This is a genomic window from Amycolatopsis sp. GA6-003, from assembly GCF_046267895.1.
In the GTDB taxonomy this organism is placed as follows: domain Bacteria; phylum Actinomycetota; class Actinomycetes; order Mycobacteriales; family Pseudonocardiaceae; genus Amycolatopsis.
In genome coordinates this window covers 6,819,752-7,045,013 of record NZ_CP176499.1, presented here as the reverse complement: position 1 = coordinate 7,045,013, position 225,262 = coordinate 6,819,752, and the positions used below count along the sequence as shown (strand labels likewise).

224 protein-coding genes, 1 tRNA gene and 2 pseudogenes (2 of these 227 cut by a window edge) are annotated in these 225,262 nt (G+C 69.6%); 93 read left to right on the top strand and 134 right to left on the bottom strand.

Features of this window, described 5'->3' with window-relative positions:
• Positions 1-1,157, bottom strand: the 5' portion of a protein-coding gene (gene ctaD, locus F9C12_RS32070; RefSeq protein ID WP_182891010.1) for a cytochrome c oxidase subunit I. The gene continues 616 nt to the left of window position 1, outside the view; only the first 1,157 of its 1,773 coding nucleotides appear in the window; the start codon lies at positions 1,155-1,157; its stop codon lies beyond the left edge, outside the window.
• A gap of 135 nt (positions 1,158-1,292) precedes the next feature.
• On the opposite strand from ctaD, the gene F9C12_RS32065 reads away from it, so the two are divergent.
• Complete coding sequence (locus F9C12_RS32065; RefSeq protein WP_409462858.1) at positions 1,293-2,123, top strand: phosphotransferase enzyme family protein; 831 nt, start codon at positions 1,293-1,295, stop codon at positions 2,121-2,123.
• Here F9C12_RS32065 and F9C12_RS32060 read toward each other — a convergent pair.
• Positions 2,116-2,853, bottom strand: coding sequence for an alpha/beta fold hydrolase (locus tag F9C12_RS32060; RefSeq protein WP_409462857.1), 738 nt, complete (start codon positions 2,851-2,853; stop codon positions 2,116-2,118). The two genes, F9C12_RS32065 and F9C12_RS32060, sit on opposite strands and share 8 nt — an antisense overlap.
• Positions 2,854-2,917: 64 nt before the next feature.
• On the opposite strand from F9C12_RS32060, the gene F9C12_RS32055 reads away from it, so the two are divergent.
• Positions 2,918-3,430 (top strand): GNAT family N-acetyltransferase, encoded by a 513-nt coding sequence (locus tag F9C12_RS32055; RefSeq protein ID WP_409462856.1) that lies wholly within the window; start codon positions 2,918-2,920, stop codon positions 3,428-3,430.
• A 612-nt stretch (positions 3,431-4,042) separates the two neighbouring features.
• Here F9C12_RS32055 and F9C12_RS32050 read toward each other — a convergent pair.
• Positions 4,043-5,449, bottom strand: a complete 1,407-nt coding sequence (locus F9C12_RS32050; protein WP_409462855.1) for an MFS transporter — start codon at positions 5,447-5,449, stop codon at positions 4,043-4,045.
• A gap of 65 nt (positions 5,450-5,514) precedes the next feature.
• On the opposite strand from F9C12_RS32050, the gene F9C12_RS32045 reads away from it, so the two are divergent.
• Complete coding sequence (locus F9C12_RS32045) at positions 5,515-6,009, top strand: CGNR zinc finger domain-containing protein (protein ID WP_409462854.1); 495 nt, start codon at positions 5,515-5,517, stop codon at positions 6,007-6,009.
• A gap of 80 nt (positions 6,010-6,089) precedes the next feature.
• Here the strand turns inward: F9C12_RS32045 and F9C12_RS32040 are convergent, their stop codons facing one another.
• The 4 genes from F9C12_RS32040 to F9C12_RS32025 form a co-directional block, all read right to left on the bottom strand.
• The gene (locus tag F9C12_RS32040; RefSeq protein ID WP_409462853.1) at positions 6,090-7,316 is read right to left on the bottom strand and encodes a multidrug effflux MFS transporter; all 1,227 of its coding nucleotides are present in this window, start codon (positions 7,314-7,316) and stop codon (positions 6,090-6,092) included.
• A 120-nt stretch (positions 7,317-7,436) separates the two neighbouring features.
• On the bottom strand, positions 7,437-8,432 hold the full coding sequence (locus tag F9C12_RS32035; protein WP_409462852.1) for a helix-turn-helix transcriptional regulator: 996 nt from the start codon (positions 8,430-8,432) through the stop codon (positions 7,437-7,439).
• Positions 8,433-8,455: 23 nt separating this feature from the next.
• Complete coding sequence (locus tag F9C12_RS32030; RefSeq protein ID WP_409185484.1) at positions 8,456-8,761, bottom strand: hypothetical protein; 306 nt, start codon at positions 8,759-8,761, stop codon at positions 8,456-8,458.
• 135 nt (positions 8,762-8,896) lie between these two features.
• Positions 8,897-10,021, bottom strand: coding sequence for an alkaline phosphatase family protein (locus tag F9C12_RS32025; RefSeq protein ID WP_409462851.1), 1,125 nt, complete (start codon positions 10,019-10,021; stop codon positions 8,897-8,899).
• A 46-nt stretch (positions 10,022-10,067) separates the two neighbouring features.
• On the opposite strand from F9C12_RS32025, the gene F9C12_RS32020 reads away from it, so the two are divergent.
• On the top strand, positions 10,068-10,271 hold the full coding sequence (locus tag F9C12_RS32020; protein WP_409185482.1) for an FmdB family zinc ribbon protein: 204 nt from the start codon (positions 10,068-10,070) through the stop codon (positions 10,269-10,271).
• 46 nt (positions 10,272-10,317) lie between these two features.
• Here the strand turns inward: F9C12_RS32020 and F9C12_RS32015 are convergent, their stop codons facing one another.
• Positions 10,318-11,430 carry a trans-sulfuration enzyme family protein gene (locus F9C12_RS32015; protein WP_409462850.1) on the bottom strand — a complete coding sequence of 371 codons (1,113 nt, stop codon included), beginning with the start codon at positions 11,428-11,430 and terminating at the stop codon, positions 10,318-10,320.
• Between the two features lie 59 nt (positions 11,431-11,489).
• Here F9C12_RS32015 and F9C12_RS32010 point away from each other — a divergent pair, with 59 nt between their 5' ends.
• The gene (locus F9C12_RS32010; protein ID WP_409185480.1) at positions 11,490-12,005 is read left to right on the top strand and encodes an Lrp/AsnC family transcriptional regulator; all 516 of its coding nucleotides are present in this window, start codon (positions 11,490-11,492) and stop codon (positions 12,003-12,005) included.
• 18 nt (positions 12,006-12,023) lie between these two features.
• Complete coding sequence (locus F9C12_RS32005) at positions 12,024-12,458, top strand: N-acetyltransferase family protein (protein ID WP_409462849.1); 435 nt, start codon at positions 12,024-12,026, stop codon at positions 12,456-12,458.
• On the opposite strand, the gene F9C12_RS32000 is transcribed toward F9C12_RS32005, so the two are convergent.
• The 7 genes from F9C12_RS32000 to F9C12_RS31970 form a co-directional block, all read right to left on the bottom strand.
• The gene (locus F9C12_RS32000) at positions 12,452-14,218 is read right to left on the bottom strand and encodes a 3-hydroxyacyl-CoA dehydrogenase family protein (RefSeq protein ID WP_409462848.1); all 1,767 of its coding nucleotides are present in this window, start codon (positions 14,216-14,218) and stop codon (positions 12,452-12,454) included. The genes F9C12_RS32005 and F9C12_RS32000 overlap by 7 nt on opposite strands.
• Positions 14,219-14,332: 114 nt before the next feature.
• The gene (dhaM, locus tag F9C12_RS31995; protein ID WP_409462847.1) at positions 14,333-15,019 is read right to left on the bottom strand and encodes a dihydroxyacetone kinase phosphoryl donor subunit DhaM; all 687 of its coding nucleotides are present in this window, start codon (positions 15,017-15,019) and stop codon (positions 14,333-14,335) included.
• A complete protein-coding gene (dhaL, locus tag F9C12_RS31990; RefSeq protein WP_409462846.1) occupies positions 15,016-15,639 on the bottom strand; it encodes a dihydroxyacetone kinase subunit DhaL in 624 nt (207 codons plus the stop codon). Before dhaL ends, dhaM begins: the two co-directional genes overlap by 4 nt.
• Entirely contained in the window at positions 15,639-16,640 is a 1,002-nt protein-coding gene (gene dhaK, locus F9C12_RS31985) for a dihydroxyacetone kinase subunit DhaK (protein WP_409462845.1), read from the bottom strand. The genes dhaL and dhaK overlap by 1 nt, the downstream gene beginning before the upstream one ends.
• Before the next feature lie 80 nt (positions 16,641-16,720).
• On the bottom strand, positions 16,721-17,716 hold the full coding sequence (locus tag F9C12_RS31980) for a hypothetical protein (RefSeq protein ID WP_409462844.1): 996 nt from the start codon (positions 17,714-17,716) through the stop codon (positions 16,721-16,723).
• A gap of 47 nt (positions 17,717-17,763) precedes the next feature.
• Positions 17,764-18,039 carry a hypothetical protein gene (locus tag F9C12_RS31975; protein ID WP_409462843.1) on the bottom strand — a complete coding sequence of 92 codons (276 nt, stop codon included), beginning with the start codon at positions 18,037-18,039 and terminating at the stop codon, positions 17,764-17,766.
• 10 nt (positions 18,040-18,049) lie between these two features.
• Complete coding sequence (locus tag F9C12_RS31970) at positions 18,050-19,747, bottom strand: sodium:solute symporter family protein (RefSeq protein WP_409186911.1); 1,698 nt, start codon at positions 19,745-19,747, stop codon at positions 18,050-18,052.
• A 285-nt stretch (positions 19,748-20,032) separates the two neighbouring features.
• Between F9C12_RS31970 and F9C12_RS31965 the strand changes: the two genes are divergently transcribed.
• A complete protein-coding gene (locus F9C12_RS31965; protein WP_409462842.1) occupies positions 20,033-20,464 on the top strand; it encodes a hypothetical protein in 432 nt (143 codons plus the stop codon).
• A gap of 11 nt (positions 20,465-20,475) precedes the next feature.
• Here the strand turns inward: F9C12_RS31965 and nucS are convergent, their stop codons facing one another.
• Positions 20,476-21,135, bottom strand: a complete 660-nt coding sequence (nucS, locus tag F9C12_RS31960) for an endonuclease NucS (RefSeq protein ID WP_409185471.1) — start codon at positions 21,133-21,135, stop codon at positions 20,476-20,478.
• A gap of 93 nt (positions 21,136-21,228) precedes the next feature.
• Here nucS and F9C12_RS31955 point away from each other — a divergent pair, with 93 nt between their 5' ends.
• On the top strand, positions 21,229-21,768 hold the full coding sequence (locus F9C12_RS31955) for an NUDIX domain-containing protein (protein WP_409462841.1): 540 nt from the start codon (positions 21,229-21,231) through the stop codon (positions 21,766-21,768).
• Between the two features lie 255 nt (positions 21,769-22,023).
• On the opposite strand, the gene F9C12_RS31950 is transcribed toward F9C12_RS31955, so the two are convergent.
• Both F9C12_RS31950 and F9C12_RS31945 read right to left on the bottom strand, forming a co-directional pair.
• Positions 22,024-22,797, bottom strand: a complete 774-nt coding sequence (locus F9C12_RS31950) for an enoyl-CoA hydratase-related protein (RefSeq protein ID WP_409185469.1) — start codon at positions 22,795-22,797, stop codon at positions 22,024-22,026.
• Positions 22,770-23,768: a GlxA family transcriptional regulator gene (locus F9C12_RS31945; RefSeq protein WP_409462840.1), complete on the bottom strand. Its 999-nt coding sequence runs from the start codon at positions 23,766-23,768 to the stop codon at positions 22,770-22,772. The genes F9C12_RS31950 and F9C12_RS31945 overlap by 28 nt, the downstream gene beginning before the upstream one ends.
• 72 nt (positions 23,769-23,840) lie before the next feature.
• Here F9C12_RS31945 and F9C12_RS31940 point away from each other — a divergent pair, with 72 nt between their 5' ends.
• Positions 23,841-24,389: a cysteine hydrolase family protein gene (locus F9C12_RS31940; RefSeq protein ID WP_409462839.1), complete on the top strand. Its 549-nt coding sequence runs from the start codon at positions 23,841-23,843 to the stop codon at positions 24,387-24,389.
• A gap of 278 nt (positions 24,390-24,667) precedes the next feature.
• Here the strand turns inward: F9C12_RS31940 and F9C12_RS31935 are convergent, their stop codons facing one another.
• Positions 24,668-26,644 (bottom strand): protein meaA, encoded by a 1,977-nt coding sequence (locus F9C12_RS31935; protein WP_409467110.1) that lies wholly within the window; start codon positions 26,642-26,644, stop codon positions 24,668-24,670.
• 92 nt (positions 26,645-26,736) lie between these two features.
• Positions 26,737-27,054, bottom strand: a complete 318-nt coding sequence (locus tag F9C12_RS31930; RefSeq protein WP_409462838.1) for a DUF6191 domain-containing protein — start codon at positions 27,052-27,054, stop codon at positions 26,737-26,739.
• A 239-nt stretch (positions 27,055-27,293) separates the two neighbouring features.
• On the opposite strand from F9C12_RS31930, the gene F9C12_RS31925 reads away from it, so the two are divergent.
• Entirely contained in the window at positions 27,294-27,923 is a 630-nt protein-coding gene (locus tag F9C12_RS31925; protein ID WP_409185464.1) for a LysE family translocator, read from the top strand.
• A 42-nt stretch (positions 27,924-27,965) separates the two neighbouring features.
• Here the strand turns inward: F9C12_RS31925 and F9C12_RS31920 are convergent, their stop codons facing one another.
• From F9C12_RS31920 to F9C12_RS31910, 3 genes are read right to left on the bottom strand one after another with little or no spacing between them, the layout of a single operon-like run.
• Positions 27,966-29,156, bottom strand: a complete 1,191-nt coding sequence (locus tag F9C12_RS31920; RefSeq protein WP_409462837.1) for an alpha/beta hydrolase family protein — start codon at positions 29,154-29,156, stop codon at positions 27,966-27,968.
• Positions 29,153-29,959 (bottom strand): NmrA family NAD(P)-binding protein, encoded by an 807-nt coding sequence (locus tag F9C12_RS31915; protein ID WP_409462836.1) that lies wholly within the window; start codon positions 29,957-29,959, stop codon positions 29,153-29,155. The genes F9C12_RS31920 and F9C12_RS31915 overlap by 4 nt, the downstream gene beginning before the upstream one ends.
• Positions 29,952-30,347, bottom strand: a complete 396-nt coding sequence (locus F9C12_RS31910) for a nuclear transport factor 2 family protein (RefSeq protein WP_409462835.1) — start codon at positions 30,345-30,347, stop codon at positions 29,952-29,954. The genes F9C12_RS31915 and F9C12_RS31910 overlap by 8 nt, the downstream gene beginning before the upstream one ends.
• Before the next feature lie 93 nt (positions 30,348-30,440).
• Between F9C12_RS31910 and F9C12_RS31905 the strand changes: the two genes are divergently transcribed.
• Positions 30,441-31,034, top strand: coding sequence for a TetR/AcrR family transcriptional regulator (locus F9C12_RS31905; RefSeq protein ID WP_409462834.1), 594 nt, complete (start codon positions 30,441-30,443; stop codon positions 31,032-31,034).
• A 289-nt stretch (positions 31,035-31,323) separates the two neighbouring features.
• Here the strand turns inward: F9C12_RS31905 and murA are convergent, their stop codons facing one another.
• On the bottom strand, positions 31,324-32,598 hold the full coding sequence (gene murA, locus F9C12_RS31900) for a UDP-N-acetylglucosamine 1-carboxyvinyltransferase (RefSeq protein ID WP_409185459.1): 1,275 nt from the start codon (positions 32,596-32,598) through the stop codon (positions 31,324-31,326).
• A gap of 61 nt (positions 32,599-32,659) precedes the next feature.
• On the opposite strand from murA, the gene F9C12_RS31895 reads away from it, so the two are divergent.
• Complete coding sequence (locus tag F9C12_RS31895) at positions 32,660-33,226, top strand: cob(I)yrinic acid a,c-diamide adenosyltransferase (protein WP_409185458.1); 567 nt, start codon at positions 32,660-32,662, stop codon at positions 33,224-33,226.
• A 33-nt stretch (positions 33,227-33,259) separates the two neighbouring features.
• Here F9C12_RS31895 and F9C12_RS31890 read toward each other — a convergent pair whose 3' ends face one another.
• The 17 genes from F9C12_RS31890 to F9C12_RS31810 form a co-directional block, all read right to left on the bottom strand.
• Positions 33,260-33,430 carry a hypothetical protein gene (locus tag F9C12_RS31890; RefSeq protein ID WP_409462833.1) on the bottom strand — a complete coding sequence of 57 codons (171 nt, stop codon included), beginning with the start codon at positions 33,428-33,430 and terminating at the stop codon, positions 33,260-33,262.
• Positions 33,431-33,515: 85 nt separating this feature from the next.
• Positions 33,516-33,950: a DUF2550 domain-containing protein gene (locus tag F9C12_RS31885; RefSeq protein ID WP_409185456.1), complete on the bottom strand. Its 435-nt coding sequence runs from the start codon at positions 33,948-33,950 to the stop codon at positions 33,516-33,518.
• A gap of 27 nt (positions 33,951-33,977) precedes the next feature.
• Complete coding sequence (locus F9C12_RS31880) at positions 33,978-34,343, bottom strand: F0F1 ATP synthase subunit epsilon (RefSeq protein WP_009082582.1); 366 nt, start codon at positions 34,341-34,343, stop codon at positions 33,978-33,980.
• 114 nt (positions 34,344-34,457) lie between these two features.
• Positions 34,458-35,885: a F0F1 ATP synthase subunit beta gene (atpD, locus tag F9C12_RS31875; protein WP_409185455.1), complete on the bottom strand. Its 1,428-nt coding sequence runs from the start codon at positions 35,883-35,885 to the stop codon at positions 34,458-34,460.
• Positions 35,885-36,823, bottom strand: coding sequence for a F0F1 ATP synthase subunit gamma (locus F9C12_RS31870; protein ID WP_409462832.1), 939 nt, complete (start codon positions 36,821-36,823; stop codon positions 35,885-35,887). The genes atpD and F9C12_RS31870 overlap by 1 nt, the downstream gene beginning before the upstream one ends.
• Positions 36,824-36,834: 11 nt before the next feature.
• A complete protein-coding gene (gene atpA / locus F9C12_RS31865; RefSeq protein WP_409462831.1) occupies positions 36,835-38,472 on the bottom strand; it encodes a F0F1 ATP synthase subunit alpha in 1,638 nt (545 codons plus the stop codon).
• Positions 38,473-38,526: 54 nt separating this feature from the next.
• Entirely contained in the window at positions 38,527-39,351 is an 825-nt protein-coding gene (locus F9C12_RS31860) for a F0F1 ATP synthase subunit delta (protein WP_409185452.1), read from the bottom strand.
• Positions 39,352-39,357: 6 nt separating this feature from the next.
• Entirely contained in the window at positions 39,358-39,912 is a 555-nt protein-coding gene (locus tag F9C12_RS31855) for a F0F1 ATP synthase subunit B (protein ID WP_409185451.1), read from the bottom strand.
• A gap of 28 nt (positions 39,913-39,940) precedes the next feature.
• Positions 39,941-40,195 (bottom strand): hypothetical protein, encoded by a 255-nt coding sequence (locus tag F9C12_RS31850; RefSeq protein WP_009082593.1) that lies wholly within the window; start codon positions 40,193-40,195, stop codon positions 39,941-39,943.
• 58 nt (positions 40,196-40,253) lie between these two features.
• Entirely contained in the window at positions 40,254-41,039 is a 786-nt protein-coding gene (gene atpB, locus F9C12_RS31845) for a F0F1 ATP synthase subunit A (protein WP_409185450.1), read from the bottom strand.
• Positions 41,040-41,424: 385 nt separating this feature from the next.
• Positions 41,425-41,892 (bottom strand): hypothetical protein, encoded by a 468-nt coding sequence (locus F9C12_RS31840; RefSeq protein WP_409185449.1) that lies wholly within the window; start codon positions 41,890-41,892, stop codon positions 41,425-41,427.
• 51 nt (positions 41,893-41,943) lie between these two features.
• Positions 41,944-43,101, bottom strand: coding sequence for a glycosyltransferase family 4 protein (locus tag F9C12_RS31835; RefSeq protein ID WP_409185448.1), 1,158 nt, complete (start codon positions 43,099-43,101; stop codon positions 41,944-41,946).
• Positions 43,102-43,192: 91 nt separating this feature from the next.
• Entirely contained in the window at positions 43,193-43,843 is a 651-nt protein-coding gene (locus F9C12_RS31830; RefSeq protein ID WP_409185447.1) for an L-threonylcarbamoyladenylate synthase, read from the bottom strand.
• Between the two features lie 108 nt (positions 43,844-43,951).
• The gene (locus F9C12_RS31825; protein ID WP_409462830.1) at positions 43,952-45,148 is read right to left on the bottom strand and encodes a hypothetical protein; all 1,197 of its coding nucleotides are present in this window, start codon (positions 45,146-45,148) and stop codon (positions 43,952-43,954) included.
• A gap of 116 nt (positions 45,149-45,264) precedes the next feature.
• Complete coding sequence (locus F9C12_RS31820; protein ID WP_409462829.1) at positions 45,265-47,286, bottom strand: M6 family metalloprotease domain-containing protein; 2,022 nt, start codon at positions 47,284-47,286, stop codon at positions 45,265-45,267.
• Between the two features lie 152 nt (positions 47,287-47,438).
• Entirely contained in the window at positions 47,439-48,305 is an 867-nt protein-coding gene (gene prmC, locus F9C12_RS31815; RefSeq protein WP_409185444.1) for a peptide chain release factor N(5)-glutamine methyltransferase, read from the bottom strand.
• 74 nt (positions 48,306-48,379) lie between these two features.
• Complete coding sequence (locus F9C12_RS31810; protein WP_409462828.1) at positions 48,380-48,724, bottom strand: MerR family transcriptional regulator; 345 nt, start codon at positions 48,722-48,724, stop codon at positions 48,380-48,382.
• A 56-nt stretch (positions 48,725-48,780) separates the two neighbouring features.
• Here F9C12_RS31810 and F9C12_RS31805 point away from each other — a divergent pair, with 56 nt between their 5' ends.
• The 3 genes from F9C12_RS31805 (at position 48,781) to F9C12_RS31795 (ending at position 51,817) form a co-directional block, all read left to right on the top strand.
• Positions 48,781-49,518, top strand: a complete 738-nt coding sequence (locus F9C12_RS31805; protein ID WP_409462827.1) for an alpha/beta fold hydrolase — start codon at positions 48,781-48,783, stop codon at positions 49,516-49,518.
• The gene (locus tag F9C12_RS31800) at positions 49,515-50,288 is read left to right on the top strand and encodes a TIGR03619 family F420-dependent LLM class oxidoreductase (RefSeq protein ID WP_409462826.1); all 774 of its coding nucleotides are present in this window, start codon (positions 49,515-49,517) and stop codon (positions 50,286-50,288) included. The genes F9C12_RS31805 and F9C12_RS31800 overlap by 4 nt, the downstream gene beginning before the upstream one ends.
• 101 nt (positions 50,289-50,389) lie before the next feature.
• The gene (locus F9C12_RS31795; RefSeq protein ID WP_409462825.1) at positions 50,390-51,817 is read left to right on the top strand and encodes a hypothetical protein; all 1,428 of its coding nucleotides are present in this window, start codon (positions 50,390-50,392) and stop codon (positions 51,815-51,817) included.
• Positions 51,818-51,832: 15 nt separating this feature from the next.
• Here F9C12_RS31795 and prfA read toward each other — a convergent pair whose 3' ends face one another.
• Together prfA and rpmE are read right to left on the bottom strand one after the other, a co-directional pair.
• Positions 51,833-52,903 carry a peptide chain release factor 1 gene (gene prfA / locus F9C12_RS31790; RefSeq protein ID WP_409462824.1) on the bottom strand — a complete coding sequence of 357 codons (1,071 nt, stop codon included), beginning with the start codon at positions 52,901-52,903 and terminating at the stop codon, positions 51,833-51,835.
• A gap of 81 nt (positions 52,904-52,984) precedes the next feature.
• Positions 52,985-53,212, bottom strand: coding sequence for a 50S ribosomal protein L31 (gene rpmE / locus F9C12_RS31785; RefSeq protein WP_009082617.1), 228 nt, complete (start codon positions 53,210-53,212; stop codon positions 52,985-52,987).
• Positions 53,213-53,445: 233 nt separating this feature from the next.
• Between rpmE and F9C12_RS31780 the strand changes: the two genes are divergently transcribed.
• Together F9C12_RS31780 and F9C12_RS31775 are read left to right on the top strand one after the other, a co-directional pair.
• Positions 53,446-53,970, top strand: a complete 525-nt coding sequence (locus tag F9C12_RS31780) for a CHAP domain-containing protein (RefSeq protein ID WP_409462823.1) — start codon at positions 53,446-53,448, stop codon at positions 53,968-53,970.
• Positions 53,971-54,154: 184 nt separating this feature from the next.
• Entirely contained in the window at positions 54,155-55,708 is a 1,554-nt protein-coding gene (locus tag F9C12_RS31775; RefSeq protein WP_409462822.1) for a S1 family peptidase, read from the top strand.
• 55 nt (positions 55,709-55,763) lie between these two features.
• On the opposite strand, the gene rho is transcribed toward F9C12_RS31775, so the two are convergent.
• From rho to argS, 6 genes are all read right to left on the bottom strand, one after another.
• Entirely contained in the window at positions 55,764-57,806 is a 2,043-nt protein-coding gene (gene rho, locus F9C12_RS31770; RefSeq protein WP_409462821.1) for a transcription termination factor Rho, read from the bottom strand.
• A 408-nt stretch (positions 57,807-58,214) separates the two neighbouring features.
• Positions 58,215-59,105: a homoserine kinase gene (thrB, locus tag F9C12_RS31765; RefSeq protein ID WP_409185435.1), complete on the bottom strand. Its 891-nt coding sequence runs from the start codon at positions 59,103-59,105 to the stop codon at positions 58,215-58,217.
• 70 nt (positions 59,106-59,175) lie between these two features.
• Positions 59,176-60,231 (bottom strand): threonine synthase, encoded by a 1,056-nt coding sequence (thrC, locus tag F9C12_RS31760; protein WP_409185434.1) that lies wholly within the window; start codon positions 60,229-60,231, stop codon positions 59,176-59,178.
• Between the two features lie 82 nt (positions 60,232-60,313).
• On the bottom strand, positions 60,314-61,588 hold the full coding sequence (locus F9C12_RS31755; RefSeq protein WP_409467109.1) for a homoserine dehydrogenase: 1,275 nt from the start codon (positions 61,586-61,588) through the stop codon (positions 60,314-60,316).
• A 63-nt stretch (positions 61,589-61,651) separates the two neighbouring features.
• Positions 61,652-63,082, bottom strand: coding sequence for a diaminopimelate decarboxylase (gene lysA, locus F9C12_RS31750; protein ID WP_409185433.1), 1,431 nt, complete (start codon positions 63,080-63,082; stop codon positions 61,652-61,654).
• Positions 63,083-63,085: 3 nt separating this feature from the next.
• A complete protein-coding gene (gene argS, locus F9C12_RS31745) occupies positions 63,086-64,741 on the bottom strand; it encodes an arginine--tRNA ligase (RefSeq protein ID WP_409185432.1) in 1,656 nt (551 codons plus the stop codon).
• 202 nt (positions 64,742-64,943) lie between these two features.
• Here argS and F9C12_RS31740 point away from each other — a divergent pair, with 202 nt between their 5' ends.
• Both F9C12_RS31740 and F9C12_RS31735 read left to right on the top strand, forming a co-directional pair.
• The gene (locus F9C12_RS31740; RefSeq protein ID WP_409185431.1) at positions 64,944-65,780 is read left to right on the top strand and encodes a DUF3105 domain-containing protein; all 837 of its coding nucleotides are present in this window, start codon (positions 64,944-64,946) and stop codon (positions 65,778-65,780) included.
• Between the two features lie 134 nt (positions 65,781-65,914).
• Positions 65,915-66,565, top strand: coding sequence for a DUF305 domain-containing protein (locus F9C12_RS31735; protein ID WP_409186909.1), 651 nt, complete (start codon positions 65,915-65,917; stop codon positions 66,563-66,565).
• Positions 66,566-66,609: 44 nt separating this feature from the next.
• Here the strand turns inward: F9C12_RS31735 and F9C12_RS31730 are convergent, their stop codons facing one another.
• From F9C12_RS31730 to F9C12_RS31720, 3 genes and pseudogenes are all read right to left on the bottom strand, one after another.
• Positions 66,610-67,206, bottom strand: a complete 597-nt coding sequence (locus F9C12_RS31730; RefSeq protein ID WP_409462820.1) for a flavin reductase family protein — start codon at positions 67,204-67,206, stop codon at positions 66,610-66,612.
• A 10-nt stretch (positions 67,207-67,216) separates the two neighbouring features.
• Positions 67,217-68,137 (bottom strand): cation diffusion facilitator family transporter, encoded by a 921-nt coding sequence (locus tag F9C12_RS31725; RefSeq protein WP_409185429.1) that lies wholly within the window; start codon positions 68,135-68,137, stop codon positions 67,217-67,219.
• A 130-nt stretch (positions 68,138-68,267) separates the two neighbouring features.
• Positions 68,268-69,388, bottom strand: a pseudogene (locus tag F9C12_RS31720) (epoxide hydrolase family protein).
• A 102-nt stretch (positions 69,389-69,490) separates the two neighbouring features.
• Here F9C12_RS31720 and F9C12_RS31715 point away from each other — a divergent pair.
• From F9C12_RS31715 to F9C12_RS31700, 4 genes are all read left to right on the top strand, one after another.
• Positions 69,491-69,563, top strand: a tRNA-Arg gene (locus F9C12_RS31715).
• Between the two features lie 138 nt (positions 69,564-69,701).
• Entirely contained in the window at positions 69,702-70,397 is a 696-nt protein-coding gene (locus tag F9C12_RS31710; RefSeq protein ID WP_409462819.1) for a dual OB domain-containing protein, read from the top strand.
• Entirely contained in the window at positions 70,397-71,011 is a 615-nt protein-coding gene (locus F9C12_RS31705; RefSeq protein ID WP_409462818.1) for a DUF488 family protein, read from the top strand. Before F9C12_RS31710 ends, F9C12_RS31705 begins: the two co-directional genes overlap by 1 nt.
• Positions 71,008-71,445, top strand: a complete 438-nt coding sequence (locus F9C12_RS31700; protein ID WP_409462817.1) for a DUF488 family protein — start codon at positions 71,008-71,010, stop codon at positions 71,443-71,445. Before F9C12_RS31705 ends, F9C12_RS31700 begins: the two co-directional genes overlap by 4 nt.
• A gap of 63 nt (positions 71,446-71,508) precedes the next feature.
• On the opposite strand, the gene F9C12_RS31695 is transcribed toward F9C12_RS31700, so the two are convergent.
• On the bottom strand, positions 71,509-71,955 hold the full coding sequence (locus F9C12_RS31695) for a MarR family winged helix-turn-helix transcriptional regulator (RefSeq protein ID WP_409462816.1): 447 nt from the start codon (positions 71,953-71,955) through the stop codon (positions 71,509-71,511).
• 85 nt (positions 71,956-72,040) lie between these two features.
• Between F9C12_RS31695 and F9C12_RS31690 the strand changes: the two genes are divergently transcribed.
• Both F9C12_RS31690 and F9C12_RS31685 read left to right on the top strand, forming a co-directional pair.
• Positions 72,041-72,370, top strand: a complete 330-nt coding sequence (locus tag F9C12_RS31690) for a rhodanese-like domain-containing protein (protein WP_409185423.1) — start codon at positions 72,041-72,043, stop codon at positions 72,368-72,370.
• Positions 72,371-72,386: 16 nt separating this feature from the next.
• Complete coding sequence (locus F9C12_RS31685) at positions 72,387-72,953, top strand: YceI family protein (protein ID WP_409462815.1); 567 nt, start codon at positions 72,387-72,389, stop codon at positions 72,951-72,953.
• Positions 72,954-72,998: 45 nt separating this feature from the next.
• On the opposite strand, the gene F9C12_RS31680 is transcribed toward F9C12_RS31685, so the two are convergent.
• Complete coding sequence (locus F9C12_RS31680; RefSeq protein WP_409462814.1) at positions 72,999-75,815, bottom strand: AfsR/SARP family transcriptional regulator; 2,817 nt, start codon at positions 75,813-75,815, stop codon at positions 72,999-73,001.
• A gap of 157 nt (positions 75,816-75,972) precedes the next feature.
• On the opposite strand from F9C12_RS31680, the gene F9C12_RS31675 reads away from it, so the two are divergent.
• Positions 75,973-76,839 (top strand): alpha/beta fold hydrolase, encoded by an 867-nt coding sequence (locus F9C12_RS31675; protein WP_409185420.1) that lies wholly within the window; start codon positions 75,973-75,975, stop codon positions 76,837-76,839.
• Here the strand turns inward: F9C12_RS31675 and F9C12_RS31670 are convergent.
• From F9C12_RS31670 to F9C12_RS31660, 3 genes are read right to left on the bottom strand one after another with little or no spacing between them, the layout of a single operon-like run.
• Positions 76,836-77,495: a response regulator gene (locus F9C12_RS31670; protein ID WP_409185419.1), complete on the bottom strand. Its 660-nt coding sequence runs from the start codon at positions 77,493-77,495 to the stop codon at positions 76,836-76,838. The two genes, F9C12_RS31675 and F9C12_RS31670, sit on opposite strands and share 4 nt — an antisense overlap.
• Positions 77,492-78,592: a sensor histidine kinase gene (locus F9C12_RS31665; protein WP_409462813.1), complete on the bottom strand. Its 1,101-nt coding sequence runs from the start codon at positions 78,590-78,592 to the stop codon at positions 77,492-77,494. The genes F9C12_RS31670 and F9C12_RS31665 overlap by 4 nt, the downstream gene beginning before the upstream one ends.
• Positions 78,593-78,640: 48 nt before the next feature.
• The gene (locus F9C12_RS31660; RefSeq protein WP_409462812.1) at positions 78,641-79,192 is read right to left on the bottom strand and encodes a GNAT family N-acetyltransferase; all 552 of its coding nucleotides are present in this window, start codon (positions 79,190-79,192) and stop codon (positions 78,641-78,643) included.
• A 208-nt stretch (positions 79,193-79,400) separates the two neighbouring features.
• Here F9C12_RS31660 and F9C12_RS31655 point away from each other — a divergent pair, with 208 nt between their 5' ends.
• From F9C12_RS31655 to F9C12_RS31635, 5 genes are all read left to right on the top strand, one after another.
• Positions 79,401-80,183 carry an IclR family transcriptional regulator gene (locus F9C12_RS31655; protein ID WP_409185416.1) on the top strand — a complete coding sequence of 261 codons (783 nt, stop codon included), beginning with the start codon at positions 79,401-79,403 and terminating at the stop codon, positions 80,181-80,183.
• A 347-nt stretch (positions 80,184-80,530) separates the two neighbouring features.
• Positions 80,531-81,256 (top strand): creatininase family protein, encoded by a 726-nt coding sequence (locus F9C12_RS31650; RefSeq protein WP_409462811.1) that lies wholly within the window; start codon positions 80,531-80,533, stop codon positions 81,254-81,256.
• A 4-nt stretch (positions 81,257-81,260) separates the two neighbouring features.
• Entirely contained in the window at positions 81,261-82,139 is an 879-nt protein-coding gene (locus F9C12_RS31645; RefSeq protein ID WP_409462810.1) for an amidohydrolase family protein, read from the top strand.
• Positions 82,140-82,171: 32 nt separating this feature from the next.
• On the top strand, positions 82,172-83,038 hold the full coding sequence (locus tag F9C12_RS31640; protein WP_409462809.1) for a dihydrodipicolinate synthase family protein: 867 nt from the start codon (positions 82,172-82,174) through the stop codon (positions 83,036-83,038).
• Complete coding sequence (locus tag F9C12_RS31635; RefSeq protein ID WP_409462808.1) at positions 83,035-84,147, top strand: mandelate racemase/muconate lactonizing enzyme family protein; 1,113 nt, start codon at positions 83,035-83,037, stop codon at positions 84,145-84,147. Before F9C12_RS31640 ends, F9C12_RS31635 begins: the two co-directional genes overlap by 4 nt.
• Here F9C12_RS31635 and F9C12_RS31630 read toward each other — a convergent pair.
• Complete coding sequence (locus F9C12_RS31630) at positions 84,131-85,714, bottom strand: N,N-dimethylformamidase beta subunit family domain-containing protein (protein ID WP_409462807.1); 1,584 nt, start codon at positions 85,712-85,714, stop codon at positions 84,131-84,133. The two genes, F9C12_RS31635 and F9C12_RS31630, sit on opposite strands and share 17 nt — an antisense overlap.
• Entirely contained in the window at positions 85,711-87,045 is a 1,335-nt protein-coding gene (locus F9C12_RS31625; RefSeq protein WP_409185410.1) for an MFS transporter, read from the bottom strand. Before F9C12_RS31625 ends, F9C12_RS31630 begins: the two co-directional genes overlap by 4 nt.
• 211 nt (positions 87,046-87,256) lie before the next feature.
• Between F9C12_RS31625 and F9C12_RS31620 the strand changes: the two genes are divergently transcribed.
• A complete protein-coding gene (locus tag F9C12_RS31620) occupies positions 87,257-88,687 on the top strand; it encodes an FAD-binding oxidoreductase (protein WP_409462806.1) in 1,431 nt (476 codons plus the stop codon).
• 82 nt (positions 88,688-88,769) lie between these two features.
• On the opposite strand, the gene F9C12_RS31615 is transcribed toward F9C12_RS31620, so the two are convergent.
• Positions 88,770-89,216 carry a VOC family protein gene (locus F9C12_RS31615; RefSeq protein WP_409462805.1) on the bottom strand — a complete coding sequence of 149 codons (447 nt, stop codon included), beginning with the start codon at positions 89,214-89,216 and terminating at the stop codon, positions 88,770-88,772.
• 106 nt (positions 89,217-89,322) lie between these two features.
• Between F9C12_RS31615 and F9C12_RS31610 the strand changes: the two genes are divergently transcribed.
• Together F9C12_RS31610 and F9C12_RS31605 are read left to right on the top strand one after the other, a co-directional pair.
• Entirely contained in the window at positions 89,323-90,492 is a 1,170-nt protein-coding gene (locus F9C12_RS31610) for a winged helix DNA-binding domain-containing protein (RefSeq protein WP_409462804.1), read from the top strand.
• On the top strand, positions 90,489-91,391 hold the full coding sequence (locus tag F9C12_RS31605) for an LD-carboxypeptidase (protein WP_409462803.1): 903 nt from the start codon (positions 90,489-90,491) through the stop codon (positions 91,389-91,391). The genes F9C12_RS31610 and F9C12_RS31605 overlap by 4 nt, the downstream gene beginning before the upstream one ends.
• Here F9C12_RS31605 and F9C12_RS31600 read toward each other — a convergent pair.
• Positions 91,384-91,848, bottom strand: coding sequence for a dihydrofolate reductase (locus F9C12_RS31600; protein ID WP_409462802.1), 465 nt, complete (start codon positions 91,846-91,848; stop codon positions 91,384-91,386). The genes F9C12_RS31605 and F9C12_RS31600 overlap by 8 nt on opposite strands.
• 2 nt (positions 91,849-91,850) lie before the next feature.
• Complete coding sequence (locus tag F9C12_RS31595) at positions 91,851-92,648, bottom strand: thymidylate synthase (RefSeq protein ID WP_409462801.1); 798 nt, start codon at positions 92,646-92,648, stop codon at positions 91,851-91,853.
• A 90-nt stretch (positions 92,649-92,738) separates the two neighbouring features.
• Between F9C12_RS31595 and F9C12_RS31590 the strand changes: the two genes are divergently transcribed.
• Positions 92,739-93,947 carry a cytochrome P450 gene (locus tag F9C12_RS31590; protein ID WP_409462800.1) on the top strand — a complete coding sequence of 403 codons (1,209 nt, stop codon included), beginning with the start codon at positions 92,739-92,741 and terminating at the stop codon, positions 93,945-93,947.
• A gap of 58 nt (positions 93,948-94,005) precedes the next feature.
• Positions 94,006-94,899 (top strand): hypothetical protein, encoded by an 894-nt coding sequence (locus F9C12_RS31585; RefSeq protein WP_409462799.1) that lies wholly within the window; start codon positions 94,006-94,008, stop codon positions 94,897-94,899.
• A 21-nt stretch (positions 94,900-94,920) separates the two neighbouring features.
• On the opposite strand, the gene F9C12_RS31580 is transcribed toward F9C12_RS31585, so the two are convergent.
• Complete coding sequence (locus F9C12_RS31580) at positions 94,921-95,421, bottom strand: DUF1453 domain-containing protein (protein ID WP_409462798.1); 501 nt, start codon at positions 95,419-95,421, stop codon at positions 94,921-94,923.
• Positions 95,422-95,498: 77 nt separating this feature from the next.
• On the opposite strand from F9C12_RS31580, the gene F9C12_RS31575 reads away from it, so the two are divergent.
• From F9C12_RS31575 to F9C12_RS31565, 3 genes are all read left to right on the top strand, one after another.
• Positions 95,499-96,092, top strand: a complete 594-nt coding sequence (locus F9C12_RS31575) for a TetR/AcrR family transcriptional regulator (protein ID WP_409462797.1) — start codon at positions 95,499-95,501, stop codon at positions 96,090-96,092.
• Positions 96,093-96,344: 252 nt separating this feature from the next.
• Positions 96,345-97,025, top strand: coding sequence for a papain-like cysteine protease family protein (locus tag F9C12_RS31570; protein WP_409185399.1), 681 nt, complete (start codon positions 96,345-96,347; stop codon positions 97,023-97,025).
• Positions 97,026-97,034: 9 nt separating this feature from the next.
• Positions 97,035-97,817, top strand: a complete 783-nt coding sequence (locus tag F9C12_RS31565) for a hypothetical protein (protein ID WP_409185398.1) — start codon at positions 97,035-97,037, stop codon at positions 97,815-97,817.
• Here the strand turns inward: F9C12_RS31565 and F9C12_RS31560 are convergent.
• Entirely contained in the window at positions 97,804-98,739 is a 936-nt protein-coding gene (locus F9C12_RS31560) for an XRE family transcriptional regulator (RefSeq protein WP_409185397.1), read from the bottom strand. The two genes, F9C12_RS31565 and F9C12_RS31560, sit on opposite strands and share 14 nt — an antisense overlap.
• A 107-nt stretch (positions 98,740-98,846) precedes the next feature.
• The gene (locus tag F9C12_RS31555; RefSeq protein WP_409185396.1) at positions 98,847-99,287 is read right to left on the bottom strand and encodes a MarR family winged helix-turn-helix transcriptional regulator; all 441 of its coding nucleotides are present in this window, start codon (positions 99,285-99,287) and stop codon (positions 98,847-98,849) included.
• 132 nt (positions 99,288-99,419) lie between these two features.
• Here F9C12_RS31555 and F9C12_RS31550 point away from each other — a divergent pair, with 132 nt between their 5' ends.
• Both F9C12_RS31550 and F9C12_RS31545 read left to right on the top strand, forming a co-directional pair.
• On the top strand, positions 99,420-100,478 hold the full coding sequence (locus tag F9C12_RS31550) for an LLM class flavin-dependent oxidoreductase (RefSeq protein ID WP_409462796.1): 1,059 nt from the start codon (positions 99,420-99,422) through the stop codon (positions 100,476-100,478).
• Entirely contained in the window at positions 100,475-101,023 is a 549-nt protein-coding gene (locus F9C12_RS31545) for an NAD(P)H-dependent oxidoreductase (RefSeq protein ID WP_409462795.1), read from the top strand. The genes F9C12_RS31550 and F9C12_RS31545 overlap by 4 nt, the downstream gene beginning before the upstream one ends.
• Here F9C12_RS31545 and F9C12_RS31540 read toward each other — a convergent pair.
• Positions 101,008-101,883, bottom strand: a complete 876-nt coding sequence (locus tag F9C12_RS31540; protein ID WP_409462794.1) for a LysR family transcriptional regulator — start codon at positions 101,881-101,883, stop codon at positions 101,008-101,010. The genes F9C12_RS31545 and F9C12_RS31540 overlap by 16 nt on opposite strands.
• 107 nt (positions 101,884-101,990) lie before the next feature.
• On the opposite strand from F9C12_RS31540, the gene F9C12_RS31535 reads away from it, so the two are divergent.
• Positions 101,991-102,380, top strand: a complete 390-nt coding sequence (locus tag F9C12_RS31535) for a hypothetical protein (RefSeq protein WP_409462793.1) — start codon at positions 101,991-101,993, stop codon at positions 102,378-102,380.
• Positions 102,377-103,951 (top strand): multicopper oxidase family protein, encoded by a 1,575-nt coding sequence (locus F9C12_RS31530; protein ID WP_409462792.1) that lies wholly within the window; start codon positions 102,377-102,379, stop codon positions 103,949-103,951. The genes F9C12_RS31535 and F9C12_RS31530 overlap by 4 nt, the downstream gene beginning before the upstream one ends.
• Here F9C12_RS31530 and F9C12_RS31525 read toward each other — a convergent pair.
• On the bottom strand, positions 103,948-104,478 hold the full coding sequence (locus tag F9C12_RS31525; protein ID WP_409462791.1) for a hypothetical protein: 531 nt from the start codon (positions 104,476-104,478) through the stop codon (positions 103,948-103,950). The two genes, F9C12_RS31530 and F9C12_RS31525, sit on opposite strands and share 4 nt — an antisense overlap.
• A 213-nt stretch (positions 104,479-104,691) precedes the next feature.
• Here F9C12_RS31525 and F9C12_RS31520 point away from each other — a divergent pair, with 213 nt between their 5' ends.
• The gene (locus F9C12_RS31520; protein WP_409462790.1) at positions 104,692-105,330 is read left to right on the top strand and encodes a response regulator transcription factor; all 639 of its coding nucleotides are present in this window, start codon (positions 104,692-104,694) and stop codon (positions 105,328-105,330) included.
• A gap of 123 nt (positions 105,331-105,453) precedes the next feature.
• On the opposite strand, the gene F9C12_RS31515 is transcribed toward F9C12_RS31520, so the two are convergent.
• The gene (locus tag F9C12_RS31515) at positions 105,454-106,077 is read right to left on the bottom strand and encodes a response regulator transcription factor (protein ID WP_409462789.1); all 624 of its coding nucleotides are present in this window, start codon (positions 106,075-106,077) and stop codon (positions 105,454-105,456) included.
• 141 nt (positions 106,078-106,218) lie between these two features.
• On the opposite strand from F9C12_RS31515, the gene F9C12_RS31510 reads away from it, so the two are divergent.
• The 3 genes from F9C12_RS31510 (at position 106,219) to F9C12_RS31500 (ending at position 108,301) form a co-directional block, all read left to right on the top strand.
• Positions 106,219-106,794 (top strand): TetR family transcriptional regulator, encoded by a 576-nt coding sequence (locus F9C12_RS31510; protein ID WP_409462788.1) that lies wholly within the window; start codon positions 106,219-106,221, stop codon positions 106,792-106,794.
• A 62-nt stretch (positions 106,795-106,856) separates the two neighbouring features.
• Entirely contained in the window at positions 106,857-107,570 is a 714-nt protein-coding gene (locus F9C12_RS31505; protein WP_409462787.1) for an ABC transporter ATP-binding protein, read from the top strand.
• Positions 107,567-108,301, top strand: coding sequence for an ABC transporter permease (locus F9C12_RS31500; RefSeq protein ID WP_409462786.1), 735 nt, complete (start codon positions 107,567-107,569; stop codon positions 108,299-108,301). Before F9C12_RS31505 ends, F9C12_RS31500 begins: the two co-directional genes overlap by 4 nt.
• Here the strand turns inward: F9C12_RS31500 and F9C12_RS31495 are convergent.
• From F9C12_RS31495 to F9C12_RS31485, 3 genes are read right to left on the bottom strand one after another with little or no spacing between them, the layout of a single operon-like run.
• Positions 108,298-108,867, bottom strand: a complete 570-nt coding sequence (locus F9C12_RS31495; protein WP_409462785.1) for a hypothetical protein — start codon at positions 108,865-108,867, stop codon at positions 108,298-108,300. The genes F9C12_RS31500 and F9C12_RS31495 overlap by 4 nt on opposite strands.
• Positions 108,864-109,397, bottom strand: coding sequence for a hypothetical protein (locus F9C12_RS31490; RefSeq protein ID WP_409462784.1), 534 nt, complete (start codon positions 109,395-109,397; stop codon positions 108,864-108,866). The genes F9C12_RS31495 and F9C12_RS31490 overlap by 4 nt, the downstream gene beginning before the upstream one ends.
• 50 nt (positions 109,398-109,447) lie before the next feature.
• Complete coding sequence (locus F9C12_RS31485) at positions 109,448-110,932, bottom strand: flavin-containing monooxygenase (protein ID WP_409462783.1); 1,485 nt, start codon at positions 110,930-110,932, stop codon at positions 109,448-109,450.
• Positions 110,933-111,012: 80 nt separating this feature from the next.
• On the opposite strand from F9C12_RS31485, the gene F9C12_RS31480 reads away from it, so the two are divergent.
• Positions 111,013-111,654: a TetR/AcrR family transcriptional regulator gene (locus F9C12_RS31480; protein ID WP_409462782.1), complete on the top strand. Its 642-nt coding sequence runs from the start codon at positions 111,013-111,015 to the stop codon at positions 111,652-111,654.
• Here the strand turns inward: F9C12_RS31480 and F9C12_RS31475 are convergent.
• From F9C12_RS31475 to F9C12_RS31455, 5 genes are all read right to left on the bottom strand, one after another.
• Positions 111,641-112,498 carry a sigma factor gene (locus tag F9C12_RS31475; RefSeq protein ID WP_409462781.1) on the bottom strand — a complete coding sequence of 286 codons (858 nt, stop codon included), beginning with the start codon at positions 112,496-112,498 and terminating at the stop codon, positions 111,641-111,643. The two genes, F9C12_RS31480 and F9C12_RS31475, sit on opposite strands and share 14 nt — an antisense overlap.
• An 11-nt stretch (positions 112,499-112,509) precedes the next feature.
• Positions 112,510-113,550 (bottom strand): NAD(P)/FAD-dependent oxidoreductase, encoded by a 1,041-nt coding sequence (locus F9C12_RS31470; protein ID WP_409462780.1) that lies wholly within the window; start codon positions 113,548-113,550, stop codon positions 112,510-112,512.
• 64 nt (positions 113,551-113,614) lie between these two features.
• A complete protein-coding gene (locus tag F9C12_RS31465) occupies positions 113,615-114,076 on the bottom strand; it encodes a GNAT family N-acetyltransferase (RefSeq protein WP_409462779.1) in 462 nt (153 codons plus the stop codon).
• Positions 114,077-114,175: 99 nt separating this feature from the next.
• Positions 114,176-115,756, bottom strand: a complete 1,581-nt coding sequence (locus F9C12_RS31460; protein ID WP_409462778.1) for an ABC-F family ATP-binding cassette domain-containing protein — start codon at positions 115,754-115,756, stop codon at positions 114,176-114,178.
• A 159-nt stretch (positions 115,757-115,915) separates the two neighbouring features.
• Positions 115,916-116,728, bottom strand: a complete 813-nt coding sequence (locus F9C12_RS31455) for a helix-turn-helix transcriptional regulator (RefSeq protein ID WP_409462777.1) — start codon at positions 116,726-116,728, stop codon at positions 115,916-115,918.
• 84 nt (positions 116,729-116,812) lie between these two features.
• On the opposite strand from F9C12_RS31455, the pseudogene F9C12_RS31450 reads away from it, so the two are divergent.
• Positions 116,813-116,992: pseudogene (locus F9C12_RS31450) on the top strand (MFS transporter); the annotation flags it as partial.
• Between the two features lie 55 nt (positions 116,993-117,047).
• A complete protein-coding gene (locus F9C12_RS31445; protein WP_409467108.1) occupies positions 117,048-118,142 on the top strand; it encodes an MFS transporter in 1,095 nt (364 codons plus the stop codon).
• Here the strand turns inward: F9C12_RS31445 and F9C12_RS31440 are convergent.
• Positions 118,096-118,779, bottom strand: coding sequence for a class I SAM-dependent methyltransferase (locus F9C12_RS31440; RefSeq protein ID WP_409462776.1), 684 nt, complete (start codon positions 118,777-118,779; stop codon positions 118,096-118,098). The two genes, F9C12_RS31445 and F9C12_RS31440, sit on opposite strands and share 47 nt — an antisense overlap.
• Positions 118,780-118,819: 40 nt before the next feature.
• On the bottom strand, positions 118,820-119,383 hold the full coding sequence (locus F9C12_RS31435) for a class I SAM-dependent methyltransferase (protein ID WP_409462775.1): 564 nt from the start codon (positions 119,381-119,383) through the stop codon (positions 118,820-118,822).
• A gap of 87 nt (positions 119,384-119,470) precedes the next feature.
• Here F9C12_RS31435 and F9C12_RS31430 point away from each other — a divergent pair, with 87 nt between their 5' ends.
• Positions 119,471-120,049, top strand: coding sequence for an XRE family transcriptional regulator (locus F9C12_RS31430; protein ID WP_409185371.1), 579 nt, complete (start codon positions 119,471-119,473; stop codon positions 120,047-120,049).
• Here the strand turns inward: F9C12_RS31430 and F9C12_RS31425 are convergent.
• A complete protein-coding gene (locus F9C12_RS31425) occupies positions 120,039-121,004 on the bottom strand; it encodes a sigma-70 family RNA polymerase sigma factor (RefSeq protein ID WP_409462774.1) in 966 nt (321 codons plus the stop codon). The genes F9C12_RS31430 and F9C12_RS31425 overlap by 11 nt on opposite strands.
• 62 nt (positions 121,005-121,066) lie before the next feature.
• Between F9C12_RS31425 and F9C12_RS31420 the strand changes: the two genes are divergently transcribed.
• The 4 genes from F9C12_RS31420 to F9C12_RS31405 all read left to right on the top strand — a co-directional run bounded on the left by F9C12_RS31420 (position 121,067) and on the right by F9C12_RS31405 (position 124,391).
• The gene (locus tag F9C12_RS31420) at positions 121,067-121,678 is read left to right on the top strand and encodes a maleylpyruvate isomerase family mycothiol-dependent enzyme (RefSeq protein WP_409462773.1); all 612 of its coding nucleotides are present in this window, start codon (positions 121,067-121,069) and stop codon (positions 121,676-121,678) included.
• Between the two features lie 69 nt (positions 121,679-121,747).
• Complete coding sequence (gene trpB, locus F9C12_RS31415) at positions 121,748-122,905, top strand: tryptophan synthase subunit beta (protein WP_409462772.1); 1,158 nt, start codon at positions 121,748-121,750, stop codon at positions 122,903-122,905.
• Entirely contained in the window at positions 122,902-123,615 is a 714-nt protein-coding gene (trpA, locus tag F9C12_RS31410) for a tryptophan synthase subunit alpha (protein WP_409462771.1), read from the top strand. Before trpB ends, trpA begins: the two co-directional genes overlap by 4 nt.
• Before the next feature lie 41 nt (positions 123,616-123,656).
• On the top strand, positions 123,657-124,391 hold the full coding sequence (locus tag F9C12_RS31405; RefSeq protein WP_409462770.1) for a GntR family transcriptional regulator: 735 nt from the start codon (positions 123,657-123,659) through the stop codon (positions 124,389-124,391).
• Here F9C12_RS31405 and F9C12_RS31400 read toward each other — a convergent pair.
• The gene (locus tag F9C12_RS31400; RefSeq protein WP_409462769.1) at positions 124,365-125,918 is read right to left on the bottom strand and encodes a PucR family transcriptional regulator; all 1,554 of its coding nucleotides are present in this window, start codon (positions 125,916-125,918) and stop codon (positions 124,365-124,367) included. The two genes, F9C12_RS31405 and F9C12_RS31400, sit on opposite strands and share 27 nt — an antisense overlap.
• Before the next feature lie 122 nt (positions 125,919-126,040).
• Here F9C12_RS31400 and F9C12_RS31395 point away from each other — a divergent pair, with 122 nt between their 5' ends.
• The 3 genes from F9C12_RS31395 to F9C12_RS31385 all read left to right on the top strand — a co-directional run bounded on the left by F9C12_RS31395 (position 126,041) and on the right by F9C12_RS31385 (position 129,613).
• Positions 126,041-127,543: a CoA-acylating methylmalonate-semialdehyde dehydrogenase gene (locus tag F9C12_RS31395; RefSeq protein ID WP_409462768.1), complete on the top strand. Its 1,503-nt coding sequence runs from the start codon at positions 126,041-126,043 to the stop codon at positions 127,541-127,543.
• 13 nt (positions 127,544-127,556) lie between these two features.
• Entirely contained in the window at positions 127,557-128,912 is a 1,356-nt protein-coding gene (locus F9C12_RS31390; protein WP_409462767.1) for an aspartate aminotransferase family protein, read from the top strand.
• A 101-nt stretch (positions 128,913-129,013) separates the two neighbouring features.
• The gene (locus tag F9C12_RS31385; RefSeq protein WP_409462766.1) at positions 129,014-129,613 is read left to right on the top strand and encodes a MarR family winged helix-turn-helix transcriptional regulator; all 600 of its coding nucleotides are present in this window, start codon (positions 129,014-129,016) and stop codon (positions 129,611-129,613) included.
• Between the two features lie 110 nt (positions 129,614-129,723).
• Here the strand turns inward: F9C12_RS31385 and F9C12_RS31380 are convergent, their stop codons facing one another.
• From F9C12_RS31380 to F9C12_RS31365, 4 genes are all read right to left on the bottom strand, one after another.
• Positions 129,724-131,190, bottom strand: coding sequence for a catalase (locus tag F9C12_RS31380; protein WP_409462765.1), 1,467 nt, complete (start codon positions 131,188-131,190; stop codon positions 129,724-129,726).
• A gap of 55 nt (positions 131,191-131,245) precedes the next feature.
• The gene (locus F9C12_RS31375; protein ID WP_409462764.1) at positions 131,246-131,608 is read right to left on the bottom strand and encodes a Fur family transcriptional regulator; all 363 of its coding nucleotides are present in this window, start codon (positions 131,606-131,608) and stop codon (positions 131,246-131,248) included.
• A gap of 288 nt (positions 131,609-131,896) precedes the next feature.
• Positions 131,897-132,514, bottom strand: a complete 618-nt coding sequence (locus F9C12_RS31370) for a response regulator (RefSeq protein WP_409467107.1) — start codon at positions 132,512-132,514, stop codon at positions 131,897-131,899.
• Between the two features lie 48 nt (positions 132,515-132,562).
• Positions 132,563-133,738: a sensor histidine kinase gene (locus F9C12_RS31365; RefSeq protein ID WP_409462763.1), complete on the bottom strand. Its 1,176-nt coding sequence runs from the start codon at positions 133,736-133,738 to the stop codon at positions 132,563-132,565.
• 174 nt (positions 133,739-133,912) lie between these two features.
• Here F9C12_RS31365 and F9C12_RS31360 point away from each other — a divergent pair, with 174 nt between their 5' ends.
• On the top strand, positions 133,913-134,143 hold the full coding sequence (locus F9C12_RS31360) for a hypothetical protein (RefSeq protein ID WP_409462762.1): 231 nt from the start codon (positions 133,913-133,915) through the stop codon (positions 134,141-134,143).
• A gap of 6 nt (positions 134,144-134,149) precedes the next feature.
• On the opposite strand, the gene F9C12_RS31355 is transcribed toward F9C12_RS31360, so the two are convergent.
• Positions 134,150-135,580: an APC family permease gene (locus tag F9C12_RS31355; RefSeq protein ID WP_409462761.1), complete on the bottom strand. Its 1,431-nt coding sequence runs from the start codon at positions 135,578-135,580 to the stop codon at positions 134,150-134,152.
• Positions 135,581-135,964: 384 nt separating this feature from the next.
• Here F9C12_RS31355 and F9C12_RS31350 point away from each other — a divergent pair, with 384 nt between their 5' ends.
• Entirely contained in the window at positions 135,965-136,558 is a 594-nt protein-coding gene (locus F9C12_RS31350; RefSeq protein WP_409185355.1) for a TetR/AcrR family transcriptional regulator, read from the top strand.
• On the opposite strand, the gene F9C12_RS31345 is transcribed toward F9C12_RS31350, so the two are convergent.
• Positions 136,539-137,609 (bottom strand): DUF6670 family protein, encoded by a 1,071-nt coding sequence (locus F9C12_RS31345; RefSeq protein ID WP_409462760.1) that lies wholly within the window; start codon positions 137,607-137,609, stop codon positions 136,539-136,541. The two genes, F9C12_RS31350 and F9C12_RS31345, sit on opposite strands and share 20 nt — an antisense overlap.
• Before the next feature lie 68 nt (positions 137,610-137,677).
• Here F9C12_RS31345 and F9C12_RS31340 point away from each other — a divergent pair, with 68 nt between their 5' ends.
• The 3 genes from F9C12_RS31340 to F9C12_RS31330 all read left to right on the top strand — a co-directional run bounded on the left by F9C12_RS31340 (position 137,678) and on the right by F9C12_RS31330 (position 140,895).
• Entirely contained in the window at positions 137,678-139,228 is a 1,551-nt protein-coding gene (locus tag F9C12_RS31340) for an FAD-binding oxidoreductase (protein ID WP_409462759.1), read from the top strand.
• 274 nt (positions 139,229-139,502) lie between these two features.
• A complete protein-coding gene (locus tag F9C12_RS31335) occupies positions 139,503-139,787 on the top strand; it encodes a hypothetical protein (RefSeq protein WP_409185352.1) in 285 nt (94 codons plus the stop codon).
• 250 nt (positions 139,788-140,037) lie between these two features.
• Positions 140,038-140,895: a LysR family transcriptional regulator gene (locus F9C12_RS31330; protein ID WP_409462758.1), complete on the top strand. Its 858-nt coding sequence runs from the start codon at positions 140,038-140,040 to the stop codon at positions 140,893-140,895.
• Here the strand turns inward: F9C12_RS31330 and F9C12_RS31325 are convergent.
• The 4 genes from F9C12_RS31325 to F9C12_RS31310 all read right to left on the bottom strand — a co-directional run bounded on the left by F9C12_RS31325 (position 140,849) and on the right by F9C12_RS31310 (position 144,056).
• Positions 140,849-141,190 carry a hypothetical protein gene (locus F9C12_RS31325; RefSeq protein ID WP_409185349.1) on the bottom strand — a complete coding sequence of 114 codons (342 nt, stop codon included), beginning with the start codon at positions 141,188-141,190 and terminating at the stop codon, positions 140,849-140,851. The two genes, F9C12_RS31330 and F9C12_RS31325, sit on opposite strands and share 47 nt — an antisense overlap.
• A 131-nt stretch (positions 141,191-141,321) precedes the next feature.
• Positions 141,322-141,624 (bottom strand): hypothetical protein, encoded by a 303-nt coding sequence (locus F9C12_RS31320; RefSeq protein WP_409462757.1) that lies wholly within the window; start codon positions 141,622-141,624, stop codon positions 141,322-141,324.
• Between the two features lie 339 nt (positions 141,625-141,963).
• A complete protein-coding gene (locus F9C12_RS31315) occupies positions 141,964-143,043 on the bottom strand; it encodes a glycoside hydrolase family 3 N-terminal domain-containing protein (RefSeq protein WP_409462756.1) in 1,080 nt (359 codons plus the stop codon).
• Between the two features lie 104 nt (positions 143,044-143,147).
• Entirely contained in the window at positions 143,148-144,056 is a 909-nt protein-coding gene (locus F9C12_RS31310; RefSeq protein WP_409462755.1) for an ABC transporter permease, read from the bottom strand.
• A gap of 58 nt (positions 144,057-144,114) precedes the next feature.
• Between F9C12_RS31310 and F9C12_RS31305 the strand changes: the two genes are divergently transcribed.
• Entirely contained in the window at positions 144,115-145,443 is a 1,329-nt protein-coding gene (locus F9C12_RS31305) for a class I adenylate-forming enzyme family protein (RefSeq protein WP_409462754.1), read from the top strand.
• On the opposite strand, the gene F9C12_RS31300 is transcribed toward F9C12_RS31305, so the two are convergent.
• Both F9C12_RS31300 and F9C12_RS31295 read right to left on the bottom strand, forming a co-directional pair.
• Positions 145,433-146,977: a chloride channel protein gene (locus F9C12_RS31300; RefSeq protein ID WP_409462753.1), complete on the bottom strand. Its 1,545-nt coding sequence runs from the start codon at positions 146,975-146,977 to the stop codon at positions 145,433-145,435. The two genes, F9C12_RS31305 and F9C12_RS31300, sit on opposite strands and share 11 nt — an antisense overlap.
• Positions 146,978-147,027: 50 nt before the next feature.
• Complete coding sequence (locus tag F9C12_RS31295) at positions 147,028-147,492, bottom strand: MarR family winged helix-turn-helix transcriptional regulator (RefSeq protein ID WP_409462752.1); 465 nt, start codon at positions 147,490-147,492, stop codon at positions 147,028-147,030.
• Positions 147,493-147,716: 224 nt separating this feature from the next.
• On the opposite strand from F9C12_RS31295, the gene F9C12_RS31290 reads away from it, so the two are divergent.
• A complete protein-coding gene (locus tag F9C12_RS31290; RefSeq protein WP_409462751.1) occupies positions 147,717-148,787 on the top strand; it encodes a reverse transcriptase family protein in 1,071 nt (356 codons plus the stop codon).
• Here the strand turns inward: F9C12_RS31290 and F9C12_RS31285 are convergent.
• Complete coding sequence (locus F9C12_RS31285; RefSeq protein WP_409185342.1) at positions 148,776-149,231, bottom strand: hypothetical protein; 456 nt, start codon at positions 149,229-149,231, stop codon at positions 148,776-148,778. The two genes, F9C12_RS31290 and F9C12_RS31285, sit on opposite strands and share 12 nt — an antisense overlap.
• Before the next feature lie 1,403 nt (positions 149,232-150,634).
• The gene (locus tag F9C12_RS31280) at positions 150,635-150,829 is read right to left on the bottom strand and encodes a hypothetical protein (RefSeq protein ID WP_409185341.1); all 195 of its coding nucleotides are present in this window, start codon (positions 150,827-150,829) and stop codon (positions 150,635-150,637) included.
• A gap of 312 nt (positions 150,830-151,141) precedes the next feature.
• Between F9C12_RS31280 and F9C12_RS31275 the strand changes: the two genes are divergently transcribed.
• Complete coding sequence (locus F9C12_RS31275) at positions 151,142-152,080, top strand: MCE family protein (protein WP_409467106.1); 939 nt, start codon at positions 151,142-151,144, stop codon at positions 152,078-152,080.
• Here F9C12_RS31275 and F9C12_RS31270 read toward each other — a convergent pair.
• Together F9C12_RS31270 and F9C12_RS31265 are read right to left on the bottom strand one after the other, a co-directional pair.
• Entirely contained in the window at positions 152,070-152,939 is an 870-nt protein-coding gene (locus F9C12_RS31270) for a class I SAM-dependent methyltransferase (protein ID WP_409185339.1), read from the bottom strand. The two genes, F9C12_RS31275 and F9C12_RS31270, sit on opposite strands and share 11 nt — an antisense overlap.
• A gap of 46 nt (positions 152,940-152,985) precedes the next feature.
• Complete coding sequence (locus F9C12_RS31265) at positions 152,986-153,405, bottom strand: PaaI family thioesterase (protein ID WP_409462750.1); 420 nt, start codon at positions 153,403-153,405, stop codon at positions 152,986-152,988.
• A gap of 83 nt (positions 153,406-153,488) precedes the next feature.
• Here F9C12_RS31265 and F9C12_RS31260 point away from each other — a divergent pair, with 83 nt between their 5' ends.
• A complete protein-coding gene (locus F9C12_RS31260; protein WP_409462749.1) occupies positions 153,489-153,908 on the top strand; it encodes a MarR family winged helix-turn-helix transcriptional regulator in 420 nt (139 codons plus the stop codon).
• 438 nt (positions 153,909-154,346) lie between these two features.
• Here the strand turns inward: F9C12_RS31260 and F9C12_RS31255 are convergent, their stop codons facing one another.
• Positions 154,347-155,261 (bottom strand): proteasome assembly chaperone family protein, encoded by a 915-nt coding sequence (locus F9C12_RS31255; protein ID WP_409462748.1) that lies wholly within the window; start codon positions 155,259-155,261, stop codon positions 154,347-154,349.
• 173 nt (positions 155,262-155,434) lie between these two features.
• Between F9C12_RS31255 and F9C12_RS31250 the strand changes: the two genes are divergently transcribed.
• The 4 genes from F9C12_RS31250 to F9C12_RS31235 all read left to right on the top strand — a co-directional run bounded on the left by F9C12_RS31250 (position 155,435) and on the right by F9C12_RS31235 (position 158,809).
• Entirely contained in the window at positions 155,435-155,947 is a 513-nt protein-coding gene (locus F9C12_RS31250) for a PH domain-containing protein (protein ID WP_409462747.1), read from the top strand.
• Positions 155,948-156,021: 74 nt separating this feature from the next.
• Positions 156,022-157,503 carry a PH domain-containing protein gene (locus F9C12_RS31245; protein WP_409467105.1) on the top strand — a complete coding sequence of 494 codons (1,482 nt, stop codon included), beginning with the start codon at positions 156,022-156,024 and terminating at the stop codon, positions 157,501-157,503.
• Positions 157,504-157,536: 33 nt separating this feature from the next.
• Positions 157,537-158,292 (top strand): IclR family transcriptional regulator, encoded by a 756-nt coding sequence (locus F9C12_RS31240; RefSeq protein WP_409185334.1) that lies wholly within the window; start codon positions 157,537-157,539, stop codon positions 158,290-158,292.
• Between the two features lie 16 nt (positions 158,293-158,308).
• Positions 158,309-158,809 (top strand): GNAT family N-acetyltransferase, encoded by a 501-nt coding sequence (locus tag F9C12_RS31235; RefSeq protein ID WP_409462746.1) that lies wholly within the window; start codon positions 158,309-158,311, stop codon positions 158,807-158,809.
• 25 nt (positions 158,810-158,834) lie between these two features.
• Here F9C12_RS31235 and F9C12_RS31230 read toward each other — a convergent pair whose 3' ends face one another.
• A complete protein-coding gene (locus F9C12_RS31230; RefSeq protein WP_409462745.1) occupies positions 158,835-159,128 on the bottom strand; it encodes a hypothetical protein in 294 nt (97 codons plus the stop codon).
• 147 nt (positions 159,129-159,275) lie between these two features.
• On the opposite strand from F9C12_RS31230, the gene F9C12_RS31225 reads away from it, so the two are divergent.
• Together F9C12_RS31225 and F9C12_RS31220 are read left to right on the top strand one after the other, a co-directional pair.
• Positions 159,276-159,473 (top strand): hypothetical protein, encoded by a 198-nt coding sequence (locus F9C12_RS31225; RefSeq protein WP_037715481.1) that lies wholly within the window; start codon positions 159,276-159,278, stop codon positions 159,471-159,473.
• Between the two features lie 657 nt (positions 159,474-160,130).
• Positions 160,131-161,096 (top strand): esterase-like activity of phytase family protein, encoded by a 966-nt coding sequence (locus F9C12_RS31220; RefSeq protein WP_409462744.1) that lies wholly within the window; start codon positions 160,131-160,133, stop codon positions 161,094-161,096.
• A 55-nt stretch (positions 161,097-161,151) separates the two neighbouring features.
• Here the strand turns inward: F9C12_RS31220 and F9C12_RS31215 are convergent, their stop codons facing one another.
• From F9C12_RS31215 to F9C12_RS31205, 3 genes are all read right to left on the bottom strand, one after another.
• Positions 161,152-162,423 (bottom strand): aspartate aminotransferase family protein, encoded by a 1,272-nt coding sequence (locus F9C12_RS31215; RefSeq protein WP_409462743.1) that lies wholly within the window; start codon positions 162,421-162,423, stop codon positions 161,152-161,154.
• Positions 162,424-162,492: 69 nt separating this feature from the next.
• Complete coding sequence (locus F9C12_RS31210; protein WP_409185329.1) at positions 162,493-162,768, bottom strand: hypothetical protein; 276 nt, start codon at positions 162,766-162,768, stop codon at positions 162,493-162,495.
• A 13-nt stretch (positions 162,769-162,781) separates the two neighbouring features.
• Entirely contained in the window at positions 162,782-164,110 is a 1,329-nt protein-coding gene (locus F9C12_RS31205; protein ID WP_409462742.1) for an MFS transporter, read from the bottom strand.
• 247 nt (positions 164,111-164,357) lie between these two features.
• Between F9C12_RS31205 and F9C12_RS31200 the strand changes: the two genes are divergently transcribed.
• Entirely contained in the window at positions 164,358-165,035 is a 678-nt protein-coding gene (locus F9C12_RS31200; RefSeq protein ID WP_409462741.1) for a GntR family transcriptional regulator, read from the top strand.
• 3 nt (positions 165,036-165,038) lie between these two features.
• On the opposite strand, the gene F9C12_RS31195 is transcribed toward F9C12_RS31200, so the two are convergent.
• The 4 genes from F9C12_RS31195 to F9C12_RS31180 form a co-directional block, all read right to left on the bottom strand.
• Positions 165,039-165,461: an EVE domain-containing protein gene (locus tag F9C12_RS31195; RefSeq protein ID WP_409185326.1), complete on the bottom strand. Its 423-nt coding sequence runs from the start codon at positions 165,459-165,461 to the stop codon at positions 165,039-165,041.
• Positions 165,458-165,694, bottom strand: coding sequence for a hypothetical protein (locus F9C12_RS31190; protein ID WP_409462740.1), 237 nt, complete (start codon positions 165,692-165,694; stop codon positions 165,458-165,460). Before F9C12_RS31190 ends, F9C12_RS31195 begins: the two co-directional genes overlap by 4 nt.
• Positions 165,687-166,055, bottom strand: coding sequence for a VOC family protein (locus F9C12_RS31185; protein WP_409462739.1), 369 nt, complete (start codon positions 166,053-166,055; stop codon positions 165,687-165,689). Before F9C12_RS31185 ends, F9C12_RS31190 begins: the two co-directional genes overlap by 8 nt.
• Positions 166,056-166,205: 150 nt before the next feature.
• On the bottom strand, positions 166,206-167,852 hold the full coding sequence (locus tag F9C12_RS31180) for a thiamine pyrophosphate-binding protein (protein WP_409462738.1): 1,647 nt from the start codon (positions 167,850-167,852) through the stop codon (positions 166,206-166,208).
• 184 nt (positions 167,853-168,036) lie between these two features.
• Between F9C12_RS31180 and F9C12_RS31175 the strand changes: the two genes are divergently transcribed.
• Complete coding sequence (locus F9C12_RS31175) at positions 168,037-169,404, top strand: WS/DGAT/MGAT family O-acyltransferase (RefSeq protein ID WP_409462737.1); 1,368 nt, start codon at positions 168,037-168,039, stop codon at positions 169,402-169,404.
• Position 169,405: 1 nt separating this feature from the next.
• Here the strand turns inward: F9C12_RS31175 and F9C12_RS31170 are convergent, their stop codons facing one another.
• A complete protein-coding gene (locus F9C12_RS31170) occupies positions 169,406-170,356 on the bottom strand; it encodes an aldo/keto reductase (RefSeq protein WP_409462736.1) in 951 nt (316 codons plus the stop codon).
• 85 nt (positions 170,357-170,441) lie between these two features.
• On the opposite strand from F9C12_RS31170, the gene F9C12_RS31165 reads away from it, so the two are divergent.
• On the top strand, positions 170,442-171,671 hold the full coding sequence (locus F9C12_RS31165; RefSeq protein WP_409462735.1) for an MFS transporter: 1,230 nt from the start codon (positions 170,442-170,444) through the stop codon (positions 171,669-171,671).
• 126 nt (positions 171,672-171,797) lie between these two features.
• On the opposite strand, the gene F9C12_RS31160 is transcribed toward F9C12_RS31165, so the two are convergent.
• Both F9C12_RS31160 and F9C12_RS31155 read right to left on the bottom strand, forming a co-directional pair.
• Entirely contained in the window at positions 171,798-173,180 is a 1,383-nt protein-coding gene (locus tag F9C12_RS31160) for an amidase (protein WP_409462734.1), read from the bottom strand.
• The gene (locus tag F9C12_RS31155) at positions 173,162-174,109 is read right to left on the bottom strand and encodes a D-2-hydroxyacid dehydrogenase (protein ID WP_409186906.1); all 948 of its coding nucleotides are present in this window, start codon (positions 174,107-174,109) and stop codon (positions 173,162-173,164) included. Before F9C12_RS31155 ends, F9C12_RS31160 begins: the two co-directional genes overlap by 19 nt.
• Positions 174,110-174,270: 161 nt before the next feature.
• Here F9C12_RS31155 and F9C12_RS31150 point away from each other — a divergent pair, with 161 nt between their 5' ends.
• The 4 genes from F9C12_RS31150 to F9C12_RS31135 are packed head-to-tail and all read left to right on the top strand — an operon-like array spanning position 174,271 to position 176,803.
• Positions 174,271-175,011: an Asp/Glu/hydantoin racemase gene (locus F9C12_RS31150; protein WP_409462733.1), complete on the top strand. Its 741-nt coding sequence runs from the start codon at positions 174,271-174,273 to the stop codon at positions 175,009-175,011.
• Positions 175,012-175,057: 46 nt separating this feature from the next.
• Positions 175,058-175,792 carry a maleate cis-trans isomerase gene (locus tag F9C12_RS31145; RefSeq protein ID WP_409462732.1) on the top strand — a complete coding sequence of 245 codons (735 nt, stop codon included), beginning with the start codon at positions 175,058-175,060 and terminating at the stop codon, positions 175,790-175,792.
• A 3-nt stretch (positions 175,793-175,795) separates the two neighbouring features.
• On the top strand, positions 175,796-176,482 hold the full coding sequence (locus F9C12_RS31140; RefSeq protein ID WP_409185316.1) for a GntR family transcriptional regulator: 687 nt from the start codon (positions 175,796-175,798) through the stop codon (positions 176,480-176,482).
• A gap of 57 nt (positions 176,483-176,539) precedes the next feature.
• Complete coding sequence (locus F9C12_RS31135) at positions 176,540-176,803, top strand: hypothetical protein (protein WP_409462731.1); 264 nt, start codon at positions 176,540-176,542, stop codon at positions 176,801-176,803.
• A 131-nt stretch (positions 176,804-176,934) separates the two neighbouring features.
• Here the strand turns inward: F9C12_RS31135 and F9C12_RS31130 are convergent, their stop codons facing one another.
• The 4 genes from F9C12_RS31130 to F9C12_RS31115 all read right to left on the bottom strand — a co-directional run bounded on the left by F9C12_RS31130 (position 176,935) and on the right by F9C12_RS31115 (position 180,542).
• Entirely contained in the window at positions 176,935-177,435 is a 501-nt protein-coding gene (locus F9C12_RS31130; RefSeq protein ID WP_409462730.1) for a GNAT family N-acetyltransferase, read from the bottom strand.
• 53 nt (positions 177,436-177,488) lie between these two features.
• Complete coding sequence (locus F9C12_RS31125) at positions 177,489-177,956, bottom strand: DUF4262 domain-containing protein (RefSeq protein WP_409462729.1); 468 nt, start codon at positions 177,954-177,956, stop codon at positions 177,489-177,491.
• 70 nt (positions 177,957-178,026) lie between these two features.
• A complete protein-coding gene (locus tag F9C12_RS31120; RefSeq protein WP_409462728.1) occupies positions 178,027-179,082 on the bottom strand; it encodes a tartrate dehydrogenase in 1,056 nt (351 codons plus the stop codon).
• Positions 179,079-180,542 carry an NAD-dependent succinate-semialdehyde dehydrogenase gene (locus F9C12_RS31115; protein WP_409185311.1) on the bottom strand — a complete coding sequence of 488 codons (1,464 nt, stop codon included), beginning with the start codon at positions 180,540-180,542 and terminating at the stop codon, positions 179,079-179,081. Before F9C12_RS31115 ends, F9C12_RS31120 begins: the two co-directional genes overlap by 4 nt.
• A gap of 93 nt (positions 180,543-180,635) precedes the next feature.
• On the opposite strand from F9C12_RS31115, the gene F9C12_RS31110 reads away from it, so the two are divergent.
• From F9C12_RS31110 to F9C12_RS31095, 4 genes are all read left to right on the top strand, one after another.
• Complete coding sequence (locus tag F9C12_RS31110) at positions 180,636-181,892, top strand: aspartate aminotransferase family protein (protein ID WP_409462727.1); 1,257 nt, start codon at positions 180,636-180,638, stop codon at positions 181,890-181,892.
• A gap of 3 nt (positions 181,893-181,895) precedes the next feature.
• On the top strand, positions 181,896-182,396 hold the full coding sequence (locus F9C12_RS31105) for a DUF3830 family protein (protein ID WP_409462726.1): 501 nt from the start codon (positions 181,896-181,898) through the stop codon (positions 182,394-182,396).
• A gap of 779 nt (positions 182,397-183,175) precedes the next feature.
• Positions 183,176-184,561 (top strand): FAD-binding oxidoreductase, encoded by a 1,386-nt coding sequence (locus F9C12_RS31100; protein ID WP_409462725.1) that lies wholly within the window; start codon positions 183,176-183,178, stop codon positions 184,559-184,561.
• 5 nt (positions 184,562-184,566) lie between these two features.
• Entirely contained in the window at positions 184,567-186,129 is a 1,563-nt protein-coding gene (locus tag F9C12_RS31095) for an acetolactate synthase large subunit (RefSeq protein ID WP_409462724.1), read from the top strand.
• Here F9C12_RS31095 and F9C12_RS31090 read toward each other — a convergent pair.
• The 5 genes from F9C12_RS31090 to F9C12_RS31070 all read right to left on the bottom strand — a co-directional run bounded on the left by F9C12_RS31090 (position 186,126) and on the right by F9C12_RS31070 (position 194,873).
• On the bottom strand, positions 186,126-187,529 hold the full coding sequence (locus F9C12_RS31090; protein WP_409467104.1) for an MFS transporter: 1,404 nt from the start codon (positions 187,527-187,529) through the stop codon (positions 186,126-186,128). The genes F9C12_RS31095 and F9C12_RS31090 overlap by 4 nt on opposite strands.
• A gap of 122 nt (positions 187,530-187,651) precedes the next feature.
• On the bottom strand, positions 187,652-188,125 hold the full coding sequence (locus F9C12_RS31085) for a DUF3761 domain-containing protein (RefSeq protein ID WP_409462723.1): 474 nt from the start codon (positions 188,123-188,125) through the stop codon (positions 187,652-187,654).
• A 66-nt stretch (positions 188,126-188,191) separates the two neighbouring features.
• Positions 188,192-191,014, bottom strand: a complete 2,823-nt coding sequence (locus tag F9C12_RS31080) for an ABC transporter substrate-binding protein (RefSeq protein ID WP_409462722.1) — start codon at positions 191,012-191,014, stop codon at positions 188,192-188,194.
• Positions 191,015-191,481: 467 nt separating this feature from the next.
• Positions 191,482-193,653: a 3-hydroxyacyl-CoA dehydrogenase NAD-binding domain-containing protein gene (locus F9C12_RS31075; protein WP_409462721.1), complete on the bottom strand. Its 2,172-nt coding sequence runs from the start codon at positions 193,651-193,653 to the stop codon at positions 191,482-191,484.
• Positions 193,654-193,661: 8 nt separating this feature from the next.
• A complete protein-coding gene (locus F9C12_RS31070; RefSeq protein ID WP_409462720.1) occupies positions 193,662-194,873 on the bottom strand; it encodes an acetyl-CoA C-acetyltransferase in 1,212 nt (403 codons plus the stop codon).
• A 160-nt stretch (positions 194,874-195,033) separates the two neighbouring features.
• Here F9C12_RS31070 and F9C12_RS31065 point away from each other — a divergent pair, with 160 nt between their 5' ends.
• From F9C12_RS31065 to F9C12_RS31055, 3 genes are all read left to right on the top strand, one after another.
• The gene (locus F9C12_RS31065; protein ID WP_409462719.1) at positions 195,034-196,215 is read left to right on the top strand and encodes a TetR/AcrR family transcriptional regulator; all 1,182 of its coding nucleotides are present in this window, start codon (positions 195,034-195,036) and stop codon (positions 196,213-196,215) included.
• A 402-nt stretch (positions 196,216-196,617) separates the two neighbouring features.
• The gene (locus tag F9C12_RS31060) at positions 196,618-197,913 is read left to right on the top strand and encodes an acyl-CoA dehydrogenase family protein (RefSeq protein WP_409186904.1); all 1,296 of its coding nucleotides are present in this window, start codon (positions 196,618-196,620) and stop codon (positions 197,911-197,913) included.
• Between the two features lie 74 nt (positions 197,914-197,987).
• The gene (locus tag F9C12_RS31055) at positions 197,988-199,199 is read left to right on the top strand and encodes an acyl-CoA dehydrogenase family protein (protein WP_409462718.1); all 1,212 of its coding nucleotides are present in this window, start codon (positions 197,988-197,990) and stop codon (positions 199,197-199,199) included.
• A 46-nt stretch (positions 199,200-199,245) separates the two neighbouring features.
• Here F9C12_RS31055 and F9C12_RS31050 read toward each other — a convergent pair whose 3' ends face one another.
• On the bottom strand, positions 199,246-199,983 hold the full coding sequence (locus tag F9C12_RS31050) for a hypothetical protein (RefSeq protein ID WP_409462717.1): 738 nt from the start codon (positions 199,981-199,983) through the stop codon (positions 199,246-199,248).
• Positions 199,984-200,294: 311 nt separating this feature from the next.
• Complete coding sequence (locus F9C12_RS31045; RefSeq protein ID WP_409185300.1) at positions 200,295-200,657, bottom strand: winged helix-turn-helix transcriptional regulator; 363 nt, start codon at positions 200,655-200,657, stop codon at positions 200,295-200,297.
• A gap of 75 nt (positions 200,658-200,732) precedes the next feature.
• Here F9C12_RS31045 and F9C12_RS31040 point away from each other — a divergent pair, with 75 nt between their 5' ends.
• A complete protein-coding gene (locus tag F9C12_RS31040) occupies positions 200,733-201,662 on the top strand; it encodes an NADP-dependent oxidoreductase (protein WP_409462716.1) in 930 nt (309 codons plus the stop codon).
• Here the strand turns inward: F9C12_RS31040 and F9C12_RS31035 are convergent.
• The 9 genes from F9C12_RS31035 to F9C12_RS30995 form a co-directional block, all read right to left on the bottom strand.
• Positions 201,659-202,606, bottom strand: a complete 948-nt coding sequence (locus F9C12_RS31035) for an NADPH:quinone reductase (protein ID WP_409462715.1) — start codon at positions 202,604-202,606, stop codon at positions 201,659-201,661. The genes F9C12_RS31040 and F9C12_RS31035 overlap by 4 nt on opposite strands.
• A 72-nt stretch (positions 202,607-202,678) precedes the next feature.
• Positions 202,679-203,734: an alpha/beta fold hydrolase gene (locus F9C12_RS31030; RefSeq protein WP_409462714.1), complete on the bottom strand. Its 1,056-nt coding sequence runs from the start codon at positions 203,732-203,734 to the stop codon at positions 202,679-202,681.
• Positions 203,735-203,837: 103 nt separating this feature from the next.
• Positions 203,838-204,701 carry an SDR family oxidoreductase gene (locus tag F9C12_RS31025; protein ID WP_409462713.1) on the bottom strand — a complete coding sequence of 288 codons (864 nt, stop codon included), beginning with the start codon at positions 204,699-204,701 and terminating at the stop codon, positions 203,838-203,840.
• 61 nt (positions 204,702-204,762) lie between these two features.
• The gene (locus tag F9C12_RS31020; RefSeq protein WP_409462712.1) at positions 204,763-205,272 is read right to left on the bottom strand and encodes a GNAT family N-acetyltransferase; all 510 of its coding nucleotides are present in this window, start codon (positions 205,270-205,272) and stop codon (positions 204,763-204,765) included.
• Between the two features lie 59 nt (positions 205,273-205,331).
• A complete protein-coding gene (locus F9C12_RS31015) occupies positions 205,332-206,489 on the bottom strand; it encodes an acyl-CoA dehydrogenase family protein (RefSeq protein WP_409462711.1) in 1,158 nt (385 codons plus the stop codon).
• Entirely contained in the window at positions 206,486-208,471 is a 1,986-nt protein-coding gene (locus F9C12_RS31010; protein ID WP_409462710.1) for an acetyl/propionyl/methylcrotonyl-CoA carboxylase subunit alpha, read from the bottom strand. The genes F9C12_RS31015 and F9C12_RS31010 overlap by 4 nt, the downstream gene beginning before the upstream one ends.
• 5 nt (positions 208,472-208,476) lie before the next feature.
• The gene (locus F9C12_RS31005) at positions 208,477-210,090 is read right to left on the bottom strand and encodes a carboxyl transferase domain-containing protein (RefSeq protein ID WP_409185292.1); all 1,614 of its coding nucleotides are present in this window, start codon (positions 210,088-210,090) and stop codon (positions 208,477-208,479) included.
• Positions 210,091-210,211: 121 nt separating this feature from the next.
• Positions 210,212-210,709, bottom strand: a complete 498-nt coding sequence (locus F9C12_RS31000) for a hypothetical protein (RefSeq protein ID WP_106964916.1) — start codon at positions 210,707-210,709, stop codon at positions 210,212-210,214.
• Positions 210,710-210,761: 52 nt separating this feature from the next.
• Positions 210,762-211,352 carry a TetR/AcrR family transcriptional regulator gene (locus F9C12_RS30995; RefSeq protein ID WP_409185291.1) on the bottom strand — a complete coding sequence of 197 codons (591 nt, stop codon included), beginning with the start codon at positions 211,350-211,352 and terminating at the stop codon, positions 210,762-210,764.
• A 196-nt stretch (positions 211,353-211,548) separates the two neighbouring features.
• Between F9C12_RS30995 and F9C12_RS30990 the strand changes: the two genes are divergently transcribed.
• Positions 211,549-212,319 carry an SGNH/GDSL hydrolase family protein gene (locus F9C12_RS30990; protein WP_409185290.1) on the top strand — a complete coding sequence of 257 codons (771 nt, stop codon included), beginning with the start codon at positions 211,549-211,551 and terminating at the stop codon, positions 212,317-212,319.
• A gap of 58 nt (positions 212,320-212,377) precedes the next feature.
• Here the strand turns inward: F9C12_RS30990 and F9C12_RS30985 are convergent, their stop codons facing one another.
• Entirely contained in the window at positions 212,378-213,505 is a 1,128-nt protein-coding gene (locus F9C12_RS30985; protein ID WP_409462709.1) for a homoserine O-acetyltransferase, read from the bottom strand.
• Entirely contained in the window at positions 213,502-214,809 is a 1,308-nt protein-coding gene (locus F9C12_RS30980) for a bifunctional o-acetylhomoserine/o-acetylserine sulfhydrylase (RefSeq protein WP_409462708.1), read from the bottom strand. The genes F9C12_RS30985 and F9C12_RS30980 overlap by 4 nt, the downstream gene beginning before the upstream one ends.
• A gap of 169 nt (positions 214,810-214,978) precedes the next feature.
• Here F9C12_RS30980 and F9C12_RS30975 point away from each other — a divergent pair, with 169 nt between their 5' ends.
• On the top strand, positions 214,979-215,467 hold the full coding sequence (locus tag F9C12_RS30975) for a hypothetical protein (protein ID WP_409462707.1): 489 nt from the start codon (positions 214,979-214,981) through the stop codon (positions 215,465-215,467).
• Between the two features lie 71 nt (positions 215,468-215,538).
• The gene (locus F9C12_RS30970; protein WP_409462706.1) at positions 215,539-217,107 is read left to right on the top strand and encodes a PucR family transcriptional regulator; all 1,569 of its coding nucleotides are present in this window, start codon (positions 215,539-215,541) and stop codon (positions 217,105-217,107) included.
• Here the strand turns inward: F9C12_RS30970 and F9C12_RS30965 are convergent.
• Both F9C12_RS30965 and F9C12_RS30960 read right to left on the bottom strand, forming a co-directional pair.
• On the bottom strand, positions 217,076-217,528 hold the full coding sequence (locus F9C12_RS30965; protein WP_409462705.1) for a pyridoxamine 5'-phosphate oxidase family protein: 453 nt from the start codon (positions 217,526-217,528) through the stop codon (positions 217,076-217,078). The two genes, F9C12_RS30970 and F9C12_RS30965, sit on opposite strands and share 32 nt — an antisense overlap.
• Positions 217,525-218,466 (bottom strand): zinc-binding dehydrogenase, encoded by a 942-nt coding sequence (locus tag F9C12_RS30960; protein WP_409462704.1) that lies wholly within the window; start codon positions 218,464-218,466, stop codon positions 217,525-217,527. The genes F9C12_RS30965 and F9C12_RS30960 overlap by 4 nt, the downstream gene beginning before the upstream one ends.
• Positions 218,467-218,656: 190 nt before the next feature.
• Here F9C12_RS30960 and ald point away from each other — a divergent pair, with 190 nt between their 5' ends.
• On the top strand, positions 218,657-219,772 hold the full coding sequence (gene ald, locus F9C12_RS30955) for an alanine dehydrogenase (protein ID WP_409185284.1): 1,116 nt from the start codon (positions 218,657-218,659) through the stop codon (positions 219,770-219,772).
• A 515-nt stretch (positions 219,773-220,287) separates the two neighbouring features.
• Positions 220,288-224,043, top strand: a complete 3,756-nt coding sequence (locus F9C12_RS30950; protein ID WP_409462703.1) for an ABC transporter ATP-binding protein — start codon at positions 220,288-220,290, stop codon at positions 224,041-224,043.
• A gap of 312 nt (positions 224,044-224,355) precedes the next feature.
• Here the strand turns inward: F9C12_RS30950 and F9C12_RS30945 are convergent, their stop codons facing one another.
• Positions 224,356-225,114 (bottom strand): ABC transporter permease, encoded by a 759-nt coding sequence (locus F9C12_RS30945; RefSeq protein ID WP_409462702.1) that lies wholly within the window; start codon positions 225,112-225,114, stop codon positions 224,356-224,358.
• Positions 225,111-225,262: the 3' end of an ABC transporter ATP-binding protein gene (locus F9C12_RS30940; protein ID WP_409462701.1), read on the bottom strand. Its footprint extends 619 nt past the window's final position; 152 of the gene's 771 nt are visible here — the last part of the coding sequence; the start codon falls outside the window, past its right edge; it ends in the stop codon at positions 225,111-225,113. Before F9C12_RS30940 ends, F9C12_RS30945 begins: the two co-directional genes overlap by 4 nt.

Genomic DNA, 225,262 nt, shown 5'->3' with positions numbered 1-225,262 from the left:
GACACGTGGAAGTCGATCGCCGGCGCGGCCAGCATGATGCCGGTCAGACCGCCGAAGAGGAACGTGACGATGAAGCCCATCGAGAAGATCATCGGCGTCTCGAAGGACAGCTGGCCCTTCCACATCGTGCCGATCCAGTTGAAGAACTTCACGCCGGTCGGGACCGCGATGAGGAACGTCATGAAGGAGAAGAACGGCAGCAGGACCGCGCCGGTCGCGTACATGTGGTGCGCCCACACCGCCACCGACAGCGCCGCGATCGACAGCGTCGCGAACACCAGGCCCTTGTAGCCGAACACCGGCTTGCGGCTGAAGACCGGGAAGATCTCCGACACGATCCCGAAGAACGGCAGCGCGACGATGTAGACCTCGGGGTGGCCGAAGAACCAGAACAGGTGCTGCCACAGGATCACCCCGCCGTTGGCCGGGTCGAACACGTGGGCGCCGAGGTGCCGGTCCGCCATCAGGCCGAACAGGGCCGCGGTGAGGATCGGGAACGCGAGCAGGATCAGGATGCTCGTGATCAGGATGTTCCAGGTGAAGATCGGCATCCGGTACATCGTCATGCCCGGCGCGCGCAGGCAGACCACCGTGGTGATCATGTTGACCGCGCCGAGGATGGTACCGAGACCGGATACCGCCAGGCCGGCGATCCACAGGTCGGCTCCGACGCCGGGCGAGTGGATGGCGTCCGAGAGCGGCGTGTAGGCGAACCAGCCGAAGTCGGCGGCCCCGCCGGGCGTCAGGAAGCCGGACAGCACGATCAGGCTGCCGAACAGGAACAGCCAGTAGGAGAACGCGTTCAGCCGCGGGAACGCCACGTCGGGCGAGCCGATCTGCAGCGGCAGGATGAAGTTCGCGAACCCGAACAGGCTCGGCGTCGCGTACAGCAGCAGCATCACCGTGCCGTGCATGGTGAACAGCTGGTTGTACTGCTCCTGCGACAGGAACTGCTGCCCCGGCTGGGCGAGCTCCGTCCGGATGAGCATGGCCATCGCGCCGCCGATCATGAAGAAGGCGAACGACGAGACCAGATACATGATCCCGATCTGCTTGTGGTCCGTCGTGCGGAACAACCGCAGCAGGTACGAACCCTTTGCCGTCTCGCGCGCGGGATACGGGCGCGTTGCGATCGGCTTGGGGGCTACGGCCGTCACTCCTGCCTCCAACACTGCAGCCTTGTGGTGGTCAACTTCGGGGCGCTCGGGCTCAGGCGGGCCTGATCCGGGCGGATAGGGGGATCGTAGCCCTCGGTACCGACAGTCGCTCGCACCGGCTGCTTAGATCACCGCATGACCGACCCGTACCGCGCCGCGGCGGTCTCGTCCGCGCTCGCCGTCGGCCGCCGGTTCGGCCTCGCGACCGGCTCGGCCGAGGTGCTGCACGAGCGGTCGAACGTGCTGGTGAGGATGGGTCCGGTCGTGGCGAGGGTCCCGGCCACCACCCGGTTGCTGCGGCCGGACGCGACGGGGTGGCTGGAGCGCGACGTCGCCCTTTCGGCCTACCTCGCCGAACGTGGTGTGCGCGTCGTCTCACCGGCCTCGGATCCCCCGGCCGGACCGCATTTCGCCGGGGGATTGCCGGTCACGCTCTGGCACTGGACCCCGCACGATCCGGGCCATCGGCACGGGCCGGACGAGACCGCCCGCTCCCTCGCCCGCGTCCACGCCGCGTTGCGCGACTACCCCGGCGAGCTGCCGTCTCGCGGCCCGGTCGGCGAACTGCTGGACACCGTCGCCCGCAGCGGTTCGCTGCTGGACGGCTTCGCCGGCCGGATCCGCGCGGAAACCGAACGGCTCGCCGCGCTGTTGCCGTCCAGCCCGGTCCAGGCCCTGCACGGCGACGCGCATCCGGGCAACCTCATCGAGACCGCTGACGGCCCGTGCTGGCTCGATTTCGAGGACACCTGGCGCGGACCGCTCGAATGGGACCTGGCGATCCTCGCGCGACAGGGCGGTCCGGAGTTCCTCGCCGCGTACCCGGGCGAAGCGGACGAAGCTGTCCTTAAGACGTGTACGCAGCTTCGCTCGCTCTTCGCGGTAGCGTGGCGCTTCCTGATCGCACAGCGCTTCCCGCACCGGCTGTCCGAAGCGCGCGCCGCGGCGGCCGAGTACTTCAGCTGACCCAGCCGAGGATCGCTTCGACCACGCCTGCCGGGTCTTCCAGCGGCGTCAGGTGCCCGACGTCCGGGAGCACCGCGAGCGTCGCGTCAGGCAGTGCCTCGACCATGGTGTTGGCGGCGTCGAGCGGCGTGAGCGCGTCGCGCTCCCCCACGATGACGAGCGCCGGGACGTCGATTTTCCGCAGCAGGTCAACGGAATCGGGCCGGTTGCGGATCGCCCGCGCGGCCCACGCGACCCCGGACGGCGGCTGCGCGTCGATCAATTCGCGCACGCGCGCGCGAACGTCGGCGGACGCGGTGTCGGCGAGAAGGTTCGGCAGGTTCCCGTCGGCCAGCCAGCCTTTGACGCCCTCGGTTTCGGCGCGGTTCGCGACGTCGAGCCGGGTCTGCGCGGCTTCGGGAGTGTCCGCGGTGGCCTTGGTGTCGATGAGGATCAGCCCGCCGACGCGCTCGGGTGCCTGCCGCAGGAGGGCCATCGCGAGGTAGCCGCCCATCGAACAGCCGCCGAGAATCACCTGTTCGAGTTCGAGCTTGTCGAGGAGCGCGACGACGTCCCGGGCGGCGTCGGCCAGATCCGGCTCGGCGCCGGCTTCCGGCAGCGGGCTCCGGCCGAGGCCGCGCTGGTCAGGCGTGATGACCCGGAAGCGTTCCGCGAGCGGCGCGCGGACCGGGTCCCACATGCGGGCGTCGAGCGGGAAGGCGTGCAGGAGCACCAACGGCAGTTCGGTCATGGCGGAGATTGTCGCTGTCTTTTCGCCGCGTTTTTTGTCGGACCCCGTCGTTATGGTCGGGGGCGTGACAGAGATCGTGACGGAAAGGCTGGTGCTGCGGCACTTCGTGGAGACCGATCGGCAGGCGGTGGTGGAGATCGAGACCGACCCGGAGACCAACCGGCACACCTCGCGCCCGTCGGACGCCGCGACCGTCCACGTGACGTTCGACAGCTGGCTCGAGCACTGGGCAAGGTTCGGCTACGGCTACCTGGCGGTGCGGGAGCGCGGGCCGGATTCCGCCGCCGGGGCGGACGTGATCGGCATGACCGGAGTGCGCAACCGGGAGTTCCGGGGCGAGAAGGTGCTGAACCTGGCGTACCGGTTCCGCCCGTCGGCGTGGGGGAAGGGCTACGCGATCGAGGCCGCGCGAGCGGCGCTGCGGTGGGCGGAACGGGAGATTCCGGCGATTCCGGTGCTGATCAGCGTGTCGGTGACGAACGCGCCGTCGCTGCGGGTGGTGGAGAAGCTGGGGTTCGAGGACTACGTGGAGGAGGTGGGTGAGGACGGGACGGTTTCGCGGCATTTTCGGCGCTGAGGGGCTGGGTAGGTGGCGTGGTGGGCTGGCTGGCGGGCTGGATTGAGCGGTTGAGGAGGCGGATGGAGTGAGTGTGGTGGGTTAGCCGGGGGCGGGTTGGTTGCTTGCGGACTGCTGGGCTGGGCGCGTGTGAACGCCTGGGGCGACCGGGGGTGAACACGGCGGTTGATGGAAGGGCTGCGGGCTGGACGACCGGCGGGCTGGTTGCGCGCAGGTGCGCTGCGGGCCGGACGATCGGCGGACTAGCCGTGCGCAGGTGCGCTGCTAGCCGGACAACCGGCGGACTAGCCGCGCGCAGGTGGGCTGCGGGCTGGACAACCGGCGGATCGGCTGCGCGCAGGTGCGGTGGTAGCCGGACAACCGGCGAACCAGCCGCACACAGATCCACTGCGGACCGGACAACCCGCGGACCGGCCGCATGCAGGTGCGCTGCGCGCCAAACAACCGGCGAACCAGCCCCATACAGATCCACTGCGCGCCAAACAACCGGCGAACCGGCAGCACACAGATGCACTGCGGTGAGTTCCCCTTGGCGGGAAAGCGTGTTCCGGTGTCCCGGTCGGACGTTGTCGGAATGCCCTGCGGGCAGACGAGGCACCGTCGTCCCGCGAGTCAGCCTTGGCTTAGGCGATGAGCGTTGTCCCGCAACAACCATCCGCCGACGAGGCCGCTCGCTACCGCGATCGCGCCGCACAGCAGCAGCACCAGCAGCACGCCGTGCGTCGCGCCGGGGCTTCCCTCTCCGCGGGTTGCGTAGACCGCTCCGGAGACCGCGATTCCGAGTGCCAAACCGAGTTGCCGGGAGCTGTTCGCGGCCGCTCCCGCGGTGCCGCCGTATTCCGCGGGCACTGAGGCGATCGCTACCGCCGGGAAGACCGGCGACACGATTCCCGCGCCGATTCCGGTCAGGAGCAACGCGGGCAGCAACGCCGGCCAGGTCGGGCTGAGCAGCACCGTGACCGCGGTCAGGCAGCCGACGCCTAGCAGGACCGTCGCGCCGCCTAGGACTCGGCTTGGCGAGCTGGTGTGCAGGCGTCCGCTGATCAACGCGGAGACCACGACGAACACCACCACTTGCAGCGCCAGTACCGCCGACGTCGCCGCCGAGCTGAGGCCGGTCGCGTTCTGCAGCCACAGCGAAATCACCGGCAGCGCACCGAATCCGGCGAAGTAGTAGCTGAACGCGATGAGCAGGACGCCGAGGAAGCGACGGGTCGCGAACAGGCCGGTCGGCACCATCGGCGCGCTGCTGCGGCGTTCCGCCACCACGAACGCCGCGACGGCCGCCGCCGTGACCAGGTAGCCGAGCATCGCGCCGGTGGACGACCAGCCGCGGTCGCCGCCGGTGATGACGGAATAGGTGAGGCCCGTCGCGGCGAGCGAGAACGTGGCGATGCCTGGGTAGTCGACGCGGCGTCCGCGCGCTCGCGGGCCCTCCTTCAGCGACGTCGCCGCCAGGATGATCGCGACGGCGCAAACGGGCAGGGTGGCGAAGAAAATCCAGCGCCAGCCGAGCAATTGCGCGATCACCCCGCCGGAGAACGTGCCCACCGCGCTGGCCACCCCCGCCACCGTTCCCCAGACCGCGAACGCCCGGGCCCGGTCGCGGCCCTCGTAGGTCAGTCCGACCAGGGGCAGGATCGTCGCGAACATCGCCGCGCCCGCGACGCCCTGCCCGGCCCGCGCGGCGATCAGCTCGCCGGGCGTTCCGGCGACGCCGCAGACGAGCGTCGCGAGGGAGAACAACACCAGTCCGGCGAGGTAGACGCGCTTGCGGCCGAGCAAGTCGCTCAGCGAGCCGAACCCCAGCAGCAGCCCGGCGAGCGCTACCGTGAAGACGTCCACGATCCATTGCAGCTGGCCGTATCCCGCGCCGAGTTCGGCCCCGATCGCGGGCAGCGCGACGGTGACGATGCTGGTGTAGATCAGCAGCAGGAACGTGCCGACGCACGCGGCGGCCAACGGAACCCAGGACGGCGCGGCGACCGCGGACCCGGCGCGGCTCGGCGAATCAGGCATGCTCAAGATCGTGCTGTAATAGGCTTATGCCGCATAACTCTTACCACCGGAGTTTTCTCAAGTTCGTGACCGGCCTCACCAACGACCGTCCGGAGAACCTCGCTGACCTGCTCGAACGCTGGGACGAGCCGGAAATGGGCCCGGTCCCGCCGGTCGCCGACGAGGATTTTCCCGAGGTGTGTGCATTCCTGGACCGCTGGATCGAGGTCATCGACGCGCCCGGCGAGGCGGACCGCGTCCGGCTGCTGAACGCCCTGCTGGCCGAGGCCGCCGCGTACCCGAGGATCACCGAGCACGACGGTTACGGCTGGCACCTGCACTACCGGGACGACGGGACGCGCCTGCCCGCGGTGCTGCGAGCGGTCACCTCGGTGGCGGCGGCCGAGTACCTGACCGCGACCAGCCTGCACCGCCTCGGCCGCTGCGCCGCGACGGAATGCCGCCGCGCGTTCATCGACTTCACACGCAGCGGAACGCAGCGCTACTGCACGCACGCCTGCGTCAACCGCGACGCGGTCCGGCGGCACCGTGCGCGGAAGAAGGAAATCCAAGCGCGGTAACGGGTTGTTAGCGGGCTCGCCAAGGTGATCCAGGGAGTCCAGCCGCTCGGCTGGCGAGAAAGGCACCATGGCCGGTGCGTTTACGCGGTCTCGGGCTCGCCATTTCCTTCGCCGGGCCGCGCGAGCGCGAACAAGGCAACAGCCGCCACGAGCGCGAAACCCAGCACCACGACCGCGGTGGACAGCGCGGTGGTCGTTCCGGCCGCGCCGGGCAGCGGGGCCGCTACCGCGCCGATCAAGAACTGCGAACCGCCGATCAGGCCGGACGCCGCGCCGGGGGCGTTGCCGCCGATCGCGAGGATGATCGTCGTCGAAGCGGGCAGCACGATGCCGAAGCCGAACGTCGCGCCGAACAGGCAGAGCCAGGTCGTCGGCACGGTGCTGACGCCGGCGAGCAGCAACAGCACCAGCGTCCCCGCCGCGACCGCCATGACGAGCACGCCGCTGGTGAGCAGGGTGTTCAGCCGCACGCGTCCGGCGAGCCGGGCGAATAGCGCACCCGCCAGGACGGTGCCGACGGCGTTCGTCGCGAAGACGAGGCTGTAGGTAGCGGGCGACAAGCCGTAGCCGTCCTGGAAGACGAACGGCGAGCCGCCGATGTAGGCGAACAACGCGCCGATTCCGCAGCCAGCCACGAGAAGATGCCCGATCAGTGCGCGACGCCGGAGCAAGCCGCCCATCGCGACGGCCGCCCTCCGCGCACCTCCGGGCAGCCGCCGCTCGGCAGACAGCGATTCCGGCACCCACCAACCGATCCCGGCGAGCAGCAGCATCCCGGTCACGGCGAGCACCGCGAACACCAGCCGCCAGGAACCCAGCCCGACGACCGCCCCGCCGAGCACCGGGGCCAGCACCGGCGCGGTCGATCCGAGCACGCTCAGCGCGGTCAGTCGCCGGGCCGCGTCCGCGCCGGTGAACAGATCGCTGACCACCGCCCGCCCGAGCACGATCCCCGCGCCGCCGGCCACCCCTTGGCACAGCCGGGCGAGGTCGAACACGGCGAGGTTCGGGGCGAGTGCGCATCCCACGGAGAACGCCGCGAACAACGCGGCCCCGGCGAGCAGCAGACGACGGCGGCCGAACGTGTCGCTGACCGGGCCGAGCACGAGCTGCCCGATCGCGAACCCGACGAGACACGAGGTGAGCGAGAACTGCACCGCCGCGGTGGTGGTCCCGAACGAGGAAACGATCTGCGGGAATCCCGGCGCGTACATGTCGACCGCGAACGGCGACACCGCGGAGAGACCGCCCAGGACGAGAACGAGCCGCCCGGCACGCGGGGGCGCGGTGTCGATGCCGCCGTTCATGAACCTCCGCCCGAGTCAGGACACGGCCGAGGTGACCGCTTCCCGCATCGTCGGCGGATCAACATGACCGTGGTGTGGAGAGCGGGACGCAGTGTTGTGGAGAGCGTTGCCGGGATGGCGTCAGGTTCGCGCGCGCCGGAAGCGGGCGGGCGAACTTCCGCGATCGCGGCGGAACGCGTAACCGAAATTGCTCGCCGACGCGTACCCGACCTCGGACGCGATTCGCGCGATCGGCCAGTCGGTCTCCACCAGCAGGGTCGCCGCCCGGTCGAGGCAGCGGCGCCGGTGGTGCTCCATTACCGGAATCCCGTACAGGGCCCGGAATCCGGTGGTGAGCCGACGCACCGACATCGCGGACATGCGGGCCAGCTGAGCGAGCGTCGGCGGGTCGTGGCGATGCTGCCACAGCAGGTCCGGCACGCGGCGCAAAGCCGCCGCCTCATGGGCTGCCAGCTCGGGTTCGGCTGGCTTGGCGGCCAGACCGTCGGTCACTGCGGCCAGCGCGGCCAGCAGCCGGGATTCCAGAAACAGCAGGCGGCCCGCGGAATCTCGGCGCTGCGCGAAGATTTCCCGCAGCGGGTCGGCGGCCGGGAGCAACGCCGTCGAGCGGCCCAGATAGCGTTCGCGCGCGACTGGTTCCGGTCCGATCGCGGGCAGCGAGTACGCGCCGAGGTCGCGGAGGTAGGACTCCACCCCGGTCCAGGTCCCGGTCACCGAAACCGCGCGATAGCGCTCCCCCGGCTCGTATTCGACCACTCCATCGAGGGCGCCGCGGGGGCTCAGCGACACCGCGCTGGCGCGCATTTCGCCGGTGCTGCCGGACTCGCGGATGCGCATCCGGCCGTCGAGGCAGTGCTCCAGCTCGAAATGGTCGCCGGGGAACCGGTAGGCGAGCCGGTGCGTTCGGGAGAACTCGACGTCGTAGCGGACGAGCGACAGCCCGCGGCGCAGCGTCGTGACCTCGATCGTGCCGTCCCCGATCTCCGGCCGCAGCTGGTGCCGGACCGTCCCGTCGTGGCCCGGCTCGGCGCAAGCGATCGACGACAGATAGGCGGACTGGCTTTCCTCCGCCTCGGCGGAGCCGGTCTGGCCGCAGAGCTGGTGAGTGTGGACCACAACGGAAATTGTCGCGGTTCCGGTTACCGACGCCGCTGCGGACGCCGCCGGGCCCGCGCCTCCCAGCACGGCCGGTGCCAGTGCCTGCGGTCGGCGACGCCGCCGGTCTCGTCGGCGGGCCAGACGACCAGGTGCGGGACCCCGGGCCGGATCTCGTGGTCGCAGCCGGGGCACCGGTAGGTCTTGCCCGCGTGCGCGCCGGGGACGGTGCGCACCAGCCAGTCCCCGTCCGGGCCGGACTCGGCGCGCGCCCACCCGCTGACCGCGCCGGCGTCCGCACGCACAGCCGGACCGGGACGGCCTTTGCCGGGTCGATTGCGTCGAGGCACGCCGACACGGTAGCCGGAGCCGATCCGGCAGTGCCGCGGTGCTCGGTTCGGGGTGCGGGCAGACCAAGTGGGCGGTCAGGCAACGCGGCTGCGGTCCGATGTCGTGCCGCGCGGTGAAGCAGCGCAGCCGGCCGGTCAGCCTTGCGCGATCGCCAGCGGGACCAGCTGTTCGGCGGACGTCAGCGAACCGTGCTGGCCCACCAGGTTCGTCTCCACGGCCTCCGCCAGTTCGCGGACCATGCCGAACGTTCCGGTCGCGGCCGCGACCACGTCGCCGATGCGCGGGCGCACCCGGTCACTCACCGAGGGGCCGAACCAGCCCGCTTCGATGGCCTCGTCGCGGGGCAGCACCCAGGCTCGCGAGCCCAGCACCGAGCGCCACGCCGCGGCCACGTCCGCCGTCGCGCCGGGTTCGGTGTACACGTGCCGGGCGCGGACCTCGCCGCCGAAAGCACGCACCCCCTCCAGCAGCTCCGGCGTGTCCTCCAGGTTCAGTTTTTCCTCGACGGTCACCATTCCGTGGTCGGCCACGACGGCGAGCAGCGCACCGGGCGGCAAACCCTCCACAATGGACTCCACGAGCCGGTCGACGTGCCGCAGCTGCATGCGCCAGGCGGCCGAACCCGGGCCGTACAGGTGCCCCATCAGGTCCAGTTCGCTGTGGTAGGCATAGCAAAACGTCCGCGACGCCAGTGCGGCCAAGGTGCGCGCGGCCAGATCTCCGAGCGCGTGAACCCCGGCATATCGGGCACCGCGCTGGGTCGCCTGGGTGAGCGCGGTGTTGGCGAACTGCGCGGACGACACCACGACCGCCTCGACGCCGGCCGCGGCGGCGCGTTCGAAGGTCGTCGGCAACGGCTGGACGTCGCACGGGGGCAGGGCGCCGCGCAGGTCGCTGCCGTCGTCGTGGGAGCGCCAGCGGAGCGCGTTCAGCACCCCGGCCCCCGGCATTTCGAAGGTGTAGCCGACCATGCCGTGCTCCCCGGACGCCAACCCGGTGCCAACCGCGGCGAGGCCGGCCGCGGTGGTCGACGGGTAGCCGACCCGCAGCTGGCGGGCCGCGAGTTCGGCGAGGACGGGGGCGTCGGCGGCGTGCTCGGACAGCAGTTCCCAGCCGAGGCCGTCGACGAGCAGGACGCAGGCGCTGTGCGCTTCCGGCAGGTCCAAGCCGCCGGATTCGCCGGGCACGCCCAGCGAGCCCAGCACGGACGGGACGATCTGGCTGAGGTGCGGGACATCCGCGTACTGAGGCACATCCACCGGCACAGCTTCCCACCGTTTGGCGTGCCGAGCGATAATCAGTGCCATGCCGACCTACGCCTACCGCTGCCGCGACTGCACGGAAACCTTCGAGCTTCAGCGCCCGATGAGCGAGTCCTCGGCCCCGGCTCCGTGCCCCGAGGGACACACCGACACGGTCAAGCTGCTGACGACCGTCGCGCTCACCGGCTCGGCCTCCGCTCCGGCGCCGTCCGGCGGGGGTTGCTGCGGGGGCGGCTGCTGCGGCTGAACGGGAAACCGTGCTGCCCGGCTCGCCGCCGGGCAGCCCGAAGCATTCAGCAGGACTTCAACGCCTGATCCAGATCAACCCACAAGTCCTCGACGTCCTCCAGCCCAGCCGAAAGCCGCAGCAGGCCGTGCGTGATGCCGGAGCCGGTGCGGTCGTCCTCGGCGACGATCCGGTGCGTCAGCGACGCCGGGTGCTGGATCAGCGTGTCGACGCTGCCCAGGCTCACCGCGGGCGTGATCAGCCGGACCGCGCCCACCACTGCGTGCGGGTCGCCGGTCACCTCGAAGGCCACCAAAGGGCCGCCCAGCTTCGGGTAGTGCACGGTGCGTACCGAGGGATGCGAAGCGAGCCGCTCGGCCAGGACGGCCGCGGTCTCCGAAGCAGCCTTCACTCGCAGCGGGAGCGTCGAGAGGCCGCGCAGCAGCAGGTATCCGGCGAGCGGGTGCAGCACGCCGCCGGTAGCGAAGCGCAGGGAGCGCAGGCGGGCGGCTTCCTCGGCGTCGCAGGCCACGATGCCGCCCATGACGTCGCCGTGACCGCCCAGGAACTTCGTCGCGCTGTGCAGGACCATTCGGGCGCCTAGCCGGCCGGGGCGCTGCAGGACGGGCGTCGCGAAGGTGTTGTCGACCAGCACCGGGACCTCACCGCACGCGGCGGTCAGGGCGGCGATGTCCAGTTCGCTCAAGGTCGGGTTCGCGGGCGTCTCCACGAAAACCAGGCCGGTGTCGGGGCGCAGAGCGTCGGCGACGTTCTCCGGCTCGGTCCAAGTGACCTCGGTGCCCAGCAGGCCGGTGGTCAGCAGGTGATCGGTGCAGCCGTACAGCGGGCGGACCCCGACGATGTGCCGTTTTCCTTGCGACACCGCGGAAAGCAGGCAAGCCGAAACCGCCGCCATACCGCTGGCGAAGGCCACGGCGTGGTCGAAGCCCTCGAGTTCCGCCAGCGCCTGCTCGAACCGTTCGACGGTCGGGTTGCCGATCCGGCCGTAGATGCCGGTGACGTTCCCGCCCGCGGCGAACTCGTCGATCCGGCGGGCCTCCTCGGCGCTGTCGCGCGCGGGGTAGGTCGTGGAGAAGTCGAGCGGGGCGGCATGCAGGCCGAGGTCGGCGAGATCGTCGCGACCGGCGTGGACGGCTCGAGTGCGCAAGGCGGAAGTCATGGCAGTCACGTTCGGATACGACACGGCCTCGAAGCAACAACCTCGGATAAAATTCAGTGATGAGCGAAACTGTCGAACTGAGTCCGGTTGATCTAGAGATTCTGCGAGTGCTGCAGAACGATGCCCGGACGTCGAACAAGGAACTCGCGGCGGCGGTCGGGCTCGCGCCGTCGACCTGCCTGGACCGGGTCGCCCGGCTCCGGGAGACCGGGGTGATCACCGGCCAGCACGCCACGGTCGACGCGGCGAAGCTGGGCCGTCCGCTGGAGGCGTTCCTGTTCGTGCAGGTCCGGCCGCATCGCCGGCCGCTGGTCGAGCAGTTCGTGGAACATCTCCTCGCGCTGCCGGAAATCCGCGCGGTCTACCACCTGACCGGGCCGGACGACTTCCTCGCGCACGTCGCCACCACGTCCGCCGCCGAGCTGCAGCGGCTGGTGCTGGACGAACTCACCTCCCGCGACGAGGTCGCCCGCGTGCACACCAACCTCGTCTTCCAGCAGTGGCAGGGCGGCCCGCTGTTGCCGCCGGACGGAGAACCCGCCGAGGGCGCGCGCATCCGGCGGCGCAACCGGTGATCAGCGCAAGATAGCCCGGTGGAGATCAACTACCTGAGCGAATCCGACCGCGCCGACTGGGAAATCCTCGCCCGCGGCAAAGACGCCTGCTTCGACGTCGAGCGCACCGCCGACAGTTACGACCGGACCTGGCGGCGGCTGCTCGACGACGGCCGGATCCGCGGGGTCGCCGCCCGAATCGACGGCACGATGGTCGGCATCGCGCACTATTTGTTCCACGCCAGCATCTGGTACTCCGGGAAGTGCTACCTCGCCGATCTGTACGTGGCCGAAAACGTCCGGCGAAAGGGCGTCGCGACGGCATTGATCGAGTGGGTCGCACGCGACGCCGAGGAGCAGGGTTTCCCTTCGCTGTATTGGAACACGCTCGAAGACGCCCCGGCCCGCGCACTTTACGACCGCGTGGGCAAATACCACGACGGCTTCATTCTCTACACGTACAAGCGTCAGTAGTCCTTGAAGCCCTTGCCGGTCTTTCGACCCAATCGTCCTGCCGTCACGAGGTGTTCCAACAACGGCGCCGGCGCGAAGCCTTCTTCGCGGAACTCGTTGAACAGCGTCCGCTCGATCGCCAGCGACACGTCCAGCCCGACTACGTCCAGCAATTCGAACGGCCCCATCGGCAGACCGCAGCCGACCTTCATCGCGGTGTCGATGTCGTCCGCCGACGCGTAATGCGCCTCCAGCATTTTCACCGCGTCGTTGAGATACGGGAACAGCAACGCGTTCACGATGAATCCGGCTCGGTCGCCGCACTGCACCGGGTGTTTGCCGACTGCCGCGCACACTGCCGTCGCGGTCGCGGTGACGTCCGGGGCGGTGGCGATCGTCGACACCACTTCCACCAGTTTCATCACCGGCGCGGGATTGAAAAAGTGCAGGCCGACCACGTCGCCGGGGCGCGAAGTCGCCGCCGCGCATTCGATGACCGGCAGCGAGGAGGTCGTGGTCGCGAGCACCGCGCCCGGCCGGACGACCTCGTCCAAAGCCGAAAACACCGCCTGCTTAACGGAAAGCTCCTCCGCCACCGCCTCGACCACCAGGTCGACGTCGGCCAATTCCTCGAATTCCGTGACCGGCCGGATCCGGCCGAGCGCGGCCGCCGCGTCCTCTTCGGACAGTTTGCCCTTCACCACGGCCTTGTCGAGCGACTTCTTCACCTTCGCCACCGACGCTTCGGCTTTCTCCATGCTGCGCGCCCGCAAGACGACGGCAAACCCGCGCTTGGCGAACACTTCCGCGATGCCGGTGGCCATGGTTCCGGTGCCGATCACGCCGACGGAACGTACCTCGCGAGCCGCCGAAGAGTCCACAGTAGACGAAGCGACCGAATCGACCACCACCGGCGAATCCGGTGCGTCGTAAGTGTAAAACCCGTGCCCGCTCTTGCGTCCCAGCTGACCAGCGGTGATCATTTGCTTCAGCAGCGGAGCGGGCGCGTGCAGCCGGTTCCGGGATTGGTGGTACATCGTGTCGAGGATTTCGTACGCGGTGTCCAGCCCGATCAAATCGAGCAGCGCGAGCGGGCCCATCGGGTAGCCGCAGCCGAACCGCATTGCCGCGTCGAGGTCTTCGCGGGTGGCATAGCGTTGTTCGTACATCCGCACCGCGTGGTTGAGATACCCGAACAGCAGCGCGTTCGCGATGAACCCGGCCCGGTCGCCGATCACCACCGGCGATTTGCCCAGCCGCTGCGCGAATTCCACCACGTCGGACACCACGTCCGGTTCGGTAACCACCGTGCGCACGACCTCGACCAGCTTCAGCACCGGAGCCGGGTTGAAGAAGTGCATCCCGACGACCTTGCCCGGCCGCGCGGTGTGCACGCCGATCTCGGTGATCGACAGCGAGGACGTGTTGGACGCGAACACCACGTCCGGCCGCGTCACCTGGTCCAGCTGGGCGAACACCTCGGCCTTCGCCGCGAGGTTCTCCGGGATCGCCTCGATCACCAAGTCCACTTCGGACAGATCGGCGAGCGAGGTCGTGGTGCGGATCCGGCCCAGCAGCGCCTCCCGGCCCGCCTCGTCGAGCTTCCCGCCGGCGAGCGCCCGTCCGGTCGAATGCCGCACGTGGCCGAGGCCGCGTTCGACCCCGGCCTCGTCGAGTTCCACCCCGACCACGTCGAGCCCGCTGCGGGCGAGCACCTCGGCGATGCCCGCGCCCATCGTGCCCAGACCGACCACACCGACCGTCGAGATTTCCCGTGCCACAGGGCCTCCAGAGGTTACCCGCTGGTAATTGCCGCTCACTGTGCCATGCGGGCCCCTCGAAAGCACATCGGAATCGAGTCAGTCCGGGCGAAGTCACCCGGACGGAATCCGGCGTCACTCCCCGAAGTTCGACTCCACCAGCTCGGCCACCTTCGCCACCGCCTCGGACGCCCGCGGCCCGCGAGCGCGCACCACGATCCGGTCGCCTTGCCGCGCGCCGAGCGACATCAGCGCCAGCACGCTGTGCGCGTCCGCCTCCTGCTCGCCCAGCCGGATCGACACCTCAGCCTCGAATTCCGCCAGGCTGCGCACCACGACCGCGGCCGGGCGCGCGTGCAGCCCGACGTCGTTGGTCAGCGTGAACTCCTTCTCCACCACGCCTTCCTCGCCCGGCCCGGAAAGCTCGACCGCGGCCAGATCGGGGGCGACCCCGGCACTCGCCGCCGACTCGCCCACCGCCTTGGCGTTCGCGCCGCCCTGCGCCGCGACGGCCGCGGCCACCGCGCCCTCCACCAGCGGCGCGTCGACCACCACCGCGGCGGACGGGTCGGCCAGCGATTCCACCGCCAGCTCAGCGGTCATCTGCGCGCTGCCGAGGTCGTACAGCAGCACCACGCCGTCGCCGGAATCCGCGCGCTGGACGGCCGCGACGACCTCGTCGTAGTCGGTGCCGATGCCGCCGCCGTCGGGCAGTCCGCCCGCCGGGACGATCCGGACGTCCGGGGCCATCTGGGCGGCCAGCTCGGCCAGGCCTTCGGCCAGTTTCGCGCTGTGCGACACGAGAACGATTCCGACGCTCACCGGGCCGCCTCCGCGAACGCACGCAGCAGCAACGCCGTCGAACGGGCGCCCGGATCCAGGTGTCCGACCGCGCGTTCTCCGAGGTACGAGGCACGGCCCTTGCGCGGGATCAAGTCCACAGTGGACTCCGCGCCGCGGTCGGCTCCGTCCGCCGCCGCGGCGAGCACGTCCGCGATCGTGCCGTCCGCGGCGCCTTCGGCCGCGGAGACAGCCGGGATCAGCGCGTCGACCATCGTCGCGTCGCCGCCCACCGCCTTGCCGCGCGCCTGCACGCCCTCCAGGGCCGCCCGCAGTGCGTCCAGCAGCAGCGGCACTTCCAGCTCCGCCGCGTCGCCCAGCTTCGCCGACGCACGCAGGAAAGCCGTGCCGTAAAGCGGTCCGGCCGCGCCGCCGACCTTGGAAATCAGCGTGGTGGCAGCGAGTTTCACCACCCCGGCCGGCGTTTCCGGTACCGCGGTTTCCAGCGCGGACACAATCGCGGTGAAGCCCCGGCTCAGGTTTTCGCCGTGGTCGGCGTCGCCGATCGCGCGGTCCAGGTCCACCAGTTCAGTGCGGTGTTCGGCGATTACTTCGGCGGCGGCGCGCAACGCGGCCGCGACCCCTTCGGCAGTGCAGGCCATCAGATCCCCCACCGCAGCGCGGGCGTGCGCACCGGCGCGTCCCACAGCTGCGTAAGCTCGTCGTCCAATTTCAGCAGGGTCAGGCTGATGCCCTGCATTTCCAGGCTGGTGATGTACGGGCCGACCAGCCTGCGTTCGACCAGGATCCCGCGCTCGGCCAGCAGCCGCTCGGCGATGCCGTGCGCGAGGTACAGCTCCAGCTGCGGCGTGCCGCCCATCGAGTTAGTGAACAGCAGCACCTTGTCGCCGGACGCGAACGGCAGGTCGGACACCACCGCCTCGACCATCCGGGCGACCAGCGCGTCCGCCGGTTCGGCCGGGATCCGCTCGCGGCCCGGCTCGCCGTGGATGCCGATGCCGAACTCGATCTCGTCCGGGCCGAGGTCGAAACTCGGCTCGCCGGCGTGCGGCACGGTCGGCGCGGACAGCGCCACGCCGATCGACCGGACCTGCCCGATCACCTTGCGCGCCAACGCTTCCACCGCGTCCAGCGCATCGCCGCGCTCGGCCGCCGCGCCGGCGATCTTCTCCAGCAGCACGGTTCCGCCGACGCCGCGCCGCCCGGCGGTGAACGTGGAGTCCTTGACCGCCACGTCGTCGTCGATGACCACGGTGCGCACGTCCAGGTCCTCGGCCGCGGCCAGTTCGGCGGCGGTTTCGAAGTTCAGCACGTCGCCGGTGTAGTTCTTCACGATCAGCAGCGCCCCGGCCGGGCCGGTGGCCGCCGCGATCGCGCCCTGCACCGCGTCCGGGGTCGGCGAGGTGAACACCGGCCCGGGCACCGCGGCGTCGAGCATCCCGGGCCCGACGAACCCGCCGTGCAGCGGTTCGTGCCCGGACCCGCCGCCGGACACCACCGCGACCTTGCCCGCGACCGGCGCGTCCGCGCGCACGACCAGCGCCGGATCGTCGCGCACCCGCAGCAGGTCCGCGTGCGCGACCGCGAGCCCTCTCAGCGATTCGGCGACCACGGCCGCCGGATCGTTGATGATCTTCTTCATGGCGGACCTCCGGCACCTCGGCGTCGTGGACGGCCCCCAACCTATGAGGTCGCCGGGCGCGCCGCAAAGCGCCCCACGGGTCACGCCGCGGGCAGTTTCCCGGCCAGCTGCTTGGCCAGCCCGACGGTCTTGCCGCACGGGTCGTCCTTGTCCGCCTGCGCGTCGGAGTTCGAGTACTCCAGCTGGACAACCTCGACGTGGTCTTCTTTCCACTGCCGGTGCTGCCACTTGACCTGGCAGCTCGACCCGGTGCCGCCCTGTTTCGAGTACGCCTGGTTTGGGGTGCCGACGTCGGCCTTCAGCCAGCCGTCGCCCTCGCTCGGCGCGACGCCGGGGAACATCGTCACCCGGACGCTCGGGATGAGGCCCCATTCGCACGAGTGCAGTCCGGACGGCCGCGGCTTCGCGCCCTTCACGACGCCCTCCACGGCGGCCGGGTCGAGCACCGTGCACGGGTCGACGGCGAGCAGCGTGCCCGGGCCGGGCGTGTACTTCTGCGGGTTGTTGTGCAGTTTCTCGACCGCCGTCGCGACGAGCTTGCGGCCGGCGGCGCAGGCGTCGCCGCCGGTGTAGTCGATCCGGAACGACACGCCGAAGGACGGGTTCCGCGCGGTGAGCGCGCTGACCACGCAGCCGGATCCGCCGCCGAGGTCGGGCACCTCGACCTGCGGCAGCCCGCCGACCACGCCGGTGGTCTTGTCCGACGCGAACGTCACGATGCCGCCGACCTCGACGCTCGCCCGGATTTCCTTGCCGCCCGGGTCGGTCGCCTTCGCGACGCAGGAGTCGAACTGCGTGCTCGACGCCCTCGCCTCGCCCTGCAAGGCGCCGAGCGGGCTCATCGCGGTCTTGTCCACGAACTGGCACGGCAGCAGGTCGCGCAGGACCGCGGGGGCGACCGCGGGATCGGTGATCGGGCCGGAGGTCGCGGCGCTGTCCCCGGCGGCGGGGACGGTCGTGCGCGCGAAGTTCTCCTTGCCCAGATTCGGGCCGCCGCACGCGGACATCGCGACCGCACCCGCCGCGGCCAGGACGGACAACTTCAGGAACCGGCCGAACCGGAGATCGTGCACCACGTCCGGCAACCTAGCGGGCCGGGCTGCCGGACGGGGGAACAACCCGGTTATTCGGCGGGTGAGGTTTCCGTCGTTTCGGTGCCCGGCGGCACGACCAGCGGCCGCAGCACCGCCCACAGCACGAACATCGCGGTGACCACCAGCAGGCCGATGCCCGACCAGAGGTTGATGTTCACGTCGGCGGCTTTCTTCAGATCGTCGTCGCTGGTGAACCCGGCGCCCATGATCGTGAGGATCACGCCGTAGACGCCGAGCAGCAACGCGATGATCAGCCGGATGTCGAAGGCGCCCGCCTTGTGCGGCCGCGAGGTTTTCTCGGTCATGCGGGCCTCCTCAGAAGATGATGTTCAGCGCGATGGTGAGCACGAGCACGATGCCGGCCAGCAGGCCCGGCTTGCGGTACCAGCCCGCGTTCTCGCCGGTGTTGTCGTGCTTGAGCGCGTCGCGCGGCGTGAGCGAGTAAACCAGGCCGACCAGCTGTTCGTCCGGCTTCGGCTGGGTGGCCAGCGAAACCCCGACGCTCACCACGATGTCGACCACGAACGCGGTGCCCGCGGCCACGAAGCTGGTGCCCTGCCCGGCGAGCGAAAGCACCTCGAACTGCGACAGCAGCCAGATCGTGACCGCCGACGCGGTGCCGGCCACCAGGCCGATCCACCCGGCCGCCGCGGTCATCCGCTTCCAGAACATGCCGAGGATGAACGTGGCGAACAGCGGCGCGTTGAAGAAGGAGAACAGGTCCTGCAGGTAGGTCAGGATGTTCGCGGACTGCATGGCGACGAACGCGGTGCCGATGGCCAGCACGGTCGCGCCGACCGTGGTCTTGCGGCCGAGGTTCAGGTAGTAGCCGTCCGGCTTGTCCTTCTTCACGTACGTCTGCCAGATGTCGTACGTGAAGACGGTGTTGAACGAGCTGAGGTTCGCCGCCATGCCCGCCATGAACGACGCGAGCAGACCGGCGATCGCGATGCCGAGGATGCCGTTGGGCAGCAGGTCGCGCATCAGCAGCAGGAGCGCGTTGTTCGCGGTGACCCCGCTCTTGGCCGGTTCGCCGGCGAGCAGAAGTCCCTTGTCCTGCAGGTACTCCGGCACCACGACGCCGGCGATCATGCCGGGGATGATCACGATGAACGGGACCAGCATCTTCGGGAACGCGCCGATGATCGGCGTCCGCCGCGCGGCGGACATGCTCTTCGACGCCATCGCGCGCTGGACCTCGACGAAGTTCGTCGTCCAGTACCCGAACGACAGCACGAAGCCGAGACCGAACACGATGCCGAGGACGGACAGGAAGTTGTTGCCGAAGCCGGTCAGGTTGTCGCCCGGCCAGGAGTGCAGCTGCGCGGTGCCGCCCGGGCCGTGCGTGATCTTGTCGACCAGGCCCTGCCAGCCGCCGACCTTGACCAGGCCGACGATGGTGAGCGGCAGCAGCGCCACGACGATCACGAAGAACTGCAGCACCTCGTTGTAGATCGCGGCGGACAGCCCGCCCAGCGCGGTGTAGCCGAGCACGATGGCGGCCGCGACGACGATCGACACCCACAGCGGCCAGCCCAGCAGCAGGTTCACGACGCTGGCCAGCAGGAACAGGTTCGCGCCCGCGATCAGGATCTGCGCCGCGGCGAAGCTGATGCCGTTGACGAGGTGCGCGGTCGGGCCGAACCGGCGGCGCATGAACTCGGGCACGCTGCGGACCTTGGAGCCGTAGTAGAACGGCATCATCACCAGGCCGAGGAACAGCATCGCCGGGATGGCGCCGATCCAGAAGTAGTGCACGGTCGGCAGGCCGTAGAGGACGCCGTTGGCGGACATGCCCATGACCTCGACCGCGCCGAGGTTCGCGGAAATGAACGCGAGGCCGGTGACCCACGCCGGCAGCGACCGGCCCGACAGCAGGAAGTCGAGACTGCTCGACACCTGCCTTCGCGCGAGATAGCCGATGCCGAGCACCAGGACGAAATAGAACGCCAACTCGATGTAGTCGATCGGACTCGCGTCGAGCCGCAAGTTCGCGTCGGCGAGGAACGGCACCCCTGCCACCTCCGAATCAAACATTCTCGCACAGGAAACACCATCGTTCCTGTCAGACCGGCACAGTACTGCATGGATTCCGAAGAGGCACCCCGACACCGCGGTTTTTCACCAACCTGCCGCTGACCTGTGCATTCCGCGTGCCCGGAAGCCCCGGTGTTGAGTCCTGTCGCTTCACCCGGCAACTTCTCGACCAGGTCACAGATTCACCCGTTCCGGGGCGGTGCGCGGTCTCTGGCCCCTAAGCTCCCGGCACCTTCGACGCCCCGGAAAGGACCCGCCGCGATGACCGGTCCCGCGCTGCCCATGCCCGGGCGGCTGCGTGCCGCGCTCGCGTTCGCGGCCCTGCACGCGCTCCTGAACGGCGTGTTCGGCGTCTTTGCCCGGCAGCAGATCGACAAGCAACGAGGCGGCGGCGAACAACCGTTTTCGATTCTGTACGGGCTCGAATACCTGTCGTACGCCTTCGCCGCCGGTCTGCTCGCGGCCGGGATCGCCGTCCTGCTCGGTTACGGCTGGGGCCGGTGGGCGCTGCTGACGTTCGAGGTGCTGTCCGCGCTCGACGGTCTGGTCATCCCGGCGGGCGGCATTGCGGCGTCGATAGGACTGGCGCTGGCCGGATTGGCGGGGAGGGCGTTGTTGCACGCGGAGACGAGGGCGTGGTTCGCCGCGAAGGCGGCTCAACGCCGAAGCCCGATCCCGCGCGCAGCGAACTGAGGGCCAGCTGCTCAGAACAGGCGGAACTCGTCGGAATCCGTGCCGCGCAACGCGTCGTAGTCCAGGACCACGCAGCGGATCCCGCGGTCCTCGGCGAGGACGCGCGCCTGCGGCTTGATCACCTGCGCCGCGAACACGCCCTGCACCGGGGCCAGCAGCGGGTCGCGGTTGAGGAGTTCGAGGTACCGGGTCAGCTGCTCGACGCCGTCGATCTCGCCGCGGCGCTTGATCTCCACCGCGACCGAGCCGCCGTCGGCGTCGCGGGCCATGATGTCGACCGGGCCGATCGCGGTCGGGTATTCGCGGCGGACCAGCGTGTAGCCCTCGCCGAGGGTTTTGATGTGCTCGGCGAGCAGTTCCTGCAGGTGCGCTTCCACGCCGTCCTTCTGCAGGCCCGGGTCGACGCCGAGGTCGTGCTTCGAATCGTGCATGACCTCGTCGATGGTGATGACGAGTTTCTCGCCCGCCTTGTTCTGGACCGTCCAGATGTCCGGGTCCTCGATCAGCCAGCACGGCGGCGACATCCAGTTCAGCGGCTTGTACGAGCCGCCGTCGGAGTGCACGAGCACCGAACCGTCGGCCTTCACCATCAGGACGCGGTTGGCCATCGGGAGATGCGCGGTCAGCCTGCCGACGTAGTCGACCTGGCACCGGGCGACGACGAGCCTCATCGGACCCGCCCCGCACGGAGCGGGCTGGCTTGCTGGGAAGGGAGCACGAGACGCACCCGCCGAGGGTAGGACAGGCTCGGCGATACTGGCGAGGTGGACCCCATTCAGCGTGTCGCGACCCGCGAGGTGTACCGGAACAACTGGATGACGGTGCGCGAGGACGCCGTCCGCCGCGCCGACGGCAGCGACGGCATCTACGGCGTGGTCGACAAACCGACCTACGCCCTGGTCATCCCGCTCGACGGCGACCGGCTGCACCTGGTCGAGCAGTTCCGGTACCCGCTCGGGATGCGCCGGTGGGAGTTCCCGCAGGGCACCGCGCCCGACCTCGCCGAGACCCCGCCCGCCGAACTGGCCCGGCGGGAATTGCGGGAGGAGACGGGATTGCGGGCGGCGGCGCTCACGGAACTGGGGATGCTCGACGTCGCGCCCGGGATGGCCAGCCAGCGCGGGCACGTGTATCTCGCGACCGGCCTCACCGAGGGCGAGCCGGAGCGCGAACTGGAGGAACAGGACATGCGGACGGCGTGGTTCAGCCGGACGGAGGTGGAGAAGATGATCTCCACCGGGGAGATCTCGGACGCGCAATCGGTAGCCGCGTACACGTTGCTGCTGCTGCACGAACGCCGCTGACCCGCGGCTGCTCTCGCACGAACGCCGACCCGCGACCGTTCATCCGCGAACCCGCTGACCTGTGGCTGCTCACCCGCGAACCCCGCGGACCCGCGGCCGCTCTCGCGCAAACCCCGCCAACCCGCGACCACTCACCCGCAAACCCCGCCAACCCGCGGCTGCTCACCCGCAAACCCCGCCGACCCGCGGCTGCTCACCCGCAAACCCCGCCGACCTGCGGCTGCTTCCGCGCGAACGTCCAGGCCAGTCGAAGCGTTAATCCGTCCACTCGGGTTTGCGCTTCTCCAAGAACGCCGCCATCCCCTCCCGCGCGCCGGGCAGCTGCGAAGCCGACGCCATCACCTCGACGGCGATCGCGTACGCGTCCGCTTCCGGCCGGTCCAGCTGGGCGTACAAAGTCTGCTTGCCCATCGCCTTGCTGGCGCGGCTGCCGCGGGTCGCACGGCCGAGCAGGTCGGCGACCGCCTCGTCCAGGGAATCGTCGGGGACTACGCGGTTGACCAAGCCCCAGTCCAGCGCCGTCGCCGCGTCGATCACGTCGCCGGTCAAGGCCAGTTCCATCAGGCGTTTCCGGCCGATCGCGCGCGCCACCGGCACCGCCGGCGTATGGCAGAACCAGCCGCCCTTGCCGCCGGGCAGGGCGAATCCCGCCGATTCCGCCGCGACCGCCAGGTCGCACGACGCCACCAGCTGGCAGCCCGCGGCCGTCGCCAGGCCGTGCACCCGGGCGAGCACCACCTGCGGCACGGATTCCATCGTCCGCATCAGCGTCGTGCACAGGGTGAGCAGCTCGCGCACGCCCATGAGGTCGCGGGAGGCGACGTCGCCGAAGTCGTGTCCGGCGGAGAACACCGGCCCCGCGCCGGCGAGCACGATGCCGGTCGCGTCGGACTCGCCCGCCTCCCGGAACGCGGCGAGCAATTCGCCGAGATGCTCGGCGGACAGCGAATTGCGCCGCGCCGCGCGGTTCATCGTGATGGTGATCGTGTCCCCGTCCCGCTTCACGAGGAGGTGCTCGTACTCGCCCATGCCCCGACCGTAACCCCGGCCGGCGGGATGCGGAAAGTGCGCCGATACGAATCCGGCCCGACCCCGACCTCCGCCCGCAGCCGGCGCCGCAGGTTCGCCGCGCTGCCGAGCCCCGCGCGTTCGGCCACCCGGGCGACCGGCAGATCCGTGGTCTCCAGCAGCCGCCGCGCGTGCCGCACCCGCTGAACGAGCAGCCACCGCCCCGGGGTGCTGCCGGTAGCGGCGGCGAACTCGCGGTGGAACGTCCGAGGGCTCATCCCCGCGTGCTCGACCAGGTCGGACACCCCGATCTCGTCCGCGAGCCGAGCCATCGCCCAGTCCATTGTGGACGCGATCCCGGGCCGGGAAGCGGTGCCGGGCAACGGAGATTCCGCGAACTGCCGCTGCCCGCCCTCCCGAACCGGAGGCATGACCAGCCGGCGCGCGAGACGAGCGGCAACGTCCGCACCGTGATCGCGGCGAACCAGATGCAGGCAAAGATCGAGGCCCCCGACCACCCCCGCCGACGTGAGTATGCGGTCCTGCTCGGTGTACAGGACGTCGCGCCGGAGATCGGCAGCGGGCGCGGCGGTCGCGAGTGCGTCCAGGTCGCGCCAATGCGTGGTAGCGGGCCGCCCGTCGAGCAGCCCGGCGGCAGCGAGCGTGAAGGCCCCGGAACACAGCCCAGCGACCACCGCCCCCGACCGATGAACCCGCCGAAGCGCGGCGCGAGCCGCGGCCGGGACTTCAGCGAGGGGGTCGTCCCGTCCCGGCGCGAGAACCAGGTCGCATCCGTCCAGCCCGGAAAGCCCATGCGTGGCAACGACTTCCCCAAACGGCGACACCCGGATACGCCCTCGCCCAGGCGCGCAAACCCGCACGGTGAACGGCCCGATGCCACTCTCGGTGCGGTCCTGTGCCCACACCTCCGCGATCACCGCGAGGTCGAACATCCGGCTGCCCGGCAGGAGCAGCACCCCGATCGTGCGCATGGCAGAAAAGTACCGCAACGCGCGTCTTCTGCCACTCCCCGCGGAGCACGGTCTCCCGCGAGACTCGAGGCCATGACTACCGCGCTACTGCTGATCGACGTCCAGCAAGGTTTCGACGACGCCAAGTTCTGGGGCCCGCGCAACAACCCCGGCGCGGAAGCGAACATCCAAGCCCTGCTGGAAGCCTGGCAAGCCCGCCGGGCCCCAGTCGTGCTGGTCCACCACGACTCCGTCAACCCGGATTCGCCCCTGCGCCCAGGCCAGCAAGGCAACGACTTCAAACCGGAACTGGCCAACGCCCGCCCAGACCTGGTCTTCGGAAAAAAGGTGAACTCGGCATTCCTGGGCGACGTAGACCTGCATGCCTGGTTCACCACCCGAGGAATAACGAGCTTCGTACTGGCCGGAATCCAAACCAACTTCTGCTGCGAAACCACCGCCCGCATGGGCGGAAACCTGGGCTACGACGTGACTTTCGCGTTGGACGCCACCTTCACCTTCGACCTGACCGGCCCAGACGGCACCACCCTGACCGCAGAAGAACTGACAAAAGCAACCGCCACAAACCTCCACGGCGGCGGCTTCGCCACAGTAAAAAACACCAAGGAAATCCTGGCCTGACTGCCTACCCCCTCACGGCACCCAGCCCCCAACCGCAACCGCCGCACTCACGAGCGAACCATCCAACTCGCGAAAAACCGCCACCGCTGCACCTAACGAGCGAGGCACCCAGCCCCTCCCCCAACCCCGATACAAAGCCGCCCTGCGGTTCGGGGGTGCTTGTCAAGGCATCTTTCCCGCCTTGACAAGCACCCCCGAACCGTCAGCACAATGAAAAATCGGGGTGCCCCACGCAACCCAAGACGACGGCAATGTCGCCCGCCAGGGCGACGAGCCGGTCACCCCAGCCCATGCCTCTCCCGAACCAACTCCACAATCCCAGCCATAATGTCAGTCAGCTCATAATCCTTAGGCGTAAACACCCGAGCAATCCCCCGCTCAGTCAACAACGCCGCATCATCCGGCGGAATAATCCCGCCCACAATAACCGGAATATCCCCAGCCCCAGCCGCCCGAAGCCCGTCCACCACCAACGGCACGACCTCAAGATGCGACCCGGACAACACCGACAACCCGACCACGTGCACCCCTTCCTGCACCGCGGCCGCGACAATCTGCTCCGGAGTCAGCCGGATCCCCTGATAAACAACCTCGAACCCGACATCCCGAGCCCGCACCGCGACCTGCTCCGCCCCGTTGGAATGCCCGTCCAGCCCAGGCTTCCCCACGAGAATCCGCAGCCGCTCCCCCATCTCGGCCTCAGTCCGGCGAACCAGCTCCCGAACCCGCTCCAGCCCAGGATCCCCCTGCCCAGCAGCAGCCGCGGCGGAAACCCCGGTCGGTGCCCGGTACTCCCCGAACACCTCCCGCAACGCCCCGGCCCATTCGCCGGTCGTCACCCCAGCCCGAGCACACGCCAAAGTAGCCTCGAACAAATTGTCCGAAGTCCCCGCAGCTTCCTTCAAAGCCGCGAGAGAAGCAGCGACCGCGTCGTTATCCCGCTCCTCTCGCCATTTCTCCACGGAAGCGACCGCGGCCTTCTCCACCGCCGGGTCAATAGTCTCGATCGCCTTGGCCCCCTCCGCCTGCAACGGCGACGGCTCGGTCGTCTCGAACTTGTTCACCCCGACCAGAACCCGTTCCCCGCTCTCCACCCCGCGCCGGTATTCCGCGAGCGAAGAAACGAGCTGCGACTTCATATACCCGCTCTCGACGGCAGCCACCGCCCCGCCGAGATCCTGCACCCGCGCGATTTCCTCGCGAGCCCCGGAAACAATTTCGTCGACCTTGGCCTGCACCACGTGCGACCCGTCGAAAATGTCCTCGTACTCCAGCAAATCCGTCTCGAACGCGAGCACCTGCTGCATCCGCAACGCCCACTGCTGGTCCCACGGCCGAGGCAACCCGAGCGCCTCGTTCCACGCGGGCAGCTGGATCGCCCGCGCCCGCGAACCCCGCGACAGCGACACGGCCAGCATCTCCAGCACGATCCGCTGGACGTTGTTCTCCGGCTGCGCCTCGGTGAGCCCGAGCGAGTTCACCTGCACGCCGTACCGCAGCCGCCGCGCCTTCGGGTTCTCCACGCCGTAGCGCTCGCGCGTCAGCTCGTCCCACAGTTGCGTGAACGCGCGCATCTTGCACATCTCTTCGACGAACCGGACACCCGCGTTGACGAAGAACGAAATCCGCGCGACGACCTTCTCCATGTCGGCCTGGTCGACCTGGCCGGAGTCGCGCACCGCGTCCAGCACGGCGATCGCGGTGCACAGCGCGTACGCGACCTCCTGCGTCGGCGTCGCGCCCGCTTCCTGCAGGTGGTAGCTGCAGATGTTGATCGGGTTCCACTTCGGCACGTGGTGCACGGTCCACGCGATCATGTCGGTGATCAGCCGGAGGCTCGGCCCGGGCGGGAAAATGTAGGTGCCGCGGGAGAGGTACTCCTTGATGATGTCGTTCTGCGTGGTGCCGGTGAGCTTGGCCAGCACCTCGTCGACGTCGCGGCCCTCGGCTTCGGCCTGCTCGCGGGCCACCGAGACGTAGAGCGCGAGCAGCCACATCGCGGGCGCGTTGATGGTCATCGAGGTGTTCGCCTCGGCGAGCGGGATGCCGTCGAACAGCTGCCGCATGTCGCCGATGTGCGAGACCGGCACGCCGACCTTGCCGACCTCTCCGCGCGCGAGCACGTGGTCCGGGTCGTAGCCGGTCTGCGTCGGAAGGTCGAAGGCGACCGACAAACCGGTCTGGCCCTTGGCGAGGTTCCGCCGATACAGCTCGTTGGACGCGGCGGCGGACGAATGACCCGCATAGGTGCGCATCACCCAGGGCCGGTCGCGCTCGTGGTCGGTGGGGTACGGCACGGTGCACCTCTCTTCGCCGAGACGACCGCCCGAGTGTACCCGCCGGTAACTTAATCGGCGGAGTGGATTCGGCCACGCCCGGGTGACGCGCCGGGCCGGACGACCACGACCCCGCGGTCCAGGTCGACGGTACCCAGCGGCGGCGCTCCCTGCGCTTCCTCCTCGAGAGTCATCTCCACCGAATCCCGGTGTTCGAGCTCGTTGCGCTTGGTGCCGTAGAGGAACGCGGTGACCTCGTCGAGGTAGGTCGAGGACAGTCGCGCCTTGAGCCGGGACGGCTTCTTCTTCCGCCGCAGCTCCCATCCGCCGACGACCAGCAGCACGATGGTGGCGACCGGCAGCGAAAGACCCAGCAAGGTCAGCAGCATGTTTCACCCAACGACCGGACCGCGCGGAACGTTCCGGAGACCAGCTCGGCGACGTGCTCGGGATCGTCGATCGCGAGCAGTCCGGCGCCGGTCCCGGCACCGTGGTCGCGGACCCGCGCGGCTCGCCCAGGCCTGGAGCCACGCCAGCGGACCTCGATGCCGCCCAGTCCGCCCGGGGCGAACCATTGTGACGGAAATCCGCGAGACTACGGCCGGTCCGGGATCTACCGTGGTCAGACGTGACGTGGAGCGGGTACGGCAGTTATCTGGTGATCGTGGTCCTCATCGTGCTCGCGCCGGGGCCGGACACGATGGTGATGCTGAAGAACGCGCTGTCCGGCGGGGCGCGCGGCGGGTTGCTGGCCACGGCGGGCATCTTCGCCGGCAACGCAGTGCAGGGCACTGCCGCGGCGCTGGGGCTCGGTGTCGTCATCGCTCGTTCGCAGCCGGTGTTTCTCGCGCTCAAGTGGCTCGGTGCGGCGTACCTCCTCTACCTCGGTTTCCAGGCGCTGCGCGGCGCCTGGCGCGGCAACTACGACGCGGTCGCCGACACCCAGCGCAAGCGCGCCAGCGGTTTCCGGCGGTGGCGCGAGGGGTTCCTGTCGAACATCACGAACCCCAAGGTGCTGGTGCTGTACCTGTCGGTGCTGCCGCAGTTCCTCGACCCGGTCCGCACGACGACCTGGGACGCGCTGGTGCTCGCCTACACGGTCGCCGTGCTGGGCACGATCTGGCTGCTGGTCCTCCTGTTCTTCGTGCACCGCGTCCGCGCGTGGCTCAGCCGGCGCAAGGTCCGCCGCGCGCTGGACGGGGTGACCGGCACCGCGCTGGTCGGGTTCGGCGCGGCGCTGGCCCTGGAATCCTCGTGAGTGCGCACGCCGGTTAGAACCGGCATAGACACTCACAAGACCTCACAGCACGTCGTCCAGCCAGTCGTAAATGCGGCCGCTCGCCAACCGCATCGCGCCGACGTGACAGTGGGCGTCCGCGCCCTCCTCCGCGGTGAAGTTCAGCAGCTTCTTCGGGCCGCTGATCCGGTCGTACAACTGCTGCGGCTGACCGGTGAAGAACAGGTCCTCCGGAGCGTCGCAAATCAGCGCCGGACACGTGATGCGCTCGGCCACGCCGTCATACAGGTGGTACTCGAGGTACTTCGCCAGGAACTCGCGATCGCTCGCACCGCCCATCACGTACCGGCCGTGGCTCAGCGCCCAGCGGACGGTCGGGCTCTGCTCCCTCGCGGCGGCCAGAAAGGCGTCCAGTTCCGGGTCCTCCGGCGCGTTCGCCCGGCGGACGATCTCGTCGCGGTCCCACGGGAGCTGCTGCACGAACGCCGCGCCGGCGTCGAGGAGCCCGTCCACCGCGACGACGGCCGACAGCCGCGGCTCGAACGCGGCGGCACGCGGCGCGAGCATCCCGCCGAGGCTCCAGCCGATCAGGGCGACCTTGTCCGGCAGCACCTCCGGGCGAGCGAGGGCGTAGTCGAGCACCTGGCTCACGACGTGCTCCCAGTCCGGGCGGAACAGCATTCCGTCGCGGTGCACGGCGCTGGGCTGGCCGGGCCCGTCGAAGGTCAGCACGTGGTAGCCGCGTTCCTGGCCCGCCGTCGCGCCCATGAAGTACAGATCTTCGGCGCTGCCGTCGAAACCGTTGTGCACCACCAGAAGCGGCTTCGGACCGTCGCCAGGTGCGCGGTAGAAGTAGCCGCGCAGGACGTGGCCGTCGTAGGGGATTTCGATCCGCTCGACGTTGTCGATCGTCTCGATCGCGCGCTGGAAGCACTCGACGTTGCGCTCGTAGGCGTAGTTGATTCGCGGGTCGTCCGGGTTGCCGTGCAAGAAAAACTCCGCGCGGCGGTAGTACGTCGAGGCACGCAGGTACGCGTCGCGCGCGCTGACCGGGTGCATGTTGGCCGCTTCGGCGTAGAGCCGTTCGGCCGCGGCGAGCCACGCGTCGTGCCAGCTGTCGTAGTCACCGGACTTGATGTTCGACGCGATCGCGACGACCTCGCCGAAATCCGCGCCCCCGTAGGCGATCTGGCCGAGGGCGACCAGGGTTTCGAACCAGAATTGCGGGTCGTCTTCGAACAACAGCGGCTTCATCGGATCTCCTCGTTCGCGAAGGTGCGGAAGTCACGAGCGGGTCGTCCGGCGACCCGCTCGACGGTGTCGGTCACGCGGTCCTCGGAGCCGCCGCGGATCGCCTCGTCCAGCAAGGCGAGCATTTCGGCGTACGACTCGGGCAGGCCTTCGCGGACCAGGAACTGCTGGTACTCCTCAGTGGAAACCGGGGCGTGCCCGACCGGGTGGCCGAGCCGTTTCCCGACGATCTCGGCGGCCTCGGCGTAACTGAGCGCGCGCGGACCGGTGATCAGGTGATCGGTGTTGTGCGGTCGCGGATCGAGCAGCGCGCGGACCGCGACCGCGGCGATGTCGCCCGCGTCCACGAACGCCACCCGGGCGTCGCCGGTCGCGGTCACGATCCGGCCCGCGCGGGCGCTGTCGCCGACCAGGTGCCCGGGCAGGAAGTTCTGCATGAACCACGACGGCCGCAACACCGCCCAGCCCGGCTGGCGGCGGACCAGGCCAGGCAACTCGCCCACCACCGGCGTGTGCTCGTCCACCGCGGACGAACTCAGCAACACCACGCGGGCCTCCGGCGCGTGCTTGAGAAAGGCTTCGACGAGCGGCCGCGGCTCAGCCGCTACCGGGGCGATCAGGTAGACCGCCGAGACCCCGTGCAGCGCCGGGCCGTACGTCGCGGGATCGTCCCAGTCGAACCGGATCTGGCCGGGCTCGACGGGATTCCGGGTCGCCGCCCGGGCCCGCACCCCGGCGTCGCGCAGCCCGCGCACGACGCGGCTGCCGGTGGTGCCGGTCGAGCCGAGCACGAGAACCTCAGACACCGGGCACCCCGAGAACCTCGGTGACGGCGAGCGGGCTCCAGTAGTCGCGGTAGCGGCGGATCAGGCCGTCGCGGACCGTCAGGACCACGACGTAGCGCAGGCGGTAGGGCTTCTGGGTGGCGACCGCGAGGCCGGCCAGCTCGAACTCCGCGATCGTGACCTCCGGGTCGGTGGTCTGGTGCACGGTCTTCGCGACGATCTCGCGGTGGTCGAGCAGGTTCGGATAGTCGCGCAGGTACTCGGCCAGCGCGGCACGGCCTTCGACGCGCTCCGGCCGCCCCGGCGCGGCGAACGGGAACTCGGTCACGGCGTCCTCGGCGAACAACTGCAGGAAACCGGCCATATCGGGCCGGATCAGCAGGTCCAGCGCGTGATCGATGAGTGTCATCGAGCCCCTCCTCAGGAATGGACGAGACGGTACCGTCTCGTCGTCAACGTACACGGGACGGGACCGTCTCGTCCACCCGTTATGCTGACCGGCATGACGAACCGCCGGACGCCGACCGGAGCTGCCGTGCTGCAGCCCGACGTCACCTACGCCATCACCGAAGCCGTGATCGACGAACTGGCCGACCACGGCTTCGGCAGGCTGTCGATGGAAGCGGTAGCGAAACGCGCGGGAGTCGGGAAAAGCGCGCTGTACCGGCGGTGGCGGTCGAAAGACGAAATGATCGGCGCGGTCATCGCGGAATTCAGCCTGGCGCGCGCGGTGGACCCGGACACCGGCAGCCTGCGCGGCGATATCCGGGCCTCGCTGGAAGCGCTTTACGGATGGATCACGCACCCGCGGTTTTCGCGGATTTTCCCCGGGCTGATCGCGGAGGGCCGCCGCAATCCGGCCATGGCCGAATTCGCCCGCGAGACCATCGGCGAGCCGCGCCGGGCGATCAGCCGAGCGGTGTTCACCAGGGCGATCGAACGCGGGGAAATCCCGGCGGACACCGATCTCGAGATGGCTCTGGACATCGGGGCCGGAATTGTTTACTGGCGGCTGATCGTGCGCGGGGCTCCGGCGGAGGAAGGGTATTTGGACAAGGTGACGGATTTAGTGGTGCGCGCGTTGAAAAGCTCGTGAACCGCTCACAAGAGGGTGGCCAGCTCCAGGGACACCTCGACCGGAGCGGTGCCGCGAAGAGCACCCGGGTCGGTGCGTATGCGTGAGTGGTCGCTTCCCTGGCGACATCACCTCTACGACGAGGACGCAGTGCTCCTGGGTCGGAGCACTGCGTCAGCGGCCAGGCCAGCGTCGTAAACAACCAGGTCCGGCCGCCGGTTCAGCAACGGAACGTCGCGCATCCTGATTTCGACGGCACGACAGCTTTCTTCGTCCCACTCCGCGTATTCGGCGGCGGCGCAGCCACCGCTCAAGCCCGCTCCGGCTCCCCGGTCACCCGTTCGATCCGTGCGCCCAGCCGGTTCAGGTTCTCCACGAAATGCGGATACCCGCGGTCGATGTGGAACACGTCCCACACCTCGGTCACCCCGTCCGCGCACAGCCCGGCGAGCACCAACCCGGCCCCGGCGCGGATGTCCGACGCCCACACCGGCGCGCTCGACAGCTTCTCCACTCCTCGGACCACCGCGTGGTGGCCGTCCGTGCGGGCGTCTCCGGAGAGCCGGATCATTTCCTCGATGAAGCGGAACCTCGCCTCGTACACGTTTTCCGTGATCATCGACGTTCCCTCGGACACCGCCGACAGCGCGACCGCGAACGGCTGGAGGTCGGTGGCGAAACCGGGGTACGGCAGGGTCACCCAGTCGACCGCCTTCGGGCGTTCCGGCTGGACCACCCGGAAACCCTTGTCGTCGTAGGTAGTCACCTCCGCGCCGGCCAGCCGCAGTTTGTCCAGGACCAGGTCGAGGTGGTGCGGGTTCACGCCGCGCACGGTCAGGTCGCCGCGGGTCATCGCGGCGGCGAACGCCCAGGTCGCGCCGACGATGCGGTCGCCGATCACGCGGTGTTCGGTCGGGTGCAGCTGCTCGACGCCGTGCACGGTGAGCGTCGAGGTGCCCGCGCCCTCGATTTTCGCGCCCATTTCGGTCAGCATCGTGCAGATGTCCGCGATTTCCGGTTCGCGGGCGGCGTTGTCGATCACCGTCGTGCCCTCGGCCAGCACGGCCGCCATCAGGATGTTCTCGGTCGCCCCGACGCTCGGGAAATCCAGCCAGATCTGGGTGCCCACCAGCGTTTCGGCCTTCGCGACGACGCAGCCGTGCTCGATGGTGCTCGTCGCGCCGAGCTTGCGCAGGCCGGCCTGGTGCATGTCCAGCGGGCGCTGGCCGATCGCGTCGCCGCCGGGCAGCGCCACGACCGCCTGCTTCAACCGGCCGACCAGCGGGCCCAGCACGCACACCGAGGCGCGCAGCTTGCCCATCGCGGCCGAATCGGCGCGGTGCGACAGCTCCGCGGGCGTCGTGATGCGCGCCGTGTCGCCCTCGATCTCCACCTCGCAGCCGACGCTGCGCAGAACGTCGCCCATCAGCGGGACGTCCAGGATCTGCGGGCAGTTCGTGATGGTCGTGGTGCCTTCGGCCAGCAGTGCCGCGGCCATCAGTTTCAGCACGCTGTTCTTGGCGCCGACCACGTCGACCTCGCCGACCAGCCGCGCTCCGCCATGCACGTCGAAGTGCTCGCTCATGGCCGCCAATCATGCCCTCTCGCCCAGTTTTGCCCGAACCCGGGCCGGTAGAGTCGGGCACATGGTGGTTCGCATCAACCGGGTCTACACGAAGGTCGGCGACAACGGCACGACCGCGCTCGGCGACGGCTCCCGGGTGCCCAAGACCTCGGCCCGGCTGTCCGCCTACGCCGACACCGACGAGGCCAATTCCGTGCTCGGCCTGGCGATCGCGCTCGGCGGGCTGCCCGACGAGATCACCGGCGTGCTGCGCCGGATCCAGAACGACCTTTTCGACGTCGGCGCGGACCTGTGCCTGCCGATCCAGGAAGACCCGCCGTACGAGCCGCTGCGCATCACCGAGGCGTATCTGGAACGGCTCGAGGGCTGGTGCGACGAGTTCAACGAACGCCTGCCGAAGCTCACGTCCTTCATCCTTCCGGGCGGCACCCCGGGCGCGGCGTTCCTGCACCAGGCGCGCACAGTCTCCCGCCGCGCGGAACGGTCGGCGTGGGCGCTGATGGAGGCCGAGCCGGACACGTCGAACCCGATCGCGGCCAAGTACCTGAACCGGCTCTCGGACCTGCTGTTCATCCTTGCCCGGCTGGCGAATCCCGACGGCGACGTACTGTGGCAGCCGGGCGGCTGAGGCAGCCGCCCTCCCCCACGGCGAGCTAGCGGGCTACCGGCCCCAGCCGGCCTCCTGAGCGGCCCAATAACGCTCGTAATCGACGTCCCACGTCGAATCCCGCCCCGGCTCGACGGCCTGGGCGGCACTGAGGTCCTCGAGCCGCACCGGCTCCGGCAGGCGCTGCCAGCGGCGGGCCCGGTCTTCCCGTTCTCGGGCGTCCATCTGCCCAGCGTAGCGCCGCCGAACCCGCGGCACGAGCAGCAAAAAAGCCCGCCACCGCGAACGGTGACGGGCCTTGCCGAAAAACTCACGAAGCTCGCGGCAGCCTTCGCCCCGGCGGGGCCGATTCGAGCCACGACAGGAACCCGGTCAGCGCACCCGGACCCATCGCGATCTCGATCGGTTCCTGGTCCGAGGACTCGCAGCGCAGCACCGTCGAGCCCTCAGGGACCGCGTACGCCTCGGTTCCGGACGGGTCCCGCCGGTCCGCGATCTGCATGCTTTCCCGCTGGAACACGCGATCCGGGCCGGTGCGCAGGCTCCACACGCGATACCAGACGAACTTCTCGCCCTCGTACCGGCCGAGGCCGAGGTGCCAGCTCGACCGCGGGCTGTCCGGACGCCACCGCAGCGCCACGCTGACGCCGCCGCCGCGGCGCATCCGGATCCACCGCTGGCCGTACCAGCCGACCACGACGACGAGCACGATCAGGAGCACTAGCACCACTACAGCGATCTGCACGGCCCGGCTCCTGCCCGTCTACTTCGCTCAGACCGACTGCCCGGCCGCGCGGAGCTGGGCCGTGGCCCTCGTCCGCTCCGCCTCGTCGCCGGTGCTGAGGGCTGCCTTCGCGGCGGCCACGTCGATTTCGTCGGACAGCTCGGCACTCTCCGCGAGCACGCTCACCCCGGTCGCGGTCACGGACAGGAACCCGCCGTGCACCGCGGCGGTCAGCACGTCGCCGTCCGTCGTGTTCACCTTCACCACGCCACCCTCGACGAGCTGGCCCAGCACCGGCTCGTGTCCGGGCATGATGCCGATCTCGCCCTCGGTGGTCTGCGCCACCACGAAGGTGGCGGTACCCGACCAGAGCCGGCGCTCGACGGCAACCAGCTCCACGGACATCTCAGCCACGTAGCACTCCTTCGCTCGGGGTGTCACCACCGAGTGTAATAGGTCTTGCTTCGGTTACGAGAACGGCGGGGGCCGTTGTCCATTGTGGACAGTGCCCCCGCCGGTCTCACGCACTCACTTGCCGGTGATCTCGTGGTACTTCTTCTCGAGGTCCTCGAGCCCGCCGATGCCCAGGAACGCCTGCTCCGGGTAGTGGTCGAAGTCGCCCTTGGTGATCCGGTCGAACGACTCGATCGTCTCGGCCAGCGGCACCGTGGAGCCCGGGATCTGCGTGAAGGCCTCGGCCACCAGCATGTTCTGGGACAGGAACCGCTCGATCCGGCGCGCCCGCTGCACGGTCAGCTTGTCCTCTTCGGAAAGCTCGTCCATGCCGAGGATCGCGATGATGTCCTGCAGCTCCTTGTACTTCTGCAGGATCCGGATGACCTCGGAGGCGACGCGGTAGTGGTCCTCGCCGACGATCGCCGGGTCGAGGATCGTCGAGGTCGACGCCAGCGGGTCCACCGCCGGGAAGATGCCCTTCTGGAACACCGACCGGGAAAGCTCGGTGGTGGCGTCCAGGTGGGCGAACGTCGTCGCCGGGGCCGGGTCGGTGTAGTCGTCCGCGGGCACGTAGATCGCCTGCATCGAGGTGATCGAACGGCCCCGGGTCGAGGTGATCCGCTCCTGCAGCTGGCCCATCTCGTCCGCCAGCGTCGGCTGGTAGCCCACGGCCGAAGGCATGCGGCCCAGCAGGGTCGACACCTCGGAACCGGCCTGGGTGAACCGGAAGATGTTGTCGATGAACAGCAGCACGTCCTGGTTCTGGACGTCGCGGAAGTACTCCGCCATGGTCAGCGCGGACAGCGCGACGCGCATACGCGTGCCCGGCGGCTCGTCCATCTGGCCGAACACGAGGGCGGTGTCGTTGATGACGCCGTCCTCGGACATCTCCAGGAAGAGGTCGTTGCCCTCGCGGGTGCGCTCGCCGACGCCGGCGAACACCGAGGTGCCGCCGAAGTTCCGGGCGACACGGGTGATCATTTCCTTGATCAGCACCGTCTTGCCCACGCCCGCGCCGCCGAACAGGCCGATCTTGCCGCCCTGCACGTACGGGGTCAGCAGGTCGACGACCTTCAGGCCGGTCTCCAGCATCTCCGTCTTGCCCTCGAGCTGGTCGAAGGCGGGCGGGTTGCGGTGGATGCCCCAGCGCTCGAGGTCGTCGCCGTAGCCGGGCTCGTCCAGGCACTCGCCGAGCGCGTTGTAGACGTGGCCCTTGACCTTGTCGCCCACCGGGACGGTGATCGGGCCGCCGGTGTCGGTGACCTCCGCGCCGCGGACGAGGCCGTCCTGCGGCTGCAGCGAAATCGTGCGCACGAGGTTGTCGCCCAGGTGCGCGGCCACCTCGAGGGTGACCGTCTTGCGCAGCTGCTCGAACTCGATCTCGACCTTGAGCGCGTTGAACTGCTCGGGAACGGAACCGCGCGGGAACTCGACGTCGACGACCGGCCCGGTCACCGAGACGATGCGCCCCTTGGCGCGCGGGGCTTCAGTACTGGTCATCAGTCATCACTTCCTGCTGCGGTGAGCGCGTTCGCGCCACCGACGATTTCGGAGATCTCCTGGGTGATCTGCGCCTGCCGGGCCTGGTTCGCCTCCCGCGTCAGCGTGTTCACCAGTTCGTTCGCGTTGTCCGACGCGGCCTTCATCGCCGTCCGGCGGGCGGCCAGCTCGGACGCAGCGGACTCGAGCAGCGCCGCGTACAGCCGGGTGTTGATGTACTTCGGCAGCAGCGCGGCCAGCAGCTTGTCGGCACTGGGCTCGAACTCGTAGCTCGGCAGCAGACCGGCCGGCTTCTCGTCCTCGCCCTCGGAGTACTCGACCTCGAGCGGCGCGACCCGCTTGGCGACCGGGCGCTGCGTCAGCATCGACACGAACTCGGTGTAGACGACGTGGATCTCGTCCACGCCGGTGATGCCGTCCGCGTTGCCCGAAGCGTCGTCGACCCCGGCGTTGAAGGACTTCACCAGCGTCTCGGCCGCCGCGACCGCGTCCGGGTAGGCCGGCTGGTCGGAGAAGCCCGTCCAGCTGCCGGCCACCGGGCGATTGCGGAACCGGTAGTAGTTCAGGCCCTTGCTGCCGGTGGTGTAGACGTCGACCTCCTTGCCCTCTTTTTTGAGGAGGGCAAGCAGCTCTTCGGTCGCCTTCAGCACATTGGAGTTGTAACCGCCGCACTGGCCCTTGTCACTGGTGACGACCAGGACGGCGGCACGCTTCGGGTTCGGGCGCTCGACCAGGAGCGGGTGGTCGAGGTTGGCCGCCGCGCCGGCCAGCGCCGAGAGCACCTTGGTGATCTCGTCCGCGTACGGCCGGGAAGCGGCGACCTTCGCGCGCGCCTTGGTGATGCGCGCGGTGGCGATGAGCTCCATCGCCTTGGTGATCTTGCCGATCGACTTCGTCGCCTTGATGCGCGAGCGAAGCTCCCGGAGTTGTGCGGCCATGGGCTACCAGCTCACTTCTTCGGGGCGGGCTTGTTGACCTTGACGGTCTCCTGCCCGACCTTCTCGGCGGCCATCGCGTCGGCGTTCGACTCGAGCGGCTTGCCCTCGGAGGTGGTGAACTCCTTCTTGAACTCGTTCACCGCCGCGATCAGCGCGTCGCGGGTGTCGTCCTCGAACTTGCCGGTGTCGCGGATCGCGCCCAGCACCTCGGCGTGCTTGCGCCGCGCCGAGTCGAGGAACTCCTGGTTGAAGCGGCGCACGTCCTCGGTCGGGACCGAGTCGAAGTAGCCGTTCGTGCCCAGGTACACCGTGGCGACCTGCTCCTCGACCGGAACCGGGGAGTACTGCGGCTGCTTGAGCACCTCGTACAGCCGGGCACCGCGCTCCAGCTGCGCCTTCGACGCGTCGTCCAGGTCCGAGGCGAAGGCGGCGAACGCCTCCAGCTCGCGGTACTGGGACAGGTCGATGCGCAGCGAGCCCGCGACGTTCTTCATCGCCTTGACCTGCGCGGCGCCACCCACGCGGGACACCGAGATGCCCACGTCGATGGCCGGGCGCTGACCGGCGTTGAAGAGGTCCGACTGGAAGAAGCACTGGCCGTCGGTGATCGAGATGACGTTCGTCGGGATGTAGGCCGACACGTCGTTGGCCTTGGTCTCGATGATCGGCAGCCCGGTCAGCGAGCCCGCGCCCAGCTCGTCCGAGAGCTTCGCGCAACGCTCGAGGAGACGGGAGTGCAAGTAGAAGACGTCGCCGGGGAACGCCTCGCGGCCCGGCGGGCGGCGCAGCAGCAGCGAGATCGCGCGGTAGGCGTCGGCCTGCTTGGTCAGGTCGTCGAACACGATCAGGACGTGCTTGCCCTCGTACATCCAGTGCTGGCCGATGGCCGAGCCGGTGTAGGGGGCGATCCACTTGAAGCCCGCCGAGTCGGACGCCGGGGCCGCGACGATGGTGGTGTACTCCATCGCGCCTGCCTCTTCGAGCGCCGACTTCACCGAGGCGATCGTGGAGCCCTTCTGGCCGACCGCGACGTAGATGCAGCGGACCTGCTTCTTCGGGTCGCCGGTCTCCCAGTTGGCCTTCTGGTTGATGATCGTGTCCACCGCGACCGCGGTCTTGCCGGTCTTGCGGTCGCCGATGATCAGCTGGCGCTGGCCGCGGCCGATCGGGGTCATCGCGTCGATCGCGGTGATGCCCGTCTGCAGCGGCTCGGACACCGGCTGGCGCTCGACCACCGAGGCGGCCTTGAGCTCCAGCGCGCGGCGGCCGGAGGTCTCGATCTCGCCGAGGCCGTCGATGGCCTGGCCGAGCGGGTTGACGACCCGGCCGAGGTAGCCGTCGCCGACCGGCACCGAGAGGACCTGGCCGGTCCGCTTGACCTGCTGGCCTTCTTCGATGCTTTCGAAGTCGCCGAGGATCGCCGCGCCGATGGAGCGCGCGTCCAGGTTCAGCGCCACGCCAAGGACGCCGCCCGGGAACTCGAGCAGCTCGTTGGCCATGGCCGAGGGCAGCCCTTCGACGTGGGCGATGCCGTCACCGGCGTCGGCGACGACGCCGACCTCTTCCCGCTCCACCGAAGGGGCGTAACTCGAGACGTAATTCTCGATCGCGTGGGCGATCTCGTCCGAGGAGATCGTCAGCTCCGCCATTTCGTTCCCGCTCTCGCTTCTCTTCTGTCCAGTGTGCAAAGTCTGTGGTGCCGCTCAGGCCCGGCTCAGCGTGCGGCGCACCGCCGCCAGCTGCCCGGACGTGCTGCCGTCGATGACCTCGTCCCCGACGCGGACGACGAGCCCGCCGCCGAGTGCCGGGTCGATCTCGACGTGCAGCGCGATCGGCCGCCCGTAGATGCCGTCGAGCTTGGTCCCGAGAAGGGCCCGCTGCTCGTCGGTGAGCGCGTTCGCCGAGGTCACGTACGCGACCGAGCGTTCGCGCCGCTCGGCGGCCAGCGTGACCAGCTTGTCGAGCGCGTTGCCGATGCCGCGCCCCTTGGCGCGCTGCACGGCCTGCTCGACCAGGGTCTCGACGACCGCGTCGACCTTGTCCGCGAACAGCCCGCGGACCAGGGTCCGCTTCGCGTCGGCGGGAGCGGCCAGGTCGGACAGCGCCGCCTCGAGTTCCGGGGCGCCCGCGACGATCCGCGCGACCTGGAACAGCTGAGACTCGACGGTTTCGATGTTCCCGGCCTTTTCGGCGGCGGTGAGCAGCGCCGAACGGCCGATCGACTCGAGCCCGTCCACCAGCTCGCGGGGACTGGACCAGCGGCTGCCCGCCACGGTGTCGAGCACCTTCAGGGCCTGCTCGCTCAGCTTTCCGTCGAACAGGCGGCGGACCAGGCCCTGGCGGCTCTCCGGAGCGACCGAAGAATCGCCGACCGCGCGGCGCAGGCCGATTTCGCGGTCAAGGAGGTCGACGACCGAGAGCAGCTCGTCCCCGACCTTCGCGGGATCGGCGCCCGCTCCGGCCAGCACCTCGCCGAGCGTGCGCTCGGCGAGGTCGAGCGCTTCACGGCTCGCAGCATGCAGCGTCATCTCTGGTTACTTCCCCGCTCCGTTAGTGGCCCCGGCGGTGTCCAGCTCCGCGAGGAACCGGTCGACGGTGCCGCGACGGCGCGCCTCGTCCTCGAGCGACTCGCCGACGATGCGGCCGGCCAGCTCGACCGCGTTGCGGCCCATTTCGGCCCGCAGCTCGGCGACGATCTGCGCCTTCTGCGCCTGCAGCTGGGCGTGGCCCTGCGCCACGATCCGCTGGGATTCGGCCTCGGCCTGCTCCCGCAGCTCCGCCTTGATCTGCTCGGCTTCGAGCCGGGCGTCGTCGCGGATCTTCGCGGCCTCGGAACGAGCGTCCGCCAGCTGCGCCTTGTACTCCGACAGCGCCTTCTCGGCCTCTGCCTGAGCCTTCTCGGCCTTCTCGATCCCGCCTTCGATCTTCTGCGCCCGCTCCTCGTACGCCTTCTCGAAACGAGGGACGACGTACTTCTTGAGGATGAACAGCAGGATCAGGAAGGCGACGATGCCGAGGATCAGTTCCGACCACTCCGGAACGATCGGATTGTGGGCTTCTGCTGCCAGCGCCACTTGGTTCTTCAGCACAACGTCTCCTTACGCGAGAGCGGACGACTCAGGCGGAGGCGATGAAGTAGATGACGATACCGATCAGAGCCAGCACCTCGGTGAGCACGAAGGTGGCGTAACCGATGCCCTGCAGCTTGCTCTGGGCCTCCGGCTGACGCGCGGTGCCGTTGATCACCGCGGCGAAGATCAGGCCCACACCGATGCCGGGGCCGATCGCGCCCAGGCCGTAGCCGATCGCGGCGAGGCCCTTGTTGAGGTTGATGGTCTCGGCGGCGGCCTGGGCCAGAACGATGTTGCTCACGTGCGTTTCCCTTCACTTCGGTCCGCGCACTCACGCGGATCGGGGTCTGTGTGTGTTCTCAGTGCTCCGACGCCAGCGCGGCGCCGATGTACCCCGCGGAAAGCAGGGCGAAGATGTACGCCTGGAGGCACTGGATGAACGCCTCCAGGAACGTCAGGCCGATGGCGAAGATCCACGCCACCAGCGACACCGGCTTCAGCGCGATGCTCGAGGTCTCGGTCAGCAGGAAGGTGCCGCCGAGGGTGAAGACCGCCAGGATCAGGTGTCCCGCGAACATGGCGGCGAAAACCCGGATGGCGAGCGTGAGCGGGTTGAGGAAGAACTTCTCCGCGAACTCGATCAGCGCGTACAGCGGCAGCACCGGACCGGGCACGCCGGCCGGGGCGAGCTCCTTCTTGAAGTACCCGCCGAGGCCGTGCTTCTTGATCCCGACGTAGTGGTAGACCGGGTAGACCACGAGCACCGACAACGCGATCGGGAACCCGAACCGCGCCATGGTGGGGAACTGCAGGAACGGGATGACCCCGTACAGGTTGTTCAGCAGGATGAAGGTGAACAACGCGAAGATGACCGGCACGAAGCGCTTGAAGTCCTTCGAGCCGATCTGCTCGCGGGCGATGTTGTTGCGCGCGAAGTCGTAGATGCCCTCGGCCACGAACTGGCCTTTGCTCGGAACGACCTTCAGCTTGCGCGTCGCCAGCAGGAAGTACCCCGCGATGATGATCACCGAGAGCACCACCAGAAGCATCGGCTTCGTGACGAAGCCGAACAACGGCGGCAGCTCAAAGCTTTCGGCGCCAGGGGGCGCGAAGGTCGCACCCTCGGTCAGTACCAGCGCGGCCACTGGGCTCCTCCCGGTTCTCCCGGCCGGCGTTCACTCCGCCGGGGGAATCGTCACGATCTGGACTTAACGTACCCGATACGCATCGGGACGCCGGAGGCGGCGGTACCCACCGTGCGCGGAGCCAATTCGCCGGTCTGCGCCCGAGGGATGTCTCGCGTGAACACTGCCCTGCGGTCTACTTCGGACCAGCTGTCGGGAGAGGCGGAACCATCCGGTCGCCACACTGCTGATCGCGGTTCGTCGTCGGGAGTGCGCGGCCGAGGCCGCCACCCATGACGCGGACCATACCAGCAGGTCAATCACTGCCGTACAGGCGTACTCCTTACCAGCCGAACGGTCCAGGACCTAGGTCCCGGATCCGGCTGGGACCCTTGTCCCGAACCCGTCAATTCGAGGCGGGAATGATGGTCGGAATACGCGCTTTGCGGAATGCCGCGAACTCCGCGGCGGCGGCCACGAGAATGGCGACGATCATCGTGATGCCCAGCGAAAGCGGGTGCAGCACGGTGACGCCCTTGAGCAGAGTGAGGGCGAGGAACAGCAGGATGACCTTCGCCGCGTAACCGCCGAGAGCGATGAGCATCACCAGCGACGGGTCCTGTCCGGCGGATACCTTCATCATGCCCAGCGTCGACAGCGAGGCGACCATCGCGAGCACGCCGCCGACCACCGCGCCGAGGAAGCCGTGCAGTCCGTTGAGGACGGTGAAAAGCACAATGCAGACCAGGATGAACGGCGGCGTGAACAGCAGCGAGGCACGCGTCATCGAGCGCGCGAGCTGGCGCACCGGAGCGGCGTGCGGGTTCTCCGGAGCTGCGGCCTGAGCCGTCTCGGGCGTCTCGGTGTCGCTCACTGCATTCGCTCCTCGTTCGGTTCGACCCGCCAGTATAGACCGGCCGCGGTTTCAGACGCCGTGCCGGTGCCGGGAACGCAGCCGGGGCACCAGCGAAACCAGCACCGCGACCGCCAATGCCGCGCCGATCGCCCAGAACACCACCGGGCTGTCGAAAATCGTGATGGACACCGCGCCGAAAGAAAGAATCCCGGCCCACAAATAGATCAACAGCACCGCGCGCCGTTGCGAATGGCCGATTTCCAGCAACCGGTGGTGCAGATGCATTTTGTCGGCGGCGAACGGGCTCTGCCCGCGCCGCGTGCGCCGGACGACGGCCATCACCAGGTCGAGCACCGGCACGAAAAGCACCGCGACGACGACCACCAGCGGCGACAGCAGGGCCAGCGCGTCCGAGGCGGAGAACCGGGTGTAGTTGACCCGTCCGCTCGCCGAGGTGGTGGCCCCGGCGAGCATCAGCCCGATCATCATCGATCCGGAGTCGCCCATGAAAATTTTGGCCGGCTGGAAGTTGTACGGAAGGAAACCGAGACAGGCCCCGGCGAGCGCGGCCGCGATGAGCGCGGGCGGGTACGAGCCGAAGTCGCCGCCCGCGCTGTCGAGAAGGCCGAGGGAGAACACGCAGGTGGCCGCCGCGGCGATGAAGCCGAGCCCGCCGGCCAGCCCGTCGAGGCCGTCGACGAAGTTCATCGCGTTGACCATCACCACGACCATCACGACGGTCAGCAGCGCGCCCTGGTTCTTGTCCAGCACCAGCACCGAGCCGATGGAATCGCCGTTGCCGCCCCACGGCACCCAGAACGACACCCACTGCACGCCGAAGATGACGAGGATCCCGGCGCACATGACCTGTCCGGCGAGCTTCGTCCACGCGTCGAGTTCGAACCGGTCGTCCAGGATGCCGATGAGCGAGATGACGCCCGCCGCGAGCAGCACGCCGACCGCGTCGTAGGAGACGTCGAAACCGTGGCTGAGCGCGGGAAGCTGGTGTGCGAGCCCCATCGCCGCGGCGATCCCGAGGTAGATGCCGACGCCGCCCATCCGCGGGATCGGCTTGACGTGCACGTCGCGCGCGCGGGGGTTGGCGATCGCGCCGATCCGGATGGCCACCCGCCGCACGACGCCGGTCAGCAGATAGGTCACGGCGGTCGCGGTCAGCGCGACGAGCAGGTACTCCCGGATCGGGAGAAGTCCTTGGACTACAGGCATGACCGCGTCACGCCCGCCGGGAGGTCGGAGTCACCGCGCCACGCTACCGCGCCCGCGTGCGGTCCCGGTGAACGGCAGTCACTTCCCCGGCTCAGTCCAGCGTCTCCTCGGCGACGCCGAGCACCTCGGCGATGGCGGCCTTGGTGACCGTGCCCTCGCGCAGCACCAGCGGCTTGTCGCCGGTCAGGTCCACGATGGACGACGCCACCGTTTCCCCGCTCGAACCGCCGTCGAGATACACCGACACCGCGTCGCCGAGCTGCTCCTTCGCGTCCTCGACGGTCGAGGCCGGCGAACGCCCGGAGACGTTCGCGCTCGACACCGCCATCGGGCCGACGTCGCGCAGCAGTTCGAGCGCGACCGGATGCAGCGGCATCCGCAGCATCACCGTGCCGCGGGAGTTGCCGAGATTCCACTGCAGACTCGGCGCGTGCGGCAGCACGATCGACAGATCGCCCGGCCAGAACGCCTCGATGAGCGCCCGCGCCTGCGGCGGAACGCCGAGCACCAGACCGTCCACAGTGGACCAGGAGCCGACGAGAACGCCGACCGGCATGTCGGGGCCGCGGTTCTTCGCCCGCAGCAACGCCTGGACGGCTCCGGAATCGAACGCGTCGGCGCCGATGCCGTACACCGTGTCCGTCGGCAGGACGACCAGCCGGCTCGACCGCACCGCGGCGGCCGCCGCGGACAGGCCTTCGGCTCGGGATTCGCGCTTGCCGCAGTCGTAGACCGCACTCATGACCGGAAGCCTATCCCCCGGTGCCCCGGGCAGGCGCTGCCGAGGTGCGTGAGGGGAACCCTGAAGGAATCAGAGTCAATGAGGGTTCCCCTCGCGGACAGTCGGCGGTCAGGCGCCGTAACTCGCCTGCTTGACCGCGAACACGTTCCGGTTCCCCTTGCCCTCCTGCAGGGACCACAGCAGATCCGCGCCCGCCGGGTCCTCCCAGTACGAAATGCTCTCCCCGCTGCTCACCCAGGCGTGCGTGGCCGGGCCCGCGGCCGGGGTCCAGTAGTAGAGCTGCTTCGCGGCGGAAGAGTTGAACCACCAGCGGCCGTTGTGCGAGGCCACGCCGTTGAGGTTGTACCAGGGCAGTTGCAGCGCCTGGCTCGCCGTCGTGGAGGCGGCGAACGTCGTCGCTCCCGAGGCGAACGGGAAGCGCACCGCGCGGGGGGCGCGGTTCGGGTAGTCGGTGCAGTCGGCCTTGCAGGTGTACTCGGTCATCACGATCGATTTGCTCACCCGGTCCAGCGAGATGCTCGACCAGGCCAGGTTGGTGCCGGACGTCGTGTGCGCGGCGACCGTGCCGACCTGCGGCAGGACGTAGCGGTAGTTGTGCGCGTAGTACTGGCCGCCGGAAAGGCCGATCTGGTCCGCCGTGCCGCCCGGGTTCACCTCGAGGATCTTGCGCATGTCGAAGACCCGCATGCCGCCGCCGGTGTCGGCGACGTACAGGTAGTCGCCGTACCAGGAGACGCCGCCGGCGTGGATCGGGATGTCCTTGTAGTTCGGCGAAGCGCTCGTGCCGGTCGGTTCGACCAGCAGGATCTTGCGGTACTTGTTCGGGTATGTCGCGTCCCAGTCGGCGAGCGTGATCCGGCTGCGGACCTGTTTGCCGCCGCACGCGTCGCGGGTGTACCAGCTGACCGCGACGAGCTGGTGCCCGTCGTAGTTCCCGCCGTTGCCGCCGCCGACCGCGTCGCGGCTGGTGGTGATGCCCTGCGGGTAGTTGGTGCAGTCGTCGTTGTCGCCGTCGTCGAACCGGAAACCGCCGGTGAGCCCGGCCGGGGCGAAGGTGGACGGCAGCGGTTGGCGGTCGTGGTTCGCGTTGTCCATGACGGTGTGCACCGGCACGGTGTGCAGCTTGGCCGAAAGACCGGAGTAGACCGCGTCGTATTTGTGGTAGTCCGAGGTCAGCGTGTATTGGCTGGCCGGGAGGGTGGTCGGGCCGGCCGCGGCGGACGCGCTGGCCGCGCTCGCGGTGAGCGCGCCGGCGGCGAGGAGCACCGCGCCGCAGGCCGCGGTGATGCGTTGACGCAAGAACATGACTCCCCCAGAAGTCTGATTGTTCGGCTGCCCCACGGTAGGGGGTGGCTCGATAGCGGGCAACCCAGTCAAAAGGCGCCATCCGCCGCCGAGGGCGGATGGCGCCTTTACTGGCTTCAGAACCCGATCGCGGTGCAGGCGGTCGTCGTGGTCTTCGCCGGGTCGGCGATCGACGTCGCGGTCAGCCGCACGCGAGCGGTGTGCGGTGCGCCCGCCGACCGTTTCGCGTACGCCTGGATTTGCGTCGAGCCGCCGAATTTCGCGGTGGCCAGCGCGTTCGGGAGCCGGACCTCCCAGCCGCGGGTGTCGGTGGACGCGGTCAGCCGGTAGGTGTCCTGGTCGTACGGGGCGGTCGCGCCGCGGGCCGAGCCCTGGTTCGAAAGGCGGAAGTCGCAGGTAGCGAGACCGCCGTTGGCGAACGCGGGCAGTGCGGGCCACAACCACGCGCCGCGCGTCTGCGGTCCGGCACCGTCGAGCGACGCGACAGTGACCGTGTACGACAGCACGCCACGGCTGTCCCGGTCGAGGTCGGTGACGAGGAACCGCAGCCGGTTGGCCTCGTCGGTGTACTCGTAGCCGCTGGACGCGCCGGTGCCCGCCTTGAACGTGGCGTCGTTGAGCTGCCGGTAGTCGCCGACGGTGATCTTGACCGGCGTCCCGTCCGGGCGGACGTAATCGGTCAGGTTGATGTCCTGCGGGTTCGCGTCCACGATCCATTCGAACGGTGCGGCGTCGCGGTTTTTGGTCTTGGCCAGCAGAACGCCGGAGTCCGGGGCGAACGAGTCCGAACCCATCCGGTCGACCACCTCGACGCTGTAGTGGTCGTACCCGCCGCCGTCGCACTTCGGGTCCTTCGCCGGATCGCACTTGGGCGAACGGTCACCTCCGGTGAGCGCGATCGTGATGCCCGCGTACGCGCCTTGCTGCGGCTCCGCTTCCCGCGCGGTCACGCGTGCGGTGACCGGACCCGTCGTGGCGAGCTGGTTCCGGTCGAGGCTCAGCACGGACTTCGGATCGACGATGCCGAGCTTGAGTTTGTTGCGCAGCATGTGGTGCGCGCCCATCGAACCGCCTTCGGTGGCCGGGATCTGCCACCGCGTGTGCGGGCCGCCGGGGCCGTTGAAACTGCCGCGCGACAACATTTCCCACGGTCCGGTGTAGGACCGCCGGGGCGGGTTGCCGAACGGGTTGTTGTAGTTGTCGCCGATGCCGAGGATGTGGCTGAACTCGTGCGCGAACACACCCTGGCCGGAGCTTTCCGCCTGGGTCGAGGATCCGTTGGCCGCGTTGGGCCAGATGCTCGCCGCCGAGGCCCACGACGTCCACGGCACGTACCGCGTGTGCGCCCAGTTCTGGTCGCCGGGTTTGCTGCCCGGCGGACCGAATTCGGCGGGCACGTTCTCCTTCGCGCCGAACTTCATCTCGCCGAATTCCTGCCACGTCGAGCTTTCGTCCTGGCCCGCGGAAAGGAAGAAAATGAAGTCGAACTGGCCGGCCACCGGCCCGACGTCGGCCCGCCACGCGTCGCCCGCGTCCTTGCGCAGGTCCCGGGTGCAGTCGGCGTCCGCCGGGCAGTCCTGCGGCTGCATTTCCATGCCGTACTCGAAGGATTTGCCCGGCATCCGGTAGGGGCCGAACGCGGTGAGGTCGACGCCGAACCGGCCGCCGGAGTCCTCCATCCAGTACTCGTTGATGGTGTGGCCGTGGTTGAGCGGTTCGGGTTTGTTGAGGAAATCCTGGTAGTGCTGGGCAACTTTCTCCCGCGGCAGATTGCTCGCCGACGGCGACGGATTGCCGAAAACGGTCGAATGCGGCGATTTGGTGACCACGAAATCCGCGTCCGGGTAGTCGGCCAGCACGACGGCGCCCTTGAACTTGCGCACGGTCGGTTTCAGCGACGGGTCGGCCCAGTTGGTGCCGGGCACCTGGCGGTAGTCCTGCCAGGTCATGCTCGCCTGGTCGGCCCAGTGTGCGGAGTCCAGCGGCGCGGGCCAGCCCCGGGTGAGCGGATCGGCGGCGGCGGTCCCGGCGAGCAACGCGGGAGCCAGCGCCGCCACCGCCACGACGACGGCGGCCCGGGTGGTCCGGCTTCGGGTGATCCGGGTGCGGTGATCCCGGCGGGGTAAGGGGGATCTCATCTCGCTCCTCGCTTCTCCGCCGGTCCGCCCGGCGGTCCCGAGGCCCGACGCTAACGGTGATCGTTAGGCGAGCGAACGAAAGCCACCCCGCTGCCGCACGACGAAAGTCGGGCAGGACGAACGCAAAGGTGCGAATGGCGCAGCGCGAAACCTCAGCCGAGACGGCGAGCGGTGACGAACCGCGGCCGCCCGCTGTAGTCGGGGTGGTCCTCCACCCCGGTCAGCACCCGCCGCGCCCGCACCAGCGCGGGGACCGCCGAACCGTGCGTGTCGTCGTGTTCGATGGCCAGTCCGCCGCCCGGTCGCAGCAATCGGGCGCCGGCCGCGATCGCGTGCCGGATCACCGCCAGCCCGCTCTCTTCGGCGAAGACCGCGCGTGCCGGGTCGTGTTCGCCGACCTCCGGCGGGACCGGCGTGCCCTCCGGCACGTACGGCGGGTTGCAGAGCACCAGGTCCACGAGACCGTCGAGTTCGGCGAACATCGTCGGGTCGGCGATGTCGCCGGAGTAGAGCCGGATCGGGGTGTTGCCTGCCGCGCTGTGCACGTCGGCGTTGTGCCGGGCCCAGGCGAGCGCCTGCGGGTCGACGTCCACCGCGTAGACCACCGCGTCCGGGCGTTCGTGCGCGAGCGCCAGCGCCAGCGCGCCGGAGCCGGTGCACAGGTCGACCACCACCGGGTATTCGCGGCCCTGCAGGAATTTCACGCCCCATTCGAGCAGCAGCTCGGTTTCCGGACGGGGGACGAACACGCCCGCGCCGACGTTGACCGTGATGTTGCCGAGCGCGGCCCATCCGGTCAGGTACTGCAGCGGGATCCGCTTGGCGCGCTGCGCGACCAGCTGGCCGATCGCGTCGATCACCGGCGGGTCGACCAGCGGCACCATCGGCAGCCTGCCCCGGTCGACGCCGAGCACGTGCGCGGCGATGAGATCCGCGTCCGACCGCGGCGATTCCACGCCCGCCTCGGTGAGGATCCGGGTGGCCTCCATGATGGCCAGGCGCAGCGGCTGCCGATTCACTGGTCGTCCTTCACTCGTCGAAACTCCCCCGGAGGGGGTGCTGCTTAGCGTATCGACCCCCGGCCGCCCGGGCCTCACGCCTGGCCGAGATACCCGGACAGGACTTCGCGCCGCTGAGCGAGATCCCCGATCCGGCGCTCCACTTCGGCCAGTTCCCCGCGCAGCCTGCGCACCAGATCGGGGCACAGGTCGAGGTGCGCGGCGGGACCGCTCGCGCAGTCGAGCATTCCGGCGATCATCTCCGTGGTCAGGCCCGCGGCCAGCAGTTTCCGGATCTGCGCCACCCGGACGACGGCCTCCTCGTCGTACACCCGGTACCCGCTCGAATTGCGCACCGAGGGCAGCAGGCCCTGTTCGCCGTAGTACCGCAGCAGCCGCGGCGCGACGCCGGTGCGCTGCGCGAGTTCGCCGATCAGCATCCGATTTTCCCCCGCTTCTGGCCTTCACACTGGTGTCAATCCTTAACGTCGCGACCATGACAGAACATTTCGCTCCCCTGGTCGTCGGAAAGGGCCCCGGCCTGCTGCTCGCGCACGGCGCGGGCGGCGGGGTGACCGCCAACTTCGGCCCGCTCCTGGACGACCTCGCCCGCACGCACACCGTGGTCGGGGCCGATTACCCGGTCGCCGGCGGCACCCTCGACGAACTGGCCGACGGACTGGTCGCGACCGCCGTCGACGCCGGGGTCGAGAAGTTCACCGTGCTCGGCTACTCGCTCGGCACGGCCGTCGCGGTCCGCGTGGCCACCCGGCATCCCGAACGCGTGACCGGACTCATCCTCACCGCTGGTCTCGCCCGGCCGGACGCGCGGATGGAGCTGGCGCTGGACTTGTGGGCGCACCTGCTGGACGGCGACCGCACCTTGCTCGCCAAGTACCTGCTGCTCGTCGCCGCCAGCGAGCCGTTCCTCGATTCGCTCACGCCGGACCAGCTCGCCGCGGCGGTCGACGGGCTGGCCGCGTCGGTGCCCGCGGGCACGGCGAAGCAGGTCGAGCTGGTCCGCTCGGTCGACACCCGGGCGGAACTGGCGTCGATCGCGGTCCCGACGCTGGTGATCGCCACGACGCTGGACTCCCTCGTGCCGCCGCGGCATTCGCGCGAGCTGGCCGAGGGCATTCCGGGAGCGGACCTGGTCGAGATCGCTTCCGGGCACGGCATCGCCGACGAAGCGCCGGAAGCCTGGCTCGCCGCGATCCGGAAGGCGCTGGGATGAGCCGCCAGGCGGTCCTGCCGAACGAATCGCCGGACCTGACCCCGCGACGGCTCGCCGACCTCGCCCGGCTGGCCGAGGAACTGGGCTACGAATCCGTCTGGCTGCCCGACCACGTGCTGCCGCCGGAACCGTTCGGCGAGGTCTTCGGCGGCGTGTACGAACCGCTGGCCACGCTCGCCTACCTGGCCGCCGCGACCGAACGCGTCCAGCTGGGCGTCTCGGTGATCATCGTGCCGCTGCGCGAACCGCATCTGCTGGCCAAACAGGCCGCGACGATCGACCGGCTGTCCGGGCACCGGCTGGTCCTGGGCGTCGGCGCGGGGTGGAACGAGCCGGAGTTCGCCGAGATCGGCGCGGATTTCTCCCGGCGCGGGGTGACGTTGGACGACACGCTTTCCCTGCTGGACCAGCTGTTCACCACCGGACGGGGCCGCGCTGGCGGGTACTTCGAACCGCGGCCGGAGGGGCGGATCCCGATCCTGGTCGGCGGGAACTCGCCGGCCGCGCTCCGCCGGGCGGTCCGGGCCGGGGACCAGTGGCTCAGCGCGGGTCTCTCGCCGGAGGCGTTCGCGGAACGGGTCGCGAAGCTGGATCAGCTCGATCCGGAGCGGCGGGTGCGGCGGATCGCCCGGCAGCAGTTCGACGAAACAACCGCCGTCGAGACCTACCGCGCGTATCGGGCGGCGGGCGCGGACGCGGTGGCGGTGCACTTCGGTGCGCACGAGGGCTACGAGGAGCGGATGGCGGCGTTCGCGGCCGCGACCGAGTGAAGCGGACCGGGTCTGGTGAGCGTTCCCGCCGGTGAGAACGCTCATGAGGCCCGCCGCCCCGCCCCCTCGGCCGCGGCGGGGTCCCCTCTAGACTCCGCCCGGTGAGATCCAGGGACCTGCGCTTCGGCCTCGGGGTATTCGTCGCCTCGCTCGGACTGTTGCTGCTGCGGTTCCTGGTGCCCCGGCCGGTCGGGATGGCCGACAACGGCGACGGCTGGCGGTTGCTGTGCCAGCTCGGCGGGCGGCAGCTGGACCGGCCGTCGGAAGGGTTCGTCCGGTTCAGTTACGGGTCCGCGCCGCCGTGCGATTCCGCCTACGTCTCGAGCCAGGCCTGGCTCGACTGGGCCGCGGGCAAGATCGGCGCGCTGTTCGGGGCGTCCGGCGTGCTGAACCTGCTGGTGCTCGGCGTGCTCACCTGCGTGCTGGTCGCGGCGGCGATCACGGCCACCGTGCTCGGCCTCGACCTGAACCGGCGAAACCGGCTGCTCGCCACGGCGTTGCTGCTGCTGGTGATGGCCGACTCGGCGTTCTTCGGCTACTTCGCGTCGGTGCTCAGCGAAGGCGCCGCCTTCCTCGGCATTCTGCTGATCTGCGGCGGACTGTTCCTGGTGCACCGTCCCGGAAAACTGCGCTGGGCCGGTGCCGCGGTGACTGTCCTCGGCGGACTGATCGGGATCAACGCCAAATCGCAAACCCTGTTGCTCATCCCGCTTTTCGCGCTCGCGCTGCTGCTGGCCCGGCCGTCCGGCGCGCGCGGGCGGAACCGCTGGCCGCTGCCGCTCGCCGTGCTCGCGCTCGTGGGCGCGGGCACCCTGGCGGTCCAGTCGCAGGGCGATCCGGCCAACGCGGAATACCGCGAGGCCAACATGTACCACGCGATCTTCGATTCCATTGTGGACGGAAAGCACGACACGAAGGCCGACCTCGCCGCGCTCGGGCTGCCGGAATCGTTCGAGCAGTACGTCGGCACCGGCTGGTGGGGCGAGCGCGCGGCCTGGCACGACCCGCTTTACCCGCAGTACAAGGACAAAATCAGCCGCCGCAACGTGCTGCACTACTACGCCACGCACCCGGGCCGGACGGCCGAAATCCTGCAGCAGGGCGGCGTCGACGCGCTCACCGCGCGTCCGGCGAACCTCGGCAGCTTCGGCGAACTGTCCGGACAGCCGCGGCTTTCGAAGGAATACCGGGTGCCGGTGTTCTCCGGGCTCGCCGCGCTGGTCGCGCCGCTCGGCCTGTTCGTGCTGATCCCGATTTGGCTGCTCGTCGGCTGGGCCGGGGTGCGCGCGTTCCGCCGGGGCAGGCGCGAGTACGGGATTGTCGCGTTCCTGCTGGTGTTCTTCGCCGCGGGACAGCTGGGGCTGTCCGCGCTGGGCGAAGGCATCGAAGGCGTGAAACACCAGCTGCTGACGCTGTTCCCGACCGTGCTGGCCGTGGTGTTCGCCGTCCTCAGCCTGCTCCCCCGCGCGGACAACGCGCCGGAGCAGACCGAGGACCGAAGCGTCGAGGAACTCCCCGCCGCCGTGTGAGAAGCCGGGTGCGGATCAGCCCGACTGCGCGGCGAGCCGCTCCTCGCGGTCGGCCGCGGCCAGCGCGTCCAGCACGCCGTCGAGTTCGCCGTCGAGCACCTGGTCCAGGTTGTACGCCTTGTAGTTGACCCGGTGGTCCGAAATCCGGTTCTCCGGGAAGTTGTACGTCCGCACCCGCTCGGAACGGTCGACCGTCCGCACCTGCGAACGACGCGCGTCCGACGCCTTGGCCGCCGCCTCTTCCTCGGCGATCGCCTGCAGCCGGGCCTGCAGCACCTGCAGCGCCCGCGCGCGGTTCTGGATCTGCGACTTCTCGTTCTGGCACGACACGACGATCCCGGTCGGCAGGTGCGTGATCCGCACCGCCGAGTCGGTGGTGTTGACGCTCTGCCCGCCAGGGCCGGACGACCGGAACACGTCGATGCGCAGGTCGTTCGGGTCGATTTCGACCTCGACCTCCTCCGGTTCCGGGTAGATCAGCACGCCGGAGGCGGACGTGTGGATGCGGCCCTGCGATTCGGTCGCGGGCACGCGCTGCACGCGGTGCACGCCGCCCTCGAACTTCAACCGGGCCCACACGCCGTCGACGTCCGCGGTCTTGCTCTTCAGCGACAGCGTGACGTCCTTGTAGCCGCCGAGGTCCGACTCGGTCGCGTCGAGCACCTCGGCCTTCCAGTTGTGCCGCTCGGCGTAGCGCAGGTACATCCGCAGCAGGTCGCCCGCGAACAGCGCGGATTCCTCGCCGCCCTCGCCGGATTTGATCTCCATGACGACGTCGGAACCGTCGTACGGGTCGCGCGGCAGCAGCAGTTCGGTGAGTTTCGCTTCGAGCTGCGGGATTTTCGCCGTCAGCTCGTCGGCCTCGGCGGCGAACGTCGCGTCCTCGGCCGCGAGTTCCTTGGCCGCGGAAAGGTCGTCGCGGGCCTGGTCCAGCTCGCGCACCGCGCGCACGACCGGGCTCAGCTCGGCGTAGCGGCGGCCCAGTTTGCGGGCCCGGGCCTGGTCGGCGTGCACCGCCGGGTCCGCCAGCTCCTGTTCCAGCCGGGCGTGCTCGTCGAGCAGCCCCTTGAGCGAACTCGAATCCACTTCGCCGTCTCCCTCTCGCGAACAGGCCCGGACAGAACGACGGCGCCCACCCGGGCGTGCGGGTGGGCGCCGTCGGACAAGCTACTTGGCGTCGGTCTTCTGCTGACGCTTGCCGTAGCGCTTCTCGAACCGGGCGACCCGGCCACCGGTGTCCATGATCTTCTGCTTGCCGGTGTAGAAGGGGTGGCAGTTCGAGCAGATCTCGACGTGGATCTGACCCGACTCCTTCGTGCTGCGGGTGACGAAGCTGTTCCCGCAGTTGCACGTGACGGTCGTGGTCACGTATTCGGGGTGAATACCGCTCTTCATGGTGTCCTCTCTCGTTGGCCCCGGGTCCCCAGTGCGGGGTGAACCGGTGCCGGACTTCAGCGGGTCATTCTGCCAGACGCGCTGGCAAGGACTTCAACACACCCCGATGACCAGGTATTCCGCCGCACGCCGCGACGGCGGGTAGTGAAGAACCTTCGCATTGTACGGATTTTGTACCCGCTGACGGGAACCTGGCCGAGTTCGTGAATCGCTCACTTACTGGAGGTCCGGACATGCGCACGACCGACCTGCTCACCCGGCTCGCGAAGCCGGCCGCGGTGCTCGCACTGGCCGCTTCCGCCGCGGTCTTCGCACCCGCCGCGAACGCCGCCGGCGGCATCACGGCCGCGGACGTCAACCCCGCCGCGGGCACGTTCACCGAGCTGTCCGAGGCAAACCTGACCGGGGCCGGCGACGGCACCCCGGCCGGCGCGGTCGCCTGGTACAAGGCGCACGCCGGAAGCACCGGATGGGAGCACTACTGCGAGAAGGCCGCCGAGAACTCCTACGGCGTCACCGGGGTCTGGGCGTCGGCCAACGCGCATTGGAACGGGGCCAGCCCGAAGCACACCAGCGGCAAGCCGCCCGCCGGTTCGTTCGTGTACTGGAACATCAGCGCCTACGGCCACGTGGGCATCGCGGACGGCAACGGCGGGTTCTACGCCACCAGCGTCGGCGGCAAGATCGGCCACGGCAGCTCCACGAGCTACTTCAACAACTACCGCGGCTGGACGCCGGCCGCTGTCCCCCGCCACTGAGCCGGTGCTCGTGCCCGCCATCCCCCGGCACGAGCATCTGAAACCGGCGGAGCGTTCCTGGTCGCGCCTGGGGTCGGCGAGGAACGCTCCGCCGGTGCGAGAAACCCTTACTGCAACGCAATTACCGTGAAGCGGTCACACGGCGGTAGCCGTCCGCGGACATGCGGCCGACATCGTGCGGGACATGCGCATTCGATCTTCCGCGCTGCTGCTCGGTACCGTGCTGGCCGCCACTGTGGTCCAGGCCAGCCCGGCCTCCGCGATCGTCGGCGGCACCGAGTCTTCGCAGCCTTACTCGTTCCTGGTTTCACTCCAATACGACGCGCCCCGGCCGGACGGCCACCGGTGCACCGGAGTGCTCATCGGCGCGCAATGGGCGTTGACCGCCGGACATTGCGCCAACACGCCCACCGGCGCGACCACGGCGGTCCCGCGCGGCTGGAACGTCCGGGTCGGGTCGCTGGACACGAAATCCGGCGGCGAACTGGTCGCGGTCGACAAGTTCTACCGCCGCCACGCCAGTTACAACCCGCCGGGCGAGGACCTGACCGTGCTGCATCTGGCCCGGCCGGTCCGGGCGAAACCGGTCCGGCTGACGACCAGCACCCCAGCCGTCGGCAGTTCAGTCCGGATTCTCGGCTGGGGCGCTACTTCCCTGTCGTGCGGGGACTTCGCCGATCCAGTCTGCTTTCCCCGGAAGCTGCACGAAGCCGACACCGTGGTGCAGCCGTTGGCGCAATGCTGGGACGACAACGGAATCTCGCCGCCGCTGTGCATCGGGAGTCTGCGAGACGGCGTCGGGCCGGGAGTGACCGACTCCGGCGGACCGGCGCTGGTCCGGGACGGTGCCGGATGGGCGTTGGCCGGAACGGTGGTCGGCTCGGGCATCCGCGGCGCGGACCTGCCAGACCTGTACGTCGACGTGACGCGGAATGCCGGATGGATCAACGGGATCGTGTCCGGCACCGCGGTTCCACCGGACACGGTCATTCCCAACGTGGAGGGCACCGCGAAGATCGGCGAATGCATGGGTTCGGTGATTCGGCCCCGTACTGCGCGAGATTCGGATCCGGCGCTGGCGTTGACGAACGGGCATTGCGTGCCGGGTAACCGGCCGGGACCGGGGAAAGCGTTGGTGGACCAGCCTGCCGGGCTGGATAAGGCAATCGCCATCGCCGACCGGCAGGGCTATCCGAAGACCACGGCCCGCGCCACCCGGCTGGCGTACGCGACGATGACCGGCACCGATATCGCGCTGTACCGGCTGGACCGGACCTATGCGCAACTCGCGGCCGCCGGGGCCAAGGTGTTCCGGCTGTCGTCCTCCCCGATGCGCGCCGGGGACCGGCTGCAGATGGCCTACCAGAGCCACCGGCCGCAGTGCGAAGTCGCGGCGGTCGTGCCGCATCTGCGGGAAGGCGGTTGGCAACAGGACCAGTCGGTGCGGTACGCGGACAGCGACGAATGCGTCAGCCTGCCCGGCTACTCCGGGACGGCGCTGCTGTCGCCGGACGGGAACACCGTGGCGGGAATCAACAACACCCACAACCGCGACGGCGAGTCGTGCACCGAGGGCAACCCGTGCGAGGTCGCGGCGGACGGAACGGTCACCGCGGTCAAGGGCCGCAGTTACGGGCAGCAGGTGTCGGCGATCGGCGGATGCCTCGCTCCGGGGAACCGGATCGACCTGGACCGGCCGGGATGCCGGTTGACCGGAAGCCGTGCCGGAGCCGCGTGAAACGAAAACGGCCCGCCCCGGAAAACCCGGGGCGGGCCGTTTCGCGCGCAGCGGCTCAGTCGTCGTCTCCGCCGCCGAGGGCCGTCTTCGAGACCTGCATCAGGAACTCGATGTTGGTCTTCGTCTTGCGCAGGCGCGAGATCAGCAGGTCAATGGCCTGCTGAGAGTCCAGCGCGTGCAGCACGCGGTGCAGCTTGTGCGTGACGGCCAGCTCGTCCGGCGAGAGCAGCAGCTCCTCCTTGCGGGTGCCGGACGGGTTGACGTCGACCGCCGGGAACACGCGGCGCTCGGAGATCTTGCGGTCGAGCTTGAGCTCCGCGTTGCCGGTGCCCTTGAACTCCTCGAAGATCACCGTGTCCATCGTGGACCCGGTCTCCACCATCGCGGTCGCGAAGATAGTGAGCGAGCCGCCGTTCTCGATGTTGCGCGCGGCGCCGAGGAAACGCTTCGGCGGGTACAGCGCGGTCGAGTCGACACCACCGGACAGGATCCGGCCGGACGCCGGCGCGGCCAGGTTGTACGCGCGGCCGAGCCGGGTGATCGAGTCCAGCAGGACGACCACGTCGTGGCCCATTTCGACCAGGCGCTTGGCCCGCTCGATGGACAGCTCGGCGACCGAGGTGTGGTCGGACGGCGGGCGGTCGAAGGTCGAGGCGATGACCTCGCCCTTCACCGACCGCTGCATGTCGGTGACCTCTTCCGGACGCTCGTCGACCAGCACGACCATGAGGTGGGCCTCGGGGTTGTTGGTCGTGATCGCGTTCGCGATGTCCTGCATGATCGTGGTCTTGCCTGCCTTCGGCGGGGACACGATCAGCGCTCGCTGGCCCTTGCCGACCGGCATGATCAGGTCGATCACGCGGGTGGTGAGCTTGTGCGGCTCGGTCTCCAGCCGCAGTCGCTCGTTCGGGTACAGCGGGGTCAGCTTGGTGAAGTCGGGACGGCGCTTGGCCTCGTCCGGCTCCAGGCCGTTGATCGAGTCGACGCGCACCAGCGGGTTGAACTTCTGCCGCTGCTGCTCGCCCTCGCGCGGCTGGCGCACCACCCCGGTGATCGCGTCGCCGCGGCGCAGGCCGAACTTGCGGACCAGCGACAGCGACACGTACACGTCGTTCGGCCCGGCCAGGTAGCCCGAGGTGCGCACGAACGCGTAGTTGTCGAGCACGTCCAGGATGCCGGCGACCGGCAGCAGGACGTCGTCCTCGCGGATCTCGGTGTCCGGCGCGCCGCCCTCGGCGCGGCCGCCCCCGCTGCCCCGGCGGCGGCGGTCGCGGAAGCGGCGCCCGCGGCGGCCGCCTTCCTCGTCGTCGTCCTGCGGGCCGTTGTTCCGGTTGTCGCGGTTGTCCTGCTGGTTCCGCTGCCGGTTGTCCTGGCGGTCCTGCCGGTCCTGGCGGTTGTCCTGGCCGCCGCGGTTGTCCCGGTTGCCGTCGCGGTTGTCCCGGTTGCCGTCGCGGTTGTCGCGGTTGCCCTCGCGGTTGTCGCGGCCGTTGTCCCGGTTGTCGCGGTTGCCGCCCTGGCGGTCGCCGCGCTGGTCGCGCTGGCCGTCGCCCCGGTTCGCGCCGCCGCGGCGGCGGCGGTTGCGGCCGCCCTCCTCGGACTGGCCGTCGGACTGGCCCTCGGACCGGTCGGCGCGCTCGGTGCGCTCCTGCGCGGCGGGCTTGCCGTCCTGCGCGGTCTCCGCCTTCGGAGCCTCCGCCGGGGCCGCTTCCGCCTGGACCGGCTCGGCCTTCGGCTCCGCCTTGGACGCCTCGGCCTTGGGAGCCTCGGCCTTCGGCGCGTCGGCCTTGGCCCGGCGGGCGGGCTTCTCGGCCTTCTCCGCCTTGACCGGCTCGACGCCGTCGAGCGGCAGCGTGTCGGCGGCCGCGGCGGCGCGCTTCTTGCTCTTGCCCTGGCGCTCGCGGATCGCGGCGATCAGGTCCCCCTTGCGCATGCCGGTGGTCTCGCCCACACCCAGTTCGCCCGCCAGCTGGCGGAGCTCGGCGATGACCATCCCGGACAGGCCCCCGGTGCGGCGCTTCGGAGCGGCCGCGGCCCCATTGGTCTCAGCGGCCGCGGCGGGGGTCTCCACGTCGCCGCTCAACAGATCGGTGTTGCTCACACATGTCCTTCCTGACCGATCCACGTTCCAGGTGGATCAGCGGACTGCCGCCGGTAGCGAGACGGCTTCTGCCTCCGATGCGGACGGCTCGCGCCCAGCCGTGCGAGACACACAGCGAAGCGCCGCCAGCACAGGGTGTTTGCCCCCTCCGGACGGAGAAAGCGGAATTCGGCACCGCCGGAACCGGAAACCCGCCTGCGTCCCTCCGCGTCCCGCGTGCCGGGCGGTGCGGAATCGGCGGATCGACGAAGGATGCGGACCGGAGCCGCCGCTAGGGGCGAACAGGCCCGGCATCGGGTGCGGAAACGCACGGTGATCGAACGCCCCCGAGGGTAGACCGCGCCCTGTCCGGGTGCAACAACCACCCCCCGCGTGGCGCACGCTGCCGTCCAGCCTGTGACCAGGTCGTCACCTGGCCACCACCTGCACGCCATCGCGGTCCGCGGGCAATTCGGCGACGTCGAAGCCCGTAACGTCGACGCCCGCGGGGAGTATTCCCGTCAGCGTGAGAGCGAGCACAGTCGGCCCGGCCCCGGAGATCGCGGCGGGCACGCCGTGGGCACGCAGCGTGCGCACGAGTTCGGTGCTCGCCGGGTACGCCTCGGCGCGGTAATCCTGGTGCAACCGGTCCTCGGTGGCCGCCATCAGCAGGTCGGGCCGCTCGGTGACGGCCAGCACGGCGAGCGCCGCCCGTCCCGCGCTGTGCGCCGCGTCGGCGTGCGGAACCTGCGCCGGAAGCAGCCCGCGCGTGGTGTGGGTGGACGATTTCTCCGCCGGCACCGCGACCACCGGCCGGATCGCCGGGTTCGGCTCCACCCGCTCCGCTCGGAACCGGCCGTCCTCGGCCCACGCCACCACGAACCCGCCGAACAGGCTCGCCGCCGCGTTGTCCGCGTGGCCCTCGAACTCGGCCGCGAGCTGGAGCGCGTCGGCGTCGAGCGGACGCTCCGCCAGCGCGTAGCCCAGCGCCACGCCGGTCACCACCGCGGCCGCCGACGACCCCAGGCCGCGCGCGTGCGGAATGCTGTTGTGGCATCGAAGATGCAGCCCGGGCGGCCGCACGTCCAGGTGTTCGCAGGCTCGCCGGAGCGCGCGGACCACCAGATGGGATTCGTCGGTCGGCACGTCCTCGACGCCACCTGCCCCCGCGTCGAGCACCTCGATCTTCAGCCCGCCCTCGGTGACCTGCAGGTCGACCACGTCGTAGCGGGACAGCGCGAGGCCGAGCGCGTCGAATCCCGGGCCGAGGTTCGCGCTCGACGCCGGGACCGTCGCGCGGAACGCGGGCAGCGCCGTCATGACCGAGCCCCCGCCAGGTCGGTCGCGTTGTGCGCGGGCGGGGCCAGGAGGGTCCCCGGCGAGCGGCGGCTCATCGCAGGTCCAGCGCCGCCGCGACGGCCGTCGGGTCGACCGCGAGCGGTTCCACCTCGACGTTGCCCTCCAACGCCGTGGCCGGGTCCTTCAGGCCGTGCCCGGTGACCGTGCAGACCACCGTCGCGCCCTTCGGCAGCCGTCCGTCAGCGGCGGTGGCCAGCAGGCCGGCCACGCTCGTCGCGGACGCGGGCTCCACGAACACGCCCTCGCGGCGGGCCAGCAGCCGGTACGCCTCAAGGATCTTCTCGTCGGTGATCGCCTCGAACAGCCCGTCCGACTCGTCGCGCGCGGAGACCGCGCCCGCCCACGAAGCCGGGCTGCCGATGCGGATCGCGGTCGCGATGGTGTCCGGGTCGGAAACCGGTTCGCCGTGCACCAGCGGCGCGGCGCCGGCCGCCTGGAACCCGAACATCCGCGGGGTGTTCTTGACCACACCGTCGGCCGCGTACTCCGAATAGCCCTTCCAGTACGCGGTGATGTTGCCCGCGTTGCCCACCGGGAGGCAGTGCACGTCCGGGGCCTCGCCGAGCACGTCGCAGATCTCGAACGCCGCGGTCTTCTGCCCGGCGATGCGCACCGGGTTGACCGAGTTGACCAGCGTGACCGGATAGTCCGCCGCGGTCTTGCGGGCGAGTTCGAGGCAATCGTCGAAGTTGCCGTCGACCTGCAGGATCCGCGCGCCGTGCAGCACCGCCTGGGCGAGCTTGCCCATCGCGATCTTGCCTTGCGGCACCAGCACCGCGCAGGTGAGCCCGGCCCGCGCGGCGTACGCGGCGGCCGAGGCCGACGTGTTGCCGGTGGACGCGCAGATCACCGCTTGGAGCCCGCTGGCGAGCGCGTGCGTGATCGCCACGGTCATCCCGCGGTCCTTGAACGAGCCGGTCGGGTTCGCGCCCTCGACCTTCAGGTAGACCGTGCAGCCGGTCAGCTCGGACAGGTGCGCGGCGGGCAGCAGCGGGGTGTTGCCCTCGCCGAGCGTGACCACGCGCGCCCCGTCGGGGACCGGAATCCGGTCGCGGTACGCCTCGATAATTCCGGGCCAGGAGCTCATGCTGCCGCCTCGATTCGGAGTTTCACCATGCTGATCGACGAGGCGGGAGCATGAATATCCACGATTCGCTCGCAAGCTGCGCTCATGCGTCTTCGCCTTCCACGCGCATCACGCTGACCACCTCGTGCACCACGTCGAGTTTCGCGATTTCGTCCACAGTGGACTGCAAAGCCGCGTCGGGTGCGAGATGAGTGACCACGACGAGGCTCGCCGTGTCGTTCGCGTCGCGCTGGCGCACCGCGGCGATGCTCACGCCGTGCGCGGCGAACGCTTGCGCCACCTGGGCGAGCACGCCCGCGCGGTCCGCGACGTCGAGGCTCACGTGGTAGCGCGTCGGCGTCTGGCCCATCGGCCGCACCGGCAGCGCGGCGTGCGCCGATTCGCGCGGGCCGCGTCCGCCGAGCACCTGGTTGCGCGCCACCGCGACGAGGTCGCCGAGCACCGCGCTGGCCGTCGGCGCGCCGCCGGCGCCCTGCCCGTAGAACATCAATTCGCCGGCCGCGTCCGCCTCGACGTAGACCGCGTTGAACGCGCCGCCGACGCCGGCCAGCTGGTGGCTGCGCGGAATCATCACCGGATGCACGCGGGCGGACACCGATTCCGTGCCGTCGTCCGCCGTCACGCGTTCGCAGATCGCCAGCAGCTTCACCGTGCGGCCGAGCGTGCGCGCCGCCGCGAGGTCGGACGCCGTGACGTCGGCGATGCCTTCTCGGTGCACGTCTTTCGCGGTCACCCGGGAGTGGAATGCCAGCGAGGCAAGGATCGCCGCCTTCGACGCGGCGTCGTACCCGTCGACGTCCGCTGTCGGGTCCGCCTCCGCGTAGCCGAGGCGGCTCGCCTCGTCGAGCGTTTCGGCGTAGCCCGCGCCGGTGGCGTCCATCGCGGAGAGGATGTAGTTGGTGGTGCCGTTGACGATCCCCATCACGCGGGTGATCCGGTCGCCCGCCAGCGATTCGCGCAGCGGGCGCAGCAGCGGGATGGCCCCGGCGACGGCGGCCTCGAAGTACAGGTCCGCGCCGCTGGCGTCGGCCGCCTCGAACAGTTCGGCCGAGTGCTCGGCGAGCAGCGCCTTGTTGGCGGTGACCACGGATTTGCCCGCGTTCAGCGCGGCGAGCAGCCAGCTGCGCACCGGGTCGATCCCGCCGACCAGCTCGACCACCACGTCGACGTCGTCGCGGGCCACCAGCGCCGCGGCGTCGTCGGTCAGCAGTTCGGCGGGCAGTTCCGGGTGCTTGTCCGGACGCCGCACCGCGATGCCGACCAGCTCCACCGGCGCGCCCGCGCGGGCCGCCAGCTCGCCGGCCTGTTCGGTGAGCAGCCGGGCGACCTCGCTGCCGACCGTGCCGCAGCCGAGCATCGCGACCCGGATGGGCGCCCGATCGGCGGGAGACGGGCTTTTCGGAGACACAGTGGACACTTCTCAAACCTCCAGGCGCAGCATGTCGTCCGTCGTCTCCCTGCGCAGCAGCAGCCGGGCGGCGCCGTTGCGCACGGCGACCACCGCGGGCCGCGGCAGCCGGTTGTAACCGCTGGCCATCGCGTAGCAGTAGGCGCCGGTCGCCGCGACGGCCAGCAGGTCGCCGGGAGCCAGCGTGTCGGGCAGCCAGCAGTCTCGGACGACGATGTCGCCGGACTCACAGTGTTTTCCCACCACGCGAGACAACGTCGGGGTCACCGGCTCGTCGCCGTCCGCGGCGGAACGGGAAACCACCCGGCAGTCGTACACCGCGTCGTAGAGCGCCGTGCGGATGTTGTCGCTCATGCCGCCGTCGACGCTGACGTACCGGCGGGCGGTCTCGTCGCCGAGCGCGACGTCCTTGATCGTGCCCACCTCGTACAGGGTGAACGTGCCCGGACCGGCGATCGCGCGGCCGGGTTCGCCCGCGATGCGCGGCACCGGGAGATCGGCGTACGCGCATTCCTTGCGGACGATCTCGCGGATCTGCGTGATCATCTGCGAGGGCGGCGGCGGGTTGTCCTTTTCGGTGTAGGCGATGCCGAAACCGCCGCCGAGGTCGACGACGTTCATCTGGTCCAGCAGCTCCCGGCCGTGCTCCTTGGCCAGGTCCGCGAGCAGTCCGACGACGCGGCGCGCGGCGACCTCGAACCCGTCGGCGTCGAAGATCTGCGAACCGATGTGGCTGTGCAGGCCGACCAGCTTCAGCGACGGCGCGTTCAGCACCCGGCGGACCGCTTCGGCGGCGTCGCCGGAAGCCAGCGAGAACCCGAACTTCTGGTCCTCGTGCGCGGTCGCGATGAATTCGTGGGTGTGCGCCTCGACGCCGACCGTCACCCGGACGAGCACCTTCTGCTCGATCTCGTGCGCGGCGGCGATTTCGGCGAGCCGGGCGATCTCGTAGTACGAGTCGACCACCACGGTGCCGACGCCGGCCTCGACGGCCGCGTCGAGTTCGGCGACGGATTTGTTGTTGCCGTGGAACGTGATCCGCTCCACCGGGAAGTTCGCGCGCAGCGCGACGGCCAGTTCGCCGCCGCTGCAGACGTCGAGGCTCAGTCCCTGTTCGGCCACCCACCGGGCGACCTCGACGGACAGGAACGCCTTCGACGCGTAGTGCACGAGCGCCGGGTCGTCGAACGCCTCGGCGTAGTCGGCGCAGCGGGACTTGAAGTCCGCCTCGTCGACCACGAACAGCGGCGTGCCGTACGTCTGGGCGAGGTCGCGCACGTCGACTCCGGCGATCCGGACGACCCCGTCCGCGGCGCGGTAAACGTTGCGCGGCCACACTTTCGCGGGCAGCTGGTCGAGTTCGCCCGCACTCGCGGGCGGGAACCCGGAGGCGTCGGCATGGGGGTAGACGTCGGCGTGGCGGGGGCCCGCGGGGTGCGCCATGGTTTACATCCGTTCCGGAGCGGAGACACCGAGCAGCGACAGGCCGTTCGCCAGCACCTGGCGCGCGGCTTCGCACAGGGCGAGCCGGGCGTACGTGAGGGGAGTGGCCTCCTCGTCGCCCTGCGGGAGGACCCGGCCCACGGTGTAGAACTTGTGGTACGCGCCGGCCAGTTCCTCGAGGTAGCGGGCCACGCGATGCGGTTCGCGCATCTCCGCCGCCCGCCGCACCACGGACGGGAATTCGCCGATGGTGCGGATCAGGTCGCCTTCAGCAGGCAGGGTGAGCAGTCCGAAGTCGACGTCCGAATCGGCCTTGAGCCCGAGGTCCGCCGCGCCGCGCCGCAGCGACGACAGCCGGGCGTGCGCGTACTGCACGTAGTAGACCGGGTTGTCGTTGGAATGCTTGCGCAGCAAGTCCAAATCGATGTCCAAAGAGGAATCGACGGAGTACCGGATCAGCTCGTAGCGGGCCGGGTCGACGCCGACCGCCTCCACGAGGTCCTCGAGCGTGATCACGGTGCCCGCGCGCTTGGACATCCGCACCGGCTTGCCCTCGCTGACCAGGTTCACCATCTGGCCGATCAGCACCTCGACCGTCGCCGGGTCGTCGCCGAACGCCGCGGCGGCCGCCTTGAGCCGCGCGATGTAGCCGTGGTGGTCCGCGCCGAGCATGTAGATGCACAGGTCGAAACCGCGGTTGCGCTTGTCCTTGAAATAGGCCAGGTCGCCCGCGATGTAGGCCGGGTTGCCGTCCTTTTTGAGGACGACCCGGTCCTTGTCGTCGCCGTACTCGCTGGAGCGCAGCCACCAGGCGCCGTCGGCGAAGTAGAGGTTGCCGGAGTCCTTGAGCTGCCGCACCGCCGCGTCGACCGCGCCGGATTCGTGCAGCGAGTTCTCGTGGAAGTAGACGTCGAAATCGGTGCCGAACTCGTGCAGGCTCTGCTTGATCTGGCTGAACATCAGCTCGATGCCGATGCGCCGGAAGGTTTCGTGCCGCTCGTCCTCGGGCAGGCTCAGCGCGCTCGGCTCGGCCTTGAGCACCTCGGCCGCGATGTCGCTGATGTATCCGCCGGAGTAGCCGTCCTCCGGCGCGGGCTCGCCCTTCGCGGCGGCGATCAGCGAACGCACGAACCGGTCGATCTGCGCGCCGGCGTCGTTGAAGTAGTACTCGCGGGTGACGTCCGCGCCCTGCGCGCCGAGCACCCGGCCCAGCGCGTCGCCGACCGCCGCCCAGCGCGTGCCGCCGAGGTGGATCGGGCCGGTCGGGTTCGCGGAGACGAACTCCAGGTTGATCCGCCGTCCGGCCAGCGCGTCGCCGCGGCCGTACTCCGCGCCCGCGGCCAGCACCTGGCGCACGACCTCGCCCTGCGCGTCCGCGGCCAGCCGGAAGTTGAGGAAGCCCGGCCCGGCGACCTCGGCCGCGGCCACGCCGTCCGCCCCCGCGACGACCTCGGCGAGCGCCTCGGCGAACTCGCGCGGCTTCAGCCCGGCCTTCTTGGCGACCTGCAGCGCGAGGTTGGTCGCGTAGTCTCCGTGGTCCGGGTTGCGCGGGCGTTCGATGGTCACGGTCTCCGGCAGCACGGCGGCGTCGACGCCCCGTGCGGCGAGGACCTGCACGGCGGAGCTGCGGACCAGATCGGCGAGAGCGGCGGGAGTCACTCGCCGAATTCTAGGTGCGCTTCGGCCGCGCGCTTCCAGCGGTACGCGCTCGCGAGACGGCGGGCACACCGGAGGCGGATGTTCCGCTCGCCGGGGCGCCTCGCGGGTGTTCACGGTGATCGCACGCCCGGTCTCTACACTGGGCTACCGGCAGGGTCCGTCCGGATCCCTCCCCCGCTCTCACGAGGAGATCTCGGCAATCATGGCCAACGGGACCACCAAGAAGAAGGGCACGTCCGCGTCCGCGGTGAAGGCGGCGAAGAACCGCTCGGTCGTCGCGGGCAAGCGTACGCCCTGGGGCACCATCATCGGCGTCGTCGTGGTGGTCGCCCTGCTGGCCGGCGTCATCGTCTACTACCTGCAGGCCTCCGCGCCCAAGCGCGACCAGGCCTCCCGGGACGAGGCCGCCGCCTCCTTCGCGCCGACCGCGAGCAACCCGGACCCGTCGAAGAAGATCCCGGGCGTGGTCACCAAGCAGTACGCCGGATCGGTGCACATCCTGCCCACCGAACGGGTGGCCTACGACCAGAGCCCGCCGTTCGGCGGCCCGCACGACGGCTACTGGGCCGCGTGCACCGGCATCGTGTACCCGGAAGCGGTGCGCAACGAGAACATGGTGCACTCGCTCGAGCACGGCACGGTGTGGATCGCCTACAACCCGGACCAGATCAAGGGCGACCAGCTTCCGCTGCTCGAGGCGCGGGTCAAGGGCAAGCCGTACACGATGATGTCGCCCTACCCCGGCCTGGACAAGCCGATCTCGCTGCAGTCGTGGGGCCACCAGCTGAAGCTGGACAGCCCCGACGACCCGCGCATCGACCAGTTCATCGCCGCGCTGCGCACCAACCCGAACGGCGTGTACCCGGAGATCGGCGCCTCGTGCGACGCGCTCGGCAAGGGCATGTTCGACCCGGCCAACCCGCCGAAGTTCGACCCGAGCAAGCCGGGCAAGGACGCGAAGCCGATGGACTACAAGGGCAGCACCGGGGCGCAGAGCGAGCAGGGCGGCATGCCGGGGACCCCGCCGGCCGGGCGGTGACCGTGGGCCGCTCCGAGGACCAGGCCCCGGCCGAGCCGGGAGGCGCCTCGGTTGAGACGGGCGGCGCCTCGGCCGAAGCCGCCGAGTTCGCCGAGGAGTCCGCTCCGGCGGAACGGACCGGCTGGTCCCGGTGGGTGGTCATCGGCGGCGCGCTGATCGCGGTGCTGCTGGTCGGGGCCGCGATCGGGGTCTTCGCGACGCGGCTCACCGACGGCGGCGACGCGGTGCCCGCGACGCCGGGCGCGGGTTCGGTCGAGGTCGGGTTCGCCCAGGACATGTCGGTGCACCACCTGCAGGCGGTCACCATGTCCGGCTGGGCGCGCGACCATTCGACCGACCCGGAAATCCGCCAGCTCGCGTTCGACATCGAGCGCACGCAGACCGAGCAGGTCGGGCGGATGAAGGGCTGGCTCATGCTGTGGGACCAGCCGGAGCAGGCGACCGGCGCGTACATGACGTGGATGACCGAGCCGATGGGCCACGCGGGCATGCGAATGCCGACGAGCAGCCCGGCCGGCGGCGCGCCGATGCCCGGCATGGCCACCGACGCGGAACTCGCCAAGCTGCGCACGCTGTCCGGCCGTGAGCTGGACGTCGAGTTCCTGCAGCTGATGCTGCGGCATCACCAAGGCGGCGTCGCGATGGCCGAGTACGCGCAGGACCACACGGCGAACGACGCGGTGAAAGCGTTGTGCCGCAGCATGCTGGTGTCCCAGGGCGCGGAAATGGACCAGATGAAGATCATGCTGAAGGCACGGAACGCGCAGCCGCTGCCCGCTCCGTGACCAAGCTCGTGAGTGTTGATCCCGGTTCTAACCGCGATTAACACTCACGAGCTTTTGTACGTCGGCCGCGCCAGTTCCTTGATGTCGCCCAGCGTCCCCCACTCGTCGCGCCCGAGCCGGGACAACGGCCGCAGCCGCTCGATCATCGGGTGGTCGCCGTCGAGGACGTCCTCGTTGACCGCGAGGTGCACGACCCGGCCGAACACCACCGTCGAGCGGCCGAAACCGACCGTGCTGTGCAGTTCGCATTCGAACGCCACCGGCGATTCCGCGACCCGCGGCGGGCGGACCTTGAGACTCGGCTCGCGGGTCAGCCCGGCCTCGTCGAATTCGCTCAGTTCCGGTGGGAAATCCGCGCTGGTGGCGTTGATCTGCTCGAACAGCGGCTCGGGCGCGAGGTTGACGACGAACTGCCGCGTCGCCTCGACGTTGCGCAGGGTGTCCTTCCGCCCGACCGAGGTGAACTGCAGCACCGCGGGCGCGGCCGAGGCGACGGTGAAGAACGAGTGCGGCGCGAGGTTGTCCACTCCGTCGCGGGAAACGCTCGACACCCAGGCGATGGGCCGCGGCACGACGGTCGCCGTCATCAGGTGGTAGAACGCGTTCGGGGCCAGCTGGGCGGGGTCGAAGTCCTTGCGCATAGCCCCCGGTCTACCAGGACAGCTCAGCGCATCGGCGGGCGCATTGCGGTCCCTCGACCTGAAGCGTCGCGTGTTTGATCTCGTAGCGGACCGACAGCAGGTCCTGCGCCTTGGTGAGCACTGTGGACTGTTCGGCGTCGGCCTTCACCGTCAGGTGCGCCGAGGCGACTTCCATGCCCGAGGTGAGGGTCCAGACGTGCAGGTCGTGCACGTCCGCGACGCCCGGCAGCGCGGCGAGTTCGCTGCTGATCTCGCCGACGTCCACGCCGGCGGGTGCGTGCTGGAAGAGGATGCGCAGCGCGCGGCGGGCGAGCGTCCAGGTGCGCGGCAGCACGAACAGGCCAATCGCGACACCGATGATCGGGTCGGCGTAACGCCAGCCGGTGGTGAGCGTGATCGCGCCGCTGAGCAGCACGCCGACGGAACCGACGAGGTCAGCCAGCACTTCGAGGTAGGCGCCGCGGACGTTCAGGCTCTCCTTCGCGCCCGAGCGCAGCACCAGGAACGACACGACGTTGGCCACGAGCCCCGCGGCCGCGGCGAGCAGCACCGGCAGGCCAGGCACCTCCGGCGGGTCGGTGATCCGCCCGATCGCCTCGACCGCCACGTACCCGGCGACGCCGAACAACAGCACCGCATTGGCAAGCGCGGCAAGGACTTCCGCGCGGTACATGCCGAACGTGCGGCTGGGCGTCGGCCCGCTGCGGCGCGCGAGCACGATCGCGGCGAGCGCCATTCCGACGCCGAGAACGTCGGTGAACATGTGCGCGGCGTCGGAGATCAGCGCGAGCGAGCCGGTGGCGAAGCCCACCGCGAACTCCAGCACCATGAACCCGGCACCGACCGCGAGAGCGATCAGCAGCGCGCGGACGTAGCGGCCGGACGCGCTCGCCGGAGCGGCGGTGTGCCCGTGGCCGTGCCCGTGTCCCATCGCTCGCCTCCCTGTTTCGGTGTCAGGAGGAATATATAGTGACATGCATATGTGCAATACAGGGTAGCCTAACTTCACTCTAACGCCTGGTGGCGAGTTTCTCCCAGCCCTGTTCCGCGAGGTGGGAAGATCAGCGCACGAGCCGGAAGAACCCGCGGATCTGCTCGACGAGCGAGCCCGGCTGTTCCATCGCCGCGAAATGCCCGCCGCGCGGCAGCCGCTCGAACCAGCGCAGGTCGGTGTACTTCAGCTCCGCCTGCCGCCGCGACGGGCGGACGATGTCGCGCGGATAGACGGAGATGCCGGACGGCGCGGTGACGCGATCGCCGAAGCTGCGGTAGCTCTCCCAGTACAGCCGCGCGGACGACGTCGCCGACGCGGTGAACCAGTACACCGAGATCGCGTCGAGAAGCTGCTGCCGGGTGACCGCGTCCTCGGGGTGGCCGTTGTTGTCGGTCCAGGCCCAGAACTTCTCGGCGATCCAGGCCGCCTGCCCCGCCGGAGAGTCCGTGAGGCCGTAGCCGAGCGTCTGCGGACGCGTGCCCTGCTGCGCCGAATACCCCTGCCCGGTGCGCCGGAACTCGGCAGCGGCCTCCGCGCCTTCGCGCTCCTCGTCGGTCTCGTCCGGGAACTGGCCTTTCGGCGCGGCCGCCATGTTGACGTGCACCCCCGCGACCCGCTCCGGGGCCACCTCGCCGAGCGCCCCCGAGACCGCCGAACCCCAGTCGCCGCCCTGTGCGCCGTAGCGTTCGTAGCCGAGCGAGACCATCAGCCGATCCAAGCCGTCGCGATCCTCTGCACGCCCCACCCGGTGGTGTCCGGCTTGTCGCTCCAGCCATACCCCGGCAACGAAGGCGCGACGACGTGAAACGCGTCCGCCGGATCGCCGCCGTGCGCCCGCGGGTCGGTCAGGGGACCGAGAATGTCGAGGAATTCGAGCACCGACCCCGGCCAGCCGTGCGTGATCACCAGCGGAAACGCGTCCGGCTCCGGCGAACGGAGGTGCACGAAGTGAATCCCGAGGCCGTCGATCTCCTGCCGGAACTGCGGGAAGACGTTGAGCCGCTCGCCGAACCCGAAGTCGTAGTCCTCCGCCCAGCTCCGGCACAGCTCCCGGGCATACGCGAGAGGCACCCCTTGCCCCCAGCCGTCGACAGTCTCCGCCTCCGGCCACCGAGTGCGCCGCAACCGCGCCCGCAAGTCCTCGATGTCCGGCTCAACCACCCTGACCTGGAACGGCTCGGCGCCCACCGCCGCCTCCCTCCGCGTCGACAACCCGACGGTACCGCGCTTCCTACCCGCTGCGAGCGGTTCTCAAGGCATGCGCTAGGCTCTGTTCAGTCGCGCAAGCGAGCCCTCGTAGCTCAGGGGATAGAGCACTGCCCTCCGGAGGCAGGTGTCGCAGGTTCGAATCCTGCCGAGGGCACATTTTCTTCAACCTCAGCGTGCGTTGACCGGCCGCTGCGGCTGCCTTTGCGTTCAAAGGCAACTTCCTTCGTGAAATCAGTCTCGTCGTGCTCACGGACCCACTAGCATCCCCCACGCCACGTAGCGGACGGGGAGGATGCGCGTGCCAACGAAGATGCTGGTGTGCCTGGCGAATTCGTACAAGCACAGCGAGCGGTGTGTAGCGGGGATCGAAATCAGCTCGCGAAAGTGGATCCGGCCGGTCAGCAGCCGGCCGAGCCGGGGGGTCTCCACCGCTGAACGGCATTACGCCGGAGGTAGTGAACCGCAGGTGCTCGACATCGTCGACGTGCCGCTGCGCGGGCCTCAGCCCCTCGGATTTCAGCAGGAGAACTGGCTCCTGGATGCCACCCGGCAGTGGCGCAAGGTCGGCCGGCTCGGCTTGACCGCGCTCGCCGCGCTGGAGAGCCCGCGGGAAAGCTTGTGGCTGAACGGGGCCAGTACGTCGCGCGGCTCCAACGACCGCGTCCCTGACGCAGCCGCGCAGCCGATCCGGGACTCGCTCAGGCTCATCGGAGTCGATCGCGCGACCGTACAGGTCATGCCGGACCCGTGGTCTCCAGGCGGCCATCTCTCCGTCCGCATTCAGTTCGCGTACGCGAGTTTCGCGTACAACTTGAAAGTCACGGACCCGGTTTACCGGGCCAAATTCCAGGCCAAGGGAGTCGGCAGCTATAAGCTGGGGAAGTCCTACCTGACGATCAGCCTCAGCGAGGCGTACGATGACGGCTCCTCCTACAAGCTTGTCGCGGCCATCGTCGAAGCTGCCGGACTAGACTCAAGGACCGCATGATGAGATCCGGAGCCGTCTTCACCATCGGCCATTCCACACATGACTTCGCGACCCTGGTCGATCTGCTTCGACAGCACGAAATCACCGCCGTAGCCGATGTCCGCTCGGTACCGGCCAGCCGTTTCACCCCGCAGTTCAATCAACGCTCGATCGCGCCTGGCCTGCGCGAGGCCGGAATAAAGTACGTGTTCATGGGCAATGAGCTCGGCGCTCGCACCGACGACGCCAGCTGCTATATCGACGACACCGTCCAGTATCGCCTGCTCGCGAAGACGCCGAAGTTCGCCGAAGGCATCGAAAGATTGATAACCGGCGCCCGCACGGAACGAATAGCTGTCATGTGCACCGAAGGCGAACCGCTGGATTGCCATCGGACAATCCTCGTCGCCCGGGTGCTCAGCGAGCGCGAGACCACAGTCGACCACATTCACGGCGACGGGTCGATCGAAAGCCATGCGGCAGCGATGGAACGACTCATGGAGAAATTCGGATTGGCGGAGGACGATCTCTTCCACACGCGCGCAGAGCGCTTGGAAGCCGCCCTGCTTCGCCAGGAAAGGCGCATCGCCTACGTCCGGGAGAATCTTCACACCACCGAGGAACCAGGCGCGTGAAAATATACACGGTTGGATTCACCAAAAAGTCGGCCGAGAAATTCTTCGGGTTCTTGCGGGCCACGGACGCGACAACCCTTGTCGACGTCCGGCTCAACAACGTCTCCCAGCTGGCGGGTTTCGCCAAGAGGGACGACTTGAAATACTTTCTCAATGAACTCTGCGGCATGCAGTACGCACACCGACCCGACCTGGCTCCGACGCAGCCGATGCTGGACGCCTACAAAAAGAAGCACATCGAGTGGCCGGAATATGAAGAACTATTTCTGGAATTAATGCGGAGCCGGGCCGTCGCGGACCACATCCCACCGGATCTCCTGGACAAGTCCGTCCTGCTGTGCAGCGAGGACAAACCGCACCATTGCCACCGTCGGCTCGTCGCAGAGCACCTTGCGCAGCATTGGGATGACGTCGCCATCGAGCATCTCTTCTGACGGCGCAGCCGGGTTCCCCGGCTAAGAACGCCCCCCCCAGTGATGGCGGTGACGCTAGACCGGTCACCCAGCCTTCCCGCCCTCAGCGACCCGCAGCAGCGCCTTCGCGATCACCGCCGCCTCCTCGTCGCTCACATGCGCTGAGAAGTGCCTCTCGATGCTCCGCAGGTACACCGGTGCCGTCTTGCGCAGCGCGCGGATTCCCTCGTCGGTGATCACCGCCCAGCTGACCCGGCGGTCTTCCGGTTCCGGGCGCTTCGTCACCAGACCGGCGCGCACCATCTCGTCCACCAGCCTGCTCACGCGCGTTCGGCTGAGCACCACCCGGTCGGCTACCTCCGCCATTCGCAGGCCCCTCTTGCCCGCCGCGTTCAGTTCCAGCAGGACGTCGTACCAGGCCAGGGGCACGGTGCCGCCGCGTTGCACGTCGGTTTCGATGGCTCGTACCGCGGCGCTGTGGGCCAGCAGCATCGCCCGCCACGCTTCCAGGCCGATCTTCGGGTCGCTCACGGGACCCAGTCTAGGACATTGCGTGCGGGCGCACCTAATGAGTAGAGTGCGTGCGTACGCACTTAAATCCCCGAAGGAGGCGCTGATGGTCGAGCCCATCACACGCGATGAGGTCAAGAAGCGGATCGACGCGGGGTCGGCGATCGTCGTCGAGGCGCTGCCCGCTGAGTACTACGCGAAGGCGCACCTGCCGGGCGCGCTCAACTTGCCGGTCGATGAGGTCGAGCAGCTCGCGCCGAACCTGTTGCCGGACAAGGACTTCGCGGTGATCGTCTACTGCGCCGACTCGCCTTGCCAGAATTCGGCCACCGTCGCGAAGCATCTGGCGGAACTCGGGTACCGCCAGGTCTTCGACTACGACGAGGGCAAAGCCGACTGGATCGCGGCCGGGCTGCCGACCGAATCCGGCCGTTGAGAGCAAAGGACTCCTGATGACAGAAGCAACTCGGGTGGTCGGCGGAACGGAACTGCCCGCCGCGGGGACCTGGAAGGTCGACCCCGGGCACGCCGAGGTCGGTTTCGTGGGCAGGCACTTTCTGCTCACCAAGGTCCGCGGCCGGTTCACCGGCGTGGACGCGACGGTGGAAATCGGCGAAAAGATCGAGGACACCACGGTGCGCGCGGTCATCGAGATGGCCACTGTGGACAGTGGGGACCAGACCCGGGACGACCATCTCCGTTCCGGCGATTTCTTCGACGTGGAGCACCATCCGCGGGCCACGTTCGACTCGACCTCGGTCACCGTGAACGGCAATGCGGCGACCATGGTCGGGAATCTGACCATCAAGGACGTTTCGCGTCCGGTCACCCTCGCCGTGGAGTATCTCGGGCACGCGCGCGATCCGTGGGGAAACGACCGTGCGGTGTTTTCCGCGCGCGGCAAGATCAACCGCGAGGATTGGGGGCTGGTCTGGAACATGGTGCTGGAGTCGGGCGGACTTCTCGTCTCCAAGGAAATCGAACTTGTCCTTGAGATCGAGGCGATCCGCGCGTCCTGAGTGGACAGTGGACGGCCGGGTTGCCCGCCGGGCCAACCCGGCCGCTCAGTTCGCTTCAGCCGGCACCGCGGCAGCGAGGTCGAACTGCTCCCGCGCCGCCTCTTCGTCGCCCCTGGCCTGATGACAGGCACCGAGCCGGTTCCGGACCTCGACCTCCGCCCACGGCGACATCTGGTCCGTCAACGCGTCCAGCGCCCGCAGGTGATACGAAAGCGCGAGATCCAGATTCCCCAATTCCTGCTCGGCCGTACCGAGCCGCGAAAGCGAACTCACCAGCAGCAGCCGGTCGTCGACCCGCTCGGCCAGCTCCACCGCCTCGCGCAAGGGTTCCGCCGCTTCCTCGGGCCGGCCCGCATGCAGCCGGACGCTGCCGATATGGCTGGAAACCCGGCCCAGCATCGCCGGGTTTCCAGTCGAGACCGCGACTTCCCGCGATTCGGAGAACCGGGCGAGCGAGCGTTCGTATTCGCCCTGTTTAAAATGCACATAGCCGAGCCCGGAAACCGCCCGTTCGACCAGCCAGCTGTCGGCCACCTCGGCGGCCATGGCCCGGGCCTCGTTCAGCACCCGTTCCGCTTCGTCGAGCGGTCCGGCGAGCATGGTGACCATTCCTAGTCCGCACAGGCCCCGCGCGGTTTCCCGCCGGTCGCCGTTTTCGCGGCTGATCCGCAGCCCTTCCTCGCACCACTGCCGGGCTTGCGCGGAATCCCCCAGCGCGAGGTGCGCCCAGCCGAGCCCGAACCGCAACGCCGTCACCATCCGCCGGTCCGCCGCTTTGTCCACTTCGGACAACGCGAAGTCCAGCAGGGCAACGCATTCGCGGTACCGGATGCGCCGCACGAGATAGTCGACGGCACCCTCGGCGATCCAGCACGCGTAGTCCGAATGGCCGGCGGCGACCGCGGAGGACACCACTTCCATCAGGTCGCCCGCTTGATCCAGCCACGCCGACGCGTCCACCAATCCGGCGAAGGGCGAATCGGTAGGCGTCGGCCCACTGGGAAAACCGGGTTCGTCCCATTCGCTCGCGGCGCGGCAGGCGTGCAGATACACCCCTAGCCCGCTGGCGACGTCGGGTTCGTCCCCGGCGAGGCGGCGCGCGTACACCGCGACCAGGTCGTGCATCCGGTACCGGCCCGCGGCGGGCGCCTGCACCAAGTTCGCGTCGACCAGGTCCTCGAGCACGGTTTCCGCCTCGCTCCGGGAACAGCCGAGCATCGCGGCCAGCACCAGCTCGTCGGATTCCGGCGCGGGCGCGCGGCCCAGCGTGCGGAAGGCGCGTTGAGTTTTGGGCGGAAGCTGGTCGTAGGAGAGCCGGAACGCGGCCTCGACACTGCGTTCCTCCGCGGTCAGCTCGCCGAGCCGGCCGGTGTCGTCGGCGAGCCGGTCCGCCAGGTCGCGGAAAGTCCACATCGGACGGTTCTGCAGCCGGGCTCCCGCGATGCGCAGGGCGAGCGGAAGCCGTCCGCACAGGCTGGCCAATTCGCGGACGGCCTCGCGTTCGGTGTTCGCGCGCGCCGGGCCGACAATGCGGCTCAGCAATCCGGCCGCGGCGGCGGAAGTCAACGGGCCCAAGGAGATCCGGCGTTCAACGTCCAAACCGGGCAGTCGGCGTCGGCTGGTGATCAGCACCCGGTTTCCGGTCCCGCCGGGCAGCAGCGGGCGGACCTGTTCGGCGCTGACGGCGTCGTCCAGCACCAGGACCAGGCGCAGCGGCGCGGTGGCCGCCCGCCAGTTCGCGGACAGTTCGTCCAGGTCGTCCGGAATGTTCTGGTCGTTCACGCCCGCCGAACGCAGCAACCGGCGCAGCACCCGGACCGGAGCGAGCGGAGCCCGGCCGGTGCTGTGCCCGTGCAGGCCGACGAACAGGCAACCATCGGGATGTTCCTCGCGCAGCAGCTGGGCTGCCCGCACCGCCAGCGCCGTCTTGCCCGCCCCGGGCACCCCGTCCACCGCCGAGACCGCACTCCCCGGCGCGACGAGCCGGGCCAGTTCGTCGTCGCGGCCGGCCAGCTCGCCGACGTCGTGCGGCAGCTCGTCCCGGATCCGGGGCGCCGCCGCTGGCCGAGCGGCGACGCCGAGCGTCCCGTCGTCGCCGCGCAGCACCGCCTCGTGCACCCGCCGCAGGTCCTCGCTGGGTTCGAGCCCCAGCTCATCACGCATCCGGAGGCGGAACTCGCGCCAGGTGTCGAGCGCGTCGCTCTGCCGGCCGGCCCCGTAGAGGGCCCGCATGAGCAGCCCGGTCAGCGATTCGCGATCCGGATGCTCGGCGAGCAGCGCCGTCACCTCGCTGATCGCCGACGCGTAGTCACCCAGCCGGATCAGCGCGTCGGTCCGGCCCTCGACCAGCCCGACCCGGCGTTCGACGAAGCGGCGCCGCTCCCGTTCGGCGAACGGACCGGGCAGTCCGGCCAGCGGAACGCCCTCGTAGAAGGCCAGCGCCTGGCCGTACCCGTCGGCCGCGGCGGCGAGCGCACCGGCCGCGGCGGCTTTCTTGGCCCGGGCGGCGAGCTGTTCGACCCGCACCGCGTCCACGCCGACGCCCGCCCCGGCGAACCGGTACCCGCCCGGGTCGGTCCGCAGCACTGATTTCGCGTCCGCGCCGGCCGCGGCCAGCGATTTCCGCAGCTGGTAGATGTAGCCGGGCACGCCGTCGCTCTCCGGCGGACGCTCGCCCCACACCCGGTCGACCAGCTCGGCCCGGCTGACCGTCACGTCCGGCCGCAGGAGCAGCGCGATCAGCATCGTCGTCCGCAGCACCGGCCCGAGTTCCAGCGGCTGCCCGCCGTACCAGCCGCGGACCGGCCCGAGCACCGCGAACTCCAGCCCGCGCGCCGCTCCTCCCGCGTCCCCCGATGACATACCAGGAGTTTAAGCCAGCTCCCGCCGGTGTCCCCCGCGAGAGCTACGCACAGGTGTCCACCGCGCGGGGACGATTCCGCACCGCCGGATCAGTAGCTTTTTCCGGGCCCGGCACGGTCTTCGTGGCTCCGGGATTCAGTCGTCAGAGGGGTTGGGAATGCGCAAGGTAGCGGGGGCCGCGGCACTGGCGGCTTGTCTGGTGCTGACCGGATGCGACGAGGACTCGGACGGGGATTCGGGCAGCGCGCCGGCCAGCCAGTCCGCGTTTACCGGGGTGAAGAAAATCACCGTCGACGGAAAAGCGGTGAATGTGTCCTGTGCCGGTGCTGCCGAAAAGGGGAAACCCGTCGTCATCCTGTTGCCGGGAGCCGGCGACGGACTGGACAAAATGGCCGGTCTGCAGGAAACGCTCGGAAAGAAGAACCGCGTGTGCTCCTACGATCGGCTCGGCGCGGGCGCCAGCGATCAGCCGGACGGACCGCAGACCTTCGAGACCACCGGGAAGGTGCTCACCGGCGTCCTCGGCCAGCTCGCGGCGGACTCTCCGGCGGTACTGGCCGGGCACTCGCTCGGCGGCCTGATCGCCGCCCGCTACGCCCCCGGCCACCAGGACAAAGTCAAGGGGCTGGTGCTGATGGACGCCACCTCGCCGACGCAGAACGCCGATCTGGTCAAGGAGATCCCGGACACCGCCACCGGGGACGCGGCCGCCCTGCGCACCCAGAACCTGGCCGTTTTCAAGGGAGAAAACCCGGAAAAACTGGTCGTCGCCGACGCCGAGGTGAAATCGGCCGGGGACATTCCGGTCGAGGTGATCAAGCACGGCCAGCAATACCTCGCGCAACTGCCGCAGTACGGACCGGGTCTGGAGCGGGCGTGGACCGAGGGCCAGCAAAAATGGCTCGCGCTGTCCAGCCGGGCGAAACTGGTCATCGCGCAGAACAGCGGACATTACATTTATGTCGACCAACCCGAAATCGCGGTGCGGGAAATCGAGGAGGTCGCCGCCCGGGTCTCGGGTTAATCGGCCAGCCCGTGCCGGTAGGCGTAAACCACTGCTTGCACCCGGTCGCGGACGCCGAGTTTGGCGAGCATGCGCGAAACGTAGGTCTTCACCGTTTCCTGGCTGAGCACGAGCGTCGCGGCGATTTCGCTGTTGGACAGCCCTTCCGCGACCAGGCGGAGAACCTCCAGCTCGCGCGGGGCCAGCGGCAGTGCACCCGGATCCGCGGGAGCGGGGCGGATCCGGGTGGCGTACCGGCCGACCAGCTGGCGCGTCACCTCGGGGTCCAGCAGCGCCGCGCCGGACGCGACGGTCCGGATCCCGTGCAGCAGCTGCTCTGGCGGAGCGTCCTTGAGCAAGAACCCGGCGGCCCCGGCACGCAACGCCTGATAGACGTTCTCGTCGAGGTTGAAATTGGTCACCACCAGCACTTTCACCGGCCGGGCGACGTCGGCTCCGGCGAGCAGGCCCGTCGCGGTGATGCCGTCGAGCACCGGCATCCGCACGTCCATCACCACGACGTCGGGCTCCAGCTCGCGGGCCAGCTTGACCGCGGCCTGCCCGTCGCCGCATTCGCCGACGACTTCGAGATCCGGCTGCGCGTCGACGATCGTCACCAGGCCGGTGCGAACCAGCGCCTGGTCGTCGGCCACGAGAACCCGCAACGGCGCGCTCACGCCGGGATCCGGGCGCGGACGTAAAACCCGCCGTCTTCTGCCCGGCCAGCGCTGAACTCGCCGCCGGCGTCGTCCACCCGCTCGCGGAGCCCGGCCAGCCCGCGCCCGCTGCCGCCGATCGCCGCGTCCGCCCCGCTGCCGGTGCGCACTTCCACGGTGACGCCCTCCTCGCCGTGCCGGACCTGGACCGAGGTGGGGCTGCCGTGCGCGTGTTTGAGTGCGTTGGTCAAAGCTTCCCGCACGACGCCATATGCCACCGGCACCGCACTGGAATCCGCCGGCGCGGGAGTGCCCTCCTCGGTGAACTCCACGGGCTGCCCGGCTCGCCGCGTCTGCTCGACCAGCGTGTCCAGTCCGAGGCCGGGCTGGGCGCCGGGGTTGAGCAGGTCGAGCAGATTCCGGAGTTCGGCGATGGCCTGCCGGCCGGTGCTGGTGACCGAGGAAAGGGTCTGCTCGAGCCGGTCGCCGGTGAGATATCGGGCCGCTTCGGTTTGCACGACCATCGCCGTCACGTGATGTGTCACGACGTCGTGCAGTTCACGGGCGATCCGCGACCGCTCGGCCGCGCGGGTTTCCTCGGCGACGCGGCGACGCCGTTCGGCTTCGGCCGCCCGGGTCGAGCGCAGCCACGCCCCGATCCCCCACACGACGACCAACGAGAGGTAGAAGGCGATCACCCCGGCCGCTGATTCGCCGCCGCCGCGCAGCGGAAACGCCGCCACGAACGCCAGATACGCCGCGGTGAACCCGACCGCGGCGGCGCGGCGTCCCCGCTCCGCCCGCCAGCCGACGTTGAGCACCGCGACCGGCAACGCCGAGCCGGCGAACGAGTGGTAGCCGCACAGCTGGTCGATCGCGAACCCCGCGGACACCAGCGCGAGCACGCCGATCGGCCACCGGCGGCTTCCGGCGAGCGACAGCGACTGCAACGCGACCGCCACGACGGCCAACGCGTCGAACGGCCGGGAGGGCAGCCCGCCGAACTGCGTGCCGAACGTCTGCAGCGACGGCAGCAGCGACCCGGCGAAAACCAGCAGGCCGAGCAGGGGAAACCACACCGCGCGCCGCGTTTTCGAGACCCACCGGAGGTTGATCACCCGGTGAGTGTATTCCGGACGAAAACGGTGCCGTACCGCCTTGCCCCGCTACTCTCCGGCAGCCCACCGGTCCCGGGTCAGGTCGTACTCGACCTCGCCGTGCTCGGTGCCCGGCAGCGGATCGTCGAAGTGCAGGTGGAACGTGCGGACGTAGGTCAGCCCGGCCCGCTCCATCACCCGGCGCGACGGAGTGTTCACCGCCATGGTCTGCGCCCACACCCGCTCGGTGCCCCACTCGGTAAATCCTTTGTGGATCGCCGCCCGGGCGCCTTCGGTCGCGTAGCCCCGGCCCCAGGCCTTCGCCAGGAGCCGATAGCCGAGTTCCAGTTCCGTCGTGCTGCCGTCTTCCGGTGGTTGCAGGGAAATCCAGCCGAGGAACTCGCCGGTCAGTTTCTCGACCGCCGCCCACCGCCCGGCCGGCCCGCGCGCGTAGTCGCCGAGGATGGCGGGCAGCACTTTCTGCTCGATCTCCGTACGAGGCGTCGGCGCGCCGGTGAGGAACCGCATCACGCGCGGGTCGCTGTCCAGCTGGACCAGATTGTCCAGGTCCGCTTCGGTGAAGCGCCGCAACAGCAATCGGTCCGTCTCGAGAATTTTCACCTGCCCCCAATCCTGCCGCGATCCGGTCGCGCGATTCCGGCAACCGGCCGTTCCGCTTGACTGCCGACGCTAATACTTCCCGTCCGGCTTCCTCCGCCACAGGTCCGAGTACCGTCCACAGTGGCGGCCTCAAGCTATTTCGGCGCCGGGCGACCGGACGCTACCGTAGTCCGAAGATGACTACAGGTATCCGAAAGGTTGATGTCGGATGAGCGAATCCTCGGGCAAAGCAGCCTCGCCAGCCGCGGACCGGACGTTGACGGTACTGGAGGCGCTCGTGCGCGCCGAGGAACCGCTGACGCTGACCGCACTGGCGAAGGCCGCCGGGGTGCCGCTCGCGACCTGCGCGTCTATCGCGTACACGCTGGAGCAGCGGGGATATGCCGTGCGGCGGGTCGTCGGCCGAAGCCACTTCTGGCGGCCCACCTTGCGCCTCTACGGACTGGCCATCGAACTGGTCCGAAAGGTCGACCTGCCGTCCCTGGTCCAAGCCGACCTGCGGCGGCTCGCGGAAAGCCTCGGAATGCCCGCACATGTGGGGATTCTGGAGGATGCTTCCGTGGTTTATGTCGCCAAGGCTTCTACGCCAGGGTTTGTGCAGTTTGATACTTACCGGGGGAAAGTCGCGCCGTTCGACCTGACTGCTTTGGGGCGGGCGATTGCCGCGCATCTGCCGGAGGCTGAGTTGAAGCCGTTGCTGTCCCGGCTTTCGCGCGGGGTGGGGCCTAAGGCCGCGGCTCCGGATGCGGGTCGGTTTTTGGCTTTGCTGGCTAAGGTGCGGGCGGATGGGTATGCGCTTGAGAGCGAGGAGGAGCAGGCTGAGATCGCTTGCCTTGCCGCGCCGTTCTTCGACGCCGAGGGGGCTGTCGCTGGGGCGGTTGGGGTGACCGGGTTTGCTCGGCAGTTGGTTGGCGAGAAGAGGAGGGCTGCGGCGCGGGGGGTGGTGCAGGTGGGGCAGGAGGTTTCGCGGCGGTTGGGTTTTGCGGGGTGAGCGTTCAGTTCGCCGCACCGCGCTCCCGTCACTTTCTCACCGGGGAATTTTCGCGCCGCCTTGCTTGCCAATGGAAGCGCTCTCCAGTTTTCTTCACCGATTCTCGACACCACGTATGCAGCCGACCTCGAGAACCCATGCTTGCGGTTACCTCGACCAGCAAGGCGCGAAGGTCCGGTTCCACCACGTGTCTGGTCGCGTCACCGACCAAGGACGCTGGCCCGCTCGCGCTCTTGCCGTCCGGGCAACGGCATTGCTTCTCCTCCCCCGATCGACTATCTTCCTGAATCAGGAAGACTTCTACGAAATACCGGAGGATAGGCCAACCGGAGTATCGGGGAGACGTCGTGGGCGCACTGGTGCGCTGGGCGGAGGCCGACCGCGCTGCTGTGCGTCGGGTGCTTGCTGAGGCGCTCGTCTTGGTGCCCATCGGGGCGACCGAGCAGCATGGGCCGCATTTGCCTGCTGGGACGGATGCGTTTCTCGCGGCTGCGGTGTGCGAGCGGGCGGCTGAGTTGGCCGCACCGGGCAGCGGACGGGACTTATTGCTCGCGCCGCCCGTTCCGTATGGGGCTTCCGACCATCATTTACCCTTCAACGGCACGCTTTCTCTTTTGCCGCAGACGTTGTTGCATGTGTTGGACGATCTGGCTCGCTCGATCGCGGTGCAGGGCGGGCGGCGGATGGTCGTGGTCAATGGGCACGGGGGCAACGTCGGCGTCTGTCATGCGTTCGCGGGTGCGGCGTCGACTCGGCATGGGCTTGCGGTCGCGCATACCGACTATTGGCGGGTTCTCGAGCCGGACGACATTGTGCCTGGGCATGCTGGTGAGTTCGAGACTTCGCTGATGTTGGCGGTTCGCGGGGAGTTGGTTCAGGAGCGGGCAACGCGGGAGCAACCAGCACCGGCCAGTGTGTCTGATGTGGACATTCATTCTGCGCAGATGTGGCGGAGCATTGACGGGTATACCGATCAGCCTGAATTAGCTACGGAGAGCCGGGGGCGCAGGTGGTTCGAGGAGATCGCCACCGGGCTCGCGGATCGGTTCGGAGCCCTGGCGGAGGTGTTGTGAAGCCATGATCGTGGACGTGCACACTCATACTCCGACTCACCAGACTGCGGTGCCGGAGAACGAGCGGCGCGTTTACGACGGGTGGCGGACTGATCGTCCGGTGGTCACCACAAATTCCTGGGCGGACTACGACCGGGCTGCCGAGGCCGCAGATTTGTCCATTGTCTTCAATATCGCGGTCGAGAACCCGGAGGAAGCGACTGGGCTGCCGTATCGGGCGGAGGACACCAATACCGCTACCGCGGCGTTCGTGACTGCTGACCCTCAGCGGCGGATCGGGTTCATGTCGGTGAATCCGACTGCGCCCAACGTGTTCGAAGAGGCTGAGCGGTGCCGGGAACTGGGGTTGGCCGGGGTGAAGCTCGGGCCGAATTACCAGAACTTCGATCCGTTGTCGCAGCCGGCGTTGGAGTTCTACCGGTATTGCGAGCGGCATGGGTTGCCGATCCTGTTCCACCAGGGTGCGTCGCCGATTCGGCAGGCGCCGCTGCGGTACACGTATCCGCTGGTCACGGACGAGGTTGCGCTGCAGTTTCCGGAACTTCGGATCGTCATGGCGCACATGGGACATCCTTGGGGGCGCGAGACCGTGGTGACGATCCGCAAGCATCCGCACGTCTATGCCGACGTTTCCTCGATTTACCTCCGGCCTTGGGTCTGTTACGAATCGCTGCTCGCGGCGCAGGAGTGGGGCGTGCCGCACAAGCTGCTGCTTGGTTCGGACTTTCCGATCGCGACTACCGCGGAGGCGATCGCGGGGATACGGCGGGTCAACGACATCGTCGCGGGCACTGCGTTGCCGAAGATTTCCGCTGAGTTGATCGAGGGAATCATCCACGCCGACGCGGTTGGTGCGCTTGGCCTTCAGAAAGGCATGCGATGACGCCTGTTCGCGGAGTGTCTCCCGTTCTCGAAGTGCCTTTCACCGACGACGGCGAGGTCGATGTTTCCGGCTTTCGCCGGGTGATCCGGCACGTGCTCGGGACCGGGGTCGGGAGCGTCATGTTCCCTGGGTTTGCTTCGGAGTTCTACAAGCTCGCGGAGGACGAACGGCAGACGCTCACCGAGGTGTTGCTGGCCGAGACGACGCCGCGGGCGGATGTTTTGGCCATTGTCGCGGTTCAGGATCACGCGACTCGGCTCGCGGTGAAACGGGCTAGTGAGGCGGTGGCGGCCGGGGCGGATTTGATCAATCTTCTGCCGCCGCATTATCTGCGGCCGTCGCGGAAGGCGTTGGTCAAGCATATCCGGGAGGTGCTGGACGCGGTCGCGCCGACTCCGGTGGTGTTGCAGTACGCGCCCGCGGAGACTGGGACGCGTCTGGACGCGGACATGCTGCGCAAGATCGCGGCCAAGCATGCGAATCTGCGGCTGGTCAAGGTCGAGTCGAGTCCGCCGGGGCCGTTGATCGCCGAGCTGGCGGCTGGGGATCCCCCGCTTCCGGCGGTCGAGGGGTACGCGGGCGTGCAGTTGCCGGACGCGATCCGGCGGGGCGCGGTCGGGACGCAGCCGGGGTGTTCGTTCACCGAGATCTACGTGGAGATCTGGCGGCGTTTCGAGGACGGCGACGACGCGGGCGGCGACGAGCTGCACCGTCGCCTCCTCCCCTACATCTCCTACTGGATGCTCGACACGGAACGGATTATCGCGGCGGAAAAGCTGATTTCGGTCCGCCGGGGGTGGTTCGGGAGCCCGTACTGCCGCGCGCCCGCACACCGGCTCGATGCCGAGGACCTCCGGATGATCGACCGGTTTCTCGACGAGTTCCGCGAGTTCCTGTGAATACCGTCGAGGACCTCGAGGTCGTCGCGGTCAGTCCGGTCGTGCGGCCGAAACTCGTGGTAGCCGGGGCTCGCGGGACGCATGACCGTTCCGACTTCCTGCTGGTCCGGGTGACCACTTCGGACGGTGCGACCGGTCTGGGCGAGGTCAGCGCCACGCTTCAGTGGAGCGGCGAAGACGCTGGCACGGCGGAATATCTCATCGGAAAAGCCCTTGCTCCGGCGGTGCTCGGGCAGCCGCTCATTCCCGTTGCCGACCTTGAACGGCGCATGGACGAGGCGGTAAATGGGACACCGTTCACCAAAGCGGGGATATCGACGGCGTTGTGGGACGCGTACGCGCGCACGCTCGGAGTCCCGCTCGCGGTGGCGCTCGGCGGTCCATTAAGGACTGAGATACCAGTCAAATGCTCGCTCAGCGGCAGTGGGCAACGGCTTCGTGAGGTCTACCAGGCGGCCTACGAGGCGGGATTTCGCAGTTATAAGCTGAAAATCGGCTTCGAGCCACAACAAGACGCACGTCGTCTCAAAGAGGCCCGGAAGCTCGTGGGCGCGGACACGTTCCTCGGTTTGGATGCGAACGGTGGTTACCGGCCTGCGGACGCGGCCCGGGCGATCGAGTTGATGCGCGACCAGGATCCGGCGTTTCTCGAGCAGCCGGTGGCATCCGGAGACCTGACCGGGATGCGGGCGCTGCGCGGGCGTGGATTGTCCATTGTGGCGGATGAAAGCGTGTTCGGCACCGACGATCTCGTCTCCGTAATCCGGGCTGAAGCGGCAGACGCGGTCAGTTTGTATATCGGCAAGGCGGGCGGTCCGGGACGGGCGGTGTCGATGGCGCATCTCGCGAACGCGTTCGGGGTGGACGTCGTGCTAGGGTCCAATGGGGAGCTGGGAATCGGTGCGGCGGCCCAGCTGCACGCGGCGTGCGCTGCGCCGGGGCTGTCGGCCCGGATCCCCTCCGACATCATTGGTGCGCATTACTACGAGCGCGACATCCTGAAGACGCCGTTGGACAGTGACGGCCGGACAATCCGGCTCGGCGACGCGCCAGGGCTTGGCATCGAGGTGGCCGACGACATCGCCGCTGGGTTCAGGAGCGTCCGGTGAACCGGTCGAGGACGTTCGCCGTCACCGCCGCGACGCCGTCGTCTACCAGCACCGCGGAGGACCAGGCGATCGAACCGACCGAGAAGACCTCGCCGCCGCTTTCCGTGGAGTAGCAGGCGAGCTCGCCGCCGCCGTTGCCGGGGTTCAGGCCGCGGGCGAGTACGTGGGTCCCTGGTGGACTGTGTGGTCCGGTCTTGTCGGTTTCGTGGCCGGAAGCGCCGCCTGGGCACCGTTCGTGCAGGCTCCGGACACCGAAGAGGTCTCCTTTGCGCAATCCGGTGCCGCGGAAAGCCCAGTGTCCGGGATCGACGACCTCATACGGTGCGCCGGTCATCGCCCCGGCGCTGGTGAAGACCACGCCGAACAGTTCCGAGGTGGGGCGGAAGGTGCGGTGCATCCGGCTCTCGTGCGGACCCGATTCGACGGCCTGGGTACGGAATCGCAGGGTGCCGGCAGTGAAAACCACTTCGCAGTCGGCTACATTGCCGCCGAAGTTGGCCAGCTTTCCGCCGCGATCGTGCACCCAGGAATAGACTGCCGAATACATCTCGCGGGACCAATACTCCGGATGCGTGCTCAGGACCAGCACGCGGTAGCTGTCCAGCGGCAGGGTTCCGTCGTGCAGGTGTGCGTCGGAGTAAAGGTCGTATTCGTAACCGTTGCGTTCGAGCCAGCTGAGCAGTCGCCATTCCGCGGCGGCCAGGTGGCACGGCTGCCTGCTGCGGATCGGGTCCTCCGGCCGGGCATCAGCGCTGATCTGGTTCAGCGGTTCCGGGCGTTCGAAGGACAGCGGCGGGTACGCGTCGTCGGGCAGTGCGTGTTCGCTGAAGCTTGATTCCCGGTAGCGCGGCATTTCCAGGCGGGGCACCAAAACCGGCGCGGCGGGCAGTCCGGAGGCGTTGAGGTAATTGCTGCGGCCGCCGAAATTGTTGTAGGCGTTCCAGGTGTTGGTGGACGCGATCACGGCGATCGGCGCGGTCGGCTGGCTCGGCGCGACCACCCACGGGAACGAGAAGCGGGCTCCGGATTCGCCTTCGACGTGGAAATAGTACAGGCCGCTGCGGTCCGGAGCGGTGACGTACTGGCGGTGTGCCGGATCGGCGTAGCCCTTTTCGTTGAATCGCACGCCGGTTTGCGTGTAGTCGCCATCGGGTGTCACCTGCACGGTGGCGCGCGGCGCGTGTTCGTCGAACCAGCCGAGCAGCGTCGTTTCCTCGGCCGCCGCGCCGTGCCGCCACAAGCTCAGGCGGTACGGCTCGGGGCTGTGGATCCGGAACTCCCCCTCGTCGCCGCTGCGGGCCCATTTCGGCCAGACATAGCCGAAAATCCGGTCGGACAGCAGCCGGAACTGGTGTGGTTCGCCAGTGCCGAGTGCGACGTCGACGTGCTTGGCGCCGTAGCCGTCCTTGGCGAGGGTGACGCGGTATTCGCCGGGCGGGAGGTCGGCGTGGACCGCGCCGGACGCGGTGGAGCGGGCGGTCCGGTGCGAGCCGGGCGCGCTGATCTCGACAGCGACGTCGGGCAGGGCGAGATAGCGTTCGTCGCTGACATATCCCAGCAGGGTCATACTGTCGCGGCTTTCGGTTCGGCACTCGGTTCCGGCAGCGGTTTTCCGGCGCGTTCGGGCAACCGCAGCATCGCGAGCGCGCTGAGCACGCAGCCGGCGATCACGTAAATGCCGACGCCCCAGACCGCGCCGGTCGCGCCGACCAGCCACGCGCTGAGGTACGGCGCGAATCCGCCGCCGAGCACCGCGGTGAGTTGATATCCCAGGTTGACGCCGGTGACCCGGGAGCGGGTGTCGAACAATTCGGACAGAATCGTCTGGGACAGCGCGGACATCGCCATCACGAACACCGAGAAGCCCAGCACCATCGCGACCGCCACGAGGACCGGGTTCTTCGTCTCGAACAGCCAGAACACCGGGAAGATCACCACGGCCAGCCCGACGCAGCCGCCGAGGAAGACCGGCTTCCTGCCGATCCGGTCGGACAACGCGCCCCACGTCGGCGCGAGAACGATTTGCGCACCGGCGGCGACCATGGTCGCGGTAAGCGCCACCGAGGCGGGCATGCCGAGATCTTTTTTGACATACGACGCGCCGTAGGTGGTGATCACGTAACCACCGATGCTGTTGGCGAAACCGAAAAGAACGCCGTAGATCACATTGCGCGGCCGGCGCAGCACGGCGACCAGCGGAATGCGCCCGCCGACGGCCTTCTCGCGGGCGCGTTCGAACTCCGGCGTCTCGCCTACTCGCAGCCGGATGACCAAACCCGCGACCAGCAGCACGACGCTCAGCAGGAACGGAATCCGCCAGCCCCAGGCCAGGAAATCCCGGTCGGGAAGCAACGCGAACAACGCCATCAGCCCGGAGGAAACGAGCAGCGCGACGCCCGCGCCGGAAAGGAGCAGGGCTCCGTAGAGACCGCGTTTGCGCGGCGCGGCATGCTCGACGGCCAGCGAGATCGCCCCGCCCATTTCGCCGCCGGTCGAGAAACCCTGCAGCAGCCGCAGAATCACCAGCAGAATCGGGGCCGCGACGCCGATCTGGCGGTACCCGGGCAGTGCGCCGATGAGAATCGTGGCGATCCCCATCAGCACAATGGTCAGGACCAACGCCTTCTTGCGGCCGAACCGGTCCGCGATGTGCCCGATCACGATGCCGCCGACCGGGCGCAGCACGAACCCGACGGCGAAGGTGGCGAACGACGACAGCTGGCCGCTGAGCGGGTCCGCGGACGGGAAGAACACGGCCGGGAACACGACGGCGGCGGCTAGGCCGAACAGGTAATAGTCGTAATACTCGAGCAGGGTGCCGATACTGGAAGCCAGCACCGCGGACCGGCGCGCCGGGGCCGGGACGGGACCGCCAAGGTCGGAGCTGTCTGCACCCATGCCGCCCGCACCTCCTGATCCGATGGCGGATCAAGGCCGGTCGACCTCGACCCCGCGCCCCCCGAATCACGCATTTTCGAAATACCGAAGATACGTCTTCTATTTCGGAAAGATTAGTCTATGCTGGCGGCGTCGGACAAGGGGAATCTCGGGGCGGGCCGACGGGTTTCTTGCCATCCGCGCGGGCCGCCGAGCCGTGGAGGGGTCGTCCATGACGTTGAGCCGTCGTCGTCTTTTGCAGTGGTCCGCGGTCGCGGCGGGCGCGGCCGCGCTCGGCACCGGAACCGTTGCGGAGGCGGCGGAAAAGGACCCGGACTGGACGGCGTTGCGCAAGCGGCTGCACGGCGCGCTCCTGCTGCGAAACGACGCTGGCTACGAGGAAATCCGCCCTCCGTTCAACCTCCTTTACGATGATCGTTATCCACCGGCGATCGCCCGCTGCGTCGATGCCGACGACATCCGGAAATGCCTGGATTTCGCCGCGGCGAACCGCATCAGGTTCGCGGCGCGCAGCGGCGGGCACAGTTACGTCGCGTATTCCACTCCGGGCAACGGATTGGTCGCGGACCTCAAGCTGATGAACCGCGTGGAGGTCCGCCGGAACGGCACCGCGGTCGTCGGCCCGGGCGCCCGGTTGATCGACGTCTATCACGCGCTCGCCGCCGAAGGCCGCGCATTGCCGGGCGGCACGTGCGGTTCGGTCGGCATCTCCGGACTGGCGCTCGGCGGCGGAATCGGCGTGCTGATGCGAAAATACGGACTGACCTGCGACCACCTCGTCGGCGCGAAAGTGGTGACGCCGCGCGATCTTCGGGTGCGTTCGGTCGACCCGGGTTCGGACCTCGGCTGGGCGCTCACCGGCGGAGGCGGCGGGAACTTCGGGATCACCGCGGAATTCACCTTCCGCACCGTGCCCGCGCCGCCGCGGGTCACCGTGTTCGTGGTGAACTTCCCCGAGGGCTCCGGCGCCGACGTCTACGGGGCGTGGCAGGACTGGATCACCGCCGCGCCAAGGGAATTCTGGTCGAACATCTCGGTGCTCGGCGGCCCGAACCCGGCGGCGGGGGTGCCCGGCTGCCTCCTCGGCGGCGAACAGCGGGCCCGCGAACTCATCGCGGACCTGGAACGCCGGGCCGGGGTCAAGGGCGCCGTCAGCGGTTTCCAGGAGACGGACTATCCGGGCGCGATGGATTTCTGGTCCGGCAACCTCGGCCGCCGCCGGTTCACGGCCGCCTCCCGGGTGCTGACCCGCAAGGCGGACCCGGCGAAGCTGAGCGCGCTCGTCACCGGCGAGACCAAGGTCGCGCTGGAGGTGAATCCGCTCGACGCGGCGGTCTCGGACGTCCGGCCCACCGACACCGCGTTCGCCCACCGCGGCGTGTTCGGCGACGTGCAGGTCTACCTCTCCGCGGCCCCGGACGTCGACCGCGAGACCGCGAAACGCGAGGTGAACGACGTCCAGACGCGGCTGGCGGAATTCGCCACCGGCGGCGCTTACGTCAACTACCTCAACGACGACCAGAAGGACTGGGCGACGGCGTACTACGGGGTGAACCTTCCGACGCTCCGGGCGGTAGCGGCGAAGTACGACCCGAGTGGGGTGCTCGCGTTCGAGCAGGGTCTCTCGCCGTGCCCGGGGTGAAAGCCGGTCTGCGGCCGGCGCAGGACTCCGGCCGCAGACCGGTGGGCCACACGTCCGGTTCCCTTCCGGACCGGCCCGAAGACTAGGCGGCGACCTGCAGAATCCAGGTGACCCCGAACCGGTCCCGGAGCATTCCGAATCCCGGGGACCACCGGGACGGGCCGAACGGCTCGATCACCGTCGCGTCCTCGGCCAGCTTCTTCCAGCACTCCCCGACCTCGTCGACGGAATCGCCGCCGACCGACAGGAAGAACCTCTCCGTCGTGATGGTCATCCCGTTCTCGCGGCTCGTCTCGCCGACCGGTGCGGGCGCGGCGGCGCCGGGCACGTCGTAAGCCATCACCTGGAATCCGTTCTCGCCCACGACCTGGCCGAACACGACCTGGTCCGCGCCCGGCGCGTCCTGGGGCATGCCGAAGTCGCCGTACGTGGCGACCTGGATTTCCCCGCCGAACACCGACCGGTAGAACTCGAGCGCCGCCCGGGCCTCGCCCCGGAAGTTCAAGTGGGCGACGGCGTGCACTGCCATGATTTCGACTCCTCGATTCCCGCGCCGAACCCGTTCCGGCGCTGGCACCGAGGTTCGCAGCAGTAGCGGTCAGGCAGTGGCCGCTATTTCCGGCATGATCGAAACCATGCGAAAGGTGACCGACGACGAGCGACGGGACCGGATCGGGCTGCGGCACGCCTTGGCGACCGCCGCGACCGGGGTGGAGGCCGCCGTCCGCGCGGTCACGTGCTTGCACGCCACTGAGGCCAGCAGCAGCTACCTCTCCGCGTACGCCCGCTCCCGTGCCGACCGAGAGTCCATTTCGGACGCATTGTTCGGCCGACGGACGGTGGTGCGGCAGTTGGCGATGCGCCGGACCGTGTTCGCGTTTCCGGTCGATTTGCTCGCCGCCGCAAGGGGAAGCGCCTCCGCCCGGGTGACGCGGCAGCTCACCGCGCGGCTGGCCAAGGACGCCGAACTCGCCGGAATCGACGACGGCCCGGCTTGGGTCGACAACCGGTGTGCGGAAGCGCTCGAAGCAATCCGCGAAGAACCCGGGACCACCGCGCAGCTGCGCGCCAGAGTCCCCGAATTGAACACACGGATCGCCGCCGAGGGACGACCTACCGTCCTCGCTCCGGCGGGATCCCGGGTGCTTTCCGTGCTCGCCGCGAGCGGTTCGGTGGTTCGCGGGAACAACGCGGGCCGTTGGCAGGTGTCGCGTCCAGTGTGGACAGATATCCAGCAGTGGCTCGGCGAGGATCCGGGCGTCCTGGACGAACGGGAGGGCTACCGGGAGCTGGTACGGCGGTGGCTGTGGTCGTTCGGGCCGGGCACCGAGGACGACCTGGTGTGGTGGCTCGGCGCGACGAAAACCGCGGTCCGCCGGGCGCTGGACGACGTCGGCGCGGCGCCCGCCCTGCTGGAGGACGGGACCCCGGCGTGGCTGCATCCCGACGACGACGAGGAGGTCCGCCTCGACCGGGATTGGGCGGCGCTGCTCCCCGCTCTCGACCCGACCACGATGGGCTGGCGCCACCGCGACTTCTACCTCGGCGGCCACGGACCGCAGCTGTTCGACGGCGCGGGCAACGCCGGTCCGACCGCGTGGTGGAACGGGCGGATCGTCGGGACCTGGACGCAGCAGCCGGACGGAACGGTGGAGGTCGTGCCGGTCGAACCGGTGCCGGTCGCTGCCGCGGCCGCGCTGGAAGAGGAGGCGGCGAAGCTGACGGCCTGGTTCGATGGGGACGTGGTCGCTACGGGTTACGTGCCGCCGGTCGTCCGCGGCCGGGTCAGCCGGGGGTCCGCGTGACCGGCGTCGTGCTGCCGCCGCGCCTTCGGCCGGGCGACCGGGTCCGGCTCGTCTCCCCGGCGAGCTGGCCCACCGAAGAACTGCTCGCGGAGTCCGTGCGGACGCTGGAAAGCTGGGGCCTGACCGTCGAGGTCGGCGACCACGCCCTCGACCGGCACGGGTACCTCGCCGGACTCGACGAGGACCGGCTCGCCGACCTCAACGCCGCCTACCGCGACCCCGGCGTGCGCGCGGTCGTCGCGACCCGCGGCGGGGCCGGGGCGTACCGGATCGCCGACGGGATCGATTTCGCCGCCGTGCGCGCGGATCCCAAGCCGCTCATGGGGTTCAGCGACATCACCAACCTGCACCTCGCGCTGTGGCGGCACTGCCGGATCGCCGGGATCCACGGCTTCCTCGCCAGCGCGCGCTCCGCCGAATCGACCCGGCGGCTGCTGTTCGAGACCGAGCCCGCGACGCTGCGCCGGGACCCGGACGCGCTCACCGCCGCGGTCTCGTTTCCCGGCACGGCCACCGGGAACCTGGTCGGCGGCCACCTCGGCACGGTGATCGGGTTCATCGGGGCCGGGCTGCCCAGCCTCGATGGCGCGATCCTGTTCCTCGAAGCCCCGCGCGCGATCGGGCTGGGCCAGGTCGACCGGCAGCTGACGCACCTCATGCGGTCCGGTTCGCTGCGCGGTCTGCGCGGGGTCGCGCTCGGCCGGTTCCCCGGGTTCGAGGATTACACCGACCGGGGCTGGACCGTGCTCGACGTGCTGCGCGACCGGCTCGGCGCGCTGGACGTCCCGGTGCTCGGCGGCCTCGACGTCGGGCACGGCGACTCGCCGCTTTCGATCCCGCTCGGACCCCTCGCGACGCTCGACGGCGACACGCTCACCGTCGGGCCCGCGGTCAGCTAGGACCCCAGCTCAGGTGCCGGTAGTGCAGGCCGTTCTTCGACTCCTGCCATTCGCCGACGGTGTCCGGTTCCCGGCCGATCTCCGGCGCGTAGACGTCGCCCTCGAAGGACTCGCGGAGTTCGGTCACCTCGATCCGGTCGGCGAACGGCAGCGACTCCTGGTAAATCCGCGCGCCGCCCATCACCCACACGTCGCCGTCGGCGGCCGCGAACGCTTGCTCCAGGTCGGAAAACGTCTCCGCGCCGTCCTGCGGCGTGCGGGACACCACGAGGTTCCGCCGTCCCGGAAGCGGCCGGAAGCGCTCCGGCAGCGACTCCCACGTGCGCCGTCCCATCAGCACCGTCGCGCCCGCGGTCACCGTGCGGAAGTGCTTCATGTCCTCCGGGATATGCCACGGCAACGCGTTGTCGCGGCCGATGACGCCGTTCGCCGCCTGCGCCCAGATGAGTCCGATCATGGTCACACCGCCACCGGGGCTTTGATGCCGGGATGCGGGTCGTAGCCCTCCAGCGCGATGTCCTCGTAGCGGTAGTCGAACAGGCTGTCCGCCGGCTTCAGGCTCAGCGTCGGGAACGGCCGCGCGTCCCGGGACAGCTGCTTGCGCACCTGCTCGACGTGGTTGTCGTAGATGTGGCAGTCCCCGCCGGTCCAGATGAAATCGCCGACGCCCAGGCCGACCTGGTCGGCGATCATGTGCGTCAGCAGGGCGTAGCTGGCGATGTTGAACGGCACGCCGAGGAACAGGTCCGCGCTGCGCTGGTACAGCTGGCAGGACAGTTCGCCGTTGGCGACGTAGAACTGGAAGAACGCGTGGCACGGCGGCAGCGCCATCTGCGGGATGTCCCCGACGTTCCAGGCCGACACGATGATCCGGCGCGAATCCGGGTTCTCGCGCAGCGTGCGCAGGACCTCGCTGATCTGGTCGACGTGCCCGCCGTCGGGCGTCGGCCAGGACCGCCACTGCACGCCGTACACCGGGCCGAGGTCGCCGTCCTCGGCCGCCCATTCGTCCCAGATCGTGACGCCGTGGTCGCGCAGCCAGGTGACGTTCGAGTCGCCGCGCAGGAACCACAGCAGTTCGTACGCGATGGACCGGAAGTGCACTTTTTTCGTGGTGATCAGCGGGAATCCGTCGGCCAGCCGGTAGCGCAGCTGGTGCCCGAAGATCGACCGCGTGCCCGTGCCGGTGCGGTCCCCCTTCTCCGCCCCGGTGTCGAGCACGTGCTGAAGCAGGTCTTCGTACTGCGTATCCGGCATGCCCGAATGGTAGTCGAGCCAGCGGCGTGTCAGCGGGATGTCAGCCGCCGCGGTGACGCTGGTCGCACCACCACGGAGAGGGGATCGAAGATGACCCGCCCACCCGGCCTGCCGCTCGAGCGCGACGCGGGACCGTTCGCGCCGCCGTCCGCCATCACCCGGCTGCGGGAGACCCGGCCGGTGAGCCCGCTGAAGTTCCCGGACGGGCACGACGGCTGGCTGGTCACCGGCTACGACGCGGTCCGCACGGCGCTCGCCGACCCGAGGTTCAGCTCGCGCCAGGACCTCGGGCAGGTGCACGTGCCCTACGAAACGCCGAGCATGCCCGAGGCACAGGAGGAGTTCGGCCCGTCGCCGCAGGTGCCCGGCCTGTTCATCACGATGGACCCGCCGGACCACGCCCGGCTGCGCCGGAAGCTCACCGGCGCGTTCACGGTGAACCGGATGAAACGGCTCGAGGAGCACATCGGCGAAATCGCGCGGCGGCAGCTCGATCATCTCACCGAATGTCCTAAGCCGGTCGATCTGGTGAAGGAATTCGCGCTTCCGATGCCGTCGCTGGTGATCTGCGAAATGCTCGGCGTCCCGTATTCCGACCGGGAGACGTTCCAGAGGAATTCCGCGCAGATGATGCTGCGGGACCAAACCCTCGAGGACAAGATGGCCGCGTGGAACGAGATCACGGCGTATCTCGGGAAGCTGGCGGCGGGCAAACGCGCGGATCCCGGCTCCGACATCCTGTCCGACCTGGCCCGCGACGAGGACCTGAGCATCGAGGAACTCGTCGGGATCGGGTTCCTGCTGCTGCTCGCCGGGCACGAGACCACGGCGAACATGCTGGCGCTGGGCACCTTCGCCCTGGTGGAGAACCCGGAGCAGATGGCCGCGCTGCGCGCCGATCCGGACCTGATTCCCGGTGCCGTCGAGGAACTGCTGCGCTATCTCACGGTAGTCGACATCCTGTTCCGGTACGCGTCCGAGGATCTCGAACTCGGCGGCGAAAAGATCAGCAAGGGTTCGACCGTTCTGCTTTCGCTGCTGGCCGCCAATCGCGATCCCGCGCATTTTCCCGGAGGCGGCACCATCGACGTCGAGCGGAAAGCGCGCACGCATTTGTCGTTCGGGCACGGCGTGCACCAATGCCTCGGCCAGCAGCTCGCCCGGATCGAAATGCGCGTGGGATTCGCCGGGCTGCTGCGCCGCTTCCCGGCGCTCGCGCTCGCGGTCCCGCCGGAGGAGGTGCCGCTGCGGACCGGCATGAGCATCTACGGCGTCCACGAGCTGCCCGTCACCTGGTGAAGCCAAGACGTCAACCGATCAGTTGACGCATCCCGCGTCAACCTATACGTTGACGTTCATGACCGACCCTGTGCAAGCAATGGCCGCCCGGTACTTCCGGCACCGCGAGAACCCGTTCCTCGGCGAACTGGTGCGCGCGGCGAGATCCGGCCGCCAGCCCGGCGAGGACCTCAGCGCCGAAGACGCGGCCGGGGCGTTGCACCTGGTCCCGGACGTGCGAAGCGACCTGGACCGAGCCGAGGTCACGCTGATCGAATCGGTGCTGGACCGCGGCTGGACCTGGGAGCAGCTGGGGGCGGAGTACGGCAACCGGTCCAAGCAGGCGATGCAGCAGCACTACCGGCGGCGCGGCGGGAAACGTTCCTGGCCGGCCAAGGAACGCCCGCCGCGCGCCGAATCGCCGCACCGGCTGACCGACGAGGACCTCGACCCGGCCGACGTGGCGAAGGTGCGCGAGGCGATCAGCGCCTTGCTCGCCACCGCGCACGACGTCGCCGAAACCCACACCGTCGACGGAACGTGGACCGCGGGCGAACCCGTCCTGGAGGAGATCTCGGCGATCGGGCTGGATCCGTTGCCGCGCTTGGAAGTCGCGTGCCGCACGGCGGCGAAGGCCATCGAAGACATGATCGTCGCGGGATGGGAACACCGGGATCCCGGACGCGAGGCGCGGCGGCGGCAGTCGTGGACGGTGCGGCTGGACGACGAGACGCGCGACCTGGCGTCCTGGCTCGACCGGGAACCGCAAGGGCGGCTTCTCCCCCGCGCCGACCGTCCGCTGGTCGTCGGCACGACCACCGCCGTACGGGCGGACCACGTCGAGATCGCCGCCGAGGACGTCGAACAGGTCCAGGAAGCGCTCAGCCTGACCCTCGCCCGGCTCGAAGCCCACCGCGCCGTGGTCGACCAGGTCATCGACGAACTGCGGCGACGGCAGGCGGAATTGTCCTGAGCGAAGGCACCGGGAGCGGAGTCACCGGGAGCGCAGCCACTTGTCCCACGGCCGTTCCTTGTCCTTCGCGAACGGCACCTCCGAGAGCAGTCCGCGCGGAATGAGCACCAGCGCTTCGCCGGCGAAGCTGACGCCGATCGCCAACTGGTGCGGCCTCGCCTGTTCGTGCATGCCGAATTTCACCGCCAGCATGGTGAATCCGACCGAGGCGGCGACGCCGAGCACGAACAGCGCGAGGCTCGATTTCCGGTAGCGCTGCCACAACTCGCCCTTCTTCGCATACAGCCGGATCGTCGCGCCGCGCGCCGCGCCGAAGGCGAGTCCGACCACGCAGCTGCCGACGATCCACCACACGTCGGTACTGGTCAGCCCCGGGAAGCCGACCACCCCGGCGATGCCGATGGCGATCAGCACGACCGGCGGCGCGACGGTGTCCCGCCAGTTCAGCGGCTCCCCGAGCATCCGGAACACCAGCATCACCACGACGCCGACGACCAAGCCCGCCAGGACCCATCCGCTCATCGCGATCCCTCCCCAGACCCCTTTTTAGCACCTCGATGCTAAATCCATCGTGGCATCGTCGTGCTATAACCGCAACCATGCCGAAGATCGTGGTGCCGGAGGACCGGCGGAAGGCCGTCAGCGAGGCCGTGGTCCGCGTCGTGCGCCGCTCCGGCGTCGAGGGCGCGACGCTCGGCAACGTGGCCAAGGAAGCGGACCTCGCGATCGGGTCGATCCGGCATTACTTCGCCGACCACGAAGCGATGATGATCTTCACCATGGACCAGCTCGGCCATCGGATCGGCGAGCGGGTCGCGGCGCGCGCGGACGCCCTGCTCGCCGCCGAAACCGGCCGCCGGACGCTGGTCGAAGACCTGCTCGCCGAATTCCTCCCGCTCGACGACGACCGCCGCGACGAAGCGGTCGCCTGGCTCGCGTTCACCGTCGCCGCCCGCACCCGCCCGGCGTTCCGCGCGAGCGCGGAGGCCCAGCACCGGTACCTGCGCGACCTGATCGCGCGGATCCTGCGCGAGGCGGTCGCGCTCGGCCGGCTTCCCGAAGAACTGGACCTGACCGTCGAGGCGGTCCGGCTGTCCGCGGTGGTCGACGGACTGACCATGCAGGCGGTGCTGTATCCGGAATCGACGCCTCCGGAACTGCTCCGGGACGCACTCCGGCGCAGCCTGCCGTAATCCCCCAGTCCCTTGTGGACCGACCTCCTCCGGCGCGGTTCATCGCCTGTGAACGCGCGGTGAATATTGCGAATTACCGGTCGCCGCGGTGAGCGAAACCGCGGCTGGGCCAGTCGTTTTCCCGCGAAACCGGCTGTGAACACTCACACCGCGTGCCGGAGCCGTTGCCCTGCGGGAGCGGGCAGCACACAGTGATGCTCGGCCGGGGCACCCCCGGCAAGCTCCCTTCCCCGTCTGGCACAAGGAGATTCGATGGATTACCGACCCACCCGGCGGACAGTCCGGATAACGGTGGCGACCGGGGCAGCCGCGCTTGCCGTGGCGCTGCTTCCGGGCACCGCGCTGGCCCAGTCGGCCAACGACGCGAACCAGCCGAACGGCCTCATCAAGACCGCCACGCACACCCAGGTGCAGGAAGTCCAGCCGCTCGGCGGACGCGTCGCGCATGCGCTGCCCGCCTCCAAGCAGCTCGAATACAACCAGCAGGTGCAGGAAAACGACCAGTGGTGCTGGGCCGCGGACGGCTCCAGCATCGAGCAGTCGCAGGGCGGCACCGCCACCCAGGAGGAATTCTGCGCGGCGGGCAAGGGCACGCAGGCCGGATACTGCCCGAACGAGGGCGGCCAGATCTACGAGATCGTGCAGGGCTTCCAGGGCACCGGGTTCTCCGCGCAGGACGCGAACGGGCCGATCAGCTACTCCTCGGTCCAGAACCAGGTCAACTCCGGAATCCTGAACCTGACCGGCATCTACTGGACCTCCGGCGGCGGGCACGCCGAGGTGATCTACGGGTACGACAGCTCGAACCAGTCGCTGATGGTCGGCGACCCGTGGCCGAGCTACGAGCGGTACCAGACCTGGGATTACAACCAATACCGCCGCAACGCCCAGTTCACCTGGAACGACACCATCGTCAACATCAAGAAGGGCTGACGAGCCGCCATGGGTGAGATCTGCCGGAAGTTCGCCGCCGGCGCGGCGATCGCGGTCGCGGCGCTCCTGTCCGCCGGTCCCGCCGAGGCCGCCGGGGCCTCGTGGGTCGCGCCGCCGTCGGAGCAGGACGTCGCGGCCGCGGTCAAAGCCGCGGAAACGGCACGCGCGATCAGTTTCGCCAAGTCGAACTTCCGGCAGGTCGGCCACGCCGATCCGGGCCGGATCACCCTCGGGAACCAGGGTTTCCCGGTCTACACGCTCAACCCCGACTTCGTCACCGCGAAACCGGGCGCGCCGGCCGGGGTGCTGCGGGCGATCGCGGTGACGGCCACCGCGGCCACCGGCGCGAAAGCCACCCTCCGCGCCGCGCCCGACCGCACCGCGCCGAACGGCTGGTCGGTCGGGAACGTGTTGTCCGGCAACGACGAGGAGACGCTCAGCGCCCGGCTGCGCCCGGGTTCGGTGCTGCTGAACGAACCGCAGATCAACGGCTGGTACGACCTCGGCCGCGACGGCGTCGTGCTGTTGCAGGCCAGCCTTCCGCAGTCGCCGGTCGGCCAGTTCACCCCGATCGCCGAGTACCAGCGGCAGGTGCATGCCCGCTATGCCGACAAACTGCCCGGTTCGGATTACCAGCGCAGCGGCGGGATCGGGTTCAAGCAGACCCTCCAGCGCGACACCGGACCGGCCGGTTCGCTGACCGTCGGGCTGATCGTGTTCGGTTCCGCGGTGGCCGCTGGCGGCGCGTTCCTGTTGTGGCGCTGGACGAAACGGCGGATCAGTCCCAAATGAGATCGACCCCGGCGATGCCGACGCCGAGTTCCTCGAAGTAGGCGCTGATCGTGTTCCCCGGCCCGCAGAACAGCGGCTCGCGGACCAGCAGCTCCAGGTCCTCCCGGGGCCGGACGGTCCGCAGGCAGCGCGCGGGCAGCGCGGCCGGGTCGAAGCGCAGCCGCAGCAGGTACGCCGACATGCGGGAGCGCACGACCCGGTGGAAACTCCCCGGCCGGACCGAGGCGGCGGGACGCAGCGTGAAGCCGAACGTGTGGGTCTCCCCCTCGGCAAGGCCCCGGTCGAAGAGCACCTCGAACACCATCCCCGCCGACCGCGCGCTGCGGCGCACCCGCCCGACCCGGCAGCCGTCGACCGCGACGATCTCCGTCGCCGTGACGTCGCTGCCCTCCTCGTCCTGGTGCGTCACCAGGAAGCTGTCCGGACCGGATCTCCGGGCCCGCACCACCATGGTCGAGGAGATCTCCTCGGTCCGGCCTTGCGCGCCGAGCGTCAGTACGTCGACCACCGTCGCGACGTCGAGATCGGCGTTCTCCTCCACACCCGGCGTTCCGCTCAGCTCGTCGCGCAGCGCGAACGTTTCCGCCCAGCTCTGCTGGAGTTCCGGCAGCGACGGACGGCGGTCGGCGTCCGCGGTCCGGTGCGGTCCGATCAGCACGACCAGGCTGTCCGGCGGCAGGTTCAGCACCGACTCCAGAGCGCGCACGACATCGAGCGAGCGGGGCGCGGACGGGCTGCGCAGACCGCGCTGCCAGTAACTCAGCGTGGACTCGGCGACCGAAACCCCGTGCGCGGCGAGATGGGCGCGCAGCCGCGAAAGGGACAGCCCGCGCCGGTCGACGGCCTCGGACAACGCGCGGTGGAACGGGCCGGACCGGACTGTTCGCGCCGACCACCGGACCGCCAAGCTCTGCTGCTGCATCTGGCTTCCCCTGCTCGTGCCGAATAGCTGTTCAGCATGAGCAGTTCGTGACCGGGCAACAACCGTCCATGGTCGAGAATCGGGCAAATCACCCCGCCTGGGGCGGCTCAGCCGTCCCCGAGATTCCGCCACACGGAGGCCAGAAGGCGCAGCTGCTCGTCGTCCAGCCGGTCGAAGAACAGCGTCCGGAGGTCCTCGTGATGGCGGCGGCGGGCTTTGCGCATCAGCGCCCGGCCCTGCGCGGTCAGCACCGCGTCGAAGCTGCGGGCGTCGACGGCCGATTGGCGGCGTTCGATCAGCCCCCGGCGGACGAGCCGGTCGGCCAGCCGGGTGAAGCCGCCGGTGGACATCAGCCGCCGCTGCGCGAGGTCGGTCATCCGCATGCCCGCGTCGCCCGCCTCGGCCAGCAGGGCCAGCACGCTGTACTCCGCCATGCTCACGTTCAGCGGCGCGAGCCCGTCGGCCAGCGCGCGCCACAGCCGCTCGTGCGTGCGCAGGAACCCGCTCCACGCCTCCTGTTCCAGGTCCCGCAGACCGTCGCTCGCCATGGCCACACGGTAACCGGGGCCCGGCAAACGGGTGATCGCGGCCACCACCGGAAATAGTTGTCTGCGCAGACAGGTTAATTCCGGCAGGCCCGTCCGCGACGCGGCGGCGGGCACCGGAAAGGAGCACCGACCATGGCTGAACCGCAGACCGCCGGGCCGCGGCCGTTCGAGCTCGGCGTCATGACCTTCGGCGAACTGACCCGGGACCCGGTTTCCGGGAAGCTCCCCTCGCCGCGGCAGCGGGTGCGCGAGACGATCGAGCAGGCGCAGGTCGCCGACCAGGTCGGGCTCGACGTGTTCGGCGTCGGCGAGCACCACCGCACCGACTTCGTCGGGTCCGCGCCCTCGATCCTGCTCGCCGCGGCCGCCGAGCGCACCGAGCGCATCCGGCTGACCAGCGCGGTGACCGTGCTGAGCTCCGAGGACCCGGTGCGGGTGTGGGAGCAGTTCGCGACGCTCGACCTGCTGTCGGAAGGCCGGGCCGAAATCATCGCGGGCCGCGGGTCGTACACCGAATCCTTCCCGCTCTTCGGCTACGACCTCGCCGACTACGCCGAACTCTTCCGCGAGAAGCTCGACCTCCTGCTGGCGATCCGCGAGCAGAACCCGTTGACTTGGAAGGGAAAGTTCCGCGCGCCGCTCGACGAAGCGGACATCGCCCCGCGTGCGGACGGCTTGCCGATCTGGGTGGGCGTCGGCGGGTCCGCGGCATCGGCGGTCAGCACCGGTCGGCGCGGGCTGCCGATGGCATTGGCGCTGCTGCTGGGGCCGTTGACGCAGCACGAGCAGACCGCCGAGCTCTACCGGCAAGCGGCGCGGGAAGCCGGGCACGAGCCGGCGGCGATCAGCATCAACGTGCACGGGTATGCCGGGCGCACCAGCCAGGAGGCGCGCGAGACCATGTATCCCTATTTCGCGCAGGGCATGCTGGAGAACAACCATCAACGCGGCGAAGGCATGCGGATCTCGCGGGCCGCTTTCGAAGCACAGGCTTCGCCCGGGTCGGGGCTGCTGGTGGGCAGTTCGGCGGAGCTGATCGAGAAACTGCTTGCCTACCACGAGTTCTACGGGCTGAACCGGGTGCTGGTCCAGCTCGGTTTCGGCGGGGTGCCGCAGAAGGAGCATCTCGCCGCGATCGAGCGGTTCGGCGCCGAGGTCGCGCCGGTCGTGCGGCGGGAGATCGCGGCGTGAGCGGGCTGCGGGCGGTGGTCGTCAACGGGAGCCCGAGCCGGCCGTCCAAGACGATGGGGCTGGTGGACGTCATTCTGGACACGCTCGGCGGGCTGGTTCCCGTGGAAGCGTCGCGGATCGACGTCTACCGGCTGGGGCTCGGCGGAATCATCGAACGGCCGGACGCGCCGCCGGAGGTCGAGGCGGCGTTGCGGAGAGCCGAAGAGGCGGACCTGCTGATCGCGGCGACGCCGGTGTTCCGCGGTTCGTATCCCGGGATGTTCAAGCAGTTCTTCGACCTGGTCGACCAGTACGCGCTCGTCGACAAACCCGTCCTGCTGGCCGCGACCGGCGGCGGCGAGCACCACGCGCTCGTCCTGGAGCACGCGCTGCGGCCGTTGTTCGGCTTCTTCCAAGCCCTGACGCTGCCGGTCGCGATCTTCGCCTCCAGCGGGGATTTCGACGGCACCGTGCTGTTGAATCCGCGCGTGCACGGCCGGATCGAGATCGCGGTTACGTCCGCGGTCCGGTTCCTTCCGGCGCTGGCGGTTCAGGAGGCGAAGTAGGCCGTCGCGAATTCCGTCAACCGTTGTGCCGCCGCGGAAAGATACGCGTCCGCGCGCCGCACGACGGTCAACGTCCGAGAGCAATCCGGAACATCCAGCCGAAGCCCGACAGCCGCCTCGTCCTTGGCGGCCTGCCGGGCGACCTCCGGCACCAGGCCGACCCCCAGGCCGCTCGCGATCAGCTGGCCGGTCGCGCCGGGTTCGTCGCTCTCGCAGGAATAGTTCGGTTCCATCCCGGCCTCGGCGAAAAGGCGGTCGGCCAGCGTGCGCGGCCAGTAGCCGGGCCGGGTGGTCACCATCGGCTCGTTCGCGAGATCCGCCATCCGGACGCGTTTGCGGCGCGCCAGCCGATGCGTGCTGGGCACGGCGAGCAGCACTTCCTCGCGCAGCAGCTCTTTCGCCTGCAGGCCAGGCTGCCGCAGCGGCTGCGAGGCGAAGCACAGGTCGACCTCGCCCGCGCACAGCTGCTGCGCCATGGTTTCCGCCGACGATTGGTAAAGCCGCAGCTCGATGCCGGGGTACTCGGCACGGAAGGCGCTCATCAGGCCGGTGAGCGTGAGCAGGGTTTCCGCCGCGACAGCGACCCGGCCGTGGTCCAGACCAGCCAGGTCGACGAGTTCCTGGCGGGCGTCGTCGAGTTCGCGCAGGGCCCGGTCGACGCGGCGCAGGAACGTGGCGCCGAAGTGGTTGAGCCGCAGCCCTCGCCCGGCGCGTTCGAACAGCGGGACGCCGAGATCCGCCTCCAGCCGCGCGATCGCCCGGCTCAGCGAAGGCTGGGCGATGTGCAGCTCGGCCGCCGCCTGGCTGAGGTGGCCGCGGTAGGCGACCGCCTGGAAGTAGCGCAGCTGAAGCAGGTCCATTTCATAGCTCCGAGGTCATGAATATATGCCGAATTTGGTCTTGGACGGCATGAGAACTTCAGCTTAGCGTCTGAACGGGGGAAGACTTACGCGCACAAGGGGGAACGGTGGCCGAAGCGGCCCTGACACGCGGGCGGACGTTGCTGGTGGTGCTGCGGGCGGTCGTGACGGTGCACGCCATCGCGATCCTCGGCCAGCCGGTGTTCGCCGGACGGTATCTGATCGGCGACTACGACATGCTGGCGATGCACGAACTCGGCGCGAACATCGTGTCGACGGTCGCGCTGATACAGCTTGTGCCGGCCGCGCTGTACTGGTGGCGCGGCGGCGTCCAGTGGCCGTTCTGGGCGAGCCTGCTGCTGGCCGGCGGCGAGACCGCGCAGTACTTCGCAGGCCAAGCCGGCGCGCTCGACCTGCACATTCCGCTCGGCGTCGCGCTGGTCGCGATCGCGCTCGGGACGTTGTTCGGCATCTGGCGGACCGGGGCGCGGCGATGAGCGGGATGTCGCGCCGCCGGTTTCTCGGGCTGGCCGGCGGCGCCGGGGTCGTGCTCACCGCCGGGTTCGTCACCCCGCGGCTGCTGCGCCCGGCCGCCGTCACCGGTGAAATGCTGACCAGCGAAGTGCCGCTGCCGCAACCGTTTCAGGTCCCGTTGCCGCTGCCGCCGGTGCTGAAGCCGGTATCCCGCGACGGCGGCGTCGACCGGTACGAGATCGCACAACGGGCGAGCACCGCGGAGATCCTGCCCGGGCTGCGCACGCCGATCTGGGGTTACGAAGGCATTTTCCCCGGGCCGACGATCGAGTCCCGCAGCGGCCGCACCACGATCGTCCGGCACCGCAACGAACTTCCGGTGCCGACTGTCGTGCACCTGCACGGCGGACGCACGCCACCGGAGTCCGACGGATACGCCACCGACCTCGTCCTGCCCGCCGACGGCCGGTATCTGGCCGGCGCCGGGCACGGCCACGCGGGGATGGCCGATCCGGACGCCGTCGTCATTACCGGCACCCGCGAGTACACGTATCCGTTGCGGCAGAAGGCCGCGATGCTTTGGTACCACGACCACCGGATGGATTTCACCGGTCCGGCCGTCTACCGCGGCCTCGCCGGGCTGCACATCGTCCGCGACGACGAGGAAGACGCCTTGCCGCTGCCGCGCGGGGAGCGCGAACTGCCGCTGGTGATCACCGACCGCGCTTTCGCCGAAGACGGATCGATGCGGTATCCGTCGCTGGATCCGTCCCTTCGGTCGGTGCCCGGGGTCGAAGACGCTTACGCGGCAGGCGTTCTCGGTGACGTATTGCTGGTGAACGGAGCCCCGTGGCCGGTCGCGGAAGTGTCGGCGACCCGGTATCGGCTGCGTTTCCTCAACGGTTCCAACGCCCGCCGGTACGACCTCGCCCTCGATCCGCCGCCGCCGAGCGGACCGGCGTTCACGCAAATCGGCTCGGACCAAGGCTTGCTCGACGCCCCGCGCGGCCACGAGCATCTGCCGATCGCGCCCGCCGAACGGTACGACCTGGTGGTCGATTTCGGCGCTTATCCGGTGGGTACCGAGGTAACGCTGGTCAACCGGATCGGCACCGGGTCCACCGCACGGGTAATGCGTTTTCGCGTCGCTCGCCGGGCCAAAGAGGACAGCCGCATCCCGGCGCGGCTGTCCGAAGTGGAGCGACTCGACCGGGCACAAGCGACGGTGACGCGCGAGTTCGCGTTCCGAAGTGGACAGTTCAACGGCAGGCACGGCTGGACCATCGGCGGCGAGGCTTTCACTCCGACGCGCATCGCGGCCCAGCCGAAACTCGGCGACGTCGAGATCTGGCGGTTCGTGGCGGACCTGCACCATCCGATCCACCTGCACCTGGTGCACTTCCAGGTGCTTTCCCGCGGCGGCAAGGATCCCGCGCCGCACGACGTGGGCCGAAAGGACACTGTGGACCTTCAGCCCGGCGAAGCGGTCGAGGTGATCGCGCGATTCGACGGGTACCGCGGGCGGTACATGTTCCATTGCCACAACGCCGAGCACGAAGACATGGGAATGATGGCCACGTTCAAGACGGTCTAACGGGGCCGCACCCAGGATTTCGCGCGCCGCCCCGTCGCGAACGCGCATACCAGCAGCGGCAGCACCCAATCCGCGTCGATCAGGAAGAAACGCACGAGAGACCCGCCGCCGACGCCGTCCAGGTCGAGCACGCGGCTGCCGTCGATCGGCACGAACGCGACCACCAGGGCGACCGCGACCACCAGCAGCCTGCTGCCCGCGCCGAGCAGAACGAGCGTGCGGCCGAGCGGGTTGCGCAGCGCCAGCAGCATCGCGCCGGCCAGGCAGCACACCCCGCAGAGGACCTGGCTGACCAGGCCGCCGAGCATGCTGCTCGAGAGGGTGCCGTCGTCGGCGGGCACGTACCCGGCGATCAGCGACCACGCGTCGACCGGGTCCCAGCGGCCGCTCGGCTGAGCCGAAGGGACCGTGGCGGACGGCCAGATCAGGAACGCCGTCTCCCGAACGGCCGCTAGCACCGCGAAGCCGATCGCGAGTGCCGCGCCTGCCGGCAGCCGCCTGGTCCGCTCGACCGTTCGTTCCGCCACCAGACCCCTCCTCCATCGCCAGAAGGCGGCCAAGCTAGCGCGGCGCGGCGGGACCGGTCCCGGATGTCCTGGCTCAAGCTGCGCGAACGCCATCCGGTCGTGCGGGCAAGTACCAGCACTGGACTGCCGTCTAGTGCTATCGTCCAACTAGGGTTACAAGTAATAACGTTCGATTACGTCCTTAACTACACTGGGCCGCGTCTGTGAGCTGACATGAGCGCATTGCCGGAACGAGTGGCGATCATCGCCCACGACCCGATCAGCGGCGAGGGCGCGGCCGCCTACCTGCGCGGCACGCCCCGCTACGCCGTGCTGGCCCCCGCCGAGGCGCCGCGCGCGGACGTCCTGCTCGTGATCGTGCCGGAGGTCCGCGAGAAAACCCTGCTCGACCTGGCGCGCATCCGCCGGGGCGCGCTGATGCCGGACGTGCGCGCGGTGCTGGTCGCGGACCGGATCGAGAAGGCGGAACTGCCGAGGCTCGGCGGATTCGGCCTGTCCGCGGTGCTGTACCGCGGTTCGGCGACGCGCGAGAAGCTGCTGGAGGCACTGGCCGCCCGGGCGCCGGCGGCGGAACCGGAGGAGGCCCGCGCGACCAGGCTGACCGACGAATTCCGCACCAGCGAGGCCGAGGCCCGGTACCCGCGAGGCTTCCTCGACCGGCACCGGCTGCAAACCCGCGAGGTGCAAATCCTCGGCCTGCTCGCGGACGGTCTCGGCACGGTCGAAATCGCCGACCGGATGGCGTATTCGGAGCGGACGATCAAGAACATCATCAGCACGCTGCTGGTGCGGTTCGACCTGCGGAATCGCTCGCACGCGGTGGCGTATGCGCTGAGGACCGGCATCATCTGAACCGCCTCGCCCGGATTGCCTGGTGCGGTCGCGGGGTGGCTCGGCTTGCCTCGCGCCCGTTCCGGAATGCGCAGGCGGCCGAACGCCCGATTGCCGCCTCCGCGATCAACCAGAGCCCCCACCTCAAATCGCGCCATTCCGAAGCGCATACGCGACCGCGTGCGTCCGGTTGCGCAAGTCCAGCCGTTGCGACAAATCGTGGATGACCTTCTTCACCGCGCGTTCCGAAAAGTTGATTTTCTCCGCGGTTTCCGCCGTGTCGAGGCCTTCGGCCAGCAGGCGCAGCACGTCGATTTCCCGCTGCGTCAGGCCGGAACTGTGCGTCGGGCGAGGGTCCATCGGGCGGCGGAAATGGCTGAGCAGCGTGCCCAGCGCCGCCGGGGGCAGGATTCCGCCGCCGCGCGACGCCGTCAGCACCGCGGCGGCCAGTTGCTCGCTCGACGTGCGTTCGCGGTTCAGCAGAGCGACCACGTTGCATTCCACCGCGGTCAGCACCGCGGCCCCGGCGGCCTCCTCGTCGACGAGCAGGACCACCGGAGCGTCCACAGTGGCCTTCAGTCCGCGCAACGTCGACGTCACCTCCACCGAGAGCAGCTCGGCCGCGACGACGAGCACGTCCGCCTCGGCGGTCACCACGGAAAACTCCGGCCGCGTCTGCAACCAGCTCCGGATCCCGGTCTCGGTAAGGGGATCCGAGGCTCGAATCAGCACCCGGACCGCTTCCTTCCGCACCGCCGCCCCGTTCATCCCGTTCCCCCTCCCCTTCCGGTCCTCCCGCAACCTAGGGCCCCGGCGGGACGACCGGCGATCCCGCGCGGGGTAAAGATCAGGTACAGCCAGCTGTACCGCCCATGGTCCCGCGATACTGGGGAGGACGAAAGGACGCCGATGGCACGGACGGGACGCCGGCCCGGGCAGACCGAAACGCGGGAGGCCATTCTGGCCGCCGCGCGGGACCTGTTCGGCCGGAACGGGTACGAGGGCGCGACGATCCGCGCGATCGCCGCCGAGGCGGGCGTGAATCCCGCGCTCGTGCACCATTTCTTCGGCAGCAAGGACCAGGTTTTCGCGACCGCGCTGCACCTTCCGGCCGACCCGGGCGTCGTGGTGGCCGCGATTCTGGACGGCCCGCGCTCAGGCGTCGGCGAACGGCTCGTCCGGCTGTTTCTGACCCTGTGGGAAACCCCGGCCTCGCGCGACGCGTTCTTCGGCGTGCTGCGTTCGGTGTCCACGACCGAACAGGCCGCGGACATGCTGCGCGGCTTCATCCAGGGAGCACTGCTCGACAAGATCGCCACCACCCTCGACATCCCGCCCTTGCGGGTCACCGGCATCGCCGCCCAGCTCGTCGGACTCGCCATGATCCGCTACGTCATCCAGGTCGACCCCCTCGCCAAGGCCTCCCACGACGACGTCATCGCACTGATCGCCCCCGCCGTCCAGCAGTACCTCGACCACGCCTGACCTCGGCCGATCCACCCCGCCCGGCCTTGACAGGGAAATTCCGCACGCGCAGAATTAACCGCATGATTAATTCCGCGGTGGTCATCGACGGCCTGCGGGTCGTCCGCGGTGGCCGGGAGGTGCTGCGCGACGTGAGCTTCCGCGTCGAGGCCGGTTCGGTCACCGGGCTGCTCGGGCCTAGCGGCTGCGGGAAGACCACGCTGATGCGCGCGGTCGTCGGCGTGCAGGTGACCCACGGCGGCACCGTCACCGTGCTCGGCGAACCCGCCGGGAGCCGCCGGCTGCGCAAGCGGATCGGGTATGCCACCCAAGCGCCGGCGGTCTACGCCGATCTCACCGTCACCGAATCCCTGCGCTATTTCGCCTCCGTGCTCGGCGCGCCTGCGCGTTCGGTGACCGACGCGATCGAGCAGGCCGGCCTCGGTTCGCACGCCGACGCGCTGGTCGGGCGGCTCTCCGGTGGCCAGCGCAGCCGGGCGAGCCTCGCCGCCGCGCTGCTCGGCAAACCCGAGCTGCTCGTGCTCGACGAACCGACTGTCGGGCTGGATCCGTTGCTGCGCGAGCATTTGTGGAACGTTTTCCATCGGCTCGCCGCCGACGGCACCACGCTTCTGGTGTCCAGCCACGTCATGGACGAAGCCGCCCGATGCACCCGGTTGCTGCTGATGCGCGACGGCGCGCTGCTCGCCGACGATTCGCCGGACGCCCTGCGCGCGGCCACCGGTGAACAAGACCTCGAACGCGCGTTCCTGCACCTGGTGAAGGCCCAGCGATGACTGTCTCGATCACCCTCGCCACCACTCGCCGCATCCTGGCCCAGCTGCGCCACGATCCGCGCACCGTCGTGATGCTCGTTCTCGTGCCGACGCTGCTGATGTTGTTGCTGCGCTTCGTGTTCGACTCGGCCGCGACGTTCAGCCGGGTCGCCCCCGCGCTGCTCGGCGTGTTCCCGTTCGTGATCATGTTCCTGATCGCGTCGATCACCACCCTGCGCGAACGCACCGCGGGCACCCTGGAGCGGCTGATGACGTTGCCGCTGCGGAAATTCGACCTGCTCGCCGGGTACGCGCTCGCGTTCGGGCTGGTCGCGGTGCTGCAGGTGGCGGTCGCGACGGCGGTCAGCCTGTGGTGGCTCGGGCTGTCGGTGGCCGGTTCGGTGTGGTCGCTGCTGCTGATCACCGTGCTCGACGCGTTGCTCGGCATGGCGCTGGGCCTGTTCGTGAGCGCGTTCGCGACGAGCGAGTTCCAGGCCGTGCAGTTCATGCCGCTGTTCGTGCTGCCGCAAACGTTGCTGTGCGGGCTTTTCCAGCCGCGCGACCAGATGGGCTGGGTGCTGCACTGGCTGTCGGACGTGATGCCGCTGTCCTACGCTGTCGAAGCGCTCACCCAGGTGACGCACAGCGCGGACTGGACGACGACGTTGACCCGCAACATTCTCATCGTGCTCGGCTGCGCGGTACTCGCGCTGGGGCTCGGTGCGGCAACGCTCCGCCGTCGCACGCCTTAAAGCCGCCGAGCCGCTGCCTCGTAAGCCGCGCGGTTGCGGTCGAGCCATTTCGCGAAGTACTGGTCGGACTGCGCGTAAACGTATCCCGGCGGGACGAACAAAACGGCGAAGACCGCGAACGTGCCGAGTCCGATGATCGCCAGCTTCAGCTCCGGGTCCGACGGTGGAGAGGACATAAAGGACAGTCCACAGACGACAGCCGCCAAACAACCCATCCCTGTCGCAGCGAAGAAAGCTCCCCGCACGTTCCCCGGCGTTCGGCCAGCAGGCGGATGCGAACCCGGACGCAACGCCCGTTCGGTCGCGGGCCGACTACGCCAGTTCAAGACCCCGCCGAGCCACAGCACCGCGAAGAACACCCCGCCGCCCGCCAGGCCGAACCCGCCCGCGGCGGAGTGGGCCAGCACGCCGACCAGAAGCCCGCCGATTCCGAACAGCCCGGCGAGGCTGGCCGTCATCACCCGATAAACCCGGCGCGTGGTGACAATCGCCTGCAGCCGTGCGGTGTAGTCGCGCAGTCGCTGCTCCGGCGTGTCCGCGACCGCGCGGACCTGGTATCCGCTCACGGCTTCCGGAGGAACCCGGCCGCTCGGAGCCGTTCGGTCTCGCGGACGTCGATGCTCGTGCGCACCCCGTTGGTCACGGTGACATCGCCGTTGAGCACACCGAGCGCGATGATCACGAAGCCGAGCGTGCGGATCAGCATCGCCCAGCCCGCCTTCCAGAGCCCGATCCGGCCGCCGTCGCGGAGCCGGACCAGGCGGATGCCGTTGAACAGCGCGCCGAGGCCGCGTCCGTTGCCGTAGAACCAGCCGTACAGCAGCGGCAGGACAAACAGGCCAGCGATCCCGATCACGCTCGCCCCAACCGCGGCGTCGACGGCGTTCGACTTGAAGTAGTACGCCACCGCCGCGGCCGCGGAGAGACCGGTGACCAGCAGGAAGTCGACCAGCCAGGCCCAGATCGTGGAAGCGGTGCGCGCCTCGACGTACAGCTCGCCGTTCTCGAACGCGCGAATCCGCGCCGCGGCGTCCTTGCCGAGGACGGGTTCGGCCTGCGTGCGGAGGCTGACCAGCACGTCTTGCTGAGTGTTCACGCCCTTCCCGACGCTGATCGGGGGCCGGAGGTTCCCCCGACCGGCGAACCTCACCCGGATTCGGCGAAGCGGTAATCCTCCAGCGGGAACCGCACCGCCTCCCGGTGCGCGCTGATCGTCGACGTCGGGCGCAGCAGGGTCGCCTCGCCGTGCTGGTTGAAGTAGTAGCTGTTGGCGGTCGCGCACTGACCGAGCGCGAACACCGAGTGCCCGACCTTGTGTTTCATCCGCTCGAGGAACTCGTCGTTCGCCCGCTGGGTCACCTCGAACACGTCCGAACCGCGGGCGCGCATCCCGGTGAACAGCCGGTCGATGTGCTTCATCTGGCATTCGATGGTCGTGAAGTACGACAGCCCGCTGTAGGAATACGGGCTGTTGAGCGAAACCAGGTTCGGGAACCCGGGCACGGTCACGCCCTCGTACGCCTGGAACCGGTTGTCCCGCCACCACTTCCCGAGGTTCCTGCCGTCCCGGCCGATGATCTCGATCGCCGGGAAGTTCGTGTCCCACAGGTTGAAGCCGGTGGCCAGCACGAGCGTGTCGATCTCGGTGCGCTTGCCGTCCGCGGTGACGATCCCGGTCTCGTCGATCCGCTCGATGCTGGTGGTTTCCAGATGCACGTGCGGACGGGTGAAGGCCGAGAAGTAGTCGTTGGAGAAGGTCGGCCGCTTGCAGCCGAACGAGTAGTCCGGCGTCAGCTTGCGGCGCAGCTCCGGGTCGCGGACCTGGCGGTGCAGATGCGCGCGGCACCAGCGTTCGGCGATCCGGTTGGCGCCGCGGAACTGCCGGTACTGCACGACGCCGGAGATCATCATCAGCTCCAGGATCGAACTGCCCGCCAGCCGCACCGCGCGCTGCACCAGCGGCAGCTTCGCGAACGCCTGCTGCAGCGGCTTCGGCACGGCGTAGTCCGGCTTCGGGCTGACCCAGATCGGCGTGCGCTGGTAGACGGTCAGTTCCGCGGCGACCTTGGCGATCTCCGGGATGAGCTGGACGGCCGTCGCGCCGGTGCCGATCACCGCGGCGCGTTTGCCGGCGAGGTCGTAGCTGTCGTCCCACTGGGTGGTGTGGATGACCTTGCCGGCGAACTTCTCGATGCCCTCGATGTCCGGCATCTTCGGCTGCGACAGGAACCCGGTGGCGGTGAGCAGGTATTTCGCGGTGACCGTCTCGCCGCCTTCGATGCTGACCCGCCAGCCGGAGCCGTCCCAGGTCGCGCCGGTCACCACGGTGCCGAATCGCATCGAGGCGCGCAGGCCGTACTTGTCGGCGACGTGCTCGGCGTACTTCTTCAGCTCCGCGCCCGGCGCGAACAGCCGAGACCAGTACGGATTGGGTTCGAACGAGTAGGAGTAGGTGGACGACGGGATGTCGACGGCCAGCCCCGGGTACCGGTTCACGTGCCAGGTCCCGCCGAGGTCGTCCTCGCGGTCGAGAATCAGCAGGTCGCGGTAGCCGAGGCGGCGCAGCTGGATGGCCGCTCCCATGCCGCCGAAGCCGGCGCCGACGATGACTGCGTCGTAGCGGGAGTCCATGTCCGACCTCTCGTCCGGAACTACTTGTCAGTAACGGAACCGTATGTCACTTCGCCGGGCTTGGCAATACACTGCAGTGCGTGACAGCCCAGGAGAGCCCCCGCACCACGCGCGCCGAGCGCAAGAAGCAGGAACTGCGCCGCGAGATCATCGACGCGGCGTTCGACTGCTTCGCCGACCTCGGCTACCACGCCACCGGCATCTCCGACATCGCCACCAAGCTCGGCATCGGGCACGGCACCTTCTACCGCTACTTCCAGAACAAGCGCGACATCGTCGACCACGTCATCGACGATCTGGTCGCCCGCATCGTCACCGCGCTCACCGCGGAGAACGCGCCGGACGCGGTGTCCACTTTGGACGCCTACCGCGAGCAGACCGCCCGGATCGGCGACGCGCTGGCGCAGATCTTCGGCGAGGACCCGCGCGTCCCGCGGCTGCTGCTCTTCGAAGCCGCCGGCATCGACAAAGCGATGGCGGCGCGGGTGCTCGACTTCTTCGAGCTGGCCACCGAGCTGACCGCGGCGTACCTGTCGCACGGCGTGGAACTCGGGTACCTGCGCGCGGATCTCGACATCGAGAACAGCGCGCGAGCGATCAACGGGATGATCCTGGCGTCGGCGATCGCCTCGCTGCGCAACCCGGATCCCGCCGAACAACGCCGGCTGAGCGAGGCCGTGCGGCGGATGATGTACGACGGGATCGCGGCTAGCCGAGAGTGACCGCGGCCAGCTTGTCGGGATTGCGCACGAAACACAGCGTCGACACGCCCGCTTCGCCCGCGCGCACGGTCGCGGTCATCGTCACCGCACCCTCCCGCAGGAAAACCGCGCCGGCCCCGCCGTTGATGACCGCGGGGACGATCGTCACTTCCTCCATAGTGGATATTCCGATGAGGAACTGCGCGATCCGGTCCGGGCCGAACAACGGCTTGCGCGCGGCGAGAACCTTGCCGCCGCCGTCGGAGTACAGGACCGCGTCCGGGGCCAGCAGCGCGGCGACTCTCCCGATCTCGCCGGACAACACCGCCTCGGCCAGCTTCGCCAGCGCCTGGGCGTCGTGATTCCCCTGATCTGGCAAGGAATCGCCGATCGCCGAGGTCACCGCCCGTTGCGCGCGCGAGACGAGCTGGCGGGCCGCGGCGGGCGTCGTCTCCAGCACCTCGGCGACCGACGGGTAGTCGACGTCGAGCACCTTGCGCAGGACATACGCGGCTGCCTGCTCCGGGGTCAACGTACTCAGCACGAAGTCGAGCGCCTGGCCCAGACCGTCGCGATGCAGCACCTCCCACTCGGGCGAATCCCCCGCGACGACCGGATCCGGCAGCCAGGGCCCGGGGTAGTTCTCGCGCCGCCGCCGCTGCGCGCGGACCGCGTTGAGCGCCAGTCGCGACACCATCACGGACAGAAACGCATGCGGCTTGCGGACCGTGGCAAGGTCCACCCGGGACCAGGTTTCCCAGGCGTCCTGCACGACGTCCTCCGCGTCGTGACGCGAACCAGTGATGTGAAACGCGGCGGCGAGCATCGTCGACCGGTGTGCGGTGAAGACGGCGCCATGCTCCATGCTGGCCAACTCTAGGCGCCGGTCGGCCACGAGTAACGGCCCGCGCGCTCCCGCTCCTGGGTCAGCCAGCGCACGCTCATCCGGCAGATCGTCTCCTTCACCAGCCCGCCGGCCCGCCCGTCGATCGCGATCGCCCGCTCGGTGTCGTCCGGGTGCAGGAACTGGACGCGCCCGCGTCCGCTGCCGAGGTCCGTGCACTGGAGCACGTAGCCCATCCGGAACGCTTCCCCGGGCTTTCCTTGCCGGCGCGCGGTGATGACGTCGGCGGCGTGCGCGCCCATCGGCAACGCGGTCGCGCACGCGGCGCGGAGGTAACTGGGCGACTCGAGGTGCACGGCGTCACCGGCGCCGAGGATGTTCGGGTGCCCGGGGACGGTGAGCCGCTCGTCCACCAGCAACCGGCCGAACTCGTCGACCGGCAGCCCCGAATCGGCGGCGAGACCCGGCACGGTGAACCCCGTCGTGTCCACGACGAGCCCGTCGAGCTCGGCCGGGTCGACGTGTCGGCCGAGCTCGATCTCGACCCCTTGTTTGGCGAGAAACCGCAGGTGCGCCTGGATCGCGCGGCGGTTCGGGGCGGTGGAGACCAGCTTGACCGCGCGTCCGGCTTCACGGAGCGCACCGGCCAGCTCGACCCCGGTCAGGCCCGCGCCGACGATGGTGACCGGTGCGTCCGGCGCCTCGGCGAGGGCGGCGCGGAGCCGTTCGGCCTCCGGCTCGGAGACGATCCGGTAGCCGCGGTTTTCGTCGCTGGCCCCGGATCCGACGGCGTAGACGAGGGTGTCGTAGGGCAGGTTCTCCCCGGAGGCCAGCTGGATCTGGTCGTCGCCGATCTTGGTCACCGCACTGGGGACGACCTCGACGGCCGGGTTCAGGACGGTTTCCAGGTCGAGCCGGGCGCTTTCCCGCAGCCCGGTCGCGACGCGGTGCAGCCGAATCCGCTCGACGAACCACGGATTCGGGGTGACCAGCACTACCTCCTCGCCGCGTCCGGCCAGCCGGTTCGCGGCCATGACCCCGGCGTATCCCGCGCCGAGCACTGTCGTCGTCATGCTGTCCTCCTCCGCTTTCTGGTGTTCAGCGGATGGACACCGGCCGGGGGAAATCTGTGACAGCTCAGATCTGGCGAGTGAGGTAGGTGCTGTTCGGGTCGTCTCGGTAGCTTCCGAACGGAGCGCACGGGGTGAAGCCCGCTCGCGTGTACAGGGCGCGGGCCGGGGCGAAGAAGTCCATGCTGCCGGTCTCCAGGGAGATTCGTTCGATGCCGCGGTTTTTGGCGTCCTGGAGCAGGTGGTCCAGGAGCGTGCGCGCGATGCCTTCCCCGCGTCGGGCGGGATCGGTGCGCATGCTTTTCAGCTCCTCGTGCCGTGGTTCCAGCGCGGCGAGGGCTGCGGTGCCGACGATGTGCTCACCGTCCTGGACGGTCCAAAGCCGGACGTCCGGACGCTGGAGTGCGGCCAAGTCGAGGGCGTGGCGGCTCTCCGGCGGGGCGGTTGGGGCTAGGTCGTCCAGGTGAGCTTGCAGGAAGGCTCGCAGTCGCGGGTTCGCGAAGTCGGCGCGGTCGATCAGCAGCGGCATGTCCCCCAGTCTGCCGTGCTGATGCGGAGTCCGGCGGTACCCAGGTCCGTGAGGGCCACCCTGAGGGAATCAGCTTCCCTCAGGGTGGCCCTCACGGACCTACAGCGACAACCTCGGCCAGGACGCCGTGTCGCGCAACAACTGCCGGTCGTGCGTGGCCACCACCACCGCGGCCAGGGTCGTCTGCAGGGCAGCGGTCAGCTCGTCGACCAGCGTCGCGGACAGGTGGTTGGTCGGCTCGTCCAGCAGGAGCACCTGCGGCCGGGCGGCCAGGACCAGTGCCAGATCCAGCCGCCGCCGAGCGCCGGTGGACAGCTCGCCGATCGGGCGGTGCCGGTCGTAGCCGCTGAGCAAGCCGAGGTCAGCCGAGCCCGGGAACCGTTGCTCCAGCAGTTCGGCCGCGGTGCGCCGGGCGGGCAGGTCGGATTCTTGGCCCAGCCACCCGATCCGCACCGATCGGGCGCGCGTGACCGTGCCCGAGGTCGGCTCCAGCGCCCCGGCGAGCACGGTCAGCAAGGTCGATTTCCCCGCGCCGTTCCGGCCGGTGACGACGAGCCGGTCCGCGCCACCGAGGGTCAGGTCGACCGGCTGGTCCAGCCGTCCGGCGACACTCACCCCAGCGGCCCGCAGCGCGACAGTTCCTTGGTGCCGCGGCAATTCCGGCATGACGAACTTCGCTGGTGGCGGCGGAACAGCCACCACGTGCGCGTTCAACTCCTCCTGCCGCCGGTGTACGGCGCGGACCAACCCGGGCGCACGAGTCGCGCGGGTGTGCTTGCCGTGGCCCTTTTCCGGACGCCAGTTGTCGCGCAACCGGTTCTGTGCGGCGGAAAGGCCGTCCGCCAACCGCTGGCGTTCGGCCAGTTGCTCGGCGTGCAGTGCCTCCCAGCGGGCCCGTTCGGCTTGCCGGGCCTCGACATACGCCGAGTAGCCACCTCCGTAGCCGCGCGGGCGGCCGTCGCTCGACGGGTCGAGGTCCAGCACAAACGTGGCGACGTCGGCGAGCAACGCGCGGTCGTGGCTCACCAGCACGACCACGCCCGGGTACGCACGCAGCCGCTCGGTGAGGTGTGCGAGACCGGAGGCGTCGAGGTGGTTGGTCGGCTCGTCCAGCAGCAGCACGGAATGGCCCGCGCCGAGCAGGCAAGCCAGCCGGACGCGATGCCGCTGCCCGACCGACAGCGTCCCCAGCGGACGGGTTCGGTCGTCGACCGCGTTCAGCGCGGCGAGCGACACCTCGACCCGCCGGTCCGCGTCCCAGGCGTCGAGGGCTTCGGCGTCCGCGAGCGCGGCGGCGAAGGCGTCGTCCGCGCCGGGTCGTTCTTCGGCGAGCGCGGTGGTCGCAGCTTCCAACTTGGCCAGCGCGGTGCGTACGGCGGTCAGTTCGAGATCGATCAGATCACCAACGGTTTCCTTTTCTCCCAACGGAATCTGCTGGTCGGCGACGCCGATCGTGCCCGCCCGGCGGACCTCGCCGCGGTCGGCAGGCTGGGTCCCGGCGAGCACGCGCAACAGGGTGGTCTTGCCGCGCCCGTTCTCGCCGACGACGGCGATCCGGTCGCCGGCCGCCGCGACCAGATCGACCCCGGCGAGCACCGGACGGCCGCCGAAGGCGACGTGAACATCGGACAGCCGGACGTGCGCCGCGCGAACGCGCGCGGGCGAAAGCGAAGATGTCATGAGGGAATGCCTCCGAGGAAAAGTGACAGCAGCAAAGGACGAGGGCCGGTGCCGCGAACGCGCGCGGTACCGGTGGAGGCGGTGATCCCTCAGAGGTAGAGCTGGTGCTGTATCACGATCGACAGGATAGGCGCCCGCGAGAAGGCGCGCATCCGCATTTCACCCCGTCAGCAACGGGAGCTTCGAGGCGGTGTCGGGATCGGCGGGCAAGCAGGTGAACAGCTTCCGGCCACTGTGGTCCATTGTGGACAGTTTCACGTAATCGAAGGCGAGGACGCCCGCCCTCGGATGGTTGAACACGCGCCGGTTCCCGGTGAACGGCGCGACGTCGTGGGCGGCCCACCACTCCCCGAACTCCGGGCTGGCCTCGCGCAGCGTCCGGACCAGCTCGGCCGCACGCGCGTCCTCGGCCCGGTTCGCGGCGTCGGCCCGGTACTGCGCGAGGAGATTCCGGGCCTGTCCGGGCCAATCGACCAGCAGCGTGCGAATCCGCGGCACGGCGAACACCAGCCACAGCAGGTTCCGTTCGGCGTCGGGCAGCAGCGCCGGATCGCCGATCAGCGCGGCCTCGGCCCGGTTCCACGCCACGAAGTCCCAATGCGCGTCCAGCACGTAGGCCGGGTTGGGGTCCAGCGCGTCGACCATGCCCCGCAACATCCGCGGAGAGGACTCCGGCGGGCGGTCCGGCGGTTCCTCGGCGAGTGCGAAGAGATGCTGCCGTTCCGTCTCGGAAAGCCGCAGTTCCCGGGCCAGGCTCGCAAGCACCTGCCTGCTGACGGTGATGTCCCGCGCCTGTTCGAGCCACGTGTACCAGGTGACGCTGACCCCGGCCAGCTGCGCGAGTTCCTCCCGGCGCAGGCCCGGCGCGCGACGGCGCGGCCCCGCCGGAAGACCGACCTCGGCCGGGGTGAGCCGGTCGCGCCGCGAACGCAGGAAGTCCGCGAGAGCGCGTCGGCGCGACGCTGACGACATGCGTTCCTCTCCGGTCCGGGTAGTGGCGATACCAGCATATTCGCCCGCTACCTCCGCGTCCGGCCCGCTGCCGACGATCAAGCCATGCCCCCCGTTTCCTGGCGCTCGCTCGCGATCCTGCTCATTGGCGTTTTCATGGCGGTGCTGGACACGTTCATCGTGTTCGTCGCCGCCCCCGCAATCCGCTCCGACCTCGGCGCCTCGCCGGCCGAACTCCAACTCCTGCTCGCCGGTTACCAGCTCGCGTACGCCGTGGCACTCATCACGTTCGCCCGGCTCGGCGACCTCCGCGGCCGGAAACCGGTGTTCCTGGCCGGGGCTGCTGCTGTTCACCGGGGCGTCCGCCGCGTGCGCCGCCGCCCCGGGAGCGGGATGGCTGGTCGCCGCGCGCTTCGTCCAGGGCCTCGGTGCCGCGGCGATGTTCCCGCAGGTGCTCGCGATGATCCACGTCGTCGTGCCCGGCCCGCAGCGGCCGAGGGCGTTCGCCGTGCTGGGCGCGGTCATCGGACTGTCCGGCGTCACCGGCCAGCTGCTGGGCGGGGTTCTCGTGACCGCGAACCTCTTCGGCAGCCCGTGGCGGGCGATCTTCTGGGTCAACGTCCCGATCGGACTGCTCACCCTCGTTCTCGCCGCCCGCTTCCTGCCGCGAACCCGGCCGGACGGCACCGCGCGTCTCGACCTTCGCGGCACCGCCGTGCTGACCGTCGCCCTCGCCCTGCTCGTCCTGCCGCTCGTCACCGGACGGGAAGCGGGCTGGCCGCTGTGGTCCTGGTGCAGCCTCGCCGGCGGTGCCGTCGCGCTCGGGATCTTCGCCGCCGTCGAACGCCGGGTCGCCGCCCCGCTGGTGCGCCCGGGACTGCTGCGGCAGCGCGGATTCAGTCTCGGCATGGGTCTGGTGTTGCTCACCTACGCCGGGATCAACTCATTCTTCCTGGTGCTTTCCCTTGCCCTGCAAGACGGTCTCGGCCTCAGCCCGCTCGACGCCGCGCTGACCTACCTGCCGTTCGCCGCCGCCTTCCTCGCGATGAGCCTGTTCGGCGGCCGAGTGCCCCGCGCGCCGCTCACCGGCGCGGTGACCGCTGGACTCGGCTATGCCGCCCTGATCGCGCTGTCGGCTCACTTCTGGTCCTTCGTCCCCGCGCTAGCGCTCATCGGCGCAGGTCAAGGTCTTCTCGTCCCGCCGCTTCTGAACCACGTCCTCGCCGCCGTCCCCCGCGAGGATGCCGGGATGGCCTCCGGCGTCCTCGCGACCGGTCAGCAAATCGGCGGAGCGCTGGGAGTCGCGGTGATCGGCGCGGTCTACTACTCCGCGCTGCCGGGTTCACCGCTGCACGCACTCGCGCTGGCCTGCGGCGGGATTCTGGCTCTCACCGGCGGTGCGATAGTGGTTCTTCGCCTGCTGCCGCGCCGATGAACGCGCGAACCGCCAGCACGATCGGGAGCGGAGTCCCGGTCTCGCCGAACCGGTCCAGAGTCAGCCCGGCGTCGAGGAAGGCGTTCAGCAAATCCGGCAACGGCCAGTGCCTCGCGCCGACTTTGTCGCGAATCCCCTGGTCGGTCCACGACTCCTTGGTCCAGTGCCCGTCGAGATAGCCCGGCCGGACCACCACCGCCGCCGGGTCGCCGCGGTCGGCGAACCCTCCGCAAAAGCACGGGTGGACCCCGACATGCACGAACACTCCGCCCGGCCGCAGCACCCGCGCTACTTCGCGCAGCACGGCGAAATACTCCGGCATGTCGGTGTGCACCAGCACCGAGACGACCGCGTCTACACTGCGGTCCCGAACCGGCAACCGTGCGGCGTCGGCCCGCGCGATCGGCAGCCGGGCGCTGGCGTGCCGCAGCATCCCGCCGGACAGGTCGACGCCGAGCGGGGTCCAGCCCAGCCCCCGCACCAGGTCAGCGTGCACCCCGGTGCCGCAACCGATCTCCAGGCACACGCCGCTGCCGGTGCCGAGAAGGTCTCGCAGCGCCTCCGTCCCGAGATTCACCGGCTGGGCGCGGAGGAACTCTTGCTCGTACCAGTCCGCGATTTCGTCGTAGGCCGCCATCACGCCATTGCACCGCCGGGCCACGACGCGTCGCCACCGATTACGCGTTGGGCGAAGAAATCCTCCGGGCACAGAGAATCGTGTCGTGCAATTCCCCGCCGGGAACCTTCCGCGTGCGGTTCTCGGCGACCGTGATCTCCCACTGCTCGGCGTCGAGGCCGACGTCGTGCACGGTGATCCTCGACTCCGGCGGATGCTGCTCCCCGTGGTGATGTCCGACCACCAGCAGCGTCCCGCCCGGTGCGACCCACTCCGCCAGCCGCTCGAACAACGGGCCCGCGGCGTGCACGTAATGCGTGGTGACCAGGTCGAACTGCCCGGCCGGGGTCCAGTTCAGCAGGTCCGCGCAGATCCACTCGACCTCGCTGGATCGTTCGCGCGCCCGCCGCAGCACTTCCTCCGACAGGTCGACCGCTGTCACCTGCCAGCCGTGTTCGGCGAGCCAGCTCGCCTCGGCGCCTTCCCCGCAGCCCGCGTCCAGCGCGCGTCCGGGCGGGAGTTTTCCGGCCTGCTCGACCAGCTGCGGATGCGGTCCCAGCCGCGCGTGTCCGGTGGCGGCGGCCCAGTGTTCGTCCCAATAGGACTGATCGAATGCGTGCGGCACAACGGTTCCTTTCCTCGTTCCCGTTCCACCTTGCGAGCCCGCCGGCACAACTGGCAAGGAACCTTGCCAATCTGTCAAACTCGGGGAATGGACGACGACCGTGCCCTGGACGCAGTCGGCCCCCGGCTGCGCGAGCTGCGCCGGAAGCGGGAGATCACGCTCGCCGAGCTGTCCGCGCGGACCGGCATCGCGGCCAGCACCCTGTCCCGGCTCGAGTCCGGCAACCGGCGGCCCACCCTGGAACAGCTGCTGCCGCTGGCCCGCGCGCACGGCGTGACCCTCGACGAACTGGTCGACGCACCGCAGACCGGCGATCCGCGTATCCACCTTCGCCCGATCAGCTGCGCCGACGGCGTGACGATCCTGCCGTTGACACGCCGCCCGGGCGGGATTCAGGCGTACAAATTCATCCTGCCCGGAGAACGGAAACCGCGGGAACCCGATCCGAGAACGCACGAGGGCTACGAGTGGGCTTATGTCCTCAATGGACAGTTACGGCTGGTGCTCGGCGAGAACGAGCTGACGCTTTCCCCCGGCGAGGCCGCGGAATTCGACACCCGGGTACCGCACTGGTTCGGAGCGGCGTCGGCGGAACCGGTCGAATACCTGTGCCTGATCGGCCGGCAGGGGCAGCGCGCGCACGTGCGCGCCGCGCCTAAGGCGTGACCGAGGCGGGCAGCCCGAAGGCCGGGAAGTACTCCGCGCCGAGGAAGGACGTGAGATCGCAGATCCGGTCCTCGCGCAGGGTCAGGACGGTGATGGACCACGCCTCGTGCGGCACCGTCGCCGAACCACCCAGGTAGAACGCCACCGCGGGCTGAGCGTTCGCGCGGAGCAACCGGAACCGCCAGCTCGGGCAACGCTTCATCGGGACTTCGAAAGCGAATTCCACCACCGCGGAGCGACCGCGATACCAATGCGGCAGCGGTGGCATCGACCACGTGACGTCCTCGGTCAGCAGCTCGACCAGTCCGTCGACATCGCCCTCGGCGAGAGCGGTCGCGAAACCGCTCACCAGTTCCTGGAGGCGGCCGTCGCCGAGGGTGCGCAGCGTCTGCTGCTGAGTGCGGGCGGGCACGTGGGCCGAAATGGTCCGGCGGGCGCGGGCCAACGCGGAGTTCACCGAGGTCACCGACGTTTCCATCATCGTGGCGATCTCGGCGGCGGAGAAGCCGAGGACGTCGAACAGCAGCAGCGCCGCCCGCTGGTTGCCCGGCAGGTGGCGGCAGGCGGCGACGAAAGCGAGTTCGACCGCCTCGCGTTGTTCGTAGCTGGCCGCGGGGTAATCCGGGTACGGGCTGAGCCAGGCCACGTCGGTGCGCGGGGCCGAGTCGAGCACCACCTGGTCGCTCGACGGGCCGAGATCGACCGGCAGCGCCCGGCGGCCGCGCTGCTCGATCAGGTCCAGGCAGGTGCGCGTGGCGACCGTGTACAGCCAGGTGCGCAGCGCGCTGCGGCCCTCGAACCCCGGCAACCCGCGCCACGCTCGCAGCAGCGCCTCTTGCACGGCGTCGTCGGCGTCGTGCATCGAGCCCAGCATCCGGTAACAGTGCGCACGCAGTTCCGCACGCAACGGGGCCACCGCCCGGGTGAACGCGGCCGCCGAAGAAAATTCCCGCACGACCGACGATTCTGCCGCATCCAGCCGGTCTCACCTGGCAACGACTACCGAGGAGACCTGGAATGACCTGGCCGCAGATCCACACCGAACGCGCCGCGCTGGCCGACGACCTCGCGCGGCTGTCCGCCGCCCAATGGGACACGCCGTCCCTGTGCGAGGGACTCTCCGTCCGCGAGGTGCTGGCCCACGTCACCGCGGGAGCGTCGCTGACGCCGGCGCGCTGGATGGCGGGCGTGCTGCGCTGCCGGTTCGACTTCGACCGGCAGGTCGCGATGCGGCTGGCCGAGCAGCTCGGCGACAGCCCGGCCGACACGCTGGCCCGCTTCCGCCGGGTCGTGACCAGCACGACCAAACCGCCGCTGCCGGTCGTGGCGATGCTCGGCGAGACCGTCGTGCACGGCGAGGACATCCGCCGTCCGCTCGGGATCCGCCGCGATTACCCGATCGGCACGCTCACCGCCGTGGCCCGCTACTACCTCGGTTCCGACCTCGTGGTGCTCGCCAAAGGACGCGTCCAAGGCCTGCGCCTCGCGGCCACCGACAGTGACTTTTCCGGCGGCTCGGGACCACTCGTGTCCGGCCCGACGCTCGCGCTGATCATGGCGATGACCGGCCGTTCCCGGTTCCTCGACGACCTGGACGGCGACGGCGTCGAGGTGCTGCGGCAGCGCTGACGGGCTTGCGCCCGCTCGGCAAGAGTTCTATAACAGTAGACACAGTTATAGAACTCTAAGGAGCTGCCCATGCGCACCCCGACCCAAGAAGGACGCTTCGGGGAGTACGGCGGGCGCTGGGTGCCGGAATCCCTGGTGCCCGCCTGCCTCGAAGTCGCCGACGCGTTCGAGAAGGCCTGGGCCGACCCCGGCTTCCGCGAGCAGCTCCAGACGATGCTCGCCCGGCACGTCGGCCGGCCCACGCCGGTGACGCCCGCCGAGCGGTTGTCCGCGGAACTCGGCGTGCGCGTCGCGCTCAAGCGGGAGGATCTCACGCACACCGGCTCGCACAAGATCAACAACGCGGTCGGCCAGGCACTGCTCGCGAAGCGGATGGGCAAGCGGCGGCTGATCGCCGAGACCGGGGCCGGGATGCACGGCGTCGCGACGGCCACCGCCGGCGCGCTGCTCGACCTGCCGGTCACGGTGTTCATGGGCGAACAGGACGTCGAACGCCAGTTGCACAACGTGTTCCGCATGCGCTACCTCGGCGCGGAGGTCGTCCCGGTCCGCACCGGCAGCCGCACGCTCAAGGACGCGACCAGCGAAGCGATGCGGCACTGGGTCAGCTCGACCGAGGAGGCGCACTACTGCCTCGGCTCGGTCGTCGGACCGCATCCGTATCCGTGGCTGGTGCGGGAATTCCAGCGCGTGATCGGCGAGGAAGCCCGCGAGCAGCACGAAACCGTGCCGGATTTCGTCGTCGCGTGCGTCGGCGGCGGATCCAACGCGGCGGGCACCTTCGCTGGATTCGCCGACACCAGGGCACGGCTGGTCGGGGTGGAAGCGATCGGCGGGTCGGGCGCGACGTTCGGCCAGGCCGGAGTGCTGCACGGTTCGCGGTCGCTGTTCCTGCAGGACGAGCACGGGCAAATCCGCGAAGCCCACTCGATCGCGGCTGGGCTCGATTACCCCGGCGTCGGCCCGGAACACGCACAGCTGCGCGATCTCGGCCGGGCCCGGTACGTCGCGGTGAACGATGAAGCCGCGCTCGCCGCGGCCGCGCAATTGGCTCGCACCGAAGGAATCATCCCGGCGCTGGAATCCGCGCACGCGCTCGCCTGGGTAGCCGAAGCCGCTGGCACGCCGGACCTTCCGGCGGGTTCGACGGTTCTGCTCACCCTGTCCGGCCGCGGCGACAAGGACATCGCCACGCTCATCGCCCGCTCCGAGGAGTCCCGCGCATGAAAACCGACCGCAAAATCCTGATGCCGTATCTCACCGGCGGGATCAATCCACAGTGGACCGACTATCTCCCGGCGCTGGTCGAAGCGGGGGCGGACGCGATCGAAGTCGGCATCCCGTTCTCCGACCCGACGCTGGACGGCGTGACCATCCAAGAAGCGTCCAATGTCGCGCTCGCCAACGGAACGACACCGCGAAGTTTCCTCAAGGCACTTAAAGAGACCACAGTGGACGTTCCGGTCATCGTGAGCACCTACGCCAACCTGGCTGTCCGCAAGGGTTTCTGCACCGAGTTGAAGGATGCCGGAGCCGACGGCCTGATCGTGCCGGACCTTCCGCTGGAAGAGGCACCCGCGCTCGAGGAGGAAATAGACCTGGCGCTGCTGGTCTCCCCCGCGACCCCAGCCGACCGCGCACAGGAGATCGCCGCGCGGAGCCGAGGTTTCGTCTACGCCGTCTCGTCGATGAGCACCACCGGCGAACGCGACCACCTGCCCGCCTCCGCGATCGAGCTGGCCACCCGGCTGAAGAACACCACCGACCTGCCGATCCTGATCGGCTTCGGCATCTCGCAGCCCGCGCACGCCGCCGAGGCCGCGAGCGTGGCCGACGGCGTGATCGTGGGCGCGGCGATCATGCGCCGGGTGCTCGACGGCGCCGGTCCGGAGGAGGTCGGCGAGTACGTCGCGACCCTGCGCGCCGCGCTGGACTAGAATCCGCTGGTCCCCGCAGAACTGGACCAGAACGGACGCGCATGGCCCGATACCGAGCGATCGCCGCGGATCTCGCCGCGAAGATCCGCGCCGGGGAGTACGCGCCCGGCGAGGCCCTGCCTCCGCAGCGGGAACTCAGCGCGTCCTACGGCGTCACGCTCATGACGCTCCGGCAGGCACTGCGCGAACTCAGCGACGAAGCCCTGATCGTGCAACAACCCGGCCGCGGCACCTTCGTGGCGCCGACGCCGGCCTCGTACCAGCTGGGCTCTCTGCGCAGCTTCACCGAGGACCTGCGCGATCAGGGTTACGTCGTGCGCACCGAGGTCGTCAGCCAGGCGGTCCGGCGGCTGCCCACCCGGGTCGCGGCGCGGCTGCAGGCCCGCGCGACGGAATCCGGCCTGCGACTGGAGCGCGTGCGCGAATTCGGCGGCCGCCGGGCGATCCACCAGGTGTCGTGGGTCGCGCCGCCGCACGGAGAACGCTTGCGCGACACCGATTTCACCACGGTATCGCTCTACACTGCACTGTCCGAATTGGACGTAGTGGTGGGCCGGGCCGCCGAAACCATCCGCCCGGACGTCCTCGACGACAAGCTCGCCCGCCTGCTCGACGAACCGGTCGACACCCCGGTGCTGGTCAGCGAGCGCACCACGAGCACCCCGGACGGCACGATCGTCGTCATCGACCGCGCGACCATTCTCGGCAGCATGATGCACATCAGCACCGAACGCGCCGCCGACCGGCTGTCACTGCGCTGGGGAGCCGGAAGCTGACTCCCGGTGTCCGTGCGCCAAAACCGCTAGGTGCAACGAAAGCCGAGTGTCCGGATTGGACAGGTCGACACCCAGCACCCGCTCAATAGTCGCCAACCGCGAATACGCCGCCGGACGACTGAGGTTCAACGCTTTCGCGAACTCCGTCATCGAGTACCCCGACTCGACATACGCCCGCAGCGTCGCGAACGCCCGGCTGGCCCGCGGTTCCGGCAACGTCAGCAACGGCCGCAACTGCGCCTCGGTGAACTCGTGCAGCCGCGGATGTTCCCGCAACCACCACAACAACCCGCGCACCCCCAAGTCGCCAGCCCGCCGAAGTCCGGGCGCACCAGGCGATTCGACGTCCGCGACGTGCACCGCCTCCTGCAGCGCCGCCGGCAGCTCGCCGAGCCGACGCACCGGACCAGCCGCCCCGAACGCCGCCGCCAGTCCGTCCGGAACCCCGGCGACCACCCGCTCCAGCAACGCTTTCTCCGCCGTCGGCGAGGAACACGGGAACACCGCCGCCACCCGGCCTTCCGCCAGCACGCCGCCGATGCCGTCGCTGGTCAGCACCGCGTCCAGCAGCGCCCGCTCCAGCCCGGCCCGAGCCGGACGGCAGACCAGCACCGCGTAGTACGCCGCCTGCGCCAGCCCCAGCGCCCGGGCCCGCGCGCGGACCGAACCCTCGTCCGCGCCGTGCAACAGGTCGCGCAGCAAATCTCCCTGCGCCTCGATTTCCACCGACAGCGGCGAGCGTTCCAGCAACTTCCCGACGGTCAACGCCTCCGCCGCGCGTTCGAGCACCAGCCACGCCGAGGGCTGCTCCGCCGACCGCGCGGGCACGACCAGCCGGCCCCAGCGTTCGCGCGGCGGCCCGACCGGCGTGCACATCCAGCTTTCCGGACCGCCGACCTCGGTCGTCGCGGAAAACGGCACCCGCCGGGAGCGGGCAGGCCAATCGCGCAGCACCGCTTCCGCCGAACCGACACCGGCGAACGCGAGCGCCCGGTGCGTCCGGTCCTCCAGCACCACGGGCAACCCGATCAAGTCCGCCGCGTGCGCGAGGACCGCGTCCGGCGCCTGCGAAGCCGAGCCGACCGTGCTGAACGCCTCGTGCGCGCGTTCGGCCAGCCGCAACCGCTCGTAGTGCGCGTTGACGATCCGGGCGTGCACGATCTCGGTCACCTCGATGAAGCGGACCGTGCTGCGCAGCTCCACCAGCGGAAAGCGCGCGGCGCGAGCGGCCTGCACCAGCGCGTCCGGCAACGACTTCAGATGCTGCCCCGGCTCCACGACCAGCCCGATCGCCCCGGCGTCCCGCAGCGACCGGACGTAGGCCACCGCGTCGAAGCCCGGTTCGGTGCACGCGCGCCCGATCGAGAGCACCAGAACGTCGCTGGTCAGCGTCCCCGCGACGTCGCTCAGCTCGCTGACGTGCACCGAGCGCACCGGCACGTCGACCGCGTCCGCCGCCGAGCGCACCACCGGCGCCCCGGCGGCCATCACCGGCAGTTCGAGGACGTCGCGGAGGGTCAGGTGCACGCCGTCAGGATAACCCGACGAACTGTAAAGCCAGCCTCCGGCAAACCGACGGTTCGTCGGTTACCCGCGACCCGTCCGGGAGGGACCCTCAGAGGGCGAAGACCAGGAAGAAAGGTGGCTCGATGAGCGATTCCGTGCCGACGCTGTCCCAGTGGATCGCCGGCGGCGAGGCAGCAGGCTCGCCGGACGGATACGGGGACGTCACGAACCCGGCGACTGGGAAGGTCACCGCGCGCGTGCCGCTCGGCTCGGCCGCGGACGCGCGGGCCGCGATCGCCGCCGCGAAGGCCGCGTTCCCCGCCTGGCGCAAGACCTCCCTGGCCAAGCGCAGCCGGGTGCTGTTCCGGTTCCGCGAACTGCTCGACGCGCGCTCCGACGAACTCGCGCGGATCATCACCGCCGAGCACGGCAAGGTGCTGTCCGACGCGGCGGGCGAGGTCGCGCGCGGCCTGGAAGTCGTCGAGTTCGCCTGCGGGATCCCGCAGCTGCTCAAGGGCGCGGCGACGGCCAACGCGTCGACCGACATCGACGTCACGTCGCTTCGCGAACCGCTCGGCCCGGTCGCGATCATCTCGCCGTTCAACTTCCCCGCCATGGTCCCGATGTGGTTCTTCCCGATCGCGATCGCGGCCGGGAACACCGTGGTGCTGAAGCCGTCCGAGAAGGTGCCGACCGCGGCGAACTGGCTCGCTGAGCTGTGGCGCGAAGCCGGTCTGCCCGAAGGCGTGTTCAACGTGTTGCACGGCAACAAAACCGCCGTCGACGCGTTGCTGCACAGCCCGGACATCGAAGCGGTCTCGTTCGTCGGCTCCACCCCGATCGCGAAGTACGTCTACGAAACCGGCACCGCGAACGGCAAGCGCGTCCAGGCGCTCGGCGGCGCGAAGAACCACCTGGTGGTGCTGCCCGACGCCGACCTCGACCTCGTCGCCGACCAGGCGGTCAGCGCTGGATTCGGGTCCGCGGGCGAACGCTGCATGGCGGTGTCGGTGGTGGTCGCGGTGGGCGACGTCGCCGACGCTCTGGTGCCGCGGATCGCCGACCGCGCGAAGACCCTGGTGACCGGCGACGGCACCCGCGGCTGCGACATGGGCCCGCTGGTCACCGCGGCGGCGAAGGACCGGGTGTCCGGCTACATCGCCGCCGGGGCCGAGGCCGGCGCGACGCTGGTGCTCGACGGCCGGGAAGGCGAGTTCGACGCGGACGGCGAGGGATTCTTCGTCGGCCCCACCGTGTTCGACCACGTCCGCCCGGACATGCCGATCTACACCGACGAGATCTTCGGCCCGGTCCTCTCCGTGGTCCGGGTGGAGACGTTCGCCGACGCGATCGAGCTGATCAACGCCGGACCGTACGGCAACGGCGCGGCGATCTTCACCAACGACGGCGGCGCGGCCCGCCGGTTCTCCGCCGACGTCGAGGCGGGCATGGTCGGCGTGAACGTGCCGGTGCCGGTTCCGGTGGCTTACCACTCGTTCGGCGGCCGGAAGAATTCGCTGTTCGGCGACACCCACGCGCACGGCGGCGAAGGCGTGCACTTCTTCACCCGCGCCAAGGTCGTCACCACCCGCTGGCCGGGCGCCGGACAGGGCGGACTCGACCTCGGCTTCCCGCAGAACGTCTGAGAAGGGATCTGCGATGGACACTCAGTCGGCAGCAGCCCGGCACCTGTGGATGCACTTCTCCCGCATGGGGAATTACCCGGAGACCCCGGTCCCGGTGATCACCCGCGGCGAGGGCGTGCACGTCTGGGACGACCGCGGCCGCAAGATTCTCGACGGACTCGCCGGGCTTTTCGTCGTGCAGGCCGGACACGGCCGCCGCGAACTCGTGGAAGTCGCCGCACAGCAGGCGAACGAGCTGGCGTACTTCCCGATTTGGGGCTATGCCACGAAACCCGCGGCGGAACTTGCCGAACGGCTCGCGCATCTCGCGCCGGGCGACCTCAACCGCGTCTTCTTCACCACCGGCGGCGGCGAGGCCGTCGAGTCCGCGTGGAAGGTCGCGAAACAGTACTTCAAGCTGACCGGGAAACCCGGCAAGCACAAGGTGATCAGCCGCGCGGTGGCCTACCACGGCACCCCGCACGGCGCGCTCGCGATCACCGGCCTTCCCGCGATGAAGAAGGACTTCGAACCGCTCGCGCCGGGCGGTTTCCGCGTGCCGAACACCAATCTGTACCGGCATCCGGAGTTCGCCGACGACCTCGAAGCGTTCGGCCGCTGGGCCGCGGACCGGATCGAGGAGGCGATCCTGTTCGAGGGCGCGGACACGGTCGCCGCGGTCGTGCTCGAACCGGTGCAGAACTCCGGCGGCTGCCTCACGCCGCCGCCCGGGTACTTCGAGCGGGTGCGGGAAATCTGCGACCGGCACGACGTGCTGCTGGTCGCCGACGAGGTGATCTGCGCGTTCGGCAGGCACGGCGCGACGTTCGCCAGCGAGAAATTCGGCCTCCAGCCGGACCTGCTGACCTGCGCCAAGGGACTCAGCTCCGGGTACAGCCCGATCGCCGCGCTGATCGCGTCGGACCGGGTGATGGAGCCGTTCCTCGGCGCGGGAGTCGGCTTCCCGCACGGCTACACCTTCGGCGGGCACCCGGTGTCGGCGGCGGTCGCGCTCGCGAACCTCGACCTGATGGAACGCGAGGGCCTCAACCAGCGCGTGCTGGACAACCAGGACGCGTTCCGCTCGACGCTGAACAAGCTGCTGGACCTGCCGATCGTCGGCGACGTCCGCGGCGACGGCTACTTCTGGGCCGTCGAACTGGTCAAGGACAAGGCGACCCGCGAGACGTTCAACGCCGAGGAGCGGGAACGCCTCGTCCGCGGCTTCCTGCCGGGCGCGCTGTTCGACCGCGGCCTCTACTGCCGTCCGGACGACCGGGGCGACGTGGTCGTCCAGTTCGCGCCGCCGCTCATCGCGGGGCGGGCGGAGTTCGACGAGATCGAACAGATCCTGCGGGACGCGCTGCTCGAGGCGCAGAAACTCGTCTGAGCCACCTGGCGAGGGAGAAGGCCGGGGCCGGTGGGTCCCGGCCTTCTCCCGTGCCGTCGCTTATCATGGTGCCGAGGAGTCCTAACCGTGAGGCGGCGCGCATGCCCGAGCACGAACCAGGCCTCGACCGGCGGCTGGCCGACGCCATCGAACGGCTCGGGAACGGCCTGCGCTCGCTCTCCCAGCGCAGCTCCCGCACCCAGGGCCTTTCGCCGCTGCAGCAGCAGGCGGTGCTGTCCCTGGCGCGCCATCCCGCCCCGCGCCGGGAGGTGAACGCACTGGCCGCGGAGTTCGACGTGACCACGCCGACGATGTCCGACGCGATCAGCGCCCTGGAACGCAAAGGACTCCTCACCCGCTCGCCGGGTTCGGACGGACGCCGCCGCCTGCTCACCCTGACCGACCGCGGCTTCCAGGTGTCCGCCGAACTGTCGGCGTGGGACGCGCTGCTGGTGGGCTCGCTGGCCGCACTGCCGGAGCCGGACCGGGCCGCGACGCTGCACACCCTGTTGCGGGTGATCGCGGACCTGCAGCGCGCCGGAGCGATCAACGTCGCCCGGGTGTGCACGACGTGCCGGTTCTTCGGACCCAACGAACATCCGGAGCCGGAGGCTCCGCACCACTGCCATCTGATGCGGAAACCCTTGGCGCTGAACGAATTACGCACCGACTGCCCGGAACACGAGCAGGCGACGGCGTAACTCTTGCCGACCGTCCGTGAGGGGAACCCTGCGAGGGGGTTTCGAAACCTGGGTGGTTAGTCGTTAGGCGGTGGGCTAGACGGATTCCCCGCACGGACGGCAAACCCCGGTTACAACGCCCCGATCTCCTCGCACGCCTTCCGCACTCCCGCGCCGTACGCCGGGTCCGCCTTGGCGCAGTTCTCGATATGCCGTTCGACGGTGTCCTTGCGCGCGCCCTTGATCCCCCGCGCCGTGTTCTCGAAGAGCCGCTGCCGCGCGCCCTCGTCCATCAGCCGGAACAGGTTGCCCGGCTGTTCGTAGTAGTTGTCGTCGTCCTCGCGGTAGTCGAACCGGTCCGCGACCGCCCCGCCCGGTCCCGTGGGCTCGGCGTACTGCGGCTGTTCCGCCCACCGCCCGAAGGAGTTCGGCTGCACGCCCGGAACTCCGCCCTGGTTGCCGTCGACGCGCATCGCGCCGTCGCGGTGGTAGGTGTTGACCAGCGTCGCCCCGCGCGGGCAGTTGACCGGGATCTGATGGTGGTTCACGCCGAGCCGGTAGCGGGTGGCGTCGCCGTAGGAGAACAGCCGTCCCTGCAACATCTTGTCCGGGCTGACCGAGATGCCCGGCACCAGGTTGGCCGGGGTGAACGCGGCCTGCTCGACGTCGGCGAAGTAGTTCTCCGGATTTCGGTTCAGCTCCAGCTCGCCGACCTCGACCAGTGGATAGTCCTTCTTGCTCCACACCTTCGTGAGGTCGAACGGGTGGAACCGGTAGGTCTCCGCGTCCGCCTCCGGCATGAGCTGCACATACAGCGTCCACTTAGGATAGTCGCCGCGCTCGATCGCCTCGTACAGGTCGCGCTGGTGCGATTCGCGGTCCTCGCCGATGAGCGCGTCCGCCTCCGCGTCGGTCAGGTTTTCGATGCCCTGCTGGGTGCGCAGGTGGAACTTCACCCAGTGCCGCTCGCCCACCGCGTTGAGGAAACTGAACGTGTGCGAGCCGAAACCGTGCATGTGCCGGTAGGTCTTCGGGATGCCGCGGTCGCTCATCACGATGGTGATCTGGTGCAGCGCCTCGGGAAGGCGCGTCCAGAACCCCCACTTGTTCTCCGCGTCGCGCAGGTTCGTCCGCGGATCGCGCTTCACCGCGTGGTTCAGGTCGGGGAACTTCAGCGGGTCCCGGTGGAAGAAGACCGGGGTGTTGTTGCCGACCAGGTCCCAGTTGCCCTGCGTGGTGTAGAAGCGCACGGCGAACCCGCGGATGTCGCGTTCGGCGTCCGCCGCGCCGCGTTCCCCGGCGACGGTGGAGAACCGCACGAACGTCTCGACCTCGTTGCCGACCTCGCTGAACAACGCGGCACTGGTGTAGCGGCTGATGTCGTGGGTGACGGTGAACTTGCCGAACGCGCCGGACCCCTTGGCGTGCATCCGCCGCTCCGGGATCACCTCGCGGTCGAAGTGCGCGAGCTTCTCCACCAGCCAGAGGTCCTGGAGCAGGACCGGACCGCGCGCACCCGCGGTGAGGCTGTTCTGGTTGTCGGTCACCGGCGCGCCGGCCGCGGTGGTCAACGGGTCGGTGTTGTCAGCGAAGGTCATTGCTCCTCTTTCGTCGGCGGTGCGGACAGACAGGACGGGCAGGCGCCCCAATACGTCACCTCGGCGCGTCGATGCGGTAGCCGTTTTCCTCCGCGCGCGGGAGGTCGACGCGTTCGACGTCCGCCACCGCGCCGCACTCGCGGCACGCGACGTGGTCGTGGTCGTCGGTGCGCAGTTCGAACCGGGCGCGGGAGCCGGGCAGTTCGAGCCTGCGCACGAGCCCGGCCCCGACCAGCGCGGCCAGCACGTCGTAAACCGCTTGCGCGGAAACGGAACCGAGCTTCTCGCGCACCTCGTCGCGGATGTGCTCGAGCGCGGCGTGCGGCCGGTTCCGCAGCACCTCCAGCACCGCGATCCGCTGTTTGGTGACCCGCAGCGAAACCCCGCGGAGCGCGGCGACCGGATCTCCAGCCCGCACGACGGCTTCCTCCCCACCCCGACCCGGCTAGTTAGGACTCCTAGCGAGAGTGTGCCAGCCCGCCCGGTGCGAAACAAGGGGATTCCGGATCAATTCCAGAAAAAGCGCGCCAGCTGGAAAAAGGGACTTTGGCGTCAAGATGGTACCGGAGAGCGAAGGTGATTCACTGCGGCAAACAGCCTAAATTACCGAAGGAATATTCCATCCGCCGGGGCAGTTTTCGCATTTCGTTGGCTAATCCTGCGGCATTTCTGGATAACTGTGCCGAAGCCGTCCGCCGCTGAGGATTTATTCCTCGCTGTCGCGCACCACCAGCGCGATCTGCACCCGGTTCACCACGCCGAGCTTCGCGAACAAGCTGCTCGTATGCGCCTTCACCGTCGCCACGCTGATGTGCAGCCGCTCGCCCACCTCGGCGTTCGACAGCCCTTCCGCGATCGCCCGCGCGGTGTCGCGCTCGCGTTCGGTCAACGCGGCCAGCCGCGCCCGCGCCGCCTCCCGCGCGGCCCGCCGGGTCTCCGACGACCGCGGTCCCATCGCCGCGGTGATCAACCGGCTGGTCGCCGCCGGGGACAACGCGGGGTTCCCGGCGGCGACCGCGCGCACCGCGGCCAGGATGTCCGGCGGCGGGGTGTCCTTGAGCACGAACCCGAGAGCACCGGCCCGCAGCGCGCCGAGCACCATCTCGTCGGAGTCGAAGGTGGTCAGCACCAGGATCCGCGGCGGGTCCGGCCAGCCGAGGATCGCCTCGGTGGCGCTCAGCCCGTCGCGGCCGGGCATCCGCACGTCCATCAGCACGACGTCCGGCCGGAGCCGGCGGACCTCGGCGATGGCGGCGTCGCCGTCCGCGGCCTCGCCGGCGACCTCCAGGTCGGCTTCGCCGTCGAGCATGAGCCGCAGCGACATCCGCACCAGCTGATCGTCGTCGACGAGCACGACCCGCACCCGGTCCACTCACTCGCTCCCTTCGCGGGCTGGCCACGGCAGCCACGCGGTCAGCACGAACCCGCCGTCCGGGTCCGCGTGCCGGTCCAGTTCACCACCGGCGAGCTCGACCCGCTCGGACAGCCCCAGCAACCCGAACCCGGCCGACGGCGGCGGCGCCTCGCCCCTGGCCGCGCCGGAATCCCGCACCGTCACGCGCAGGCCCTCGCCCTCCCCGCCCGCGACCGTGACCCGCACTTTCGCGCCCGGCGCGTGTTTCCCGGCGTTGGTCAGTCCTTCTTGGACGATCCGGTACACCGTGCGGGCAAGCAGATCCGGCGGCGTCCCGACGGACTCCGGGAGGTACTCGACGTCGACCCCCAGCGCCCGGGCGTCGGCGACCAGCGCGGGCAGATTCGCCAGCGACGGCTGCGGCGGCTCGAGCCCGCCCGGGCTGGCCCGCAGCACCCCGAGCACCTCCCGCAGCTCCTCCAGCGCCTGGTGCGCGCCGTCCGCGATCCCCCTGGCCAGCAGCGACACCTGCTCCGGCGGCAGATCGGTGCGATGCCCGAGCACCCCGGCCTGCATCGCGACCAGCGAAACCCGGTGCGCGAGGACGTCGTGCATCTCGCGCGCGATCCGGTGCCGCTCGACGATCCGCGCCTCGGCCGCCCGCGCGACCTGCTCGCGTTCCGCGCTCTCCGCCCGCTCTCGCAGCGACTGCAGCTCCTCGCGCCGCGCCCCGATCGCCGCCCCGATCGCCACGACGATGCCGGTGATCAGCACGACGAACGAGATCGACAGCCACCACGGGTCCGGGTCGCTGCCGCGCGGGTAAAGGCCTTCGGTGATCGCCGCGGTCGCGACGCAGGCGAGCCCGATGAACGTGGTCTCCAGCGGCCGCCGCCGGGTCGCGAGCGACCCGAGCACGAGCAGCGCGGCGCCCCCGGCGGTCGCCGACACCGCCGAGGCGATCACCACCCCGGTCGCGATCGAGAGCGGATACTTCCGCCGCCACAGGGACGCGATCAGGCAGCCGAGCCCGAGGACCGGATCGCCGAAAAGCAGCCACTCGGTCCGCGCGTCCTCGAATCCCTCCGGCAGCTGGGAGGCGACCGCCAGCCAGGCGAACGCGCCGAGCAGCGCGGCCACGAGCAGCCGCCACCCCTGCTGCCACGGCTTGAGCTTGGCCGGCGAAACGAGCACCCGCCCATCTTCGCCGATCCGCCCCCGCCGTGCAGCCGCCCTCGGCACAGTCCGCGCCCTAGACCAAAGTCGTAATCCTCGACTTTGGTCGGTCCCGGTTCGCGCCGCAGGTCCGATGTGCTGGGGAGTTTGCTCCGCCACACTGAGTGCACCACGAGAACCCGAGGAGAGCAGATGAGCAAGGGCGGCTATTCAGCGGTGCAAATCGTCGGCATGGTGATCACCGTCGTATGCGCGCAGGCCGCGATCCGCAGTTTCTTCGACCACGAGGCGCGGCAATTGTGGGGTGCGTTCGCCTGGGTCCCCGGCGGATGGGGCGGACAACTGGTCGCGCTCCTGGTGCTGGTTTTCGTCGGAATGGCGATCACCAGTTGGGCCCACGACCGCGCCAAGACGAAGGGCTGAGCACACTCACCGCACGTCGGGCCCGAGCGCCGCGTAGGTCTCCGGACGTTTCCGCCGGAGATATCCGGCCGTCGCCAGTCCCGCGCCGATCAGGATCGGCAGCAACCACGGCAGCAATCCGATCCACGCCGCGTCCGAGCCCGCCATTGTCGGGAAGTTCAGCACCGCCAGCACAATCACGCCGATCAGCCCGGCCCCGCCTAGCCCGGGGGCGACGAAGGTGCTCCACCAATGCGGGTCGCGCCGCTGGCGGAAGAACACCACTACCGCGATTGATGCCATGGCCTGCAGCACCAGGATTGCCAAGGTCCCGAAGCCGGTCATCGACGACGTCAAGAACGCTACTGGGTCGAGGCCGAGCACCGCGAAGATCGCGGCGACGAGAGTTGCGAATCCGATTTGCGCGGCGCTGGCGTTGCGCGGGGTACCGGAAACTGTGTGTCCCAGCGGTTTTGGCAGTACCCCGTCTCGGGCGAGTGCGTAGATGTATCGGCTCGCTGAGTTGTGGAGTGCCAGCAATGCGGCGAACAGGCTTACCACCAGCAACAGCTGCATGGCGTCGGTGAGTGCGGTTCCCAGGACGTCCTGTGACGTGGCCAGGAGCAGGTCGCCTGCTGCGAGATGGTCTTGTGCTACGGATTTGGCGTGTTCCACTCCGATCGCGCTCACCAGGGCGAGTGAGGTGATGGCTGCGAAGACGCCGATTGCGATCACTGCGATGTAGGTCGCCCGTGGGACTGACTTGTTTGGGTCGCGTGCTTCCTCGCTGAACAACGCGGTTGCTTCGAAGCCGATGAAGCAGGTGGCGGCGAACAGTAAGCCTAGGCCGAGCGATCCGGACGTTACTACGGTCGGGGAGAATGCGCTGAGGGAGTACCCGGATTTGCTCAGTACTGCTACGTCGAATACTACGAGGATGCTGACTTCCAGGATCAGTGATACTGCCAGGACTTTTGCTGAAACGTCTACGCCGCGGCGGCTCAGGAAGAACACTGCTGCCACGGAGAGTCCGGCCCACAGCTCCCAGGGCAGGTCTAAGTGGAAGACTCGGTTGACCACGCCGCCGGTCAGTGCGCCGGAGGTTCCTACTGCGCCTGCGACGAAACAGTTGTATCCGGCCAGCGCTACGAAGGCTCCGGAGAGGCCTGCTGGGCGGCCTAGTGCGGCGGTCAGGTAGGCGTAGAAGCCGCCTGCGTTCGAGACGTATCGGCTCATTCTTGCGTAGCCGACGCCGAAGAGCAGCAGGATGACTCCGGCGATCAGGAAGGAGGCGGGCATTCCGCCGCCGTTGCCCAGGGCGATTCCTAGTCCGGCGATTACTACCATGCCGGTCAGCGGGGCGACGGCGGCCAGGACCAGGAAGGCGATTCCGCCGGTGCCTAGGGCGTTCGCGCGGAGCTGCCCTTCGGCGGCCTTTGGTGTCGACTGCTGTGCCATCTCGGCCTCCTGGTTCGCTCCCTTGCCCCGCGGGGTCAGTGTTGCGTGTGCTGGGGGGATTGGGCTTGTCGGCGGGGGCAGAGGTGTTGCCGATCCGTGCATCCTTCTCGTTGCCAGGGGGACGGCTCGTCGCCTGGCGGCGACATTGCGTCCGGGGGGTGGGGCGGGCACCCCGATTTTTTAGTGTGACTACGGCGCTGGGGTGCTTGTCAAGGCGGGAAAGATGCCTTGACAAGCACCCCAGCGCCGTGTTTTTGGCTGTGTATCGGGGGCGGGGGGAGGTGTGGGTGCCTTGTTGGTTGGGTGCATCGGTGGCGGTTGGTTTTTTTGGGGGGTCCACAATGTATTTGGATCTGCGGTTACCGCATCGGCTATGCTGGCGTAGTGGTGAATCCGGCTGGCAGTAAAGGGATGCCGCGGCCCGAGCGGGAGCGGCTGATTCTTGATGCTGCCGTCCAGGAGTTCGGTGTTCAGGGCTATGCCCATGCCTCGGTGGCTGCCGTCGCTCGGCGGGCCGGGATTTCCAAACCTTTGGTCTACGGGTATTTCGAGTCCAAGGACGGGCTTTATCTTGCCTGCCTGCACCGTGGTGCGGCACCGCTGGTCGACGCTGTCACCGAAGCTCAGACCGGCACTGGGCTGAGCCGTGCTCTGGGGACCCTTGAGGCCATCTTCCGCACGCTGGAGCCTCGTCGTCTGGACTGGGCCGTTCTCTGGGATCCGACTTTGCCGCCGGGCTCCGCAGTGGACGGGGCGGCTCGCGCATACCGGCGCAAGCTTTCCGCGCTCGGTGCGGAAGGTACTCAGGAAGCCTTGTCCTCGGCCGGTTTCGCCGATCCTGCCGACGCTTCGCTGTTCGCTCGCATCTGGTACGGCGCGGTCGCTGCCACCGTCAACTGGTGGCTGGAGCATCCCGAAGAAACCGCCGAGACCACCACCCGGCGCTGCGCTCGCATCCTCACCTCCTTGCGCGGTTGACCTCGCAATCGACCCATTCGAAGTAACCGCTTCCCGATACCGGTCGTCCCCGGAACTCGCCAGAATACGTGTATGCGCCGACATAGCCGCGCCCATGGCCATACCGCAGTGGACTGTCCACAATCGCCTCCAGCGCTACGACCTTCTCAGTGCCGTCGTGCACCGTCCACCTGAAACCCTCGGGGACGCGCATTTCCCGGCCCAGTGGATCGATCTCCGGCTCTGGCCGATGTGCTACCTCGACCCTAACCTCCCGGAACACCGTCGCGGTGCCGTCCAGTGTGCGCAGGTGGGCCAGTCGGCAAGCTGTCGCACCGGCCGCGCGGACATCGGTCAGCAGCAATTGCGTCCGGTCGTCCAGATTGATGATCTGGTAGGTGAAGAAGTCGATTGGCAGCTTGAATCGCGGCGGCAGGGGTGCACGTCGAAGTGCTTGCGGGGAAAGCGATCGTGCGTACTCCACGGTGCACAGACCGCTGATCTCGGTCTCGCCGGTGTCGTCGGCGATCATTCCGGTGAAGGTGGCCAGGAGGCTCAAATGGTCGTAAGCCGGATTGCGCACGAACCACGAGACTTGCGGCGTCGCGGTGATCGACAAATCCGCGGTGAAACCCTCGTAACGCGCGTGTACCTGATAGGACGGATGTGCTGCTCCGATAGCCAGGTCCGAATCCCATTCCAGTCGCGAACCGTCCTCGGCGAAGCGGCATTCGGTGTGGGAATCGTAGGCCCGGTAATGATGATGCCCAGGCGCGGCGGTGGACGAGAGAACCGTCGTGGTGCGGCGGGCGTCGGAGGTCGCGAGGTAGTCGTTGTCGAAACAGACTGTGCCGGTGCTGCCGATCAGGGTCATGGTGTTGAGGTAGCGGTGCGGCCGCGGCAGTTCCGGCACGAAGATGCCGTAATGCGTCCACGCCCAGGCCCGCGAGTCCGGATGCGGCCGCAGCAGGCCGGGCCGGGCGAACGGCTTCGCGGACTCCTCGATCCGCTGGTCGAAGCGAGGGAGCAGCCGGTTCACCACGAACGGCGCGGCAGCGGTCAGCACGCTCATCTTTCCTCCTCAACGCCTATTACCCTAGAGTAAGTTACCCTCGGGTCAATTCGGAAGGGAGCAGACGGATGACACGGTCCTGGTGGGGGTGGGGCGACACCGAGGAAGCGCTGACCGCCGAAGAATCCGAGGCACTGGTCGCGCGCACCGCCGCCTTCCTTCCCGGCCACGACTTCACCGACCACGCTCCGCCCGCGCCGGACGAGCTGCCGGTGCCGCCGTCCCGGCTCCGCCCGCCCGCCGCACTGGCCCGGCTGTGCTCGACCGACCAGGTCGACCGGCTGTCGCACGCCCGCGGCAAGGCGTTCCGGGACGTCGTGCGAAATCTGGAAGGACGGGTCGAAGCGGTGCCGGACGTCGTCGCGCGGCCGGAGTCCGAGCAGGACGTCCTCGACCTCCTCGACTGGTGTTCCGCCGACGGCACCCCGGTAATTCCGTACGGCGGCGGCAGTTCCGTGGTCGGCGGCATCGAACCGCGGTTTCCCGCGCCCGCGGTGTCGCTGGATCTCGGCCGTCTCGACCAGGTGATGGAGATCGACCGGACGAGCCGCGGCGCACGCATCCAAGCCGGGGTCTACGGCCCGGCCTTGGAGGACCAGCTCCGCCCGCACGGCCTGACGCTGCGGCACTACCCCCAGTCGTTCACCCACTCCACCCTCGGCGGCTGGCTGGCGACCCGCGCCGGCGGCCACTTCGCCACGCTGGCCACGCACATCGACGACCTCACCGAGTCCCTGCGCGTCGTGACCCCGGCCGGCATCAGCGAATCGCGCCGGCTGCCCGGTTCAGGAGCCGGACCGTCACCGGATCGGCTGTTTCTCGGCTCGGAAGGCACACTGGGCGTAATCACCGAAGCCTGGATGCGCCTGCAGGAACGTCCACGCTGGCAAGCGAAAGCGTCGGTCAGCTTCACCCGGTACGCCGACGCGGTGCACGCGACCCGGGCGGTCGCGCAGTCCGGCCTGTACCCGGCGAACTGCCGGCTCCTCGACGCCGCGGAAGCGTTCCTCAACACCGGCGTCCAGGCCGACGGTTTGCTGCTGCTCGCGTTCGAGTCCGCCGACCATCCGGTGGACGCCTGGCTGGACCGCGCGCTCGAACTGACCGCGGACCACGGCGGCACGGTCACCGCCCGCCGCGGCGAGTCGGGTTCGGCGTGGCGCTCGGCGTTCCTGCGGATGCCGTACCAGCGTGACGCGCTCGCCCGCCGGTCGATGATCGTGGAGACTTTCGAGACCGCCTGCACCTGGGACGCGTTCGAGTCGCTCCACGAAGCGGTCACGGCGGCCGCGCACGCGGCGATCGCCAAAATCTGCGGCGCGGGCGTGGTGACCTGCCGGTTCACCCACGTCTATCCCGACGGCCCCGCGCCGTACTACGGCATCTACGCGACCGGCCGCTGGGGCAGCACCGTCGCGCAGTGGGACGAGCTGAAAACCGCGGTGTCCGAAGCGATCCTGGCCAACGGCGGCACGATCACCCACCATCACGCGGTCGGCCGGGACCACCGCCCGTGGTACGACCGGCAACGCCCGGACCCGTTCGCCGCCGCCCTGTCCGCCGCGAAGGACACGCTCGATCCGGCAGGCGTGCTGAACCCCGGCGTCCTCCTCCGCTGAGGCCTCGCAGCTGGGCGAGAACACCGTCCGCAAGGCCGAAGAACTGCGCGAGCCCGGGAACGAACCCTGCTGAGCTTGGTGTCCATTGTGGATTGCTTTGCCTTCTCGCGGCGCCGTGTTAGCCTGTCGCTGTGCTGCGCCTCATGACGTCCGAGCGACTCGTAACCCGGCGCGCCGGCTGAACCAGGCTGCCGGCGCGCGATGCCGGTGTGCGGTTTTTGCTTCGGGACCTGGCCCTCTCTTCCCCGCCAGACCTTCTTTCCCGGAGTACGCCATGTCCCTGAGCACCTTCTCGTCCGCCCCGTACACCTCCGCCCCGGCCATGCTGGTCCGCCGCCGGATCGCGACCTATTTCGTCGGCGGCATCGACCAGATCCCCGGCCTGGTCGCGACGCTGACCCAGCACGGGAAGCTGATCCACGAACTGTCCGTCGACGTCCGCGAGGGCGTCCGGGAAAGCAGCATGGTCAGCACGGTCCTGGTCAGCCCGGACGCGCTCGACGCCCTGCTGGAGGCGCTGCGCGCACTGTCGTCGGTCGTCTCGGCGGAACTGGCCTGATCCGGCTCTCTGGCCGACAAGATCGCCCTGCTCCACGACCGCCTGCTGCAGTCAACGCCCGCGGCGTGTTCCCGGGCATCAAGCACGGCGCGGGGTTCGACCGCCCCGGTGTGGCGGGCGAAGCAGGTCGAGGGCGTGCCGATGGACCCGCTGGCGTGATCCCCGCCTCTGCCCCGAACGGCCGTCCCCGACCGGCCCGCGCGGTACGTTCGTCGAACCACTTCCCGGTGGCGAGACGGAGGCGAAGCCGATGGAGCTGAGGCAGGTCGAGCACTTCCTCGCCGTGGTCCGGCACCGCAACTTCACCCGCGCCGCGCAGGACGTGCACGTCGTGCAGTCCGCGCTCAGCGCGTCCATCCGGAAACTGGAAGCCGACCTCGGCGCGGAGCTGTTCGACCGCACCACCCGCCGCGTGACTCTCACTCCCGCTGGCGAGGCCCTGCTCCCCCTGGCCCGCCAGATCGCCATGGACGTCGACTCCGCCCGCGGCGAGGTAGCCGCGGTGACCGGACTCGCGCGCGGCCGGGTGTCGATCGGGACGATCCAGACCCTGACAGTCCTCGACCTGCCCGCGAAGCTGGGCGAATTCCGCGCCCGCTACCCCGGAATCCGGCTGCGCGTGCGGGAAGGCACCATCCCCGGACTGACCGCCGCGGTGTCCGACGGCGAACTGGATCTGTCCTATGTGGGCGGTCCGCTGCCGGAGGACCTGGCCGAGTTCGCCAGCTGGGAGCAGAACCTGGTCCTGCTCGCCCATCCCGGACACCGCCTGTCGAGCCGCCGCCGGGTCCGGCTGGCGGAACTGGACGGCGAACCTTTCGTGGATTTCACCGGAAGCGGCCTGCAAGCGTTGGTCGACCGGGCTTTCACCGAGGCCGGCGTCCGGCGCGACCAGGTCTGCGAAGCAACGAACGTCTCACTGCTGGTCGACCTGGTCGCGGCCGGGCTAGGCGTCACCGTGGTCCCCGAGCAGGTCGCCGCTCGCTCCGGACTCCCGTTCGCCCACCTCACCCAGCCGACGCTGGCCCGCACGATCTACCTGACCGGCCGCTCGGCAAACCTCACCAACCCCGCGGCGCGGGCGCTGCTGGCCCACCTCCTCGCCTGACCCCGCGCACCGGCGCGAGCACCAACGCGAACCCGGCCAGCCCCAACACCAGCGCGACGGTCGTCAGCCCGGTGATCCCGGCGACGAACGCCAGCGCGAACGCCCTGCCGCCCAACCTCCGCAACAACCGGACGACGTCCCGAGTCTCCCCGTCGACCGGCTCACCATCGGCCGCGTGGCTGGCGTTGGCCGCGTCGAGGGCGACGCCATCAGCTGCCCTGGACACCTCGCCAACGAGGTGCCGGTCGTCGCTTGGGCCGGAATCCTCGGCGGAAACGCCAGGCACAGAGGTCATGCGCTGAGTATTGGCGTGCGCCGACCTTCCAGTCCAACACCTGTTTTCGCTGCGATTCAGCGATGAAATCGATCGACGGCCGCGCTCTGCCTTCCAGGCCAGGGTCGGTGAAGAAGGCGGGATCCGCCGGACTAGGAGTCTCGCCGCTCCGGCGCGGACTCCTGCTGCGCCGACGGTCGCGGATGCCGCATCGGACGTTGCCGGGCGACCGGATAACGCGCCAGAGGATGCGCCTCGTCAAGGCGGTGGCGAGCACGCCGGGGCACGTCGTCCGACGGGGAGACCCACCGGCGCGCCGATTCGTCCGGCGGGGAGGGCGGAGAAGGTTCCGGCGGCGAAACGGCAGAACGACGCCGAGCGGCGCGGCGCAGGAACACCACGGCCAGCACCACGAACACCGCGGCGACGGCCACCAGGAGCCACCAAGCTTGCATTCGTCCTCCCGTCGTGGGTGGGTCGCACGCAAGGGTGCCCGTTCGGTCCGCCGTCAGCGCGAGGTCCACACCGCTGGGTGTCACCGGAACGGGGGTGTTTGCTGGATAAGCGCGCGAGAGGCGAGCCGAACAGATCCAACGCTAGCAGGCTCCGCACGGCGTCGGGGCGTCCTCAGACTCGGGGAAGACGGCTGAAACCGTGGAGACCGCCGAGTCGTATTGCGCGGAGAAGCACCCGACGAGCGGTATCCAGAATTTCGTCGCGCGGCTACGGCCAAGCCGCACGCCTCAGCCTGTGACGCGTCGAGGCAGGTAAAATCGCCTAATCCCGCGAACGGCCTACTGCACCCCATCCCGCAACGCCGACACCCGATCCACCGCCGCCGTGAAATCCCCGCTCGGCAGGGAGCCGTTCGACAAACCCGCGGCCAGCGCGGAAGCGGCCTCATCCCCCTGGCTCACCTCCCGAGCCGAAGCCAGGATCAGATCCATCCCCGCCTTCGCCGCCAGCACGGCGCGGTTTCCCGGCCCGCCGTAGGACTTCAGGGCGCCAGCTTCCAGGGCATCCGTCACGGTCACCCCGGCGAACTGCGTCTCGGTGCGGAGTTCCCGCACCGCCGCGGGCGAGAGGCCGGCGGGGAGGGAGGCGTCCAGGGCGGGATACACCGCCCACGAGAGCATCACGAGCTTCGCCCCGGCCTCGACCACCGGGTGATACGGAGCCTCGTCCTTGGCGCGCAGTTCCGGCAGGGGCACGTTCAGCGTCACCGGGCCGACATCCGTGTTGCCTCCGGCCGGCACGGCACCCAGGCCGGGGAAGTGCTTGGCCGTCGCGGCGACGCCCGTGGACTGCTGGGCCGTCACGAAATCCCGGCCCAGCGAACCAGCCACCTGCGGGTCCTGACTGTAAGAGCGGCCGTATTTGTCGATGAAATTGCCCGGTTGGCGGTAGACGTCCAGAACCGGCGCGAGGTTGACGTTCATGCCTACCCCGGCGAGGTTCCGGCCAGCGCCGGTGCCGGCCGCTTTGGCCGCGGCGGAGGGGTCCGCGGACTGGGCGACCTGCTTCTCCGACAGAACGGGCTCGCCGGGCAGCCGGCGGACCTTGCCGCCTTCCTGGTCGGTCATCAGCAGCAACGGGCGGTGCACCGGGCTTTGCGCGTTCGCGTCCCGTAATTGCCGGACGACGGCGCTGATCTGGTGAGGGTCCGAGATGTTCTCGCCGAAGAAAATCACGCCGGCCGCCTCGCCGGCGCGGATTCGTTGCAGCAGCGAGGCGGGCGGGGTCAGCCCGGGATAGGAGTAGATCACCCGCTGTCCGGCCAGTTGCCGCGGCGTGAGCCCGGCGGGAGTGGCGGCGACCGTGCTCATCGCGAGCACCGTCCCGGCGATAGCCAGCATTGCCTTCCGACGCTTCATGCGACCTCCGTTGGCGAGCCCCTGCGACAACGGTAACGCGGGCGTGCGCGCCCGGCAGCCTCAGCACGATCGCGGCGAGGAGGAACTAAGTCCTCAATGGACAGTTAAACCCAGTACGCGACCCGAGCCCGGTAATTGCGCAGCACCAGCATCGCCAGCGACCAGCCGACCACGGTCACCGCGCCCGCGACGAGCCAATGCGTCCAGCTTTGCTGCTGACCGACCAGCGGCGCGCGCACGATCTCGACGAAGTGGTACACCGGGTTGAGCTGCAGCAGATTCACCGCGAGGGAGCCGAATCCTTCGTGCGAGCCCTGATTCATCACCCGCACCTGGTCCATCGACCACATGATCGGCGTCGCGTAGAAGAGCATCGTGATGAAACTCTGGATCACCGGCGGAATGTCGCGGAACCGGGTGGACACCACGCCGAACAGCAGCACCACCCACGCGCCGTTCAGCATGACCAGCATCAGCGCGGGCACGGCGAGCAGCATTCCCCAGCCCAGCCCGGGATGCAGCAGCGCGCCGTCCTTGTCCACCAAGCGGTACGGCTGCGAGAGCTTGCCGAAGAAGATCGCCAGCACCACCACGTACACGACGAGGTTGTGCGCCAGGTACAACGCCTGCCGCCACACCGTGCGCAGCGCGTACACCGACACCGGGGCCGGCAGCTGTTTGATCATCCCCTCGTTCGCGATGAACGTTTCCGAGCCTTCAACGATGCAGCCGTTCATGAAGTTCCACAGGATGAGCCCGGTGGTGATGCTCGGCAGCAAGGTCGAGATGGAACTGCCGAACAGCGCGGAGTTCACCACGCCCAGCGCGAGCGCGGTGACCGCCATCCCGACGGTGATCCACAACGGCCCCAGCGACGAGCGCCGGTAGCGCTGCTTGATGTCCTGCCAGGCGAGCAATGCCCACAGTTCCCGGGCGCGCAGCCCGGCCTGCAGGTCGGCGAGGGCTCTGCGCCAGCTTTTCGAGGCCGCGTCGATCGCGGGCGGAGCGGTCATGACAGCGAACCTAGCCGCGATCGCCGTTCTCGGCCAACACACGACTACGGTGTGCCGGGTGAGCTTTTTCCTGTCCCGCGTCCTTTCCGCGCTCCGCGACGGCGGCGACACCGTGCTGTTCCACCACGACGACACCGCCATGACGTACCGCGCGGCGGCAGAACTGCTGTCCCGGCTGTACGGCGGGCTCTCCGAGGTGCGCGGCAGGGTGGCGATCGACGCCGCCAACCGGCCGGAAGTGGTGCTCGCCCAGCTTGCCGCGCAGCTGCGCGGGCTGGAAGTCGTGCTCATCGCGGCGTCCGCGAGCCGTCCGGCGCGAGCGGCGACGCTGGCGGCCACCGGGGCGACCTTGCTCACCGACGCCGAACTCGACCAGCTCGCCGCCGCGCGTCCGTCCACTCCGGACACCCTGCCGGACCGGGTCACGGCCATTTTCCCCAGCGGTGGCACCACCGGGACCCCGAAACTCATCCGGCACAGCGGAATTTACGACGGCGTCGCCCATATCTTCCAGCCGGACGGCACCAAAACCGCCCTCGTCACCGCGCCGCTCACGCACATGACCGGCAACGCCGCCGTGCTAGGTGCGCTCTGCTGCGGCAACACTGTGGTACTGCACCGAGAGTTCGACGCCGAGCGCGTTCTCGCCGATATCGAGCGGCATCGCATCACGACGCTTTCCCTTACCCCGCCCCGGCTCGCCGCAGTGCTCGACCATCCGAAACTGTCCACTACGGACGTATCCAGCGTGCAACAGCTTTCCCTCGGCGCCGCACCGCTGCCGCCCCGCCGGTTGGCCGAGGCGCTGCGGGTGTTCGGCCCGGTCGTCGGACAGGGTTACGGGCTTACCGAAGCGCCGATGATCGCCAGTATCTCAGCGGACGAAGTCCTTGCCCGGCCGGAACTTCTCGGCTCGGTCGGCCGCATCGTGCCCGGCATGGAAGCCCGCATCGACGACGGTGAAGTACTCGTCCGCGGACTGTCCATGATGGACGGATACCAGGACCAGCCGCCGATCGGCGACGGCTGGCTGCGCACCGGCGACCTCGGCCGCTTCGACGAAGACGGCTACCTGTATCTGGAAGACCGGATCGACGACGTCATCGTGACCGGCGAGCACGGCACGAAGGTCTCCTCGACCACAGTTGAGCACGCACTTCTCAGCCACCCCAAGGTAACGGCCGCCGCGGTAGTCCCCGCGCCAAGTCCGGACGGAGCCCTTCTGCACGCCGTGGTGGTCGCCGAAAACACCACCGCCGACGAACTGCGCGATCAGGTCCGCGCGGAACTCGGCGGCGAGCACTTCGTACCGTCCACTGTGGAGTTCAGGAAAGAACTGCCGTTGACCCCAGTGGGCAAAGTGGACAAACAGCGGCTCAAGCGCTGACCGACCGGCCCAGCAACCGTTCCCGGTGATGCTCCTCGTGCAGGTCCCGCCGCCGGGCGTGCAGCAACTGCGCCAGCGTCACCTTGCCGAGCACCCGCGAAGGATCGTGCCGGTCAACCACCAGCGCCTGCGTGGTGTGCCCGAGCGCCAGTTCGTTCGCGACGTCGCGCAAGGTGTCGTCCGCGTACACGACGACATCAGCCGACATCTGCACATCCGGCTGGTGCGTCATCACTTCATGCACGAAGAACGTCTCAAGTGGATCAGTCGTGTACTCGCGAGTGAGGTGCAGGCGTCGCCGCGCGATCTTCTCCGTGAGCACCGAACGCTTGAGCAGCAACACCGAAAGCCCGTACGCCGAGAACGACGCGACGACGAGCGGCAGCAAGTAACTCCACGCGTGGGTCAGCTCCAAAGTGAACACAATGCCGGTGAACGGCGACCGCATCACGCCGCCGACCACCGCGGCCAGCCCGCACGTCGCCCAGAAACCGGGCGCGACGTGGGGCAGCAACCCGCCCTCCGCGGCGCCCAGCGCGGCACCGATCATGAACACCGGCGCCAGCACGCCTCCCGAAGTCCCGGATCCCAGCGAAAGCGCCCAGATCAGCGTTTTCACGACCAGGATCCCGACGATCAGCGACGCGGTCGCGTGCCCGGTGAGCAGCGCGTCGATCACGTCGTAACCGACGCCCAGCGCGTGCGGTTCGAGCAGGCCGCCGACGCCGATCACGAGACCGCCGATCGCGGGCCACCACATCCAGTGCACGGGCAGCCGCCCGAACAAATCCTCGGCGAAGTAGACGAGCGCGGTCGCGCCGATCGCCAGCAACCCGCCGGTCAGGCCGGGGACGAGGGCGAGACCGTCGGCGGCCGGACCGGGGTTGGCCCCGGTGAACGGGACTCCGAAGACCGGACCGGTGCCGAGCAGGAACCCGCGGCACACCGTCGCGACCGACACCGCCGCGGCCACCGGCACAAGACTGCGCGGCCGCCATTCGAAGAGCAGCAACTCCACGGCCAGCAGGACAGACGCGAGCGGCGCGTTGAACGTCGCCGCCATCCCGCCCGCGGCACCGGCCACGAGCAGCGTCTTGCGTTCATCCGCGGACAGTTTCAGCAGCTGCGCGAGGATCGAACCGACCGCGCCGCCGGTCATGATGATCGGTCCCTCGGCGCCGAACGGACCGCCGGTGCCGATGCTGACCGCCGCCGACACCGGTTTCAGCACCGCGACGCGCGGGGCCACGCGGCTGCCGCCGGTGAGGATCGCTTCGATCGCCTCCGGCATGCCGTGGCCGCGGATCTTCTCCGAGCCGTAGCGCGCCATCACGCCGATCACGAGACCGCCGACGACCGGCGCGAGCAGCACCAGCCACCACGGATGCTGCTGCGCGCCCGGCGCGACGAGGTCCGTGGCGACGCGCTGGTAGAAGACCAGGTTGGTGATCAAGCCGATGAGTTTGAGCAGTGCGAACGCCGCCACCGCCGCCGCGCCGCCCACTGGCAGTGCGATCGCGGTGATCAGCAGCATCCGCGGATTGACTGCGAAGTCGCCGAGGTGCGCGGCCCGCGCCGGAGCCTTCACAGCCGACCCGGCCCCGCCGTGGGCACGCCCGGTGCCGATTCCGCCGCCGCGACCAGCTCGCGGACCGCCGCGGAGACCGCCTGCTGCCGCGCGGCCGGCACTTCCGCCAGCAGCTCGGACAGCGCGCGCTGCCGCCGGCCGACGACCCCGGCGACGACCTCGCGTCCGGCAGCGGTGACCTCGATCGTCACCACAGTGCGGCGGTGCGCGTCCTCGCCGCGCACGACATACCCGTGCGCCTCGAGCTTGTCGGCCAGCCGCGTCACCGAGGACGCGTTCACGCCCATCGCCTCGGCGAGCCGCGAACACGGCACGCGGCCCAGGCTGTCGAGCACCACCAGCAACCGCACCTGCGGGAAGGTGACGCCGCGCGGGGCGGCGTGCGCGCTGTCCCAGGCCACGGCCACGAGCACGCGAGTCAGCCGCTCGAGCGCGGCCGCGTCGTCCGGCAAACCTTGCATAGTGCAAAAGTTGCTATAGCCAAGGCTCTGGGTCAAGGGTGGGCTCGGTCACCGGGTCCTCCCCCGGCCGGTTTTGTCGGTGCTCGTGGCTAGGGTGGGAATCGGCGACGCGGAGGTGAGCCGGTGGAGGACCACCCACTCCGGGGCAACCCCGGGGAGCAGCACGACACGTACCCACAGCGCCCCGCGCAGCGGCGGCACGCTCCGCGTGCGAGACAGCGCGGATGAACGGAGAACGAGTCGCCTCCGCGTCGCTGCTCGAACCGATGCCGGTGTGGCGCTGGCCGGTCGCCCGGTGGACCACGTTCGGCGAATGCGCCGCCGCCCTCGACCTCACACCCGGCGAGCTGACCTGGTTCGCCGATGAAGGCGGCTGGCACCGGCGGTCCCGGCCAGTGCTGCGGCATTACTGCTACCGCTGGATTCCGACGACCAGCGGCGGCGCACGGCTGATCGAACGGCCGAAACCCCGGCTGGCCGAACTGCAGCGCCGGGTCCGCCGGCACGTGCTCGACGCGCTCCCGGTCCACGAGGCCGCGCACGGTTTCCGCCGCGGCCGTTCGATCCACACCTGCGCCCGCCCGCACGCCGGACAGGACGTGGTGGTGCGGCTCGATCTGGCCGGTTTCTTCCCGACGGTCTCCGCGTCCCGCGTGCGCTCGCTGCTCGACCTGGCCGGCTATCCGAAGGCCGTCGCCGCCGCCCTCGCCGGAATCCTCACCACCCGCACCCCGGTCGACGTCCTGCGCTCCGCCCCGGCGCGCTCGAGGATGCTGAACCACCTCGCCGGCACGCATCTGCCGCAAGGCGCGCCGTCGTCGCCCTCGGTGGCGAACGCCGTCACCCACCATCTGGACCGCAGGCTCTCCGGCCTCGCCGCCGTGCTGGGCGCGAACTACACCCGCTACGCCGACGACCTGGCCTTCTCCGGCGACGCGAGCCTTTCGCTGCACCGCCTGCTGCCAGGCGTCCGGCGGATCGTGACCGACGAGGGCTTCCGGCTGCGCGACGACAAGACGTCGGTCAAACCGGCCTACCGGCAGCAACGCGTCGCGGGCCTGGTGGTGAACGCCGCGCCGGCGGCCGCCCGCTCCGAGTACGACGAGTTGCGGGCCGTGCTGCACAACTGCGTCCGCACCGGCCCGGCGGCGCAGAACCGCGCCGGGCACCCGGATTTCCGCGCGCACCTGCTGGGCCGGATCGCGTGGATCAGCGCCACGAACGAGACCCGCGGCGCGAAATTGCGTGCGCTGTTCGCCCGGATCGAGTGGCCTTCCGGCGATTCAGACGGATAACAGGCTGAGATTCCGCTCCATCTCGGCCCACCATCCGGCCGCCGGAACATCGCGCGGCTGAATCAACGAGGCTTTGACCAGAATGTCCGGCCGGTTTTCTCGCCAAGCGTAGGAAAAAAGCTCGTCGTAATGCGCGCGCGGCAGCCATCCCTGTTCCCGGCCCGCTTCCAATCGCATGAGCTGCCGAGCGAGATCCACACTGCTTCGCTCACAACTGCGAAACGCACGAGAAAATCGCTGCACGGCCGCGGCGTCGCCCTGCCGAACCGCCTGGCAGGCAAGGAAAAGCGCGGTCACGGCGAGCACGTCCGACCGGTGCACCCCGCCCTCCGCCGCCAGATGTTCGGCTAGCTGAAAACTGCGCTTCCGCCGTCCCCGACGCACCATTTCCGCCAGCGCTCGCTGCTGCCGAATGAGATATTCGTCTTCCCGCAGGTACTGCACAGCGTTTCCTCCCCTGCGCCTGGTCCCGCCCCAGGCCGCTTCCCGGTACAGGATGCTCCACCAGGGTGACGGATACGTCGGCGACACTCAGCCGTTCGGAGCAAAATATCACCCAGGGGCATCGACAGTACCCGACCGCGCAAGTTCGGGAATTCTTGCAGTGCCTCAGGAATCACCCCTTGCGGCGGGTTGGCAGGAGCCTTGCGGAGCGAGACGGTTTCCGTACCGATTTCGCGGTTCGATGTGGATTGCCTGCGCGGGAACGAGAGTTGCTGCGGAATCCGCATTGCGGTGCCGACTGACCCCAGTGGACACCCGGTGCCGAACGAAGGCGTCAGTCGCGAATCGCTTTCATACCAAGGGGTTCTGCGACTCAAGCGGAGCGCGCCTCCGGCCGGTCGGCGCTGCGAACGCGTGAGACAGGGCCGTTTCCCGGTTTGATTTTCGGCCGCGATTTCACCCGTTCGGCGTAATCAGCAGCGTGGGCCCGATGCGATGGGTTGCTCTCCGACGAGCGCGGACGGCTCGATGCCGCAAGCGGGCAGCCGGGAAGAGGGCTGCGGTGCAGGACTTGGTTGCCCAGAAGGTTCGACGTATGGCCGGGCAGGCCCAGCGCGCAGCCAGCCCGTCAGCCCAAGCCAAACTGGCCAGCCGTCACCTCTGGCCACGACGCGGGTTCCCCGTCCGCCGGAGCCGAAACCTCGCACTGCTCACCAACGGCCCGGCCGCCCAGCAGCCGAGCCATCCGCAGGAACCGAACCGCCACGCCAAACGACCTCGCCACCCCGCAACTGAGCCGCCCGCAGGAGCCGAACCCCCGCAAACCACGCCCAACGGCCTGGCCATCGAGCAGCCGAACCACCCGCCGGAACCAAAACCCCCACGTCAAACGACCGGGCCACCCCGCAGCCGAACCGTCCGCAAAAACCGAAACCCCACAACCCACGCCAAACGGCCTAGCCGCCCAGCAGCCAAGCCATCCGCCGGAACCAAACCGCCACACCAAACGACCTGGCCACCCCGCAACTGAGCCGCCCGCAGGAGCCGAACCCCCAACCCACGCCAAACGGCCTCACCGCCGAGCAGCCGAACCACCCACCGGAACCAAAACCCCCACGCCAACGGCCCGTGGCCGGGAGGCGGCGCAATCGGCAATCAGGTCACCGATGGTTTCCGGCCACCCCGCAGCCAAGCAGCCAAGCCGCCAGCCAGAACCCCACACCAAACGGCCCGGCCACCCAGCAGCCGAGCCGTCCAGCCCGTTATCGCTCAAGCCGCACCCGCCCAGCCCTCCCCAGGGCCAGGCCGGTGCCCACCTGACTCATCCGCGACCGGTCCGCACCCTGGTCACGGCGTGTTCTTCCCCCGAACGCCTGGAAACACCCCGGCGGAACCGAAGCGCCTCAGGCGACCTCGGTCCGGCTGCCGCCCGGGGCGTGCAGCCCCAGCATGTCCAGCAGCAGGGCGCATTCCTGCGCGTCCTTGGCCTGGGACGCGACGGCCAGTGCCGCCTTGCGCCGGCGTTCCTCCTGCCGGGCCGCGTCCGTGTCGTCCACGAGGTCTGGCGCCGGGTGCAATCCGGTGGTCAGGTCTCGCATGGTCGCTCCTCCCCGATCGGCGTGGGCGCGGGTTTTCCGCGCTCGCTGCACACCCCTTCAACGGCCGAGCCGCACCGGATGTTCCGATGACTCCGGTCACGTCGGCCAGCCAGGCCAGAATGGCACACGACGCGGACCTCCGGTGCGAAGCCGGGAAACCGGGCGGGCGCAGGGCGGGAGCCCCCATCGTCCTAAGTGGACACGCCGGAAAAGGGCCCATTCGGGTGGCGTGGGTGGCCTCACCCGGCTGGGCGAGCCACTATCCACGCTGTGCCTGCCGCCCGGCGCCCCGTGCGCACCGCTCTCGTCGGGATGACCGTGCTCGTTCTCGGCGTCCTCACCGCGCTTCAGGCGCCGAATCTGCCGATTCTCGGCGACGGCACCGCGTATGCCGCGGAGTTCAGCGAAGCAGCAGGGCTCCAAACCGGCAACGACGTCCGGATCGCGGGGGTGAAAGTCGGCCGGGTGTCGGAGGTTTCGCTCGACGGCGCGTCCGTCCGGGTGTCCTTCCGCGTGTCGGGCGCGTGGCTCGGGGACCGGACGTCCGCGTCGATCCGGATCAAGACGTTGCTGGGCCAGAAATATCTCGCGCTCGATCCGGTCGGCACCGGGTCGCTGGATCCGGGCACGCCGATCCCGCGCGACCGGACCACCGTTCCGTATGACGTGCTCCCCGCGTTCCGGCAGCTGGCCACGACCGTCGACGCCATCGACACCACCCGGCTGGCGCAGAGCTTCCGCGCCATTTCCGACACGTTCGCGCACACCCCGGTCGACGTCCGCGCCACGCTGACCGGACTGTCGCGGCTGTCCGATTCCCTCTCCGCGCGCGACGCGAAACTGGCTCACCTTCTGGCTCAAGCACGCACGATCTCCGCCACGCTCGCCGACCGCGACGCCCAGCTGACCCGGCTTCTCACCGACGGCAACCAGCTGCTGGACGAGGTGCGGAAACGCGAATCCGCCATTCACTCGCTGCTCGCCGGCACCCGTCGGCTGAGCAGCGAGGTGTCCGGGCTCGTCACCGACAACGACCGCGAACTCGGCCCCGTGCTCACCCAGCTCGACCGGCTCACCGCGTTGCTCGAACGCAATCGCGCGTCGCTCGCGGACGGAATCCGGCAGCTGGCCCCGCTCGTCCGCTTCGCCGCGAATCTCACCGGCAACGGCCGCTGGATCGACGGCTACCTGTGCGGCCTGCTGCCCCCCTCGATCGGGCCGCTCAACGAGGACGGCTGCTTCACTCCATGAGCCCCGGGCCGCCGGTGATCCGCACGGTGACCTGGTTGTCGTTGTAGGTGTAGGCCTCGTAGGCGAATTCGACGCCGGTCTTCTCCACGTGCTCGGTCCACGCCCGGTACTCGTGCCGTTTCCAGCCGGGGAAGTTGAAGAACTCGTCGAAGTGCACGATGCTGCCGACGCGCAGCCGCGGTCCGACGTTGTCCAGCACGGTCTTCGCGGAGCTGTAGAGATCGCCGTCGACGTGCACGAAATCGACCGGCCCCGGGTGTTTCTCCAGGAACCCGGGCAGGGTGTCGGAGAACAGGCCGACGACGAGTTCGGCTCCCGGCACGTCGGGCAGGTCGTCGCGGGCGAAGGCGCCGGCGGGCATGCCGTTGAGCCACGCCTCGGGCAGGCCGTCGAACGAATCGAAGCCGTACACCTCGGTCGCGTCGCGCGCGGCCGTGATGGTGCGCAGGGTGTTGCCGGTGGCGACGCCGAATTCCAGCGCCATCCCGCCGGTGGGCGCGAGGGAAAGCGCGTACTCCAGCGTTTCCTTCGGGCTGCCGAAATGCCGTGCCCCGATCAGGTTTTCGCGCGCGAAGACGTTGCTCTCGAGCGCCGCGTCCTGGTCGCCGGCGTACACGATGTCGCGGCGGCTGCGGATCTCGAACTCGACCACGCGGTCCAGCAGGCGGTCCCCCTGCCGGATGACCTCGGACCGCAGTTCCTCGCGCGTCCGCTCCAGTTCCGCGCGCAGTTCGGCGAGCTGGCCGGCGTGCGGATCGTGCAGGCGGGCCGCGGCCCGGCGCAGCACCAGGCCGGCCTTCCGGCGCAGCGCAGGGCCCAAAGTCCTTGTCGTCAGCCGATCTTGGCTTTCCTGGTTCATCCCGGGACGATAGCCGACAACCGGACCCGGTCCCGCACTGCCCGGTTTACCCGGGAGTAGCCGTCCGCCGGACCACCGCGGACCCCTGCGCGGCCGCGCACAACGTCGAGTTCCCCTCTCCGTCCACTGTGTACAGATCACAGCGGCAGGTGGCCCGCGACCGGCTCGCTTGGACGACCGTCGCCTCCGCGCGCAGGAGCATCCCGTCGGCGGGCACGAGGTAGTCGATGGAGAAGCCGCTCGTCAGCAATTGCGGCCCCAGCACGGTTCCGGCGGCGAAAGTGAGCGCGTTGTCCGCGGCGTAGGCGAGGACACCCCCGTGCAGGTAGCCGTTCTGCTGCCGGAGATCGTCGCGGACGTCCAGCGCCAGCACCGCGCGGCCGGCGCCGAACTCCTCGACCCGCGCGCCGAGCAGGACGCTGAACGGTTGCGCGGCGAGTCCGGCTCTCGCGAAGTCTATGTCCATTTTCAGGCCTCACTTCAGTAGTGAAGTACTTCAGTAGTGAAGTGAGGATGGCGGCGAGAAGAGAAGACTGTCAAGATCCCCGCATGGCCGCCGACGAACGACTTTTCTTCCTGCTGCAGAGCGCGGCACACCGCCTGCGCGTCGAGGGCGACCGCCGCTGCCTCGCCGCGGGCGGCGTGACGACCGCACAGCTGGGCGCACTGCTGGCGGTGCACGACCAGCCGGGACTCACCCAGCGCGAACTGGCCACCGAACTGGGCCAACGCGAATCGGCGATCACCGCGATGACGGGACGATTGATCGAGGCGGGGCTGATCGTCCGCCGGCCGCATCCCGAACAGCACCGGGCACTGGTGCTGGACCTGACTCCGGAGGGAAACGCGACGATCGCCCGGCTGCGACCGGTGATCGAGTCGTTCAACCGCGAACTGCACGCACTGCTCGGCGACGCGTTCGGGCCGACGAGCCAGGCACTGCAGTATCTGGCCGGCTGGCCGGGGTGAGGACGCCGAGATGCCGCGCGCCGGGACGAAACGGGCAGTCTTCCGGACCGGCCAGGCTCTTCCAGCTCCTGGTCAGGACCGGGAGCCGGGCGTTCCGTGCGGCCAGACGCACGGTGAACTGTCCCCGATGGTGAGCCGCCCGGTTTCAGCCCCCGCGATCGCTCCTTGCAGGCTCATCACGTAGCCGTCGCGTCGCGCGTTCGCGAAAGCGTTAGGGGCCTACCCGGGTGTCCGCCCGGCAGCGGACGGGCTAGCTTCTGCAGAGATGTCATCCACCACACTCGCCCCCGCTGCTTTCCGGCAACGTGCGGGCCGCACCATGGCCAGGGTGGCGATCATGGCGGCTCGGCTTTGGTGGGCCTGGCAGACGGTTCGGTCCGCGGGCGTTGCCTACCTCTCGGCTCAGCGCTTCCCCTCGGCTCAGCCTTACCTCTCCGCTCAGCGTTCGGAGCCCTCCCCGCCCTGTTCGGCGAGGAATCGTTCGAACTGCGAGCCCAGTTCGTCCGCCGTCGGCATGTGTTCCTGCGATTCGGCGAGCAGGCTGTGCCCGGACGCTTCGGCGAACGTGTCGTACTGACGTTCCAGCGCGCGCACCACGTCGGCGGATTCCTCGGATTCCGCGACCTGGCGGTCGATTTCCGCCTTGGCCACTTCGGCCGCGGTGCGGAGTTCGCCGTCGGGCAGGCGCAGGCCGGTGGCCTTGCCGATCGACTCGAGGATCGTCAGCGCGGCGGCCGGGTAGGTCGACTGCGCCAGGTAGTGCGGCACGTGCGCGGCGAAGCCCATCGCGTCGTGGCCCCATTCGCCGAAGCGGTACTCCAGCATCGCGGCGGCGCTGCCCGGGACCTGCATGCGGTTCGGCAGCGGCTGGTGCTCGCCGATCAGGTGCTCGCGGGTCGCGTGCGCGGTGACGCCGAGCGGGCGCGTGTGCGGGGCTCCCATCGGAATTCCGTGGTAGCCCACGGTGAGCCGGACGCCCCAGCGTTCCACCAGCTGGCGCACGGCGGCCGCGAACAGCTCCCATTCGCGGTCCGGCTCGGGGCCGGACAGCAGCAGGAACGGGATGCCGTCCTGGTCGTGCAGCAGGCGCACGACCAGTTCGGGGGTCTCGTACTCCTCCCAGTGGTCGACCGCGTAGATCATCGCCGGGCGGCGCGACCGGTAGTCGATGAGCCGGTCGACGTCGAACCGGGCGACGATCCGGTTCTCGACCTCGCCGGTGAGGTGGTCGGTGACCAGCTGGCCTGCCGAACCCGCGTCCATGAATCCCTCGAAGAAGTGGAGGAGCACAGCTCCGTCCAGGTCAGGGACGTCCGAGTCCACCTCGTACAGTTCCTCGGGATCGAGTCCCACCGGATCCTCCTGCTGCTCGCTTGCACGGACGTACGCGGTACAACGCGGCCCGACTGCGATTCCATCCCGCGCGCGGCGAAAATAGTAACGCCCCGCACTTGCCAGCACCCCGGATCGGGGCATCGTGACACTTGTCGTGGGCACCGTCCCCTACGGTCGGGCACTCTGAGCAGGTGAACACCGAGAAATCCACCACGCTTGAACTCCGGCTGCGCCCGCCCGAACACCGGGTGAGCCGCCGGGCGATCGGCCACTGGGCGGCATCGGCGGGGGCCGGCTGGCTGCTCGTGCTCGCGGTGCAGGCGGTGGTGGTCGCGACCGCGGAGGACCCGCCGTCGTGGCTCACCGTGACACTGCTGCTCTCCTGTGTGCTGGCCCCGCTTCACCTGCTCGTCATGCCGCAGTGGCGCTATCGCGTGCACCGCTGGGAGGTCACCGGTGAGGCTGTCTACACCCAGTCCGGCTGGCTGAAGCAGGAGTGGCGGATCGCGCCGATCTCGCGGATCCAGACGGTGGACGTCGAACGCGGACCGCTGGAGCAGCTGTTCGGGCTGGCCCGGCTCACCGTCACCACCGCGTCGGCCGCTGGCCCGCTGCGTGTCTCGGGGCTCGATCGCGAGGTCGCGGTCGCGCTGGCCGACGAGCTGACCCGCACCACGCAGGCGGTTCGAGGGGACGCGACGTGAACGCCACCGCACCCTCCCCGCCGGTCTCCGCGGAAGGCGCCGGCGAGGCGGCCTGGCATCGCCTCGACCGCCGGATGTTGCTGATCCGCCCGGTTCTCGACCTGGTGAAGTCGCTGCCGGTGCTCGTCGGCGCGCTGGTGCTCGGCCACGGAAACCACTGGCAGTGGATCGGTCTCGCGGCCACCGCGGTGACGATCGGCGTCGGCGTTTCGCACTGTCTCACCTCTCGCTACCGCGTCACCGCGACCCAGCTCGAATGGCACACCGGGTTGCTGCTGCGCAAGCAACGCGCGATTCCGCTCGATCGAATCCGTACCGTAGACGTGCTTTCGGAACCGAAACATCGGCTTTTCTCGCTTTCCGCGGTAAGAATCGGTACCGGACGGCACGACCACGGAAAAGGGCCGGGCAAGGACCAGCTGGTGCTCGACGCGGTCACCCGCGCCGAAGCCCAGCGGCTGCGCACCCTGTTGCTGCACCGGACCCCGGCGGAAACGCGAGCGGCGCGACCGGCGGAGTCGCTCGTCGCCGAGGTCGACAAGCGCTGGGTGCGGTACGCGCCGTTCACCTTGTCCGGGCTCGCGGTGGTTGCCGCGATTCTCGGCACCGTCTACCACTTCGCGCACGAACTGCGTTTCGATCCGACGAGTTTCGGGCCGGTCCGCGACCTCACCGCCCGCGCGCTCGAACAACCGGTGTGGCTCACCGTAGTGCTGGCGGCGGCCGGACTTCTCGTGCTGGTGTCGGTGCTGTCGGTCGGCGGATACGTGTTGTCGTTCTGGAACTTCCGGCTCACCCGCGAACCGGGCGGCACGCTGCACATCCGGCGCGGGCTGATCACGACGCGGTCGGTGTCGATCGAGGAAGACCGGTTGCGCGGCGTCGAGATCAAGGAACCGTTGCCGTTGCGGATGGTCGGCGGCGCGAAATGCGTCGCGGTCGCTGCCGGACTGCGCGAGGGCAAGGGTGCGGACCGCGGCGGCGGCCTGCTGCTGCCGCCCGCTCCGGCCGGGAAAGCCCGGGAGATCGCGAGCGAGGTGCTCGGCGAGGACTTCGCGAATGTCCCCCTCGTACGGCATTCCCGGCGCGCGCTGACCCGCCGGATCACCCGTGCCGTCTTCGCCGTGCTGGCGCTGTCGGCCGCGCTGTTCGGCCTGGCCCGGCTCGACGTGCTGCCGGAATGGCCGTGGCGGGCCGCGCTCGTGCTGCTGCCGTTCGCCGTCCTGGTCGGCTTCGACCGGTACCGCTCGCTCGGCCACGCGATCACCGGCCGGTACCTCGTGACCCGTTCCGGGTCGCTGGCCAGGGCGACGGTCGCCGTCCGGCGCGACCGGCTCACCGGGATCGTCGTGCACCAGTCGCTGTTCCAGCGGCGGGCCGGGCTGGTCACCGTCACCGCGCCGGTCGCCGCCGGTCGCGGGCACTACCGCGTGCTGGACGTCGAGGAAGGCGCCGGGCTCGCGCTCGCCGACGCGGCGGTCCCCGGATTGCTGACCCCGTTTATCGCCGCGGGCGGAAAAACCCCGACCTGTGGTAATTTACCGGCGCGTTCGTGACTGAATTCGGTGAACTCGCGAAGGGGTTTCAGGATGTCTGAACCCGGGCTCCGTCGCACGGCCGGCGCCAACAGTTCCCGGAAAGTGCTCCAGCTGCTGTTGTCGTTCACCGAACAGCGCTGGGAGGCCAGCGTGGCGGAGCTCGCCGAAGCGATCGGCAGCCCGGTCGCCACTACCTACCGCTACGTGCAGTTGCTGAAGGAACTGCAGCTGCTCGAAGAATCCCGGTCCGGCCGCTACCACGTCACCAGCCGCGTCATGCCGCTCGCGCGGGCCGCCCGGCTCGCGAACGACCTGGCCAGGGTGGCGCTGCCGGTGATGGAGGAGGCGGTGCGCGAACTCGGCGAGACCGTCCTGCTGTTCCAGCACTTCGGCGACGTCGCGGTGTGCAGCGACCGGGTGGAATGCGACCGGCCGATGCGGTTCACGTTCCAGCCCGGGCATTCGATCCCGCTCGGCGTCGGCGCGACCGGGAAGATGCTGCTCGCCCTGCTGCCCGACGGCGAACGCGAACGCCAGGTCGCCCGGATTTCCCGGGAACGCGGGGCCGAGGTGCGCGACGACCTCAAGCTCGCGCTGGCCAACCGCTACGTGCAGAGCTGGGGCGAGATCGAGGACGGCGTGTGGTGCTGTTCGGTGCCGGTCGACGTCAACCGGCACCGCCCGAGCGTGCTGACCTTCGTCGGACCGGCCACCCGCATCGGCGACGCGGAGCGCGAACGGGCCATCACGGCGTTGCGCGCTTACGCGGAGCAGATCGGAAAAGCGATTTCCGAGTACTCCATGTAGCCGTAAAATCGGGGCAGTGATCCGTCTCGCCGCCCCTGCCGATCTTCCTGCCCTGCCCGACCTCGAACGTGCCGCCGGAGAACCGTTCCGGGCCCTCGGCATGCCCGAGATCGCCGACGACGCACCGCCTTCGGTCGCGGACCTCGCGGTGTTCCAGTCGGCGGGCCGGTGCTGGGTCTGGGACGACGACGGGACGATCGCGGCGTACGTGCTCGCCGAGGAGGTCGACGGTTTCGGCCACGTGGAACAGGTTTCGCTGCTGCCGAGCCACGCGCGCCGCGGATTGGGGCGCGCGCTGATCGAGACGGTCGGCGCGTGGGCCGTGGAGCGCGGGCTGTCCGGGCTGACGCTGACCACGTTCGCCGAGGTGCCGTGGAACGCGCCCTACTACGAACGGCTCGGGTTCCGCGTGCTGGCCGACGAGGAGCAGGGTCCCGCGCTGCGGGAGATCCGGCGAGCGGAGATCGCGCGCGGACTGGACCGGTGGCCGCGGGTGGCGATGGTGCGGGCGCGGTGAGAACTTCCTTGTGGCACAAGGAGTTTCACCCGGCGCGGCCTAGGCTTCGAAGGCCCGCTTTTTCCAGCGAGGCCGCGATCTGTTTCAGATCCGCGGACGTGAGATTCGCGGTGCAGCAGTCGGCGAGGTAGCGGTCGTACTGCTCGATGGCCCGCTGGTAGGCGATGCCTTGCTCACGGAGGCGGAAAACCAGCGACTTCGCCTTGCGGACGACCTCGTTGCCGACACCCGCGGCGCCGACGAGCCCGCAGGCTTCCGCGACCCCGATCTTGAACCTGAGCGGTTTCCTGGCTCGAGTTCCGGGTGCTGACTGCGCCATGAAACGCTCCGGGTCGCTCGGGAGGGGGACCTGGATTGCCGAGCGAATCGAACACGTGTTCTACTGGTTGAGCCGGCCCCGGAGGGGGAAGCTCCGCGGGCCGGCACCCAGGCAAACCCGTCCTTCGATCGATGTTCAGGAGGCAGTGTGGCGGTCAAGATCACCCACCTCGCCAGTGGTCAGCAGGTCCGCTTCGCGAACGCGGACGGCGCCCGCCGCTATGCCGAGATCATGGGCGGCGGCGTGGACAAATGGCGGTTCACGATCGTCCCCGGGGACAGCGGGGCTCCCGGGATGCCCGCGGCGGTCGTCAACGTGCCGGTGTGGCGGACCGTCGCCCGGTGAGGGATTCACGGCGCGCGGCGGCGGTCTCTTGGCGGCCACCCGCCTGGTGACCGCCGCACGGCGACCGCCGCACCGGCAGCTGGCAACCGATGGCCGCCGCCGGACGACCGGCACCCGAGCACCGTCGCCGCACGAACGCCACCCCACCGCCGCCGCGAGACGGCCGCCGCCCAATCGCCGCCGCGAAACGGCCGCCACCCATCGCCGCTGCACGAACGCCACCCCATCGCCGCCGCCGCACGAACGCCACCCCACCGCCGCCGAGAAACCGCCGCCGCCCCATCGCCGCCGCCGCACGAACGCCACCCATCGCCGCCGCGAAACGGCCGCCGCCCCAACGCCGCCGGACGACCGGCATGCGGTCGCGGTCGTCCGAGGTCCGTCTGCCCGTTGACAGCACGGCAATCGGCCCGCCGGGAAACCGCCGTGCCGGTCATCGGGACAACGTCACCTGCTGTTTGTTGCTTACCGGCCGCGCATTGTGCTCCACTGTCGATCACCCACTGCTGTAAGTCCCGCGACGCGGGACCGCCGCTTGTCAGCAGCGACCACCTCGGCACGGCCCGCGTCCGTGCCCGACGGACAGAAGGAGCGGCTCCTTTGCTTGCGCACCAGCGTGGAACACATCGTCGTGGAAAAATCCGGGGCATCGTCGCGTTGTCGGTGCTCGCGCTCGCGGTCGGGGCCGGTGCGGCCCACGCGGCGCCGGCGGCCACTCCGAAGGCCACGGCGTGGCCCGGCGGGTCGAAGGTGGCCATCGCCGACGACTCCGGGGTTTTCGGCAGCAACCTCAGCGGCGTCTCGTACGAATCGCCCACCGTGCTGTGGGCGGTGAAGAACGGCCCGAGCACCCTGTACCGGCTCGTCCAGGACGGCAAGAAGTGGCGGCCCGACACCGCCAACGGCTGGGCCAAGGGCAAGCCCATGCACTACTCCGACGGCAGCGGCGACCCGGACGCCGAAGGGGTCGTCTTCACCCCGGACGGCGTCTTCACCGCCACCGAGCGCGACAACGACGACGGCGACACGAGCAAGCCCGCCGTGCTCCGGTACGCGACCTCCGGAACGAGCAAATCCCTGAAAGCGACCGGGGAATGGGACCTCACCTCGGATCTGCCGTCGGTCGAGCCCAACAAGGGTCTCGAGGCCATCGCCTGGGTCCCGGACTCGGCGCTCACCGCGCACAAATTCCGGGACGAGCACACGAAAGCCGCGTACAACCCGGCGAACTACCCGAACCACGGGACCGGGCTGTACTTCGTCGGGCTCGAGGACAACGGGAAGGTCTACGCGTACGCGCTCGACCAGTCCGGCGGCAAGTACACGCGCGTCGCGTCCTTCGACAGCGGATTCCCGGCGGTGATGGACCTCGAGTACGAACCGTCGACCGGCCACCTGTGGGCCGAATGCGACAACACCTGCAAGGGCCGCACCACCACGCTCGACGTCAACTCCTCCGGCGCGTTCGCGGTCACCGCGCAGTACGACCGCCCGTCCGGAATGTCGAACTACAACAACGAGGGTTTCGCGATCTCGCCGACCTGCGCGAACGGGACCAAGCAGGTCGTGTGGTCCGACGACGACGACCACGCGCTCCGCACCGGGACGCTGACCTGTAAGTAGTCCTCCGCGGACACCCCGCGGCGGCACCGGAAACCCGGTGCCGCCGCGGGTGTCGTCAGTTCTTCAGCAGCCGGTCCAGCGCCCGCGGAACGGCCGCGGCCAGCAGGTCCAGCTCGGCTTCTTCGGCGACCAGCGGCGGCGACACCGCCATCCCCTTGCCGAGCGCACGCACGATCACGCCCTCCTCGAGCAGGAACTTGTGCAGCCGTCCGGGCGCGCCCGGGTCCGCGGCCAGCAGGTCCGGCGCGAGTTCCACCGCCGCCAGGAATCCCAGCCCGGCCCGGACTTCCGCCACCGCCGGATGCCCGACGGCCCCGGAAAGCGCGTCCGCGAGCGGCTTCTCCAGCAACTTGCCGCGCGGGATGATGTCGTCGCGTTCGTAGATGTCCAGCGTCGCGTTCGCCGCGGCGCAGGCGACCGGGTGCCCGGCGTACGTCGCGCCGTGGCGCAGGATCGGCGCGCCCGGGCGGCCGGTGAAGAACGGCTCCGCCACGTGCGGCGCGACCAGCAGCACGCCCAGCGGGATGGTCCCGCTCGTCACGCCCTTCGCCGTGGTCACCAGGTCCGGCTGCACGGACCAGCGGTCGATGCCGTACCAGGTGCCGAGCCGGCCCCACGCGCAGATCACGCAGTCCGCGACGAACAGCACCTCGTGCTTGCGGCAGATCGCCGCCACTTCCTCGAGGTACCCCTCCGGCGGCAGCAGCACGCCGCCCGCGCCGATGACCGGTTCGCAGAAGAACGCGGCCACCCGCTCCGGACCGACGCGGAGGATTTCCTCCTCCAGCGCCGCCGCGTTGTCGTAGGGCACCTGCGAGAAATCCGCAGCCGGCGGACCCCAGCCCTCCGCGTTCGCCGGGATCCCGGCCGCGGCGGTGCCGAATCCGTGCGTGCCGTGGTAGCCCTGGGTCCGGCTGATCACGTGGGTCTTGTCCGGGCGTCCAGTGTGGACGAAGTAGGACCGGGCGATCTTCACCGCGGTGTCCACCATGTCGCCGCCGCCCGAGCCGAGGAACACCTTCGACCCCGGCACCGGCGCCAGCTCCGACAGCCGCGACGCCAGCTTCAGCGCGGGTTCGTTCGCGACGCCGCCGAACAGGTTGTACGCGTCGAGCTTCTCCAACTGCTCGGTGACCGCGCGAGTGATCTCGGGACGGCCGTGGCCGAGGTTCGAGTACCACAGCGACGCGGAGGCGTCGAAGTAACGACGGCCCGCGTCGTCCCAGACATAGGACCCCTCGCCGCGGGTCACCACGAACCGGTTCCCGTCGACCGCGCCCATGTCCGCGAACGGGTGCCACAGCGGGTTCGGCTGCTGGTCCGGCATTGCTCCTCCTCGGGGTCGGCTCAACCGGCCGGCGCCGCGGGGAGCGGCGACCGGCCGCCGCCGCCCTTTCTACCCGCCCGGCCGGGGATCGGCGAACCGCGACCCCTCGACGCGCGCCATCGCGGAACTCCGCAGTCCAGGGTTCCGATGGCGCTGTCCCCGGCCGGGCAGACCGGACGCGGGCCGCCGCGCCGGACGGCGGCACGCCAGCTCGCCCTTGTACAGCTCGGCGGTGCGGACCAGATCGGCGTAGGCCTCGACGTGCATCCGGTTGATGGCGTCGTGCGCGTCCCGGGCGGCCGCGTCGAGCCACGCGCAGTAGTCGCTTCGGGTCTGGGTCCGCATCGCGCGCCCCCGCTCAGACGTTTTCGACGGTGGTTGCCGGTGCGTTCGCGGGCGCGGAACTGAGCGACGCGCCCTTCCGGTCCTTGACGAAGAAGCTGGTGACCAGGCCGATCACGGTCATCACGGCGAGGTAGCCGCCGACCGCGTAGACGGTGCCGGTGTTGGTCTGCAGAGTTTCGGCGATGGTCGGCGCGAACGCCCCGCCGAGCACCGCACCGATCGCGTACGAGATCGCCGCGCCGCTGTAGCGGACCGTCGTCGGGTACATCTCCGCGTACAGCGCCGACTGCGGGCCGTAGGTGAACCCGAGCCCGACCGAGAACAACACCAGCGAGAGCACAAGCAGCCCGACGCTTCCCGTGTTGACCAGGGCGAAGAACGGGAACATCCAGACCAGCTGCAGCACGAACCCGACCTGGTAGGTGCGCACGCGCCCGATCCGGTCGGCGAGCCAGCCGCCGACGAGCGTGCTCAGCAGCCAGGCGACGGCGGAGATCATCACCGCGATCAGCACCGTCGAACGGTCCAGGTGCAGCGATTTGGTCGCGTACGACTGCACGTATCCGCCGGTGGTCATGTAGCCGACGGCGTTGTTGGCCGCGAACAGCAGCGCGCCCGCGATGACGAGCTTCCAGTGGTGCCGGAACAACTGCACCAGCGGCATGCTCGATCGGGCCTTCTTCTCGCGGACCTCCTCGAACACCGGGCTTTCCGCGACCCGCGACCGGATCATCAGTCCGGCCACGATCAGCACCACGCTGAGCAGGAACGGGATCCGCCAGCCCCAGGCCAGGAACTGCTCCGGGGAGGTGAGCGCGGTGACCAGCGCGAGGACGCCGTTGGCCAGCAGCAGCCCGATCGGGACGCCGATCTGCGGGAACGCGCCGTACAGCCCGCGCCGCTGGGCGGGCGCGTGCTCGACCGCGAGCAGTGCCGCGCCGCCCCATTCGCCGCCCGCGGAAAGCCCCTGCACGATGCGCAGCAGCACCAGGATGATCGGGGCCCACACGCCGATCGACGCGGTGTTCGGCACCAGGCCGATCAGCACCGTCGAAATCCCCATCAGCAGCAGGGTGAGGATCAGCATCGCGCGCCTGCCGAGCCGGTCGCCGAGATGCCCGGCGATCACCGCGCCGACCGGGCGGAAGAAGAAGCTGATGCCGACCGTCGCGAACGACACGATCAGCGCGTCCTTGCCGAGCACCGCGAAATACTGCGTCGCGAAGACCAGTCCGGCGCAGATCGCGTAGATGAAGAAGTCGAACCATTCGATAGTCGTGCCGACCATCGCCGCCAGCACGACGCGGCGGTGTTCTCTGCTGATCCCGGTCGTGCGCGGCATCGCGCCTCCCCTGCTGACAGTGCTTCAGGCCGTGGCAGATCGTATATAATCAGTCGCCATCCCGACAAGCCTCAATGCGGTAACTGACCAGGCCGTTTGTCTACAGTGGTCGGAACTGACAGCGTACGTGCGATTTCCACGCAGCGGACGCGTCCGCTGGATAGTATATTATTTAGCGCAACGAACGGACCGGTTACCGTGGCCTGGACACCCCGCCCCGGCGGGTTGCGAAGGGGAGGCGACAGGGATGTCCACAACGCACGAGCAGGCCGGGCTCAGCAAGAGCCAGCACACCTATCAGGTGCTGAAATCCCGGATCACCGCGGGCGAGTACCCGGCCGGGCACCGGCTGGTCCTCGGCTCGCTGGCGAAGGAATTCGACGTGAGCACGGTCCCGGTGCGGGAAGCCGTCCGGCTGCTGCAGGCCGAGGGGCTGGTGCACTTCGAGCGCAACGTCGGCGCGACCGTCGCGGCGATCGACCCGGTCGGCTACGAGCACACGATGCAGATGCTCGCGATCGTGGAAAGCGCGGCGACCGCGCTCGCCGCGCCGCATCTGACGGCCGACGACCTCGCCGAGGCGGCCGAGCTCAACAACCGCATGCGCGCCGGTCTCGACCAGCTCGAACCGGTCGAGTTCACCCGGCTCAACCACGAGTTCCACGAGGTGCTCTACACCCGCTGCCCCAACCCCACCCTGGTCGACCTAGTCAAGAAGGGCTGGGCGCAACTGGCCGCGATCCGCGATTCGACGTTCTCGTTCGTGCCCGCCCGAGCGCTCGCGTCGGTCGCCGAACACGACCAGCTGCTGGACCTGATCCGCGCCGGTTCCGGTGCCGAATGGATCGAGCACTGCGCGCGGGTGCACCGGTCAGCGACGCTGGACGCGTTCCTCAGCTGGGAAGCGGATTCGCATCGCAGCTGACCTTCACCCGGTCATCCGCGCGAGGATCGTCGCGAAATCCCGCTGAGGAATGGGAAACAAGCCGCGGCGGAACGGCAGACCCCAATGCGCGGGATCGGCGATGAACGACAACTGGCCGACGAGCGGTTTGGCGTCCACCCGTGCGCAGTCATGAAAGGAAGCCGCGAGCCGCCATGGCCGGAAATCGTCGGTAACGTAGGCCTGGTAAGGCTTTTCGCCGGTGATGGTGGCCCACGCGGTAAACTGCCGGACCGGTTTACCGCCCGACAAACTGGTGCGCGGCGAGTAGAAAATCATCTCATCGCCCGGACGCGGCTGCCGAAGACGTTTGCCCGCACCGTGCTCCGCTTGGGTGAAGCCACCCTCGGCGGCGGCTTCCACGTGGTCCAGAGTGACGGTGTTGATCCAGAACCGCTGACTGTTCACGGTGCCGTCAACCCTTCGAGCAGGCCGGGCGTCGGCCTGCCGGTGAGCCGGGAGAGAGCGGAATCCGACAGGTCCACGGACGCGGTCCGGAATCCGGCGGAAGCGAGTTCCGCGAGACGCGCTGGGTTCCGGCCCGCCGCGGTGATCGTTTCCGGGTTCCGGCCCCGCGCGCCCAGCGCGGGCGAGACCTGCCGGCCGAGCGGTCCGAAAACCAGGGTGCTCGCCTCAGCCACGGTCGTGGAGGGTGATGTGGTAGCCGTCGGGGTCGGCGAAGGTGAACGTGCGGCCGAAGGGGCCGTCGATGGGCGCGGAGACGATGCGGTGCCCGTCGGCGGCGAGCGCGTCGTGAATTGCCTGGACGTCGGTGGCGAGCAGCCAGATCGCAGCGCCGAGGCCCGGCTGGGCGACGGAGGCGAGATCGGTGCCGGGAACGACCTCGCGGAGGGCGAAGGCGATCGGCTTCGTTTCGAAGACGACGGCGTGCGGAGGTCCGGCGGGCGAGCGGACGAGGCCGAGGTAGCGCTCGTAGAACGCCTGTGACGCGTCCAGGTCGCGTGCCTGGAGCGAGAGGAAATCGGGGCCGACGGCGGGCATGGTGCTGCTCCTTTGCTCGGTGTCAGGTTCCTGACATCAACCACTGTATGTCAGGAACCTGACATGAGCAAGGCCGGGGCGGCACCAACGTAGAAAGGTGTGGTGCAGACGGCCGCGAGGGGAATCAGCCAGCGTCCGGGAGGGTTCGGCTCAGCCGCGCGGTTTGCGGTACCACCGCGGCGAAGTGTTCAGCGGCGGCTTGAGCTTCGCGCGCACCACCAGCACGTTCGGCTCGTCCGATTCGACGAATTCGCTCAGCAGCCGGCGAAACGCGCGGCCGAAGCCGGACACCCGGTCCGCGTGCACGCCGAACGAGCGGGCCAGTCCGACGAAATCCGGGCTGTCCCAGTCGACTCCGCGGCGCGGCAGGCCTTCCTGGTCCTGGTCGTAGCGCAGCATGCCGTAGCCGCCGTCGTCCACCACGACGACCGTCACCGGCAGCTGTTCCTCGGCCAGCGTCGCCAAATCCCCTACCGCGTAAAGGAAACCGCCGTCGCCGGTGACGCACAGGACGCGCCCGCCGCCTGCCGCCTCGGCTGCCACGCCCGCGCCGAGCGACGCCGGGAAGCCGTAGCCGAGCGTGCCCCAGCCCATCGGGTACGCCAGCCGCCGCGGCGCGCGGACCCGGTGGAAGCCGCCGATCCAGTATCCGGCGACGCACATGTCGGCGACGATCGTCCCGTCCGCCGGGAGCACTTCCTCCAAAGTGGACAGAAAGTCGGCGGCCTGCGGCTCCTCGTCCCGGATGCGCCTGCGCACCCGGCGGCCGATCCCGGCCAGCCGCGCGGTCAGCTCGTCCAGGCCGGGCCGCGTTTCCGGGTGCAGGGATTCGACGACGCGGCGGGCGTCGCCGACCAGGGTGACGTCCGGCCGGTAGTTCTTCGCCGCGTCGCCCGCGTCGACGTTGATCGCGATCAGCTTCGGCGGCGCGGGCATCTGCCAGTTCTGCGTCATCAGGCCGTCGAAATCGGTGCCGATCGCGAGCACCACGTCGGCCTCGTCCCACAGCTGCCCGACCTCCGGCGCGTGCACCGGATTCGGGGCCAGGCAAGGATGATCGAGCGGAAGCAGGCCGCGCGCGCCGAACGTGGTCAGCACCGGCGCGGCCAGCCGCTGCGCGAGCTGCCCGATCGCTTCCCCGGCTTCCGACCGCAGCGCACCGCCGCCCGCCCAGATCAGCGGACGGCGCGCGGACGCCAGCAGCTCCGCCGCGCGCGGCAGGTCCGGCAGGTCGAGCACGCGTTCGGCGGGCGGGGCGGGCGGTTCGCGCGGCGGCGTGGTCTCGCGGAGGAAATCGGTCGGAATGCCCAAATACACCGGACCGCTTTGCGGCATCAGGGCGAGCCGGGCGGCCCGGTGCAGCGTCGCGGCGATCTGGTCCGCGCGGTGCACCGTGAACCCGGCCTTGGTCACCGGCGCGAACATCGCCTGCTGGTCGGAGGTTTCGTGCAATACGCCGCGCACGACACCCGGACGGCGCAGCGTCGACGGAATGTCCGTGGCGATCACGAGCACCGGAGCCGCGGACGCCATCGCTTCGCCGACCGCGCCGAGCGTGTTCGCCGCGCCGGGGCCGGTGGTCACGAGCGCGACGCCGAGTTTTCCCGTCCTGCGCGCATAACCGTCGGCCGCATAGCCCGCGGTCTGTTCGTGCCGGACGTTGACGAGCCGGATCCCGGTGTCCGCCAACGCCTCCCACAGCGGCAGGTTGTGGACCCCCGGCAGGCCGAACACCACCTCGGTCCCGAGAGCCGTGAGCGCGTCCCCCAGCTGCTGAGCTCCAGTCCGTCCTGCCACGCCAGCGATGGTATCCGCCTCCCGTAAGCAGCTGCAGACACGTCACCGGACAGGGTTTGTCACCGCCGCGCGGCCCGGTTGTCCCCCGGCCGGCCGCGAGATCTGAAGCACCGCCTTTTTCGTGCGTACACTCCGGGTGCCGGGGACGCCGAGGTCCCCCGGCGCGGCGGGAAGGGGTGGCGCAATGCCGTTGATGCCGGTGACCGACTCGATGTTCCTGATGGTCGAGACCCGCGAGCACCCGATGCACGTCGGCGGGCTTCAGCTGTTCCGCAAACCCGAGGGCGCCGGCGAGGACTATCTGCGCGATCTGCGCCGCTCGCTGCTGGAATCGGACAACATGCGCAGCGTGTTCCGGATGCGGCCGAGCCGTCCGGTGAACACCGTCGGGCACGTGCGCTGGTCGCGGGACACCGACCTGGAACTCGACTACCACTTCCGGCATTCCGCGCTGCCGCAGCCAGGCCGCATCCGTGAACTGCTCGAACTCACCTCGCGCTGGCACAGCACACTGCTCGACCGGCACCGGCCGCTGTGGGAAACGCACCTCGTCGAAGGACTGCGCGACGGCCGGTTCGCGGTGTACTCGAAGATCCACCACGCGCTGATGGACGGCGTTTCGGCGTTGCGCCATCTGCAAGGCACGCTGTCCGACGACCCGGCTGACCTGGACTGCCCGCCTCCGTGGGGTTCGCGCGACAAGCCCGCCGCGAACCACGACGGCCGCGCGGCCAAGTCGCCGTTCGCCCTGGTGGGCAAGACGTTCGAGCAGGTCGCGGGGATCGCGCCGGCCGCGGCGAAGGTGGCGCGCGAGGCGTTCCGCGAGCACCGGCTCACGCTGCCGATGCAGGCGCCGAAGACGATGCTGAACGTGCCGATCGGCGGCGCGCGCCGGTTCGCCGCGCAGTCCTGGCCGCTCGAGCGGGTGCGCGAGGTCGCGACCGCCGCCGGCGTGTCCCGCAACGACGTCGTGCTCGCGATGTGCTCCGGCGCGCTGCGCGACTACCTGATCGAACAGAGCGCGCTGCCGGACGCGCCGCTGGTCGCGATGGTCCCGGTGTCGCTGCGCCGCCGCGACTCCGGCGACGCCACCGGCAACAACATCGGCGCGCTGCTGTGCAACCTGGCCACCGACCTGACCGACCCGGCACAGCGGCTGGCCGCGATCTCCGAGTCGATGTCGAACGGAAAGAAGCTGTTCTCGCAGCTGTCGCCGCTGCAGACGCTGCTGCTGTCCGGGCTCAACGTGGCCCAGCTGGGCGCGTCGCCGATCCCCGGTTTCGTCGGCAACACCCGGCCGCCGTTCAACCTGGTGATTTCGAACGTGCCCGGCCCGCGCAAGCAGATGTACTGGAACGGCGCGGCGCTCGACGGCATCTACCCGGCGTCGGTGCTGCTCGACGGGCAGGCCCTGAACATCACGCTGACCAGCAACGGAGACAATCTCGACTTCGGCGTCACCGGATGCCGGCGCAGTGTCCCGCACCTGCAGCGGATCCTGACGCACCTCGACACGGCGCTGGCCGAGCTGGAATTCGCGACCCGGGTCTAGGTCAGTCGATGCCCTCCGGGCTGGCTCCGCCGACCGGCACGGCGTCCGCGACGATCCGGTTGATCTCGGCGAGGTCGGCCGGGGAGAGCTGGAAGTCGGTCGCGCTCTTTTCGATGCTGGCGGGGCGGCGGGCGCCCACGATGGCGACGTCGACCTTCGCCAGCGTCCACGCGATGGCCAACTGGCTCACTGTCGCGCCTCGTTCGTTGGCGAAAGCGGAGAGCTGGTCGACGATCTTCAGGTTGTGCCGCAAGGATTCTCCGCGGAAAGCGGACGAACGCGACCGCCAGTCCGAGGCATCGAAGACCGTCGACGCGGTCAACGAGCCGGTGAGCAGACCGCTGCCGAGCGCGCTGTAGGCAAGCACGCCGAGGTCGTGCGCACGGGCGTACGGGAGCGGGTCGGTTTCCGCGCCGCGGCGGAAGAGGTGATACGGCACCTGCACGGTTTCCACCGTCTCGTGCACTGCGCTGAGCTGCGCGGAGTCGTAGTTCGAGACCCCGACGTGGCGCACCTTGCCCGCGTCCACGAACTCTTGTAGCGTTCCGGCGACCTCGGCCGCCGGCGTCCGCGGATCGGGCCAATGGATCTGGTACAGGTCGAGATGGTCGACGCCGAGCGCGCGCAGGCTCTCGTCCACCCCTTGGGCGAGCCACGCTCGGCGGGAATCGCGGATGCGTGCGGAACCAGGATGAGTCCCGCCCTTCGTCGCGATGACGACGCTGTCGCGGCGGTGGTCCAGCTCGCTGCGCAACGCTTTGCCCAGGAGAGATTCGGCGGTGCCGTAAGCACGTGCGGTGTCGAAAAGGGTGATGCCCAGTTCGTGCGCGCGCCGGATCGCCGCGATCGCCGTGTCCTCGTCGAAACTGCCCCACTGCCCGCCGAACCCGCCGGTGCCGAAGGCGATCCGGGACACTTCGAGGCCGCTGCGGCCAAGGGTGGTCGTCCGCATGAACCGAGCACAGCATCGCCGTCTGCCCGGCGCGAATGCTCCCACGTGCTGATTATTCGGTTGACAGTCGCGGGAAACTCAGCCGGTGCGCTTCCTGGAGCCGTTGCGGCACCGCAGTTTCCGCGCCCTCGCCGCCGGCCGGACGCTCGGCGCCTTCGGCAATTCGGTCGCTCCGGTCGCCCTCGCGTTCGCGGTGCTCGACCGCACCGGGTCGGCGGTCGATCTCGGGCTGGTCGTCGGGGCCCGGTCGCTGGCGAACGTGCTCCTGCTGCTTTTCGGCGGGGTGCTCGCGGACCGGCTGCCGCGCGCGGTGATCCTGCAGGGCACCGAGACCGCGGCCGGGCTCAGCCAGGCGCTGATCGCCGTGAGTGTCCTTTGTGGATTCTCCACGCTTCCGTTCCTCGTCTCGCTGAGCGTGGTCAACGGGGCGGTCTCGGCGATGTCGATGCCCGCCGCGGGCGCGATCACCCCGCAGACCGTGCCGAGGGAGCTGCTGGCTCCGTCGAACGCGTTGCTGGGGCTGCTGATCAACGGCGTCCGCATCGCCGGGGCGGGAGTCGCCGGGGTCGTGGTGGCGGCGGCCGGATCCGGCTGGGCGCTGGCGGTGAACTCGCTGCTGTTCTTCGCCGCCGCGCTCGCCTATCACGCGGTCCGGCTGCCGAGCGGCGAACGAACGCCGGGCAGCAGGCCGATCGCCGATCTGGTCGCCGGATGGCACGAATTCCGGTCCCGCACCTGGGTGTGGGCAGTGGTGGCGCAGTTCGCGGTCGTCAACGCCGCCGGATTCGGCGCGCTCTCGGTCATCGGGCCGGTCGTCGCGGACGAGACCTTCGGCCGGTCCGGCTGGGGCCTGGCGCTGGCGACGCAGACCGCGGGCGCGCTGCTGGGCGGGATCGTCGCGGCGCATTGGCAACCGCGGCACGCCCTGTTCCTCGGGGTGGCCCTGGTGGCGTTGGACGCGCTGCCGGTGCTGACGCTCGGCTGGTGGCCGTCGTTCGTCCCGGTGCTGATCGCGATGCTGGCGGCCGGGCTGGCGATGGAGCAGTTCAGCGTCGCGTGGGACGTTTCGCTGCAGGAACACATCCCGCCCGACCGGCTCGCGCGCGTGTACTCCTACGACATCCTGGGGTCGATCGCCGCGATGCCGCTCGGGCAGATCGCGGCGGGTCCCCTCGTGCAGCACTTCGGCCGCGAGCCGGTGCTGGTCACGTGCGGAATGCTGAGCCTGGTCGCGACCGGGCTCGCGCTGTGCGGCCGCGAGGTCCGGAAACTCACGAACCGGCCGGCGGCTCCGGCCGTACCGACCGGAAGCTGACCGCGCTCGCGCTGAACACCAGCTCGTCGTCGCCGTTGAACGGCTCCATCCGAGTGCGCACGAGGCCGCGGTCGGGCTTCACCTTCGCCTCCGCCGGGTCGACGTGGAAGCTCCGCGGGCCGTACCTCACGGCGCGGCCCAGGGCCGGACCTCCTCCAGCAGCTTCGCGACCGCCAGCACCAGATCGTCCGAATGCCGAGGGCCGACGATCTGCAGGCCCACCGGAAGGCCCGCTTCGGTGCGCCCGGCCGGGACGCTGATCGCCGGCTGCTGCGTCATGTTGAACGGGTAGGTGAACGGCGTCCACTCCGGCCATTCGGTCATCCCGCTGCCCGGCGGCACGTCGTGGCCCGCCTCGAACGGCGGGATCGGGACGGTCGGCGTCAGCAGCACGTCGTAGCGGGTGTGGAACTCGCCCATCCGGATGCCGAGCGCGGCGCGCTCCGCGGTGGCGTCGAGGTAATCGCTCGCGGAGTAGGTGTGGCCGCGTTCCCACACGCGCCGCAGGCCCGGGTCGACCCGCGGTTCGCTGCCCGGCGGGAACGCGTCGAGCGATTTCGCCGCGCCCGCCGACCACAGCACGTCGAACGCGTCCTTCGGGTCGGCGAATCCGGGGTCGGCCTGCTCCACCTGCAGCCCGGCGTCGGCCAGCGACTGCACCGCCGACTGGACGATCGCCGCGACTTCCGGGTCCACGTCGACGAAACCGAGCGCCGGCGAGTACGCGGCGATCAGCCCGCGCACGTCGCGCCGCACTGCCTCGCGGTACGCGCTGACCGGCGGTGCGAGGCCGGTCGGGTCGCGGTGGTCCGGCAGCGCGAGGACGTCCAGCAGCAACGCCGTGTCGTCCACGCTGCGCGCCATCGGCCCGGCGTGCGCGAGCGGGCCGAACGGGCTCGCCGGGAACAGCGGGACCCGGCCATGCGTCGGCTTCATGCCGACGATTCCGCAGAACGACGCGGGGATCCGGATCGAGCCGCCGCCGTCGGTGCCGACGGACAGCTCCCCCATCCCCGCCGCGACCGCGGCCGCGCTGCCGCCGCTGGACCCGCCCGCCGTCATCCGCGGGTTCACCGGATTGCGCGTGATGCCCGCGAGCGCGCTGTCGGTGACGCCCTTCCACGCGATCTCCGGCGTGGTCGTCTTGCCGAGCACGACCAAGCCCGCCTCGCGCATCCGCGCCATCACCGGGCTGTCGACGTCCCACGGCTGGTCGACCGGGATGCTCGTGGAACCGCGCAGCGTCGGCCAGCCCTGGGTGAGGAAGATGTCCTTGATCGACGCCGGCACGCCGTCGAGCGCGCCGATCGGATTCCCGTCGCGCCACCGGGCCTCGGCCGCTTTCGCCTGGTCGAGCGCCCGCTCGGCGTCGACGAGGCAGTAGGCGTTGACCTCGCCGTCGCGGTCCTCGATGTTCTGCAGGGCCGCCTTCGTCGCCTCGACCGGCGAAAGTTCGCCGGTGGCGTAGGCGGCGACGAGTTCGCTGGCGGTCAGTTCCCGGTCGCCCATCCGGCGCCTCCCTGCGATTCGGACGGCACGTAGCCGAGCCGTTTGTCCACGACGTTCCACAGCGGTTCGCCGGCGAGCCAGCGCCGGAAGTTCCCCTCGAACACCTCGACCAGCGTCCGCCGCCAGCCGAGGAAGTCGCCCGACATGTGCGGGGACAGCAGGACGTCCGGCATGGTCCACAGTGGACTTTCGGCGGGCAGCGGCTCGGTTTCGAAGACGTCGAGCGCGGCGCCGGCGATCTCCCCGGCCCGCAGCGCGGCGATCAGGTCGGAGGTGACCACCAGCTCGCCGCGGCCCACGTTGACGAACCGCGCGGACGGTTTCATCGCGGCGAACGCGGCGGCGTCGAACATGCCCTTGGTCTGGTCGGTGAGCGGCGCGACCGCGACGACGTAGTCGAACTCGGGCAGATACCGCGTCAGCTCGGCGGATTCGCGCACGACGCCGAAATCCGGATCCCCGGCCCGGGCGCGGCGGCCCGCCCCGGACACCCGCATCCCGGCCGCGCGCAGCATCCGCGCGATGGCCCTTCCGATCGGCCCGGTGCCGACCACCAGCACCTCCCGCCCGGCGATCCGCTCGGTCTCGCGGTGCTGCCACGTGCCGGCGCGCTGCAGGTCGAGCGACCGCGCGAAGTCCTTGGCGAACGCCAGCACGACGCCGAGCACGTACTCGGCGATGGCGTCGTCGAACACGCCGCGCGAGTTCGTGAGCACGACGTCGCTCTCGCGCAGCCCCGGGAACAGCACCGGATCGACGCCGGCGCTCGCGATGTGCAGCCACTGCAGCCGGTCCGCCGATTTCCACGCCGCCGGGACCGCGGTGGAGAGGAAATCGTAGACGAACAACGCGTCGGCTCCGGCCAGCGCAGCGGCAAGGCCGCGCTCGTCGGTGTAACGAACTACCGCCGCCTCTTCGATAGCGGCCATGTCCGGTGGTTGGGCCGCCCCGCAGAGCACGGCCAGGACGGGAGTTTCCGGGGCGTTCACGATTGACACGGTAAAAGTGGCTCGTATGATTGTCAACAATCCGAGGACCACCCCCGGAGCACCGGACGGGCATCGGCACAGCGTATTCCGGAGGCTGAACCTTGGATCTGGACTTCCTCGCGTTCGAGGGCCCGCTCGCCCAGCGCGGCATCGGCGTGATCGCGCCGTTCGACCTCGCGCTCGAGCGCGAACTGTGGCGCTGGGTGCCGATGGAGGTGTCGCTGCACCTGGCCCGCACCCCCTACGAACCGGTCCCGGTGAGCATGGAGATGGCCCAGCTGGTGAGCGACAGCAGGCACCTCGCCACGGCCACGCGCGACGTGCTGCACGTGGAGCCCGAGGTGGTCGCGTACCTGTGCACCTCGGGCAGCTTCGTGAACGGCATCGACTACGAACGCTCCCTCACCAAGGCGATCTGCGACGCGGGCGCGCCGGACGCGGTCACCACCTCCGGCGCCCTCGTCGAGGTGCTGCACCAGCTCGACCTGCGCCGGGTCTCGGTGCTCACGCCGTACGACGCCGACCTCACCGGCAAACTCCACGATTTCCTCGCCGAGGTCGGCGTGACCACCGTGTTCAGCGACCATCTCGGACTGGGCGGCGGCATCTGGAAGGTCAGCTACCGCACCATCGCCGAGCGGATCCTGGCCGCGGACCACCGCGAAGCCGAGGCGATCTTCGTCAGCTGCACCAACCTCCCCACGTTCGACCTGATCGAACCGCTGGAGAAGGCGCTCGGCAAACCCGTGCTGACCGCCAACCAGCTGACCATGTGGGCCTGCCTGCGCCGGATGCGGCTGCCCGTCGTGGGACCCGGCCACTGGCTCCGGGAGGTGTCTTGACCGCTCCCGCTAATATTGTCGACAATCTGCGCATCCCGGAGGTTTCGTGACCACGATCGGCTTCATCTACCCCGACCACGCGGCCGAGGACGACTACCCGCTCGCGGAACAGCTTCTCGGCGGCTCCGATTCCGCCGCCGGAGCCATCAGCCTGCCGGTCGCGCACATCTACGGCACCGACTTGCACGCCGTGCCCGAACTGCTCGACCTCGGCAGCGAAGCCCGGCTCGCCGAAGGCGCCCGGCTGCTCGCCAAGCACCAGCCGGAAGCGGTGGTGTGGGCTTGCACGTCCGGCAGCTTCGTGTACGGCTGGGACGGCGCGCGCAACCAGGCCGACCAGCTCGCCAAGACCGCTGGGGTCCCGGCTTCGAGCACCTCGTTCGCCTTCGTGCACGCGGCGAAAGCCCTTGGCGTGCAACGAGTCGCGGTGGCCGCGAGCTACCCCGACGACGTCGCGCGGCTGTTCGTGGACTTCCTCGCCGCGGGCGGCGTCGAGGTGCTCTCGATGTCGAGCGCCGACATCGACACCGCCGCCGAGGTCGGCCAGCTCACGCCCGAGGCCGTGGTCGATCTGGCGGTCAGCCACGACCACCCGGACGCCGACGCGGTCCTGGTGCCGGACACCGCGATGCGCACGCTCGGCGAGATCACCGACATCGAGGCGAAGCTCGGCAAGCCCGTGCTGACCGCCAACCAGGTGACCGTGTGGGAAGGCCTGCGGCTGACCGGCGAGACCCGGCTGGTGCGTTCGCTGGGCGCGTTGTTCCGGACGAGGGGCTGACCCGTGGTCGCACTGCCTGACATAGAACCGGTGAGCCGGGAATCGACCGCCGCCGTGATCGCGCGCCAGCTGCGCGACGCGATCATGACCGGAGCCCTGCCCCCGGGAACCCAGCTCGGCGAAACCGATCTGGCCGCCCGCTTCCAGGTCTCGCGCGGCCCGCTGCGCGAGGCGATGCAGCATCTCGTGTCCGAGGGTTTGCTGCGCAGCGAACGCCACCGGGGCCTGTTCGTGATCGACCTCGAACCGGCGGACGTCTTCGACATCTACCTCGCCCGCTCGGCGGTCGAACGGGCGGCCCTGCTGTGCGCTTTCCGCGGCGACCGCGAGGCGGTGGCCACCACGCTGGAACAGAACGTGGCCGACATGGCGGCGGCCGCGGACGATCCGGCCGCGCTGTCCGAGGCTGATCTGCGCTTCCACGAGGCGCTGATCAACGCGTCGGGCAGCAAGCGGCTGGTGCGCATGGCCCGGACGCTGCTGATCGAGACGCGGATGTGCCTGACGTTGCTGCAGAGCACGTATCAGGGCGTGGAGGACCGGGTGGAGGAGCACACGCGGATCATCGAAGCCCTGCGCTCGGGCGACGAGGAGACCGCGCTGCAGCTGCTGGACGCGCACATGGAGGACGCGATCAGCCGGTTGCTTCCGGGCCGGAGCTTGAAGGACCGGGCGGCGGCCGCGGAGTGAGGTCGCGCTCCGGTGCCTGCCGTGGGCGGAGGTCATAGCCCCACCACCTCCGCCATCGTGCCGCCCAGGACCCGGTCGCGTACTTCTCCGGGCTGGGTCACGCGTTCGATCGTCGTGCGGGACAAGACTGGGTCGCCGTACGGCGGCGGAGCCGTGCACGACCACCGGGAGTCCACTGTGGTCGGTGGCCGCTCGCAGCACTGGCTCGATCCGGGCGGCGGCGCCGGGAGGCGGGGTCGGTTCGCCGATTCCGGGGAAAACCCGAGCGGCGTGGTCGATTCCGGCGACGAGCTGGCCCGCGGACACGTCCAGGCGGACTGAGCGGAAGCCCAGGAAGCGGCCGCTTGTCCGGGAGTGCTGGGCGAACTCGACCGCCGGGCGGAGGACATCGCGCAGGCGCGGCGCACGCTTCGGGAGGCCATCGCGGCGACGGAGAGCGCCGGCTGAACAGCTCAGGTTGCCGCCGGGCCCACCGTGATCCAGTATCGCCGCACCAGCCCATGGCCGGTCTGGCGAACTTCCTCCAGCACCCCGCCAGCGCGTTCGATCGTCTTGGCGGACGCCAGATTCTCCCCCTCGCACACCAAGAGCACGCGAGACAAGCCCAGCCGCCGCGCTTCGGGCAGCATTTCGCGCAGCGCCCAGGAAGCGAGACCACGGCCGCGCGCGGACGGACGGAGGCCGAAGCCGAGGTGCCCAGCCCAGCTGACGTACTCGGCCGGTCCAGTGCGCAACGCGATTCCGCCGAGCACCCGTCCGTCTTCGACCAGCCAGCGGTGGACGGCATGGTCTGCGGTCAAGGAGCCGACCCAGACGGCGAAGCCGGCCGGCGAATCGACCTGGTCCGCCGCCGAAAGGCCGAAGCCGTCCTCGTGCAAGCCCGGACCCCATTCGCGGTGTGCTTCCAGCCAGGCGCGGTGCAGGCGGACGGTGGGGGCCAGCAGTTCGGGCATGCTTCGATCCTACCGGCGGCACGCGAAGAAAACCCTGGCGCGGCAAGGGAAACTCAGCCATGCCGCACCCCCAGCACCGGCTGTCCGCCGCGGCCGGAGTTGTACCGCGGAGACCACGGGAACCAGCCCGCGGAGTCGGCGTACACCAGCTGTCTCGCTTCGATTCCCGCGCCGTAACAGCACACCGCGATATGCAGATGCGCCGTGGGAACGCTGACCTGGACGATTTCCAGCCTCGGCAACCGGGGCAGCAACCACTGTTCGCCGGGCACCGGCGGCCCGGTGCGCAGCGACTGTTCGGCCGCGGCGTTGAGCAGCCGCACCGCGTGGTGCGGCAGCAATCCGGTGACCACCAGCTCGGGCAAGCCCTGCACGGTCAGGCCCGCGGTGTACGCCCAGGGCGGCCGGGAACCCGTTCCCAGCACGCCCTGGACGCACCAGCCGTTCTCCCTGATCTCGTCGAGCACCTCGATCAGGTACTGCTCCTCCGGTCTGTCCGGTTCCTCGCACCTCTGGCACATCTCGCCCTCCTCCCCTCGGGGACCCGTCGGCGGGTCAGGGAAGAGTCAACCGCGCGGCACCGACGAAAAATCAGCGGAGCGAAGCGGCCACCGCGGCGCCGAGCGCGGTTGTGGTAGAGGTGCCGCCGAGGTCGGGGGTGAGCGTTTCGCCGGCGGTCAGCACCTCGTCGACCGAGGCGCGGATCGCTTGTGCGGCAACGGTTTCCCCGAGGTGGTCGAGCAGCATCGCGGCGGCGAGGATCTGCGCGACCGGGTTCGCGATGCCCTGTCCGGCGATGTCCGGGGCACTGCCGTGGACCGCCTCGAACATCGACGGAAACTCACCCGATGGGTTGATGTTTCCGGACGGAGCCATGCCCAGTCCGCCGGTGATCGCGGCCGCGAGGTCGCTCAGGATGTCGCCGAACAGGTTCGACGCCACCACCACGTCGAGCCGGTCCGGGGCCTGCACCATCCGCGCGGCCAGAGCGTCCACATGGCACTGTTCCGCGCGCACGTCCGGGTACTGGGCCGCGACCTCGGCGAAAATCTCGTCCCAGTACGGCATCGAGTGGATCAGCCCGTTGGATTTGGTCGCCGAGGTGACGTGCCGGGAGCGGGTGCGCGCGAGTTCGAAGGCGTACCGGATGATCCGTTCCACCCCGACCCGCGTGAACACCGATTCCTGCAGCACGAACTCGTCCGGCCGCCCGGCGTTGTGCCGTCCGCCGATTTCGGAGTACTCGCCCTCGGAATTCTCCCGGACGATCACCATTTCCAGCTCGTCGGCCTTCCGCCCGGCCAGTACCGAGGACGTCCCCGGCAGCAGCCGGACCGGCCGCAGGTTGACGTACTGCTGGAACGCCCGCCGCAACGGGATCAGCAGGCCCCACAAGGAAACGTGGTCCGCGACGCCGGGGAAGCCGACCGCGCCGAGCAGGATGCCGTCGAAACCCGACAGCTGCTCGACGCCGTCTTCCGGCATCATCGCGCCGGTCTTCGTGTACCGCTCGCAGCTCCAGTCGAATTCGGTCCACTCCAAGGAGAAACCGTATTTGTCCGCGGCCGCGTCGAGGACCCGGCGCGCTTCGATCGTGACGTCGACCCCGATTCCGTCGCCCGGGATGCTGGCAATCCGGTGTGTCACAGGCTCACCGCGATGTACTTGGTCTCCAGGAACTCGTCGATGCCGACCGTGCCGCCCTCGCGGCCGAGCCCGGACTGCTTGACGCCGCCGAACGGGGCCGCCGGGTTGGACACGATGCCCTGGTTGAGGCCGATCATCCCGGCCTCCAAGCGTTCCGACACCCGCAGCGCGCGCTTCAGGTCGCTGGTGAACAGGTAGGACACCAGGCCGAATTCGGTGTCGTTGGCCTTCTCGACCGCCTCGTCCTCGGTGTCGAACGGCGTGATCGGCGCGACCGGGCCGAAGATTTCCTCCCTGGCCAGCCGGGCGTCCACCGGCACGTCGGTGAGCACGGTCGCCGGGTAGAAGTGCCCCGGGCCGTCGACCCGCGAGCCGCCGGTGAGCACCCGCGCGCCCTTGTCCGTGGCGTCCTTGACCAGCTCGGTCACCTTCTTGACGGCGGCCTCGTCGATGAGCGGGCCGACCACGACGCCCTCCTCGGTGCCCCGGCCCATCGGCAGCGCCTGCATCCGCTCAGTGAGCCGGCGGGAGAACTCCTCGGCCACGCCGCGCTGCACGTAGAACCGGTTGGCCGCGGTGCACGCCTCGCCGATGTTGCGCATCTTCGCCTGCATCGCGCCCTCGACCGCGGCGTCCAGGTCCGCGTCGTCGAACACGACGAACGGCGCGTTGCCGCCCAGCTCCATCGACGTGCGCAGCACCTTCTCCGCGCACTGCTCCAGCAGCTTGCGCCCGACCCCGGTCGAGCCGGTGAAGGACAGCTTGCGCGCGCGTCCGTCGCGGATCAGCGGCTCCATCACGCCGCCCGCGTCCTTGGTGGTCACGACGTTCAGCACGCCCTCGGGCAGCCCGGCGTCGGCGAGGATCTGGGCGAGCGCGAGCATCGACAGCGGCGTCTGCGCGGCCGGCTTGATCACCATCGTGCAGCCCGCGGCGACGGCCGGGCCGATCTTGCGCGTGCCCATCGCCATCGGGAAGTTCCACGGCGTGATCAGCAGCGTCGGACCCACCGGCTGGCGCGTGATGAGGAATCGGCCGTTGCCGTTCGGGGCCACCGCGTAGCCGCCGTCGATCCGCACCGCTTCCTCGGCGAACCAGCGGAAAAACTCGGCGGCGTACGTGATTTCCCCGGCGGCCTCGGCCAGCGGCTTGCCCATTTCCAGGGTCATCAGCAACGCCAGCTCGTCGCGGCGCTCGATGAGCTTGTCGTAGGCCCGGCGCAGGATCTCGCCGCGCTCCCGGGGCGCGACCGCGGCCCAGCCGGACTGCGCCGCGACCGCCGCGTCGAGCGCCGCGAGACCGTCCTCCGGCCCGGCGTCCGCGACCTGGCACAGCACCTCGCCGGTGGAGGGGTCCTGCACGTCGAAGGTCTTGCCGCTGCGCGCGGAGACCCACTTGCCGCCGATGAAGAGTTCCTTGCCGACCGCGCCCACGACGCCGTTCTCGGTGATCCCGCTCATCCAGCTCGCTCCTGTTCCTGTTGTCCCGAACTCATGCTATGGATATTGTCAACAATCGACAACCGTCTCCACCCGCACCCAGGAGGGCGCCGCATGGCCCAGCTTTCCCCGCTGCTCAAGCAGGCAACGCCCGTCGTCGTCGACCACGGTGAAGGGGTTTACCTCTACGACGTCGACGGGAAACGTCACCTCGACTTCACCGCGGGCATCGGGGTGACCAGCACCGGGCACTGCCACCCCCGCGTGGTCGAGGCCGCGCGCGAGCAGATCGGCAAGCTCGTGCACGGCCAGTACACGACGGTGATGCACCAGCCGCTGCTCGAACTGACCCGCAAGCTCGGCGACGTGCTGCCGTCCGGGCTCGATTCGCTCTTCTACGCGAACTCCGGCAGCGAGGCCGTCGAGGCCGCGCTGCGGCTGGCCCGGCAGGCGACGAAGCGGCCGAACGTGATCGTGTTCCAGGGCGGTTTCCACGGCCGCACGGTCGCCGCCGCGACCATGACCACCTCCGGCACGCGGTTCAGCGCGGGCATCTCGCCGCTGATGTCCGGCGTGCACGTCGCGCCGTTCCCGTACGCCTACCACTACGGCTGGGACGAGCAGACGGCGACGAAGTTCGCCCTGCGCGAGCTGGACTATCTCTTCCAGACCGTCTCCGCGCCGAGCGAGACCGCCGCGTTCTTCATCGAGCCGGTGCTCGGCGAGGGCGGCTACGTCCCGGCCAACACCGAGTTCATGGCCGGGCTGCGCGAGCGCGCCGACCGGCACGGGATCCTGCTGGTGCTCGACGAGGTGCAGGCCGGGTTCGGCCGCACCGGCAAGTTCTGGGGCCACGACCACTTCGACGTCCGCCCGGACGTCGTGCTGATCGCGAAGGGCCTCGCCAGCGGCTTCCCGCTGTCCGGCATCGCCGCTTCGGAAGAGCTGATGACGAAGGCGTACCCGGGTTCGCAAGGCGGCACGTACGGCGGCAACGCGGTGTCGTGCGCGGCGGCGATCGCGACCCTCGACGTCATCAAGGACGAAGGCTTGGTCGAGAACGCCGCGGAGCGCGGCCGTCAGCTCCTCGAAGGCGCGCGCGTCATCGCGGACAAGACGCCGGCCATCGGCGACGTACGCGGTCTCGGGCTTCTCGTGGGCACTGAGTTCACTACTGCGGACGGTGAACCGGACACGGCCACCGCGCAGGCCGCGCAGCAGGCGGCGGCGAAGAGCGGACTGTTGCTGCTCACCTGCGGCGCGTACTCGAACGTCGTGCGCATGGTGCCGCCGCTGGTCGTCAACGCGGAACAGGTCGACGACGCCCTGCGCATCTGGGGCGAGGTCGTCACGTCGGTCACGGGGAGCTGAGGCATGGCGCGCTACATCACCATCAGCCTCGACAAGCGCGGCGTCAGCTGCCGTGCCCGGCTGCTCGACGACGAAGCACCGCGCACCTGCAAAGCGGTCTGGGACGCGCTGCCGCAGAGCGGCTCGGCCTACCACGCGAAGTACGCGCGCAACGAGGTTTACACGCTCGTGCCGCCCTTCGCCGAACCCAAACCGGGCCGCGAGAACCCGACCATCACCCCGATTCCCGGCGACGTGGTCTACTTCGGATTCGAGGCATGGGAAATCGGCAATCCGGCGTACGGCTACGACGAGGGCAGCGAGGCGCACAGCGAACAGGGTGCCACGGATCTCGCGATTTTCTACGGACGCAACAACCTCCTGATCAACGGCGACGCGGGCTGGGTCCCCGGCAACGTGTTCGCGACGATCGAGGAAGGCCTGTCCGAGATGGCCGCGGCCGCGCAAGACCTGTGGCTGCGGGGCGTGGAAGGCGAGACGCTGTCGTTCGCCCGCGCTGACTGACAGTCGCTCCAGGGCCGGTTCCTCCACCGCGGAGGGACCGGCCCTTTTCGCTGCCCGATCGGGCCAGATTGTCCCTCCAGAGTGAAGCCGGGTTGACCCTCCGCGATCATGGTCTAGGCCCCGAATCCCCTGCCGGACAAGGGATCCAGCCTTGATGATCACCCGGCGGTGTGAACCTCGGGAACTCACCAATCGTGGTTTCGCATTCACCGGTTCGAGGGGCGGCTCCGCCCGGTTGCCGCAGCGCGCTTCTGCTACCGAGGGTGAGCGGAGCCGGGGTTCGCTACGAACCGTGGCGAAGAGTCCACAGTGCACCCCCGGCGGCAAACCCGAAAGCCTTACATGTTTAACATGGGAAGATTCCCCGGCCGCCGATTTCTTGCCAGCACAGGGAAATCGGCGTTTTGACACCGCGAGTCCGGCGGTGGAAATCTGCGTTGGCTCCTCGCGAGAGCACCAAGAAAGAACAATCCGAACAAGGAGCCCCTCAATGCAGATGTTCACCCAGCACGTGCACCACGGCCACGACCTGATCTCGGGTCTGCTCGCGCACCTGGCGCACGTGCTCGGCTGGCTCGTCTGACCGGCACCGAGGATTAACCCAGGGGCCGGCCTGTTGGCGCGGGCCGGTCCCTGCTTGGGTTCTCCCCCTTCCTGGCCACGCGCGCGGCGTGGCCTTTTTCGTGCCCGCGTCGGCTAACGTGAAAACTATTCATGGCCAGTCCCGTACCAGAACGGCTAGGCTGCGGCCACGAAGCACGCGCGCACGAGGGAGTGGCATGAGCGAGATCGCAACACAGCTGGCAGGTGCCGTCGGACCGGGAAACCTGCTGACCGGTGACGCGATTTCCGACGACTACGCGCACGACGAAGCGCTCAGCACGCCCGGTCAGAAACCGGCGTACGTCGCGAAACCGGCCACCGCCGAAGAAGTCTCCGAGCTGGTGAAGATCGCCGCCGCCGAGGGCATCCCGGTGACCGCGCGCGGATCCGGCAGCGGCCTGTCCGCCGCGGCGCGTCCGGTCGAGGGCGGCCTGCTCGTCTCGTTCGAGCGGATGAACTCGGTGCTCGAAATCGACACCGGCAACCACGTCGCCGTGGTCCAACCGGGTGTCACGCTGGCCGAACTCGACGCGAAGACCGCCGAGCACGGCCTCACCTACCCGGTTTATCCCGGCGAGCTGAGCGCGAGCGTCGGCGGCACCGTCGGCACCAACGCCGGCGGCATGCGCGCGATCCGCTACGGCATCACCCGCGGCAACGTCTCCGGCCTGCAGGCGGTGCTCGCGACCGGCGAGATCATCCGCACCGGCGGCCGGATGTCGAAGATTTCCAGCGGTTACGACCTCACCCAGCTGATCATCGGCTCCGAGGGCACGCTCGCGCTGGTGACCGAGGTGACCGTGAAGCTGCAGCCCCGGCTGCCGCACGGCGCGACGGTGCTGGCCCCGTTCGACGATTTCGACCAGGTCATGGCCGCGGTGCCGAAGATCGCCGCGAGCGGTCTCGCCCCGCAGATCCTCGAGTACATCGACAACCTGACGATGGCCGCGATGGTCTACAACGACAAGCTCGAACTGGGCGTCCCGGCGGAAATCCGCGACCGGACCCAGGCGTATCTCGCCGTGGCGCTGGAAAACCGGGTGGCCGACCGGCTCGGCGAGGACGTCGAATCGCTCGGCGAACTGCTGGTCGAACTGGGCGCGATCGACGCGTACGTGCTCGAAGGCGGTGCCGCCCGCAAGCTCATCGAAGCCCGCGAAAAAGCCTTCTGGAACGCCAAAGCCGCGGGCGCGGACGACGTGATCGACGTGGTGGTGCCGCGGACTGCGATGCCGCAGTTCCTGGCCAAAGCCCGCGAGCTGGCGATGGCCGCCGGCGGCGGCGCGATCGGCTGCGGGCACGCCGGCGACGGCAACGTCCACCTGGCGATCTTCTGCAAGGACCCGGACACGCGCTCGCAGCTGCTCACCGACATTTTCGGCTACGCCTACGAACTGGGCGGCGCGATTTCCGGCGAGCACGGCCTCGGCCGCACCAAGACCAAGTACTACGCCAAACTCGAAGACCCGGCGAAGCTCGACCTGCTGCGCCGCGTCAAGGAAAGCTTCGACCCGGCCGGGATCCTGAACCCCGGCGTTCTGTTCGCGCAAACCGGAAAGTGAGCACAGTGAGCACGCTCAACGGCGCCCAGTCCCTCATCCGCACGCTCGTCGACAGCGGGGTCGACGTGTGCTTCTCCAACCCCGGCACGTCGGAAATGCACTTCGTCGCCGCGCTCGATTCGGTGCCGGAGATGCGCGGCGTGCTCGCGCTGTTCGAAGGCGTCGTGACCGGGGCCGCGGACGGGTACGCGCGGATCGCCGGCAAGCCCGCCGCGACGCTGCTGCACCTCGGCCCCGGGCTGGGGAACGGCCTGGCGAACCTGCACAACGCGCGGCGCGCGCACACGCCGGTGGTCAACGTGATCGGCGACCACGCCACCTATCACAAGCAGTACGACGCCCCGCTGGAGTCGGACATCGACGCCATCGCGGGCTCGCTCGAAGGCTGGGTGCGCCGGTCCGGGCACACGAAGGACGTCGGCGCGGACGCCGCGGCGGCGGTCGCGGCCGCGCAGGACGCACCGGGCCGGGTCGCGACGCTGATCCTCCCCGCCGACGCGTCGTGGGGCGAGGGCGGCGAAACCTGCGAGCCGATTCCGCCGCGCGTGCCGCAGACGGTCGACGCGACGACCGTGCAGCGGATCGCGGACGTACTGCGCAGCGGCGAGCCGGCGGCGTTGCTGATCGGCGGATCCGCTTGCCGCGAAGCCGGTTTGCGCGCGACCAGCCGGATCGCCGCCGCGACCGGGGTCAAGGCGCTCGCCGAGACCTTCCCGGCGCGGCTGGAGCGCGGCGCCGGCCTGCCGAACATCGAACGGCTGGGATATCTCGCCGAGCAGGCCAAGTACCAGCTGGACGGCATCAAGCACCTGATCGTCGCGGGCACGAAGGCCCCGGTGTCGTTCTTCGCCTACCCCGGCATGCCGAGCGAGCTGACCCCGGAAGGCGCGGAGGTCCACGTCCTCGCGACCGTCGGCCAGGACGTCCCGGCCGCGCTCGAAGCGGTCGCCGCGTTGGTCGCCGCGGACGCCGAACCGGTGTTGCAGGAGGCCGGACGGCCGGAGCTTCCGAGCGGCCCGCTCACCGTGCAGAACTGGGTCGACGTGATCGGCGCGCTGCTGCCGGAGAACGCGATCATCGTGGACGAGGCGAACACGTCCGGTCTCCTGCTTCCCGCCGCGACGGCGGGCGCGCCGCGGCACGACGTGCTGACCCTGACCGGCGGCGCGATCGGCTACGGAATGCCGGTGGCCGTCGGCGCGGCGATCGCGGCTCCGCGACGGCCCGTGATCAACCTCGAATCCGACGGCAGCGCGATGTACACGATCTCCGCGCTGTGGACGCAAGCGCGCGAGAACCTCGACGTGACCACGGTGGTGCTCAACAACAACGCGTACGCGATCCTGCGGATGGAACTGCAGCGCGTCGGTGCGTCCGGGGACGGGCCGAAGGCGAAGGACCTGCTGGACATCGGCCGTCCGGACCTGGATTTCGTGAAGATCGCCGAGGGCATGGGCGTTCCGGCGACCCGCGCGACGACCGCGGAGGAGCTGGCCGAGCAGTTCCGGCGCGCGGTCGCCGAGCCGGGGCCGCACCTGATCGACGCGGCCGTTCCGCCGCTGCTCTAGACCCGGGCGAGTTCCGGGCTGGCGACACGGAACCGCGGCACCACCGCGGTCAACGCCAGCCCGGCCACCGCCGCGGCCGCGGCGACCGCGAACGTGGCACGGAAACCGGCGAGCGACGGCACGGTGAACGAGCCGACGGTGATCGTCAGGTGGGCGAGCATCGTGGCCATCACGGCGCTGGACGTCGAGGTTCCGACGGACCGCATGAGCGAGTTGAGCCCGTTCGCCGACGCCGTTTCGGTGACCGGCACCGCGCTCATGATCAGCGCGGGCATCGCGGCGTACGCGATTCCGACGCCGGCCCCGATGATCACCGACGCGATGATCAGCTCGACCGCGTTGGCCATCAGGAAAATCGCGAAGACATAGCCGACCGCGATCACGATGGCCCCGGTCATGAGCGTGACGCGCGCACCGTAGCGGTTGGTCAGCCGCGCGGAAACCGGCGACAACGCCATCATGACCAGGCCGTTCGGCGCGAGGCACAGCCCGGCTTCCACCATGCTGAGCCCGAGCCCGTAACCGGTCGCCGATGGCGCCTGCAGCAACTGCGGGAACGACAAGGACATCGCGTACATCGCGAAGCCGACCAGAACCGACGCGAGGTTCGTGAACAACACCGGCCGCCGCGCCGAAACGCGCAGATCGACCAGCGGGTCCCGGCGACGCAGCTGGTACCAGCCCCAAGCCGCGAGAACGACCACGGCGGTCGCGGCGAACCCGAGCGTCGCCGGACTCCCCCAGCCCCACTCGCCGCCCTTCACGATTGGCAGCAAAAGGCTGGTGAGGCCGACGATCAACCCGAGCGTGCCGAGGAAATCGAACGGCGCCGGCGTGCGGACCGGCGATTCCGGCACGAACCGCAGGATCAGCAGCGCACAGCCGAGGCCGAGCCCGGCCGCGCCCCAGAACAGGACGTGCCAGTCCGCGTGCTGGGCCACGATCGCCGCGACCGGCAACCCGATCGCGCCGCCGACGCCGAGCGTCGCGCTCATCAGCGAAATCGCGCCGCTGACGCGTTCCGGCGGCAGTTCGTCGCGCATGATGCTGATGCCGAGCGGGATGACGCCCATCGCACAGCCCTGCAGCCCGCGGCCGACGATCATCAGCGCGAGCGAACTGGTCAGCGCCGAGACGACGGATCCGGCGATCAGCACCGCCAGGCTGATGAGCAGCACGCGCCGCTTGCCGTAAAGATCCCCGAGCCGCCCGGCGACCGGCGTACACACCGCCGCGGCGAGCAGCGTGACGGTAACGACCCACGACGCGTCCGTCGGCGTGGTGTGCAGGAGCCGCGGAAACGCCGGGATCAACGGGATGACCAGCGTCTGCATGAACGAAGCGACCAGCCCGCACGAGGCGAGCACCACGATGATCGGCCCCGAACCCGCCCGCGCCACCACGTCCCCCGTCCCGTATGCCGTACCGGATTCGCACGCTACCGGTCGGGAGGAGCGGAACGGAGGGTTCGTGATGGATCCGACTTAACGGGGTGGTCCGTTTGGCCCAATGCCGGGCTGGGTCAGAGCCATTGCTTGACGCCGCCGTGTCGGGAGCAGGTTCCGGAGCGGTGCTGGCTGTAGCTGTAGGTGCCGTCGTTGCACTGGGCGGTCGCCCCGGAGGGGTTCGAGTCGGGGCGGTGGACGCAGTTTCCCGAGGAGTTGCGGTAGTAGTCGGCACCGCATTCGGCGGGACCCGGATCCGGCGCGGCCTGGTCCGGCACGTCGGCCTTCGGCGTCGTGCTCCGCGGGACGGTCTTGGGTTTGGCCGCCGTAGTTGGCGGCGCGACCAGCGGTGCGACCGGCGGCGTGGTCACCGGGACCGCGATCGACGTCGGCGGTGTCGTCAGCGTCGCCGACGTTTCCGGCGCGCTGTAGGTACTCGGCGGCGGCGAATACTCGCTGGTGACCGCCGACGGCGCGGTCCCGGCCGGGGCCGCTCCGCATCCGGCGACCAGAACGCCCGCAGCCAACGCCATCCCCAGTTTTCGCAACACGCGGCACCTCCTCGCGATCCAATGCGAGGAGGTCGAGAATCCGCGGGAAACTGTTACAGCCGGGCCTCAGCCGTCCGCCGGGCACCACGGGTCCGGGGCTCGGGAGACTGCCTTGCCGCAGAAGCCCTGGAGTTCCGGGTCTACCTCGCCGCCTTGGACGCGCAGTACCGCGAGCGGTTTGTCCTGCGGGACGTGCCTGCCGATGTCTCCCCCGTAGTCGATGGTTCCGCTGACTCCCTCGATGTATTTGTTGGTCTGGTTGGCATCCGGCCGCGAGGTGTGGATCGCGGCGATCTCGCGCCATACCGCGCCGGGCGTTACCGGGATTTTCGACGACGTCTCCCGCAGGTACGCGGTCGCGGTGATCATCACCAGCGCGGCGTCGTAGGACAGTGCCGCGTGGCCGTCGAACGATCGGCCTTTTTCGGTGCGCTCGAAGGCGAACTTGGCGTTGAGCGTGGCGTAGAAGTCGCGCGCGAGGCCTTTCGCAGGCGTGGCAGGTGCGTTCGCGAGCGCGAAATAGTAGTACGGCAGCGCGCGATGGTCTTCCCTCGCGACGGAATCAGCGACGAAACGCGCGACGTCGTCATCGCCGATGATCGTCGCGGTGCTGCCGCACTGCGCGGCTCCGGTCAGGAACGCTCCGAAATCGGGGACGCCTCGGCCGGCGAAGAACGCGTATCCGTCGTAGGAGCAGCTGTCCCGCCCGGCAGCGCCCGCGTTGCCCACGAGCCGGTCGCCGTACCGGAGGTGCGCGGGCCTCGCAGTTTGCCCTTCGTCCGGGGCGAACGCGCGTGCTTCGACCGCGAAACCCTTGTCCTTGAAGGCTTTCAGCAGGTTGTCGCGAAGGTTGGGACTGTAGAAATCGGTGTCGTCGTCGGAGTAGTAGACGCGGAGCGAGCGAGGACCGGGACGCTCGGCGGCGAACGCCGCGGCCACCGCTGCTTCCCGGCGGTTTTGCGGCGCGACCTGGAAGTAGATCGGGTTCTGGTCCGCGAGCTGGTCTGCCGTGAGCGTCGCGGCGACCACCGGGATGCCCGCGTCGCCGAGCGCGCGGATCGTGTTGGCGGTCGGCTCGCTGCTCATGTCCAGGCCGACCACGCCGACGATGCTGGGGTCCTGTTTCGCCATCTCCAGCAGCGTCCTGGCGACCGCCGCGCCTTGGAGCATTTCCTTGCCGCCGTTGGCGATCAGCATGCGCACGATCGGCTCGGCCGCGGCGGTCGCGTTGAGTTGCCGCGACTGGGCGACCGCGAAGCCTTCCAGCGATTCCCGTTCCGCGGTGAGCCCTTCGGCGGTGCCGTTCGACGACGTCAGCGCCTCCAGGTCGACCAGCGTGATGTACGGCCGTTCCGGATGCTGCTGGTGCAGTTCCTCGGCCCGCCGGTTCTGATCCGCGACCACCGCTTCGACCTGCTGGATCGTTCCCTCCTTGTCGAGCGGGGAGAACAGTGTGAAGGTGCCGTCGGACACCCCGACGCACTGGTCGTCCACCCGGGTCAGCCACTCGCTCGAGGTGCCGCAGTGACTGTCCAGAAAGGACTGATAGCGCACGACGGCGAACCCGGCGACCAGCGCGAGCACCACCGCGGGCACCCCGGCCCGGACCCAGCGCGTCGTCCACCACGCCGCGCGTCCGCCGGAGAGGTCGTAGTGCTCGCCAAGGGTCAGCATTCCCTTGCGCACCCCGGTTTTTTCGTCCTCCGTCCGCGGCGGGTCGAGGCAGATCGGCAGGTACCACGCGGTGGGGCGCCGGGCGCGCCGGTCGGCTCCGAGCAGGTTCTGCCACGCCTGGTACGCGATGGCAGCCTCGACGGCATGGAACTTCGGCCGCTCCTCGCTCGGCTCGGCGTCCGGCGGGGGACCCTGGCTCGCGCTCACCACGAGCAGCGGATCGAAGAGACCGACCTGGTTGCGGACCTCGTTGATCAGCTCCAGCAGCCGGTAGCCGCCGTTGGCCGGGCCGACCTCGTCGAGCAGCAGCACCGGGTAGGTCATCCGGCGCCGCCGCCAGAACTGCCACGGCCGCAGCCGGTACTCCCGGCGCAGGTCCTCCAGGAACGAGTTGACCAGCAACCGCGCGACATACTGGGGTGATTCGTTCTGCCATTCGCCGTGGGTGAGACGCATCGCGAAGCGCACGAAGCTGCCGGACATCTCCGGCGCGAGGTGCGGCTGGCGCAGGAACCAGCGGTACCGGCCGGACAGCCCCGGCACGCGCCCGGTGACGGCGACGCGGAAGACGACGAACGTCAGCAATCGCAAGAGCAGCAACGGAAACCGCCAGGCCGGATGCTGCGGCACCAGCTCGCGGCTGGCGCTGTCGATGGCTCCGCGGAAACGGACCAGGAGATTGTTTTCCTGCAGTTCGCGCAGCAGGACTCGCTCAGGATCGGATTCGCCCGGCGAGAACTGCTTCGCCATGAGCTGGTCGACCAGCGTGAACAGCCGGAACCGCAATCGGCTTTCCCGCGTACGGGAGTTGCTGACGAGAGTGTTGCGGACCTGCCGAAGAATCTCGCGCACCGCCTCGACGCTCTCCTCGGTCGCCTCGCCCGGCTTGTCGGTATCCGCCCGTTTGGCGAGCGAGAGGTAGGCCGAACGCACCGTGCCCGCCGGCTTCGCGTTCCGCAACCGGGAGGCCAGCTCTTCGAGCACCCCTTCGCGCGCGTCGCCGACGAGGCACACCATGGGCAGTCCGCGCCGCTCGGCGCGCTCCTGGTGATAACCGCGCTGCCATTCCCCGTTGCCCTGCAATTCCCGCGGCCGGTCGCCGACGCGGGGCCGCTGATAAAGCGCCCCGATCAGCTTGACGAGCCGATCCGCCCCAGCGAACGCGAGCTGCTCCCTCGCGACGGCCACCGTCTGGTCCATGCCGAAGTAAACCACGCTCCGGAGGGGAGGGGTCCCGGAATTATGCCGACATGGCAAGGTTTCCCGGTTTTCCGCGAGCGGCTTGCGACTGTTCGAGTGACGGCGGGTTCAGCCATTCGCTGGAAACGTGGTTGCGCTCAGCAACGGGTTTCTCCACGCCGGTTGATCAATTTTCCGCCTTGCTACGAAAATCGTAGATCATCACTTCGGAAATAGAGAATTAATTGTCCGCCTGTCGCGCGATCGTTCCCCGCATCCGCCGCGTGCCGAGGACGTGCCCACCGCTTCCGATGACGAGCAAGCGGTAGCCAACCCCGAATATTCCAGGAAGCCGAGCCCGGCTCTCGGCTCGGATCACGGTCCGTCCCTCAGCGGGTGTTGTGGAACCTGGTGGTCGGTTCGGTGTGTCGGCCGCCATCCCCCCTCCACGAAAAACGGGGCCGCCCCGGGAAATCCCGAAGCGGCCCCGCCACCACAGATCTTTATTCGTAGATCTCGCCCTTGGCGGCCTTCTCCACCAGCGACTGCGGCGGCTCGAAGTGGCTGCCGTAGCGCGCGGCCAGTTCTCGGGCGCGGTCCACGAAGCCCTGCAGGCCGCCCTCGTACTGGTTGATGTACTGGATCACGCCGCCGGTCCAGGCTGGGAAGCCGATGCCGAAGATGGACCCGATGTTGGCGTCCGCGACCGAGGTCAGGACGCCCTCGTCGAAGCATTTCACCGTTTCCAGCGCTTCGGCGAAGAGCATGCGCTCCTTGAGGTCCTCGAACGGCACGTCCGCCGAACCCGAGTTGAACGCCTCGCGCAGGCCCGGCCACAGGCCGGTGCGCTTGCCGTTCTCGTCGTACTCGTAGAAGCCCGCCCCGGTGCTGCGGCCCTTGCGGTCGTACTTGTCGATCATCGTGTCGATGACGGCCTCGGACGCGTGCGGCGTCCAGGTGCCGCCCTCGGCCTCGATCGCGGCGCGGGTTTCCGCGCGGATCTTGCGCGGCAGCGTCAGGGTCAGCTCGTCCATCAGCTGCAGCGGCGGGGCCGGGTAGCCGGCCTGCGAACCCGCCTGCTCGATCGACGCCGGCTCGACGCCCTCGCCCAGCGCGGCGACCGCCTCGTTGATGAAGGTGCCGATGACCCGCGAGGTGAAGAAGCCGCGGCTGTCGTTGACCACGATCGGGGTCTTGCGGATCTGCAGCGTGTAGTCGAAGACCTTCGCCAGCGTGGCGGGCGACGTCTTCTCGCCGCAGATGATCTCGACCAGCGGCATCTTGTCCACCGGCGAGAAGAAGTGGATCCCGATGAAGTCCTCGGTCCGCTGAACGCCCTCGGCGAGGGTGGTGATCGGCAGCGTCGAGGTGTTGGAACCCAGCACCGCGTCCGCGTTGACGATGTTCTCGATCTCGCCGAACACCTTGTGCTTCAGCTCGACGCTCTCGAACACGGCCTCGATGACGAAGTCGACGCCCGCGAAGTCGGCCGGGTCGGCGGTCGGCTTGATCCGCGCCAGCAGCGCGTCCGACTTCTCCTTCGTGGTCTTGCCGCGCGAGAGCGCCTTCTCCTCGAGCTTGACCGCGTAGCCCTTGCCCTTCTCGGCCGCCTCCTGCGAGACGTCCTTGAGCACCACGTCGATGCCCGCCTTCGCGGACACGTAGGCGATCGCCGCGCCCATCATCCCGGCGCCGAGCACGCCGACCTTCTTCGCGGTGTACTTCTCGAACCCGTCCGGACGCGAACCGCCGGAGTTGATCGTCTGCAGGTCGAAGAAGAACGCCTTGGTCATGTTCTTCGAGACCTGCCCGACGGCCAGGCTCACGAAGTAGCGCGTCTCGACCAGGATCGCGGTGTCGAAGTCGACCTGCGCGCCCTCGATCGCGGCGGCGAGGATCGCGCGCGGCGCGGGCATCGGCGCGCCCTTGAGCTGCTTGCGCAGGTTCGCCGGGAACGCGGGCAGGTTCGCCGCGAAGCTCGGGTTCGACGGGGTGCCGCCCGGGATCTTGTAGCCCTTGACGTCCCACGGCTGCACGCCGCCCTCGGGGTTGGCCTTGATCCACGCCTTCGCGGCGGGCACCAGCTCCTCGACGGTGTCCACGACCTCGTGCACCAGGCCCACTTCGAGCGCCTTGCGCGGCTTCATCCGCTGGCCCTGCAGCAGCACGTTCAGCAGCGCGTTCTGGATGCCGAGCAGCCGCACGGTGCGGACCACGCCGCCGCCGCCGGGCAGCAGGCCCAGGGTGACCTCGGGAAGGCCGATCTGGCTGCCCTTGACGTCGGCCGCGATGCGGTGGTGCGTCGCGAGCGCGATTTCGAGGCCGCCGCCGAGCGCCGCGCCGTTGATGGCCGCGACGACCGGCTTGCCGAGCTGCTCGAGCCGGCGCAGCTGGCCCTTCATCGCGGTGCTGGACGCGGTGATCTCGGCCGCGTGCTCCGGCTTCGCCTGGATCAGGTCGCGCAGGTCGCCGCCGGCGAAGAAGGTCTTCTTCGCCGAGGTGAGCACGACACCGGTGATGTCGTCCTTCTCCGCCTCCAGCCGGTCCACGGTCGCGGCGAGCGACTCGCGGAAGGCCTGGTTCATCGTGTTCGCCGACTGGTCCGGGTCGTCCAGGGTCAGCGTGACGATGCCGTCGGAATCCTTGTCCCAGCGGATGGTCTTGCTCTCGGTCATCTCGGTCCTCACACCCGCTCGATGATGGTCGCGACACCCATGCCGCCGCCGATGCACAAGGTCACCAGCGCCCGGCGCGCCTGACGGCGTTCCAGCTCGTCGACCACGGTGCCGACCAGCATCGCGCCGGTGGCGCCGAGCGGGTGGCCCATGGCGATCGCGCCGCCGTTGACGTTGATCTTCTCGTCCGGAAGGCGCAGGTCCTTCTGCCACTTGAGCACGACGGACGCGAACGCCTCGTTGAGCTCCCACAGGTCGATGTCGTCCGGGGTCAGGCCCGCGGTCTTCAGCACCTTCTCGGTGGCCGGCGTCGGACCGGTCAGCATGATCGTGGGCTCGGACCCGATCGAGGCGGTGGCGACGATGCGCGCCCGCGGCGTGAGGCCGAAGGTCTTGCCCGCCTGCTCGGAGCCGACCAGGACGATGGCCGACCCGTCGACGATGCCGGACGAGTTGCCGCCGGTGTGCACGTGGTCGATCTTCTCGACCTGGTGGTACTTCTGGAGCGCGACGGCGTCGAACCCGCCCATCTCGCCGATCGTGGTGAAGGCCGGCTTGAGCTTCGCCAGCCCCTCCAGCGTGGTCCCCGGACGGCGGTGCTCGTCGTGGTCGAGGATCGTGACGCCGTTCATGTCCTTCACCGGCACCACGGACTTGGCGAAGTAACCGCCGGACCAGGCCGCCTCGGCCTTCTCCTGCGAGCGGACCGCGAAGGCGTCGACGTCCTCGCGGGTGAAGCCCTCCATCGTTGCGATGAGGTCCGCGCCGATGCCCTGCGGCGCGATGTAGTGGTCGTAGGCGGTGGCCGGGTCCATGAACAGCGCGCCGCCGTCGGAACCCATCGGCACGCGCGACATCGACTCCACGCCGCCCGCGATGACCAGCTGGTCCCAGCCGGAGCGGACCTTCTGCGCCGCGACGTTCGTGGCCTCCAGGCCGGACGCGCAGAACCGGTTGAGCTGCACGCCCGCGACCGTCTGCGGCAGGCCCGCGACGAGCGCCGCGGTGCGCGCGATGTCCGCGCCCTGTTCGCCCACCGGGGACACGACGCCGAGCACGATGTCGTCGATCGCCTGCGGATCGAGGTTCGGGTGGCGGACCTTCAGCTCCTGGATGAGGCCGACCACCAGGTCGACCGGCTTGGTGCCGTGCAGGGCACCGCCCTTGTTCTTGCCCCGGGGCGTGCGCAACGCCTCGTAGATGTAGGCCTCGCTACTCACTGAACACTCCTCCGCGAAGCGGCGTCGTTGGACACTGCGGTGTATCTCGCTCGCCGACTATACCGGCCAGTAGGTGCTAATGGCCATTAACATAGCCCCGGTGAACCCCATGGTGTCAATGGGTTGCTGTCGTTCCGATTAGCGCTATGGTCAGTTCACCATGAGTACGTCTCCCGCCCGCGGCACGCGCCCTCGCGACCGCAAGGCCCAGCTCGCTGCCGTCGCGGCCGAGCTGTTCCGCGCGCGGGGGTTCCACGGCGTAGGGATCAACGACATCGCCGCCGCGGCGGGCGTCACCGGCCCCGCGCTGTACCGGCATTTCTCCGACAAGCAGGCGATCCTGGCCTACGTCGTGCTCGCCGGGATCGACGACATGGAATCGGCCACCGCGGCCGCGCTCGCCGATTCCGCGCCGCCGCCCGAACAGCTGAACGCCCTGCTCACCGGCCTCGCGACGCAGGCGGTCGAGCGCCGGGAGATCGCCGCGCTGTGGCGCTGGGAAGGCCCGCATCTGCCCCGCGAGCAGCGCCGGGAAATCCGCCGCCGCTCCGGCGCGGTGCTCGACGCGTGGACGAAAGCCCTGCTCACGCTGCGTCCGGAGCTGTCCGCGGATGAGGCCGAGCTGCTGTGCTGGGCCGCGCTGTCGGTGTTCGGAAGCGTCGCGGTGCACCACACCTCGGTGGCGCGCAAACGCTTCGTGCCGCTGCTGGTCGAACTGGCTCTGGCAGTGCTCGACGTCTCACTGCCGGTTCCGGAAGAGCCCGCGCCGCCGGTCGCGAGCAGCCTCGGCACGCCGTCCCGCCGCGAGCAGGTGCTGACCGCCGCGACCGGCCTGTTCGCCGAACGCGGCTTCCACACGGTGAGCATGGAGGACATCGGCGCCGCGGCAGGCATCGCCGGGCCCAGCGTCTACCGGCATTTCCCCAGCAAGGCCGCGCTGATGGTCGCCATCGGACACCGCGCCGCCGACCGGCTCGCGCTGGCCGCCGAACAGGCGCTGCAGGCCGCCGACGAACGGTCCGCGCTCGGCCGGCTCGCCGCGTCGTACGTGCACATCCTGCTGCGCACCCCGGAGCTGCTGGTGTCCTTCACCGCGGACCGCGTGACCATGCCGGAACGCGACAAGGCCGACCTGCGCCGCGTCCAGCGCGACTACGTCGACCAGTGGGTTTCCTTGCTGTGCGCGGTGTTTCCGGAGCTTCCGGCGCGCGAGGCGAAGATCCGGGTGCACGCCGCGCTGACCATCGCGAACGACCTCAGCCGGACCGGGCGGATCAAAACCAGGCCGAATCTGCAGGCGGAGCTGACCGCGGTGCTGCACGCGGTCCTCGGGCTTCGCTGAACGCGGCGAGGTCTTCGAAAGTGGTTTTCTGTTTTGAGTTGTGACTTCAGTAGTGAAGTACTTCAGGGGTGAAGTCACGGCTTCAGAGAGAAGAGAACCTCGCGAGGTCGGTCGCACGCTGTCAGCGAGACCGCTCCGATCGGTCGCCCATCCGGGGCACCCTCTGCCGTGCCCACGAGGTTTCGCGCGGACGGAGGCCACCGCGGCACGACCCCCGAGCACAGCTGGCGATGTTCGGCGCGATGGGCGGTGATGTTCCTCGTCACGCACGTCGCCAGCCCGGCGGCCGGTCGCCGAGTGAGCCGGGCCGCACTGGCGGATTCCGGATCGCCACGCTAACCTACTCGTGAGTAGGTAACGCGAGGGAGATGCTGCATGGCTGCGCCAAGGAAACGAGACGCGATGGGCCTCGGCCTGGCCGCGCTCACCCGGTTGGCCGGGAGCAAGGCGATCGACCGGGTCGGGCTGCGCGGACCGGTGCAGAACCTGGTCAAGACGGGGACCCGCAACGGTTTCCGCGTGGCGGGGGCGGCGACCCGGTCGTTCACGTCGGTGCAGCGGCTGGGCAAACCGGCGCGGCTGGCGAAGCCGGACGACCGCGGGCTGTTCGACCTGACGCCGGACGAGGACCAGAAGCTCATCGTCGAGACGGTCAGCGAGTTCGCCGCCGAACAGCTGCGTCCGGCCGCCGCGGACGCCGACGAGAAGCTCGCCGCGCCGGAGGGCCTGCTGAGCCGCGCGGCCGAGCTGGGCATCAGCCTCGTCGGGATTCCGGAGGAACTCGGCGGCGCGGGCACTGAGCGTTCGGTCGTGACGAACGCGCTGGTCGCGGAGGCGCTCGCGCACGGAGACCTCGGGCTGGCGGTGGCCGTGCTGGCCCCGTCGGCAGTGAGCACCGCGCTGGTCGCGTGGGGCGATGAGCAGCAGCAGGCCGACTACGTGCCCGCGTTCACCGGCGAGCAGGTGCCCGCCGCGGCGCTCGCGCTGCTGGAGCGGACGCCGTTGTTCGATCCGTTCAAGCCCGCCACCAAGGCGAAGCGCACGCCGAAGGGCTACCAGCTCGACGGCGTGAAGTCGCTCGTCCCGCGGGCGGCGGAGGCCGAGCTGTTCCTGGTTTCGGCCGATCTGGAGGGCCGCGGCCCGGCGTTGTTCCTGGTGGAATCGTCGAACGCGGGCGTGACGATCGAGTCCGAACCGGCGATGGGCCTGCGCGGCGCGGCCACCGGGAAGCTGCACCTGGAGAAGGTTTCGCTGCCCGCGGGCGCGCTGCTCGGCGGCGGAAAGGCGGACGTGTTCACCGAGGTCGTCCGGCTTTCCCGGCTCGGCTGGGCGGCGCTCGCCGCCGGTGTCGGCAAGGCCGTGCTGGACTACGTCGTGCCTTACGTGAACGAGCGCACCGCGTTCGGCGAGCCGATCAGCCACCGGCAGGCGGTCGCGTTCTCGGTGGCGGACATCGCGATCGAACTGGAGGGGCTGCGCCTGGTCACGCTGCGCGCGGCTTCGCGAGCCGAGCAGGGCAAGGAGTACGCGCGGGAAGCGGCGCTCGCCCGCAAGCTCGCGACGGACAAGGGCATGCAGATCGGCAACGCCGGCGTGCAGCTGCTGGGCGGGCACGGGTTCGTGAAGGAGCATCCGGTGGAGCGCTGGTACCGCGACCTGCGAGCGATCGGCGTGATGGAAGGCGCCGTCCTCCTCTGACCCGCTCCCCTCGTGAGTGCTCAGCGCGGTTCTCACCGCCGTTGCCGCTCACGACCCCTCCGAAAGGCACCCCCATGATCAACCTGGAAGCTCCGAAGAAGGCCGGCGCGCTGATCAACCAGGCGTACCAGGCCGCGGCCGAGGTGTTCCGGCCGATCTCGCGCAAGTACGACCGCGCCGAGCACACCTATCCGTCCGAATTGGACATGTTCGCCGCGCTGCTGGACGGGCTGAACTCCTCCGGCGAGGGCGGGGCGGGCGCGGCTGGCGTGCGACGGTCCGAAAAGGACGACGGTCCCAAGGGAAACCGCAACGGGGCCAACCTGAACGTGGTGCTCGGCACGATCGAGATGTGCTGGGGCGACGTCGGCCTGCTGCTGTCCATGCCGCGGCAGGGCCTTGGCAACGCGGCGATCGGCTCCGTGGCGACCGACGAGCAGCTCGAGCGGTTCAAGGGCCTGTGGGCCGCGATGGCGATCACCGAACCCGGCTGCGGTTCGGACTCGGCCGCCATCACCACGACGGCCACCAAGGACGGCGACGACTACATCCTGAACGGCGAGAAGATCTTCGTGACGTCCGGCCAGCGCGCCGACGCCGTCGTGGTCTGGGCGACGCTCGACCGCACGAAGGGCCGCGCCGCGATCAAATCGTTCGTGGTGGAGAAGGGCACGCCCGGCTTCGAGGTCGTGCGCGTGGAGCACAAACTGGGCATCCGCGCGTCCGACACCGCCGTGCTGCGCTTCGAAAACTGCCGTGTCCCCGCCGAAAACCTCCTGGGCACGCCGGAAATCGACACGGCCAAGGGGTTCGCCGGGGTCATGCAGACCTTCGACAACACCCGCCCGCTGGTGGCCGCGATGGCGATCGGCGTCGCCCGCGCGGCGCTGGACGAAACCCGCCGCATCCTGACCGAAGCGGGCGTGGTCATCGACTACGACCGCCCGGCCCTGACCCAGCACGCGGCGGCCGCGACCTTCCTGCAACTGGAAGCGGACTACGAGGCGGCGTACCTGCTGACGCTGGAGTCGGCGTGGATGGCGGACAACCGTCAGCCGAACTCCCTGCAGGCGTCCATGGCGAAGGCGAAGGCCGGCCGGACCGTGGTCGACGTGACCTTGAAGTGCGTCGAGCTCGCCGGGGCGTACGGGTACACGGAGGAATCGCTGCTGGAGAAGTGGTCGCGGGATGCCAAGATCCTGGACATCTTCGAGGGTACGCAGCAGATTCAGCAGCTGATCGTGGCCCGGCGGGTGCTGGGCAAGACTTCGGCTGAACTGAAGTGACCGAGGCCGCTCGGCCCGCCTCACCGGGGCGGGCCGAGCGGTTCCCTTACTCCATCTGCTTCTTCCCCGTCGACTGCCCGAAGAAGTAGCCCAAAATCAGCAGGAACGCGCTCGACAGCACCTGGTTGATCTCCACGTGCGCGAACATCGCGGCCACCACCGACAGGCACATCACCAGCAGGATCGCCGCTCCGACGTAGGTCGCGACGGATTCCTTGGCCAGGAAGTTCTGCCACACCTTGGCTTTCCGCTCGTACTTGTCGATTTCCGCGGCCATCGCCGCCGCGTCGACTTCGGCGATCTTGCGGCTCGTTTCCTTCAGTTCGCCGTCGATCTCGCCGGTTTTGCTTTCGAACTCGCCGAGCAGCCGGTGGAATTTCTCCTTGGTTCCGGCGTCGTCGACTACCGACACCGCGTTCCTGAGCTTGTCGATCTCCTCTTCGACGGTCAATCCGTTGATCAATTCGAGGATCTGCTCGCGCCGTTCCAGGCAGAACTTCAGCGCGCTGCGGTCGGAGTTCACCTTGCGGGCGGCGTCGGAACGTCCTTTCGCCGCCTTCTCCGTCGCCAGCGCCGCCTTGTGCAGCGCGAGCTTCTTCCGTTGCCGGGCGATGACGGCGTCGAGCCGCTCCAGCGACGAGCGGAGTTCGTCGACGGACTGCGTCTCGAGCGAGGAGCTGTCCAGTCTGTCCTTGACGAATTCCAGCTCCATCCGCCTCCGCAACCGGCCGTTCCGATGGTCGGTTTCTTCGAATTCGACTACGCGATCTTCTTGAACGCTCATGGTATTTCCTGTTTGCTGGAGTGCGTGATTCCGGACCGGGGACGCGCCGTCAGCGACGCGTCGGTCGTCTACGCAGCTCCTGGTCCGCCGCTTCGGACCGCGGCGGCATGCTCGCCCCCTGGAACACCATCGGCCTCCCTCTGCCGACTGCAGTGACCTGCGGATCGCGGGCGGGCCCTCCGGCGTTGCACTCTGTTGCCAGCCGTCGCCGTTCCGAATTCGAATCGTGACCGTGCCTGCCGCGAGACCGATTACGAAAAGAGCAGTTCATTCGGTATTACCCGGGGGAATTCGCCGTTTGCAGGTCTTGCTCAACCGTTTTGCGCGGCTGAATCCAGTGCGTCCAGAACCGCGTCCCCATTCGCGCGGGCCCACTCCGTCAGGGTGTGGATCGGCTCGATCAGCGTCGCGCCCAGCGGGGTCAGTTCGTACTCGACGCGCGGCGGGGCCTCCGCGTACGCCTGGCGGCGGACGAGACCGTGCGCTTCGAGGCGGCGCAGGGTCTGGGTGAGCACTTTCCGGGAGATGCCGCCGATCAGCTCGACCAGGTCGCCGTGCCGGACTGGGCCTTTGCTGAGACCGGCGAGCACGACCACTGTCCACTTGTCGGCGATCAGCTCTACTGCCAGCCGCGCCGGGCAGTCGGCGAGGAAGACGCCGCGGGAACCGCTCATGGAATCCAAGGTACCCGCAGGTACCTATCGGACTCCTAGCCTGGTTTTCGTTCCCCTCCAGAAATCAGGAGAGTCATGCGAGTCATCACCCAGCATCAGCTCGGCGGCCCCGAAGTGCTCACGATCGCGGACGCGCCCGAGCCCCGGGCCATCCCGACCGAGGTCCTCGTCCGGGTCAAGGCGATCGGGCTGAATCCGTTGGAGGCGCGGCTGCGCGAGGGAGAGTTTCCGTTGCTCGGCGAGCCGCCGTTCGTGCTCGGCTGGGATGTCAGCGGCGTGGTCGAAGAGGCGTTGACGTGGCGGTTCCGGCCGGGCGACGAAGTGTTCGGGATGCCGTTGTTCCCCCGTGCGGCCAACGCGTATGCCGAGGTCGTGGCTGCTCCGGCCCTGCATCTGGTCCGCAAGCCGAAGGAGCTTTCGCACGTCGAGGCGGCGGCGTTGCCGGTCGTCGGGCTGACGGCGTGGCAGGGGCTGGTCCACCTCGGCGGCGTCGAGGCGGGCAGTCGCGTGCTGGTCCACGGCGGGGGCGGCGGGGTCGGGCACGTCGCGATCCAGATCGCGAAAGCCCTTGGCGCGCACGTGATCACGACCGCCAGCGAGAGCAAGCGGGAGTTCGTCGAGGGGCTCGGCGCCGACGAGGTCGTCGACTACCGGAAGGTCGACTTCGCCGAGGCGGTGCGCGAGATCGACGTTGTGCTCGACACTCTTGGCGGCGACAGCGCCGAGCGGTCGCTCGGGGTTCTCCGGACGGGCGGGCATCTGGTGACGGCGGTCGCGGACGAAGACACGGAGTTGATCGCGAAGTTCGAGGCGGCGGGAATGCGGTTCAGCGGCATCGCGGTCGACCCGGATCCGGACGGGCTACGCGGGCTGGTCGACCTGGTGGAGCAGGGCAAGCTCCGGGTCCACGTGCAGGAGACGTTTCCGTTCGAGCGCGTCGCCGACGCGCATCGGCTGCTGGACCGCGGGCATCTTCAGGGCAAGGTTGTGCTCACGGTGGCTTAAACCGTCAGCACGATCCGGCCTCGCGCCTCGCCTGCTTCCTGCAATCGGTGCGCCTCGGCGGCCTCCGACAGGGGCAGGCGAGCGCCGATCCGGGGGCGCAGGATTCCGGTGGACAGCGCGCGGTTGACGACGCGGGCCGCGGAACCCAGTGCGGCGATGCCGGCGTTGCTGATGGCGAAACCGCGAATGCTGGCGTCGCGCGTGTACAGCTGGCCGATCGGCAGGGTCGGGGTCGACTGCATTCCGGCCATCGCCACGATGCGGCCGCCGCGGGACAACCGCGGCACCGCCGAGACCAGGTCGTGGTGTCCGGCGTTGTCCCACAGCAGATCCACTGCCGGGAGTTTGCGGTAGAGGTCGGGATCGGCGTAGTCGAAAACCTCGTCGGCACCGCATTCCCGGCACCACTGCGCGTCCGCGGCGCGGGCGGTCGCGATGACGCGCAGGCCGGCGGTCGAAGCAAGTTGGACGACCGCGCTGCCGACGCCGCCGCCCGCGCCCAGCACCGCGATCGTCTCGCCGTACCCGGCGTCGGCGTGCTCGAAGAGGCCAAGGTACGCCGTCGCCGCGGTGTGCAGGACGGCTACGGCGTCGTCGGAAACGCCTTCCGGCAACGGGTAAAGCCGGTCTTCCGGCACCGCGCAGAGTTCGGAAAAGGAGCCTTGCCTGCCGTCGTGGCCGAGGCTGTTGCACCACACGCGGTCGCCGGGCGCGAAGCGGTCTACTGGCGATGAGACAACAGTGCCCACCAGATCCCGGCCGATGACGAACGGGAACGTAAGCGCGGTGGGATAAGCGCCGGAGCGGATGAAAGTGTCGACGTGGTTCACCGCCACCGCGGACACTTTCACCAGCACTTCGCGCGGACCCGGCTCGGGATCCGGGAGCTGACCGACCTTGATCTCGGAACTGTCGCCGGGCGACGTCACGTATGCAGCGATCACCGGTTCACGGTACCGCCGGTTTTTCCCGGCCGCGCGCGGATTCCCCGCCGCCCGCGATTCCCGCGGAAACGGTCAGCTGATCCGGTCGTCCAAAAACTCGTCCAGGTAACGCCAGGTCGTGCCCCGCGCGCGGCGTCCGGTCAGCACGCCGAGATGCCCGCCGGGCGCGGTGCGGAACCGGACTTCCGGCGCGTTTTCCAGCAGCTGCACCACGCGTTCCACCGACGCTTGCGGCGCGATGGTGTCGTTTTCGCCCGCCACCACCAGCATCGGCGTCTTCACGTCGGACAGGCTGATCTTGCGCCCGTTCAGGTCGACGGTGCCCTCGGCGAGGTCGTTGGTGCGGAACAAGCGGTGGTACAGCTGGCCGAACGTCCGCCCGGGGTAGGCGTACATGTTGTCCATGAAGTGGTCCACCGCCTCGATCTGCGCGAGGTAGTCGCGGTCGTCGAGGTTTTTCAGGATCGCCAGCGGTTTCGTGATCTCCTTGGAGATCCCGGTGGCGCGGAACACCCGGGTGACCAAATAGGACGGTGCGCCGCCGAACACCCGGTACACCGGGGTGAGCAGATGGCCGCCGGTGAGGTCCACGAGCGGGCGGAACGGCGCGACGATCGGGATCGCGGTGAAATCGACCGGCGAGCCGACCGCGGTGATCGAGTCGATCGGCAGGCCCGGCTGGTCCGCGCTGACCAGCATGGAGAAAATCCCGCCGAGCGACCACGACACCAGGTGCACGCCCTGTCCGCCGGCGTCCTCGCTGACCTTCCGGATCGCCCTCGGCAGCACCTCGTCGATCCAGTGCTCGATGCCGAGGCGGCGGTCGGAGAAGGCGACCATGCCGTAGTCCACGAGGTACGTCGGCCGCCCGCCCTCGACCAGGTGCTCGATGAGGCTGCAGCCGCGGCGCAGGTCGAAGCACAGCGCGGGCGCGGCCAGCGGCGGCACCAGCAGCACCGGCGGGCCCGAGACCTCGGACGCGCCGTGCGTCATCCGGTACACCGACCGGTTGGGCCCCTGGTCGATCAGCACCCTCGGCATCGGCCGCAGATCGGCGACCCCACCCTGGAAAACCTTGCCCACGACGTTGGCCGCCGCGGCGGCCAACCGGGCCGGTGGGGAAACCATCTAGCGCCTCCTGGAACTCGTCTTCTGCCGGGCATCTTGCCGTGCGGGCGGGCGCGGCATCAACACGCCACTCCCGCAAGCACCGGGCAAGCGCATGTCCGGCTCAGCTGCTCTCACCAGGCGGGATGGACGGCGCGCTCCGGGCGGCGCGGCCCTCGTACTCGGCGCGCTCGGGCGAATGCGCGGCCGACGCCAGCAGCTGGTCGCCGCCGAGCGCGCGCACCAGCCACTCGCCGAACGCACGCGGGAACAGCCGGGTGATCCGGCCGGTCAGATCGAGCGATTTCGGGACGAAGACGTCGAACTTCGGCCGCTCCAACGCGTCGACGATCGCCGCCGCGACGTCTTCCGGGCCCACAGACTTGATGAACCGCGCCTCGCCCAGCCCGGACGCGAGTTCCGTGCGCACCACCGCGGGCATCACGCACGACACCTCGACGCCGGTGCCGCGCAGCTCCAGCCGCACCGCCTCGGACAGACCGACCACAGCGTGTTTCGTGGCGCAGTACGTGGCCGCTCCGGAGAATCCGGACTTTCCGGCCATCGACGCCACGTTAACGATGTGCCCGCGGCCGCGCGGCTTCATCCGCTTGACGGCCTCGCGGGTGCCGTGCACGACGGCGTGCACGTTGATCTCCAGCAGCCGCCGCGTGGCCGCGTCGTCCTCCTCGTCCAGCGGGGAGAGCGGCATGATCCCGGCGTTGTTGATCAGCACGTCGAGCGGTCCGACGGTGCGTTCGACGTCGTCCAGGAACGCGGTGAAGGCGGCCGTGTCGGTGACGTCCAGCGGCGCGGCGACCACGTCCGGGCCCAGCTCGCCGGCGGTTTTCTCGGCGCGGACCCGGTCGAGGTCGCCCAGCACCAGCCGGGCCCCTCGCCGGTGCATCGCGGCGGCGGTGGCCGCCCCGATGCCCTGCGCGCCGCCCGTGATCACGACGACCTTTCCGGAGAGCGACTGCCTGGCCATGGCGGACTCCTCGGCTCTATTGACACTTAGCCAATATCGTCCTCCGGATCAGTCCGGGCCGCTATCCCCCAACCCGCTGTTCGAGGACCTGGCCAAGCCAGCCGTCGACGGTGAACTGCTCGGTCGGCGTGAAGCCCTGGCTCTCGTAGTAGCGCGGCAGATCGCCGTCGCCGCCCGCCCAGCAGTCGACGCGGACGAGATCGATCCCGCGCCGTTTCGCCTCGTCCATCGCGTGCTCAAGCAGCCGCGAGCCGACGCGGTGCCCGGTGAACTGCCGGGAGGTGATCAGCAGCCGCACGTACAGTTCGGGCTCTTCGACCTTCGGCGCGTACGGCATCGCTTCCCCGAGGATCAGCGCGCCCGCAGGTTTGCCGTCGATCTCCGCCATCCGGAACTCGGGATCGGCCGCGTACTCGCGCACCCGCTCGACCCGCTTCGGGATCGTGCTCCACGGTTCGGTGCCCCACTGGCCCGCGCTGCCGCGCGCGACCAGCCACTCGACGGCGTCGTCGAAAAACCCCAGCAGTACGTCTGCGTCTCCGGCGACCCCAGGCCGGACAGTGAACTCCATAGGGACAAGTGAAGCAGCGCCGCCGGGACTCCACCCGGACGCCCCGGCGGCGCTGGGTCTCAGGCCCCCACTCCGAGGTGGCGTGCGATCAGCATCTTCTGGACCTCGCTGGTGCCCTCGCCGATTTCCAGGATCTTCGCGTCGCGGTAGAAGCGGCTGACCGGGAACTCGTTCATGAAGCCGTATCCGCCGAAGATCTGCGTGGCGTCGCGGGCGTTGTCCATCGCCGCGTTCGACGCCACCAGTTTCGCGATCGACGCTTCCTTCTTGAACGGTTCGCCGCGCAGCATCTTCGACGCCGCCTGGTAGTACGCCAGCCGGGCGGTGTGCGTGCGCACTTCCATGTCCGCGATCTTGAACTGGATCGCCTGGTACTCGCCGATCCGGTGGCCGAACGCCACGCGGTCCTTCGCGTACTTCAGGCATTCGTCCACGCAGCCCTGCGCGAGCCCGACGCTCAGCGCGGCGATCGCCACCCGTCCTTCGTCCAAAATGGACAGGAACTGCGCGTAGCCGCGGCCCCGCTTGCCGACCAGGTTGTCCGCGGGCACCCGGACGTCCGAAAAGGACAGTTCGTGGGTGTCCGAGCAGTTCCAGCCGACCTTCGAGTACTTCGGGGCCACCGCGAAGCCCGGCGTGCCGGACGGGACGATGATCGCCGAGATCTCCTTGCGGCCGTTCTCCATCACGTCGGTGACCGCGGTGACGGTGACCAGCTTCGTGATGTCGGTGCCGGAGTTGGTGATGAACGCCTTGCTGCCGTTGATGACCCACTCGTCGCCGTCGAGCCGGGCGCGCGTGCGGGTGGCTCCGGCGTCGGAACCGCCGCCGGGTTCGGTGAGGCCGAATCCGCCGAGCGCCTTGGCCGTGGTCAGCATGGGCAGCCAGGTTTCCTTCTGCTCCTGGGTGCCGAAGCGGTAGATGGGCATCGCGCCGAGCGAAACCCCCGCCTCCAGCGTGATCGCGACCGAGGAGTCGACCCGGGCCAGCTCCTCCAGCGCGAGGCACAGCGCGAAGTAGTCCCCGCCCATGCCGCCGAATTCCTCCGGGAACGGCAGGCCGAACAGGCCCATCTCGCCCATCTTGGCGACCAGTTCGTACGGGAATTCTTCCTTCTCGTACAGCGGGCCGATCACCGGCGCGACCTCCGCCTGCGCGAAGTCCTCGACCGTCTTGCGAAGCGATTCGTATTCCTCGTCCAGCCGGAAGTCGATCACTGCTTCTCCTCTGCTGCGCTCACCACGGCCAGCGTCTCGTCGAGCGCGACCTGCTGGCCGGCCCGCACCGAAAGCTCAGTCACCACACCGTCGATCGGCGCGGTCACGGTGTGCTCCATCTTCATCGCCTCGACGACCAGCAGCGGCGTGCCCGCGCTCACCACGTCGCCTTCGGCGGCCTTGACCACCAGCACCGTTCCCGGCATCGGGCTCTTCACCGGGCCGGCGCCCGCCGCCTCGCCGCGCGAGGACAGCGTCACTTCCTGGTCGGCGAACGCGAACGACTTGCCTTCGCGGGCCAGCCACACTGTCCGTTGTGGACCGTCGGCGCAGCGGTAGCGCTCCACGCCGTTCGCCCGGCGGACTTCGAGCAGATCGCCCTCGCGGCGGGCGGAAACCCGCACCGGTTCCGCGTCGTCCACTCGCACCGTAGCGTCCGACGGCGTGCCTTCGACGCGCACGACGGCTTGGTTTTCCCCAGTGCGCAAGCGGAAAGTGATCCCGCCGGGTCCGCTGAGCCGCCATCCGCTCGGGATGTCCCACGGGTCCACGACCGCGCCGGTCGGCTGCAGCGCGAGCAGCCGGTCCATGGCCGCGGCGACGAAGAACCCGGCCGGGACTTCCGAGGAGACCAATTCGGACAGTCGCCGGTCGACCAGTTCGGTGTCCAGCCGTCCGGCGCGGACGTCCTCGTCGGCGAGCAGGCCGCGCAGGAACGCGATGTTCGTGCCGAGCCCGAGCAACGCGGTGTCGGCCAGCGCGCGGTCCAGCTTCTGCAGCGCCGACGCGCGGTCCGGGCCGTGCGCGATGATCTTCGCCAGCATCGGGTCGTAGTTCGAGCCGACCACCGCGCCGACCGACATCCACGAGTCCACCCGCACGCCGTCGCCGGAGGGCTCGTGCACGGCCAGCACCGTGCCGCCGGTCGGGATGAACCCGCGCGCCGGATCCTCGGCGTAAACCCGGGCTTCGACGGCGTGCCCGTCGAGGCGCACGTCTTCCTGCGTCAGTCCGAGAGGCTCCCCCGCCGCCACCCGCACCTGCCAGGACACCAGGTCGAGTCCGGTCACCATCTCCGTGACCGGGTGCTCGACCTGCAGCCGGGTGTTCATCTCCATGAAGAAGAACTCGTCCGGGTTGTGCGCGGACATGATGAACTCGACGGTGCCCGCACCGACGTACCCGACCGACCGCGCGGCTTCGGCGGCCGCCGCGCCCATTTTCGCCCGGGTCGCCTCGTCCAGCAGCACCGACGGCGCTTCCTCGATGATCTTCTGGTGCCGCCGCTGCAGGCTGCACTCGCGTTCGCCGAGGTGCAGCACGGTGCCGTGGGCGTCGGCCAGCACCTGGATCTCGATGTGCCGCGGCGTGGTGACGAACCGCTCCATCAGCAGCGTGTCGTCGCCGAACGAACTCTTCGCCTCCCGGCGCGCGGACTCGATCGCGGCGTCCAGTTCGGACTCATCGTGGACCAGCCGCATGCCCTTGCCGCCACCGCCGGCGGACGGCTTCAGCAGCAGCGGATAGCCGACTTTCGCCGCCGCTTCGGCGAAGCCGCCTTCCGGAATGTCCACATCGGACGCACCAGGCACGACCGGCACTCCGGCCGCGGACACCGTGGCCTTCGCCCGGATCTTGTCGCCCATTTTGTCGATCGCTTCCGGCGGCGGGCCGATGAACACCAGCCCGGCCTCCGCGCACGCCCGCGCGAACGCGGTGTTCTCAGCGAGGAAGCCATACCCCGGGTGCACCGCCTGCGCGCCGGTTTCCCTTGCCGCGTCGATGATCGCCGGGATCGAAAGGTAGCTCTTCGCCGCTTCGGCCGGGCCGAGGCGCACCGCGGTGTCGGCCTCGCGCACGTGCCGGGCATCGGCGTCCGCGTCGCTGTACACCGCGACCGAACGGATCCCGAGCGCACGCAGCGAACGGATTACGCGAACCGCGATCTCCCCGCGGTTGGCGACCAGAACAGTCTCGAACACCCTCATCACATCCGGAAGACGCCGTAGTTGACCTCGGGCAAAGGCGCGTTGGCCGCGGCCGACAGCGCGAGCCCGAGCACCGTGCGGGTGTCCGCCGGGTCGATCACGCCGTCGTCCCACAGCCGCGCCGTGGAGTAGTACGGGCTGCCCTGTTCCTCGTACTGCTCGCGGATCGGGTCCTTGAAGGCCTCTTCGTCCTCAGTGGACCATTCGCCGCCGCGGCCCTCGATCGCGTCGCGGCGGACCGTCGACAGCACCGAGGCCGCCTGCTCGCCGCCCATCACGGAAATCCGCGCGTTCGGCCACATCCACAGGAATCGCGGCGAATACGCCCGGCCGCACATGGAGTAGTTGCCCGCGCCGAAGGAGCCGCCGATGATCACGGTGAACTTCGGCACCCGCGCGCAGGCCACCGCGGTGACCATTTTCGCGCCGTGCTTGGCGATGCCGCCCGCCTCGTACGCGCGGCCGACCATGAAGCCGGTGATGTTCTGCAGGAACACCAACGGGATCGAACGCCGGTCGCACAGTTCGATGAAGTGCGCGCCCTTCATCGCGGATTCGGCGAACAGCACGCCGTTGTTCGCGATGATGCCGACCGGGTGACCGTGGATGTGCGCGAAGCCGGTGACGAGCGTCGAGCCGTATTCCTTCTTGAACTCCGCGAACCGGCTGCCGTCGACGATGCGGGCGATGACCTCGCGCACGTCGTACGGGGTGCGCGAATCCGTCGGCACCACGCCGTACAGTTCGCGTTCGTCCACCGCGGGCGGTTCGATCTCCTTGACGTCCCACGGCCGCGGCGTGCGCGGGCCGAGCGTGGAGACGATGTCGCGGACGATGCGCAACGCGTGCGCGTCGTCGTCCGCGAGGTGGTCGGTGACGCCGGACTGGCGCGCGTGCACGTCGCCGCCGCCCAGTTCCTCAGCGGTGACGACCTCGCCCGTCGCGGCTTTCACCAGCGGCGGGCCACCGAGGAAAATCGTGCCCTGATTGCGCACGATGACCGCTTCGTCGCTCATCGCCGGGACGTACGCGCCACCCGCGGTGCACGAGCCGAGCACGGCGGCGATCTGCGGGATCCCGCGCGCGGACATGGTGGCCTGGTTGTAGAAGATCCGGCCGAAGTGCTCGCGGTCCGGGAAGACCTCGTCCTGGCGCGGCAGGAACGCGCCGCCCGAGTCGACCAGGTAAATGCACGGCAGGTTGTTGTGCAGGGCGACTTCCTGCGCCCGCAGGTGCTTCTTCACCGTCATCGGGTAGTAGGTGCCGCCCTTGACCGTGGCGTCGTTGGCCACGATCACGCATTCGCGGCCGGACACCCGCCCGATCCCGGTGATGATGCCCGCCGACGGGGCCTCGTCGTCGTACAGCCCGGTGGCCGCGAGCGGCGAAAGCTCGAGGAACGGGGATCCCGGGTCCAGCAGCGTGTCCACCCGGTCCCGAGGCAGCAGTTTGCCGCGTTCCACATGACGGGCGCGCGATTTCTCCGGCCCGCCGAGCCGGGCGGCGGCGAGCCGCTTGTGCAGATCCTCGACCAATTCTCCGTGCGAGGTGACGCTCCGGGCGAAGGCGTCGCTGTTCGGGTCCGCGGAACTGCGCAGTACCGGCGTGTCCATGGCTCTCCGTCGAGACGTTAGCGGTCGTTAACTCCGCCGGAGATGTTAGTGCTCGTTAACCGCCGTGTCCAGCCCAGCACGAAGCACCCGGCCGCGCGACCGGGTGAAAGGAGGGAGCAGGTCAGCCCGCGACGGCGTCGGAGATCCAGCCGGCCACCGGCAGATCCCGTTCGAGGCATTCGACCGACAGCCGGATCGTCCAGCGCAGCGCCTGCAGCAGGAGGCTGTCCACCTCGTTCGGCGCGGCGCTCGCCAGCGCGATCTCGACCTGTTCGCGCGCGGCGGCGGTGTTGCCGTGCACCTCGGCGAGGAGCGTGCGGACGGCGGTGCGCACCGGCGGATCCGCCTGGTCGATCGAAACCTCTTCGCCCGCTTCGTCGAAAACCTGCACCTTGACCGGGGCGGTGCCGCCGTCACCGAGCGTGGACACCATCGCGCTGCACTCGCCGAAGAGCAGCAGCATCAGCTCTTTGGTTTCCTCGTCGCGTTCGCCCGGCTCGTCGGACGAGGGCGTGACCTCTTCCAGCGCCTCCGTGTCCTCGCCAAGACTGATGGCGACGAGCGCGCGCTGTGCCTTCTCGACGAGCCGCTGCTCGCCCTCGCTCCGGTCCGCGGTCACGTGCCTATCAAACACCAGACCGGCGGTCGGCGGGATACCCCGGATCGCGGCCTCAGCCCGCCGCGGAAAGGGCGCCCAGCGCGAGGCGGCACAGCAGATCGGCGAGCGCGCTGTCACCGAGATGGCGGTTGTAGGGCGTGGAGTTGATCAAGCCGAACACGGCGTGTGCCGCCGACCGCGCCTGGCGTTCGCCGAGGCCGGGCACAGCTTCGCGAATCGCCCGCACCCACACCTCGACGTACTGCCGCTGGAGCGCGCGCACCTGCTTGCGGTCACCGTCGGTGAGGTTCGCGAGATTGCGCTCCTGCACGGTGATCAGCGACGGATGCTCGAGCGCGAAGTCGACGTGGAAGCGGACGAGCGCGGCCAGCAGCTCGTCCGGGGCGCCGCCCGCCGCGGCGAGCTTGGTGCCGCCTTCGAGCAGGTAGTGGCTGATCGAGTTGAGCATTTCCCCGAGAATCGCGTCCTTGCTGCGGAAATGCCGGTACAGCGCGGGACCGGAGATGCCGACGGCCGCGCCGATGTCGTCGATGCCGACGCCGTGGAAACCGTGGTGGGCGAACAGCTCGGCGGCGGCGGAGAGGATCTGTTCCCGCCTGTTCGGCTTCGCGCCGTTCACCAGTGGGAGGGAATTCGCCGACATCCGCACATAGTAGGTCCCGCGGTTAGCGAACGCTAACTTACCGTCCTACTTCCTGCTTGAGCCAAGTGGAGGCACCCGGATTTGAGGGGTGTCTCGTGGGGATTGCACCTGGTAAAGCTTTACCGCGTCAAGCTGTCACGACAGGAGTGACCTAATGGCTGCAAACACCCGTCAACCATCACGACGCATCTTTCGGATGTGCGCGGCCCTGGGGGTCGCTCTCGCTGCCTCGCTCGGCTTCGCCACCGGTGCGAGCGCTGCGTCGCAAAACTACGTCGCGCTCGGCGACTCCTACTCATCCGGGGTAGGCGCCGGGAGCTACGGCGATTCCGGCAGCTGCAAGCGCAGTGCCAACGCGTACGGCCAGCTGTGGGCCAACGCCCACTCCGGCACCAATTTCACCTTCCTCGCCTGCTCGGGCGCGAAGACCGGCGACGTGCTGAACCAGATCAGCTCGATGCCGTCCAACGCCACCTTGATCACGCTCACCGTGGGCGGCAACGACGCCGGGTTCACCGACGTGATCAAGACGTGCACGCTGGGCAGCGACCAGACCTGCGTGGACCGGGTCAACACCGCCAAGACCTACGTCCAGAACACCCTGCCCGGGCTGCTGGACAAGGTGTACTCGGCGGCCAAGAGCAAGGCCCCCGGCGCCAAGCTGGTCGTTTTGTCCTACCCGCGCTTCTACACCGTGCCGGGTTCGTGCAACGTCGGGCTGAGCGACACGAAGCGGTCGGCGATCAACTCCGGGGCGGACACGCTGGCTTCGGTGCTGTCGTCGCGGGTTTCCGCCGCCGGCGGCAAGTTCGTGGACGTGCGCTCGGCGTTCGTCGGGCACAACATCTGCTCGTCGGCGAGCGACTACCTGCACAGCTTGACCTGGCCGGTGGACGAGTCCTACCACCCGACCGCCGCCGGGCAGCGGGGCGGCTACTACTCGCCGTTGACCTCGGCGATCGGCTGACAATTTTCGCGAAGACGCGTGAGGGCCGCCTTGGTTTCGAGGCGGCCCTCACCGCGTCTCAGCCCAGCAGGGTCTTGACCAGCGCGGCGATCTGCTCGGTCTCGATGAGGAACGAATCGTGGCCGTACGGCGAAGTCAGCACCGCGGCCTCGCCGCCGACCGCGCCGGCGATCTCGTGCGACTGGTACGGCGGGTAAAGCCGGTCACTGTCCACCGCGGCGACCACCGTGCGCGCGGTGACCCGGCCCAGTGCGGCGGCGACTCCGCCGCGGCCGCGGCCGACGTCGTGGGTGTTCATGGATTCGGTGAGCACCACGTAGGAACCCGCGTCGAACCGGCGGACGAGTTTGTCCGCGTGATGGTCCAGATAGGACTCGACCGCGAACCGGCCGCCGGTCAGCGGATCCTCGTCCGGCTGCGGCCGGTTTCCGAAACGCGTTTCCAGTTCGGGTTCGCAGCGGTAGGTGACGTGCGCGATCCGCCGGGCCACGCCCAGTCCGCGGTGCGGGCCCTCGGCCGCGGTGTAGTAGTCGCCGCCGTGCCAGGCCGGATCGCTCCGGATCGCGTGCAGCTGCGGTGCGGCCCAGGCGATCTGCTCGGCGGACGCGCGGGCGGTCGAGGCGAGAACGAGCGCGGAGGCGACCCGATCGGGTTGACTTGCCGCCCATTCGAGAGCCCGCATCCCGCCCATCGAACCGCCCGCGACGGCGGCCCAGCGTTCGATGCCGAGCGCGTCCGCGAGGGCGGCTTCGGCGGCGACCTGGTCCCGGACGGTCAGGGCCGGGAACCGGCTGCCCCACGCCTCGCCGTCCGGAGCGGGCGAGGACGGGCCGGTCGATCCCTGGCAGCCGCCGAGCACGTTAGGGGCGACGACGAACAGCTCGCCGGTGTCGAAAGCCTTGCCGGGGCCGATGAGTCCGTCCCACCATCCGGAACTCGGATGTCCGGGTCCGGCGGGGCCGGCGGCGTGGCTGTCGCCGGTGAGCGCGTGCTCGACGAGGACAGCGTTGGACCCGTCGGAGTTGAGCGTTCCCCACGTTTCGTACGCGAGGGTGTAGCCGGGCAGGGTCGCACCGGCCTCCAGCGCGAGCGCGCCGGAGCCGGTGAACCACTGCCGGTTGCCGGGTGGGTCCCCCGCCCGCCACGCGCCGGTGACGGGCGGAGGACTCGCGCCGGGATCCGTCACAGCGCCGCCTTGGCGGCCCGGAAGCCCGCCTCGAGGTCGGCCTTCAGGTCCTCGATGCCTTCCAGCCCGACGGCGAGCCGCACGAGGCCCGGCGTGACGCCGGCGGCGACCTGCTCGTCCGGGCCGAGCTGGCTGTGCGTGGTCGACGCCGGGTGCACGATCAGGCTGCGCACGTCGCCGAGGTTCACCAGCTGGCTGTGCAGTTCGGTGCCGTCGACGAACTTCCGGCCCGCCTCGACGCCGCCGCGCAGCTCGAACGACAGCACCGCGCCGACGCCGCGCGGCAGGTACTTCTGCGCCGCCGCGTGGTACGGGCTCGACGGGAGGCCGGCGTAGTAGACCTTCTCGACCTCGTCGCGCTCCTCCAGCCATTCCGCGAGCGCCTGCGCGTTGGCGGAGTGCCGTTCCACGCGCAGCGACAGCGTCTCGATGCCCTGCAGGATGAGGAAGCTGTTCAGCGGGGCGATCGCCGCGCCGGTGTCGCGCAGGATCTGCACGCGCGCCTTGGCCGCGAACGCGCCCGGGCCGAGCGCCTCCCAGTACTTGAGACCGTGGTAGCTCGGGTCGGGCTCGGTGAAGCCGGGGAACCGGGCCGGGTCCTTGCCGAAGTCGAAGGTGCCGCCGTCGACCAGCACGCCGGCGACCGTCGTGCCGTGGCCGCCGAGGTACTTCGTCGCCGAGTGCACGACGATGTCCGCGCCGTGCTCGATCGGGCGGACCAGGTACGGCGTCGGCACCGTGTTGTCCACGACCAGCGGGACGCCGACCTCGTGCGCGACGTCGGCGACCTTGCGGATGTCGAGGACGGCGCTGCTCGGGTTGGCCAGCGTCTCGGCGAAGAACAGCTTGGTGTTCGGCCGGACCGCGGCCCGCCACTGCTCGGCGTCGTCCTGGTCGTCGATGAAGGTGACCTCGATGCCGAGCTTCGGCAGCGTGTAGTGGAAGAGGTTGTAGGTGCCGCCGTAGAGCGACGGGCTGGTGACGAAGTGGTCGCCCGCGTTGGCCAGGGTCAGGATCGCCGCGGTGACCGCCGCCGAACCGGAGGCGAACGCGAGACCGGCGACGCCGCCTTCGAGGGTGGCGACGCGCTGCTCCAGCACGTCCTGGGTCGGGTTGTTGATGCGTGTGTAGATGTGGCCGGGCTCGGCGAGGCTGAACAGGTCCGCCCCGTGCTGCGTGTCGCGGAAGACGTACGAGGTGGTCTGGTAGATCGGCGTCGCGCGGGCTCCGGTGGCCGGGTCGGGCGCCGCCCCCGCGTGGATCTGCTTGGTCTCGAAGGACCAGCTCGTGGTGTCTTCCGGCATGTGCTCGCTCCTAGCGGTCGGGATCGGGTCGGCTGGGCGCGACGCTAACCAGGCCGGACGAAACGCCCAACCGCTCTCACGGGATGAGAGCCCTACGCACCCGGACGTAGGAAGAAATGCCGAGCGCTGACGGACGACGCGACACTCCGGTAAAGCGCACGCTCAGCGCATGGACTGGAGAATGCGGCCGGCGACCCGGAAGTGGTTCCTGTTCGGCCACGTCGTCACGTCGGTCGGCTGGATCGGAGCCGAACTCGCGGTGCTGATCTGCAGCGTTCTCGCGATCGCCGAGCTCGATCCGGTGACCACGCGCAGCGCGAACGTCATCGCCGGGGTGCTCGCCGGGACGCTCTACTTCCCGGCCAGCCTGCTCGCCCTGGCGACCGGGGTCGTGCTCGGGCTGGGCACGAAATGGAAGCTGGTGCGCTACCACTGGGTGCTGTGGAAGCTGGTGGCGACGCTGGCCCTGTTTGTCGGCGGGAACCTGCTGGTGGTGCCCTCTTTCGTCGCGCACGGCGAGCAGGCCGCGCGCGGTGAGGTCGTCGGCGCGAGCGCGGTGTCCGGCACGGGGGCGATGAGCGTCGGGTTGACGTTGCTGTTGGCGGCGACGCTGGTGTCGTACTTCAAACCCTGGCCGAAGGTGTTTCGCGCTAACTAGTGCCGCGGGTGGCGAAACCGGGGCAGTCTTCTACCGTTCCAGCAAGAACGTCAGAAGCGCTGGAGGTAGCTGTGGTTTCGGTGCGCAGCGTCGTGGACCGGGTCGGTCCCACGCTGCTCCACGCGCTTCTCGTGCCCGAAGGCTGCCCCGCGGTCGGCGACGTGGTGATCGCCGAGCCGGGGGCGGAGTCCGCCATCGCGGCCGGCGACCTGGTGCTCGGCGTGGCGACGGTCGAGGCGGCCGACGCCGCGGAACTCGTCCGGGTGAGCGCCGGACGGGGTGCGGCGGCGGTGCTGCTGAAACCGCCGCTGGCCGCGAAACAGCCGGTGCGGCGCGCGGCGAAATCGGCGGGGATCGCGTTGATCCAGGTGCACGCGGCGACGTCGTGGGCCCAGCTGGTCTGGCTGTTGCGCACGGTTCTGGACGCGCTCGCCGACGAATCCGAAGCGCTCGAAGAAGGCGGCGACCCGGGTTCCGGCGATCTCTTCCGGCTCGCCGACGCCGTGGCCGCGGTGGTCGACGCGTCGGTGACGATCGAGGACACCAACTCGCGCGTGCTCGCCTACTCCGCGCGCCAGGACCTCACCGACCCGGCGCGCGTCGCGACGATCATGGGCCGCCGCATCCCGGACGACGTGCTGGCCCGGTTCCGCTCGCGCGGCGTGTTCCGCGAGCTTTCCCGCGGCCGGCAGACGATCTTCGTCCCGGCCCAGCGCGACGGCACCCTGCCGCGGCTGATCGTGCCGATCCGGATGGGCGGCGAGCTGCTGGGGTCGATGTGGGCGGTCGTCCCCGGTCCGGTCTCGGAGGAACGCGCAGCGGCTTTCGCGGACGCGGCCCCGGTAGTCGCCTTGCACCTGCTTCGCCGCCGCGCGCACACGGACGCGCAGCGCCGGGCCTCCGCCGAATTGCTGCGCGCGGTCTTGGAGGGACAGGTCCCGCCGCGGCGGGTGGTCGCCGAACTGGACCTGTCCGACGAGCCGCACCGGGTCGTGGTCGTGGATGTCAGCGGCGGCGACAGCCGGGACGCCGAAGGACTGTTGCTGGCGTTGCTGGAACGGATCTCTCAGGGTTTCGGACGCCGTCCGGTCGCGGCTGAACTCGGCGGATTGCTGTACGTCGTAGTTCCAGACCGCCCCGGCGAGGGCGGCTGGCCGGAACTGCGGGAGGCGCTGCTCGCCCAACCCGCTTCCCGCCGCGGCGGACTCCCCCGCGCGGCCGCGGGCGCGCCAGGCGACCCGACCGCGCTGGCCGCGTCCCGAGCCCAAGCGGACGAAGCGCTGGGCCTGCTGCGGGCCGGACTGGTCGAGGGTCGCGTCGTGGCTTACGACGAGGCCTGGACCGCCCTGGTCCTGCACCGCGCCGCCGCCGGAGCAGCGGCGGCGCAGGTGTCGGAACTCGGCCCGCTCGGCGTGCTGCGCGAACACGACGAGGCGAGCAATGCGGGGTACGTCGACACTCTCTACGAATGGCTCCGACACCCCGGCGACCCGCGCGCGGCCGCGGAACGGTTGCGCATTCACCCGAACACGTTGCGGTATCGGATGAAACGGCTGTTGGAACTTGTTCCGTTGAACCTTGATGATCCTGACGTACGGCTCGCTTTGCTTACCCAGCTGATCGCACTCCGCTGGAGCTGACCTGGTAGCTGAGGTCGTTGCCGCGCAACGATTCCGGCTCCATCCGGACCCACACCGTGCCACGTTCAGCCGGATCGTCCAGCAGGTACGCGCGGAACCGCGGATCCCACGCGGACTCGTCCGGGCCCAGGTAGCGCACCAGTTTCCGCCGTCCGCGCGGCACGTCGAACGGTTCGAGGGCGGCTGGTCCGCGCGCGATCACCTGACGCACCAAGCCGGTCGCGAGGTCGCATACGTCCACCGTCACCGCGATGCGCGGCTCCGCGCGCACCCGAGCGGGCAGCCGCGACCACGGGCCGCTGAGGATCCAGAACGCCCTGTCCTCCCAGAGATACCAGGTGGGCCGGACGGTCGGACCCGCGGTGGCGACCCGTGCGGTCAGCGGCTGCGCGAGGAAACTGTCGACGTCGAAACCGGTCACGCGACCAGCAGCGTCTTCCCGATGGTGCCCCGAGATTCGATCGCCGCGTGCGCGTCAGCCGCCCGTTCCAACGGGAACCGCTGCCCGATCACCGGGGTGAGCTGCCCAGCCGCGGCCGCCGCCAGCGCCGATTCCGTGTAGCCGCGCATCGCCGCCGCGTCGCCGATCGACCGGACCAGCTTGACCCCGCGCGCGGCAGCGTCCTCTTCGGACACTTCCGCCCACGAACCGCTTGCCAGGCCGTAAATCGCCATCCGCCCGCCGGGTCGCACCAGGCTGAACGCCGCGGTGCCGACCGCGCCTCCCACGCCGTCGAACACCACGTCCACCTCCCCGGCCCGCGCAGTCCACTCCGGATCGGTGTAGTCGACCGCCACGTCCGCACCCAATTCCCGGGCGCGGGCAAGCTTTTCCGCGCCACCCGCGGCAGCCACGACCTCCGCTCCCGCGGCCTTCGCCAGCTGCACCAGGAGGCTGCCGACCCCTCCGGCGGCGGCCTCTACGAGCACCCGTTCCCCCGGAGCCACCGCGGTCGCGTGCACCAAGCCGGTCGCGGTCCGGCCGTCGGCCAGCAACGCGACCGCCGCGTCGAGGCTCAGCGCGTGCGGCACCGGGAACACCGACACCGCGTCCACGACCACGCGCTGCGCGTAACCGCCGCTGCCGCCGGTCGACGTCACCACGCGTTTCCCGACCAGCGCCGAGTCGACGCCCTCCCCGGCGCGGCTGATCACCCCGCCGACGCCGTTGCCGGGCACCATCGGAAGCGTGCTGCCGAACGGTCCCGTCCCGGTCGCCCGGAACTGGGTTTCCACGAACGTGACGTTCGCGAACGCCACCTCGATCAGCACCTGCCCCGGCCCGGGAACCGGATCGGGCGCCTCTCCCGCCTTCAGCACCGCCGGCCCGCCGAATTCCCGCAGCCACACCGCTCGCATGTAAGCCCTTCCTCGAAGTCTCCGCCAAGGTCCAGCCAACTACCTCAAGTGCGGTCGAGGTCAAGGGCATTGTCCTGGCAGCACTATCGACCGGGCGCAAGACTGTGGCGGCGGGATGATGACACCGCCGTCCGGGTAGATCACCGTGAGTGGCAACACCTTCGACAGAACCGCCGCCAGGAGGCAAGCAGTGCGCATCGCCGTTCCCCGTGAGATCAAGAAGCACGAGTACCGGGTCGCGTTGACCCCGGCCGGCGTGCACGAACTGGTCGGTCGCGGGCACGACGTCTTCGTCGAGACGGGTGCCGGGACCGGGTCGTCCATCACGGACGAGGAGTACGTCGCCGCGGGCGCGAAGGTGCTCGCCACCGCGGAGGAGACGTGGGCCGAGGGCGAGCTCGTGCTGAAGGTGAAGGAGCCGATCGCCGAGGAGTATCCGCGCCTGCGCAAGGATCTGGTGCTGTTCACCTACCTGCACATCGCCGCGGACCGGCCGCTGACCGACGCGCTGCTGGCCGCGGGCACCACCGCGATCGCCTACGAAACGGTGCAGAAGGCGAACGGCGCGCTGCCGCTGCTGGCCCCGATGTCCGAGGTCGCGGGCCGCCTCGCCCCGCAGGTCGGCGCTTACGCCCTGATGAAGCCGAGCGGCGGCCGCGGTGTGCTGCCCGGCGGCATTCCCGGCGTGCACCCGGCCCGAGTCGTCGTCATCGGCGGTGGCGTGGCCGGTCTCAACGCCGCCCGCGTCGCGCTGGGTCTTGGTTCGGATGTGGAAATCCTCGACACCAACGTCGACCGCCTCCGCCAGATCGACAACGACTTCGGCGGCCGCATCCGCACCGTAACCTCCAACCGCCTTTCGGTGGAACAGTCGGTCCTGGAAGCGGACCTGGTCATCGGCGCGGTCCTGGTCCCTGGCGCGAAGGCTCCGAAGCTGGTCTCCAACGACCTGGTCTCCCGCATGAAGCCGGGCAGCGTCCTGGTGGACATCGCCATCGACCAGGGCGGCTGCTTCGCGGACTCGCGCCCGACCACGCACGACGACCCGACCTACACGGTCCACAACTCGGTCTTCTACTGCGTGGCGAACATGCCCGGCGCAGTCCCGCGGACGAGCACCTACGGCCTGACCAACGTGACCCTCCCCTACGCGGTGCAGCTGGCAGACAAGGGCTGGAAGCAGGCCCTGTCCGCCGATCCCGCCCTGGCCCTGGGCCTCAACACCCACTCCGGCGCCCTGACGAACGCCCCAGTGGCCACCGCCCACAACCTCCCCCACACCCCCGTCGAAACCGCCCTCGCATAACCCATCCCCAAACGAAAGCGGCGAGGCCCCATCGGCCTCGCCGCTTCTCTTACGCCCAAACGCTTTTTGTTCCAACCCACTCCCCCACCCAACCGCCGCCGAACGCACCGTGGGGGTCCGGGGGGCTCGGCCCCCCGGGTAATACGACGCCCCTTCGCGGGCGAAGCGCCGCCAGGCGCGAGCACACGAAGGGGAGAAGGGGCGACCCGCTCAACCAGCCTGGGGGTCACTGGGAGCGGGTCGCCGAGTACTAGCTTAAAGAACATTGGGCGGGAGCGCTCGTCCGGGGGTGGATTTGGCCCGGGTTCTTCCCGGTGGCCAGGTGAACGTTCAACCTTCCGCCGGTGCCGCCGGGACCAGGGTTTCCCTGCTCCACGACGCTTCCCGGCGCCCGCGGAACCCGCTGGCGTGCCCTTCGTCACCTCGGCTCGCGGGAGCGCCGGTTGTGCCCGTTTGGTCCGGGCCGGGGGCCGCGCGGGGAATAAATTGTCGGTGCCGCTCCCTAACCTTGTGATGTGACCACCACTGCGACGCCCGCGCGTCAAGACCGTCCGATTGCTGAGACGGCGCCCCGGCACCTCGGCTGGGTGCGCCGGTTGTCCGCTGCCTGCTGGGAGCACCGCGGGGTCGTGGTGCTCGCGATGACGGCGGCGGTGCTGAGCGTCGGCGTGCAGGCGGCGAGCCCGTTGCTGGTGCGGTCGGCGGTGGACGACGCGGTGGCCGGGCACACCTCTCAGCTAACCGGGCTCGCGGTGGCGCTGGTGGCGTTGCAGCTGGTCGCGTTCGGCTCGGCGTTTCTGCGCCGGTATGTCGGCGGGCGGCTGGCGCTGGACGTGCAGCACGATTTGCGGAACCGGGTGTTCGGCGCGGTTTCGCGGCTGGACGGCGGGAAGCAGGACGCGTTGCGCACCGGACAGGTGGTGTCGCGGGCGATTTCAGATTTGCAGCTGGTCACCGGGTTGCTGATGCAGGTTCCGCTGTCGGCGGGGTCGGTGATTTTCGCGGTGCTGTCGCTGGGCGCGATGGTGTGGATGTCGCCGTTGCTCACCCTCATCGCGCTGGTGGTCGCGCCCGCGGTGGGGATTGTCGTGGCGTTGAGCAGGCGGCGGTTGTTCCCGGCGACGTGGTCGGCGCAGCAGCGCGCGGCGGACGTCGCGCAGCAGGTCGAGGAAACCGTCACCGGCGTGCGCGTGGTGAAGGGTTTCGGGCAGGAGGCGCGCGAGGTCGCCCGGCTGGAGCGCACGGCGCGGAAGCTTTTCGCGGAGCGGTTGCGTGCGGCGAAGCTGTCCGCGTTGCCGACGGCGACCACGTCGGCACTGCCGGCCGCGGGTCAGGTCGCGGTGCTGGCGATCGGCGGCGTGCTGGCGTTGAACGGGCAGATCAGTCTTGGCACGTTCCTCGCGTTCGCCACCTATCTCGCGGCGTTGATCGGCCCGGCGCGGTTCCTGTCCGGTCTGGTCGTGCAGGCGCAGCTCACGCGCGCTGGCGCCGAGCGGGTGTACGAGCTGATCGACGCGCAGCCGGAGGTTGCCGACAGCCCCGACGCGCGGCCGTTGCCGCCGGGCGCGCTGGGCGTCGAACTCGACGACGTGAAATTCGGGTACACCCGCAGCGATCCGGTGCTCGACGGGCTCACCCTGGAGGCGCGGCCCGGCGAAACGCTCGCACTGGTGGGCACGGCGGGGTCCGGCAAGTCCACGATTTCCCTGCTACTGCCGCGGTTTTACGACGTGCACTCGGGTTCGGTGCGGGTCGGCGGGCTGGACGTGCGCGACGTGCCGTTGAAGGACCTGCGGCAGGCGATCGGCGTGGTTTTCGAGGAAGCGTTCCTGTTCTCCACGTCGGTGCGCGACAACATCGCGTACGGCCGCCCGGACGCGAGCGACGAGGAGGTCTTCGCGGCCGCCCGCGCGGCGGAGGCGGACGAGTTCATCCGCGCGCTGCCGGACGGGTACGCCACCGAGGTCGGCGAGCGCGGGCTCACGTTGTCCGGCGGGCAACGGCAGCGGCTCGGGCTGGCTCGGGCACTGCTCACCGATCCGCGCGTGCTGATCCTGGACGACGCGACGTCGGCGATCGACACCGTCACCGAAGCCGCGATCCATGACACGCTGCGCGCGGTCACCGCCGAGCGCACCACGCTGCTCATCGCGCACCGGCGGTCGACGTTGCAGCTGGCGGACCGGATCGCGGTGCTGGACCAGGGCCGGGTGGTCGACGTCGGCACCGAGGAAGAGCTGCTGGCGCGGTGCGCGCTGTTCCGCGAACTGGTCTCCGGGCCGGGCGACGACGTTGAAAAGCCGCACCGCCGCGACAACCTCGAGCCCGGCGAGGACGGCACCACGGCGGTGCTGTGGCCGGACGACGACCGCGACGAGGTCGACGCTCTCGCCGAGGCCGCGCAGGCCCGCGGCGGCCTGCCCGGCGGCGGCAGCGGTTTCGCGGGCAGCGGCGGCGCGGACGTGCCGCCGACCCCGGAACTGCTGGAAGGCGTCCGCCGGTTGCCGCCCGCGACCGACCGGCCTCGACTGTCCGATGTGGACGTCACGGCCCCGGACCCCGGTTTCCGGCTGTCCCGGATCCTGCGCCCGGTGCGGTGGCCGCTCGTCGGGGTGATCGCGCTGGTCGCGGCCGACGCGGTGGCCTCGCTCGCGTTGCCCGCGCTGTACCAGCGCGGGGTCGACCACGGCGTGCTGCCCGGCGTGGCGAGCGTCGTGTGGCTGCTGGCCGGGATCGGCGCGCTGGTGGTCGCGGCGGACTGGTTCGTCGTGCGCTGGCAGACGCGGCTCACCGCCCGGGTCGGCGAGACCGTGCTGTACTCGCTGCGCGTGCGCAGCTACGCCCACCTGCAACGGCTCGGGCTGGACTATTACGAGCGGGAACTGTCCGGGAAGATCATGACCCGGATGACCACGGACGTCGACGCGTTGTCCACGTTCCTGCAGACCGGTCTCGCCACCGCGGTCGTCAGCGCGCTCACGCTGGTGGGCATCACGGTCGCGTTGCTGGTCACCGATGCCGCACTGGCGGTGTACGCGCTGGGCATGCTGCCGATCCTGCTGGTGGCCACGCTGATCTTCCGGCGGGTCGCTTCGCGCGCGTACAGCGAGGCGCGCGAGAAGGTGAGCGTCGTCAACGCGGACATGCAGGAGAACGTCAGCGGTCTGCGCGTCGCCCAGGCGTACACGCGCGAAGAGCGTTCGGCGAAGGTGTTCGCGTCGCGCAGTGACGACTACCGCCGGTCGCGGCTGCGCGCGCAGCGGTACATCGCGACGTACTTCCCGCTTGTCTCGCTGCTGTCGGATCTGGCGACCACCACCGTCTTGGTCGTCGGCGCACACCGCGTCGCTGGCGGCACCCTCGAAGCCGGTGTGCTGCTCGGATTCTTGCTGTACCTGCAGCAATTCTTCTCGCCGATCCAGCAGCTGTCGTCGGTGTTCGACGGCTACCAGCAGGCCCGCGTCGGACTGAGCCGCATCGGCGACCTGCTGCGCACGCCGACGTCGGTGCCCCCGGCCGAGCACCCGGTCGAACTGCCTGCCCGGCTGTCCGGCGAAGTGCGGTTCAAGGACGTCGATTTCTCCTACACCGGTGCGGAAAAGCCCGCGCTGGAGAACCTGACCCTCGACGTCGCGGCGGGCGAAACCGTCGCGCTGGTCGGCGCGACCGGCGCGGGCAAGTCGACCGCGGTGAAGCTCGTCGCACGCTACTACGACGCCACCGGCGGCTCGGTGCTGATCGACGGGGTCGACGTCCGCGAGTACGACCTGCCCGCCCTGCGCGCGCGGATGGGCGTGGTGCCGCAGGAGGCGCACCTGTTCTCCGGCACCGTCGCGGACAACGTGCGGTACGGCCGCCCGGAAGCCACCGACGCGGAAGTCGAGGCCGCCGTGCGCGCGGTCGGCGCACTGGACGGAGTAGCCGCGCTGCCCGCCGGTTTCCGGCAACCAGTAGGCGAACGCGGCCGCTCGCTGTCCGCTGGGCAGCGGCAACTCGTCGCGCTGGCCCGAGCCGAACTGGTCGACCCGGACGTGCTCCTGCTGGACGAAGCCACCGCCGCCCTGGACCCAGCCACCGAAGCCGCGGTCCTGCGCGCCACCGAACACCTCGCGCGCCGCCGCACCACCTTCGTAGTGGCCCACCGCCTGGCAACCGCCGCGAAAGCGGACCGGATCGTGGTGCTCGACCACGGCCGCATCGTCGAACAAGGCACGCATTCCGAACTCCTCGCCGCGAACGGGCATTACGCGCGGTTGTGGGCGCTGGGGTGAGTCAGGAGAGCTCGCGCCGGTAGCTCGCCTTTTGCCGATCCCGGAAGCGACCGACGAGCCCCGCGCACGCCGCTACCGGACGCGGCACCCGACTACAGCTGCGTCGCCGAACAACACGCCCCGCGCCGCCAAGCACGTCGCTTGAACGGCACGCGCCCGGAGGCGACCGTGTGCCCCGCTACCCACCGGGCCCGGCCAACGCGCGGAGGAGCCGGGAGGTTTGCGCCAGTGAACCGCCTGGCTGATCCCGGAGGCGACCGACTGACCAAGCCAGCGCCGCTACCACCGGCCCCGGCCAAACGCGCGCAAGAATCAAGAAATCTTGCGCCGGTAAATCACATTCGCGAAGACGTACGCCACCACCAGAATCCCCACACACCACGCCAGCGCCGTCCAGATTCCGGTGCCGGCTGGGCGTTCCGCGAACAGGTCTCGGATGGTGTTGACGATCGACGTCACCGGCTGGTGTTCGGCGAATGCGCGGACCGGGCCGGGCATTGTGGTGGTGGGCACGAAGGCCGAGCTGACGAACGGCAGGAAGACGAGCGGGTACGAGAACGCGCTCGCGCCGTCGGCGGATTTGGCCGTCAGGCCGGGGATCACCGCGATCCAGGTCAGTGCCAGGGTGAACAGCACCAGCATGCCGAGCACCGCGAGCCACGCCAGTGGGCCGGCGCTGGTGCGGAAGCCCATCGCGAACGCCACCAGCACCACGACGGCGACCGAGATCAGGTTCGCGATCACCGAGGTCAGCACGTGCGCCCACAGCACCGCCGAGCGCGCGATCGGCATGGACTGGAAGCGTTCGAAGATGCCGCTCTTCAGGTCGAGGAAGAGCCGGAACGCGGTGTAGGCGATCCCGGAGGCGATGGTGATCAGGAGGATCCCGGGCAGCAGATAGGTCACGTACGACTCAGCGCCGGTGTTGATCGCGCCCCCGAAGACGTAGGTGAAGAGCAGCAGCACGATCGGCGTGATCGTCGTCGTGATGATCGTGTCCAGGCTGCGGGTGATGTGCCGCCGCGACCGTCCTAACAGGACTAAACTGTCACCGGCGAAGTGGCCGCTCATTGTCCGTCCCCCTTGCTTCCGCTGCCGACCAGGGAGAAGAAGACGTCCTCCAGCGTCGGCTGTTTCTCGACGTATTCGACCTTGGCCGGGGGAAGGAGCCGCTTCAGCTCGTCCAGGGTGCCGTTCACCAGCACCCGGCCCTCGTGCA

Coding starts and splice junctions, on each gene's coding strand:
- F9C12_RS32065 (WP_409462858.1), top strand. CDS start 1,293: ATGACCGACCCGTACCGCGCCGCGGCGGTCTCGTCCGCGCTCGCCGTC.
- F9C12_RS32060 (WP_409462857.1), bottom strand. CDS start 2,853: ATGACCGAACTGCCGTTGGTGCTCCTGCACGCCTTCCCGCTCGACGCC.
- F9C12_RS32050 (WP_409462855.1), bottom strand. CDS start 5,449: ATGCCTGATTCGCCGAGCCGCGCCGGGTCCGCGGTCGCCGCGCCGTCC.
- F9C12_RS32040 (WP_409462853.1), bottom strand. CDS start 7,316: ATGAACGGCGGCATCGACACCGCGCCCCCGCGTGCCGGGCGGCTCGTT.
- F9C12_RS32020 (WP_409185482.1), top strand. CDS start 10,068: ATGCCGACCTACGCCTACCGCTGCCGCGACTGCACGGAAACCTTCGAG.
- F9C12_RS32015 (WP_409462850.1), bottom strand. CDS start 11,430: ATGACTTCCGCCTTGCGCACTCGAGCCGTCCACGCCGGTCGCGACGAT.
- F9C12_RS32010 (WP_409185480.1), top strand. CDS start 11,490: ATGAGCGAAACTGTCGAACTGAGTCCGGTTGATCTAGAGATTCTGCGA.
- dhaL (WP_409462846.1), bottom strand. CDS start 15,639: ATGGCCTGCACTGCCGAAGGGGTCGCGGCCGCGTTGCGCGCCGCCGCC.
- dhaK (WP_409462845.1), bottom strand. CDS start 16,640: ATGAAGAAGATCATCAACGATCCGGCGGCCGTGGTCGCCGAATCGCTG.
- F9C12_RS31975 (WP_409462843.1), bottom strand. CDS start 18,039: ATGACCGAGAAAACCTCGCGGCCGCACAAGGCGGGCGCCTTCGACATC.
- F9C12_RS31965 (WP_409462842.1), top strand. CDS start 20,033: ATGACCGGTCCCGCGCTGCCCATGCCCGGGCGGCTGCGTGCCGCGCTC.
- nucS (WP_409185471.1), bottom strand. CDS start 21,135: ATGAGGCTCGTCGTCGCCCGGTGCCAGGTCGACTACGTCGGCAGGCTG.
- F9C12_RS31950 (WP_409185469.1), bottom strand. CDS start 22,797: ATGGGCGAGTACGAGCACCTCCTCGTGAAGCGGGACGGGGACACGATC.
- F9C12_RS31945 (WP_409462840.1), bottom strand. CDS start 23,768: ATGCGCACGATCGGGGTGCTGCTCCTGCCGGGCAGCCGGATGTTCGAC.
- F9C12_RS31940 (WP_409462839.1), top strand. CDS start 23,841: ATGACTACCGCGCTACTGCTGATCGACGTCCAGCAAGGTTTCGACGAC.
- F9C12_RS31935 (WP_409467110.1), bottom strand. CDS start 26,644: ATGCGCACCTATGCGGGTCATTCGTCCGCCGCCGCGTCCAACGAGCTG.
- F9C12_RS31930 (WP_409462838.1), bottom strand. CDS start 27,054: ATGCTGCTGACCTTGCTGGGTCTTTCGCTGCCGGTCGCCACCATCGTG.
- F9C12_RS31920 (WP_409462837.1), bottom strand. CDS start 29,156: ATGAAGCCGCTGTTGTTCGAAGACGACCCGCAATTCTGGTTCGAAACC.
- F9C12_RS31910 (WP_409462835.1), bottom strand. CDS start 30,347: ATGACACTCATCGATCACGCGCTGGACCTGCTGATCCGGCCCGATATG.
- F9C12_RS31905 (WP_409462834.1), top strand. CDS start 30,441: ATGACGAACCGCCGGACGCCGACCGGAGCTGCCGTGCTGCAGCCCGAC.
- murA (WP_409185459.1), bottom strand. CDS start 32,598: ATGAGCGAGCACTTCGACGTGCATGGCGGAGCGCGGCTGGTCGGCGAG.
- F9C12_RS31895 (WP_409185458.1), top strand. CDS start 32,660: ATGGTGGTTCGCATCAACCGGGTCTACACGAAGGTCGGCGACAACGGC.
- F9C12_RS31890 (WP_409462833.1), bottom strand. CDS start 33,430: ATGGACGCCCGAGAACGGGAAGACCGGGCCCGCCGCTGGCAGCGCCTG.
- atpD (WP_409185455.1), bottom strand. CDS start 35,885: ATGACCAGTACTGAAGCCCCGCGCGCCAAGGGGCGCATCGTCTCGGTG.
- F9C12_RS31870 (WP_409462832.1), bottom strand. CDS start 36,823: ATGGCCGCACAACTCCGGGAGCTTCGCTCGCGCATCAAGGCGACGAAG.
- atpA (WP_409462831.1), bottom strand. CDS start 38,472: ATGGCGGAGCTGACGATCTCCTCGGACGAGATCGCCCACGCGATCGAG.
- F9C12_RS31860 (WP_409185452.1), bottom strand. CDS start 39,351: ATGACGCTGCATGCTGCGAGCCGTGAAGCGCTCGACCTCGCCGAGCGC.
- F9C12_RS31835 (WP_409185448.1), bottom strand. CDS start 43,101: ATGCCTGTAGTCCAAGGACTTCTCCCGATCCGGGAGTACCTGCTCGTC.
- F9C12_RS31830 (WP_409185447.1), bottom strand. CDS start 43,843: ATGAGTGCGGTCTACGACTGCGGCAAGCGCGAATCCCGAGCCGAAGGC.
- F9C12_RS31825 (WP_409462830.1), bottom strand. CDS start 45,148: ATGTTCTTGCGTCAACGCATCACCGCGGCCTGCGGCGCGGTGCTCCTC.
- F9C12_RS31820 (WP_409462829.1), bottom strand. CDS start 47,286: ATGAGATCCCCCTTACCCCGCCGGGATCACCGCACCCGGATCACCCGA.
- F9C12_RS31810 (WP_409462828.1), bottom strand. CDS start 48,724: ATGCTGATCGGCGAACTCGCGCAGCGCACCGGCGTCGCGCCGCGGCTG.
- F9C12_RS31805 (WP_409462827.1), top strand. CDS start 48,781: ATGACAGAACATTTCGCTCCCCTGGTCGTCGGAAAGGGCCCCGGCCTG.
- F9C12_RS31800 (WP_409462826.1), top strand. CDS start 49,515: ATGAGCCGCCAGGCGGTCCTGCCGAACGAATCGCCGGACCTGACCCCG.
- rpmE (WP_009082617.1), bottom strand. CDS start 53,212: ATGAAGAGCGGTATTCACCCCGAATACGTGACCACGACCGTCACGTGC.
- F9C12_RS31780 (WP_409462823.1), top strand. CDS start 53,446: ATGCGCACGACCGACCTGCTCACCCGGCTCGCGAAGCCGGCCGCGGTG.
- F9C12_RS31775 (WP_409462822.1), top strand. CDS start 54,155: ATGCGCATTCGATCTTCCGCGCTGCTGCTCGGTACCGTGCTGGCCGCC.
- thrB (WP_409185435.1), bottom strand. CDS start 59,105: ATGACGGCGCTGCCCGCGTTCCGCGCGACGGTCCCGGCGTCGAGCGCG.
- thrC (WP_409185434.1), bottom strand. CDS start 60,231: ATGAGCTCCTGGCCCGGAATTATCGAGGCGTACCGCGACCGGATTCCG.
- F9C12_RS31755 (WP_409467109.1), bottom strand. CDS start 61,588: ATGCTCGGCTGCGGCACGGTCGGCAGCGAGGTCGCCCGGCTGCTCACC.
- lysA (WP_409185433.1), bottom strand. CDS start 63,082: ATGGCGCACCCCGCGGGCCCCCGCCACGCCGACGTCTACCCCCATGCC.
- F9C12_RS31740 (WP_409185431.1), top strand. CDS start 64,944: ATGGCCAACGGGACCACCAAGAAGAAGGGCACGTCCGCGTCCGCGGTG.
- F9C12_RS31730 (WP_409462820.1), bottom strand. CDS start 67,206: ATGCGCAAGGACTTCGACCCCGCCCAGCTGGCCCCGAACGCGTTCTAC.
- F9C12_RS31725 (WP_409185429.1), bottom strand. CDS start 68,137: ATGGGACACGGGCACGGCCACGGGCACACCGCCGCTCCGGCGAGCGCG.
- F9C12_RS31710 (WP_409462819.1), top strand. CDS start 69,702: ATGCGCGTGCCAACGAAGATGCTGGTGTGCCTGGCGAATTCGTACAAG.
- F9C12_RS31705 (WP_409462818.1), top strand. CDS start 70,397: ATGAGATCCGGAGCCGTCTTCACCATCGGCCATTCCACACATGACTTC.
- F9C12_RS31690 (WP_409185423.1), top strand. CDS start 72,041: ATGGTCGAGCCCATCACACGCGATGAGGTCAAGAAGCGGATCGACGCG.
- F9C12_RS31685 (WP_409462815.1), top strand. CDS start 72,387: ATGACAGAAGCAACTCGGGTGGTCGGCGGAACGGAACTGCCCGCCGCG.
- F9C12_RS31680 (WP_409462814.1), bottom strand. CDS start 75,815: ATGTCATCGGGGGACGCGGGAGGAGCGGCGCGCGGGCTGGAGTTCGCG.
- F9C12_RS31675 (WP_409185420.1), top strand. CDS start 75,973: ATGCGCAAGGTAGCGGGGGCCGCGGCACTGGCGGCTTGTCTGGTGCTG.
- F9C12_RS31655 (WP_409185416.1), top strand. CDS start 79,401: ATGAGCGAATCCTCGGGCAAAGCAGCCTCGCCAGCCGCGGACCGGACG.
- F9C12_RS31645 (WP_409462810.1), top strand. CDS start 81,261: ATGATCGTGGACGTGCACACTCATACTCCGACTCACCAGACTGCGGTG.
- F9C12_RS31630 (WP_409462807.1), bottom strand. CDS start 85,714: ATGACCCTGCTGGGATATGTCAGCGACGAACGCTATCTCGCCCTGCCC.
- F9C12_RS31625 (WP_409185410.1), bottom strand. CDS start 87,045: ATGGGTGCAGACAGCTCCGACCTTGGCGGTCCCGTCCCGGCCCCGGCG.
- F9C12_RS31620 (WP_409462806.1), top strand. CDS start 87,257: ATGACGTTGAGCCGTCGTCGTCTTTTGCAGTGGTCCGCGGTCGCGGCG.
- F9C12_RS31615 (WP_409462805.1), bottom strand. CDS start 89,216: ATGGCAGTGCACGCCGTCGCCCACTTGAACTTCCGGGGCGAGGCCCGG.
- F9C12_RS31610 (WP_409462804.1), top strand. CDS start 89,323: ATGCGAAAGGTGACCGACGACGAGCGACGGGACCGGATCGGGCTGCGG.
- F9C12_RS31600 (WP_409462802.1), bottom strand. CDS start 91,848: ATGATCGGACTCATCTGGGCGCAGGCGGCGAACGGCGTCATCGGCCGC.
- F9C12_RS31595 (WP_409462801.1), bottom strand. CDS start 92,648: ATGCCGGATACGCAGTACGAAGACCTGCTTCAGCACGTGCTCGACACC.
- F9C12_RS31590 (WP_409462800.1), top strand. CDS start 92,739: ATGACCCGCCCACCCGGCCTGCCGCTCGAGCGCGACGCGGGACCGTTC.
- F9C12_RS31585 (WP_409462799.1), top strand. CDS start 94,006: ATGACCGACCCTGTGCAAGCAATGGCCGCCCGGTACTTCCGGCACCGC.
- F9C12_RS31580 (WP_409462798.1), bottom strand. CDS start 95,421: ATGAGCGGATGGGTCCTGGCGGGCTTGGTCGTCGGCGTCGTGGTGATG.
- F9C12_RS31575 (WP_409462797.1), top strand. CDS start 95,499: ATGCCGAAGATCGTGGTGCCGGAGGACCGGCGGAAGGCCGTCAGCGAG.
- F9C12_RS31570 (WP_409185399.1), top strand. CDS start 96,345: ATGGATTACCGACCCACCCGGCGGACAGTCCGGATAACGGTGGCGACC.
- F9C12_RS31565 (WP_409185398.1), top strand. CDS start 97,035: ATGGGTGAGATCTGCCGGAAGTTCGCCGCCGGCGCGGCGATCGCGGTC.
- F9C12_RS31560 (WP_409185397.1), bottom strand. CDS start 98,739: ATGCAGCAGCAGAGCTTGGCGGTCCGGTGGTCGGCGCGAACAGTCCGG.
- F9C12_RS31555 (WP_409185396.1), bottom strand. CDS start 99,287: ATGGCGAGCGACGGTCTGCGGGACCTGGAACAGGAGGCGTGGAGCGGG.
- F9C12_RS31550 (WP_409462796.1), top strand. CDS start 99,420: ATGGCTGAACCGCAGACCGCCGGGCCGCGGCCGTTCGAGCTCGGCGTC.
- F9C12_RS31540 (WP_409462794.1), bottom strand. CDS start 101,883: ATGGACCTGCTTCAGCTGCGCTACTTCCAGGCGGTCGCCTACCGCGGC.
- F9C12_RS31530 (WP_409462792.1), top strand. CDS start 102,377: ATGAGCGGGATGTCGCGCCGCCGGTTTCTCGGGCTGGCCGGCGGCGCC.
- F9C12_RS31520 (WP_409462790.1), top strand. CDS start 104,692: ATGAGCGCATTGCCGGAACGAGTGGCGATCATCGCCCACGACCCGATC.
- F9C12_RS31515 (WP_409462789.1), bottom strand. CDS start 106,077: ATGAACGGGGCGGCGGTGCGGAAGGAAGCGGTCCGGGTGCTGATTCGA.
- F9C12_RS31510 (WP_409462788.1), top strand. CDS start 106,219: ATGGCACGGACGGGACGCCGGCCCGGGCAGACCGAAACGCGGGAGGCC.
- F9C12_RS31505 (WP_409462787.1), top strand. CDS start 106,857: ATGATTAATTCCGCGGTGGTCATCGACGGCCTGCGGGTCGTCCGCGGT.
- F9C12_RS31500 (WP_409462786.1), top strand. CDS start 107,567: ATGACTGTCTCGATCACCCTCGCCACCACTCGCCGCATCCTGGCCCAG.
- F9C12_RS31485 (WP_409462783.1), bottom strand. CDS start 110,932: ATGGACTCCCGCTACGACGCAGTCATCGTCGGCGCCGGCTTCGGCGGC.
- F9C12_RS31475 (WP_409462781.1), bottom strand. CDS start 112,498: ATGGAGCATGGCGCCGTCTTCACCGCACACCGGTCGACGATGCTCGCC.
- F9C12_RS31470 (WP_409462780.1), bottom strand. CDS start 113,550: ATGACGACGACAGTGCTCGGCGCGGGATACGCCGGGGTCATGGCCGCG.
- F9C12_RS31465 (WP_409462779.1), bottom strand. CDS start 114,076: ATGCCGCTGCTGATCGACCGCGCCGACTTCGCGAACCCGCGACTGCGA.
- F9C12_RS31460 (WP_409462778.1), bottom strand. CDS start 115,756: ATGACATCTTCGCTTTCGCCCGCGCGCGTTCGCGCGGCGCACGTCCGG.
- F9C12_RS31455 (WP_409462777.1), bottom strand. CDS start 116,728: ATGTCGTCAGCGTCGCGCCGACGCGCTCTCGCGGACTTCCTGCGTTCG.
- F9C12_RS31440 (WP_409462776.1), bottom strand. CDS start 118,779: ATGGCGGCCTACGACGAAATCGCGGACTGGTACGAGCAAGAGTTCCTC.
- F9C12_RS31430 (WP_409185371.1), top strand. CDS start 119,471: ATGGACGACGACCGTGCCCTGGACGCAGTCGGCCCCCGGCTGCGCGAG.
- F9C12_RS31420 (WP_409462773.1), top strand. CDS start 121,067: ATGACCTGGCCGCAGATCCACACCGAACGCGCCGCGCTGGCCGACGAC.
- trpB (WP_409462772.1), top strand. CDS start 121,748: ATGCGCACCCCGACCCAAGAAGGACGCTTCGGGGAGTACGGCGGGCGC.
- trpA (WP_409462771.1), top strand. CDS start 122,902: ATGAAAACCGACCGCAAAATCCTGATGCCGTATCTCACCGGCGGGATC.
- F9C12_RS31405 (WP_409462770.1), top strand. CDS start 123,657: ATGGCCCGATACCGAGCGATCGCCGCGGATCTCGCCGCGAAGATCCGC.
- F9C12_RS31395 (WP_409462768.1), top strand. CDS start 126,041: ATGAGCGATTCCGTGCCGACGCTGTCCCAGTGGATCGCCGGCGGCGAG.
- F9C12_RS31390 (WP_409462767.1), top strand. CDS start 127,557: ATGGACACTCAGTCGGCAGCAGCCCGGCACCTGTGGATGCACTTCTCC.
- F9C12_RS31385 (WP_409462766.1), top strand. CDS start 129,014: ATGCCCGAGCACGAACCAGGCCTCGACCGGCGGCTGGCCGACGCCATC.
- F9C12_RS31380 (WP_409462765.1), bottom strand. CDS start 131,190: ATGACCTTCGCTGACAACACCGACCCGTTGACCACCGCGGCCGGCGCG.
- F9C12_RS31370 (WP_409467107.1), bottom strand. CDS start 132,514: ATGTCGCTGCGGCTCATGCTCGACGGCGAAGCCGACCTGGAGGTCGCC.
- F9C12_RS31360 (WP_409462762.1), top strand. CDS start 133,913: ATGAGCAAGGGCGGCTATTCAGCGGTGCAAATCGTCGGCATGGTGATC.
- F9C12_RS31355 (WP_409462761.1), bottom strand. CDS start 135,580: ATGGCACAGCAGTCGACACCAAAGGCCGCCGAAGGGCAGCTCCGCGCG.
- F9C12_RS31345 (WP_409462760.1), bottom strand. CDS start 137,609: ATGAGCGTGCTGACCGCTGCCGCGCCGTTCGTGGTGAACCGGCTGCTC.
- F9C12_RS31340 (WP_409462759.1), top strand. CDS start 137,678: ATGACACGGTCCTGGTGGGGGTGGGGCGACACCGAGGAAGCGCTGACC.
- F9C12_RS31335 (WP_409185352.1), top strand. CDS start 139,503: ATGTCCCTGAGCACCTTCTCGTCCGCCCCGTACACCTCCGCCCCGGCC.
- F9C12_RS31330 (WP_409462758.1), top strand. CDS start 140,038: ATGGAGCTGAGGCAGGTCGAGCACTTCCTCGCCGTGGTCCGGCACCGC.
- F9C12_RS31325 (WP_409185349.1), bottom strand. CDS start 141,190: ATGACCTCTGTGCCTGGCGTTTCCGCCGAGGATTCCGGCCCAAGCGAC.
- F9C12_RS31320 (WP_409462757.1), bottom strand. CDS start 141,624: ATGCAAGCTTGGTGGCTCCTGGTGGCCGTCGCCGCGGTGTTCGTGGTG.
- F9C12_RS31315 (WP_409462756.1), bottom strand. CDS start 143,043: ATGAAGCGTCGGAAGGCAATGCTGGCTATCGCCGGGACGGTGCTCGCG.
- F9C12_RS31310 (WP_409462755.1), bottom strand. CDS start 144,056: ATGACCGCTCCGCCCGCGATCGACGCGGCCTCGAAAAGCTGGCGCAGA.
- F9C12_RS31300 (WP_409462753.1), bottom strand. CDS start 146,977: ATGCTGCTGATCACCGCGATCGCACTGCCAGTGGGCGGCGCGGCGGCG.
- F9C12_RS31295 (WP_409462752.1), bottom strand. CDS start 147,492: ATGCAAGGTTTGCCGGACGACGCGGCCGCGCTCGAGCGGCTGACTCGC.
- F9C12_RS31290 (WP_409462751.1), top strand. CDS start 147,717: ATGAACGGAGAACGAGTCGCCTCCGCGTCGCTGCTCGAACCGATGCCG.
- F9C12_RS31280 (WP_409185341.1), bottom strand. CDS start 150,829: ATGCGAGACCTGACCACCGGATTGCACCCGGCGCCAGACCTCGTGGAC.
- F9C12_RS31275 (WP_409467106.1), top strand. CDS start 151,142: ATGACCGTGCTCGTTCTCGGCGTCCTCACCGCGCTTCAGGCGCCGAAT.
- F9C12_RS31270 (WP_409185339.1), bottom strand. CDS start 152,939: ATGAACCAGGAAAGCCAAGATCGGCTGACGACAAGGACTTTGGGCCCT.
- F9C12_RS31265 (WP_409462750.1), bottom strand. CDS start 153,405: ATGGACATAGACTTCGCGAGAGCCGGACTCGCCGCGCAACCGTTCAGC.
- F9C12_RS31260 (WP_409462749.1), top strand. CDS start 153,489: ATGGCCGCCGACGAACGACTTTTCTTCCTGCTGCAGAGCGCGGCACAC.
- F9C12_RS31245 (WP_409467105.1), top strand. CDS start 156,022: ATGTTGCTGATCCGCCCGGTTCTCGACCTGGTGAAGTCGCTGCCGGTG.
- F9C12_RS31240 (WP_409185334.1), top strand. CDS start 157,537: ATGTCTGAACCCGGGCTCCGTCGCACGGCCGGCGCCAACAGTTCCCGG.
- F9C12_RS31230 (WP_409462745.1), bottom strand. CDS start 159,128: ATGGCGCAGTCAGCACCCGGAACTCGAGCCAGGAAACCGCTCAGGTTC.
- F9C12_RS31215 (WP_409462743.1), bottom strand. CDS start 162,423: ATGCCGGACCAGCAGCCGAACCCGCTGTGGCACCCGTTCGCGGACATG.
- F9C12_RS31210 (WP_409185329.1), bottom strand. CDS start 162,768: ATGCGGACCCAGACCCGAAGCGACTACTGCGCGTGGCTCGACGCGGCC.
- F9C12_RS31205 (WP_409462742.1), bottom strand. CDS start 164,110: ATGCCGCGCACGACCGGGATCAGCAGAGAACACCGCCGCGTCGTGCTG.
- F9C12_RS31200 (WP_409462741.1), top strand. CDS start 164,358: ATGTCCACAACGCACGAGCAGGCCGGGCTCAGCAAGAGCCAGCACACC.
- F9C12_RS31185 (WP_409462739.1), bottom strand. CDS start 166,055: ATGCCCGCCGTCGGCCCCGATTTCCTCTCGCTCCAGGCACGCGACCTG.
- F9C12_RS31175 (WP_409462737.1), top strand. CDS start 168,037: ATGCCGTTGATGCCGGTGACCGACTCGATGTTCCTGATGGTCGAGACC.
- F9C12_RS31170 (WP_409462736.1), bottom strand. CDS start 170,356: ATGCGGACGACCACCCTTGGCCGCAGCGGCCTCGAAGTGTCCCGGATC.
- F9C12_RS31160 (WP_409462734.1), bottom strand. CDS start 173,180: ATGGGCGACCGGGAACTGACCGCCAGCGAACTCGTCGCCGCCTACGCC.
- F9C12_RS31155 (WP_409186906.1), bottom strand. CDS start 174,109: ATGGCCGCTATCGAAGAGGCGGCGGTAGTTCGTTACACCGACGAGCGC.
- F9C12_RS31130 (WP_409462730.1), bottom strand. CDS start 177,435: ATGCCCGAACTGCTGGCCCCCACCGTCCGCCTGCACCGCGCCTGGCTG.
- F9C12_RS31125 (WP_409462729.1), bottom strand. CDS start 177,956: ATGTGCCAGAGGTGCGAGGAACCGGACAGACCGGAGGAGCAGTACCTG.
- F9C12_RS31115 (WP_409185311.1), bottom strand. CDS start 180,542: ATGAGCGGGATCACCGAGAACGGCGTCGTGGGCGCGGTCGGCAAGGAA.
- F9C12_RS31110 (WP_409462727.1), top strand. CDS start 180,636: ATGGCCCAGCTTTCCCCGCTGCTCAAGCAGGCAACGCCCGTCGTCGTC.
- F9C12_RS31105 (WP_409462726.1), top strand. CDS start 181,896: ATGGCGCGCTACATCACCATCAGCCTCGACAAGCGCGGCGTCAGCTGC.
- F9C12_RS31100 (WP_409462725.1), top strand. CDS start 183,176: ATGAGCGAGATCGCAACACAGCTGGCAGGTGCCGTCGGACCGGGAAAC.
- F9C12_RS31075 (WP_409462721.1), bottom strand. CDS start 193,653: ATGACCGAGAGCAAGACCATCCGCTGGGACAAGGATTCCGACGGCATC.
- F9C12_RS31065 (WP_409462719.1), top strand. CDS start 195,034: ATGAGTACGTCTCCCGCCCGCGGCACGCGCCCTCGCGACCGCAAGGCC.
- F9C12_RS31060 (WP_409186904.1), top strand. CDS start 196,618: ATGGGCCTCGGCCTGGCCGCGCTCACCCGGTTGGCCGGGAGCAAGGCG.
- F9C12_RS31055 (WP_409462718.1), top strand. CDS start 197,988: ATGATCAACCTGGAAGCTCCGAAGAAGGCCGGCGCGCTGATCAACCAG.
- F9C12_RS31050 (WP_409462717.1), bottom strand. CDS start 199,983: ATGAGCGTTCAAGAAGATCGCGTAGTCGAATTCGAAGAAACCGACCAT.
- F9C12_RS31045 (WP_409185300.1), bottom strand. CDS start 200,657: ATGAGCGGTTCCCGCGGCGTCTTCCTCGCCGACTGCCCGGCGCGGCTG.
- F9C12_RS31040 (WP_409462716.1), top strand. CDS start 200,733: ATGCGAGTCATCACCCAGCATCAGCTCGGCGGCCCCGAAGTGCTCACG.
- F9C12_RS31030 (WP_409462714.1), bottom strand. CDS start 203,734: ATGGTTTCCCCACCGGCCCGGTTGGCCGCCGCGGCGGCCAACGTCGTG.
- F9C12_RS31025 (WP_409462713.1), bottom strand. CDS start 204,701: ATGGCCAGGCAGTCGCTCTCCGGAAAGGTCGTCGTGATCACGGGCGGC.
- F9C12_RS31020 (WP_409462712.1), bottom strand. CDS start 205,272: ATGGAGTTCACTGTCCGGCCTGGGGTCGCCGGAGACGCAGACGTACTG.
- F9C12_RS31005 (WP_409185292.1), bottom strand. CDS start 210,090: ATGGACACGCCGGTACTGCGCAGTTCCGCGGACCCGAACAGCGACGCC.
- F9C12_RS30995 (WP_409185291.1), bottom strand. CDS start 211,352: ATGTCGGCGAATTCCCTCCCACTGGTGAACGGCGCGAAGCCGAACAGG.
- F9C12_RS30990 (WP_409185290.1), top strand. CDS start 211,549: ATGTGCGCGGCCCTGGGGGTCGCTCTCGCTGCCTCGCTCGGCTTCGCC.
- F9C12_RS30980 (WP_409462708.1), bottom strand. CDS start 214,809: ATGCCGGAAGACACCACGAGCTGGTCCTTCGAGACCAAGCAGATCCAC.
- F9C12_RS30975 (WP_409462707.1), top strand. CDS start 214,979: ATGGACTGGAGAATGCGGCCGGCGACCCGGAAGTGGTTCCTGTTCGGC.
- F9C12_RS30960 (WP_409462704.1), bottom strand. CDS start 218,466: ATGCGAGCGGTGTGGCTGCGGGAATTCGGCGGGCCGGCGGTGCTGAAG.
- F9C12_RS30945 (WP_409462702.1), bottom strand. CDS start 225,114: ATGAGCGGCCACTTCGCCGGTGACAGTTTAGTCCTGTTAGGACGGTCG.